The organism is Devosia enhydra, assembly GCF_900119845.1.
Classification (GTDB): domain Bacteria; phylum Pseudomonadota; class Alphaproteobacteria; order Rhizobiales; family Devosiaceae; genus FPKU01.
In genome coordinates this window covers 904,297-1,129,314 of record NZ_FPKU01000002.1, presented here as the reverse complement: position 1 = coordinate 1,129,314, position 225,018 = coordinate 904,297, and the positions used below count along the sequence as shown (strand labels likewise).

Genomic DNA, 225,018 nt, shown 5'->3' with positions numbered 1-225,018 from the left:
TCAACGACCGACCATGGAGACCCGCTTGACCCGCGCCAGCAAGGCACGCGATGCCGACACCGAGACAATCGAGGCCCTGCTCGCGGGTCGCCCGATCGTTCTGGTGGGCATGATGGGCGCAGGCAAGACCACGGTGGGCCGCCGGCTGGCACAAAGGCTGGGGCGTCGCTTCATCGACAGCGACGAGGAAATCGAATCGGCCGCCGGCATGAGCATCGAGGATCTGTTCAAGGCCCATGGCGAGCCGGAATTCCGTGCGGGTGAAGCCCGCGTGGTGTCGCGGCTGCTGCGCGAGCCCGGCGTGGTGCTGGGCACCGGGGGCGGCGCCTTCATGAATGCCGAAACCCGCGCTGAAATCGCGAGGCAGGCCGTGTCGATCTGGCTCAAGGCCGATCTCGACGTGCTGTTTGCCCGCGTGTCGCGCCGCTCGAACCGGCCGCTGCTCAAGACCGCCAATCCGCGCGAAACGCTCAAGGGCCTGATGGACACGCGCTATCCAGTCTATGCCGAGGCCGACGTCACCGTGCTTTCGCGTGAGGTCTCGCAGGATCAGGTGGCCGCCGACGTGGTTGCGGCGCTGGTTGCCCATCTGGGGGCGATGGCGGCACCCGAGCGCGAGAAGGAAACGGCCCATGGCGGCTGACATCGAGGCGGACGGGGACGCATCCTCATCGGCCCACCGCGTGCATGTGCCGCTCGAGGGGCGGTCCTATGACATCCTGATCGGCCCCCGCCTGCTGGAGCGGGCGGGAGCCCTGCTCGCCGAACGCTTCCCCGGCCGGCGCTTCGGCATCGTGACCGACACGGAAGTGGCAAGGGCGCAATTGCCCCGGCTCGGGGCAAGCCTCGATGCGGCCGGGATCGCGCATGGCACGATCGTTCTGCCCAATGGCGAGGCGACCAAATCCTTCAGCCGGCTCGAAGAGGTGGTCGAGGGCCTGCTCGCGGCGCGGCTCGAACGCGGCGATCTCGTGATCGCGCTGGGCGGCGGGGTGATCGGGGACCTGGCGGGCTTTGCCGCCGCCATCACCCGGCGCGGCATGGACTTCATCCAGATGCCGACGAGTTTGCTGGCGCAGGTGGACAGCTCGGTGGGCGGCAAGACCGGCATCAATTCGCCCCACGGCAAGAACCTCGTCGGTGCCTTCCACCAGCCCAGGCTGGTTCTGGCCGATCTCGACACGCTCGACACCCTGCCGCCGCGCGAATTTGCCGCCGGCTATGCCGAAGTGGTCAAATATGGGCTGATCGACGACGAGGCCTTCTATTTCTGGCTTGAGGCCAATCGCCGCGCCATCTTCGAGGGTGGACCGGAGCGGGCCGAGGCCGTGGCGCGCTGCTGCGCCGCCAAGACGCGCTTCGTTCTGGCCGACGAAAAGGAGACCGGGGTCCGCGCCCTCCTCAATCTGGGCCATACTTTCGGGCATGCGCTTGAAAAGATCACCGGCTATTCGGGCCGCCTTCTGCATGGCGAGGGCGTCGCCATCGGCATGGTGATGGCCCATGCCTTTTCGGCCCGGCTCGGCCTCGCGCCCGGACAGGATGCCGAGCGGATCTCCCGCCACCTCTCGGCGGCCGGCCTGCCGACGCGGCTCGGCGACATACCGGGCGAGATCGGGGGCACCGACGCCATCATGGACGCCATCGCCCAGGACAAGAAGGTGAGCCGGGGTGCCCTGACATTCATCCTGACCCGCGGCATCGGGCAGGCCTTCATCGAAAAGGGTGTCGATCCCGGCGCCGTCCGCAGCTTCATCGAGGACCAGAGACACACATGACCACCGCCTTATGGCTCACCTCGGCGGCGATCGTCGCCCTTCTGGCCATGAGCTTTTTCTTTTCGGGCTCGGAAACCGCCATCACCGCCGCATCGCGCGCCCGCATGCACCAGATGGCCCGCTCGGGCTCTCGCCGCGCGAAGCTGGTGGAGCGGCTTTCGGCGGAAAAAGAGCGGGTCATCGGCGCCATCCTCCTGGGCAACAACATCGTCAACATCCTGGCCTCGACGCTGGCGGCGAGCGTCCTGATCCAGATCTTCGGGGAGGCCGGCATCGCCTATGCCACCGTGGTGATGACGGCGGCGGTGGTGGTGTTTTCCGAAGTGCTGCCCAAGACCCTCGCCATCCAGCGCCCGGACGCCTTCGCGCTCGTGATCGCGCCCATCCTCAACCCCATCGTCACCATCTTCGCGCCGGTGACGCTGACCATCCAGAAGCTGGTGCGGCTGATTTTGAGGCTCTTCGGCGTCAAGACGGATGCCACCCGCGACATTTCCGGGGCCGAAGAGATCCGCGATACGCTGGACCTGCTGCATTCCGAAGGCGAAGTGGTCAAGAACGACAAGGACCGGATGGGCGGCCTTCTCGATCTCAAGGATCTGCAGGTGGCCGACATCATGGTGCACCGCACCCGCATGCTGGCTCTGGATGCATCCGACCCGCCCGAGGCGCTGGTGGACGCGGTGCTGGCCTCGGCGTTCACCCGCATTCCGCTTTATCGCGACAACCCCGACAATATCGTGGGCGTGGTGCATGCCAAGGATGTGCTGCGCGCCGTGCTGGCGCCGGGGGCCGACGTGAAGACACTCGAACTCCTGGCAATCGCCACCGACCCCTGGTTCATCCCCGAAACCACTTCGGCCGAGACGCAGCTCAACGCGTTTCTCAAGCGCAAGAGCCATTTCGCGCTGGTGGTGGACGAATATGGCGACGTGCAGGGGCTGATCACGCTCGAGGACATTCTCGAGGAGATCGTCGGGGCGATCTCGGACGAACATGACGTCGAGGTCTCGGGCGTGACGCGCCAGGCCGATGGCAGTTATCTGCTCGATGGCGGGCTGCCGATCCGCGACCTCAATCGCGTGCTCGACTGGCACCTGCCGGACGAGGATTTCACCACCGTAGCCGGCCTCGTCATCCATGTGGCGCGGATGATCCCCGAGCCCGGGCAAATCTATGATTTCGGCGGCTTCCGCTTCACCGTGCTGCGCAAGGTGAAGAACCGCATCACCCAGGTGCGGGCACAGGCGGTGGCCGAGGAGACCGACGCGGCGATCTGAGCAGCAGGCCTCAGGGCAGCGCGAAGGTGAGAATGACGCTGCGCTGCCAGTCGTTGAAATTGTTGTCGGAAAGGAGCGCGATGCGGGTTTCCCCGCCCGGCCCGGCAAAGACCTCGACGCCCTCCATGTTGTCGATATCCGAGCCGCCGATCTCGAGCAGCGTCTCGCCCGCCATCACCATGCCGGCGCGCACCTGATCGGCCGGCACGCGGCGCAGCTTCATGGTGAAGGTGATGAGCGCCAGCCCGCGCTCGAGCACGAGCAGGTCGCCATTGGGCAGGAAGGCGCAATCGGTGGGGTTGGTGCCGGGCCCGGCGGTGTAGGCGAGATCGCCGCGATCGCGCACGCCCAGAAGCGTGGCGCGGGCATTGCCCTCGGCGTCGCGCAGACCCTCGGCGATGAGGAGCGTCGAGCCGGCGACGGGCGAGGCGGGCGGCGCGATGCAGAGCGCTTCCAGCGTCTCGTTGCTGCGCTCGCGCGACAGCCAGGCGGGGATGGCGACCTCGCGCGCCGGTCCGCCCGGCACACCGTCGATGAGGCGAAAGTCGGCGACGCGGGTGACATTCTCGAAGCCGACGCGGATGGCGACGGGGACGCCGTCGCGGATCACCACATCCATCGCCTCGGCATCGCGCGCAGAGGCGCGCGGCAGCTCGACGCCGGCCGAATTGCGCATCGGGATGATATCGACGCCCACGACGCTGGAGGGTCGGCCGGCATCGTCATGGAGGAGTTGTCCGGTGACGAAATTGCCCCTGTCCGACACCATCACCATGCGCCCGTCGGGGCCGAGGATGCCCATGCCGGAGAGCCCGCCGAACCGGTCGTCGTCGCTGGTGAGCGCAATGCCGCCGCGCCAGAGGAGGCCGCCGACCGACCCGCCCGGATCAACGCCCTGGAAGCGCGTAATGGGGAGCGCCGAGACCGGCACATGGCTCGGCTGAGGCTGGGCCTGCGCCAGGGCGGGGCCGGCGCTCGAGAGCGCCGAGGCCAGCAGCAGGGCCCTTTGGAGGCCTCGGAGCGGGCGGCGCGCCCTCTTCATCGCCTGCGGCCGCGACGGGCCATGTTGGGCGGCTCTTCATCAAACAGCGAGGCGAGTTCGTCGGTCAGCGCCCCGCCCAGTTCCTCGGCATCGAGCAGGGTCACGGCGCGACGATAATAGCGCGTCACGTCATGCCCGATGCCCACGGCGACGAGCTGGATGGGGGAGCGGGTCTCGATCTCCTCAATCACCTGGCGCAGATGGGCTTCGAGATAATTGCCGGCATTGACGCTCTGGGTGGAATCATCGACCGGCGCGCCATCGGAAATCACCATCAGGATGCGGCGGTGCTCGGGGCGCGCGAGCAGGCGCTTTTCGGCCCATTGCAGCGCCTCCCCGTCGATGTTTTCCTTGAGCAGCCCCTCGCGCATCATCAGCCCGAGATTGCGCCGCGCATGACGCCACGGCTCGTCGGCGGATTTGTAGATGATGTGGCGGATGTCGTTGACGCGGCCGGGATTGGCCGGCCGGCCGGCTTCGAGCCAGGCCTCGCGGCTCTTGCCACCCTTCCAGGCGCGGGTGGTGAAGCCCAGGATCTCGACCTTGACGCCGCAGCGCTCGAGCGTGCGGGCCAGAATGTCCCCGCAGATCGCCGCGATCGTGATCGGGCGGCCGCGCATCGAGCCGGAATTGTCGATCAGGAGCGTAACGACGGTATCGCGGAAATCGGTATCCTGCTCGACCTTGAACGAGAGCGCCTGCAAGGGATCGATGACGACGCGGGTGAGGCGGGCGGTATCGAGCAACCCCTCCTCGAGATCGAACTGCCAGGAGCGGTTCTGCTGGGCCATGAGGCGGCGCTGCAGCTTGTTGGCGAGCCGCGCCACGGCGCCGGCGAGGTTTTCGAGCTGCTTGTCGAGCAGCGCGCGCAGCTGGTCGAGCTCGTCGGGCGGGCAGAGCTCGGCGGCCTTGATCACCTCGTCGAACTTCTGGGTGAAGATCTTGTAGGCGAAGGCGTTGGCCTGCCGGTCCTCATTGGTGCCGGGCGGCGGCGGGGTGGGCGCATCCTCGCCCTCCTCGCTCGAAAGCTCCTCGTCGCTTTCGGTCATCTCGGATTCGGCGCCCTCGACATCGCCCTCGTCATCGGAGGTGCCGGGGGTCTGGTCGTCCTGGGAGTCGGAATCCTCGGTCTCGCCGGCGCCCTGCTCGGGGGTCTGCTCCTCGTTGCGGGACTTGTCGGGATCCTCGTTGTCGTTGCCGTCCTCGTTCTCGCCGCCTTCGGCCTCGTCGGCATCGCCTTCAGGGATGAGGTCGAGATCGCGCAGCAGCGCCTTGGCGGCGCGCGAGAACTGCTCCTGGTTCTCGAACTGGGCGGTGAGGTTGGCGAGCGAGGCGCCGGCGCGGCTTTCGATCTCGTCGCGCCAGAGCTGAACCAGCGCCGAGCCGGAGGGGGGCACGGAAATGCCCGCCACCTTTTCGCGCAGCAGCAGCCCCAGTGCCTCTGCGAGGGGCGCGTCGTCGCGCTTGGAGACCTCGGCGAAATTGGCGCGGAAGAGCCGGTCTTCCAGCATCTCGTGGATGTTGTGGCCCATGCCCGGCATGCGGACGGCGCCCAGCGCCTCGCAGCGGGCCTGTTCGAGCGCATCGAAGGCGGCCCGCGCCTCGGGATCGGCGGGGGCACGGCGGCGATGGGTATCGGGATCGTGGCTGGCCATGCGCATCGCCATGGCATCGCCCTGCCCGCGCGCGATGGAGATATCGCGCCGCGTGGGCAGGCGCGGCAGATTGGCGAGCCGTGCCTTGTCGGCGGTAAGGATCGGCCGGTCGGCGGTGAAGCTCACCTCGAGCTCGGGCGTGCCCGACACGGCGCGCACCGTGGCGCCCACCGCCGCCTTGAAGGGCGCGGTCGCATCAGGCTTGTTGGGCTTTGAGCGCGGGGGCTGTGCCATGGGTTTCACATCGCTTCCGGCCGGGAGGGGAAGGCCCCCTCACCCGGCCCTTCGGGCCGACCTCTCCCCAAAAGGGAGAGGTGAGGTTGTCGCACGCCCGGAGCCCTTTTCACCCTCTCGCGCCGGGCGGGCTCCGGGACCGTCACCCTCGCGGTTCGAGGCGAGGGCTGCGCCCGCGCACCTCACCATGAGGGTGACACACTAGGCCGTGATCGCCAGATTGGCGGCGGATTCGGGCAGGTCCTCGCCGAAGACGCGCTGGTAGAACTCGGCAACCACGGGTCGCTCGAGCTCGTCGCACTTGTTGAGGAAGGTGAGGCGGAAGGCAAAGCCCAGATCGCCGAAGATCTGCGCGTTTTCCGCCCAGGTGATGACGGTGCGCGGGCTCATGACGGTGGACAGATCGCCATTGATGAAGGCCTGGCGCGTGAGATCGGCCAGCCGCACCATGTTCGAAACGGTCTTTTTGCCCTTCTCGCTCGACTGGTAGCTCTTGGCCTTGGCGAGCACGATGCCGACTTCCTTGTCGTGCGGCAGGTAGTTGAGCGTGACCACGAGGCTCCAGCGGTCCATCTGGCCTTGGTTGATCTGCTGGGTGCCGTGATAGAGCCCCGAAGTATCGCCCAGCCCGATGGTGTTGGTGGTGGCAAAGAGCCGGAAGGCCGGATGCGGCACGATCACGCGGTTCTGGTCGAGCAGCGTCAGCCGGCCCGACTGCTCGAGCACGCGCTGGATGACGAACATCACGTCCGGGCGGCCGGCGTCATATTCGTCGAAGACCAAAGCGATATTGTTCTGCACCGCCCAGGGCAGGATGCCGTCGCGGAACTCGGTGATCTGCTTGCCATCCTTGAGCACGATGGCATCCTTGCCCACCAGGTCGATGCGGCTGACATGGCTGTCGAGATTGACGCGCACCAGCGGCCAGTTGAGCCGGGCAGCGACCTGCTCGATATGGGTGGATTTGCCCGTGCCGTGATAGCCCTGCACCATGACGCGGCGGTTGAAGGCGAAGCCGGCGAGAATGGCGAGCGTGGTGTTGCGATCGAAGAGATAATCCGGATCGACCGGCGGCACATGCTCGGTGCGCTCGGCATAGCCGCGAACGGTCAAGTCGGTATCGATGCCGAACAGCTCGCGGGCGGAAAAATCCTTATCCGGCAGATTGGTGAATTCGGGCATTGGACGAAGCTCTTGCGGGAAAATAGGTCAAGACGGCTGCCTTGCGCGTTGCCGGCTCTATAGCAGCAAGTGGCGCGCGCGGGTAGGGCCGGATTTGCCGCAACCCGATGCGCTACGGGCGCGGCGGATCAACCCGGCACGCCATGCCCTCTAACGAGCGACGAAGCCGCGCAGTTTCAGGTGGCTATAGGCGGCGATGATCGAGCGCAGGCGATCCTCGGAGGCCTTGTCCCCGCCATTGGCATCGGGGTGATGCATCTTGACCAGGGTCTTGTAGGCCTTCTTGATCTCGTCCGAGGTCATGACGGTGGTCATGCCCAGGGCCTCGAAAGCGCGCCGGTCCTGCTCGTTGGCGGGGCGCGGACGGGCCTGCGGGGCGGGACCACGCGCCTTGGCGCGGGCATAGCGGGCAAAGATGTGCAGCGGATCGGAGACGCGCTTTTCAGCATCGCGCGGGCCACCGCGGGGCATGCGCGGGCCCGAATAATCGGCACGCGGACCCCCGGCGGCGCCGGCCTCGGCCTTGGGACCGGTGCCGACGGCCGCTTCCATCCCCTCGGGCTTCATGCCGGCAAAGAAATTGAACGCCGTATTGTAGTGGCGGACATGCTCGAGGCAGAAATGATGATATTCGGCGGCGCGACCGCCTGCCTGCGCCCGGGCCGGCTTGGGTGCCCGATAGGCGCCCGGCTCGCTGCAGCCTTCCCATTCGCAGACGGGTCCCTTGGGAGGCTCGGCCTTTTCCTCCTGCCGCGACCTGATGCGAATGCCATCGAAGAGCTTGGAATCCAGTTTCATCCGACCTAGGTACTCGTGAGCTTTCTTTCCGAACCAGAGCCCGTGACCCTATGTCCGTACGCGATAGAATTGTCCAAAAACTTTCCGCCGATTTTGCGCCCGACCACCTTGAAGTGATCGATGAGAGCAACAAGCACCGCGGACATGCCGGCTGGCGCGAGGGCGGGGAAACGCATTTCCGCGTCCGCATCGGGGCAAAAGGCCTCGACTCGCAGACCCGGCTGGCGCGTCACCGGGCGGTGATGACTGCGCTTGACGCCGAAATCAAGGCCGGCGTGCACGCCCTGGCCATCGAATTCGTGCCCGGCGATGCCCCGCCCGAGCGCCCTCCGGTGGAAGCGCCGGCCCGCGCCTGACGATTCTGGCAGGGCTGTGGCGCAAGCCATGGCCCTGACCCGGCTCGATAATCACCGCCGCGCAGAGGGGCGATCACGACTTTGCGACCATCCGGCGGCACGGCCGTGGCGCCCTGCCCCGCGAGCGGCGAATTATTGCCCCGCTACCTGCCTATCGCTTGGCCCTCACGCGAAATGGAGGGCGATCCATGCGAAAGACCATTGTGGCGACCAGTCTTGCCATTCTGCTGGCCGGCAGCGGAGCGGCCCTGGCCGAGCCAAGCCGGCTGACGGTGCTGATCGGCGGGGAGGCCTATGACGGGCCGCCGCGCTTCGAGGTGCGCTTCAACGATACGGTGCTGGGCGAACGGGCGGTGGCGAGCGCCATCGATACGGCGACCGCCGGCCGCTTCGAGGCGGCGAGCGACCGTGCCGCCCACACCGAGAGCTTCGATTTCGACATTCCCGAGGCGGTATTCAAGCCCGATGGCGAGATCAGCATCAGGCTGGTCAACGAGGCGTTCGGCGGGGAAGGCTCGGACCGCGACCGCAACCTGTTCCTCGCCGCGCTCTCGGTCAATGGCCGGGCGGTGACGCTGTCGGGGCTTTCGACAAAGACCGACGCGGGAACCAGGGACAACGCGACGGTGGGCGAGTTCCTGCTCATCGCCGATGGCACGGTGGCGGGGATCGCGCCGGCGCCGGCCGGCGGCTGGCCCGAGCCTCAGGCACAAAGCGTCGCCGAAGCGCCTTCGACGCCAAAGAGCGCAGGCCCGTCGGCGCGCCGCATCCCCGTGAGCGCATCGCGCGAAGAGCCGGTGGCCGAAGTGGCCGCGCCGGCGCCGGCGCCGGTGACGGCGGAGGCTGAACTGACGACCGCGAGCATCGCGGCCACGTCCCCGGCGGCAGCCGGCGAGTGCGCCGGCACGCGCTACAACGTGCTGGGGTTTCGGGAAAACTCCAACGACCTGACCCCCGGCATCGCCGAGCGGCTGGGGCAGGTCCTGGCCGATATCGGGGAGAGGCGCTGCACCGTCGAGGTGGTGGGCTATTCCTCCAATGACGGGCTGCACGCCACCAACGCGCTGTTTGCGCTCGAGCGGGCGCAGAATGTCGCGGCGTTCCTGCGCCAGAACGGGCTCGAGGCAGCCGAGGTGAAGGCGACGGGCGGCGGGGCGACCACCGCCTTCGGGCCGCGCCCCTCGGAGAACCGCCGTGTCGTCATCACCCTCAAGCCCTGAGGCAAGGCCTCAGGCGAGCGCTACGCGATCGGGCACAAGGCGCCGCAGCGCCTTGTAGGGGGCGAGCAGCACCCCCGCGACCAGCAGCTTGACGCAGAAATCCCCCAGCGCGAGGGAGACAAACAGCGGCACCTCGGGACCAACACCCAGAAGCGGCGCGGGGAAGCCGAGCGATCCATCCGCGCGCCCGAACATCAGGTCGAGCCCGGCCAGCGCCGGCGCGAAGGCGAGGCTGAAGAACAGCACCGTATCGATGACCGAGCCGATGAGCGAGGACACGAGCGGTGCCTTCCACCATTGCTGACGGCGCAGACGATCAAAGATAGCGACATCGAGCAGCTGTGCGACGAGGAAGGCCGAGCCCGAGGCGATGGCGATGCGCGGGCTGGCGAGCCAGATCGAGACCAGCACGGCCACCGCAAAGCCCGCCACGACGACGATGCGCGCCTTGCTGGGCCCGAAATGGCGGTTGGTGAGATCGGTGACGAGAAAGGCAACCGGATAGGTAAAGGCGCCCCAGGTGAGGATATCGCCCAGATTGACCCCGCCCAGCGTGTAGCCGAGGGGATACTGGACGAGAATGTTGGAGGCCGCGACAACGGCCACCATGGCGGCAATGGCCACCACGAGACGAGCGAGCATGATCATGCACCCCTGTTTTGCGCCGACCGGCAGGAGACCGGAGCGCTGCGCGGGCCCTAGCATGCCGGGGGGTGCCTGTCACGGGGGCCGGGGGTCGGGGCTCAGGCCTTGAGAGCACCGTGCCCGGACCTCGTCCTTCGCGACGCCTCTGCGCCGAGCCATTCGCGCATGGCGCTCATGGCCTTCCGGCGCTCCGGTCGCTCCTCAGGAGCGCCCGGACCTCGTCCTTCGAGACGCCTCTGACGAGGCTCCTCAGGATGAGGTCCTCAGGCGATTCGGAGAGGCGAAGGATGAGGTCTCAGGGGTTCTGCCGGTCAGCTGCCGGCCTTTTCGCCCTCGCCATAATGCAGGTCGTGGGCGCGCTGGGTCATGGCTTCGCCGAAATCGGCTTCGGTATAGACCGGGCGGATCTCGATCTCGCTGGGGCCGGGCATGGGGTTGGGGCAGCGCTTGACCCATTCGACGGCCTCGTCCATGTCGCGCACTTCCCAGAGCCAGTAGCCGGCGACCAGTTCCTTGGTCTCGGCGAAGGGCCCGTCGATGACCGAGCGGCGCGGGCCGTCAAAGGCGATGCGCTTGCCCTGGGCGCTGGGCTTGAGGCCCTCGCCGGCCAGCATGATGCCGGCCTTGATCAATTCCTGGTTGTATTCGCCCATGGCCTCGAGCTCCTGGCTCGTGGGCATGACGGCGTTTTCGCTGTCGACGGTGGCCTTGACGAAAACCATGACACGCATCGGAAATCTCCTGCTTCGGCCCGGACATCGGACCGCTCATCCCCTCGACGGATGGTGGCGCGGCAAATCGACAGGAGGAAGGCGATTTTTTGCGCCGCTTCCGGCTCAGCGGCCCGAAACCTCTTCGAGCGCCAGAATGTAGCGCAGGACCGCTTCGGAAAACCCGTCGATATGGGTCCAACCACTGCGCTCATAGCCGATACCGTTGCGGGCCGAAGCGACATTGATGAGATAATTGGCGCGGGTGCCATAGGCCGGGGCGTTCTGGGGGGCGTCCGCAGCACCCACCCCGCAATCCTGCTCATCGGTGATGACGATGACGCGATCGACCTCGGGATGGCGCTGGCGCAGGAACCGCATCACCTGGTTAAGGAAGATGCCGCCACCGCCGAGCGGCACCATGGACTTGTAGATGGCATCGACCAGCGCCATGCCCTGCCGGGCCGGCACGATCTGGGTCTTGTGCCGGCGCAGCGGATCGGAGCCGGCCGTGGCATAGATCAGCACATCCTCGCACAAGGAGCGGGCGATGGCGCCAAGCGCCGCGGCGGCAACGGCGCGCGTGATGTCGGAGCGCTGCGACACGCGGGGCCCATACATCGAGCCCGAGACGTCGACGATCAGCAGCGTGGTGCCCGGCAGGCGGGGGCCCTCGCGGGTGGCGGCAAGGAAGGCTTCATCGAGCGCGGGCTCGAAGATAGGCGCGCTCCGGGCCGCCGCGACATAGCGGAACGGGAAGACGAGATCGGCCCCCCTGCGGGCGATGATCGCCTCGGAAACGAGCCGGCGGTCGCAGCCGGCCTCGGCCATCGCCCTCAGATTGCGCAGGAGCGCCAGATAGCCGAGCCGGTTCTCGGCGATCAACCGCTCGAACACCGCCTTCCTGTCGCCCCCGGCCGACAGCGCCACCTCCCAGGTGTCGGGCACCGGCAGAGACCGGTCGGCCACCTGGCGGAAGAGCTCGGCCTGCGCCGCATCGCGCGGGCGCGGATGGACGAGGAACATCACGTCGCGCAGGCGCACGAGCCCGGGCCGGTCATATTTGGCCAGCTGATAGGCATCGAAGCGGCAAAAGGCGCGGGCGAGGCCGGCCTTCATCTGCTTGGACAGCGGCTTCCGGCCATTGCGCCAGTAGAGGGCCACCAGTTCGGCCATCTCGTCGGCCCGCCCGATGACGGCATCGACCGCGTCGGCGACACCGGGACCGCCACGACGCACGAGATCGAGCACCAGCAGCAGCGGCGCGTGGCGCAGGCCATGCACCTGCCGCGCCTCGCGGGCGAGATCGGCGACGAATTGCGGCGAGCAGGCGGCGGCAAGATCAGCGATGCGCTCGGCGATCGCCTGACCGTCCTCATAAAACTCGTTTTCCCACAAAAGGCAGGAGAGAACCGAACGCCTCAGCTTCTGCTCGGGGCTGAGCACAGCCGCGATGGCTCCGCCATGGGTCAGCGGCGAGGGCGCGGGACGCGCGATATCGGGAACCCTGTTGAACCGCATGCGCCTGCCCGTCGAACCCGTCCCTGAACACAATGGAGGCCGCGAGGGGAACAGGCGAGCCCGCACATAACTGGCGCTCTACCAGGCTGAGCTACCGGGCGAACGAGTCACCCGGGCTGGATTCGAACCAGCGACTTCCAGCACCCGAAGTAAACGGTCTCTACACCACCTCGCGGCCACCCATGGCCCCGCAGAGATATCGGGGCCATAGGATCAGCATACAGCCCCTGTCGGGGCATGCAACGGCGATCGAGAGGCCCGCCAAAAGCAAATGCCCGCCTTGCGGGCGGGCATCGAAGACTTGGCGCTATGAGCGAAATCAGGAGGCGAGGGCCGCCCGGATTTCCTTCTTGAGGGCCTTGGCATTGTCCGACAGCGTGGTGTCCGACTGCTTGAGCAGGAAGGCGTCGAGGCCACCGCGATGCTCGACCGAGCGCAGGGCATGGGCCGTGATGCGCATCTTGACGGTGCGGTTGAGCGACTCGGAAATGAGGCTCACATCGACCAGGTTCGGCAGGAAGCGGCGACGGGTGCGATTCACGGCATGGCTGACATTGTTGCCGGTCATGACGCCCTTGCCGGTCAGTTCACAGCGGCGCGACATCTGTTGATACCCTTATGCAAAGCGACGACCGTGGCGGCGGAACCAGCCGCATCGGAGCGTCAGTCGATTGAAATCCGGTGGTCTCGATACTGCATGGGCCCCCACCCGTCAAGCCGCAGGAGAGAATTGCCCGGCCCATGGCACGCCCATGCAGCGTTAAGAGGGGCCATGACGGGCCGCGGCCCCCTAGAACTTCCAGCGCACCCCGACGGTATTGGCGTTCGAGCCATCGATATGGGCGATGGTGCCCCATGCGCCCGAGCGATGCTGCACGCGCCAGAAGGCTTCGAGATTGGGATTGTCGAGGCTCGAAATGCTGATCTCGGGCCCGAGATAGAAGAGCACCGGCACGTCGCTCTCGATCCAGGAGGCGCGCACGGTCTCCATGCCGATGGTGTCGGTGACGGCCGAAAGCCCGAAGGTCATCGAGGGCGAGATGCGGATGGTGTTGCCGATGACAAAACCATCATAGCGCCCCACGACGCCGCCCCAGGCCTCGAGCGAGGTCGGCTCACCCTCCCCGAAGCGCAGGGCGAGACCGCCTTCGGCGCCGAGGCGGAAATCACCCCAGTTCTGGAAGAAATGCTGGTAGCCGCCGCCCAGGACATAATTGGTCTCGTAGGGTGCGCCGAAGGCGTTGAAGCTGCCGCCGAAATAATCGGAGTGGAAACGCCCGCCGAAAAAGAACACGGCCCGGTCGTAAGGATCGGGCTGGACCAGCCGGTCGGTCCAGTCGCGCTGGGCCCAGGCGCCCGAATAATCCTGCGCCAGCGCGGGAAGCGCGGTGCAAAAGGAGAGCGAGGCGAAGACGGCGCCGAGGACCCGGCCGGGATTACGCAACATGAATGGCAGGCCCGAAGCTGGTGATGCGATAGGGCTTTGAAAATCCCATAGGCGATGGCCGAGGTAAAGCCCCCGGCTGCAACACCGGGGACCAAATCGCCGCGATTGGCTAATGCCCGTTTCGGGAACGGGATCAGTCGAGCCCGGCCGTAAGGGTCTCGAGCTTTTCGAGAAAGGCTTTCCACCCGGCATGGGCCCCGCCATAGGCCTGCTTCTGCTCGGGGCGGAAGCCGGTCTGCTCGACGCGCAGCAGCGTGCCCGCCGCCGTGGGGGTGAGGGTGAAGGTGACGATGCTCTTGAGCGCATAGGCCGGATCGTCATGGGGAAAATCCCAGCGATAGGAGAGCGAGCGCGGCGGCTCGACGGCAAGCATTTCGCAATCGAGCACCCCGCCCCAGGTGCCGGTGAGCTGGAAGCGATGCCCCACCACCGGCTGGATGTCGCCCGCCATCAGCCATTCGGCGACGAGATGTGGCTGGGTCAGCGCCCGCCAGATCTTTTCGGGCGGCTGGAGGATCAGGCGTTCGACGGTGGCGGTGCTGCGGTCGGTCATGGCCAGTCCTTGCGGTCAGAGCTTTTCGCCGGGCAGGCGGCTCGCCTGCCTGATCCAGCGGGTGAAATCGGCCTCGAAATCATCGCCTTCGCGGATATCGAGGTAGCGCACGTCCTTCTGCTTCGAGGGTCCGGGCGGGATCGGATCGAGCGAAGTGCCGCGAAAGAAGGTGACTTTCACGTAATGGTCAAAGCAGTGCATGCTGGTGAACCAGCCCTCGCCCGGCCGGCCATAAAGCGGGGTGTTCCATTTCACCGCCTTATGGACATCGGGGACGGTGGCGGTGACGATGGCGTCGATGCGCTCGCCCACCGCCCGCTTCCAGCCCGGCATGGCGGCGATATAGGCCTGGACCGGGGCATCGCCCTCGCCCTTGGGGATCTGCGGATTGCCGCCCGAGAGCAGCACCACCCCATCGGGACCCGGTGGTGGCAGCGGCTTTTTCGGCCGCCACTGCTTTTTGCCTGAAGGCGTGTCTGGTCCGGCCATCAGGCGCGACCCGAAGCCGTGGAGCGGCGCGCGACATAGGGGAGCGCGAAGAGGTAGAGCCCCGAGCCGAGGAGAAAGAACAGCGGCGGCAGCGGCAGGTAATAGAGCCAGTCGATCGCCTGCCCCATCGCGACCGCGATGAAATTGGCGATGACCGTCGTGGTGAAAAGCAGCGACACCCAGCGATGCGCCTGCCTGATGCCCCGGTTCCAGCTCATTGATCCATCCTCTTCAAGATATCCTCGAGCGCATCGATGCGCCCCTCCCAGAAGCCTCTCATCTGGCGGGCCCAGTCCGTGAGCGGATCGAGCGCCGCCGGACGGGCGGTGTAATGGGTCTCACGCCCCTGTCGGCGATCCTCGACGAGGCCAGCGGCCTTGAGCACCTGCAGGTGCTTGGAAACGACGGGCTGAGAGACATGCGTGCCGAGCGTCAGCGCCCCCACCGTGTGCGTCCCCTCGCGACAGAGCCGCTCGAACAGCGCCCGCCGGGTGGGGTCGGCCAGCGATTTGAACACCAGATCCTGCGGGTCGGGCATAAATCCATACCTCGTCGGCTATGGGTTAATTCATAGCTATACGACTATGGATGTCAAGCCGGTTGCAAGCCGGCACCGCCTTGCGCCCAAACGTCCGTGATCGGCTTGCTCCCGCCCCACTTGGCGGGCAGCTTCAGCACACATCGATTCGCCGCGGCCGGAGGTCGGATTGGCAAAGACTGTCGCACATCATTCAAGAGGACATCGGCCGGTGTCCGGCCGGGCGGGCCTCGCCCTGCTGACCCTCGTTGCGGGGCTCTGGGCCTCATCGGGCCTGGCGCAGGAGGTGGCGGCCAAGGCCTCCTATGTCGTGACGCTGGGCGGCAACACCGTTGCGACCGCCAGCATCACCCTCAAGGATGCCGAGAGCCGCTACACTCTGGCGCTTGACGCGACGGTGTCGGGCATCGGCCAGTTCGTGGCGGCCGGCGGGGCCAAGGCCAGCGCCAATGGCCGGTCGACGGCAAGCGGGCTCGCGGCCGAAAAATTCGACATCACCACCCGCTCGGGCCGCGACATGATCAACGCCACGGTGGCCTATACCGGGGGCGCGGTCAGCACCTTCGTCGTCGAGCCCCCTATGATCAACACCATCGACCGGGTGCCGATTGAACGCCGGCACCTCAACGGGGTCGGCGACATGCTGTCGGCTTTCCTTCTGCGCGGCAAAGCGCTCGATGCTTCGCTGTGCAACCACAAGGCGCAGGTGTTCAATGGGCTGGAGCGCTTCAACATCGCGCTGCGCTTCGGGCGCACCGACACCGCCACCTCGCGACGCACGGGCTATCAGGGCCCGGTGGTGGTGTGCCTGATCGATTACACGCCGGTTTCGGGGCACTACACTTCTTCGGAGGTCACGAGCTTTCTCGCCGACAACGACAAGATGATGATCTGGTATGCGCCGCTGCGCGACACCGGCTATTTCATCCCCTATCGCGTGCTGATCGACACCGCCTATGGCGACCTCTCGATGGTGCTGACCGAGCTGGGTTGACTGCCTTTCCGCCACGGCAGGGTTTGAAACGGGCCGCGCTTCCTCAAAGGAACGCGGCCTTTTTGCTGGGCGCTGCCGACCGGGCCAAAAATCATGGTTAATGAAAGATTGAGATTTCGGCTGTGCCGGTTTGGCACGGTCAAGCGCTTTTTGCATGAACGGGCGGCCGCGAAGTGCCGTCGCCCTGCGGATCAAGCGTAAAGCACGTCATCTTTTTTTGGCGCTGCCGCGTTAAGCCAGCATTAGGAAACCGGCGATTCCGGCGCGAAAACGGGGTGTCTTAACCTCATGGCAAGCTTCGTGAACGCCCGGCACGACCCTTCGACCTTGTCGAGACGGACCGACATCCCCACTTGGGTGCCGCTGCGCCTCCACCCCCAAGGTGCTGTGGTGAACAAAGCCGGATTGGCGATTCGCCGTCGATTCGGCGCCGATTTGTTCCGCCTTCGTACCAGTTGTTAATGCGGAGGCGACCGAACATGGCGCCGATGTGCCAATGCGAGACACTGGTACCGCGCCCGGAGCGGCTTTTCGAGCCGCTCACCGCGTCCCTGAAACGGCGCAAGGCTCCGAGTCGTTGTCGTGTCGCGTTTCCGGGCGGCGAACCGGTAGCCACCTGGCCTCGAAACGCTCTAGAGTGCCCCTGATGACCTTCGACACTCCCGGCGCCATCAAGGCGATTCTCGGCCCCACCAATACCGGCAAGACCTGGTTCGCGATCGATCGGCTGCTGGCCCATCGCACGGGCATGATCGGGCTGCCGCTGCGGCTCCTGGCCCGCGAGGTCTATCAGCGCATCGTCGAGCGCGTCGGCAAGCATCTGGTGGCGCTGGTCACCGGAGAAGAGCGGATCGCCCCGCTCACCGCCCGCTACTGGGTGTGCACGGTGGAAGCCATGCCGATGGACATAGCGGTGGAGTGCCTCGCCATCGACGAGGTGCAGGTGGCGACCGATTTCGAGCGCGGCCACGTGTTTACCGACCGCATCCTCAATGCGCGCGGCACGAGCGAGACACTGCTGCTCGGCGCAGCCACCATGGTGCCACCGATTCGGGCGCTGCTGCCGCAGGCCGAGATCATCCACCGGCCGCGCTTTTCGCACCTGCTCTATGCCGGATCGAAAAAGATTTCGCGCCAGCCCCGGCGCTCGGCCATCGTGGCGTTCTCGGCCCGCGAGGTTTATGCCATCGCCGAGCTGATCCGCCGCGAGCGCGGCGGGGCGGCGGTGGTGATGGGCGCGCTCTCGCCCCGCACCCGCAACGCCCAGGTCGAGCTCTACCAGAATGGCGATGTCGATTTTCTCGTGGCCACCGATGCCATCGGCATGGGGCTCAACCTCGATGTGCACCATGTCGCCTTCGCCGACGATACCAAGTTCGACGGCCGCCAGACCCGCCCGCTGACGCCGGCGGAGTTCGGGCAGATCGCCGGCCGCGCCGGGCGGCACATGCATGACGGCACCTTCGGGGTGACCGGGCGGGCGGCGGCCTTCGAGGAAGAGCTGATCGTGCAGCTCGAAACCCATGATTTCGAGCCCGTGCGGGTGCTGCAATGGCGCAACAGCCAGCTCGATTTCGCCTCGCTCGATGCGTTGCGGGCAAGCCTTGATGCCTCGCCGCGGCACAAATCGCTGACCCGCGTGCCCGTGGCGACCGACCAGCAGGCGCTCGAATTCCTCGCCCGCAACGAGGCCGGCCGGCTCGCCACGACGCGCGAAGCGGTGGAAGTGCTCTGGCAATGCTGCCAGTTGCCCGACTATCGCGACATCTCGCCGGCCCAGCATGGCGAACTGATCACGCGGATTTACTGCGATCTCAGGGAAAAAGGCCGGCTTGATCAAGACTGGATTGCCGAGCAGGTCCGGTTCTGCGACAATGTGACCGGCGACATCGATACGCTCAGCAACCGCATCCGCCAGATCCGCACTTGGACATTCGTCGCTAACCGCAGGAACTGGCTTGAAGATCCGACCCATTGGCGCGAAAAGACCCGTGAAATAGAGGATCGCCTCAGCGACGCGCTTCACGAGCGTTTGACACAGCGCTTCGTGGATCGTCGCACCAGCGTCCTTATGCGCCATCTGAGAGACAGACGCATGGCTACGCCTGAAATCAACGATCGCGGCGAGGTGAGCCTCGAAGGCCACCTGATCGGCTCCATCGAGGGATTCCGCTTTACATTGGCCCGGTCCGATGCCGATGGCGACGCCAAGGGGCTGCGCAGCGCAGCCGCCGAAGCGGTGGCCCCGGAGATCCGCAATCGCGCGGAAAGGCTGGCCGGCTCGCCGAACGAGGAGTTCGTGCTCGCAACCGACGGCCAGCTGCGCTGGCGCGGCGAGGTTGTGGCCACCATGGTGGAGGGCGACACGCTGCTCTCGCCCCGGCTGATCGTGCTGGCCGACGAAGCGCTTTCGGGCGTGGAGCTCGACAAGGTGCGCGACCGGCTCAACCTCTGGCTGCGCCACGCCATCAACACCCAGCTCGAATCGGTGACCGCCCTTGCCGAGCCGGCCGATCTCGACGGACCGGCTCGCGGCATCGCCTACAGGCTCTACGAAAATCTCGGGCTCATTCCCCGCGCGCTCGTGGCCGACGAGGTCAAGGCCCTCGACCAGGACGTGCGCGGCAAGATGCGCAAGCTAGGCATCAAGTTCGGCGCCTACCACATCTATGTACCGGCCAGCCTCAAGCCGGCGCCGCGTGAACTGGCCATCATGCTGTTTGCGCTCAAGAATGGCGGCATCCGCCAGCCCGGCGTCACCGAGCTGCCCCAGACCGTGCTGTCGGGGCGCACCTCCTTCGTCATCGACCCCACCATCTCGACCCGGCTCTATGAAGTGGCGGGCTTCAAGGTGGCGGGACGCCGCGCCGTGCGCGTCGATATTCTCGAGCGGCTCGCCGACATCATCCGCCCGCTGATCGCGCTCGACCCCAGCCGCTACCAGGGCGAGCCCCCGGCGGGCGCCGCCGAGGGCAATGGCTTCCGCGTGACGGTGGAAATGACCTCGCTGCTCGGTTGCGCGGGCGAGGACTTCGCCTCGATCCTCTCCTCGCTGGGCTATCGCATGAAGCGCGTGCCCAAGAAGCCGGCGGCACCTGCCCCGGCCGTGCCGGCCGCTGGCGCTGACGACATCGCCGAACTCGCGAGGCTCGACGCGATTACCCTTCGGCCCGAGGAAAGCGCCGCCCCCACCATCGAGGCGGCCGAGCTCGAGGATGCGGCGAAGCTCGATGGCGGTTCCGCCGATTCGGCGGCCCAGAGCGATGTCGAAGGCACCCTGGGGAGCCCGCATGACGAGGCCCCGCAGATCGCCGAGGCGACTGCCGATCTCGGTGCGCCGGCGCCCGGCAGCGAGGCCGTTGCCAGCGACGGAGCGACCGAGCCGACGTCGTCCGAACCCGAATTCGAGGAAATCTGGTCGCCCGGCGGCCGTCGCGGCGGCAATGAGCAGCGGCCCAATCGTGGTCGTGGCCGTCGCCCCGAGGGCGAAGCTGCCGCTGCAGGTGCCCCCGAGGCGCGCGGGCGCCGGAACGAACGCGGCGACAGGGGCCAGCGTCCCCAGCGCCCCGAAGGACAGTCCCGTCCCGAAGGCCAGACCCGACCGGACGGCGCGTCGCGGCCCGAGGGACAGGGTCGCCCCGAAGGCCGCCCGACCCGCCCGCCCCATCGCGGCAACGCCCCGACGGACGGCCGGCCGGAGGGCAAGCCGCAGTTCCGCCCCAAACGCGAGGACAAGCCGCGCGAGGACCGGTGGAAGACCGAGCGGCCGCGGCGCGAACCGGCCTTCGACCCGGATTCGCCCTTCGCCAAGCTCGCGGCCCTGCGTAACCCCAAGGCCGAATGACGGCGCCGCGGCGCCATGGCTGAGGGTGGTGCCGAAGGGGGCGGACGGCAGCGGCTCGACCGCTTCCTGTTCTTTTCCCGCGCGGTCAAATCCCGCACCCTGGCGCAAAAGATGATCGCGGCGGGGCTCGTGCGCGTCAATTCGTCGCGAACCCTCGATGTCGACCACAAGGTGGGCGCGGGCGATGTGCTGACCATGACGCTGCATGAGCGCCTGCTCGTCTGGCGCATCGTTTCGGCCGGCACCCGGCGGGGCCCCGCCAGCGAGGCCCAGGGGCTCTACGAGGATCTCTCGCCACCGCCCCTGCCCCGCGCCGAGGAGCCGCCGCTCTTTGCCCGGCGCGACCCCGGCAGCGGGCGCCCGACCAAGAAGGATCGGCGCGCCATCGGCCGGCTTCAGGATGAACCCGAGGACGGCGGCGGCGAGGCGGACTGAGGCCGGGCTGCCGTTCGGGCTCTCGGCACAAAGGCTGATCGGCCGCCCTTGCTCTTGCCGGCAAAACGGTTTAGCAACCGGCCAGTGACGCTGCCCTCCCCCCGCGTCGCGGTTATGTGCAGCCGGGGAGGTCTGGGCAGGGCGCTCGCTTCATGACCTATATCGTCACGGACAATTGCATCAAGTGCAAGTACATGGACTGCGTCGAAGTCTGTCCGGTCGACTGTTTCTATGAAGGCGAGAACATGCTCGTCATCCACCCCGATGAATGCATCGATTGCGGTGTGTGCGAGCCCGAATGTCCGGCCGAGGCGATCAAGCCCGACACCGAGAGCGGCTTGGACAAGTGGTTGGAAATCAACCAGAAATACTCCGCCGTCTGGCCCAACATCACCGAGAAGCGCGACGCTCCGGACGATGCCAAGGCCTTCGACGGGGAAGCGGGCAAGTTCGAGAAGTACTTCTCCGAAGCGCCCGGCGAAGGCGACTGACGCCTTAACCCACCGCGAGGACTGCCCGCCGACGCCCGATTCGGGCGGCGGTGTGTTGTTTTTGATTCTTCGGAAAAATTGTGGTACGGTGTCTTCCTAGATGCAGTACACCCGTCAACCAGCGTGTGCCGAAAGGCACGCTTTTTTTTGATACCTCACACATGCTGGGTGGTTTCGGCCGTTTCTTCGCGGAGCGGATCCGATTGGATGGTTGCATTTCGTGAGTATGCCGGGCGGGTGGTCGGAAGGCCAATGAGCCATCCCCTGGCGGCGTCAATCAGGAGTGTCCTATGGTGACCAAGAAGACCACGCAGCGCCTGGGGTTCAAGACGGGCGAGTATGTCGTCTACCCCGCGCATGGCGTCGGGCAGATCGTGTCGATCGAGGAACAGGAAGTCGCGGGCATGACCCTCGAGCTGTTCGTCATCTCGTTCGAGCAGGACAAGCTTACCCTTCGCGTCCCCGTTGCCAAGATCAAATCCGTCGGCATGCGCAAGCTGGCAGAGGACGATCATGTGCAGAAGGCCCTCGACACCGTCACCGGCCGCGCGCGCGTCAAGCGCACCATGTGGAGCCGCCGTGCCCAGGAATACGAGGCCAAGATCAATTCGGGCGACCTGATCTCGATCTCCGAAGTGGTGCGCGACCTCTACCGTGCCGATGACCAGCCCGAGCAGTCCTATTCGGAACGCCAGCTCTTCGAGCAGGCGATGGACCGGATGAGCCGCGAGATCGCCGCCGTCAACCGCATCACGCTGACCGAAGCGGTGCAGCTGATCGAAAAGAGCCTCGCCAAGAGCCCGCGCCGCGGCGCCAAGACCGAGGCCGACAGCGAAGCCGACGACGCCGAGGAAGCTGCCGCCTGATCGACAGGTTTTTCCCGTCGGCGGGAGCGCAGAGACATGAGCAAGGCCGGTCCAGTGGGGCCGGCCTTTGCTTTGGGGGCATTGTATCGAGAGGCTGAACTCCTCATCCGGTCCTTCGGACCACCTTCTCCCCTCGAGGGGAGAAGGGAAAGGGGCCACCATCTCGCGAGGTAGAAGCTCCGTCGCCCCCTCTCCCCGCCGGGGAGAGGGTCGGGTGAGGGGTGCGGGCTCTCGGCTCGAGCACACAATCTGAACCCCTCATCCGGCCCTCCGGGCCACCTTCTCCCCTCGAGGGAGAGAAGGGAAGTAAGCACCGTCGCCCCACGCTCGGCGCGATCGCCCCCTCTCCCCTGAGGGGAGAGGGCCGGATGAGGGGTTCGGGCTCTCAGCTCAAGCCAATGATCTGAACCCCTCATCCGGCCCTTCGGGCCACCTTCTCCCCTCAGGGGAGAAGGGAGGGGAGCCCTTCGCCAATATTTGCGCGGATCTGTCCCATCATAGAGACGGGAGAGCCATAAGCCCCCTCCCTCCTACTTCACCGCGACGATCTTGTAGCGTTGGCCGGAGACGACCGGGTCGCCGGGGTAGAGATTGTTGAGGATGAAGAACAGCTCAGTGCCGCGGGTGAGGCCGGCCATGCGGCGGGCCAGCGTGTCGGCCGTGTCGGCGGGGCCGGCGGTGACCATCTGCACCGCGAGCTGGCGGATGTCACCGATGTCGCGTGCCGTGGCCGCGCGGAAGCTGCGCAGCGTTTCGAGCGCGCCATTGGCGAAGCGCGGGTTGTCGGCCTTGGCGGCGAAGATGAAGCGGTAGACCTGGCCTTCGTAGCGTACGACGCCGACGCGGAAGCTCCACTGCTCGGTCTGCGCGGCGCCATGGGCGATCTCGACCCCGCCATTGCGCTCGCCCTTGACCGTTTCGGCCTTGAGCCCCGCGATCCAGCCGGATTTGAGATAGTCGGTCAACGCCATGCTGGTGGGCACTTCGGGCGTGTCGAAGCGCACCGCTTCGCCATCGCCGGCCACGCCGACCACCGCGCCGCGCGAGCTCTGCAACGCATAGCCGTCGGGCACGGTAAAGGTATAGCGCTTCTGGGAATGGATGAAGCGGCGGCCGACGATGGCGCCCTGGCTCGGGCTGTCCCCGAAGGTGAGGCCATCGATGCCGGCCAAATAGCTCTGGCGATCGGCCTCGCCCATGCCGGGCGCGCCGAAGGCGGCCCGGGCGCTTTCCACCGCCTTCTGCACGCGATCGGGCGTCGAGGGGTGGGAGGAGAGGAAATCGTCGGTATCGGCCGCATCGCCCGCCGAGAAGCGGGCAAAGCGGCCCATGGCGCCGAGGAAGCGCGCCGCGGCATGCGGATCATAGCCCGCCTTGCCGGCGATCGAGATGCCCTCCTTGTCGGCGGCAAGCTCCTGGTTCTGGCTGAAGGCCGCGAGCGACAGGCGCGAGCGGTTGGCGCTCTGGTCGGTTTCGGCGTTGGCGCCGAAGACGCCGGTCACCACCCGGTCGACGATCTCGGTGGTGCGGATGCGATTGGTGCGGGCCCGCGCATGGCGCAGGGTGACATGCGCGATCTCGTGGGCGAGCACGGCCGCCAGTTCCGAGGTGTCGGAGGCGAGCGCGAGAAGCCCGCGCGTCACGTAGATATAGCCCCCCGGCAGCGCGAAGGCGTTGACGTCGGGGGTATCGAGAATGGTGACGGTGAAGCGCGTATTGGGCTGGTCGGCCGCGGCGAGGAGCCGCCCGGCGATGCGGGCCAGCATCACTTCGGCCTGCCGATCGGAATAGACCCCGCCATAGGACGAGACGATGCGCGGATGCTCGCGCAGCCCGATGGCTTCGTCATCGGGGTCGGTGCCGCCGGGAACCACGGGTGCAGCCTGGCCCGAGGTCTGGCTGACATTGACGCCCGAACCCATCAGGCCGGCGCAGCCGGCAAGCAGCACGATGACAAGGGCCGCCGCGCCGCCGCGCAGCATGCCGCGATGTCTCAGGACGCTCATGGTGACGCTAGAACCTCGATCTGCTCGGGATGGGTGACTTCGATGCGCGGGCCGTCTCGATCATCGACCCAGCCGCGCACCCGGATCAGTGCCGTTTCGAGCCGAAGCGGATCGATACCCGCTTCGGTGAAAAGGCGCAGGGCCCTGTTTTCTATGGTGATGGTGAAATCCTCTTTCCAGAGGCGCCCGAAATTGAGGAACACGCGCGACCCCGACCGCTCGGCTGCCAGCACCCGACCTTCGACCAGTTCGTAATGGCCAACCCGGGCGAGCAGTTCCGACGGTCGATCGGCCCGGCGCACGCTGTAATAGGGATCGCTCCAGATTCCAAGCCTCGCAAGGCGGGCCCGGGTCTCGCTGGCCATCAACTCTGCAAGGCAGGAGCGGTTGTCAGGGAAGGAATACACCCGCGCCAGCCCGGCAGCGATCATTTCGCCCTGCGCCCAGAGCCCTTCGCCAGAAAGAGCCGTGCCATCGGTGACGTAGAGGTGGGCGAGCGCCCGCCCATGCCGGTCGATCCGCTCTCCGCCATAGCGCAGTTGCACCGGCTTGCCCAGAGCGAGCGCCTCGAGGGCTGCCTTGGCCTCGTCGGCCAGAGGCCAGGTCTCGAACCCGTCGCGGCCGAGTGGCAGCTTGGGCGCCTGCGTGCCGATGAGGCGCACCTGGGTGCCATCGCCCAGCTGCACAGTATCCCCATCCACCACCGAGGTGACGATGCCGCGCGGGCCGGCAGTGAGCGCGTCGCATGCAGCGGCAGGCCCGGCGAACGCCAAAACCATCGCCAGCGCCCCCATGCCGAAACCCACGGCCCTGACCGAACCGGCCCGGAATATCCCCGCCTGCACGCCACCACCTCGTTTTCCGCGACAGTGCATAAGATTGCGGCGAAATTGCTCGATTGCGATGATGCCCATGGGCTTCAAGCCACCAGCCGCAGATTGCACGCCACCACCCGGTTTCGCCCGTCGCGCTTGGCCCGGTAGAGCGCCGAATCGGCGCGCCTCAGCGACTCCTCGAGGGCGATGGGCGCATCGGAAAAGCAGAGGCCGGCCGAAACCGTGGTCTGCAAGAGCCCGGCATCGGTGAGCATCGCTTCCGCCTCGAAGGCAAGCCGCACCGCCTCGGCTGATTTGAGCGCACCCTCGGTGGAAGCCTCGAGAACCAGCAGGGCGAACTCCTCGCCTCCCATGCGCACGGCCAGATCGTCAGGCCCTGCCGCCGAGCGCAGCGCGGCTGTAAACTTGCGCAGCACCGCGTCGCCGACCGCATGGCCGAAGCGATCGTTGATCGACTTGAAGTCATCGAGATCGAACAGGATCATGGCCACATTGGCCGGCAGCATGGAGCTGCCATAGCGATCAAACATTGCCCGCCGATTGAGGAGGCCGGTGAGCACATCGGTCTCGGCCTCGTGGCGGTGACGCTGGGTGAGCCGGGACTGATTGAGCGACAGCGAGAGCGCCCCGATACCCGTGAGCGTGATGATGCAGATGGTGAGATTGAGGTCCTCGGCCCAGTTGCTGGGGGCCGCGCCGATCGAGAGATTGCCGGCAAGGATCACGAGTGCCGCGCAGGGCAGGAAGGACAAAGCGCACACGGCATAGAGCAGCACGACGGCAAAGATCGGCAGCGGCGCCTCCTTGCGGCCGGCCCAGTATTCGATCGCGGTCGCGCCAAGCAGCAGCGCGGCAAGGAGATTGCCGATGATGACGCCGAGGCCATCCAGCCCCAGCGCGAAGGGCAGGGCCACGAAAACGGCTCCGGGAATGCCGATGGAGAGGATCATCTGCCCGCGCGGCCGGCGCAGGCGAAACTCGCGGGCCGCCCCGAAGATCACGGCGAGGCCGAAAACGAGCAGCGCGAAGGCGAGGGCGCCGACGAACGGATTATAGACCTGATTGTAGCTCGAAAAGGCGAGGATGTTGCCCACCACCAGCAACAGCCCCAGCGACCAGGTGAGCATGAACCGCTCGGCCCGCGACGACAGCCACGCGGCAAAGAAGGTCATGCACAAACCCACGGCGGACAGCCCAACCGCAAGTAACAGCGAGTTGTAGTCGAGTAGCACCTGGGCAACCGCGCGTTTTTAGGACCATGGCCGGCGCCAGTGGCGCGCCAGCCGGAGAACTGACCAAACCCTTACCACATCCGGCTGCATCAACGGTTAACGAGACCTGACAGCGCACGGCGGATCTACCCCATCTGTGGCACTTGTGCGACCGTGCGGCTGCCGATCCCGTCGATCTGGCCGGCTGCGTGCGCAAACGGGTTTCCCGGCGGCGCGCAATTTGCTATGGGCTCGCTCGTGTGACCCCGTAGCTCAGCAGGATAGAGCACAGGATTCCTAATCCTGGGGTCGCGCGTTCGAATCGCGCCGGGGTCACCAAAAGCCATGCAGCACGACGGATCGCGCCGGATAGGCCCGGCAGGCGATCCGAGTGCCCGCCCAATCCATCGGGGGCCGCCGCTTGCCGAGTGAGCCGATCCTCATCGATGCCCGCAACCTGCGTTGTCCCCTGCCCGTGCTGCGGCTCGAAAAGGCGCTCGGGGCGGCTGGTGCCGGCACGGCGTTCGTGGTGCTGGCGACCGACCCGATGGCGCGGATCGATATTCCGCTGCATTGCCGGCAGCACGGCCACGCCTGCAGCATGACCATCGAGGACGAGGTCTACCGCTTTTCGATCCTCAGCGCAGGCTGACGCCGCCCGCAACCGTGGTGGGTGCATAGACGGGGCGCGGACGCGGCCAGGGAATGGTGCGGATGCGACCCAGATCGGTCGCCACATGCACAGGGCCGGTGACGGTATCGGTCAGGAAGCTCGGCTGCCCCTTGAGGCCGTAGGGAAAAGCCTTTTCGCGGGCCGCGACATATTCCTTGGAGTCCTTGCCGCAGATCAGGGGCCGCATGTCTCGCGGAGCCACGCCCGACGCATTGGCATAGGCGACGATGCTCTGGCCCGTCCCCCTCACCTGCCCCGCCTCGGCCTTGAGGAAGAGTTCGGCCGTCATCTCGTTGCGCTCGCGCGCCGAGGAGGCGCCCAGCACGACGGCAAGCAGCGAGCGGCCGTTGCGCTCGTTGGTGGCGACGATGTTGAGGCCCGAGGCGCAGACATAGCCGGTCTTCATGCCCGTGGTGCCAAGAAAGCTGGTGAGGAGCCCGTTCTGCGATTCCATTTTCGCGGTGCCCAGCATCACCGCCTCGGTGGCAAAGAGCGGCAAATATTCGGGATAGTCGCGACGGATATAGAGGGTCAGCACCGCCAGGTCGCGCGCCGAAGTGACCTGCGCCTTGTTGTGCAGCCCGTGCGGATTGACGAAATTGGTGGCCGTGAGCCCCATCGCGGCGGCGATCTGGTTCATTTCGGCGACGAAGGCCTTTTCGGAGCCCGCCACCGCCTCGGAAATGGCGACGGCGACGTCGTTGGCCGATTTGACGATGAGCAGATAGAGCCCGTCGCGCAGGGTGATGGAACTGCCGACCTCGAGACCCGACTTGCTCGGCGCCTGATTCCACGCATTCTGCGAGATTCTGATGGGCGTATCGAGGGAGAGCCGGCCCTGCCGGATGGCGGCAAAGGCGACATAGGCCGTCATCAGCTTGGTCAGCGAGGCCGGATGCCAGGGCTGGCCGGCATCCTCGGCGGCGAGGATTTCGCCCGAGCGCATGTCGACGAGCAGCATGGGATTGGCACGCGCGGTGCCCAGCAGCAGCGGAACGACGAGAAGCGCGGCGAAAAGGATACGGCCAAGATGCACTGGCGGGGCAACCCTGCTGTTGAAGCGGAACCCGCCCCTCATAGCAGCCATGGCCCGAGGGCTCAACGCGAGCCGCCGCTCGTCAAGGCTTTTTGACTTCAGGCCGAGCGGCTGACCCTGTAGCCGGCCGGAACCCGGCGCACTGCCGAGGCGAGGGCCTGTGCATAAGCCCGGTCGGCAACCCGCCGCACCGGACGGTCGGGCGGCTCGCGCGAAACGGTCGCGAGCACCTGCGACACGAAGTCGGCGCGGAAACCGGTGTCCCGATCCCCGCCTGCCTGCCCGCCCTGTGCCACGCCGTGGGTGATGACGATGCTCCCGGCATCCGTTGTGCAACTGGGCTCAACGTCGCGACCGGGGGCATGGGTTGCAAGGCTGCGTTAACCTTGGTTACCGCTTTATTACCAGAGATGGTTAACAGCCGCCTATTTGAAGTCGTCCTTGGCCTTGCGCAGCGCCGCGAAGACCTGTGCCGCCGAAGTGCCCTGCGGCAGGTTCATCGCCTTGGCCATCTGCGGCAGATCGGCCCGGAGGAAGGGATTGGTTGCCTTTTCCATCGCCATCGAGACCGGAATGGTGAACTCGTTATTGGCGCGCATGCGCTTGACCTCGGCGGCCCGGATGCGCAGGGCCGGGTTGTTGGGATCGACATGCTGGGCGAAGGCGGCATTGGCCTCGGTGTATTCGTGCCCGCAATAGATCAGCGTCTCGTCGGGCAATTCGCGCAGCGTCTCCAGCCCTTCCCACATCGGGCCGGGCTTGCCCTCGAACATGCGGCCAACGCCCATCGAAAAGAGTGCATCGGCTGAAAAGAGGTGCCCGCCCGCCGCGTCGTAATAGGCGATATGGCCCAGCGTATGGCCCGGCGTACCGATGATCTGGAAGGTCGTGGCACCCAGCGAGACCCGGTCGCCGGGCTCGACCAGCACGTCGAGCCCGAGGATCTTGGTGGCCTCGGCCTTGGGCCCGGTGACCCGCACCGAGAATTCCCGGTCGAGCACCGGAATGCCTTCGACATGGTCGACATGGTGGTGGGTGATGAAGATGTCCGAGAGGCTCCAGCCGCGCCGTTCGAGCGCTGCCTTGATCGCCTTGGCATCGGGCGCATCGATCGCGGCCGTGCGCCGGGTTTCGGTATCGTGCACGAGATAGCCGTAATTATCGGTCCGGCACATGAAGATATCGATCAGAAGGCTCATCGCGGCAGGCTCCGGAAAACAAGGGATTCGGGGTCGGGGTGACTTTTGACGCTTCATGCGCCAGAGTCCACCCGTCGCGAAGCCAGTAAAGGGACACTGGAGATGACGCCCGACGTGCGGCGGCTGATCGGCTTTTACAACTCGCCCCTGGGCGAGGTGGTGGGCGCGGTGCTGTCCGAGACGGTGGCTGACCTCGCCGGAGACCTGCGTGAGCGGCGGGTGATGGGGCTGGGCTACGCCATACCCTGCCTTGCCGGCATGGCCGGGGCGCCCGAGCGCGTGATGGCCTTCATGCCCGAGCGCCAGGGCGCCGTGGCCTGGCCCGCGACCGGCCTGTCGCGGACGGTTCTCGTCGACCCGCTCGACCTGCCGCTGACCGATTCGGCCATCGACCTGACCATCGCGCTCCACAGCTTCGAGCATATCGCCGATGCCGAGGAGCTGATGCGCGAGCTCTGGCGGGTCTCGGCACCCAATGCGCGGCTGGTGATCGTGGTGCCGCGCCGCGCCGGGCTCTGGGCGCATCTGGACAACACGCCCTTCGGCGCCGGCCACCCCTATAGCCGCTCGCAGCTCGAGCGGCTGCTGCGCGACCATTCCTTCGTGCCCGAGCGCTGGGCCTATCGCCTGCACATGCCCCCGATCAGCGCCCGGCCGCTGCTCGGCTGGGCCCGGGCGATCGAACGCATCGGGCGGCCGCTCGGGCCGTTCGGTGCGGGCATCATGTGCGTCCTCGCCCGCAAGGAACTCTTTCCCGCCGTGCCGCGCCGAAAGCGGCTCGAGCGCTTCGTGCGCGTGCCCGCCATGGCGCCGCAGGCGGCGATGAACCTGCCGCGCGACATCTAGGCTTTGCCTTCGGGTCGGCCTTTCTCTATGGTCCGCGCGCCCTTCATCCCCGGCCCCGGACCCATGACGACGAAGACGCCGACGACGCCCGCCCGACCTGAGCCGCAGCCCGGCATCCTCAAGATCGCGCCCTATGTGCCAGGCCGTTCCGACGTGCCGGCCGGGGTGACGCTGGTCAAGCTCTCGGCCAATGAGAGCCCGCTGGGCGCAAGCCCCAAGGCCGCCGAAGCCTCGCGCGCCATGGCCGACAGGATCCATGTCTATCCCGAGGGGTCTTCGCGCGCTCTGCGGACGGCTCTGGGCGAGGTGCATGGGCTTGACCCCGACCGCATCGTCTGCGGTTTCGGGTCGGATGACCTGCTGCACCTGCTCGCCCAGGTCTATCTGGGCGAAGGCGATGCGGCGGTGATGAGCCAGTATGGCTTCAACGTCTATCCCATCATCACGCGCGGCGCCTCGGCCGAGATCATCATGGCGCCCGAGACCGATTATCGCGCCGATGTCGACGCGCTGCTGGCGGCTGTGACCGAGCGCACGCGGATCGTCTTTCTCGCCAACCCCAACAATCCCACGGGCACCTATCTTTCGGCCGCCGAGGTCAACCGGCTTCATGCCGGCCTCAGGCCCGACATCCTTCTCGTCATCGACAATGCCTATGCCGAATATGTCACGGCCGATGATTATGAGGTCGGCGTCCGGCTGGTCGATGCGGCCGAAAACGTCGTGATGGTGCGCACCTTCTCCAAGATGGGCATTGCCGGGGAGCGGGTGGGCTGGATGTATGGGCCGGCCCATGTGGTGGATGCGGTCAACCGCATTCGCGGGCCTTTCAACGTGTCGCTGTCGGGCCAGGCGGCCGCCGAGGCTGCCGCGCGGGACACCGAGTTCACCGCCCGGCTTTGCGCCCACAATGCCCGGTGGCGCGAGTGGCTCGCGGCGAGCCTTTCGTCCAACGCCATCCGCGTGCCACCCAGCCAGGGCAATTTCGTGCTGGCACTGTTCGCGACCCCCGAGATTTCGCGCGCCGCCTTCACGGCCCTGCGCGACCAAGGCCTGCTGGTGCGCGAAATGCACAGCTACGGCATCACCAACGGCTTGCGCATCTCGATCGGGCTCGAACCGGACATGCGGCGGGTGGTCGAGGTGCTCAAGGATTTCGGGGCCAAGGGCCCGGTCGACGGGGAGCAGCGCTGATGTTCGAAAAAATCGCGCTTGTGGGCATCGGGCTCATCGGCTCCTCGATCGCCCATGGCGTCAGGCGTCATGGGCTGGCCAGATCGATCGCCATCGCCACACGGCGGCAGGAAACGCTCGATGAGGCCGAGGCGCTGGGCCTTGGCGACAGCTACACCACCAGCGCCGCCGAGGCCGTGCGCGGCGCCGACCTCGTCATTTTGTGCACCCCCGTGGGCGCCTATGGCGCGGTGATGGCCGAGATCGGGCCGGCCCTCGAGCCCGGCGCCATTCTCTCCGATGTGGGTTCGGTCAAGGCGCATGTGGTCAAGGTCGTGGCCCCGCATCTGCCCGAAGGCGTGCATTTCATTCCCGGTCACCCCATCGCGGGCACCGAGCATTCGGGACCCTCGGCCGGCTTTGCCGACCTCTTCATCAACCGCTGGTGCGTGCTGACCCCCGGCGCGGACGCCGATCCCAAGGCCGTGGATCGCCTCGTGACGTTCTGGCAGGCGCTGGGTTCGCGGGTCGAGTGCATGAGCCCCGACCATCACGACCTGGTGCTGGCCATCACCAGCCACGTGCCGCACCTGATCGCCTACAACATCGTGGGCACGGTGGCCGACCTCGAGCAGGATACCCGCTCCGAGGTGATCAAGTTCTCGGCCTCGGGCTTTCGCGACTTCACCCGCATAGCCGCTTCCGACCCGGTGATGTGGCGCGACGTGTTCCTCACCAATCGCGATGCCGTGCTCGAAATGCTGGGGCGCTTCCTCGAGGATCTGTCGCGCCTGCAACGGGCGGTACGCGTCGGGGACGGGCCGGCGATGGAAGAGCTTTTCACCCGAACCCGCGCCATCCGCCGCTCGATCATCACGGCGGGACAGGAAACCTCGGCGCCCGATTTCGGACGGCTGCAGGGCAGCCCGGCCAAACCCGAAGCCACGGACAAGGGTTCGGCCTGAGCAACCTCAGAAGACCGGCGGCAGCGATGTCAGCGGCACGAAGCCAGAAAACAGGACGCCGCCGCGCGCATTGAGCTGCTGGCGGTAGCTTCCATCCTCGGCGCGCGTGCCCAGGATCATGGCGCCGAGTTCGCGCGGCAGCAGCGGCTCGATGAGCTCGGCGATGCCGCGTGAGCCCAGCTGCACCTGCCCCTCGATGCGCCCCTCGGCATCGAGCCCCAGCGTGCCCGACGCCTCCACCGAGCGCTCGCCGGCGGTGCCCTTGAGCGTGGTCAGCACCAGTTCGCCGCCAGAGGCCTGCCAGGCCGGCAGGATGCCCGGCTCGGCGAAGCGCCGCACGTCATCGGGCACGTTGGCGAGATCGGCCTCGAGCACCGCCTCGCCACCTGCGATCTCTACGCCGGGCGCATCGACGCCCTGAAGCTGCACATAGGCGCCAAGCGTCGTGGTGCCGGCGGTGGCGTCACGCGCTTCGGGCCGGTCGATGAGATGGGCCTGGGCCTCGGCCGCCGTGCCGACGGTACGGGCCTCGAAGGTCGTGTCGATGAGCGAGAGCTCGGTGGCCACCAGCGAGGCGCGGGCGAGCGACCAGCCGTTGAGCCTGACGCTGCCTTCGAGCCCGGCAAAGGTCAGCTGGCTGCGGCTGCCGGTGAAGGCATCCTCGAGATCGATCGGGCCGCGCCCCGACAGCACAGCATGGGTGGGGCGGTAGACGAGCACGGAAGCGCGCAACTCCGCCATCTGCGCGGTGGTATCGCCAGAAACCAGCGTCGCATCCACGCAGGCCAGGTCGAAGCGGAAGGGAAAGCCGGAGATGTCGAGCCGTCCGCAGTTGAGGCGCGGACTGGTTTCGCCATCGGCGAGCGCCATCTGGTCAATCGCGCCGCGCGCCTGCAGGGCGACATAGAGCCAGCCTGCCGTCCAAACCACGGCGACCAGTGCCACCACACCGGCGAGAAATCCGAAAGGCTTCATGCTTTGTCCATCCTTCTCGCGCATGGCCGCCGCGCAACCCGAAGGCTTGCGCGACACACCCCACAGGCCCTACCAAATGGACGTGACTATGGCACGCGACGAAGCATCGCAGGGCGCCGAACCGCTCTGGGTTTTTGGGTATGGCTCGCTGATCTGGCGGCCGGGCTTCCCTTTTGCCAGCCGGCAGGCGGCGCTGCTGCGCGGCGCCCATCGCCGGCTCTGCATCTATTCGCACCGCCATCGCGGTACGCGCGAGCGGCCGGGGCTGGTGCTGGGGCTCGTTGCCGGCGGCTCGTGCCGCGGCATGGGTTTCGAGGTGCCGGCGCGCGACTGGTCGGAAGTCTACGCCTATCTTCTCGACCGGGAGATGGACAGCGGCGTCTATCGCGCGGTCTGGCGGCCGGTGCGGCTCGCCGATGGTCGCATGGTCAGGGCGCTGGCCTTCGTCGTCGATACCAGCCACCCCCAATATGCCGGCAATCTGGAGCAAGCCGAGCAGTTGCGGTTGGTGCGGGACGGGCATGGAGAATCAGGGCCCAACCCGGAATATGTAGTCGAGACGGCGCGCCACCTGATGGCGCTCGGCATGGCCGACCGCTATCTTGACGCGCTGGCCGCCGAACTGGGCGGGCTGGGGCTGCGCGTGCCCGAAACCGCCTGAACCCTCAGGCGGCCGTGGCGGTGGGATAGGCAAAGCGCGGCGAACCGGCTGCCTCGGGCAAAGGCTCGGCACCTTCGAGATCCCACACCAGGGTCAGCCGATCCTGCGGATCGATGGTGCCGGCGACGCACAGCGCCCTGTCGGCGCAATCGAGTGCCAGCCGGAAGCGGGCGCGGCTTTCGGCGTCGCCCACCACATCGGCGAGCGTACCGGCCCAGACCACCAGCGGGCCGCGCGCCAGCACATGCACCACCCCATCCTCGAGGCGGAAGCTTTCGAGCGCGCAGGGCAGCAGATGATGCAGCCTGCGCGAGCGCCCTCGCCATGCCTGGGGCCGTTCGAAACCGGGTGTCGCCATGATCATGCCCTCCGCAGAGAACAAATTAAGAACAAACTTGAGACAAAGTCAAGCGGTTCGAAATGAGTCACAGCATATGGTGGCCAGATCAAGGCAAGACGCAACCTATGGGTGCTCAGACGCCTTTTTGTCGCGCTCTGGCAGCGCCTGCGGCAAGCTGTGCGTCCACCGGCCGCGCCAGCCCGCGATCGAGCGCCTCGAGCGCCAGGCGATCGCTTTCGGCCTCGATGGTATCGATGAGGCGCTGGCGAAACGCCGCTGCCTCGAGACCGGGGGGAATGGACGGCAGGATGCTGGCGCGCGCCAGGCCCGGCCAGAGGATGAGGCTGTTGCGGCCCCAGTAGAGCCCGGAATTGAGCGCCACCGGCACGACCGGCACGCCCAGTTCGAGATACATCTTGACGATGCCCTGCCGGTATTCGGGAGCCGCCAGCGGCGGGCGGCGGGTGCCCTCGGGATAGATGACGATGCGGCAACCCTTGGCGACGGCCTCGCGCGCATCCGCCATCATCGCCGGAATGGCGCCTGCGCCGAGCGATCGATCGACCCGGATGGTGTCAAAGCTCATCGCCGCCCAGCCGAAGAACGGGATGTTCATCAGCTCCTTCTTGGCCACGAAGGCCGGGCGGCCGGTATGGGGCAGGAGCGCGAAGATATCCCAGTCGCTCTGGTGCTTGGCCGCGAGGATGCAGCCTCCGGGCGGAATGTTGTGGGCGCCTTCGACTTCGGATCTTATGCCCACCACCCAGCGCAGCAGCCAGAGGGTTGAATCCCCCCAATAGCGCGCCAGCACCCAGCCGATCCGCGTCGGGCCGCGGGCGATGATGGCGATGGTGCCGATAATGATGGCGAGGACCGCCGTCTGCCCCAGGAACAGGGCGTAAAACAGCGCCGAACGGACGGCCTGCCAGGCTTTGCGCATCGCGAAGGGTTCCGGATGGTCAGGAGGTCTGGGTGAGGAAGCGGCGAACGGTGAGGCGCGAGGTGATGGCCGTCACCGCCGCGATGACCGGCACCACGGCAGCGATGCCCAGAATACCGTCGAGCCCCAGCGAAAAGCGGCCGAAAAGGAAGCCCAGCTGGGCGCTGGCCTCATCGGGCACGACACCGCCTGCCGCAGCCCCGACCGCCGAAAAGAACAGCACCGCCGCGATGCCCCCCACCATGCCGCCGCGAAAGCCGATGGCGAGGAAACGCCCCTGGAATTCCCCGGCGATGAAGCTGTTTGAGGCGCCGATGAAGTGCAGCACATCGACGATCTCGCGGTTGGAGGCCATGGTGCCGCGCGTGGCAAAGATGATGGCGAGCACCGTGGCCACGACGATCAGCGCCAGGACCAGGAGGCCCGAGACGACGATGGTGCCGGCCATCAGGTTGAGCTGCTGGCGCCAGGCGGCATGGGTGTCGAGGGTGGCCCCGGCAACGGCCGACAGGTCGCGTTCGAGCTTTTCGATATCGGCTTCGCTGGGATCATCGATTTCCACCACCACGAGGCGGGGGATGGCGATGGCCGAAAAATCGACGCCGCTGCCGAGCCAGGGCTCGAGCAGCCCCTGGCTTTCCTCGAGCGAGAGCGCCCGTGCGGCCGTGACGCCGGGGGTGGCCAGCGCCAGGGCGACGGCGGTGCGCAGATTGCTCTCCATCACCTCGCCCTCCATCGGGCGGATCTGGATGGTGACCTCGCGCCCCACGTCGGAAGACCATGCGATGGCCGACTTCTGCACCAGCACCACCCCGCCCAGCGTGACGCCGAACAGGAAGGTCATGATGGCGACCAGCAGCACCAGCGTGCGCCCGGCCACCGAGCGCTCGGGCACGATGGCGGTGGCGCGGCTGCGCCGGAGCAGTCTGAACTCAGCCATGGAAGCTCAGCCCCCCATCCCTGAGCACCATGCGCGGATATTTGAAATTGTCGAGCAGCGGCAATTCGTGGGTGGCCAGGATGATGGTGGTGCCCATCTTGTTGAGCTCGGCGAAGAGCGTCACCAGGCGGAGCGACAATTCGGGATCGACATTGCCCGTGGGCTCGTCGGCCAGCAGGATATCGGGCCGGCCGATCACGGCGCGGGCGATGGCGGCGCGCTGCTTTTCGCCACCCGACAGCAGGGCCGGCAGCGCATCCATACGCTCCCCGAGCCCGACCCATTCGAGCAACTCGGTGACATTGGCGCGATAGGCGCTTTCGGGCCGCCCGAGAACGCGCAGAGGCAGCGCCACGTTCTCATAGGTGGTCAGATGATCGAGCAGACGGAACTCCTGGAACACGATGCCGATATGGCGCCGCATGCGCAAAAGACTGTCCTGATCGAGATCGGTCACATCCTGCCCGAACATCTTGACCCGCCCCCGGCTCGGCTTGAGCGAGAGCAGCAGGAGCTTGAGCAGGCTGGTCTTGCCCGACCCAGAGGGGCCGGTCAGGAAGTGGAACGACCCCGGCTCGATCTTGAAGCTCAGGTCGCGCAGGATTTCCGGGCCATGGCCGTAACGCAGGCCGACAGTATCGAATTCGATCAACGCCCAACTCTTTGATGGGGAACTGGTCCGCCGTTTACCATAGCGGCAAAGGATCGACTAACCTTTAAGATGGGCGAGTTTGAGGAGTATTAACTGCCCAGCGGCTAGGGTCGGACCATGATCGCTTCGGGGGCCGCCAGTCTCATCATCGAGTGCCCACACTGCGCCACGCGTTACCAGCTGCCCGGCGAGGCGCTGGGCCCGCGCGGTCGCAGGGTGCAATGCGCCAATTGCGGCAAGGCCTGGCGGGCCAGCCCGCCCCCGATCACCGAGCGCCGCCGCCGCGACGATCTCGTGACCATCGACGACGCCGTCGAAACTGCTCTCGACCAGAGCTTTGTGCGCGAGGAGCGTCGCGTCGCCCTCCCCCAGCCCTGGGCCGAGGAAACCGAAGCGGCCGAGCGCTCCATCGCCGGCATCCGGGCCGCGCTCGGGGCTTCGGCCTCGGGCCGGCCGGAGGGCAAGGTCAAATCCGGCAAGGAGCCCGAAGCGGGTCGAGACGCGCAGGATAATGCGCACCACCGCGACACCGACCGGATGGCGGCGCGGCTTGCGAGCCTCAACCGCCACCTGCCCACGGCGAGGCTGCGGCGCGGGCTTCGGCTCATGGCCGGGCTCGTGCTCGGGGGGCTCGTGGCGGGCCTGGTGCTGGGCCGGGTGGAAGTGGTGCGCGCGTTTCCCGAAATGGCCGGCGCCTATGCCGCAATCGGCCTGCCCGTCAACGTGCCGGGCATCGAGTTTCACGATCTGGCCATCGCCCTGACGCGGGAACAGGGCGCCGAGGTGCTGTCGGTCACGGCCGATCTGGTCAGCGTCTCCGCCGGGCGCGTCGCCATTCCACCGGTCGTCGTGACGCTGCTCGGAGAGACGGGCGAAACGCTCTATCGCTGGAGCGTGACGCCCGTGGCACGCGCCCTCGGGCCGGGCGAACACTATGCCTTTGCGACCCGCATCACCACACCCCCACCCGGAACGCAGAGCGTCCATCTCGGTTTTGCCGATGGCCGGGCCGTGCCCACCGGGACACAGACCGTTTCGCCAACAGGAAAGCCCAGCTGATGGCCCGCATTCTGCTCACCGAGGACGATGACAGCGTCAGGGGCTTCGTGGCCCGCGCCCTCGCCCATGTCGGCCATGACGTCGTCGAGGCCGAGGATGGCGGCATGGCGCTCGAAAGGCTGGCCGAGGACGGCCCCTTCGACCTGCTGCTCTCCGATATCCGCATGCCGGTGATGGACGGCATCGCGCTCGCGCTCTCGGTCGGGGCCAGCCATCCCGGGCTGCCCATCGTGCTGATGACCGGCTTTGCCGACCAGCGCGAACGCGCCTCCGGGCTCGAGACCATCGTCTATGACGTCATCTCCAAGCCCTTCACCCTCGCCGATCTCGTCGCCAAGGTCGAGGACGCCCTGACCGGCAAGCCGGTCGAGATCGTGCCGCTCTCACGCACCGCGCTGGGCTGAGCGCGTTTCCAGGCGCAGCGGAGACCGGTTCGCTGTCCGGAAACGCGACAGAATAAAGGCTTGCCCTCAGAGCCAGTCGGGTACGCTGTCGAGCGCGATGATGTCGGCAACGCTCGGGCGCGGCCGCACCACGTGCCAGCGGGCGCCATCGACCAGAACCTCGGGGATCAGCGGCCGCGAATTGTAGGTCGAGGCCATGACCGCGCCATAGGCCCCCGCGCTCATCACCGCGAGCAGGTCGCCCTCCCCGACCACGGGCAGGGTGCGGTTGAGCGCCAGATAGTCGCCCGTCTCGCAGACCGGGCCGACCACATCGGCCACCATGGTCTCCTTGCCCGAGCGCACGACCGGCAGGATATCGTGGTGGGCCTCGTAGAGCGTGGGGCGGATCAAGTCGTTCATCGCCGCATCGACGATCACGAAGCTCTTTTCGCCCTGCTTGAGATATTCGACACTGGTGACGAGAATGCCGGCATTGCCGGCAATCAGCCGACCCGGCTCGAGCACCAGATCGACCCCGAGCTTGCTGACATGGCGCTTGACCACTTCGGCATAGGCCATGGGATCGGGCGGCGCCTCCTTGTCGTGGTGATAGGGAATGCCGAGCCCGCCCCCGACATCGACATGGCGGATGTTGTGGCCATCGGCCCGGAGGTCGTTGACCAGTTGCGCCAGAAGCCAGAAGGCGTTGTCGAAGGGCGCCATCGCCGTGATCTGGCTTCCGATATGCATGTCGACGCCCACTGCCTCGACATTGGCAAGCTCGGCGATGCGCCCATAGACCTCATGGGCGCGCGCGAAGGGAATGCCGAACTTGTTCTCCTTCTTGCCGGTGGAGATCTTGGCATGGGTGCCGGCATCGACATCGGGATTGATGCGCACCGAGACCGGCGCGACCTTGCCCATGGCGCCCGCGACCGCATCGAGCCTTTCAAGCTCCGGCTCGCTTTCGAGGTTGAAGCAGTGGATGCCGACCGCGAGAGCGCGCTCCATCTCGGCCCGCGTCTTGCCGACGCCTGAAAAGACGATGCGATGTGGCGGGATGCCGGCGGCGAGCGCCCGCTCGAGCTCGCCCACCGAGACCACGTCGGCGCCCGCCCCTTCCCTGGCCAGAAGGCTCAGCACCGCCTGGTTGGAATTGGCCTTCATGGCATAGGCGATCAGCGTTTCGAGGCCGGCAAAGGCCTCGCGCATCACGCGGATATGCCGGCGCAGGGTGGCGGCGGAATAGACATAGAAGGGCGTGCCGACTTCGGCGGCAAGCGCCTTAAGATCGACATCCTCGGCATGGAGCCGGTCGTCGCGATACTGGAAGTGATGCACCATTGGCCCGCCCCGAGAAAACCCGCGCCGCATCATGCGGCCCATAACCCTCCCTCTAAGGCAGGCGGGGCGAAAACGGAAGGCCGCCGCTCACGGGGTCCCGTGCAGGGCCTCGATGCGTTCGGCCACGAGCTGCTGAAGCCGCCACAGCCGCCGGTCGCGGATGCCCATGGCCTCGAGCCGGCTCACCGTGGCGAAGAGATATTCAGCCATCGAGCCCTTGAAGCCGCAGGCGCGGGCCAGCACCTCAGCAAGCTCCTCGTCGGGGAGCCCCGCGACATAGCGCCCCGAATTGCGGTTCATCGCGAAGGCGAGCGCCCGTATGGGGCCATCCCTCGTCATCACATCGATCCACCGCCACGGGAAGGCGGAGGGCACCATCGTCTGTTCGCGACGGATGAGGCGATGCAGTTCATCCTCAAGCCCGATATCGGGGAGCCGATAGGCAACGCCGCGGCATTGCCCGCCCCGGTCGAGCGCCAGCATCAGCCCCGGCGTCTCGCGGCTGCCGCGATAGCGATAGTCCCAGCCGAGACAGAAGCGCCGGTGCCAGCCGCGCGCCAGCGCCAGCTGCTCGTCCTCGTGGCGGGTTTCGGGCTTCCAGATCAGCGACCCATAGGCGAAGAGCCAGAACCCGCCCTGGGGCTGGGTTGCCAGCATGGCCGCCACTTCCCGATCGTAATCGGCATCGGTGGCGACCCTATAGCCGGGCAGCAATTGCGGCCCGGGATCTTCGATCGCCCGGTGCACGCGGGCGACATGCGCCTCGGTCAGCCGCATCGGCCTGTCGCGCTGCGCCATGGGGAGCGGCCTTTACTCGATGCCGCCATCGCCATGATGGCCCGAGCGCCCGGAGGATGCCTTGCGCGGCTCGGTCTTTTCCCCGGTCAGCGCCTCGCGCCAGCGGGCGACCTGCATCAGCACATTGTCGGGCGCGGTGCCACCATAGGATTTGCGTGAGCGCACCGAGCTTTCCACCGTCAGCACCTTGTGGATGCGGCTGTCGATGCGCTCGTCGATCGCCTTGAAATCCTCGATGGTCAGACCCTCGAGCCCGCAGCCCTTGGCCTCGGCGGAAGCCACGATGCGCCCGGTGATGTGGTGGGCATCGCGGAACGGCACGCCGGCCTCGCGCACCAGCCAGTCGGCGATATCGGTGGCGGTGGAAAAGCCCGAGCTCGCCGCGGCATGCATCTTTGCCCGGTTGACGGTCAGGTCGCCGATCATCCCGGTCATGGCAGCCAGAGACAGCGACAGGGCATCGAGGGCGTCGAAAGCGACTTCCTTGTCCTCCTGCATATCCTTTGAATAGGCGAGCGGAAGGCCCTTCATGACGATGCTGAGCGCCGTCAGTGCACCGATGATGCGCCCGACCTTGGCGCGCACGAGCTCGGCCGCATCGGGATTGCGCTTTTGCGGCATGATCGAGGAGCCGGTCGAGAACTTGTCCGAAAGCCGGATGAAGCCGAACTGCGCCGAACTCCAGATCACCAGCTCCTCGGAAAAGCGCGAGAGGTGCATGGCGCAGAGGCTAGCGGCAGCCAGCGTCTCGAGCACGAAATCGCGGTCCGAGACGGCATCGAGCGAATTGGCCGTCGGGCGATCAAAGCCCAGCGCCGCGCTCGTCATGTCGCGATCGAGCGGGAAGGACGTGCCGGCGAGGGCCGCCGAGCCCAGCGGATTTTCGTTGAGGCGTTTGCGCGCATCGGCAAAGCGGCCCGCATCGCGCCCCAGCATCTCGACATAGGCCAGAAGATGATGCCCGAAGGTCACCGGCTGGGCGCTCTGCAGATGGGTGAAGCCGGGCATGATGGTCTCGGCCTCGGCCTCGGCGCGCTCGACGAGCTTCAATTGCAGCGCGGCGATCTGCCCCAGGAGCATGTCGATGCAGTCGCGGACATAGAGGCGGAAATCGGTCGCCACCTGGTCGTTGCGCGAGCGCGCCGTGTGCAGGCGCCCGGCGGCATCGCCGATCTTTTCGCGCAGCCGGCTCTCGACATTCATGTGAATGTCCTCGAGCGCCCGCGAAAATGTGAACGTGCCCGCCTCGATCTCGGAGCGTACCTCGTCTAAGCCCGCAAGTATGGCGTCGCGGTCGGCCTCGGTGAGGATGCCCGTCGCCGCCAGCATGCGGGCATGCGCGATTGACCCTGCAATGTCCTGCCGATAGAGCCGCTGATCGAACCCGATGGAGGCGTTGATCTCTTCCATGATGGCGTCGGGACCGGACGAGAACCGCCCGCCCCACATGCGATTGCTCATCGTAACCCCTGGAGCACTGCCGTGACTGAACCTGCGCCGCAAAAACCCGCCGGATCGAGAAACCGGCGCCTCGCGCTCGTCGCCCTGTCGGGCGCGGGGCTAGCTTTAGCGGCTGGACTTTGGCTTAGCAATGCCGGCAGCCCCAACGCCGCCCAGTGCCCCGCGATGGCCGAGGCGGCGACACGGATCGACGCCGCATCCACCGGTGAACTGGCCGCCCTGCAGGCCACGGGCTTCGGCCGCGGCTTTGCCGACCTCGCCTTCACCGATGCCGAGGGCAAGCCCGTCAGCATCGCGGACTTCGCCGGCAAGGGTCTGCTGGTCAATTTCTGGGCCAGCTGGTGCGTGCCCTGTCGCGAGGAGATGCCGGCGCTCGAGGCGCTTGCCGCCCGGCACAATGGCGCCGACTTCATGGTGCTGCCGATCAATCTCGATATCGGCGCCGATGGCGGCGAAAAGGCGCGCGCTTTCCTCGAGGAGGGCAACTGGCCCAACCTGCCGCTCTATGCCGACGCGACGTTCAGGGCTTTTGATCGCCTCAAGACCGAAGGCGTGGCCATCGGCCTGCCGGCGACACTGCTGCTCGATACCGAGGGCTGCGAACTTGCAGTGTTGCAGGGCCCGGCCCATTGGGACAGCCCGGATGGCGACAGGGTGGTCGAGGCGCTCAAGGCCGAGCTCTGAGCGAAGCCGGCCTGGGGCGAAGGCCTTGGCTCAGGCGCTTTTGTCGACCTTTGTTCCCTGCCCCGGCGGGGGCGCGGCGCGGGCGACCTCGTCGATCATGGCGACGAAATCCATCTGCATCTGATGGCTTTTCTTGGCGACGGCGATCTCCACGAGGCCCTGCGTGCGCTGGGCCGAGAGCATCGCCATCTGCGTTGCGATTTCCATGCGCCATCCTCCTGCCTCCAAGGCTAGGGGCGCAGCGTTAAGAGGGACTTACCGCCCGCCGAAGAGGATGACCCCGCGCCGGCGCAATGGCACGGCCAGCAGCAGGCCCGCGAGAATTCCCCCCAGATGCGCCCACCACGCCACCGGCTCCTCGCTGCCGATGACGAGGTAGAAGACCTGCGTCCCGATCCAGACCGCCAGCATCCACACCGCCGGTATAGGCAGCGGAATCGGGATGACGAGGCGGAAGAGCACATAGACCCGGGCGTGCGGGAACAGCATGAGATAAGCCCCCATCACGCCCGCGACCGCACCCGAAGCGCCGATCAGCGGACCCAAGTCATTGATATTGAACAGTAAATGCACGAGCGCCGCCGCTGCGGCGCAGAGGAAATAGAAGACGAGGTAGCGCACATGGCCCAGCGCGTCCTCGATATTATCTCCGAACACCCAGAGGAAGAGCATGTTGGAGAGCAGGTGCAGCCAGTCGGCATGCAGAAATGCATAGGTGACGAGGGTCGACTGATCGGGCAGCCAGGCGACCGGTGCCGGATAGAGATCGCGCACCACCACCGGAATCATCCCGAAACCGAGCACGAACCGGTCCCATTCGGGCTCGGTGAGGATCGATTGAACGAGGAAGACAAGCACCGTCGCCCCGATCAGGGCATAGTTCACATATGGAAAACTGATATGCCGGATCGGGTTGCGATCATGCAGAGGCAGGAACATTCACGGCTTCCCCCAAATCGCAACCCGGTCGAAATCGCTTATGAATTCAGGCGTTTCTGCTCGCCGGTGAACTGACCCGGCTGCCAGAGCACATCCTTGCTGCCATTGCCATTGGCCGCGCGCGCCATGACGAACAGCAGATCCGAAAGCCGGTTGAGATAGACCAGCGCGTGGGCGTTGACCTCGGGCTCCTTGCCGGCAAGGGCAAAGGCATGGCGCTCGGCGCGCCGGCTGATGGTCCGCGCCAGATGCAGCGCGGCGGCCAGCGGAGTGCCGCCGGGCAATACAAAACTGGTGAGGGGCGCGAGCTGCTCATTGAAGGCATCGATCTGCCCTTCGATCCAGGCGGCCTGATCGGCCGTGATGCGCAGCGAGGGCGCAACGCCGTCCGGGTCCTGGCCGGGGGTGGCGAAATCGGACCCCAGATCGAAGAGATCGTTCTGGATGCGGGCCAGCACACTGTCGAGCCTTGGCATGCCCTGGGTCTGGAGACGCGCGAGCCCGATGGCGGAATTGGTCTCGTCGATCGTGCCGAACACCTCGACCCGCAGATCGTATTTCATCCGGCGCGGACCGCGCACGAGCCCGGTCGTGCCGTTATCGCCTGTCTTCGTGTAGATTTTATTGAGCTTTACCATAGACTTAACCGCGACCAAAGAAGAACAGTGCACCGAGGATAACGACCAGCGCCACGGCCTGCGCGATGACGCGGGCCCGCATCAGCATCTGGCTCTTGTTGCCGTCTCCGCCTTTGAACATGTTCCAGAGGCCCATGAACAGGATGACGGCCACCACCATGACCGCGACGAAGGTGATCAGCGAGACGATTGAATTGTTCATCGGATTTCCGTTGCCCGACCCGGCGGACGCATGCCTGCCGCTGCGGGGCCCTTGTTGATCGTGCTGTGCAGTCCCCGGCCGAGCGCATCGTAGATCGCGCGGATACGGCGGCTGGTGTAAAGTTCGCGATGGGTCGTCAGCCAGACCTCCATGCTGGCCACCGGCGCGCTGGAAAACAGCGGCACCAGCCCGGGCGTGACGGCCACGAGGCCGGCTTGCGCAAAGCCGATACCGAGCCCGGCCTTGATCAACTCCCACATCGCAGTCTGGCTATCGGTCCTTACTACGAAATCGGCGCGCCTTAGATCAAACCCGAGTGCTTTGGCCGCAAGCGTGATGGCATCGGACCGATCATAGCCGATCAGGGCGTGCCTGCCGAGGTCGGCCATCGTTTGTGGGGGACCGTGGCGATCGAGATAGTTGCGATGGGCGCAGGCGATGACCGGAATATCCCCCAGATGCCGGGAGATGAGATCGAGCTGGGCCGGGCGGAACATGCGCACGGCGATATCGGCCTCGCGCAGCAGCAGATTATCGGCCGTATCGCTGGCCACGAGCTCGAGCGCGATGCCCGGATGGTCGGCGCGGATGGCCGCGAGAATCGGCGGTAGCACGTGATGGGCCATCATGGTGCTGGCGGTGATCCGCACCGATCCTTCGAGCGCCTCCGTCGCGCCCTCGGCGATGAGGCCGGCACGGGCCAGGGCGGATTCAGCCTCGCGGACGGGCTCGTAGAGCTTGAGCGCTGTTTCGGTGGGGCGCAGGCCGGACAGGGAGCGCTCGAAGAGGGTAACTTCAAGAACCTGTTCCAGCGCCTCGATATGTCGGCCGAGCGTTGGCTGGCTCAACCCGATGGCGCGGGCGGCAGCAGACAGCGAGCCGTTATCGACCACCGCCGCAAAGCTGCGCCAGAGCGCCCAATCGGGTTCGACATCGCGCATTCCATACAATCCTGAATGGCCGCCAGAGCAACATAGCGGATCGTCATTCATTCAGGAAGGGGCGATCTTGGCCTCCAACAATAAGGAGCCGCCAGATGTCTCAATCCGCCCAGAAGCCTCGCATCGTTATCCTCGGCCTCAACGGCCATATCGGCCAGGCCGCGGCAAAGGCCTTCATCGCCGCGGGCTGGAGCGTGACGGGCTTTGCCCGCAGCAACCGGATGCCGATCGCAGGCGTCGATTTCGTCGCAGGAACGGCTGATTCCGTGCCTGACATGCGGGCAGCGATCGGGGATGCGGACATCGTCCTCAACGCGCTCAACCTGCCCTATGACAAATGGGACCGGGGTCGGGCCGAAGCGCAGCTCGGACGGGTGCTGAAGGCGCTCGGGCGGACGGGGAAGACCCTGCTATTTCCCGGAAATGTCTACAATTATGCCGCCAGCGACAGAGCCCTTACGCCTGACCTGCCGCAGTATCCCGAGACCCCGCGCGGTGCGATCCGGGTGCGGATGGAAGAGATGCTCTTAGCCGCCGCCCGGCGCGGGGATATAAACGCCATCATCCTGCGGGCAGGCGATTTCTACGGACCCGGCAATCACGGGAACGACATGTTCGGCCAGATGATCCTGCGCGAGATCGGCAAGGGGCGGGTGGCGCTGCATCATGATCTCGATCTCCCTCACGCCTGGGCCTATCTGCCTGACCTCGCCCGAGCCTTCGTGGCACTGGCGGAAAGGCGGGGCGATTTCGAGGCTTTCGCACGCTTCAACTTCGCCGGGCACTTCCTGACCGGACGGCAGATTCTTAAGGTCGTCGAGGATGTTGCAGGACATCCCCTCCGTGCCGTACCCCTGCCCTGGACGATGCTGTCGGCCATGGGGCTGGTGATGCCGCTGATGCGGGAGATCGTGAAGACGCGCTATCTCTGGGAGAACCCGATGGCGCTGGTCGATCCGCGGCTGGAGGCGATTCTGGGGCCCGGTTTCGGCACCGATCCGGCCGAATCGATCAGGGCGACGGTGGCACCGATTCTGCTGAAAAGCCGAGTTGCCGCCTGACATCCTCGGGGGTCCAGCCGGCGGCGCGCAGGCCGGAAAGGCTCTGCGAGCCGCGCGACTTGGCGAGCTTTTCCCCGCTCGAATCAACGAGCAGGCGGTGGTGGGCGTAGACGGGATGAGGCAGGCCCAGAAGCGCCTGCAGCAGCACGTGCAGATCGGTCGCCGCCTCGAGATCCTGCCCGCGGACAACATGGCTAATGCCTTGATCGGCATCGTCGATCACGACGGAGAGGTGATAGCTCGTGGGTACATCCTTGCGCACCAGAACGACATCGCCCCAGCGTGCCGGATCGGCGGGTCGGGAGGCGTGGGCTTCGAGCCGGCCATGGCGTTCGAAGCCGGGGATAAAATCGATACGCAAAGGGCCGGTCGAGCGGATCGCCCGGTCCATCGCGAGCCGCCATTGGACGGGTTCGCCCTGGGCGAGACGGGCCACAACCTCATCGGCAGGGCGGTGGCGACAGGTTCCCGGATAGAGCGGAGCGCCATCGGGGTCGCGCCCGTCCGCTTGCTCGGCAACCGATTTTCTCGAACAGAAACACGCGTAAAGAAACGTGCGATCACGCAGCACACCTGCGGCATTCGCGTAAAGTTCGAGTCTTTGCGATTGTTGTAGTACCGGACGCGGCCAATCGAGCCCGAGCCATGTGAGGTCGTCCTCGATTCCGGCGACAAATTCGGGTCGACTGCGCACCGGATCGATGTCTTCGATGCGCAGGAGCCAGGTACCCCCCGCCGCCCTCGCGGCATGCCACCCGACAAGCGCGGAATAGGCATGGCCCAGATGCAGGCGCCCATTCGGGCTGGGCGCGAAGCGCAGGATGGGGTGCGGGGGTGCGGGCGAGGACATGAGGAGGCGGACCCTAGCATGACGGACCCCGTGACGCACCGGCTGACGACGGCCGAGGCCATCGCCGAGCATCTTCATGGATTGATCCGGCGCGACGGGCGGCTGGCTGATGTGGTGGCGCGGGCCGGGCCGGTGGATGTGCGGATGACCGAGCCGGGCTTTGCCGGCATGGCCAAGGTGATCTGCGGGCAGCAGCTGTCGGTGGCAAGCGCGCGGGCCATCTGGACCCGCTTCGCGGCGATCGAGGGCGCTACCGACCCCGGCCAGTTCCTGCTCCTGCCCGAAGAGACGATCCGGGCGAGCGGATTTTCGGCCGGCAAGACGCGGACCCTGCGGGCGGTGGCCGAGGCCGTGGTGGCGGGGGAACTCGACTTTTCCCATATCGAGCTGTTGCCGGCCGAGGCGGCGATCGCCCGGCTCACCGCCATCAAGGGCATCGGCCCGTGGACGGCCGAAATCTACCTCATGTTCTGCGCCGGGCACCCGGATGTGTTTCCCTCGGGCGACCTCGCCCTGCAAAAGGCGGTGGCCCACGCGCTGGGGCTCGATACGCGGCCGGCTGCCGCCGAGCTGGCAGCGATCGCCAAGGCGTGGTCGCCGCACCGGGCGGCCGCGGCCCTGCTGTTCTGGCGCTATTTCGCCGCGATACGGGAGCGCGAGGGCATCGCGCTCTGAGCCGGCAGTGGCGCAAAGGGCCAATCTCTGGCAAGCTCGCCACATTCTCGACAGTCCAGAGCCCGGAGCCAAGCCTTGACCGACTCGACGGTTTTCCTGCCGCCCGACCGCCGCCCCGGACGGGGCGGGGTGTTCATTCCCCCGCTGCTGATCGTGCCGCTGATCATCTACAACCTCGTGGCGTTCCTGTTCATGGGCGGCAATCCGGCCGGCTGGGCGGGCACGGTGATGACCATACCCATGGTCTCGGGCATCGCCTGGTCGCTGACCTCGGGCGACCTGATGATCATCATGGGGCTGGTGGCGCTGTGCATCGAGGTGATCAAATCCACCAATACCGGCCGCTCCTCGGTGCTCGAGCACATCATCTCGACGCTGGTGTTCATCGTTTTCCTCGTCGAATTCCTGCTCGCAGGGGCGGCAGCCAGTTCGGTCTTCTTCATCCTGATGCTGATGGCACTGATCGACGTGGTGGCCGGCTTCACGGTGTCCATCACCAGCGCCGGGCGCGACGTGACGATGGGCTGAAGCCCATATTCGCAGTGGTAACAAAAGGGAACCTGCCCTATATGAAGGGCAGGTCAAAACGCCAGCGGGGACTTTCGGCATGGCTCTGGGCAGCGCGAAGGGACATGAAAAGGAAGTCTGCGGCGCCATGGCAGACATCCTCAACCGCATCGGCGACAAATGGAGCGTGATGGTGGTGGGCTTTCTCGCCCGGCGCACCATGCGCTTCAATGAATTGCGCAATGGCATCGGCGGCATCTCGCAGCGCATGCTGACCCTGACCCTGCGCAATCTCGAGCGCGACGGGCTGGTGACGCGCACGGTCTATCCCGAAATTCCACCGCGGGTGGAATATGCGCTGACCGATCTGGGACGGACGCTGACCGAGCCGCTCGATGCGCTGTGGAACTGGGCCGCGACCCACCAGCACGAGGTGAAGGCGGCGCGCGAAGCCTATGACGGTCGTGGCGACGCCCTGCCCCGGCCGCGCCTCGAGGCCGCCGAGTAGGCGGCAACCAAAGCCCCCCATTTCGCATTGGTTCTTCTGAACGAACGTGGGCGGACCGCGCCCGCGCGCTTGCGCGCCGCCGGCTGTCAAGACCGGCCGGCCGCAGCAAGATCGCATGGAGCACGAGATGAAGCCGATCATCACGGGGCTGATGATAAGCCTCGCCCTGACCCTGCCAGTGCAGATCGGCCCGGCCATGGCCCAGACCCCCGAGGCCGTTCCGCAAAATACGCCGGCGCCTGCGGGGCCGCTGCCCGGCCTGCCGGCGGCCCCACCGCCGCTCGATGGCGCACCGCCGGCAATGGAGGTGAGCGTCGACCCGGTCGAGCAGGCGGCGCTCGTGACCTCGACCGAACAATTCGCCAACTCGGCCGCCATGGCCAGCCTGCTGCTGGCGCTGGGCGCCCAGGCGGTTGCCGGGGCGAGCCAGGATGCCGAACTCGTGGCCTTCGCCACCGACAGCCTTGCCCGCCACACCCGCCTCGTCGAGGCGCTGCGCGCGGCAGCGGCGGCCGGCCCGGTGATGGTGCCGGTGCCGCTCGGCCTCGACATGACCCACCGCCAGAAACTCGATGCGTTGAGCGGTGGCGTGAGCGCCACCGGCGCCGAGGCGAGCATCGAAGCCCGCTATGCAACAATGGCTGCCGAAATCGGCGCCGTCGCGGAAGCGCTCTACACCGCCTATGCCGAAAAAGGCGAAGACAGCCCCCTCAAGGGCTTCGCCGCCGAAGCCCTGCCCGAGATCGCCGCCGAACATGCGGCGGCGGAGGCTTTGCTGGCGCGGGTTGGGGGGTAGGTTCGGGGGACGTTGAGAGGGGTTGTTTCGGGGGAAGTTGCCCTGATCTGGCCTGCGGCCAATGTCTCGCAACCGGGAGAAGTGAGGTGAAGTCCTCACGCTGAGGAGCCCCGCGAGGGGCGTCTCGAAGGGCGAGGGCCGCCAGCGCCGGTGGTCCCGACCTCGTGGTTCGAGACGCGGCTGAAGCCGCTCCTCACCATGAGGTCTCTCGTGGAATTCACAAAGGACCTCACCCTGAGGAGCCCCGATAGGGGCGTCTCGAAGGGCGAGGGCCGGGTCCACCGAGCGCACGTCCTCGTCCTTCGAGACGGGGCTCCGCCCCTCCTCAGGATGAGGACTAGGCAGGCGCAATCAGGTGGGGCGAGAACAGGTCACACGATCCCTCACCTCTCTCCGCCGGAACGGTACACGGAAGCAGGAACGACCCAGTGGGGGTCACCAAGTGCAATGCTCCCCGCCCCTCGTGGTTCGAGACGCGGCTGTCGCCGCTCCTCACCATGAGGTCTCTCGTGCAATTCACGGCGGTCCTTCATCCTGAGGCTTCCGAGCCGCCCTGAGAGGCAGTCGGCTATCCCTCGGCGACCGGGGTGATGAGGGCGGCGACGGCGTTTCGGTAGAGGGTGGGGTCGGCGCCGTCCTCGATGGCGAGGGCGGCGCGGTCGAAGGCGGCCGAGAGCAGGTCGGTGAGGGCGTCGAGCGCGGCATCGGGAGGCCGGCCCTGCGCGGCGAAGGCGGCCCGGAGCCCGGCCCGCAGCGTGCGTGCCGCCTTGTCCTCATCGAGCCGCTTCATGGCGCGATAGCCCAGTATTGCCGGTCCCTCGATCAGCAGCAGCCGGGTGCGGCCGGGCACGCGCATGGCGGCGAGATAGGCCTGGCTGCCGGCCAGCAGCGCATCCACCGGATCGGTGCTGGTGGCGGACATGGTTTCGATCTCGCGCGCGACCGCCTCGCCCTCGGCCTCGACAACGGCGTGGAACACGGCCTGCTTGTCGGCGAAATGATGATAGAGCGCTCCCCGCGTCAGCCCGGCCTCGGCAGCGATCTCCGGGGTACCCGTTTCGGCATAACCTTTTGAAACAAAAAGCGTCCGCGCCGCAGCGAGCAGCGCGGCACGGGTCGCGAGGGTGCGTTCGGCATTCGAGCGCCTGGCTTGCATACATACAGCCTGTATGTTAAATCGCAGTCATACATGCAGTTTGTATGTGATTTGAGAACAGGTGCAAGATGAATCTGACGAGCTTTTACCCCGTGCTGATGAGCCACAACGTGGCGGCACGTGCGGCTTTCTATGTCGACCATTTCGGCTTTCGGCCGCTGTTCGAGAGCGACTGGTATGTGCACCTGCAGGCCAAGGCCGATCCGCGGGTCAACCTCGCCATCCTCGCCGGCGACCACGAAACCATCCCGCCGGCGGGGCGCGGGATGGCCACCGGCATGCTGCTCAATTTCGAGGTGGAGGATGTCGATGCGGTGCACGAGACGCTGGCGGCGGCCGGCCTGCCGATCCTGCTGCCGCTGCGCGACGAGGATTTCGGCCAGCGCCATTTCATCACCGCCGATCCCGAGGGCGTGCTGATCGACATCATTACCCCCATTCCGCCCACGGCCGAATTCGCGGCGCAGTATCTGGGGACCGAATAGAGGTTTAGAGCCAGAGGCGGAGCAAATAGACCGCGAGCACGCCGGCGACCATGGTGGCGATGAGGCTGCGGGTGGCGATGAAGGCGGCCACGGCGAGGGCGGCGGCGAGCCATTCGGGCAGCCCGCCATTGGCGATGGCCGGCGCCACCAGCGCCGCCAGCACCGCGCCCGGAATATGGCGCAGCCAGGCGGCGGCAAAGCCCTCGCGCGGCAGCCGGTCTGCCACAAGGAGCCCGCCCATGCGGATGGCGATGGTGACCGCCGCCATGCCGGCAATCGCGATCAGCGCCTCGAGGCTCATGGCCGCGCCTCGCGCCTGCGCCCGATGGTCTCGGCGATGGCGCCCGCAAGGCTGCCGCAGAGGCCCCCGGCAAGGATGTGCCACTCGCCCGGCACAAGGCGGGTGACGAGCACCGCGACCCCACCGCCCACGATCCAGGGTACGAGATCGGCGCGGCCCTTCCACATGCCCAGAAGGAGCGCGATGAAAGTGGCGGTGAAGGCGAAATCGAGCCCGAGGCTTTCGGGCTCGGCGATCGCGGCGCCCAGCAGTCGGCCGGCGAGCGTCACCGCCAGCCAGGTGGTCCAGAGCATGAGCCCGGCGCCGACGAAAAAGCCCGCACTGTCGCGCCCGGCGGGGCGCTGCCCGATGGTGAGCGCCCAGGTTTCGTCGGTGGTGAGAAGAGTTGCCAGAAGCCCCTGCCAGCGCGGCAGGCTCGCAAGCGTGGGGCGCAGCGTCGCTGTCATCAGCATCATGCGCAGATTGACCACCGCCGCCGCGGCAATGAGCGCGCCGATGGGCAGGGCGCTCGGCGTCCACAGATCGAGGGCGACGAACTGGCTGGCGCCGGCAAAGACGAGCCCGCTCATCGCCAGCACTTCGAGGATCGAGAGCCCCGCCTGCCCGGCCAGCACGCCCCAGACCAGCCCATAGACCGAGACCGACAGCGCCAGCGGCGCGCAGGCCTTGAGCCCGCGCACGAGCTCGCGGGCAAAAGAGGAAGAAGTTACGGGATCGGTCTGCATGGCTGACCGATCTAGCACAGGATGGGAGGCGCACCCGATCAGACTTGCTGATGGGCACGATCACGAAGGCTGATGGCTCAGCCGGGCAGCGGAATGGCCTCGGTCTCGTCGGGCACGGCGGGGAAGCGCGCAAGCCGCCAGGCTTCTTTGGCCTCCTCGATGCGCTCCTTGCGCGAGGAGACGAAATTCCACCAGACATGGCGCGGCCCTTCAAGCGTCGCCCCGCCCAGCAGCATCATGCGCCCATCGGTGATGGCGTGGATCGCGAGCCGGTCGCCGGGGCGGAAGACCAGCAGGCGCGGCCCGGTGAAGCAGTCGCCGCCCACTTCGATCTCCCCCTCCACCAGATAAATGGCGCGGTCTTCATAATCGGCATCGAGGGGCACGGTGCGGCCGGCGGTGAAATTGACCTCGACATAGAACCAGTCAGATGTGGTCTTGACCGGCGAGACAGCGCCGAAGGCCCGGCCGGCGATCACCCGCGCCCTCACCCCATGGTCGGCCACCACCGGCAGCTGCTCGGCGGAAAAATGCTGGAAGGACGGGTCGATCTCCTCGAGCCCCTCGGGCAGAGCGATCCAGCTCTGGAGCCCGAGGATGGAATGGGGCGCCGCCCGCGCATCATCGGGGGTGCGCTCGGAATGGGCGATGCCCCGGCCGGCCGTCATCAGGTTCATCGCGCCGGGCCGGATGGTCTGGATATTCTGCTCGCTGTCGCGATGAGTGACCATGCCATCAAAGAGCCAGGTGACGGTGGAGAGCCCGATATGGGGATGCGGGGCGATATCCATGCCCTGCCCGGCAAGGAAGGTCACCGGCCCGAAATGATCGAAGAAGATGAACGGCCCCACCATCTGCCGCTTGCCATGCGGCAGGGCCCGCCGCACCGCGAAGGGTCCGAGGTCACGAGCGCGCGGCACCACCACGAGTTCGATCGCATCCACCGAGGCGGCATCGCCCTGGATCGGATCATGGGCGGGAAACCAGGTCATCGGCGGGCTCCGTGTCGGCTTGGGTTGGCGGGACAGGGTAAACGGGTTTGCGCCTGTGGTGGAATGAGGTTGTGGAGGGAGAGATGCGCGGCCATGAGATCGCGCGAGCGGCGAGGCCCCCTCACCCGGCCTTCGGCCGACCTCACGCCATTCGAGCATAGCTCTCATGGCCTTCTCGGCTTCAATCCGTCCACCGGACGGATTGACCGGCTTCGCCGCCGCCTCGAAGCCCCCAAAGGGAGAGGTGAAGGGGGTGGCCTGCACATCGTTCTGGCACAGTTTGAGAGGCTCGTGCACCACCTCTCCCCAGAGGGAGAGGTAAGCTGTGGCTTGCGTGTGTGGCCTGCACTGTTTCAAAAGCTCTTTTACCACCTACCCCTCCCCAAACCCCGTGATGCCCGATGAGCCTTGAAACCGTTCGTGCCGATCTTGCCCGTCGGGCCCCAGACCTCGCCGTCATGGTCACCGGGGAGTCCACAGCCACCGTGGCGCTGGCGGCGGCGGTGCATGGGGTGGAGCCAGGGCAGATTGCCAAGACACTCTGTATCCGCGTTGGCGAGACGGTGCTGCTGCTCGTGACGCGGGGGGATGCGCGGCTCGATAACCAGAAGGCCAAGGCCGCGTTCGGGGGGCGGCCGCGCATGCTGGGGGCCGAGGAGGTTGAGGCCCTGACCTCGCACAAAGTGGGCGGCGTCTGCCCCTTCGGCCTGCCGCAGCCCCTGCCGATCCATTGCGATGTCTCGCTCAAAATCTATGACGAGGTGATCCCGGCGGGCGGGGATACGCATGCCTCGGTGCGGCTGCCGCTTGCGCGGCTTCTCGACTTGTGCGGCAATCGCTGGGCCGATGCATGTTCGGTGCCGCAGGCGTAAGATGGCGCCAAGGCGGGCTCCCGCGCCGCCGTCTCACTGCCGTCAACCTCCCGGAATATTCCCCCATGCGCGTCGCCGCCCTTGCCCTTCTCACCCTCCTGGTCCAGCCCGCCATGGCGGTGGACCAGCTCGTCCTCACCATCGAGAACCGCTCGAGCATCGCGCTCGAACGGCTCAACGTCTTCCCCATCGGCAAGGATGGCGAGGCGATCGAGGATAATCTGGGTGCCATTCTCGAGGATGTGCCGCCCGGCGGCAGCTTTGCGCTCAAGCTCTCGCTCAGCCGCTGCGAAACCGTGCGCGGCTATGCCGGGCTCGCCGGCCGCGATGATGACGTGCCGGTCGATATCGATCTGTGCAAGGAGCCAAAGCTGGTGCTCAAGGACTGATCTCAGCTGCGCGGCGGCGCGGCCTCGCCGAGAAACGCGAGGATGCGCGCGCCGATCGCCGGCACATCGGCCGGGGCGATCTCGTGGCCGCGCCCCTCGAGCGTCATTATTTGCGCCTGCGGCAAGGCGCGGCGCGTCGCCTCGGCCGCCGCATAGGCGATGACCGGATCGTCCGTGCCGTGGATCACCAGCACGGGTTGGCCGATGGCGCCGACGGTGAGGCCGGGCGCGACGTCGCCCTTGAGCAGCGCGTGGTTGAAGGCGCTCTGCATCGAGGCTGTCCGCGCCATCTCGGCCGCGATGCGCCTGCGCGCATCCTCTGCGTCAAAGCCGGGAGCACTACCGGCGCTGAGCCGCGCGATCTCGAACAGAAAGGCTGCGACCGCGTTGGCATCGCTCCAGTCGAGCTCGGCAAGGGCGCCGAACTGGTCCAGCAGCGCCGGCGCCATGCCCGATCCCTCATACTCCAGCCCCAGCGGTTCGGCCGCGATCAGCGTCAGGCTCTCGACGCGATCGGCATGCGCAATCGCCGCGATCTGCCCCAAGAGCCCGCCCAGCGACATGCCGACGAGATGCGCGGCAGGCACGGCGTGATGGTCGAGAATGGCGAGGAGATCGCCCACCATGTCATCGAGGTCATAGGCGATCTCGCCCGGCGCCCCGGTCGTCGAATGCCCGGTATCGCGGTGATCGAAGCGGATGACGCGATAGCCGCCCGCAGCGAGGGCCTCGCAAAGCGTATCGGGCCACCACAGCATCGAGGCGGTGGCGCCCATCACCAGGAGGATGGTGCCGCGCTCCCCGCTTCCGAAGCTCTCGGTCGCAAGCGTGATGCCTTCGGACGAAACCCGCGCAAAAGCCATTGTGTTCTCCCTGCAAGGCAGACACTGCGTCAGACCCGCCGTGGCTGCATAGGCCCTCAGCCGCGCGGCGGTTCGGCCAGGGTGATGCGGTTGCCATCGGGGTCGCTGATCTGGGCGATGATGCCCCAGTCGCCCTTGCTGTCGGGCGAAAGGTCGAGCCCCACGGCCAGGAGCCGGGCCCGTTCGGCCGCCATGTCGGCAACGATAATGGTGGTGAGCGAGGCGCCCGCCTTGTCGGCATCGCGCCACACCTGCAACCCGCCACCCTCGCGCCACCACTGCACCAGCCAGTCCATCGGCCGTGCATCGGGCTCGCGCCCAAAGAGGCGGCCATACCACTCCGTCGCGCGCTCCATGTCCGAAACGCACATCACGGCATAAAATCCGATTGTGTTCATGGTGCCATCCTTTCGACGGTCCGGGAGGGGAACGCTTTTCGGGCGCCCCGGTTCATCCGCCCGCCAGTTCGACGAGGCGCCGCATGTCTCGCCCAAAGCCTTCGCCGGCTGTCAGCGGCGCGCTGGCCGCGTGCCCTCGCCCGCGCCTATTACTGAGCGAACGACAATGGCTATCAGGACGCCTCCACACACCAGGATCGCATATGACACGAGGAATGGCATCACTGCTGGGACGATCAGAAATTCCTGCTGTGTGGTTGGAAAGTCCTGCTGCGTGACGAGCCGACGGCCTCGGGAACCGATAGCCGTATTCAGAATAATGATCAGTGTTCCGACACACTGAAGGAGTGTCGAGACAAAAATGCTCCAACCGACGGCCCGGCGCCAGCTGAGAGGCCTTGCCATCACGTGCCACAGCGTCGGTGCGACGAGCACCCAGCACACGATCAAAGCAATCGGCAGCCCGACGAGAGCTGCCACCGCAAGCACGAAAACATAGGGGCTGTTGATAACGACCGGCGCTGTAACGAGGGCCCATCCCAGCACTGCCGAGAGATTGACCGCCATCATGAATTGCTCACGCGTGTAAGCCCGCCTCACCCCTTACTCCGCAGCGCTTTTCTGCCCCTGGCCGGATTCTTTCTCGATGGAATTGGACACCATCATCTTGAACTGCTCGATCTCATCTGCGAGGGCATCGCCTTCTAGAGAAATCATGCCGCCGATAACGCACCACTCGCCGAAGTCAGCGGGCCCGCCTACGCACACGACAAAATATATAGGCTGCCATAAAGCTGAAAGGGACCAGAACGATCGACACTCCGAACCTTGTTTCATCCGGTCCGATGTAAAACGCGCCTGCACCCTCGTGAATTTTTGACGGCCAATGATACATGAGCGTATCCGCTACCAGTACGTTTAACAATCCCGAGACTGGAAACAGCGCGAACGAGATGCTGATTGGCAAATTCTGCATTTGCGCTGCAAGAACCAGAAAGAACAGAACGACGAAACCAATCCAAAAATTCAAGAGGACGAAATATGGGATGGAAAATAACAACAGCCATCCTGTGCCACCTGGAGCCAACATAACAGGTGACAGCATCAGCAAGGGCACCATAGACACGGCATAAGAAATCGCCACGGCTATAGCGGCGACGCATGCCATCTTGAGCAAGGCTGCCCGCCTCACCCCTACTCCGCCGCGCTTTTCTGCCCGTGGCCGAATTTTTTTTCGATGTAATTGGCTACCATCACCTTGAACTGCTCGGCCACGTCGGCGCCGCGCAGGGTGGCGACCTTTTCGCCGTCGATGAACACGGGGGCGGCGGGGGTTTCGCCGGTGCCGGGCAGCGAGATGCCGATATTGGCGTGCTTGCTTTCGCCCGGCCCGTTGACGATGCAGCCCATCACCGCCACCGAGAGGGTCTCGACGCCCGGATAGCGCTCGCGCCATTCGGGCATCGAGCTCGAGAGATGATCCTGGATCTCCTTGGCCAGCACCTGGAAGGTCTGGCTCGTGGTGCGCCCGCAGCCGGGGCAGGCGGCCACCACCGGCAGGAACTGGCGAAAGCCCATGGTCTGGAGCAATTCCTGCGCCACGATCACCTCGCGCGTCCGGTCTCCGCCGGGCTCGGGGGTGAGCGAGATGCGGATGGTGTCCCCGATGCCCTGCTGCATGAGGATGCCGAGCGCCGCCGATGAGGCGACGATGCCCTTGGAGCCCATGCCCGCCTCGGTCAGCCCCAGATGCAGCGCATAGTCGCAGCGCGCCGCCAGGTCCTCATAGACCGCGATCAGGTGCTGAACGTCCGAGACCTTGGTGGAAAGGATGATCTTGTCGCGCGACATCCCCAGCTCCTCGGCGCGCTGGGCCGAGAGGAGCGCCGACTGGATGATCGCCTCGCGCTGCACCGCCGCCGCAGAGATGGGATTGGGCGAAACGGCGTTCTCGTCCATCAGCCGCGTCAGCAGTTCCTCGTCGAGCGAGCCCCAGTTGACCCCGATGCGCACCGGCTTGTCGTAGCGCATGGCGAGCTCGATCAGCGTGGCGAACTGGGTATCGCGCTTGGCCTTGAAACCCACATTGCCCGGATTGATGCGGTATTTGGCCAAGGCCTGCGCGCAGGCCGGATGGTCGGCCAGCAGCTTGTGGCCGATATAGTGGAAGTCTCCGATGAGCGGCACCGGATAGCCCATCGAATCGAGCCGGTAGCGGATATGGGGCACGGCGGCGGCCGCCTCGTCGCGATCCACCGTGATGCGCACGAGCTCCGAGCCGGCGCGGGCCAGCTGCATCACCTGGCGCACGGTGGCGTCGATATCGGCGGTGTCGGTATTGGTCATCGACTGGACGACGACGGGGGCGCTGCCGCCCACGATCACCCCGCCCACATTCACCCCAACCGATCGCCTGCGTGCGCTTAGCCCGGCCATCATATCCGTCCTCGTTTCATGCGCCCCATGGATAAGCCTTCATCGCTAGCGGGGCAAGATTGCGGATAGGCGACGGCCGGCCCCTGTTGCCAGGTGCCGGCCGGGTGGCAAGTGCTTGTTCGTCGCGGTTCAGGCGGCCCTGCGGCCCGCCGACATCAGCAGCGAGGCCCCGGCCACCGCCATGCCGATATCGGCGAGGGTTTCGGGCATGGCCTCGGCCCGCACGGGGCGGGCGAAATAATAGCCCTGGAACAGCGCGCAGCCGCGTTCGGAGAGCCAGCGCACCTCTTCGGGCCGCTCGGCGCCTTCGGCCAGCACCTCGAGCCCCAGGCCCTGGGCCAGCGTGATCATCGCCCCGCAGATGGCCTGCGCATCGGCGGCGGTATCGACATGGCTGACGAACTCGCGGTCGATCTTGAGCTTGTTGAAGGGCAGCCGGCGCAGATAGCTCATCGAGGCATAGCCGGTGCCGAAATCGTCGATGGCGATCGAATAGCCCGCGTCGCGCAGCCGGGTGAACGTGTTGCGCGTGTGCTCGTAATCGACCATGGCCGCGCTTTCGGTCAGTTCGATCTCGATGCGCTCGGGCGAGATGCGGCTCTCGCGCACGGCCTCTTCGAGAAGTCCCGTCAGGCCCCGATCGAGGAACTGCCGCGCCGAAAGATTGATCGCCACCGTCAGCCCGGCCGCCTCGCCCGCCTGCCAGCGGCCCGCCTGGGCGCAGGCCTCGCGGATCACCCAGCGGCCGATATCGTCGATCAGCCCCGAGCGTTCGGCCGTGGGGATGAACAGGCCGGGCGCGATCACGCCCTTGTCCGGGTGCCGCCAGCGGATCAGCGCCTCGCTCGCGGTGGCGCGGCCAGCTCTCAGGTCCACGACGGGCTGATAGGCCAGCTCGAACTGGTTCTCGGCCACGGCGCGGCGCAATTCCTGCTCGAGCTCGAAGCGCCGGCGCGCCTCCTCGCGGATTGCAGGGGCGTGGAAGGCGACGATGGCTTCGCTGCGCGAGAGCGTCGCGGCGGCCCCGGCATGGTCGAGGAGCGCGCTGGCTTCGGTGGCATCATCGGGATAGAGCGCAACGCCGGTCGCGATATCGGGGGAGAGCGCAATGCCCTCGAAGGGGGTTTCGGCGGCAAGCGCAGCGCTCAGCCGCGCGGCGCGCGCCGAGACGGCATCGACATCGGCGGCCGGCAGCATCAGCGAGAAGGCGTCGGCATAGGTGCGCGCGATGAAGGTGCGGGGCTCGCAGGCGCCCGCCAGCCGGTCGGCCAGGAGCCGCATCAGCTGATCGAGCCGCCGCTGATCATAGCTCGTCGCGAGCCGGCCATGGTCGCGCAGGCGCAGCGTCACCACCGCCAGCGCCTCGTCGGGGCTGCGGCGCAGGGTATCGGCGATCTCGCTCGTGAATTTGCGGCGGTTGGGCAGCCCGGTGACGAGCTCGGTGGTTTCGAGGGCGACAAGGCTCTGCTCGAGCCGCTCCATGGTGCGCCCGGCATCGGCCATCAGCGTGCCGGCTTCGTCGGAAAAGCCGTGCGGCAGCTCGGTCTTTTTCCGGGTCTCGCCATAAAGGCGCAGCGCGCGCGAGGTGGCGAGCACCGGGGCCAGCAGCTGGTTGAGCACGAAGAGCGTCACCCCGGTACCGGCCAGCGTCGCCACCAGCGCCACCGCCAGAGTGCGCCAGACGAGGCCCATATCGTTCGAGACGTTGAAAACGAAATAGCCGATCAGGGCCAGAAGCGGCACATGGGTGCCCAGGAACGCCATGATCATGATCTTGGCGCGATAGTTCAGCCGCCCGAAACGCGATATGGCGGCGTAGAATTTGAGGTCGTTCACCGATAGCCCCTGCAGAAAACCGTGAGGCAGCCTCCCATGGTCACGATGATCGGGATGTTAACGTCAGCATCACGCCCGATCACCACTGCGCGCGTGGTGAATTTTTCGTCTGCATGCGGGCGGGATCGGTCTTGAACCAGCGTCGCGCCTCCCCATTTCATCTGACATGAAACGCATGTTCCTCATCGGTCGCCTGATGCAGTTCCGCAAGGAACTCGTCCTCCTGTGGCGGGCCTTTCGTGAGCCCGCGACGCCGCTCATTCTCAAGGCGGCCATGCTCGGCGTGGTGCTTTACCTCGTCAGCCCCATCGATTTCATCCCCGAGGTCATTCCCTTCCTCGGCATCGTGGACGATCTGATCCTCGTGCCGATGATGGTGAGCTTCATTGTCTCGCGCCTGCCCCAGCCGGTCCGCGCCGGCGCCCGGGCCGAGCCCTACCGCGCCACCTCGGGCGACGGCCCCGTCATCGACGGCACCGCCCGCCGCCGCTGAGGGCGGTAGAGTGGTTTCGAGAGGGAACCTCATGCTGAGGAGCCCTGCAGGCGCGTCTCGAAGCAGGAGGTTCGGGCGCCCTATATCTCCCACCCGCGGAGTCGTCCCTGTGGATGCAGGGACCTCCGTTTGGGGTGCCGGCCTCGTAAACGGAGGTTCCTGCTTTGGCAGGAACGACCCGGTGGGGCAAGGCTAACTCTGATATCCCCGACCTCCTGGTTCGAGACGCGGCTGAAGCCGCTCCTCACCATGAGGTCTCCCTTGCAATTCACAGAGGACCTCATCCTGAGGCTTCCCAGCGACCCGCAGGGTCCGGGCGCTCCGGTGGAGCGACCGGAGCGCAGGAAGGCCATGAGAGCTAGGCTCGAATGGCTCGGCGCAGGGGCGTGTCGGTGGGGGTAAGGCTAACTCTGAGATCCCCGCCCTCGTGGTTCGAGACGCGGCTGAAGCCGCTCCTCACCATGAGGTCTCCCTTACAATTTACAGAGGTCCTCATCCTGAGGAGCCCCGCAGGGGCGTCTCGAAGGACGAGGGCCGGGCACAAATGCCTCGGCTAAATCCCCCCCTATCCCGGCGCTTTCGCGCCGACCTCTCCCCCAAAGGGAAAGGTGAAGAGCGGATCAGCGCCCTGGATCGTCCCCGACCTCGTGGTTCGAGACGCCCCGCCCCTCACACCAGCTTCTTGATCGGGCGTTTGCGCCAGACGAACCAGTAATAGGCGCCCTGCATCAGCATCATGGCCGTGAACGCCGCCGCATAGGCGACCCAGATGCCCGGCAGCCCCATGGTGCGGCTGAGCCAGATGGCGCCCGGCACCTCGATGACGAGGATGGCGCCGAGCCCGATGAACATCGGCACCCACACCGTGCCCGCCGCGCGCATGACGCCGGTGAAGGTCTGCGCCATGCCGAACAGCACCACGCTCCACAGCACGATATGCAGCAGGTCCTGGGTGAGGTTGACCACTTCGGGATCGGTAATGAACAGCGCCACGAGCCGCTCGGAAAAGAGATAGGCGATGAGCACGAGCCCGCCGGTGAGCAGGAGGTTCATCAAAAGCCCCGTGCGCGTGATGGCGCCGAGCCGGCTGGCATCGCCCGCGCCGATCGCCTGGGCGGCAAAGATCGAGGACGCGATCGCGATCGACATGGCGGGAAACTGCACATAGCCCAGCACCTGGTTGAGCGCGCCATAGGCGGCCGTCGCCTCGGGGCCGAAGCGGGTGACGAGCCCCACCACGATGATGCCGGCAAGCGATGCCACGATCATCTGGATGCCGGCGGGAATGCCCAGCCGCAGCACGGTGAGAAACAGCGGCCCGTTGATGCGCAGATAGCCCAGCAGCACCCGGTCGGGCGCCATGGGGTGCTTGCGCCAGCGCAGGTAGAAGAACAGGAACACCAGCACCATCAGGAAGCCGGCGATGGTGGCCACCGCCGCGCTCACCACGCCCAGTTGCGGCAGCCCGCCCCAGCCCTGGATCAGGGCGGGGGTGATCAGGAGCCCGCAGATGATGGAGATGATCAGCGAGACGAGCGGCGTCACCGTATCGCCCACCCCGCGCAGCACCGAGGTCACCACCATGAAGATGAACAGCCCCGGCATGCCGATCAGCATCACCCGGCCATAATCGGTCGCCAGCCCCGCGATGGCTTCGGGGGTGCCCAGCGTGCGCATGATCTCCCCGGCATAGAGCCCGCCGAACAGCGCCACCACGAGGCCGCCGAGAAAGCTCGCCACCAGCGTGGTGCCGGTGATTTCCTTGACCTTGTCGACATTGCGCGCGCCCCAGGCCTGCCCGATGAGCACGGTGGCGCCCGAAGCGAGCCCGATAATGAAGGAGATCAGCAGCAGCATGATCGGGAAGAACACCGAGACCGCCGCCAGCGCCTCGACCCCGATCATCTGGCCGATATAGATGGTGTTGATGGTGCCGTTGAGCGACTGCAGCACGTTCGACAGCATCAGCGGCAACAGGAAGACGAGGAACCGCAGGGTCAGCGGCCTTTGGGCGGCAGGCATGGATGGACTCCGGCTTAAGCTCCGGACGACCGGCCGGAACGGTGGCCTTTGCCCGGGGCGTCCTGCGAACGGGCGCGGCGGGTCTGGCGGGTTGTGCAGGTGCTTACGCCCGCGCCCGACAGGGCGTCAACCCGCTCCCGAGGGCGTGAGCGCGGGGGAAGGGGTGGATATTTGCGCCTTGCGGTGGGCTCAGCGCAAGCGGCAAGGCCCCCTCACCCGGCGCTTTCGCACCGACCTCACGCCATTCGAGCATAGCTCTCATGGCCTTCTCAGCTTCAATCCGTCCACCGGACGGATTGACCGGCGTCGCCGTCGCTTCGAAGCCCCCGAAGGGAGAGGTGGCGCGAGAGCCGCGAGACTGGGGGACGATACTGGGATGCCCGACTTTACCTCTCCCTTTGGGGGAGAGGTCGGCCGGCAGGCCGGGTGAGGGGGCCTTGCCGCAGCCGCGATCTCAAAGAAAGTCTTAGCCCTGCCCCACAGTGGCAGCCCCGCACGAGCGGGAATGCAGTTGCGATTTCACGACCAGGCTGGATTCAGCGCCTGTGGCCAAGGCCCCCTCACCCGGCGCTTACGCGCCGACCTCTCCCCCGAAGGGAGAGGTGGTGCGGGAGCCGCGAGACTGGGGGACGGTTCTGGGATGCCCGTCTTCAACCTCTCCCCCAAGGGAGAGGTGGTGCGGGAGCCGCGAGGCTGGGAGACGGGTTTGGGATGCCCGTCTTCAACCTCTCCCTTTGGGGGAGAGGTCGGCCGGCAGGCCGGGTGAGGGGGCCTTGCCCCAGCCGCGATCTCAAAGAAAGTCTTAGCCCTGCCCCACAGTGGCAGCCCCGCACGAGCGGGAATGCAGTAGAGATTTCACGACCAGGCTGGATTCAGAGCTTGTGGCCAAGGCCCCCTCACCCGGCGCTTACGCGCCGACCTCTCCCCCAAGGGAGAGGTAGTGCGGGAGCAGCGAGACGGGGGGACGGGTTTGGGATGCCCGACTTTACCTCTCCCTTTGGGGGAGAGGTCGGCCGGCAGGCCGGGTGAGGGGGCCTTGCCCCAGCCGCGATCTCAAAGAAAGTCTTAGCCCTGCCCCACAGTGGCAGCCCCGCACGAGCAGGAATGCAGTAGAGATTTCACGACCAGGCTGGACTCAGCGCCTGTGGCCAAGGCCCCCTCACCCGGCGCTTACGCGCCGACCTCTCCCTCAAAGGGAGAGGTGGTGAAGGAGCCTCTTGTGCAGTGGCCGTTCAAGCCCCTCGCCTCTCCCCTTAGCTCTGGCGAGTGGCGAAGAAGCGGGCGGTGGCGCGGAGGGCTTCGGCGGGGGGGCCGAAGGGGGTGAGGGCGGCGATGGCTTCGGCGATGGTGGCGTCGAGTTCGGCGCGGGCGCCATCGAGGCCAAGCTGGGAGACGCGGGTCTGCTTGCCCATGGCGGCATCCTTGCCGGTGGCCTTGCCCATGGCCTCGGGGGTGGCAACCACGTCGAGAATGTCGTCGGCGAGCTGGAAGGCGCGGCCGGCCGCTTCGGCGTAAAGGGTGAGCGCGGCCAGCGCCTCGGGGTCGGCCTTGCCAAGCAGCGCGCCCATGCGCACCGAGGCGCGGATCAGCGCGCCGGTCTTCATGGCCTGCATGATGGCGATGTCGTTGCCCGAAAAGCCGCCCGCCTCGCCCTCGATATCGCGCATCTGCCCGCCGACCATGCCGCCGACGCCGCTGCCGAGCGCCAGCTCGGTAACGAGCCCGATGCGGACCGACGGATCGGGATGGCAGGCGGGATCGGCCAGAAGTGCGAAGGCGTGGGTGAGGAGCGCATCGCCGGCCAGGATCGCGGTGGCCTCATCGAAGGCCTTGTGGACCGTGGGCCGCCCGCGCCGCAGGTCATCATCATCCATGGCCGGCAGATCGTCGTGGATGAGGGAATAGCAATGGATGGCCTCGACGGCGAGACCGGCGGTGAGCGCCTGCCCGGGCGCAACGCCGAACACGGCCGCCGCCTGCCGCACGAGCAGCGGGCGCAGCCGCTTGCCGCCCTTGAGGCTGCCATGACGCATGGCATCAATGATGCGGATGGCGGCGGGCCCCGGCCCTGACAGCCGATCGGGCACCAGATAGGCATCGAGCGCCGCCTCGACGGCCTGGGCGCAATCGGCGATGTCGGCGGAAAAATCATACATGAGGGGGGTCGCTGCAGGATCGGGGCGGGACGCCCGGAAACTGCTATCCAATCAGGCCGCGCGCGGCAAGCCGGTCGCGGCAAAGCGCGGGGGAGACAGGAGCCGATGCGTGTGGCAAGCAGCCCCGATGGCCAGATCCAGACTGAAGCTGCCCCGCCCGCTGCGGCGTGCCCTTTTGGGCCTGCTCGCGCTCATCGCCGTGCTCGCGGGCCTGCCGCTCGTGCTGACCCCGCTCTATCTCGTGGTCGATCCCGTCTCGACCCCGATGATCGAGCGCTGGCTCAGGGGCCAGCGCGTGGTGCGCGACTGGCGCGACATCGACACGCTGTCGGACCGGCTCAAGGCCAGCGTGATCATGAGCGAGGACGGACAGTTCTGCCGGCACTGGGGCGTGGACCTTGCGGCGCTGCGCGAGGAGATCGACAATTACCTGGCCGGACGGCCGGCGCGGGGCGCTTCGACGCTGACCATGCAGGTGGCCCGCAACCTCTTTCTCACCACCCGCCCCTGGCCGATCCGCAAGGCGCTGGAGGTGCCGCTGGCGCTCTATATCGACCTGGTGATGCCCAAGAAACGCATCCTCGAGATCTATCTCAACATCGCCGAATGGGGGCCCGATGGCGAGTTCGGCGTGGCGGCGGGCGCTGCCCACGCCTTTGGCGGCGATGTCGCGGCGCTCTCCTGGGAGCGGGCGGCGCTGTTGACGGTGGCCCTGCCCAATCCGCGCCTCAGGCGGCCCGATGCGCCCTCGGCAGGGCTGAGGCGGGTGGCGGGGATCATCGAGGCACGAGCCCGCCGGTTCGGGGAACGGGCGGCCTGCGTAGCGGGGCCGGGCGGGCTTTCCCTGTGACAGGGGTGTGAAGATAGGCCTAGCCAAGCCCGCGCGCATTCGCTATAGAGCCGACCGAATTCCCGACAGACCCTGTCTGTTGTCGCCGATCCGCTTTCGGCGGAATGCCACTTGAAGACGGAGTAACGACCATGGCAGTGCCAAAACGCAAGACCTCGCCGATGAAGCGCGGTTTCCGCCGCTCGGCCGATGCGATCGCCGCGCCGGCCTATGTCGAGGACAAGGATTCGGGCGAACTGCGCCGTCCGCATCACATCGACCTGAAGACCGGCATGTATCGCGGCCGGCAGATCCTCGAGCCGCGCAAGAGCTGAGAGCCCTTGCAGGGCTCGCGTTCGACAGTTTGAGGCGGCCGGCCCCTGCGCGGGGTCGGCCGCCTTTTCGTTTCCAATGGGGGTTACCGTCATGGCGATGCGGGTAGAATCGGATTCCATGGGCACCATCAACGTGCCCGCCGAGAAATATTACGGGGCACAGACCGCGCGCAGCCTCGCCAATTTCGACATCGGTGGGGAAAAGATGCCCGCCGAGATCATCTCCGCCTTCGCCGTGCTCAAGAAAGCCGCGGCGCTCGCCAACACCCGCCTGGGGCTGATGGACGAAGCGACGCGCGACCTGATCGTTGCCGCCGCCGACGAGGTGATCGAAGGCAAGCTCAAGGACCACTTCCCCCTGGTGGTCTGGCAGACGGGGTCGGGCACCCAGTCCAACATGAATGTCAACGAGGTCATCTCCAACCGTGCCATCGAGATGGCGGGCGGGGTGATGGGATCGAAAAAGCCGATCCACCCCAATGACCACGTCAATATGAGCCAGAGCTCGAATGACACCTACCCCACCGCCATGCATATCGCGGCGGTCGAGGCGATCGAGGGCTATCTGGTGCGGCGCGTCGAGACGCTGCGCAACACGCTGGCCCAGAAGTCGGAAGAATATATGGATGTGGTCAAGATCGGCCGCACCCATCTGCAGGACGCCACGCCCCTGACGCTCGGGCAGGAGATCAGCGGCTGGGTGGCCCAGATCGACCTCGCCATGAAGGCGATCCGCGCCACCCTGCCCCAGCTCTATGAACTGGCGCTGGGCGGCACGGCGGTGGGCACCGGGCTCAACGCCCATCCCCAATATGCCGAGACGGTGGCGGCCGAGATCGCCCGCCTCACCGGCCGGCCCTTCGTGACCGCGCCCAACAAATATGCGGTGATGGCCGGCCACGATGCCTTCGTGGGCTCTTCGGGCGCCCTCAAGCAGCTGGCCGCGGCGCTGATGAAGATCGCCAACGACGTGCGCTGGCTCGCCTCCGGCCCGCGCTCTGGCCTGGGCGAGATCACCATTCCGGAGAACGAGCCGGGCTCCTCGATCATGCCGGGCAAGGTCAACCCGACCCAGTCCGAGGCGCTGACCATGGTGGCGGTGCAGGTGATGGGCAATGACGCGGCGATCGGCTTTGCCGCCAGCCAGGGCAATTTCGAGCTCAACGTCTTCAAGCCGGTGATCGCCTACAACTTCCTGCAGTCGGTGCGGCTCCTGGCCGATGGCGCGCAAAGCTTCAACGACCATTGCGCCGTGGGCATCATGCCCGACAGGGCGCGGATCAAGCAGCTGGTCGACCAGTCGCTGATGCTGGTGACGGCGCTCAACCGCAAGATCGGCTATGACAACGCCGCCAAGATCGCCAAGCACGCCCACAAGAAGGGCATCACGCTGCGCGAGAGCGCGCTCGACCTGGGGCTGCTGACCGGCGAGGAATTCGACGCCGAAGTCCGCCCCGAGCAGATGGTCGGCCCGCTCGTCATCAAGAAGTAAGTCGAGAGAAGCAGGACCAGCGGAGGCGGGGATGACCGGAACCATGACGACCCCGCCTGCCCTCTCCGGCCCGCGCCTGCCGCCGGCTTCGGGCGGGGCGCCGAAATCGCTGATGGTCATGCTGCATGGCTATGGCGCCGATGGACATGACCTCATCGATCTGGGGCGCTACTGGGTGCGGGCCTTGCCCGATACGCTCTTTGTGTCGCCCAACGCGCCCGAGCGCTGCGCCATGAGCCCGATGGGCTATCAATGGTTTCCGCTCTCGCTCGACCGCACGATCTCGCGGGTGACGGGAGCGGCTGCGGCGCGGCCCGCCATTGTGGGCCATCTCGAAGCGCTCTGGGCCGAGACCGGGCTCGGGCCCGAGGCCACCTATCTCTTGGGCTTTTCGCAGGGCGCGATGATGGCGCTGCATGTGGGGCTGTCGCTTGCAACGCCCCTGCGCGGCATCATCGGCTTTTCGGGCGCCTTCATTCCCCCCGCAGGATTTTCGGCCGAGGCGGCCCCGCGGACCCCGGTCTGCCTCGTGCATGGCGAGGTCGACCAGGTGGTCGATCCGGCGCTCTCGGTGACGGCGGCGGAGACGCTGACAAGCGCCGGCATAGAGGTCAGCCTGCTGATGTGCCCCAATGTCGGGCATGGCATTGCGCCCGAAGGGCTTGATTTTTCAGGCCATTTCATCGCCGCGCAGGAGCTTTGCGCAAAGGGCTGAGGCCTTATCACGAGTTGCGCGAGCGGGCTTCACAGCCCTGTCATGTTGGGCATAGAATACTCCCGATATGACTGGTCGCGCCCCTGGTTCCTGGAGCCTCAAGTGACAGTTCATGTGTCACCTGAGTCGTGTCCTGCGCTCGTGCTGAACGCCGATTTCCGGCCGCTCAGCTATTACCCTCTCTCGCTCTGGAGCTGGCAGGACGCCATCAAGGCCATCTGCCTCGACCGGGTCAACGTGGTCTCGAACTATGACCGGGTGGTCAAGAGCCCGAGCTTCGAGATGGCCCTGCCCAGCGTCGTCTCGCTCAAGGACTATGTGAAGCCGGCGCGCTACCCCGCCTTCACGCGCTTCAACGTCTTCCTGCGTGATCGCTTCCAGTGCCAATATTGCGGCTCCAAGGACGATCTGACCTTCGACCACGTCATCCCGCGCTCGCGCGGCGGGCGCACGACATGGGAAAACGTGGTGGCCGCCTGCGCGCCGTGCAATCTGCGCAAGGCCAACCGCATGCCGCGCGATATCGGGATGATCCCGATGCAGGCGCCCTATCGCCCCAGCGTGCACGACCTGCACAATAACGGTAGGGCGTTTCCGCCCAACCATCTGCACCAGAGCTGGCTCGACTACCTCTACTGGGACATCGAGCTCGAGCCCTGATCAGGCCCTGCGGCGGGCCTGAGCCACCATGGCGCCAACCAACAGGCCGACGATGCCGAGCGAAATCAGCATGTTGTAGCCGGCCAGCGACAGGCCGAGGAAGCGGAACTGCACCTTGTCGCAGGGCACGATGCGGGCGGCGTTGAGGTTCTGAAGATCGGACAGCGAAATCGACACCCCGGTGCCGGTGCAGGAGGTCGGCCCGGGCCAGAAGCCCCATTCGACCCCGGCGTGATAGCCCCCCATATAGGCGCCCCAGAGGAAGATGGCCGCGACGATGGCGATGAGGACGTACCAGAGGGCGAGCGGCAGCCGGTTCCACAGCACGAGAATGCCGAGGAGAAGCGGCAGGCCCAGGTAATAGGCCCAGCGCTGCTCGAGGCAGAGATCACAAGGGTAGAGCCCGCCGATGAGCTGGCTGCCCCAGGCTGCCGCAATGGTTGCGAGCCCGAGAACGAAGGCGAGGCCGGCGAGGAGCTTGTCCCTGGCCCTTATGAGTGCGAGCGGCATGGTGGCGACCCTTGCGCAAAGGCCGCCCGAGGGGGCGGCGATGCAAGCGGCATAGCCGAGCCCGACCACGATTTCCACCGTGATCGGGCGCTTGTGATGGCAGGGCTGGCATGAGCGCGGCGCGGCAGGAGATGGCGGCCGCGCCGAGGCAGGCGAACGATCAGCCGGTGCTGCCGGGCTGGCCCTTCTGCTCGCCCAGATGCTCGGTGGCCTTTTCGACGAGCTCGGGCTCGCGCCCGGTGCGGATCAGCGAATAGGCGATGCCGGCACCCAGGATGGCGAAGGTGATGCCCAGCGACCATTCGGCGGGGAACTTCTCCCAGCCCATGAGATCGGCAACGAAGATCTTGGAGCCGATGAAGACGAGCAGCACGGCCAGCGCCTGCTTGAGATAGGCGAAGCGATGGAGGACGGCGGCGAGCGCGAAGAACAGGGCGCGCAGGCCCAGAATGGCAAAAATGTTGGAGGTGTAGACGATATAGGGGTCGGTGGTGATGGCAAAGATCGCCGGCACGGAATCGACCGCGAAGATCACGTCGGCCACTTCGATCAGCACCAGAGCGAGGAACAGCGGCGTCATGAAGGTGACGAGCTTGCCCTCTGCATTGGGCTTCTTGACGAAGAACTTGCCCTCATGCAGCTCTTCGGTGACGTTGAAGCGCCGGCGCATGAGCTTGAGCAGCGGATTCTGCGCGAGATCGGACTTGCCCTCGCCCATCACCAGCATCTTGATGCCGGTGAAGATGAGGAAGGCCGCGAAGATGTAGAGCACCCAGCCATATTCGGACACGAGCGTGGCGCCCAGCCCGATCATGATGGCGCGCAGCACGATGACGCCCAGAATGCCCCAGAACAGCACCCGGTGCTGATATTCGCGCGGAATGGCAAAGAAGCCGAAGATCATCGCAATGACGAAGATGTTGTCCATCGCGAGGGATTTTTCGACCACGAAGCCGGTGACATATTCGATGGCCGACTGCGAACCGAGCTGCCACCACACGAAGACGGAAAAGCCGAGGCCCAGCGCGATGTAGAAGGCGGACAGCTTGAGGCTGTCGGCGACGCCGATTTCCTTGGCGCCACGGTTGAAGAGCCCCAGATCGAGCGCGAGCAGCACGATCACGAGGGTCATGAAGCCAAGCCACATCCAGAGCGGCTTGTCCAAAAACGGCAAAAACAGGATGTCCATTCGATCTCCCCTTGATGTCCAGTTGGGGAGACCCGCGCGGTCACGGTTCTGCGGCGCCGATCAAGGCGCTGTTCCGGACCCAGGCATCGAGCATTCCCCGATGCGGTCCGACATCACGATCATCGGATCGTCAGAGGGGCCCGGCCCGCCCCGATGAGATGGGCAGCGGGCAAAAGAGGTTCAACCCCTTTTTCGCCACAAATCGACAGGGACGCGATCGAGCAGCGGAAGGCTGGAATTGCCCGCCGAGGTATCGTATAGCACCCCTGCCCCCTGATGCAGGGGCGCATCGGGGCCTGGCCCCCCGTCGCGGGCGTGGCGGAATGGTAGACGCAGCGGACTCAAAATCCGCCGTCCGAAAGGATATGTCGGTTCGAGTCCGACCGCCCGCACCAGCTTCCCTAGAGACGATGTCCGCCTCAGGCGCCGCGCTCGACCGGAAACAGCGCCCGCAGCCGGGCATTGCGCAGCCAGAGACCGCCCCACATCACGAGCCCCAGATAGAGGCTGAAGAGGATGTGGCTGAAGAGCGGATTGCCCACCCGGATCTGGCTGGCCATGGCGCCCCCGAGGATCGCCATCATCAGCACGGCCCCCAGCAGGCTGGTGCGCGGGATGAGATAGAGCAGGACGCAGGCGAGCTCGAGCACCCCGATCATCAGGGTAAATCCGGCCGGCCAGCCGAGCTGGGCCATCGTCTCCTCGGCCACCGGCATCATCATGAGCTTGGGCGCCACCGAGGCGCCGAGCATGAAGAGGGCGAAGGCGCCGCTCAGGACCCATCCGGTGATGAGCATGGGCTTGGTCGTCATGACGGGGAAATCCTTTCAGGACTATCCTTGAGCGCAAGGGCCGCTTCGAGCTCCGGGCGCAAGGGAGCACCCTGGGCTCCGCCGAGGCGGGTGCATTTGAGCGCGGCGGCAAAGACGGCAAAGCGTGTGGCGGCCATTATGGGTTGACCTTCGGCAAGCGCCAGCGCGAAGGCCCCGTGAAACACATCGCCGGCCGCATTGGTATCGATGGACTCGACGCGTGGCGCAGGCGTGTGATGCACGGGCCCGCCGGGCGAGGGCGACCAGAAGCAGCCGCGCGCTCCATCGGTGACCAGCACGAAGGCCCAATAGCGATCGGCGAGGCGCAGGAGGGCTCGCTCGGGATCGGTTTCGCCCGAGAGAATGGCTGCGCCATCTCGCGAGGCAAGGATGTGGCTGGCCCGTCCGGCGAGATCCTTAAGGATGGAAAGGGGCGCCGTATCGGCATCGAGAATGGCGGGAAGACCAGCCTGTCGCGCCGCGTCTAGGGCCAGTGCGGCAGCAGTGGGCCAGCGCGCATCCACGAGCACGGCGGCGACGCCCGAAAGATCGGGAAGCGCGGCGGGCGGGCTCACGATCGCTTCTGGATAATGGACGACGACGATGCGCTCGCCGGAGGCATCGACGAGGATCGTCGCGGCAGCCGAGGCCGTCCCCGCGACCCGCCGGACATCGGACCGTTCGACCCCGGCGGCATCGAGGGCCGAGAGCAGGCTCTCACCCGTCAGGTCATCGCCCACCGAAGCCCAGAGCCGGGCCCGTCCGCCGAGCCGGGCAATGGCGATGGCGGCGCTCGTCGCCATGCCGGCACAGGCCTCGACCCGGGCCTTAGCGAGATATTTGCGTGCGCCTGCGGGCAGTTCGGGCAGGCGATAGGTGCTGTCATGGGTGAGCGCACCGACACACAGGATTGCATCCGCCATGGCACCGGCTCCCGCGCCCCTGCCCCCGGTCCGCGACCGCTTCGGAGCCGCCTTCAGCATGCCTTTGCCGCCGCATCGGGGCAAGCCGTGAAAGCGCATCCCCGGGCGCTCGGCGCGGCCCTGGCGCAGAGGGACGAATGGTCGCGCAAACCCCGACAGATATTCGGGATTTGCGGGTTGCGCTCAGGCGCCTGCACCGCTAGCAAGAACCACCCCCACACGCGATGGACGTTGCCATAGCCTGATGCCCACCGAACTGGCGCTGACCCTGATCTGGAGCCTGCCTTTCCTCGCCGCCGTGATCGCGATGGCGATGCCGGCCGGGGCGCGCAATGGCGAGGCCTGGCTCGCCGGAACGGTAGCCGCGGTGGGGCTCGTGCTGACCATCCTGCTGTTTCCGCAGGTGGCCGATGGCGGGGTGGTGCACAGCACCATCACCTGGATGCCGGCCTATGGGCTCGATCTCGCCTTCCGCATGGACGGGCTGGCCTGGCTGTTCTGCGTGCTGGTGACGTTCATCGGCCTGCTGGTCGTGCTTTACGCACGCTACTACATGTCGCCCAAGGACCCGATCGCCCGGTTCTACGCGCTGTTCCTCGCCTTCATGGGGGCGATGCTGGGGCTCGTGATGTCGGGCAACATCATTCAGCTCGCCATCTTCTGGGAGCTGACGAGCCTCGTCTCGTTCCTTCTGATCGGCTACTGGTATCACCGCTCGGATGCGCGCGACGGGGCGCGCATGGCGCTGGTGATCACCGGCACCGGCGGGCTGGCGCTGTTCGTGGCGATGATGCTGATCGGCCATATCGTGGGCAGCTACGATATCGACGTGGTGCTGGCCTCGGGCCGGCTGATCGCCGAGCACCCGCTTTATCCGGTGACGCTGATCCTCTTCCTGCTCGCCGCCTTCACCAAGAGCGCGCAGTTTCCCTTCCAGTTCTGGCTGCCCAACGCCATGACGGCGCCGACCCCCGTTTCGGCGTATCTGCATTCGGCCACCATGGTGAAGGCCGGCGTGTTCCTGATGACCCGGTTCTGGCCGGTGATGGCGGGCACGGACATGTGGTTCTGGATCGTGACCTATGGAGGGCTCGCGACGCTCCTCTTCGGGGCCTATGCCGCGCTCTTCCAGCGCGATCTCAAGGGCCTGCTCGCCTATTCCACCATCAGCCATCTGGGGCTGATCACCACGCTGCTCGGCATGGGCACGCCGCTGGCGGCAGTGGCCGCCATCTTCCACATCGCCAACCACGCCACCTTCAAGGCGTCGCTGTTCATGGCCGTGGGCATCATCGACCACGAGACCGGCACGCGCGACGTGCGCAAGCTCAGCGGGCTCCGCCGCTCGATGCCTTTCACCGCCACCCTCGCCATCATCGCCTCGGGCGCCATGGCCGGCGTGCCGCTGCTCAACGGCTTCCTCTCCAAGGAAATGTTCTTCACCGAGACGGCGATCTACGATCCCAATGTCTTTGTAAACCTGTCGCTGCCCATCGTCGCGACGCTGGCGGGCATGCTCTCGGTGGCCTATTCGATCAAGTTCGTGCATGGCGTGTTCTTCGGCCCCGAGCCGACGGGGCTCGAAAAGACCCCGCACGAGCCCCCCGCGCTGATGCGCCGCCCCATCGAATTGCTGGTGCTGGCCTGCCTTGCCGTCGGCATCATTCCGGGCATCACCATCGGGCCCTACCTCGCGGCCGCGGTGGTTTCGGTGCTGGGCGGGGATACACCCTATTACAGCCTTTCGGTATGGCACGGCTTCAACCTGCCGCTGATCATGAGCATCATCGCGCTGCTCGGCGGCGTGGCGATATATGTGCCCTATTACCGGCGCCTGCGCGGCATCGATGGCGATCCGCTGCTGCGGGGTCTGCGCGGCCAGCGCATTTTCGAGCGCCTCCTGATCACCGCCACCAATCGCTGGGCCCGCAAGATGGTCTCGGTGTTCGGGACCCAGAGGCTGCAGCCGCAGATCTTCATCGTGGTGCTGCTGGCGCTTGCCGCGGGCGTCGGGGCCGGATGGGCCCGGATGGGCAACCTGCCTTTGCCCTCGAGCTTCGACCCGGTTCTCGGCCTCGTCTGGATCGTGGGCGGGGTGAGCGCGCTGGCCGCCGCCTGGCAAGCCAAGTTCCACCGTCTCGCCGCGATGATCCTGATGGGGGGCGCCGGGCTCGCCACCTGCATCACCTTCGCCTGGTTCTCGGCGCCCGACCTGGCGCTGACCCAGCTTCTGGCCGAAATCGCCACCACGGTGCTGATCCTCCTGGGCCTGCGCTGGCTGCCCAAGCGCCTGCCCGTGCCCGAGGACATCAGCATCGGCATGCGCCTCAGGCGCTATCGCGACGTGATCCTGGCCGCCGCGGTGGGGCTGGGCACGGGGCTCGCCAGCTACGCCATCATGACGCGGCAGGCGCCCGAAGGGATTTCGGAGTTCTTCCTCGCCAACGCCTATACCGAGGGCGGCGGCACCAATGTGGTCAACGTCATGCTGGTCGATTTCCGCGGCTTCGACACGCTGGGCGAAATCACCGTGCTGGGCGTCGTGGCGCTGACGGTATTCGGCCTCCTCCGCCGCTTCCGCCCTGCCCCCGACAGCGCCGACAGGCCCGAGCAGCAGCGCGTGCAGGCCGATTTCGCCGAGGCGCAGGGCAGCGCCAATGTGGCGGCGGACTTCCTGCGCATCCCCGCCCTCATCATGAACTGGATGTTCCCGGTGGTGATGACCGTGGCCATCTACATGTTCCTGCGCGGACACGACCTGCCCGGCGGCGGCTTCATCGCCGGCATCGTCATGTCGCTCGGCTTCATCCTGCAATACATGGCCGGTGGCACGCGCTGGGTTGAAGACCGGCTGCGCATCCTGCCGGTCCTCTGGATCGGCTGGGGCCTGCTGATCGCGCTGCTGACCGGGCTCGGCGCGATGGCGCTCGGGTTCCCCTTCCTCACCTCGGCCTTCGCCTATGCCGACATTCCGCTCATCGGCAAGGTGCCGATGGCCACCGCGCTGCTGTTCGACCTCGGGGTCTTCGCGCTGGTCGTGGGTGCCACCGTGCTCATGCTGATCGCGCTCGCGCACCAGTCGATCCGCCGCCCCAAGCCGGCCTCGACGCCGCAGCCCAGAAAGCGCGAGGGGCTCGACACATGGAACTAACCCTTGCCATCGCCATCGCCGTGCTCGCGGGATCGGGCGTCTACCTGCTGCTGCGCCCGCGCACCTTCCAGGTGATCATCGGGCTCTCGCTCGTCTCTTACGCCGTCAACCTCTTCATCCTCTCGATGGGGCGGCTGCGCATGGATGCGGCCCCGATTCTCTCGGGCGCCAATGCCAACCCCGCCGACTATACCGATCCGGTGCCGCAGGCGCTGGTTCTGACCGCCATCGTCATCGGCTTTGCCATGACCGCCCTGTTCCTCGTCGTGCTGCTGGCCGCCCGCGGCCTGACCGGCAACGACCATGTCGATGGCAAGGGCAATTGATGGATACGATGAACCACATCGCCATCCTGCCCATCCTCGTGCCGCTGGCAGGGGTCATCGCCAATCTCGTGATGGGCGACCTCAAGAGCAACAAGCTGCTGCGCCTCAACGTGGCGTTCAGCATCATCCTCGTGCTGGTCTCGATCCTTTTGATCGTGGCGCTGGCGCAGGGCGACGGCACGGCGGCGGCCGTCTATTCGCTGGGCAACTGGCCCATCCCCTTCGGCATCGTGCTCGTGGCCGACCGGCTTGCGGCGCTGATGGTGCTGGTCACCTCGATTTTGGCGCTGGCCGCGCTGCTCTTTGCATCGGCGCGTTGGTATAATCGCGGCACCAATTTCTTCCCGCTGTTCCATGCCCTGACCATGGGGCTGAACGGGGCGTTCCTCACCGGGGACCTCTTCAACCTCTTCGTGTTCTTCGAGCTGCTGCTCGCCGCCTCCTACGGGCTGGTGCTGCATGGGGGCGGGCGCAACCGGGTGAAGGCGGCGCTGCACTACATCGCCATCAACCTCGTGGCGTCCTTCCTCTTCCTGATCGGGGTGGCGCTGATCTATGGCACCACCGGCACGCTCAACATGGCCGATATCGTGCGGGCCGCCCCGCTGATCGCGCCGGAAAATCGCGGCCTCTTCGAAGCCGGCGCGGCGGTTCTGGGCGTCGCGTTCCTCATCAAGGCCGGTGCCTGGCCGCTACATTTCTGGCTGCCCAACACCTATTCGGCCGCCGCCCCGCCGGTCGCGGCGCTGTTCGCGGTGATGACCAAGGTCGGGTTCTACGCCATCCTGCGGCTCTGGACGCTGATCTTCGCCAACGGGCAGCCCGAGGAATTCGCCTTCGGACAGGCATCGCTGCTGGCCATCGGCTTCTGCACCGTCGCCTATGGCAGCATCGGAGCGCTGTCATCAAAGGCGCTCGACCGGCTGGCAAGCTATCTGATCCTGGTTTCGGCCGGGACCCTGCTGCTGGCGGTGGGCTATGACGCGCCCTCGGTGACCACAGGCGCGCTGTTTTACGTTGTGGTCGCGACGCTCGCGGCGGGGGCATTGTTCCTGCTCAAGGACGTGATCGACCAGACCCTGCCGGCCGAAGCGCAGGTGCTGGCCGTGTCTCTCGAATTTTATGGCGACGAGGACGAGCAGCTCGACGAGGACGAGGAGGTGAGCCCCACCACCCCGGCCGCGGCCACGGTGATCAGCTGGTGCTTTGCGGTCGCGGCGCTGGTGATGGCCGGCCTGCCGCCGCTGTCGGGCTTTCTCGCCAAATTCGTGATGATCTCGGGCGCGATCAATACGGGCGAGACCCCGACGGCGGCGACCTGGGTGTTCACGGCGACGCTCATCGTCTCGGGGCTATTCGTGCTCATCGCCATGGTGCGCAACGGCATCAACATCTTCTGGACCTCGCTGCCCGACGGGGCCGTGCGCATCCGCATGCTCGAACTCGTGCCGATCGTCGGGCTGCTGGGGTTGTGCGTGGTGATGTCGATCGCCGCCGGCCCGGCGCTGGGCTTTCTCGCCGACACCGCGGCGGGGCTGCACAACCCGGCGAGCTATGTGACGAGCGTGCTCGGATCGGGGGCCGCGCCATGACGCGGCTTTTCCCCCATCCGCTGCTGTCGGTGGTGCTCCTCGTGTTCTGGCTGATGCTGCAGCAATCGGCGGGGCTCGGGCATATCCTGATGGGCGCGATCGTCGGCACCATCGTGCCGCTGGCGGCCCGGCCGGTGATCGGCGAGCGCGTCGGGCTGCGCCGGCCGCTCAAGGCGCTGCAGCTTCTGGGCGTGGTGCTGGTGGATGTCATCCGCTCCAATGTCGCGGTGTTCCTCGTGCTGCTGAGCCCCAGGCCCAAGCCCACCGAGGGCTTCATCGAGATGCAGCTCAAGCTCAGCCATCCGTTGGGGCTCGCGACCCTCGCCTGCATCCTGACCGCCGTGCCGGGTAGCGCCTGGCTCGAATACGACCAGGATCGCAGCACGGTGCTCATCCACGTCTTCGACCTGGTCGATGCCGATGAATGGGTCGAGATCGTCAAGACGCGCTACGAATCGCTGCTGCTGGAGATTTTCCCATGAGCCTCGCGATCCTCCACTGGAGCCTGTTTGCCAGCCAGCTGATGCTCGGCCTCGCCATGCTCGCGGCGCTCTGGCGCATCGTCAGCGGACCGCGCGCGCAGGACCGCATCCTGGCGCTCGACGCGCTTTACGTGGTGGCGCTTTTGCTGCTCGTGACGCTCGGGATCCGCACCAATTCGCAGGTCTATTTCGAGATCGCCATGCTGATCGCCCTGCTCGGCTTCGTGGGTACGGTGGCGCTCGCCAAATTCCTCATGCGCGGCGAGGTGATCGAATGATCGCCAATCTGCCGCTCTGGCTCTCGATCCTCGTTTCGGCTGCCGTGGTGCTGGGTTCGGCCCTGACGCTGGCCGGATGCTTCGGGCTCGTGCGGCTGCCTACTTTCTACCTGCGCATCCATGCCCCGACCATGGGCACGAGCCTTGGCGGCGGGCTGATCCTTCTGGGCTCGGCGCTCTATTTCAGCCTGACGCAGGGCCGGGTGGTCTTCCACGAACTGGCGATCTTCGTGTTCGTGACGGTGACCACGCCGGTGACACTGATGCTGCTGGCGCGCGCCACGCTCTTTCGCGATCGCGTCGAAGGCGGATCGGCCGTGCCCCCAAGCTTCCGCAAGCCCGAGCCGCTCGCGACCGAGGCCGAGATGCAAACGGGCATCGTCGAGACCAAGGCCGACTGAACTCAGCGACGGTTGCGCTGGCTGCGCAGCATGAGTGCGGCAAAGGGCAGGCTGGCGGCGATGCGGCCCCAGTTAAAGCGCTGGCGCTCGCGCTGGGGCCGCTCTTCGGCCTCGAGCCGCTTGCGGGCCGGGGGCCAGACGCGGCCCACGTGATCGGCCATATAGGCACCGCGTTCGCCCAGCGGCGCCTCGGGACCGGTAGTGGTGTCGCGGGCGGTCTGGTGCTCGATCTCGGAATTGAGCTCGGCGCCCATGATGACGATGATGGTCGAGAGCCAGAACCAGGTGAGCAGGGCGATCATGGCGCCCAGCGAGCCATAGGCGGCGTCGTAGTCGGAAAAATTGGTGACGTACCAGGAAAAGACGATCGAGCCGATGCCGAGCCCGAGCACGGCCAAAAGCGTGCCCGGCGCGATCCAGCGCCAGCGGGCGGCCTCGCGGCTCGGGCCCCAGCGATAAAGGGCCGAAAGGCCGAGCCAGAGAATGGCGAGCATGACGGCATAGGCGGCGACGCGAACCCCGATTTCGGCCAAAGGGCCGAGCGGCAGGAGCGACAGGATCGGCGGCATGGCGATGACGGCGGCGGCCACGAGAATCGCCGCCATAGCGCCGCCGAGCGTGAAGAGCAGTGCCAGCCCGCTGATCTGGAAGAAATTGCGGCGCTCTTCTTCGGCGTAGGCGACGTTCATCGCCTCGAACATCGATTTGACGCCGGCGCTCGCGCTCCAGAGCGCGATGGCGAGCGAAATGAGGAGCGTGATCCCGAGCGTATCGGCCGGCCGGGCCGCGAGCCGGGTCAGCTGGTCGGCAATGAGCGCCAGCGCGGCGTGCGGCACGATGCCATCGAGCAGCGCGAGATGGGAAACGACGCTCGCCCGGTCGGCAAAGAGCCCGTAAAGCGCAACGACGGCGGTGAGCGTGGGGACGAGCGCGAGGACGAGGTAGAAGCTGACCCCGGCGGCGGTGAGCATGACGCGATCTTCGCCGAGCGCGCGATAGAGCCGCCAGGCGATATCCTTCCAGCCCTTGGGCGGAATGGCGATAGGCGTGGATGCGGCGCGGCCGCGATCGGCCTGCGCGACGCGCGCGGCGGTCTGCTGGTCCATGTGAGCCCCCAAAGGCGAAAAGGGGCGTTCGCAATCCTGCGAACGCCCCGTCTGGTCAGTTGCGGTCGATACCCGAACCGGTGTTCGAGTAGCCGGTGGACGGCTTCTCATCGGCCTGCGCCGACTGCTGGATGCCGGACTTCACCTCGTCATGAAGCTCGGCAAGCTTCTCGCCGGCTTCGGCATAAAGCGTCTCGGCCTTGGCCTTGCCATCCTGATAGAGCGAGTGCGCCTCCTCGACGGCCTTGGCCTTGACCGCATCGGCGGCCTCGCCCAGCACCTTGTCTTCCTGCTTGGTATGCGGCAGGGCGGCACCCAGTGCCGCACCCACGGCGAAAGCCAGGGCCCCGCCGACCAGCGGCTGGTCGCGGAACTGCGAGAGGATGGTGCGGTTGAGCCGGTCGGCCTGCTGGCGCAGCTGGTCGCCCGCATCCTGGGCGCGCTCGCCGAGGCGATCGGCCTGCTCCTTCACGCGGTCGCGGGCATCGTGGAGTGCGGCGCGGGCATCCTCATAGGTATGCGAAGCCCAGCCGCTGGCCTCCTCGAAGAGATTGCCGGCCTCGTCGCGGAAATGCTTGACCTGCTGGCCGGTGGCATCGGTGAAGCCCTTGAAGCGGTTGCCCGCATCATCCATGAAATGCCCGGCGCGGTTGCCGGTCTTGTCGGCGAGAGCCCGCCAGCGCTTGCCCGAATCGTCGGAAAATTCGCTGTAATGGCGGCCCCGGTCATCGGCCATGTGACCGACGCGGGTGAGGCTCGAACCGCTGATGGTGGCCAGCGGATAATCGATCTCGTCGGCCGTATCATAGCCGGCCGAGCCATAGTTGGCCGAGCCGTAGCCGCGGCGGGTATTGATGCTGTCATCCCAGCGCTGGTCGGTGCCGCGATAATCGGTTGCCGGCACGGTGCCATTGGGCTTGGCCATCAGCCAGGCCAGCGACACCCCGAGCAGGGCCACCGGGAGCGGGTTGGCGGTGATGGTCTTTTGCAGACCCGAGACGAACTCGCCGCCGCCGCCCTTGGTATAGGCCAGAAGCTCGTCAACGAGCTGGCCCGGGGACAGGCGCTGCTGCAGCTCGTCGATGGTGTTTTCCACCCGCGCGCGCTGGCTGTCGATCTCCCGCTCGATTTCGGCTGCGGTCTTGCCGTTTTCGTTCGTGGCCATCAGAGCCTCTCCTTGACGACGTCGGCATCGCGCCCCAGCGAGGCGGCGGTGCGTTCAAGCTTGAAATTATCGGCCTTGAGGTGCGAGAGACCTTTCTGGGCCATGCCCCAGGCGATGACCGCGACGATCACGCCCACGATCAGCGCCGAGATGGCGCCGGCGGTGTGTTCGGCGATGCCCTGGGAGACGAGAATGCCCGTCAGCATGCTGACGACGGCGCCGAGCAGAACCACGAGGGCGGCGATGCCGAGAACGGCGCCGCCAAGCGCCATCTCGATGCCCACGATGCTCTTCTGGAGCTTTTCGCCGGCTTCGGCCTTTGCGAGCTGGATCTCCTTGCGGAAGAGGCTCGGCAGGTCGGAAACGAGGCTGCCCAGCAATTCGGGCAGGCTGCGCCCGCTATCGGTACGCGGATCACCGGCCATAGACATTGTCGCTGCCTCCCTGTGTGCCGGACTGGAACCGGTCTTCGCTGGGGGTAAGGGCATCCTCATCGCGCCAACTCTGGCGAGCCGAGGCGGCCGTTGCGGCCGGCTTGGGTTCGGGCGCGGCGCGATGGGCAGAGGCCAGGGCGAAGCGGCTGGCGGCAAAGCCGATCAGCGCTGCGGCGCCAAGGAAGGCGACGGGCTGGCGGCGGCCGAAATCCTGCGCCATCGTCATCAGCTGGTCGACATCCTTGTCGCGCAGATTGCTCGACAGGCGCTCGGCGCCGCCGGCGATATCGCGGGCATAGCGGGCGATGGCGCCCTTGTCGTCGCCTTCGAGTTCATCGGCGACCCGCGACAGGGCCTGGGCGACGCCCTCGATCTGGCCGGCGGCGAGACCCTTCTGGTCCTCGGCGAAGCCCTTGGCCTTTTCGGTCGCATCGCCGATGCGGGCCTCGGCTTCGTGGCGGATGGCGCGCACGTCTTCGGCGGCCTTGTCCTTGATCGCGTCGAGATCGTGACGCGCCGTCTCGGTGGCCGCCTTGAAATCGCGCTTGGCTTCGCCGGCCGTGTCCGCCATTGCGGCCTCGGGCCGACCGGCAATCCCGTTCAGGGGATCGTTCGGCTGCATGGTCATCTCCTCTGATCTTGCGCGACGATCCCCTCGAGGTCGTCGCGCTCTCAGGCTCAAAATGCCGCGCAACCCCACAAGTTCCGCAATTTCGCCTTGAATTTCAGAGGTTTAGTTGGGGCGGACACACCAAAGCCGGGCCCGGGCACAAATCGCCCGGCCCCGTCGAGCCGCGTCAATCAACCAGCCGCGCCGTGGTTCGTTCCGATCAGACTTTCGGATAGGGGATGCAGAAGGGCCGGCCGAGCTCGGGATCGGTCAGAACCTTGCAGCCGATGCCGAACACCGCCCCGATATTGGTTTCGGTCATCACCTCGGACGGCGGGCCCTTGGCATGGACGCGGCCGCCAGAGAACATCACCATCTCGTCGGCATAGCGCGATGCAAGATTGAGATCGTGCAGCACCAGCACAACGGTGCGGCCCTTGTCGCGGTTGAGGCGGCGCACGAGTTCGAGCGTTTCGATCTGGTGGCGGATGTCGAGATGGTTGGTGGGCTCGTCGAGCAGGAGGATCGGCGCATCCTGGGCCAGCACGGTGGCGAGCCAGGCGCGCTGCATCTGCCCGCCCGAAAGCGCGCCGAGCCGGCGATCGAGCAGGTCGCGGAGTTCGCAGGCATCGATGGCGGCATCCACCGCCTGCCGGTCGGCCGGGGAGAGGCCTCCGAAGCGGCTGCGATGGGCGTAGCGTCCGAGGACGACCAGTTGCTCGACGAGGAGATCCTCGGGCGCCGAAGGCGACTGGGTGAGCATCGCCATCTGGCGGGCCAGCGCCTTGTTGCCCTGTACCGAGACGGAGCTGCCATTGAGGAAGATATCGCCGGTGCGGGTGCGCACGAGCCGGCGCAGCGCCTTGAGCGCGGTGGATTTGCCGCAGCCATTAGGGCCGCAAAAGACCGTGACGCGGCCGGCGGCGAGATCGAGCTCGAGATCGGCAAAGACCGTCACCGGACCATAAGCGAGCCCGGCGCGGCGATAGGAGATGGCGGCAGCCGCTTGCGTCTCAGGCATGGGTGCGGCCCCGTGCGATCAGGAGCCAGATGAAATAGGGCGCGCCCAGAATGGCGGTAATGGCGCCCGACGGCACTTCAAGCGGGGAAAAGGCGAGCCGCCCGAAGAGGTCGGCGCCGGCGACGATCATCGCCCCGATGATGGCGCTGAGCACCAGCATCGGCAGGGCGCGACGGCCCACGATGAGCCGCGCCGCATGGGGTGCGAGGAGCCCCACAAACGCGACGCCGCCGACGAAGGACACAGCCGTTGCGGTGAGCAGTACGGAAAGCCCCATCAGCGCGAGGAAGGTGGGGGTGACGGCCAATCCACTGGCAGCGGCCGACTGGTCATCGAGGACCAGCTGGTCCATGGCGCGCGGCATCAGCGCGATGATGGGCACCAGCATGGCAAGCAGCACCCCGACAATGGTGACATCGTTCCAGTGCGCCGCCTGCACCGAGCCGGCAAGCCAGGTCAGCGCCTGATTGGCGCGGTAGATCGGCCCGACGATCATCAGGACGGTGACAAGCGCGCTCGCCAGCGCGCCGAGGGCGATGCCATAGACCACCATGCGGGTGGGCCCGAGCCCGTCGCGCCAGGCGAGCAGCGTGACGAGGCCGGCAAAGGCGAGGGCCCCGAGAGTGGCGGCGAGCGGCTGCCAGTGGATCGAGACGGTGAGGGCATTGGCCTCATCGGAAAAGATCCACAGGAAGGCGACGACGCCGAGCGCAGCGCCATTGACGATGCCGAGAATGGAGGGCGAGGCGAGCGGATTGCGCGTCGCGGTCTGGAGCAACGCGCCGGCGAGCGCGAGGGCGGCGCCGGCTTCCATGGCAAGAAGCACGCGCGGCAGGCGGAGCTTGAGCACGATGATCTGCTCGGTGCGCTCGCCCCCGCCCAAAAGCACGGCGAGGGCGCGATCGGGGGTGAGCCCCGAACTGCCGAGCCCGACCCCAAGCACGAGGACGGTGGCCAGAAGCCCGAGCGCGACGATCCAGACGAGCGGCAGGCGCAGGGGCGTGCGCGAAAGCCCGATGCCACTGGCGATGGGGAGTGTCGGCGCGCTCATGCCCGCACCTGCCGCAACGTGCCGGCCTGAAGGAGGATGACGAGAACCGGCACCCCTACAAAGGCCAGCACGGCACCCACGGGCGCCTCGGAGGGGTGAATGACGAAGCGGGCTGCGATATCGGCATAAATCGCCAGCGCCGCCCCGATGATCGCGGAGAGCGGCACGAGCACGGCGTGGCCCGCCCCCGCGAGGCGTCGCGCGATATGGGGCGCGACGAGCCCCACGAAGCTCACAGGCCCCGCCGTGGTCACCGCTGCTGCGGCGAGAAGCGCGGCAAGGCCCAGCATCAATGCGCGCAGCGCGCCGACGGGCACACCGAGCGCGGCGGCGCTCTGGTCGTCGGCGGCCAGCACATCGAGCGCGCGGGCATTGATGAGCGCGATGAGAAAGGCGAGGGCCGTGACCGGCGCGGCCAGCCAGAGCAGCGACAGGCTGCGATCGACGAACCCGCCCGAGAGCCAGAAGATCAGCGTTTCCATCGCCGTCTCGTCGACCACGAGCACGATCTGCGTGCCGGCGGCAAAGAAACCCGCCAGCGTCACCCCGGCCAGCAGCGTGTTGACGCTCGACATCGCCCCGCCCGCGGCAAGCGCGAGGGCAAAGACCAGCGCGGTGGTGCCGAGCGCGCCCAGCGCGGCGATGGCGGCGAGCGGCAGGAGCCCGGCCACATCGAAGACCGCGACCGCGATGACCACCGCCAGCGCCGCGCCGGCATTGATGCCGAGAAGATCGGGCGAGGCGAGCGGATTGCGCGACACCGATTGCAGCAGGAGGCCGGCGAGCCCGAGCCCTGCCCCGACCACTGGCGCGATCAGGGTGCGCGGCACGCGCAGCGTCGCGATCACGAGGGACGCCGTGTCATCCCCACCCCCGAACAGGGCCGCCCAGACCTCGGCCGGGCTGTTCTGCCGCACCCCGAGATGGAGCGACAGCACCATGCCCAGGGAGAGCACGGCGAGAGCCGGGAGCAGCAGGCGCGACGATCTGGAGGGAAATCCTGACACAGATTTTATGAGTTGACCTATCAGATTATTGCCGCGATATCTGCCACGCCCGAGCGCGGCTGGCAACCCGCCTTTGCCGGTCGGGAAGGAGGCAGGACCTCATGTCCTTGAAGCATTTGCTGTCTGCGCTGGCCGTCGTGGTGATGGCCGCCAGCCCCGCGCTTGCGCGCGACGTGACCCATGCGATGGGCACGACCACGGTGCCCGATGCGCCGCAGCGCGTCGTGGTTCTGACCAATGAAGGCACCGAAGCGCTGCTCGCGCTGGGCTTGACCCCGGTCGGGGCCGCCCGCAGCTGGCTCGGCAATCCCTGGTATGCCCACATCACCGAGGCGATGACGGGCGTCGAGGACCTCGGCACCGAAAGCGGCATCAATCTCGAACTCGTGGCCGCCCTCGAGCCCGACCTGATCATCGGCAACAAGCAGCGCCACGAGCAGATCTATCCGCAGCTTTCGGACATCGCCCCCACCGTGCTGTCGCAGGAATTGCGCGGCGACTGGAAGATCAACCTCGCGCTTTATGCCGAGGCGGTGGGCAAGACGGCCGAGGCCGAAACGGTGATGGCCGATTTCGATGCGCGCGTGGCTGACCTCTCGGCCAAGCTCGGCGACACTCTCAAGGAAAAGGTCTCGGTGATCCGCTTCCTTGCCGGACAGACCCGCATCTACCAGCTCGATTCCTTTTCGGGCGTGATGCTCAAGCAGCTCGGCTTCGACCGGCCGGCCAACCAGAATGTCGAGGAATTCGCCCTGCGCGTCGGCAAGGAGAGCATTCCCGACATGGATGGCGACCGCATCATCCACTTCACCTACGACACCGGCGACGGCGCGGGGCTCGCGGCGGCTGAGGACTATCTCAACGACCCGATCTGGCTGGGGCTTTCGGCCGTCAAGGCCGGCAAGGTCAACGCGGTGGACGACGTTATCTGGAACACCGCCGGCGGGGTTCTGGCCGCCAATCTGCTGCTCGACGACATCGCCCGCATCTACGGCGTCGAGTAGGCCGGACCCTCACCGTGGCCCATGCTTTCTGTCGCACCGAAAGCATTGCTGCCGGCGAGCCCCTCGCCGGCACGGGCGCCATTTACGAGCGTATCCTGCTCTTGTCCTGGCCGCGCCGGCACTGGCGCATGCCGCGCAGCGCATCGGTGGGGGTGAGCCCGGTGCTGGGTGCGGCCATCGAGAGGGCGATCTCGGCGCGGGTGCATCTCGTGCTCGTCGACCATCCCGATGCGGGTGCGACGCTGCCGGCGCTGTTTTCGCCGCGCGACGGCATCGCGGCGGAGTTCGACGACCAGGCCGGGCTGGCCCGCGCCATCGACCACTACGCGCAAGGCGGCAGCATCGACGGGCGGCGCGAAGACCGCACCATCATCCTCTGCTGCACCGATTCGCGCCGCGATGCCTGCTGCGCCCGCTTCGGGCAGGAAACTTTCCGGCAATTGCTGGTCCAATGCGACCCGGCGCGGCACCTGCTGTTGCAGGCGAGCCATCTCGGCGGCTGCCGGTTTGCCGCCTCGCTGATGGTCTTTCCGCATCTGCACCGCTACGGGCGGCTGGGCCCGGAAGCGGTGACGGATTTCCTTTCGACGCTCGGCCGGGGCGAACCCTATCTCCCGGCATTTCGCGGCCATGCCGACCAGAGCCCGAGCCGGCAGGTCGCCGAGATCGCCGCACGGCGCTGGGCGGGCGAAGCCGGAGAGGACACGACGCAATTGTCGCTCGAGGCCGTATCGGAAACGGCCGGCAGCGCGATCTATGACGTTGCCTGCGGGAAGGCGCGGCTCACCATCGCGGTGACGGCCGACATGCAGCCCGTATTCGGCACCTGCTCCGCCCTCAAGGCAGACAAGCCGCTGATGACGGAGCGCTGGCAGGTGACGAGCCTCAGCGTCTCCTGAGGTTCAGCGCGCCGGCAACATGCGCGAAAACACCCCGTCGCGCTTGATGAGCGCATGGTAAAGCGCCGCCCCGACATGGATGGCGATCAGGAGCACGAGCGGAATGCGCACGACGGCATGGATAGCCTTGGCCCGCTCGGCCAGCGCCCCGTCGGGCGCGACGAGCCGCGGGACCCCCAGGGCATCCCAGACTTCGAGGGGAAAGCCGCCGGCGACCACGCGGACATAGCCCGAGACCGCCATGACGATGATGAGCCCATACAGCAGCCAGTGCGTCGCATGCGCGATGCGGCGCTGGAGCGGCGGCACGGAGGCGGGCAGCGGCGGCGCGGGGCGCAGCAGGCGATAGATGAGGCGCACGAGAATGAGCGCCAGGATCACCACCCCGATATTCTTGTGATAGGTGAAGAGCGGATCCTGCAAGGACCGGGGAATGCCCGGCTGCAGCATGATCATGGCCACGGGGATGGTGGAAAAGACCAACAGCACCGTCAGCCAGTGCATCGCCTGCGCCGGGCCCGAATAGCGCCCCGCCCCGAAAACCCGTCCCGCCTCAACCATCCTTGCCCCCATCCAGCGAAAGTGATCGGCCCAGATGCCGAGATCACCGTACAACGCCGGCCAAGCGCTTGACAGTATGAACCAAGCTCCGTCACGTGGATGTCATGGGCGAACCTTCACTGCTTTCAACCGCCGGCCGCTTGCCGCCGTCTCCGGTCTCCTATCCGGGCGACCGCGTGTTGCCCCGCTTCGTGCTGGGCGCGGCGCTCAACCTCGTCGTGGTGCTCCCGGTTTCGGCCTGGCTCGCCGACGGGCGCCCGGCCGGCATGGCGCTGGGCGTCGCCACATTCATCGCGCTCCAGGCCTTTGCCGCCCATCTGTTGCGCCGCCTCTATCCGCATGAGCGGCTGGGGCTGTGCAATCTCGTCACCCAGTTCCGCTCGGGGCTGATCGCGGCCTTCACCGCGCCGCTCGCCGTGCCCGGGCTGCTTGCGACCGATGCGGTGGTGGGCTGGTCGCTGCTGGGGCTGGCGATCTTTGCCCTCTCGCTCGATGGGGTGGATGGGTTTCTCGCCCGGCGCAGCGGGCTCGTGTCGCGCTTTGGCGCGCGCTTCGACGTCGAGATGGATTCCATTCTCGCGCTCATCCTCACGCTGCTCGTGCTGCAATCGGGCAAGGCCGGGCTCTGGGTGCTGGTGCTGGGCGTGATGCGCTATCTCTTCGTGCTTGCCGGCATGGCGCTGCCCTGGCTCAATGCCGACCTGCCCGAGCGCTTCAGCCGCAAGGCTATCTGCGTCATCCAGATCGCAACGCTGATCGCGCTTCTCGCGCCCTTCATCACGCCGCCTTTCGCCTGGTGGCTGGCGGCGGCAACGAGCGCCCTGCTGGTGTGGTCGTTCGCGGTCGACGTGGTGTGGCTCGCCCGCAACCGGGTGCGCTAGAGCCTTGGCAGTGACAGTTCGCGGCCTCCTCGCCCGCCTGCCGGCGCTGCTGGTTTCGGCGCTCATCATCGATCTGGTGCTGATCCAGCCCAATCATCCCGATGCGATGACCTGGGGCGCGCTGCGGCTCTTTCCGCTCGAACTCCCTGTGATCCTCCTCACCATGATCGCGCTGGCCGGCACCGGCTGGCTGGTGCGGGCAGTGCGCGCCGTGCTGGTGGTGGTTCTGGTCGTCATCGCCGTGCTGAAGGTGGCCGATTACGGCATGTTCATCGCCTTCAACCGCCCATTCAACCCGCTCATCGACATTCATCTGGTCGAAGCCGGGCTGAGGCTGCTCTCGGGCACCATCGGGCAGGTGCAGGCGACCGCCATCGGCATTGCGGCGGCGATAACGCCCTTCGTGCTCGCCTGGCTGCTCTGGTGGGCGACCGGGCGCTGGTCGCGGGTGGTGACGCCGCCCGCGGTGCGGGGCGTAGCGGTGATTGGCGTCGTCCTCGCCTCCGGGCTTGCGATCGCCGAGATCGGGCAGGCCCGTCGCGCCTGGACACTGCCATTTTCCCCGCCCGGGGCTGCCTTCACCGCGCGGGTCGGCATCGAGCGCATCGAAATCTACAGGGCCCTGCTCGCCGACCTCGAGGATTTCCGCAAGGCGGCCGATGCCGATCCCTTCCCCCAGACGGCGGGGCTCTTCGACCGGCTCGAGGGCGCCGACGTGCTGGTCATCTTCGTCGAGAGCTATGGGCGCGCCAGCATCGACAATCCGCTCTATGCCCCCACCCATCGCGCCACGCTCGAGCGCTTCGAGACGGGCATCGCCGAAACCGGGCTCGGCATGCGAACGGGCTGGCTGACCTCGCCGATTTCAGGCGGGCAGAGCTGGCTGGCGCACGCAACCCTCGCCTCGGGGCTGAGGGTGGACAATCAGGCGCGCTATTCGGCCATGCTGGCGAGCCCGCGCCACACGCTCTTTCACCTCGCCAATGATGCCGGCTATCGCACCGCTGCCGTGATGCCCGCCATCACCCTGCCCTGGCCCGAGGCGCGGCTTCTCGGTTTCCAGCAGGAAATGCCGGCGGCGGCGCTGGGCTACAAGGGCGATCCCTTCAACTGGATCACCATGCCCGACCAGTTCACGCTCGAAGCCTTCGACCGGCTGACGGCGGGCGAGGACCTGAGGCGCTTCACCCAGATTGCGCTGATTTCCTCGCATGCGCCCTGGACCCCGGTGCCCCAGATGGTGCCGTGGGACGAGATCGGGGATGGCACGATCTTCAATCAATGGGCCAATTCGGGCGACCCGCCCTCGGTGGTCTGGCGCGACCAGGACCGGGTGCGCGAGCAATACCGGCTGACAATCGACTACGCGCTCGAGGCGGTGCTCGACTATGTCCGCCGCCATGCCGAGGATGACCGGGTGACCATCATCCTGGGCGATCATCCGCCGGTTGCCTGGGTCTCGGGCGTTGCGGGCGGGGATGTGCCCATCCACATGATCGGACCGCCCGAACGGCTCGCAGCCATCGCGGACTGGGGCTGGACCGAGGGACTGATCCCCGGACCCGACGCGCCCGTATGGCCGATGGAGGCCTTTCGTGACCGGCTGATCTCGGCCTATTCCTCGCAAGTTTCAGAAAGCAGCCGATGACAGAAGCCGCAATTCTCGCCGAGCGTGAGGCGCCCCGGCCCGGGCGGCTGCGGCTGATGCGCTGGCTGCGCCTCATCGTGCCGGTGCTGATCCTCGCGCTGCTCTGGAAACTGGCCGACGGGCCGCGGGCGCTGGCGCGCCTCCAGACGATCGACTGGGGGTGGCTTGCGGCGGCGCTGCTGCTGGTCAATCTGCAGACCGTGCTGTCGGCGCTGCGCTGGAAGCTCGTGGCCGACGCGCTGGGCATGCCGATCCGGCTCAGCCATGCGGTGCGCGAATACTACATCTCGCAGCTGGTCAACCAGACACTGCCCGGCGGCGTGGTGGGCGATGCGGCGCGGGCCGTGCGCGCCCGGGCCTCGGGCGGGCTGGCGCGGGCGGCGCAGGGCGTGATGATCGAGCGGCTGGCCGGCCAGCTGGCGCTGCTTCTGGTGCTGGGCACCGGGCTGGTGATCGGCGCGATGATGCCGGGCGGCATGGCGCTTCCAGGCCTGCCCTCGGCGGGTGCGCTCATGATCCTTGCGCTCGTCGTGGTGGTGGCCGGGCTCGTGATGATGGTCGCGGCGCGCAAGGTGCGGTTCCTCGCGAGCTTTCCGCAGGCGATGCGCGATGCGCTCTTTACCGGCACCCGGCTGCCGTTGCAGGCGGGTCTGAGCCTGCTCATCGTCGCGACCAACCTTGCGAGCTTCTCGTTTGCGGCGCTCGCCACCGGCACGACGCTGGGGCTCGAGGGCGTGCTGATCCTCGTGCCGCTGATCCTGTCGGCGATGCTCATTCCCGCAAGCGTGGCCGGATGGGGGTTTCGGGAGGGAGCGGCTGCCGCCCTGTTTCCACTGGTGGGCGCCTCGGCCTCGGCCGGCCTCGCGGCAAGTCTCGTCTTCGGGCTCGTGATCCTCGTGGCAAGCCTGCCCGGCGCGCTCTTTGTCATCAGACTGAAAAAAATCCTCTAATCCGGGGCACCGGATGCAACGTTTCGCGTTGTAGTGCATCGCCCGTCTTGTTGCCCCCTGCCCCTCTCAGCCTTCGCGTCAAAGGAAAAGAGAAATGACCTCGCTGCTTCTGCCCCGCCGCACCTTTCTTTCGGGGGGCCTCGGCGCCCTCGGCGTGATGGCCCTCGGCCTGCCGGCGCTCCGCGCCCAGACCCTGACCCCGGTGGCCCTGCAACTCTCCTGGCTGCATTCGGTTCAGTTCGCCGGCAGCTATATCGCCCGCGAAAAGGGGTATTGGCGCGATCTGGGGCTTGAGGTTGCGCTCAATCCGGGCGGGCCGAACGCTCCGGTGGAGCCCCCGGTGGTTTCGGGGCAGGCGCTGGTGGGCATCTCGGCCGCCGATTATACCGCCGCCGCCGTCGAGCAGGGCGCGCCGTTCAAGATCATCGCCGTGGCGATGCAGAAGAACCCCTTCGTCATCGCTTCGCTGCCCGCCAATCCGGTCAACACCCCGGCCGACCTCGTGGGCAAGCGCATCGGCATGGCACTGGCCAATACGCCCGTGCTGCAGGCGCTCTGCACCATCAACGGGGTCGACATCAACGCGATCGAGATCGTGCCGACCCAGTATGACGCCGCTCCGCTTCTGGCCAACCAGGTCGATTGCCTACTCTGCTGGGAGACCGACCTGCCCGTCGCCATGGCCATCCAGGGCGTCGAAAGCGTCACCATGCTGATGGCCGACCACGGCTATGCGGTGCATTCCCAGACCTATATCGCCACCGACGACAGCCTCGCCAATCGCCGCGACCAGATCGTGGCGCTGATGAAGGGCGAGGTAATGGGCTGGAACGACTACAAGGCCGATACCGCAGCGGCCACCGACCTGACGCTCGCCGCTTTTCCCGACCAGGGCCTCGACCGCGCCACCCAGCTGATGCAGGCCGAGCGGCAGGTGCCGCTGATGTTCTCGGACCTCACCGACGCTAATGGCTTTGGCTGGTTCACCGAGGAAACGGTGGCCCAAAATATCGAGACGCTCGCGCTTCTGGGCCGCACGGTCACCCCCGAGCTCTGGGATCGCTCCATCCTCGAAGCCGTCCATGGCGGCTGAGCCACGCGACAGGCCGCCTCCGGAGGTGCGCTGCCAGGGCCTGGCCAAGACCTATGGCGATGCCGGCGGCGCGCTGATGGCGCTTTCGACGACCGACCTCGTGTTCGAGGCCGGCCGGACGACGGCGCTGGTCGGCCCGTCGGGCTGCGGGAAATCGACGCTGCTGCGGCTCATAGCGGGACTTGAATCGCCCACCACTGGCAGCGTCGAGATCGGCGGCGAAAGCCCGCTTGCCGTCAGGAAGCGGGCGGGCCTTGCCATGGCCTTCCAGGATGCCTCGCTGCTGCCCTGGCGCACGGTGCGGGGCAATGTGGCGCTGGCGCTGCAACTGGGGCGCATGCCCAGCGATGGCGAGGCCGTGGACCGGCTGATCAGCCTCGTGGGGCTCGACGGTTTCGAGGACAGCCGACCGTCGCAGCTTTCGGGCGGCATGCGGCAGCGCGCCGCCATCGCCCGCTGCCTCGTGACCGAGCCTGGCCTCCTGCTGCTCGACGAGCCCTTTGGCGCCGTCGATGAACTGACGCGCCTGCGGCTCAACCAGGACCTGCCGCGGCTCTGGGAAAAGCGGGGCACCACCACAATCCTCGTCACCCATTCGATCACCGAGGCCGTGCTGCTCTCCGACCGCGTGCTGGTGTTCTCGGCCCGCCCCGGTCGGGTCGTCGCCGACATTCCCGTCGCCCTGCCGCGTCCGCGCAGCCGCGACAGCCTCGAGCACCCGCGCTTCCGCATGATCACCGATCAGGTCTCGGCCGCCCTGATGGAGGGCTGGCAGGCCGACGCGGCGCAATGACGAGCCCGGGCCTCGCCGTGCCGCGCGCTGCCGCACCGACCCGCTGGCCAGATTTCTCGCGCCCCCTCGCCATCATCGGCATGGTAATCGGCTGGGAGCTTCTGGCTCGGCTGCTGGCGGGCAGCTACATCCTGTCCGGCCCCATCGACATCCTGGCCTATCTGCTGGGCAATGCGGGCCTCATGACCCGCGCGCTGCTGGTGACGCTCGAAGCCGCTGCCTGGGGTTTCCTCTGGGGCAATCTCGCCGCCTGCGGGCTGGCGCTCGTCGCGCTGCTCCTGCCGCGACTGCAGCCGCTGATTTCGGGACTGGCGCTGATCTTCTTTTGCCTGCCGCTGGTGGCGACCGGCCCGATCCTGCGGGTGCTCTATGGCACGGGCACCGGACCGCAGGTGACGCTCGCCGCGCTTGCTGTCTATTACACCACCTATCTCTGCCTGCTGGTGGGGCTGCGGGCGGCGCCGGCCAGCTGGTTCGACCTTGTGCGCACCTATGGCCGAGGCCGGATGACCGAGCTCTTGCGCATCCGCATCTTTGCCACCCTGCCCTATTTTCTCGCCGGATTGCAGATCGCCGCGCCGGCCGCGTTCCTCGGCGCGATGGTGGGCGAATTCACCGGCGCCGAGCGCGGCATGGGCGTGCTTGCCATCCGCGCCATGCGCGGGCTCGATGTCGATGCGACCTGGGCGCTCGCGAGCGTCGCCGCTGCCGTATCGATGCTCGCCTATGGCGCGTTGGGCTGGATCGGCCGGAGGCTCGGCAGCGTGCCGCCGGCCCTGCTGATGGCCCCGCCGCCCGCCTCGGGCCGCAGCCCGCTGGGTCTGCGGCTCGCCCTGCCGCTCGCGATGGGCCTCCTGACGCTCGGGGTGGTGGTGCTGCTCTGGCAGGGCAGCATGGATGGGCTGGGGCTCAACCGCTTCTTTGCCAAGCGTCCGGGCGATGTCTTCGCCTTTCTCTTCACCGATGCGCAGGCCGCCGCCAACAGGGCAACGCTGCTCTCGGCCTTCGGCGCCACAATCAGCCTCGCGCTGCCCGGCTATCTGCTGGGGCTGATGCTGGGGGCGGCGATGGCCTGCGCCATTGTCATCGCGCCGGCGCTTTCGACCACGATGCTGCCCATCGCCATCGCCCTGCGCTCGGTGCCCATCATCACCACGGCGCCCCTGATCACGCTGGCGCTCGGCCGGGGCGCGGCGGGGACCATAACCATCGTGGCGGTGATGATCTTCTTTCCCACCCTAGTCGCCTGCCTCGAAGGGCTGCGGCGCACGCCGGGCCAGGTGATCGACGTGTTTGAAAGCTATGCCGCCTCGCCGCTACGGCGCCTGACCGGCGCGCAGATTCCCGCCATGCTGCCGGCCTTTTTCGCCTCGGCGCGCATGGCCATCCCGGCCGCCTTTCTTGCCGCCACCACCGCCGAGTGGCTCGCAACCGGCGGCGGCATCGGCAGTCTCATGGCCATGACGGCCTCGACTTCGGCCTATGGCATGCTGTGGAGCGCCATCGTGCTGCTGGCCCTGACCGCCAGCCTGCTCTATCTGCTGGCCGGCCAGCTCGAACATCTCGTGCTCTCCCGGTTTGCCAGCGAACAGCTCGTGAAATGACCTCAAGACCTGCCGCCTTCGCCATACCCGGCGACATCAACCGCCGCACCGGCGGCTATATCTATGAGCGCCGCCTGCTCGAAGGCTTGCGTGCCGAAGGGCGCAGGGTCGAGCATATCGTTTTGCCCTCAAGCTTCCCCGATCCGTCTCCGGCCGAGATGGCCGCCTCGATCGCCACCATGGCCGCCTTGCCCGCCGAGTGTCCGCTGATCGTCGATGGGCTGGTGTTCGGCAGTGCCGACCCTGAGGGCTATCGCACCATCGGCGCCCCGACCATCGCCATGCTGCACCATCCGCTGGGACTCGAGACGGGCCTCGCGCCGGATTGGGCTGCCGAATTGCTGCGGCGCGAAAAGGCCAATCTCGAGCATGCGCGGCATGTTGTGGTGCCCAGCCCGCACACGGCGCGTATTCTCGTGAGCCAGTTCGCGGTGCCCGAGCAGAAGATCTCCATCGCCCTGCCCGGCTTTGACCCGCGACCGGCCGCACCGCGCCGGCCCGCCGATCCACCGCTCATCTTGTCGGTGGGGCTGATGGCCCGGCGCAAGGGCCACGATGTGCTGGTCAAGGCCCTGGCGCAAATAACCGACCTCGGCTGGCAGGCCGAGATCGTGGGCGGACCGCATGAGCAGGCGGTGGAAGACGAATTGAGGGACCAGATCGGCGCACTGGGACTTGCCGGCCGCGTGCATCTTCGCGGCTTTTTGAGCGATGCCGAAGTCGCCGATTGCTATGGCCGCGCCAGCATCTTCGCGCTCGCGACGCGCTACGAAGGCTATGGCATCGTCTTCGGCGAAGCCATGGTCAACGGGCTGCCCATCGTCACCTGCGCGACCGGAGCGGTGCCGGAAACCGTGGCGCCCGAGGCCGGGTTGCTGGTGCCGGTCGATGATGACGAAGCCTTTGCGGATGCCTTGCGCGCGCTTCTCTGCGATCCGCAGCGCGCAGCGGCGATGGCGCAAGCCTCTGCGGCCGCCGGGGAAGCTCTGCCGGGCTGGCAGGATACGGCGGCGGTGATGAGCCGGGTGCTCGACCGCGTCTGACCGTGGCGATTATCGGGCGGGGAGGCGGAGCACCGCGTTGAACATCCGCCGATGGGCTGCGATGGCATCGTCGCGGCCGGACCGGGCCTGCCAATAAGCATGGGCGGCCTGTCTCCGGCGGGCCGATGCCTCGGCGTCTTCGGATGCGAGGTGCCTGAGGGCCTCAACGAAGGCCTGCGGCGCATTTAGCGGCAGGTCGAAGCCGGCGCCGCGCCATGCAAGGCCGCGCCATGGCGTCTGGTCCGAGATCAGCACCGGGGTGCCGACCGACAGCGCCTCGGCAATGACATGGCCGTAATTCTCCCCGCGCGACGGAGACAGCAGGAGATCATAGTCGCGGAGCGTCTGCGGCACGTCCTGCGGCACGACCGGCCCCTTCCAGCCAACCCGGACCTCCGGCGGAAGCGTCTCGGCCAGCCGCCGGCACTCCGCCTCATAGGCCCGGTCTTCGGACGGGCCATGGATATCGAAGGTCGCAGATACGGCCGCTTGCGCCAGGAGGCGCAGGGCGTAGTCGAGGTTCTTCATCGGCACGATCCGCCCCAGAAACGCGATACGCAGGGGCGCGCCGGCCGCGCGCTGACGATGGAGGACATCGACCTGGGCGGACGCGGCGAGGTTGGGCGCAAGGTGAAGGACATCCTCCGGAGGGGCGGCATGCCGGACGATCTGGTCGCGCTCGCCTGCTGCGGTGGCCTGCCAGTGCAGACCCTGATAGGCGCCGAGCGACTGCATGAGGCCAAGGACGGGACGCTTTTTCCACGCCTTGATGGCGAGGGCGGCATCGGCAAGCCCGCCGCGCGGCGCAAGGATCGCGGGCGGCGCCGCTTTGCGGTTGAGGCGTCGCCACAGGAGATAAGGCAGCGTCGTGGCGGGGGAAAAGACGCTGTTGAGATAAACAAGGTCTGGCGCGATGGCCTGCGGGTCGCCGGGCGTCGCGATGCGCCAGAGCCGCGCGGCCGGCCGATAGAGCACACGATGCGTGCCGCGATCGAGCCATTGGTCGGTCGGCAGGCCCGGATACGGCGCTGGCTCGCCGAGATCGCGGTCGAGCGTTGCAACATGGAACGCGAATTCATCGCCCAGCGCGGCGACGAGATTGACGAGGCTCGTGACCGGCCCGCCGCCAAGCCGGGATGGCGTGAACTGGTCGGCAAGGACGAGGATGCGCGGCCGGTTCGCGATCGCACTGCCCATTGCGTCCATCCGTCCCGTGCGACCCTGCATCAACGGCCCTACTAGATCGTTTCGCGAGCAAAGGGCAACCGCCTGCTGGGGGACGACCCGGAAACAGCGCAAAACAGATTTTGCGCTATTGGCGAGGCACAAAAAACAATCTCCCGCCGCCCGGTCGACATTCGCACGGCAAATCTCTTCCCGTGCGGTGTGCCAAGACCAGTTGGCCGCTAGATTGAGCCCAATGCATGGCTCGATCAAAAAGGCTCGGAAAATGAAGCTCTTCGCACTCGCGGCAGGCCTTGTGGTAGCGCTTGGCAGCGCGCCCGCCCTGGCACAGCCCACCGATATTCTCAACGTCTCCTACGACATCGCCCGCGAGCTTTACGAGGATATCAACGCCGCCTTCATCCCCGCCTATGCGACTGAAACCGGCGTCAACCTCACCGTCAACCAGTCCCATGCCGGGTCTTCGGCGCAGGCCCGCTCGATCCTCGAGGGATTGCCGGCCGATGTCGTGACCTTCAACCAGGTGACCGATATCAACGTGCTGGCGCGCAACGGCTTCGTGGCCGAGGACTGGCAGAGCCAGTTCCCCAACAACGCCTCGCCCTATTATTCGCTGCCGGCCTTTCTCGTGCGCGCCGGCAACCCCAAGGGCATCTCCGACTGGGACGATCTAGTGCGCGACGACGTGCAGGTGATCTTCCCCAACCCCAAGACCTCGGGCAATGCCCGCTACACCTATCTGGCCGCCCGCGCCTATGCCACCGAGGCCTTCAATGGCGACGAGGCCCAGATCGAGGCCTTCCTGACCAAGCTGTTCTCGAACGTGCCGGTGTTCGAGACCGGCGGACGCGGCGCGACGACCGCCTTCATCGAGCGCGGCCTGGGCGATGTGCTGATCACCTTCGAGGCCGAAGTGCTCGGCATCCGCGACCTGCGGTCCGCCGACAATCTCGAGGCGGTGGTGCCCAGCGTCAGCCTCCTCGCCGAATTCCCCGTCGCTGTGGTGAGCAAGGTGGCCGAGCAGCGCGGCTCGACCGAGATCGCCAAGGCCTATCTCGACTTTCTCTACACTGCCGAGGGCCAGGAAATCCTCGCTTCAAACTACAATCGCGTCCATGACGAGGCGGTGATCGCCGCCCATGCCGAAAGCTTCCCCGAAGTGCGCCTCGTGACCGTCGAGGACGTGTTCGGCGGCTGGGACCGGGTGAGCGCCGAGCATTTCGCCGATGGCGGGCTGCTCGACAAGGTGTTCATCAACCAGTAACCGGGCCAGACCCCATTACGCGCGATGCGGCGTGGCCCGATGGGGCTGCGCCGCATCGACCTGTCGAGCAAGGGACGAGAGAGTGGCCAGCCGCCGGCGCGACAAGCATCTCCTGCCCGGCTTCGGGCTGACGCTCGGGGTCACCATGACCTATCTGGGCATCATCGTGCTGTTGCCGATCCTTGCCATGCTGCTCAAGACCGGCGCGCTGGGCTGGGAGCAGTTCTGGCGCATCGCCACGGCCCCGCGCACGCTGGCCGCCTATCGCATCACCTTCGGCTCGGCGGCGATCGCGACGCTCTTCAACGGCGCGTTCGGCCTGCTGCTGGCCTGGGTGCTGGTGCGCTACGAGTTCCCCGGGCGCCGGCTGCTCGATGCGCTCGTCGACCTGCCCTTCGCGCTGCCCACCGCCGTTGCCGGGCTCACCCTCGTGACGCTGTTTTCGGCCAATGGCTGGTATGGCCAGCTGCTCGAACCGCTCGGGCTTGCGGTCAACTACACCCAGGCCGGCATCGTGGTGGCGATGACCTTCACCTCGATCCCCTTCGTGGTGCGCACAGTGCAGCCGGTGCTCGAGGACCTCGAGGGCGATCTCGAAGAGGCGGCCTGGACGCTGGGCGCCAGCCGCCTGCAGGTGTTCACGCGCGTGATCTGGCCCACCATTTTGCCCGCCTTCATCACCGGCTGCGTACTCTCGTTCGCGCGCAGCCTCGGGGAATTCGGAGCGGTGGTGTTCATAGCCGGCAACCTGCCGGGCCTGACCGAGATCGTCTCGCTGCTGATCTATATCCGGCTCGACGAATACAACTATCCGGCGGCAGCGGCGCTGGCGAGCATCCTGCTGGGCGTGGCGTTCCTCACGCTTCTGGCCACCAACCTGCTGCAGGGCTGGCAGTTGCGCTATGTGGAGCGACGCAAATGACCGACAGCGCGGCGGCAAAGCGGCGCCCCGGCCCGGTGGGTAGGCTGCTGATCGGCGTGGCGCTGCTTGGCGCCCTGCTGACGCTTGTGGTGCCGCTGGCGGCGATCTTCGCCTTCGCGCTGCGCGAGGGGCTCGGTGTCTATTTCGCCAATATCCTCGAACCCAATACGGTGCACGCCATCTGGCTGACCGGGCTGACGGCGCTCGTGGTGCTGCCGATCAATATCGGCTTCGGCATCTGCGCCGCATGGGCGGTGACACGCTTCCGCTTTCCGGGCCGGCAGGTGCTGATCACGCTCATCGACATTCCGTTTTCGGTCAGTCCCATCGTAGCGGGCGTGGCGTACCTCTTTCTCTATGGCGCGCAGGGGCTGCTGGGCCCGGCGCTGCAGGGCGCCGGCATCCAGCTGATGTTCACGGTCTTTGCGATCATCCTCGTCAGCCTGTTCGTGACGGCGCCCTTCGTGGCGCGCGAGCTCATTCCCCTGATGCAGCAGCAGGGCAGCGAGGACGAGGAGGCAGCGCTGTCGTTGGGCGCCAATGGCTGGCAGATGTTCCGCTACGTAACGCTGCCCAATATCCGCTGGGCGCTGGTCTATGGCGCGGTGCTGTGCAACGCCCGGGTGATGGGCGAGTTCGGGGCGGTGTCGGTGGTCTCGGGCGCCATACGCGGGCGCACCAACACCCTGCCCCTGCAGATTTCGCTCCTGTTCAACGACTTCAACATCGCGGGCGCCTTCGCCGCGGCCTCGACGCTGGCGCTGCTCGCGGTGGTGACGCTGGTGCTGAAATCGGCGCTCGAGGCCAGCGGCTGGCGGTAGCGCCGCGGTAGCGCTTTAGACTGTCGCGTTTCCGGACGGCGAACCGGCATCCACTTCGCCTGGAAACGCTTGCGTCTCGTCGCGTTTCCGGACGGCGAACCGGCGTCCACTTCGCCTGGAAACGCTCTGGCATCAGCCCGCGATCTGCCGCTCGGCGGCGAGCAGGGCTTCGGCGGCGGCGCGGACGCGGTCGTGATGGCGGGCCTTGACGTTGGAGACCATCGGCATGATCGGGCCCATATCGGCGAGCCCCGAGAGCGTCACCGCATCATGGAGCACCTGGATGCCGCCCAGTTCTGAGCGCAGCCGCTCGAAGGCGAGGAAGGGCTCGGACAGCGCCAGCGCCTCGGCCGTGCGGCCCGATTTGTAGAGCGCGAGCAGCCGCATTGCGGTGCGTGGCGCGATGCAGACGGCCCCCGAGGTGTAGCTGGCAAGCCCGCGCACGCCCAGATGGTCGGCGATGGGGGTTTCGCCCATACCCGAGGCGAGCCTCTCGGGCCCGATGGCGGCGATAACGGCATCGAGATAGGCATCGACCGCCGGATCGGCGCGATCGACGGCATATTTGACGAAGGAGACCGCGCCTTCATCCACCAGCTTGGCGAGGGTTTCGGGGCGCACATACATGTCGCGCTTGAGATAGAGCACGACCCCGAAGCCGAGCCGGGCGGCGATGCGGCGCACGCCATCGCCCACCCCGTGGGAATCGGCCGGGAAGGCCATGGGCAAGAGCATGATGTTTTTCAGCCCCGAGCGCTCGATGAGCGGGGCCTGATCGAGCATCTTGCCGAAATCGGGGCCGATGGAGGTGATGACGCGGCTCGTGGGCCCGTCAAAGCCCTTGAGCATCTCGAGCACCTCGCCATAGGCGCCGAGCGGGAAATTGTAGAGATTGGCATTGCCGCCATAGAGCAGGATGGTGACCCCGCCCGCCCCGATGTGACGCACGAGCGCGGCATTGGCCTCCAGATTGAGCGTGAGGTCGGGCTTGAGCGCGATGGGCGGCACCGCCACGACCGAGGTGGCGAAATCCGAAGGGGTGAGCGCGGGCGAGAGAGGCATGGCGGGTCTTTCAGGATCGGGCGAGGTGACGGGCCCGCAGGGCGGGTGATGACAGGATGCCGGGGTTGACGAGGCGCTCGGGACACAGCCCCTCGACATAGCGGGCGATGTTGGAGAGCGTGCCTTCCACCTGCATCTCGATGATCTCGATGCCGGCGCCGCCCACATGCGGGGTGGTGATGACATTGGGCATGCGGCGCAGGATGTGGTCGGGCGCGAGCGGCTCATCCTCGAAGACGTCGAGCCCGGCAGCGCGGATGCGGCCGGCCTCAAGGGCTGCGATCAGCGCCTTCTGATCAACCACGGGCCCGCGCGAGGTGTTGATGAGCACGGCATTGGGCTTCATGCGCGCGAACTCCCGCGCCCCGATCATGTGATGGGTCTCGGGCACGAGCGGCACATGAAGTGTCAGGACGTCGGCCTGTTCGACGATGGTGTCGATATCTGCCCATTGGGCGCCCTCGGGCAGGGTCACGGCATCGTCGCGCTGGGCACAGAGCACCCTGGCGCCAAGCCCGGTCATGGCGCGGATGACCTTGGAGCCGATGGCGCCGACCCCGATCACGCCCACCGTCTTGCCCGAGAGCATCATCACCGGGGCGCCGGGCAGGTCGCGCAGCCACTCGCCCCGCTCCATCGAGGCGATGAAATCGAGGGTACGGCGCAGGCACAGCAGGGTCAGCACCACGGTGTGCTCGGCAACGCTGGGCGAATTGAAGCCGCTGTTGACGGCAACGAGGATGCCCAGCTCGGAGAGCAGCGTCATGTCGAACCAGTCGGCACCCGAGCCCGAGCGGTGGATGAATTTGAGGCCCTCGGCATGGCTCACCATGTCGGGGGAAAAGGCAAAGGGCAGCACCCGGCGAAAGCCCACGACCTCGGCATCGCGCATGGCCTCGGCCAGAGCACCCGGATCGGTGATGGAACTGGGGAACCAGCGGACATCATGGCCCGCAAAGCGATCGCCGCAGCCCTGGCGATAGGCGTCGTCGAGAAGAATGATCATGGACTGGTCCTCGTCTTGAGATCCCGGAAAAAACCGGGGACGCTGGTTGAGGGCGCCCCCGGGCAGGGAGGAACAGTGAGCCTCTCGGCCGCCCCGCGCCAGTGGGCGGAGCGGCGCGGGAGAGGAGATTTCGGCTATTGAAGCGTCATGGTGTTGAAGTAGACGAAGCCATCGTCACGCGGGGTCCAGTCAAGATTGGCCGAGAGCCCGTGGACATAGTCGATGCCGAAGATAGGCACGACCCAGTAATTGGCCTGCGCCTCGGCCCAGAGCGCCTGGTAGGCGGCGGCACGCTCCTCGCCATTGAGCACGGCGGCGGCATCCATCTTGGCCTGGAACTCGGCGCTGTCAGCATGGGAGAACTGGCCCGTGCCCATGTAGAAGTTCATCACGCGGCTGGTATCGAACTGGATGTTGCTGGCCGCGATGATGATCAGGTCGGTGCGCTCCTGGCCTTCCTTGTTGGCAAAGAGCAGGTCGCGCCACGGGCCGGCTTCCATCGGCACGAGCGAGATATCGAGCCCGCTTTCCTCGATCATCGCCTGCATCGCCTCGGCCAGTTCGCTGACATTGGGGATGAGGTCGGTGCGCACGATGAGGTCGAGCTCGGCCCCGGTGGCGCCGGCCGCCGAGACCAGCGCCTTGGCGTCGGCCGGATCATAGGGGTAGTCGGTGAGGCTGGCATTGTAGCCCAGGGCGCTCGGGCGGACGATATGGCCGTTGAGCGGGCTCGACACGCCCGGATAGAGCGCCTCGCGGATGGTGGCGGCATCGATGGATTCGGCGATGGCCTTGCGGACATTGACGTCCTTGAGCACCTCGTTCTGCGTGTTGAGGCGCAGGAAGACCGATTCCGTGGTGTTCTCGGTCACCGATTTGGGCAGGCTCGCCGCCTGTTCGGAGGAGATGTTGACGGCCAGTTGCGCCTCGCCGGCCTGCACCATGGCGGCCCGCACGGCGGATTCGCCGCGGGTGACGATGGTCACCGTCTCGATGCTCGGCTTGGGGTCGCCCCAATAGTCGGGGTTGGCCTTGAGGGTGATGTGGCTGCCCTTGACCCATTCGGCAAAGGTATAGGGCCCGGTGCCCACCGCCGAGACGGCGGCCTGCTCGTCGGGGGTGGAGCTCAGCCATTGCGGGGCGATGATGTAGAGCTTGAGCAGACGGCTCGGAATGGTGGGATCGATCGAGGCGGTGACGATATCCACCGTCATGTCATCGACCTTGGTGGCCGAGGCGATGGTGGAATAGTCGCCCCGGCAGCGGCTGGCGACATCGGGGGTGAAGTAATAATTGATGGTGCCCACCACGGCATCGGCATTGAGCGGCTCGCCATTGGAGAAGCTGATGCCGTCGCGCAGCTTGAAGCGCCAGGTGAGATCGTCGACGCGCTCGAAGCTTTCGGCGAGCCACCCCACCACCGAGCCATCGGCCTCGCGGCGGGTGAGGCGCTCATAGATATTGTCGGTGATGAAGTTGGTTTCGTAGCGACAGGCGTCGCGCGGCAGCATGGTGGCGGGCTCGGCGCCGATGGCGACGGTGATGGCTCCCGAGGCCTGGGCCAGCGCCCCGCCCGAAAGCCCGGCCGACAGCCCGAGCGCCAGCACCAGCGCGGCGGCGGTGCCCCTGAGACCGGCAGCACGAATGGCATTGCGTGTCATTGAACGTCCCTCCTCCACTTCCCTTTATGGGGTTCGATCGTGGTGGCCTTACTATGCGCCTCGCCCGGATGGGCCTCTGTCAAGCAGGTGACAATGTGCAAAAGAGCCTCGGCGCGGCCCCCTCAGCGGGGCCGGCGCGCCGCCAGCAGGCGCTTTCTGTAGATCGGATCGTTGACCGAACGGGCCCAGCCGGCCAGGAGGTTGGTGGCAAGCGTGGTGAGCGCGATGGCGAGCCCGGGGAAGGTGACGAGCCACCACGCGGTGCCCAGATAGGAGCGGCCCTGCGACAGCATCAGCCCCCAGGACGCATCGGGGGGCTGGATGCCCATGCCGAGGAAACTGAGCCCGGCCTCGGACAGCATGACGCGGCCGAACTCGAGCGAGACGAGGATCAGAAGCGTCGAGGAGAGATTAGGCAGGATGTGCAGGAGCACGATGCGCAGATGGCCCGCCCCCAGCGATTGCGCCGCCTCGACAAAGAGGCTCTGGCGCAGCGAGAGCGTGGTGGCGCGGGTGACGCGGGCGATCGCCATCCAGCGGGTCAGCGCCAGCACGAGGATGAGATTGGTGACGCTGGGGCCGGCCGCATAGATGATGATGAGCGCCAGCAGCATCTGCGGGAAGCCCATCTGGATATCGACCAGCCGCATGATGAAATCATCGACCCGCCCGCCGCGATAGCCGGCGATGAGCCCCAGCGTCACCCCGATCAGGCCCGAAATGACGATGGTGACGGCCCCGACCCCCAGCGATATGCGGGCGCCGAAAATGAGGCGGGCGAGAAGATCGCGGCCCAGCTGGTCGGTGCCGAGGAGGTGCAGCCCGAGCTTGCTCGCAAACATCGGCGGCTTGTTGCGCCCCAGAAGGTTCTGCGTCAGCGGATCGATCAGCACGCCCCAGCGCACCATAAGATCGGCCGAGAGGGCAGCCAGCGTGATCAGCACGAGAAAGAGCGCGGCGAAAAGCGCGATGCGGTCGGCGACGAGGAGCGCCAGCATGCCGGGCGGGCGGCGGCCGGGAGCCGGCTCGGCTTCGAGCGCGGAGAGATCGACGGGGACGGAGGCGGTATCGGTCTGGCTCATGGTTCCAGCCTCACGAATAGCGGATGCGTGGATCGAGCCAGGCATAGATGAGGTCGATCAGGAGATTGACGACGATCACCATGATGGCCACGAAGATGACGCTCGCCTGGATGACGGCGAAGTCGCGCCGCTCGATGGCATCGATGGTGAGCTTGCCGATGCCGGGCCAGCCGAAGATGATCTCGATCACCACCGAGCCGTTGAGCAGCCCGATGATCTCGTCGCCCACAATGGTGAGGATGGGCAGCATCGCATTGCGCAGCGCGTGGCCCACGAGGATGGTCCACTCGAACAGGCCCTTGGAGCGGGCGGTGACGAGATATTGGGCGGTGAGCACATCGAGCATCGAGGTGCGCACCACCTGCACCAGCCGCCCGATACACTGCGCCGAGATCGCGAGGACCGGCAGGATGAGGAATTCTACCCCGCCATAGCCCGAGGTGCGGAACCAGCCCAGTTGCAGCGAGAGGACGCTGATCAGCATCAGCGCCAGCCAGAAGGGCGGCACCGAGAGCCCGAAGATCGAGATCACCGTCGCCACCCGGTCAAACAGCGACCCCGGCCTCAGCGCCGCGAGGATGCCGACGGGAATGGCGACGAAGAGCGAAAAGCCCAGCGTGGCGAAGGCGAGGATGGCGGTGGCCGGAAAGCGGGAGATCACCAGATCCATCGCCGGCACCGACTGCCACAGCGACATGCCGAAATCCCCGCGCAGCAAATCGGCGGCATAGCGGCCGAACTGCACGATGAGCGGATCATCCACCCCCAGCATGGCGCGCATCTGCAGGTATTGCTGCTCGGTGGCATCGATGGGCAGCATGAGGCGTGCCACATCGCCGATCTGGCGCGTGACGATGAACACCACGATGGTGAGCCCGGCAAGGACGAAGAGCGACTGGACCAGTCTCCTCAGGACGTAACGCGCCACCCGCTCCCCTCCCAGGCTCGACGGCAAACACTTCTGCTGATCCTGACCCTAGAGGATCGGACCGGGCCGGGCTGTCACATGGCAGACAGTGCGCTGCGGAGCGCTCGCTTCCGCGCCCGCGCGCCTCGCCTCAGTCGAGCGAGGCCCCTTCGCTTTCGAGCGCCAGCCTCTGCCGGTCGAGCACCCGTATCGAGCGCAGGCCGAGTTCGACGATGGCATTGGCCTGCATGGTGCCGAGGATGGTGGTGACCGTCTGGCGGCTGAGATCGCAGACCCGGCTGATCTCCTCATGGGTGATGCGCAGTTGCGGGGTGGGCGATTCGGCCAGCTCGCGGGTCGAGCGGCTGAGCTCGGAAAGCACATAGCCCACCTTGTTATAGGCCGAGGTGCCGCGCAGGTCGGCCCGCATCGCCGAGGAGCGGGTGACGCGAAAAAGCGCGCTGCCGAGCATGGAGAGCGTGATGTCGGGCCGTTCGGCGAGGAGGTCGAGGAAGGTGTCGGTGCCCACCTCCCAGATGGAGGCATCCTGCAAGACGCTGGCCTGGCGGGTGCGTGGCTCGTCGAGCACCGCCTCCGAATAGCCGAAGGGTTCGCCCGGCCCGCGGATCGAGAGCGTCACCTCGCGGCCCGAGGCGTTGAGGCCGGAGGTTTCGATGACCCCGCTTTCAACCGCATAGACGGCCCTGGCCGGCATGCCCTGGTGGAAGATGACCTGCTTGCGCTCGTAATGCCTCAGGACGCCGGCCTGCTTGATGGCCGCGCTGATATCGGCGCGCCAGGCCCGCACATCCTTGCTTCTGAAGGTGGAAATCAGAGGTGATGTCATGGGCCCACTCATAAACGCGACGGATCGGAGGAGTTGTCGTCCGGGCGACCGACGTCCCATCGCGCCCCCTGCATTATCCTGCCGGGCCCCAGAGCAGTCAAGAAATGCGCCCGGAAGGGACCGCCACCGCACGCCCCGCGGCAGCGGACCCGATTTCGGGGGCGGGCGCAGGAGAAACGACCTTGAAGATCGCGCGCATCGAAACGTTCAGGTTCTGGGCGAAGTGGAAGAACTGGCTCTTCGTGAAGGTGGAGACCGATGACGGCCTTTATGGCTGGGGCGAAGCCTCGCTGGCAGGGGCGATCGAGGCCGTCGAGCGCACCGTGCACGAGCTGGGAGAGGTGCTGATCGGGCAGGAGGCGGGCGGGGTCGAGCGGCACTGGCAGGCGATGTACCATGCCTGGCGCTGGCGCGGCGGCACCATACAGTCGACGGCCCAGTCGGCGCTGGACATCGCGCTCTGGGACCTCGAGGGCAAGCGGCTGGGCGTGCCGGTCTATCGGCTTCTGGGCGGGCCCTATCGCGATCGCATCCGCGCCTATGCCAGCCATTGGTTGCCCAATGTCGAGACCCCCGAGGCCGCCCATGAGGGCGCGCGCGAGGCGGTGCGGCGCGGGTTCACCGCCTTCAAGTGGAACCCCTTCAAGGCGCCGCGCTTCCGCACCCATGAGGCCGAGGCGATCCTCCACGAGACGGCGCTGATGGAAGCAGCGCGCGACGGGGCCGGCCCGGGCGTCGACATCTTCTGCGATCTGGGCGAGCGGCTTTCGGCGCGCACCGCGCTCGCGGCGGCGCGGGCTTTCGCGCCCTTCCGCCCCGGCTTTTTCGAGGAGCCGGTGCCTTACGAGAATGCCCGGGCGATGATCGCGCTCAAGCAGCAATTGCCGGTGCCGCTCGCAACCGGGGAGCACCTGCTCAACCGCTGGGAGTTCCGCGAGCTGGTGGAAGGCTGCGGCGCCGATATCCTGCAGCCCGATCTCTGCCATGGCGGGGGCCTCACCGAGGTCAAGCGCGTCGCGGCCTTCGCCGATACCCATTACATGAGCATCGCGCCTCACAATTCGGGCGGCCCGATCGCCACGGCGGCGGCGCTGCATCTCGTCGCCTCGATCCCCAATTTCTTCATTCTCGAGCAGATGGAATATGAGCGCGCGATGCGCGACAGCCTCTGCACCGAGCCGCTGGTTCTGCGCGACGGCTATTTCGATCTGCCCACCGGGCCGGGGCTCGGCACCGACCTCAATTTCGATGCGCTTGCCGACAGTCCCGGCCGGGCGCAGGACATCAAATACACCACGGCCTCGCGCTGGTACTGAGCCCGCGACGGTAAACGACAAAAAGGAGGATGCCATGCCGCTTCTGACCGAGGACAGGATGCACCGGCTGGTCGCAGAAACGCTGGTTGCCGGAGGGCTGAGCCCGGAGGAGGCGCGGGTTTCCGCCGATGCATCGGTGTTCGCCGACCTGCGCGGCGCGGCCACCCACGGCATCGTCTATATCGTGCGCCGCACGCTCGAAAGCATTCGCGACGGCAAGACGGTCTCGGGCGCCAAGATGCAGATCGTGCGCGATGGCGGGGCGACAGCGCTCGTCAAGGGTGCAGGCGTCGTCGGCCCGGTGCTCGGGGTGGAAGCCATGAAGCTCGCCATGGAGCGGGCCCGCGTATCGGGCACCGGCATCGTCAACACCTTCAACGGCAATCCCATCGGGCTTCTGGGCTATTACGCACATCTGGCCGCCGAAGAGGGCATGATCGGGCTGGTGATGGCCAATACCGCCCCGGCCGCCGCCCCGCATGGTGCCACCAGCATGGTCCTGGGCACCAATCCCTTCGCCTATGCCACCCCGTCGGCAACGAGCCGGCCGATCCTCTTCGATATCGCCACCACCGTCGCCTCCTACGGCAAGCTGCAGGCGGCCAAGCGGCGCGGATCGCCCCTGCCGGAGGACTGGCTGATCGATGCCGAGGGCAAGCCCATCACCGACCCCAAGCGCGCCGACGAAGGCGCGATGCTGCCCTGCGGCGGGCACAAGGGATCGGGCCTGGGGATCCTCATTCACCTCCTCACCGGCGGGCTTTCGGGCACGACGGTGGGCGGGGAAGACACTCATGGCCATCCCGACCCGGAAAAGCGCGGCCAAGGCGCGCTCTTCATGGCCATCGACCCCGAATGGTTCGGCTCGCGCGCCGTGTTCGAGGCGATGGTGGAGGCCCAGATCGGCTATATCCACGCCGCCCGCCCGCTGCCCGGGCGCGAACATGCGCTCTATCCGGGCGAGCGCGGCTGGAGCGAGACCGACAAGCGGCAGGAGGCCGGCATTCCGGTGGCCGACGAGGACTGGGCCGTGGTGCTCAAGGCCATCAGGGGCGCCAGGCTCGACGAGGCGAGCCTTCTCGCCGGCATCGCCTGAGCCCGGGCGGACCCCCGATCATGCCCCTCACCCCGCCGGCGGACGGCCCCATCCCCACCGCGCTGATCGGCATCGGCACGCGGGCGAAAAAGCTCTATCTGCCGCTGGCGCGGGCCATCGCGCCCTGGCTCGACTTCAGGGCGGTGCTGAGCCCCAACCCCGAAAGCGCCGGGCTGGCCGCCGAGCGGTTGGCCGTTCCAGCCTTCACCGATCTCGAGGCGCTGCTGGGGTCCGGGCTGGTGAAGGCCGCCGTGGTGCTCTCGCCCATCGAGAGCCATCACGCGATTTCGGTGATGCTGTCGCGCGCCGGCATCCACCACCTCGTCGAGACCACAATGGCCTCGACGGTGCGGCAGGCCGAGGAGATGCTGGCCGAGGCGCGCAAGGCCGGCGTGGTGCTGGGCGTGGCCGAAAACTATTTCCGCTTCCCCTTCGACCGGCTGGCCAGGACCGTGGCCGAAACGGGCGCGATCGGAGAGGTCAGGCGCATCACCTGCTATCACGACCAGGTGGGCTTCCATGGCCATGCGCGCTGGCAGCGGTTCTTCGAGGCCGCGCCCGAAGCGGTGAGCGCGACCGCCCACACCATGCCGACGGCGCGGCACAAGGAGAGCGAGCGGCGCATCCATGAGGCCGAGACCTTCCGCATCTGCCAGCTGCATTTTCCCGGTGAGCGCATCGCCATCGACATGGGCGGCAATCTCAAGGGGCTTCTGGGGCGCACGCCGCGACCCGGCTACACCGAGATCGCCGGCACCAGCGGCACCATCTTTCGCGGGCCCATGGGCGGGCTCAGCGGGATTGCCGAATTGCGCTGCTGTTCGAGCGAGGCGCTGATGGCCGATGGCAAGCCCGATCATGTGGCGCCCTTTGTCGATGAGGCCTCGGCCGGGGTGTGGACGGGATCTCATGCCCGCCTGCCGGACGGGCGCATGGCGCGCTGGACCAACCCGTTCCGCCCCGAGGCGGTGACGGGCAACCGGCTGCGCGAATGGGACGGGCCGGTGGTGATGGAACTCCTCGCCCGCTTTGCCGAAGAGATCGCGAGCACCACCGAGCCCGAATATTCGGCCGGCGATGCGGTGATGACCACCCGCATCGAGATGGCGGCGCGCGAAAGCGCGCGTTCGGGCGGCATCGCCATCGATCCGCGCTGCGACATGGCGGGGTTTGCGAGCGAACAGGCCGCCGCCGCCGCCGTGGCGGAGAAATTCGGGGTCGATCCCCATGACGTCGCCGCGATGGTGCGGCATCATTTTCCATCGGCCTTTTGAGGACGCACATGCCCGAGGATGACGCGATGGCCGAACGCGGCGAGAGACCGGTGCTGGAGGTCAGGAACCTCTCGACCCGCTTTCACACCCATGACGGGGTGGTCAACGCCGTCAACGACGTGTCCTTCCACGTCATGCCGGGGGAAACGCTCGGGGTGGTGGGCGAATCGGGCTGCGGCAAGAGCATCACCGGGCTCTCGATCATGCGGCTCGTGGCCGATCCGCCCGGGCGGATCGAGGCGGGCGAAGTGCTGCTCGAAGGCCGCGACGTGCTCAAGCTCTCGGACCGGGCGGTGCGCGACGTGCGCGGCAGGGAGATCGCCATGATCTTCCAGGACCCGATGACCTCGCTCAACCCGGTGCTGACGGTGGCCCGCCAGATCGGGGAGATGCTGCGCCGGCACATGGGGCTCGACCGGGCCGGGGCGCGGGCGCGCACGGTGGAACTGCTCGCCATGGTCGGCATCCCCAACCCGGAAACCCGGCTCGACCAGTTCCCGCATCAGTTCTCGGGCGGCATGCGGCAGCGCGTCATGATCGCCATGGCCCTCTCGTGCAACCCCAAGGTGCTGATCGCCGACGAGCCGACCACCGCGCTCGACGTGACCATCCAGGCGCAGATCCTCGACCTGATGCGCGCCTTGCAGGCCCGGCACCGTACCGGGGTGATGATGATCACCCATTCGATGGGCGTGGTAGCCGGCATCGCCGACCGGGTGCAGGTGATGTATGCCGGCTCGATCGTCGAGACCGCCTCGACCGAGGAGATCTTCGCCAATCCGCGCCACCCCTACACGGTGGGGCTTCTGCAATCGATCCCGCGGCTCGATTCCCGTTCGCGCGAACCGCTCAAGCCCATTCGCGGCCTGCCGCCCGACCTGTCGCGGCTTTCGGACCGCTGCGCCTTCGCGCCGCGCTGCGCCCATGTGCGGCAGAAATGCCTCGAGAAAAAGCCACCGCTGCTGCCGGCAGGGCCGGCGCATCTTTCGGCCTGCTGGTTCCACGACGAAATCTCGGCCGAGGGACTGCCCGGCCGGGCAGAAGCCGCGGGAGCGGCATCATGACCGCCCCGGCGACGCCGCTCCTCGAGGTCACGGATCTCAAGAAGCATTTCGGGCTCACCACCGGCATCATCGTGCAGCGCAAGGCCGGCGCGGTGCAGGCGGTGGACGGGCTGAGCTTTGCCATCGCCAAGGGCGAAACGCTCGGGCTCGTGGGGGAATCGGGCTGCGGCAAATCCACCGCCGGCCGCGCCATCCTGCAACTGCACCGACCCACATCGGGCTCGGTGCGGTTCGAGGGCAAGGAACTGACGACGCTCGGCGATGCAGAGATGCGGGCCATGCGCCGGCACATGCAGATGATCTTCCAGGACCCCTATGCCTCGCTCAACCCCAAGATGACGGTGGAGCGGCTGGTGGGGGAGCCCCTCGCCATCCATAACCTGCTGCCCCGAGCCGAGCGGCGCGGACGGGTGCGTGAACTGCTCGAGATGGTGGGGCTGAAGCCGCAGTTTGCCGACCGCTATGCCCACGAATTTTCCGGTGGGCAGCGCCAGCGCATCGGCATCGCGCGGGCTCTGGCCGCAAGCCCGGCGCTGATCGTCTGCGACGAGCCGGTCTCGGCGCTCGACGTGTCGATCCAGGCCCAGATCGTCAACCTGCTCGAGGACCTGCAAAAGCAGCTGGGCCTGACCTATCTGTTCATCGCCCACGATCTTTCGGTGGTGCGCCATATCTCGGATCGGGTGGCGGTGATGTATCTGGGGCGGATCGTCGAGATGGCGGACCGCAACGCGCTCTACGAGAACCCGCTGCATCCCTATACGCAGGCCCTGCTCTCGGCGGTGCCGATCCCCGACCCCAGGATCGAAAAGAAGCGCGAACGCATCATCCTTTCAGGCGACGTGCCGAGCCCGGTCAACCCGCCTTCGGGCTGCCGCTTCCGCACCCGCTGTCCCCGGGCGATGGAGATCTGCGCCCGCATCGACCCCGTGCTCGCCACCCAGGACAGCGGCCAGCAGGTGGCCTGCCACCTCTATCCCGGCCAGGGCGAAGCCAGAACGAGCGCGGCATGATCGCCGGGGGCCGGGCGCTCGGCGCAGCGGCAGGGGTATGGCCCTCGGTGCATGCCGGTGTGCGGATCGAGGCGCGGTGAGCTCTGTCATTGATCAATAAACCTGACCGTTAACCGGCGATCCATGCTAGGATTGTTCAGTCTTGCTGGAACGATCCGGCCAAGTCCGCGGAGACGCCCCATGTCCGAGACCCTCAAGAGCATCGCCATACCGGTCAAACCCAAGGCGCGGCGCTCGCGTGCCCCGGCCCCCTCGAGCCCGTCGCTGCCCCCGCAGAAGGCGTTCGATCCGCTCGCCGGGCGCCCGCGGGCAGCCGGTGCGGCACCGGCGCCCGCCCATGCCTATGGTATCGGGCAGCGGCTGGTCTATCGCACGCTGATGGGCAATTCGACCTGCACGGTGCTGCGCCTTCTGCCGGTGGAAAAGGGCGTGCTGAGCTATCGCGTCCGCTCCGATATCGAGAGCTACGAGCGCAACGTGGAAGAAAGTGCTCTGTCCCTGCCCAGGTGACGCGAATTTTTCGCTTCCTCGTGGCGGCTCGGCGCGGGTGATGGAAAGATTTTTCGGCCTGTCCTTGCTTTGGCCACACAGGCCTGTCATGGTGCGCCACGTTTTGCTTATGTCTTGATGCTCGACGGCCACGGGCCGGCTTCCTCCTGATACTGTGAACGGTAGACCCACTCTGCATGTTGCGGAGGGGGAACCCACGCGCATGTGCGCGTCTAAGACGGAGGCTCCCATGGCCACCAATGGCACCGTAAAGTTCTTCAATTCCACCAAGGGCTTTGGCTTCATCCAGCCCGACAATGGCGGCAAGGACGCATTCGTCCACGTCACCGCGCTCGAGCGCGCCGGCATTTCCGGCCTCGCCGAAGGCCAGAAGGTCTCCTACGACCTCGAGACCGGCCGCGACGGCAAGGCCTCGGCCACCAATCTCTCGGTGCTCTGAGCACCCATCCCGGCCCGAGCGGCCAGGACAGATTGACGATTTTGAGGAAGGCCGGGGAGCGATCCCCGGCCTTTCTTCATGTCAGGCGGCAGGTGGCAAAGGCTTGACCTTCCCATGGGGGAACGCGGGACCATGGAAAAAATGGCAGCGAGGAGACGACGATGAGCAGATCCCCCACCCCCCTGCGCGGCTTTATGGCCGCACTCGCGCTTCTGGGCGCTTCGGCCCTCCCCCTGCCGGCGCTGGCCCAGCATGCCCATCATGGCGCCGCACCGGCCGAGGCCGCGACGACGACGCTGCCCGACATCTGCCTCGAGCATGCCAGCATGGAGGGCCACGACATGAGCGGGGACGCCATGGCCGGGAGCATGGAGGACGCGCAGGCGCCAAGCCCGGCGCATCAGGCGATGATCGACGACATGATGGCCATGCATGACGAGATGATGGTCGGCATGATGGCCGAGGATTTCGACGTGGCCTTCGTCTGCGGCATGATCCCGCATCACCAGGGCGCCATCGCCATGGCCGAGGCGGTGCTCGAACATGGCAACGACGCCTGGACCAAGGGGCTTGCGCGCAAGATCATCGCGGCCCAGCAGCAGGAAATCACCGACATGCTCAACTGGCTCAAGCAGCAGGAGAGCGAGCACAACCACTGACCCTCAGCGCAGGAGGCCCCGGGCGGCCGCCTCGTCTGTGATCAGCACCTGCGCCTTGAGGCGGGCGAGCGCGGCGCCGATGGCGGCGACGCGCTGGCCGCCGCCCGAGGCGAGCACACGCCGGCGCGCGGTGGCGATGGTATCGAGCTCTACCGACATGACGCGGCCGGCGATGGGGTGGGCGATGCTGTCGCCATTCTTGTCGATGACCTGCCCCATGACATCGGCCACCCCGCCCCGCGCGATGAGCTCGGCCAGAACATCCGGCCCGAACAGCGTTGCCGAGAGCGAGGTGGAGCCGGGCGCGACCTCGCCGCAGCTGACCACCGCCAGATCGAGCGCGCCGGCCATCTCGTGCAGCACGTGGAGTCCGCAGCGGGAAATCAGAGCTTCGCGGGTGGCAGGGGAATCGACGATGAGCGGGGCGGTGTAGAGGTGGCATTCGGCCCCGATCTGGCTCGCGAGTTGCCACGCATAGTCGGGCGGGTTGCTGGCCCCGGCATGCATGAGCCCGCCCAGAAGCGAAACCACCCGCGTGTTCTCGCGTCGCCGGGGCTCGATGCCCGAGAGCGAGGCCGAGAGTGTGCGGCCCCACCCGACCCCGATGGTCTGGCCGTCGGCGATCACCCCCGAGAGATAGCGGCCCAGCGCCAGCCCAACCGCGCGCGCCGTGCCCTCGGCGCCCTCGCCCGAGGGGACGACGACGGCGTGGGTGAGCCCGTAGCGCGCCTCGAGCCCCGTCGCCAGTTCGAGAAGTTCATCGATGCCGTCATCGGCGATCCAGATGCGGACCTCGTTGCGCCTCAGGGCCTCGTCGAGGAGGCGGATGACGGTGGTGCGGGCGATGCCGAGGCGTTCGGCCACCTGCTGCTGGGTAAGCCCCTGATTGTGATAGAGCCACGCGGCGCGCAGGCGCAGCGCGCGGGTTTCGCTGAGCGTGGTGGCGGCGTCGCGCGGCCTGAGGCTCATGAGCCACCGCCCTCGCGCGCGGCGCGCAGATGGCCGAGCAGCGCCTGGTTGAAGCGCCCCATGACCTCGACATGGGGCATGTGACCGGCCTCGGGGAAGAGGAGCGCGCGCGGGCCGATCGCGTCGATCAGATCGAGATCGGGCGGACAGATCGCATCCCTGCCGCCCCAGACGAGCAGCAGCGGCATCGGAGGATCGCGGAGAAAGGCGCGCTGGGCTTCGTCGATCGGGTGATGGGCCAGCCCTTCGGCGATGGCGGCGAGCGCGTCACGGCGACCGGGCTGGGCGAGGCCGGCCAGCACATGCGGCACGAGCCCGCGCCCCAGATGGCGCGGATTGGCGACCAGTTGTTCGAGCACACGGCGCGCCGCGTCTTCGTCTTCAAGGCCCGCGAAGGCACGGGGGAAACCGGGCTCGATGGGGGCGGAAACCGCCGCCGGCGCAATCAGCGCGAGCGAGCCTGTGCGGACGGGCTCGGCCTGGGCCAGAGCCAGCGCCACGGCGCCGCCGAGCGAATGGCCGACAAGATCGACGGGACCGGGAAGGTCGGCGAGCGCGGCGCGGGCCGCTTCGACATGGGTCGAGAGCCCGCCATCGCCCACCGCGATCGAGGCCCCGCCATGACCGGGGAGTTCGAGCGCGAAGACGGCATCGAGGCCGAACAGCGCCGGTGCATTGGCAAGCCAGCCCTGCCTGTCGGACCCAAAGCCATGAATGAGCACGATGGGGCGGGTGGTGGCCTCCCCGCCCAGTTGTACCAGCCGCGCCTGCGGCACGCCCCGGGGCTGCGAACTCATTCGATGACGCAGAGCACCGCGCCGACTTCGGCGAGCTCGCCGGCCGGCAGGCGGATTTCCCTGAGCACGCCCGTCATCGGGGCTTCGATATCCATCGAGAGCTTGGTGGTGGTGAGCACGAGCAACGGCTCGCCCTCGGTGACGGCATCGCCCTCGGCCTTGAGCCACTCGGTGATCTCGGCCTCGGTGATCTCATTGCCCAGCTGCGGTACGACCAGTTCCATGATGTATCTCCTTGTTGTCTTGCTGCTGACGTCTCGCACCTCTTGCCCGCTGGGGGGAGGGGTGCGGGCTCTGGGCTCAAGCCCAACATCTGAACCCCTCATCCGGCCCTTCGGGCCACCTTCTCCCCTCGAGGGGAGAAGGGAAAGGGGCCTTCGTCCTCCCTCTGCTTTCGCCGCCTTCTCGGCTCAATCGCCCCCTCTCCCCTGAGGGGAGAGGGTTGGGGTGAGGGGTTCACGCTCTCGGCTAAGCCCAACATCTGAACCCCTCATCCGGCCCTTCGGGCCACCTTCTCCCCTCGAGCGGAGAAGGGAAAGAGGCCTTCGTGCCGATCTTTCGCCCCACAGCTTTCGCCCCACTCTCGGCGCTATCGCCCCCTCTCCCCTGAGGGGAGAGGGTTGGGGTGAGGGGTTCACGCTCTCGGCTAAGCCCAACATCTGAACCCCTCATCCGGCCCTTCGGGCCACCTTCTCCCCTCGAGGGGAGAAGGGAAAGAGGCCTTCGTCCTCCCTCTGCTTTCGCCGCCTTCTCGGCTCAATCGCCCCCTCTCCCCTGAGGGGAGAGGGTCGGGGTGAGAGGTTCAGCCTCGCGGCTAAGCCCAACATCTGAACCCCTCATCCGGCCCTTCGGGCCACCTTCTCCCCTCGAGGGGAGAAGGGAAAGGAGCCACCTCCCTCGAGAAAAGGGAAAAGCTAGAGCCCGGCGCGGGCCAGCGCCAGATCGTCCCAGTTGCGCAGGCCGCGGCGATTGTGGCCGCGCTCGCCGAAGAGATCGACCCGCACCGCATCGACGATGTCGTGGGCCTGGGGGAAATAGGTGGCTTCCATTTCGGCGCCCGGCACGATCCAGTTGGGCGAGCCCAGAACGCGGGGCGCCGCCTTGAGGCTCGAAAAAGCGAAGCGCCCGAGATTGGCGGCGAGCGTCATGGCGAAGCTGCCGCGCTCGGAGGCTTCGGTGACCACCAGCAGCCGCCCGGTCTTTTCGAGCGAGGCGACGACCGGGGCGTAATCGAAGGGCACGAGCGTGCGCGCATCGATGATCTCGGCTTCGAGCCCGTACTCGGCGGCAAGGCTCTCGGCAGCGGTCAGCGCCGGATAGAGCGAGGGCCCGATGGTGAGGATGGTGACATCGCTGCCCGGCCGCTTGATATCGGGCAGGCCGGCGGCGATGCGATAGTAATCCGCCGGCACGCCATCGGGCGCGAAGCGCTCGACCACGTCGTAAAGCCGCTGGCTTTCGAAAAAGATCACCGGATCATTGCTCGCCAGCGCCTCGGCCATCAGCCCCTTGGCGTCATAGGGCGTGGCCGGATAGAAGACCTTGAGGCCGGGGATGTGGGCGACCAGCGCCGTCCAGTCCTGAGAATGCTGGGCGCCGTATTTGCTGCCCACCGAGCAGCGCAGCACCACCGGCAGGCTGAGCGATCCGCCCGACATGGCGCGCCATTTGGCCAGCTGGTTGAAGATCTCGTCGCCGGCCCGGCCGATGAAATCGGCATACATCAACTCCACCAGCGCCCGCCCGCCCTCAAGCGCATGCCCGGCGGCGGTGGCGACGATGGCGGCCTCCGAGATCGGGGAATTGAACAGCCGGTCATGCGCGAAGAGATCGGCCAGCCCGCGATAGACGCCGAAGGCGCCGCCCCATTCGCGGCACTCCTCGCCATAGGCGATGAGCGAAGGGTCGCGCGCCATGTGGTGGAGGATGGCTTCGAACAGCCCGTCGCGTAGCGTGATCGCCCGCATCGGGGAGAGCGGCTTGCCGTCTTCGCCGATGCCGAAACGGGCCTTCTTCGCGTCGGATTTCACACGCGGGGAGGTCGAGACATCGAGGAGCGGCTCGGTGGCAAGGGCCGGTGCGGCGGCGTCTGCCTCGAACATCAGCCCGCCGATACGGGTGGGCTGGGCGTTGATATCGACGATGGGCGAGATTTCGGGATCGATGGCGGCGCGCATCACGGCTGCGATGGTCTCGCGCACCTCCGCGCCGAGGCCGGTGATGGCCTCGGGCGTCATGACGCCGGCTTCGGCAAGGGTCGCTGAAAAGCGGGCGATGGGATCGAACCGGTCCCAGGCGGCGATCTCCTCGCGGCTGCGATAGGCGTTGACGTCGGTGGTCGAATGGCCCGTCGACCGGTAGCACTCGACATCGAGCAGCGCCGGGCCGCGGCCTTCGAGCAGCAGCGCGCGCTTGCGGGCAACCGCATCGGCGACGGCGAGGGGATCGGTGCCATCGACGGTTTCGGCGTGCATCGCTTGAGGGTTGACGCCCGCCCCGATGCGCGACAGCCGGTCCCAGCCCATGGTTTCGCCGGCCGTCTGCCCGCCCATGGCGTAGAAATTGTTGGAAAAGAGGAAGAGCACCGGCAGCCCGGCCTCGGTGGCGTCGGGCCAGAGCGTGCGGAACTGCGCCATGGCGGCAAAGTTCATCGCCTCCCAGACCGGGCCGCAGCCGGTGCTGCCATCCCCGCTCTGGGCCACCGCGATGCTCTGCGATCTGGCGAGCCGCTTGCGCAGCGCCGCGCCCGTGGCAATGCCGGCCGATGCGCCGACGATGGCATTGTTGGGATAGGACCCGAAGGGCGGGAAGAAGGCGTGCATCGAGCCGCCCATGCCGCCGTTGAAGCCGTTGGCGCGCATGAAGATTTCGGCGAGGAAGCCGAGCAGAAGAGCATTCTCGGCCAGCGCCCTGTCCTCGCCGCCGATTGCCTTGCGGGCATTGGCAACGAGCGCGCCGCCATCATGATCCGACAGCGCCTTGAGCGCATCGGCCGGATCGAGTCGGGCGATGGCCGAAAAGCCCTTGGCGATGAATTCGCCATGGCTGCGGTGGCTTCCGAACACATGATCAGCGGGCTCGAGCGCCAGGGCCGCCCCGACCGCCGCCGCCTCCTGCCCGATCGAGAGATGGGCCGGCCCGCGATATTGGTAGGGCGTGCCGGCATATTGCCCCTTGGCCTTGAGCTCGGCCAGCATCTGCTCGAATTCGCGAATGACCAGCATGTGCCGCAGGATTTCGCGCAAGGCCGCATCACCCCGCGCCGCCCGCTCATCGGCGAAGGACCGGGCATAGGCGTGGATGGGAATGACCGGCTGGGAGAGCTGACCCGACAGGCGGGTCAGCTCGGGATTGACGACGATCTGCTTGGGCATGGGATTGTCCTCCCGCATCGAAGGGATCCACCTATCGCAGAGCTTCGGACATTTGTCCATATAGTCGGGCATATGTCTGATCACAGATCACTGACGACGCACGGGATTGTGAGTGAGCGCTGGGCGGGTTCGCGGCGTAAGCTTCGCGCTGTCTTTCCGCGCACCAACAAAGGAAAAAACGCCCATGGCCATGACCCTGACGCGCCGAAATGCCCTGTTCGCAGGCGCCGCCCTGCCCCTTGCCACCGCTCTCGGCTCGAGCCTTTTTGCCACGACCAGCGCCCGTGCGGCTGCGCCGCTGGCCGGTCCTTCGACCCCCATCCACTATCGCGTCAAGCTCGGCAGCTTCGACGTGACGGCCCTGCGCTCCGGCGGCTCGGCGATGGAGAACCCGCAGCAGACCTTCGGGCTCAATGTCAGCCCCGAGGAATTTACTGCCGTCTCGGACGCCAATTTCATCCCCGCCGACCGCTCGTTCAACACCTTCAGCCCGGCCATCGTGAATACGGGCTCCGAACTTGTGCTCTTCGATACCGGGCTCAACCCGGCGGGCATCACCGCCGCGCTTGCAGCGGCCGGCTACACGCCTGACCAGGTCGACGTGGTGGTTCTGACCCACATGCATGGCGACCATATCGGCGGCCTTGCCGGCGAGGCCGGCCCGACCTTCCCCAATGCGCGCTACGTGACCGGCCAGGCCGAGTACGACTATTGGGCCGGCGCCGGCAATGAGGGCTTCGACACCCGCGTCAGGCCGCTGGCCGACAAGTTCACCTTCCTCGAGGACGGCGGCAGCCCGGTCTCGGGGATCACGGCAGTCGCGGCCTTCGGACACACGCCGGGCATGTTCGGCTACATGATCGAAAGCGACGGCAAGCAGCTGATGCTGACCGCCGACATGGCCAATCACGCGGTCTGGTCGGTCAACAATCCCGATTGGGAAGTGCGCTTCGACATGGACAAGCCGGCCGCCGCCGAAACGCGCCGCCGCATCCTGGGCATGCTGGCCACGGACCGCATCCCGTTCCTCGCCTATCACCTGCCCTTCCCCGGCATCGGCTATGTCGAGGAAGCGGGCGACGGCTTCCGGCACGTGCCAATGGGCTACCAGCTGCTGCTCGAAGGCTGAGGCCCTCGCAAAATCCCGCGCCTTTGCGCCGCCGGGTCCCTCGGGCCCGGCGGTTTTTTGCTGTTGCATGGCGGCTGTGGCCTGGCTGCGCTTGCGATTGTTCGCATGCAACTTGTATGCGATAGAGCGAGGCGAACAATGTCGGGGACGACCGGTGGTGCAGGCCGAACTCAAGAGCGGTGCGATACAGTCGGACGATGCGCTGTCGGACCGGGTCTACTCGGCCGTTTCCACCCTCATCAAGACCCAGCAGCTGCATGGTGGCGACATCATCGTGGAATCGCGGCTCGCCGATCTTCTGGGCGTGTCGCGGACCCCCTTGCGCGAGGCGCTGCAAAAGCTCGAGGGCGAGGGGCTGGTGGTCAAGAACGGCCGCTCCTTCGTGGTGCGGGCTGTGGGGCTGGCCGAATATCTGCAGAGCCTCAAGGTCCGCGAGATCCTCGAGGGCGAGGCGGCGGGGCTGAGCGCCGGCCGTGTGCCAGCAGCGGCGATCGCGCGGGTGCGCGACAATATCGATGCGCTGCTCGGCGCGCCCGTCTACCTGCCGGCCGAGCACTGGCAATCGGACGACGAGGTGCATGCGCTCGTCTGCGACCATTCGGGCAATCCGGTGCTGGCGCGGATGATCCACAATCTGCGCATGGTGACGCGGCTCTACGAGACGCTGAACCTGGCCGACCGGCTGGTGCCCGACGCCACCGAGCATCTCGAGATCATCGAGGCGCTCGAAAGCGGCGATGCCAAACTGGCGCGCCAGAAGGCGCAGGCGCATCTGCGCAGCCTCTACAAGGCCTCGATCTGAGAGTTTGGAGCCTTCACCCTTTCCCTGACCGGCGTCAGGAAAACCGCGCCAGCGTGAAATAATCGATGGCGCGGCCCGGATCGCGCCCAGTGGCGAGGGCTGCCGTGAGCTTGCCCATCATCGGCCCCAGCGTATAGCCATTGGCGGTGGCAGCAACGAAGACGCGCGGATGGCCCGGCAGGGGCCCGAGCAGCGGCGCACCATCGATATTGATGTTCATCGCCGCCCAGCTGCGCAACAGGTGCAGTCCCGCCATGGCCGGAACCGTGCGCTCGGCGACCCAGAGATTGCCTTCGATACTGGTGCGCAACACCTTCGAATAGCCGGTTTCGGGATTGCGTCCTGCCGTCCAGGCGCCGCCGATGATCAGATTGCCGTTGGTTGCCTGCTTCATGGTCAAATGCCGGTCGGCATGGGCGATGAGCTGCTTGAGGATGGGACGGGTCGGCTCGGTGACCAGCATTTGCAGCGGCGCGCCGGAAATCGGCAGGTCGACGCCGAGCATGGCGCCGAGCTGGCGTGACCAGCCGCCCGAGGCGATAACGACGCGGCGTGCGAGGATGCTGGCTCCGGCGCCGGTGGTGACCCGATAGTGCTCGCCTTCGGGCGCGATGGCGACCACCTGATGGCCGGACGCGAAACGCGCCCCGGCTGCCTCGGCCGCAGCCACGATCGCGGGCGTGCCCTTGAGCGGGTTGATCTTGCCCTCGGCGGCGCAATAGGCGGCCACCAGCATGCGTTCGGACACGGCGGGGGCCAGCGTTGCGAGCTCGTTGCGTCCGATGACTTCGGTATCGATGCCGCAGGCGCGCTCGGCGGCGGCCTTGTCGCGCAGGAAGGCGCCCTGCTCCTCGTTTTCGGCCACCATCAGCCCGCCGGTGGTGACGATCTCGAAATCGGAATTGAGCTCGTGTTCGAGGTCCTTCCAGAGTGCGACGGAATCGCGCTGGAGCGGCAGGGTGCGCTGGGCCGGGCTGCCGCCGGCCATAGCCTTCTTGCCGAAATCCCAGCTCAAGAGCTGCACATGGAGGCTGCCGGCATTGCCGCCCGAGGCCTGGCTGTTGGGCGGGCTGCGATCGATGACGAGGACATCGGCGCCGTCGCGGGCGGCAAAGAGCGCGGTCGAGGCGCCGGTGATGCCCGCCCCGATCACCAGCAGGTCGCAGTGGGCCGGCAGCGGATCGGCCACGTGGGCGCCGCGCGGGATGCGATCGAGCGGCACTTCGCGGTGGCCGCCCCACTCGGCTTTTTCCGTGGCAAGCACGATGGCCGGCACCGGACGCGCTGGCGCCTGCGGGGCAAAGAGATCGGCCTCGACGCACGCCCCGAGATCGTCGCGCAGGAGCTTGAGGGCGGCCCCGGCGCAGTAGCGGCCCTGGCAGCGGCCCATGCCGAGCCGGGTGCGGCGCTTGAGGCTGCCGAGATCGTCGACGCCCTCGGCCTTGAGGTCGAGAATGGCGCCGGCCGCAATGCCTTCGCAGCGACAGATCATCGTCTCCCGGGTCGGCGCGGGGGTGGGGAGAGCGGGCGCGAACACCTGCCAGAGGCTGCGCTGGAAGGCCTGGGCCTTTGCGAGATGGGAGCGGGCGGAGGACGGATCGGGCGCTTTGGCGCTAAGGCTCGCCAGCATCGTGGCAGCGGCGATTTCGCCCTGGGCAAGGGCTGCCTCGCTGCCCCCGATGCCACCGCCATCGCCGGCGATGAAGATTTTTGGCAGGCTCGTGCGGCCATCGCCGTCGCGGCGCGGCACGGGATACCCGGTTGCGGCATCGACATCGACGGCAGCGCCGAGCTGGCGGAGAAGTTCGACGGCGGGCGTAAAGCCATAGCCGAGGCAGGCGGCGTCAGCCTCGAAGGCGAGTTCGCGGCCCTGCGCATCGACGGCAATTACCGCTTCGAGCTGGTCGCGGCCTTCGAGGCGGGTGACCATCGTGCTTTCATGCAGCTTTATGCCCGCGGCCAGAAGCTGCGCGCGCATGCCCAGACCCGCGAGCGCAAGGCCGGGCGCGGCGCGGGCCATGCCGGCGATGGCGGCAAGATTGCCCGGATGCGAAGGCCTCGCCGCTTCGAGCAGCGCCACCACCTTGCCGCCGCCACGGGCGATTTCGAGCGCCACCTGCCAGTTGAGCGGGCCATTGCCGGCCACCAGCACGCGCTGGCCGGGGCTGACGCGATAGGCGCGCGCCAGCGTCTGCCCGGCCCCCGCCGTCATGACGCCCGGCAGCGTCCAGCCCGGCACGTGATGGGGCCGCTCATAGGCGCCGGTGGCGAGCAGCACCGCCTCTGCCGAAAGCACATACGCGCCATCGGGCGCAATGATGCCGAGCTCGGGCCGGCCTTCCGCCGAGACCGTACCGTGCCAGACCATCTGGCCCGACCGGATGATGGCGCCTGCCCGGCGCACGCTCTCCACAAGCGCCTGCCCGCGTGCGAACTGGCGATCGCCCGTTCCGGCGGCAAAGCGGTGCGAGGGCGCGAGCGGCTTGAAATACTGCCCGCCCGGCTCTGCACGCTCATCGAGCAGGATGACGGAGCGTCCGGCCTCGGCAAGTCTCAGCGCAGCCGAGAGGGCGGCAGGGCCGGCGCCGACAATCGCGATGTCGCAGGTCTCGACCGGGCGATCGGCCTCGGGACGGAGCCCGAGCGGCGCCAGACCGGCACGCGCGGCGGCATGGCGGCGTATGTCGAGGCCCGGCGCGACCTTGGTCATGCAGGCGCGCTGGGCGCCGCGCCCTTCGATCTCCACGAGGCAGTCCTGGCAGGCGCCCATGCCGCAATAGAGCCCGCGCGTCTCGCGGCCCTGGCCGGTTTCGCGCAGCGCGACATGGCCGGCGGCGGTGAGGGCGGCGGCGATGGTCTCGCCCTCAAGCGCCTCGACCGGCTGCCCCTCGAACACGAAGCGGATCGGGGCGCCCGAGGCGACCGCGCCGCTGCCCGACAGGCGACGACCGGCCGCTGCACTCACGCCGCGACATCCGCGAGGCTGACACCCGACCCTTCGAGCGCCTCGCGCACCATGGCCCATTCAGCCTTGGGCAGCGGCAGGCGCGGCGGGCGCGGACCACCGACATCGCGGCCCATCAGGGCCAGAGCCGCCTTGGAGGCCGAGACATAGCGATGCCCGCCCACGAGGCGGATGACCGGCAGCACGCGCATATAGAGGGCGCGGGCCGCCTCATAGTCGCGCTTGTCGGCCCAGAGGGTGAAGATGTCGGCCATTTCTTTCGGCATCACATTGGAGCCCACCGCCACCCAGCCCTCGGCGCCGGCGAGGAAGGATTCAAAGCCCATGATGCCGCCGAACACCGTCATCCGGCCATCGCAGAATTCGAGGATGTCGCGGATGCGCGTCACATCCATCGTCGATTCCTTGATATAGCGCACCGCATCGATGCGGCTGAGGCGTTCCACGATGCGCGGGGTGAGATCGACATTGGCCGTGGCGGGGTTGTTGTAGATCATCACCGGGATCGAAAGCGCTTCGCCGATACGGCGGAAATGCTCGAAGAGTTCATCCTCGGTGGGGGTGGAATAGAAGGGAGGGATGATCATCACGCCATCAGCCCCCATGGCCTCGGCCTGGCGGGAATAGCGGATGACATCGTCGGTGGATTCGGCACCCGTACCCACCAGCACCGGCACGCGGCCGGCCGCCTTGCGGATCACGGTCTCGGCCACGGCGGCGCGCTCATCATCGGTGAGCGAGAGGAATTCCCCCGTCGACCCCAGCGGCACGAGACCATGGATGCCCGAGCGGATCTGCCAGTCGACGAACTCGGCCGTGGCATTGAGATCGACGGCACCGCGCGCATCGAAAGGCGTGATCATGACGGTATAGGTGCCGCGGAAGCGCTTGGTCATCGGGAAATCCTTGGGGTCGATGCGGCCGGAGGAAGGCAACGCGAGAAGAGGGCTGGAGAGGAAAAGGAGGGCGGAGCGGGGATCATTGGGACACACCGCACCAGGCGACGAGGCTTGCGGCGACGACCGCGACGGCGCGCAGATGATCGTCCCGGGACACCCATTCGCCGGTGCGGCCATTATGGGTCAGGTCGCCGCAGAGCGGCCCGAGCCCGATGGTGGGGATGGCCTTCTGCACCATCGGGTTGCGGATATCGGACGAGGTGTGCATCGGGTTGACGCGCGGGCGAAAGCCGCAGATCGCCTCGACGGCGCCGGCAACGGTTTCGAAGAGGGGGTGGTCGGCGGGCACTTCGGCGCCGCTGACGCCCGAAAGCCAGGTGAGCTGCGGGGCATGCCCGGAAAGCCAGGGATCGGCTGCGGCAGCCTTGGCGATCGCCGCCTCGACCTCGGCCATCACCGCGTCCATCGTCTCGCCGGGCGGAAAGGCGATGCTGCCCGAAAGCGTGGCGGAGAGCGGCACCCGGCCGAGCCCGTTGGGATCGGAGGCCGAAAGCCCCGAGATCAGGATGTTGGTCGAGCGCCCCACCGCATCCTCGAGGCGCGGATGGTGGATGCGGGCGGCGCGCTCGGCGTCGAGCTCGCGCAGGGCTGCGGCGAGCCCCAGGAGTTTTTCGACCGGGTTGACGGCCAGATGCGCGAAGGCGGTGTGGCTGGGCTCTTCGGTTTCGGGCTGGCGCCCGCTGACGGTCAGCGAGAATTCGAGCAGGCCCGAGCAGAAGGCCTTGATCTCGCGCATGCCGACCCCGGATTCGGCAGGATGGAGATAGAGCGCCGCATCGGCCGCGATGCCGTGATGGAGCAGCGCCGCGATGCCGCGCGCATGGCGCTTGCTCGGCGTGCTGGCAAAGGCCACATCGCCCGAAAGCCTCACGCCCGCGGCGGCGATGGCCTCGAGCGCCGAGAGCGCAATGGCGATGCCCGAGAGATCATCGGCGACGCCCCAGCCATGGATGCGGCCATCGCGCTCGATGCCGGCAAAGGGGGGCATCGGCCAACCAATGGCCGCCGAAACCGGCTCGCTGTCGGGATGGGCAAAGAGGAGGAGGCTGCGCCCAGCGCCGGCCCCCGACATCCGGCCCAGTACGGCGGAGCGCTGCCCTGTATCCGCGGCTGCGGCGCTGGCGAATTCGGCGACGACCGGCACTGCGGAGGGATCGTAATCGAAGCGCTCGACCTGCGCGCCCAGGGCCTTAAGCCTGCGGGCGATCTCGTCCTGCACCGCGGTCTCGCCCTCTTCCTGCAGGCCGATGAGGCGAACGAGAAGCGCGATGGCGCGGTCGCTGCCGGCGGCAAGAGCCGCCTCAAGGCCAGTGTCGGGCCCAGCACTCATGACCGGCTCCGCTGATGCGCGCCGTTGCGGCGATTGACAGAGGCAAGGGGCTCACCGCATACAATTCGCATGCAGTGTGCATGCCGACGGGCTGGCGCAGCAGGCGCGGCCCGGCCGGAGAGACCCCGAGGAGATCGCAATGACCAAACTACGCGTGACAGCCGGTCCATTTACCTTCACTGGCCGGTTGGAGAGGGAAAACGCGCCGCGCACCTGCGCGGCCTTCGAAAAGCACCTGCCCTATTCGGGCAAGATCGTGCATGTGCGCTGGAGCGGCGAAGGCGTGTGGATCCCGCTGGGGGACACCGATTTCGGCGTGACCTATGAGAACCATACGAGCCATCCGGCGCCCGGCCACATCATCCTTTACCCCGGCGGGATCAGCGAGACCGAGATCCTGCTGGCCTATGGCGGCGTGGACTTTTCGAGCAAGATGGGCCAGCTGGCGGGCAATCATTTCATCACCCTCACCGAGGGGCTCGAGAACCTTCCCGCATTGGGCAAGCTGGTTCTGTGGGAAGGCGCGCAGGACATCCGCTTCGAAGCCATCGCGTGAGGAGTTGATCGGGTCCGACGCGTTCTCCGCGCCGGATGGGTCTTGATCGGGGCGGCTCCTGCTGGGGCCGCCCCGTTTTCATGCCATCACTGCGCCGGGGTCACTTCGGCGAGGTCGACCGTCCAGGTCGGGTGATAGGTGACGTTGGCGACGGTCTTGGAGCTCACCAGCGTGGTCGGGGGCTGGAAGAGCGGAATGAACGGGCCATTCTCGTTGAGCGCCTGCTGCCACTGCTTGTAGATGGCATCGCGCTCGGACGGCTCGATGGTGATGGCGGCGGTGGCGGCCAGTTCCTCGACCGGAGCCGAGCTGCCGGCGGCCCAGCCGGCGCGCAGGCCGACCAGCTTGCCGGGGTTGAAGGCGAGGTAGTAGCTCGGATCCGGGAAGGCCGGACCCCACCACTGCACGCTCATCTGGAGAGAACCAGCACGGTAGCCATCGAGATTGGCCGAGACCGGCTGCGGCACGAGGTTGAGCGTGATGCCGATCTCGGCGAGGTCGGCCTGCACCTTGGCGCCGATATCGCCAAAGGAAATGCCGTGCTTGGCAATGTCCGAGGCATAGGAGAAATCGATCGTCGGGTTGGTGATGCCCGACCGCGCCAGCGCCGCCTTGGCGCGCTCGACATCGCGCACCGGAGCCTCTTCACCCGGCAGCGTGCCGAGCAGGATCGAGGGCACGATGCCGCCCGGACGGCCGGCGCCATCACCCACAAGGTTCAGGATGCCGGCGAAATCGACGCCATAGCGCACCGCCTCGACGAAGTCGGGGTTCGAAGTGATCTCCGAGACGGTCGGGTTGGCGTTGAGGAACAGGAAGCCCATGTCGGAGCCGGGCTGCGAGATGACGTTGACGCTGTCGCCCATCATGCCGAGCTGGTCGGGGCGCAGATCGATGGCGATCTGGCTGACGCCGCGGGTGATGTTCATCTGCTGGGCGGTGTTGGCCACGTTGCGCACGATGATCTGGTCATAGGCCGGGGCCTCGCCCCAGTAGGCCTCGTTGCGCGTCAGCACGACTTCCGAGGAGAGGTCCCACTTCGAAAGGATGTAGGGGCCCGAGCCGGCCGAAGCCGTGGCGAGGAAGGCATCGGCGGTATCGGTCTGGGCGGCCTCGGCGGTATCGGCGCCGCCATTGGCCTTGATCACATCGGAATTGAGGATCGAGAAGGCCGGATAGGTGAGGCGGGCGGGCAGGCCCGGATCGGAAGCGGCGGCCGTGACGACGATCTGGTTGTCGGCCTCGCCCTTGGCGAAGGTCATGCCGGCCAGCATGAAGGCGGCGCTGCCTTTGACGTTCTGCGCACGGTTGAGCGAGAACAGCACGTCATCGGCGGTGACCGGGGTGCCGTCGCTGAAGGTCGCGCCCTCACGCAGGGTGAAGGTGAAGGTGGTGGCATCTTCCGAGGCGGTGGGCAGGTCGGCAAGGCCGGGCTTCAGCGCCGTGGCATCGCCATCGGTGAAGGTCACCAGCGTCTCGTAGACCGGGTGCAGGACGAGGCTTGCGGTCGGCTCGAAGGCACGGGCGGGATCGGCGGTCTTGAGCTGGAAGACCGTGTCGACGATCAGGGTCTCCTGGGCCTGCGACCAGGTGACCGAGCAGAGGCTGCCCAGCGCTGCGGCAACAAGCAGCCGGTAAGTGTTCTTCACCATCATGGTTCCTGTCCTGAGAATGGGGTTCGTCACGACGCTCGCCAGACCTGTCGGCCTCTCCCGGGGAACGGCAGTTCGGCATGAGCACTGCATACAATGTCACTACAACACACATGCAAATTCCACGCAATGCTGATTCTGGCGGCAGGTGGAGCTTGCTGCTGAGCGCAGCGGCAGCCGCGCAATCGGCGTGGCAGGGCACCGTCCGGCGAGGGGCCGGACGGGCGGGATCTGATGGCGCGGGGATCACCGCGCCGGGCTGGTTCTCTTAATGCGCGAGGGTGTTCTTGATGAACTGGCCTTCCTTGATGATCGCGGCCATGTGCTGGCCGTCGTTCTGGAAGAGCTTGAGATCCTCGAGCGGATTGCCGTCGATGACGAGCAGGTCGGCAAAGGCGCCCGGCTTGATGACGCCGAGCTTGTCGACCATGCGCACCACTTCGGCGCCGATCACGGTCGCGCTGCGGATGATGTCGGCCGGCTTCTGCACCTCGGCGCGCACGAGGAATTCCTCGGGCTGGTGCTTCTTGGGCGAGAAGCAGAGATCGGTGCCATAGGCGATCTTGACCCCGGCCGCCGCCGCGATCTCGAGCGAGCGCGTGCCCATCTCCAGCACTTCGGCATTCTTGGCGAGCGAGGCTTCGGAGAAGCCGACCGATTTGCCGTAGTGGCCGTCCATGCGGTAGGTGATGAGCGTGGGCACGAGATAGGTGCCGCGCTCGGCCATGATACGGGCCGTTTCCTCGCCGAGGAAATTGCCGTGCTCGACGGTGCGGATGCCGGCCTCGGCGGCGCGGCGGATGCCCTTGTCGGTATAGACGTGGGCAAAGACGTAAGTCCCCTGGCGCGCGGTCTCCTCGACCATCGCGGTCAGTTCCTCGGGCGAGAACTGCAGATGCGCGATGCCGTCGCCCTGCGAGGCAACGCCGCCCGAGGCCATGATCTTGATCTGGTCGGCGCCACGACGCAGCTCGTCGCGCACCGCCTTGAGGCATTCGGGCACGCCATCGGCGATGCGCTCCTGCTCCCACACCAGGGGTTCGGAGGTGGTGGGGGCGGCGCGCCAGCGCTTGTCGGCATGCCCGCCGGTCTGGCTGATCATGCGGCCCGAAACGAACATGCGCGGGCCAACGAACAGCCCCTCCTCCACCGCCTGGCGCAGGCCGGCATCGGCGCCACCGGCATCGCGCACGGTGGTGAAGCCGCGATTGATCATCTCGCGCAGCCAATGCGAGGCCTGGGCGATGATGTAGCTGGGATATTTGAGCGCGGTAGTGGCCATGCCGCCCACGGCGAGATGGGCGTGGCAATCGATGAGGCCGGGCATCAGCGTGCGGCCTTCGAGGTCGATCACCGTGGCGCCGGGCGCATCGATGGCGCCCTTTTCCATCGCCTTGATCAGCTTGCCATCCACGAGCACGCTCATGCCCGGGGTGATGGTGCCGGCGACGGTATCGAGCACCGCGGCATTGATGAAGAGAAGCTGTGTCATCGTAAGGGTCCGGTTCGTGACGGGATGCGGAAAACGGGAATTGGCCGGCAGCGGCTAGGCCGGGGCGTGGCCGGCAATGGCGGCGACACGCTCTTCGGCGCGGAGGCACGCGACGGTGCGGCCCGACAGCACGGGCGCACGCAGCGGCTCGGTCTGCGCGCAGGCCGGCAAAGCCACCGGGCAACGGGGATGGAAGCGGCAGCCGCTGGGCGGCCGGGCCGGATTGGGCACGTCGCCCGGCAGGTCGAGCGGCAGACGCCCTGCCCCGTCGGGGCGCGGAATGGCGCCGATCAGGCTCTCGGTATAGGGGTGAACCGGGCTGCGCCAGAGCGCGGCGCTTGGCCCGCTCTCGACCACCTTGCCAAGATACATGACGGTGGTGACATCGGCGATGGTGCGCACGATGGCGAGGTCATGCGAGATGAACAGCAGCCCCATGTCGAGATCGCGCACCAGCCCCACGAGCAGGTTGGCCACCGCCGCCTGCGCCGAGGCGTCGAGCGCTGAGATCGGCTCGTCCGCGACGATGCAGGCCGGCCGTGCCGCAAGCGCCCGCGCGATGGCGATGCGCTGGCGCTGCCCGCCGGAGAACTGGTGGGGATAGCGGCTCGCCCATTCGGCCGAGAGCCCGACGCGCTCGAGGCACTCGCCGACGCTCATCGGGGTTTCGCCCGCCTCGCTCGCCACCAGCCCGCCTTCGGCGATGAGATCGCCCACGGTGCGGCGCGGGTTGAGGGAGGAAAAGGGATCCTGGAACACCATCTGCAGCTTGCGCTGCGCCTTGGGGCGGGCGCCGCGCCCGAGCGGGGTCAGCGGCGCACCCGCAAAGTGTACCGAGCCGCCGCTGGGGGCGATGAGCCCGACCGCCGCCTTGCCCAGCGAGGATTTGCCGCAGCCGGACTCCCCCACCAGCGCGACGATCTGGCCGGCTTCGACGGAGAGATCGGCACCCGCCACGGCGCGCACCAGCGTGCCGCCATGGCCCTGATAGGTCACCGTCAGGTCGCGGATTTCGAGGAGACTCATGCCGCCACCTCGGCCAGCGGATCGACGGGACAGGCTATAGCATGGGCCGGGCCGACGGACATGAGATCGGGCTCGGCCGCCGTGCAGGCGGGGAGAGCCCAGCGGCAACGCGGATGGAACGGGCAGCCGGGCGGCAGTGCTCCGATCGCCGGCGGCGCGCCCGGCAGCGCCTCGAGCGTCACCGCATCGCCCTCGTGATGGGGTAAAGCGCCGAGCAGGCCGGCGGTATAGGGGTGGCGCGAGGCGGCGAGCACCTTGCCGCGCGGCCCCTCCTCGACGATGCGGCCGGCATACATGACGGCGACCCGGTCGGCGAGCGCCGACATCACGCCCATGTCGTGGGTGATGATGACGACCGAAAGCCCGAGTTCCTCGCGCAGCCGGTGCAGCAGCCTGAGGATGCCGGCCTGCACGGTGACGTCGAGCGCGGTCGTCGGCTCGTCGGCGAGCAGCAGGCGCGGCCCGCAGGAGAGCGCCATGGCGATCGCCACGCGCTGGCGCATGCCGCCCGAGAACTGGTGCGGATAGCGCTTGAGCGCGCCTTCGGCATCGGGAATGCGCACGAGATCAAGCAGTTCGATGGCCCGCGCCCGCGCCGCCTTGCGATCGAGCCCGCGATGGTGGCGCAGATGCTCGGTCATCTGCCGCTCGATCGAGAGCATGGGATGGAGCGCGGTCATCGGATCCTGGAAGACCATGGCGATGTCACGGCCGAGCAGCGCGCGGTTCTCGGCCGGATCGAGCCCGACAAGGTCGCGGCCTTCGAAAAGGATGCGGCCGCTCACCCGCCCACCCGGCGGCAGGAGACCCATGAGCCCGAGCGCGGTGATGGTCTTGCCGCTGCCGCTTTCGCCGGCGATGCCCAGGATCTCGCCCGCACCGATGGAAAAGCTCACATCGCGGACGGGAAAGAGGCGCCGCCCATCGGCCGCAGGCAGGCTGATGGTGAGATTTTCGACGGAAACCAGCGGCGCGCTCATCGGAACGCCTTGGCCGATTTGGGATCGAAGGCGTCGCGCAGCGTATCGCCGAGGAAATTGGCGGCAAGCACGACGAGGAGGATGGCAAGGCCCGGAAAGACGCTCATCCACCATTTGTCGAAATATTTGGCCCCCTCGGAGACCATGCTGCCCCATTCGGCCGTCGGCGGCTGCGCCCCGAGCCCGAGAAAGGAGAGGCCGGACAGGATCAGCACCGCATGGCCATATTCGAGCGCCCCGAGCACCACGACCGGCCCGGCGACATTGGGGCGGATATCCTTCCACAGGGTTCGCCCAGACGAGGCGCCCAGAAGCCGGCTCGACTGCACATAGGGCTCGTCGCGCAAGGTGAGGATCATAGAGCGGACGACGCGGGCATAGATGGGCCAGCTGACGATGACCACCGCAAGCACGGCGTTGAAGAGGTTGGGCCCGAGCGCCGCCACCACCGCCATGGCGAGGATGATATCGGGAAAGGCCATGACGAGATCGGCGGCGCGCATGATGACGCCATCGATCCAGCCGCCGAAATAGCCGGCTATCGCGCCAAGCACCGTGCCGATCAGCGCCGAGAGCACCACCAGTTGCAACGCATAGGGCAGCGAGACGCGCGCCCCGTGCACGACACGGCTGAAGATGTCGCGCCCCAACTGGTCGGTGCCGAACCAGTTGGTCGGGTTCGGCGGCTGGAGCCGCATGAAGGATTGGGCATTGGGCGGGTGCGGCACGATCCACGGCGCCAGCACCGCCGCGATGATGATGATGAGCAGCATGCCGGCCCCGATGAGCCCGAGCGGCTGCAGCCAGGCCGAGCGGATCTTGCCCGACGGACGGTGGATGGCGTCGAAGCCCGATTGCGAGAGCGTCATGGTCAGCCCAGCCGGATGCGCGGGTCGATCACCGCATAGAGGATGTCGACCACGAGGTTGACGAGGATATAGACCGCCGCGATGACGAGGCTGACGCCCATGATGGCGCGCAGATCGAGCGCCAGCGCGCTGCGATAAGCGTATTCACCGAGGCCGGGCCAGGAAAAGACCGATTCCACCAGCACCGCTCCGCCCAGCATGCGCCCGAAGGCCATGCCCGAAACGGTGACGATGGCGGCAAGCGCCGGGCGCAGCACATGGGTGAGGATGACCGAGCGCTCGGGCAGGCCCTTGGCGCGCGCCGAGCGGACGAAATCCTGCCCCAGCGCATCGAGCATGGCGGCGCGGGTGAAGCGGGTGATGGCCCCGATGGTGTAGATGGCCAGAACCATCGCCGGCAGCGCGATGTGGGAAAGCGCATCGCCCAGCGCCTTCCAGTTGCCAGTCAGAAGCGCATCGAGGGTGAAGAGCCCGGTGATCTGCATCGGGGCCGCGGCGCCCGGAGACAGCCGGCCGACGCCGGGCGACCAGCCGAGCTGGAAAAAGAAGACGTAGAGGCACACCAGCGAGAGCCAGAAGGTCGGCACCGAGACGCCGGCCAGCGACACCACGCGGATGACCTGGTCGGGCCAGCGGTCGCGCGTGATCGCGGCGATGATGCCCAGCCCCACCCCGCCGATCATGGCGATCAGCATGGCGACGACGGCGAGCTCGATGGTGGCGCTCATGTAATGGGCAAGATCGGCGGCGACCGGCCGGCGCGTCTGCAGCGATTCCCCGAAATCGCCCTGCGCCAGCTTGGTGAGATAGATGACGTATTGCTCATGCACCGGCTTATCGAGCCCGAAGCGCTGGCGGAAGGCGGCGACGGTCTCGGGATCGGAGGAGGCATAATCGCCGAGGCTCGCGGCGACGGGATCGCCCGGCACCACCTGGGTCAGCGTGAAGGAAACGAAGGTCACACCGATGCAGAGGAGGACGCCGATGGCGAGCCGACGCAGCACGAAGCGCAAGAGGCTCGGCACGCTGTACCAGATCGACCGGATGCTTGCGCCCACGCTTGCCCAACCCCTCTGCTCGCCGCAAACGGCATGGAATATGTATGCAATACGCGTGCAAGCAGTGCAAGGGCTGATTGTCGACACCGCACAAAGGTGCAGCCTTGGCCTGCGCGACCAGATGGGCGGAATTCAGAGGGGGCGGTAGACAAACCCTGCGCCGGCCGTATCGATGCGACCCAACTGCAGGCCATCGCGGAAATGGCCGAAGGCGAGGAGCCAGTTCTGCGCGGCGGCCTCGGCGATGAAGCGGCGGCGGGTCACCCGGGCGGTCTCGGGATCCATATCGGCGCGGTGGGCCCAGTCAGGCCGCTCGACCTGCCCCGGCGCGTGGCAGATATCGCCGGCCACCAGCAGCGTTTCGCCCTCGCCATTAAAGCGGATCGCGGCGTGGTCGGGCGTATGGCCGGGGGTGGAAATGAGCGAGACGCCCGGCAGGATCGGCTCGCCATGGGCGACGGTTACGACCATCCCTAATCCGAGCAGCGGCCGGAAGATCTGGTCGAAGGCCTCGCGATGATGCGGGCGCGCGTCGGCCGGGCTGGACGACCAGTAGGCAAGCTCGCCCTTGGCCACCACATGGCGGGCGTTGGGGAAGGTCGGCACCCGCGCTCCCAAGGCATCGACCCGGGTAGCCCAGCCCAGATGGTCCATATGCAGATGGGTGTAGATGACGAGATCGATGGCGTCGGGGGCAACCCCGATTTCGGCCAGCGACTGAGGCAGCCGTCCTTCGAGCCCGCCGAGATAGGCATTGGGCCCCGGCCCGATGCCGGCATCGCAGAGCACGAGCCGACCGCCCCAGCGCACGAGGAAGAGCCCGAGATTGGGGCTGAAGGCGCCGTCCGCATCGAGGCCGGAACAGGCGAGCCCCGCCCACTCTCCGGCGCTGGAGCCGGGGAAGGATTGTTGGGCCGGCACCGGAGCCGGCCGCGCATCGCTGAGGGGCGTGGTGGTTTTAACGAGCACTATTCGAACCGCACCAGAAGGTCCTTGGCATCGATCTGGTCGCCGGGCTTGACGAGCACGTCGGCAACCACGCCATCGGCATCGGCATGGATGGCGGTTTCCATCTTCATGGCCTCGATGGTGCAGAGCACATCGCCGGCCAGAACCTTCTGCCCGGACTTGACCGCGAGCGAGGAGACGACGCCCGGCATGGGCGCGCCGATCTGGCGGGCATCGCCGGGCACCGCCTTGGCGCGCGCAACGATCTCGCCGGCCTTGAGCCGATCGGGCACGGTGATGGTGCGCGGCTGGCCGTTGAGGTCGAAGAATACCCGAACCTGGCCCTTCTCGTTGGTGGGCGAACGACCGAGATATTGCAGGACGAGCGTCTTGCCCTTCTCGATGTCGATCAGCAGCTCCTCGCCCTCGGTCATGCCGTAAAAGAAGGCAGGCGTCGGCAGCACCGCGACGGGACCGTAGCGGTCCTGGCTGCGGGCGAATTCGGAAAACACCTTGGGATACATGAGGTGCGAGGCGAGCCGCAGATCGTCGATCTCGAGCCCGGTCTCCTCGGCTACCTTGCCGCGCTCGGCTTCGAGATCGACCGGCGGCAGCGCCGCGCCGGGCCGCCCGGTGAGCGGCGTCCTGCCCTTCAGCACCTTCTTTTGCAGCGCCTTCGGGAAACCGCCGGGCGGCTGGCCGAGATCGCCGGCAAAGAACCCCACGACCGAATCGGGGAAGGCGATGTCGCGCGCCGGGTCTTCGACATCGGCGCGGGTGAGGCCGGCCGAGACCATGGCCAGCGCCATGTCTCCCACGACCTTGGAGGACGGGGTGACCTTGACGATGTCGCCGAACATCTGGTTGACGTCGGCATAGGTCTGGGCGACCTCGTGCCAGCGGCTTTCCAGCCCCATGGAGCGGGCCTGCTCCTTGAGATTGGTGAACTGGCCGCCCGGCATTTCGTGGAGATAGACTTCCGAGGCGCCGCCCTTGAGATCGCTCTCGAAAGCGCGATATTGCGTGCGCACCGCTTCCCAGTAGAACGAAATCTGCCGGATGGCCCTGGCGTCGAGCCCGCTGGCGCGCTCGGTGTCGTCGAGTGCGGCGACCAGCGATCCCAGCGTCGGCTGGCTCGTCGTGCCCGAAAGCGCATCCATTGCCGCATCGACCGCATCGACGCCCGCATCCACCGCCGCGAGCACGGTGGCCGCCGAAGCCCCGGACGTGTCGTGGGTATGGAGGTGAATGGGCAGGCCGACTTCCTCTTTGAGGGTCGCGACAAGCTTTTTGGCAGCGGCTGGCTTCAGCAGCCCCGCCATGTCCTTGAGCCCCAGCACATGGGCGCCGGCGGCTTCGAGCTCCTTGGCGAGCGCGACATAGTATTTGAGATCGTATTTCGCCCGATCGGGATCGAGCATGTCGCCGGTATAGCAGACGACGCCCTCGCAGACCTTGTTGGCCTCGATCACCGCATCCATCGAGACGCGCATGTTCTCGACCCAGTTGAGACAATCGAAGACGCGGAATATATCGACGCCCCCGGCGGCCGCCTGGCGGACGAAGAATTTCACCACATTGTCGGAATAATTGGTGTAGCCGACGCCATTGGAGCCGCGCAGCAGCATCTGGGTGAGGATGTTGGGCGCGCCCTCGCGCACCTTGGCCAGTCGCTCCCACGGGTCCTCGTTGAGAAAGCGCATGGCGACGTCGAAGGTGGCGCCACCCCAGCATTCGAGCGAAAAGAGCTCGGGCAATCCGCGCGAATAGGCCTGGGCGATGCGCGTGATATCGAAGGAGCGCATGCGGGTGGCCAGAAGGCTCTGATGGGCATCGCGCATGGTGGTGTCGGTAAAGAGCACCCGGGTCTGCGCCTTCATCCATTTTGCGAGGCCCGCCGGGCCGTCGCGATCGAGCACCTGCCGGCTGCCCTCGATCACCGGCAGCGGCGGAAACTCGGGCACCACCGGGGCTGCGGCATCGGCGGGCGGACGCGGCCGATCGCGCACCTCCGGATGGCCGTTGACGGTGACGTCGGCGACATAGGTCAGGAGCTTGGTCGCGCGATCGCGGCGGCGGCGGAAATCGAACAGCGCCGGCGTCTCGTCGATGAACCGCGTGGTGTAGCAGTTGGCGACGAAATCGGGATGCGTGATGATGTTTTCGAGAAAGGCGAGGTTGGTCGCCACGCCGCGGATGCGGAACTCGCGCAGCGCCCGGTGCATGCGGGCGATGGCCTCTTCGGCCGACGGCGCCCAGCAGGTGACTTTTTCGAGCAGCGGATCGTAATAGCGGGTGATGAACGCACCCGCATAGGCGGTGCCGCCATCAAGCCGCACGCCAAAGCCGGTGGCGGCGCGATAGGCGGTGATGCGGCCATAATCGGGGATGAAGTTTTCTTCCGGATCCTCGGTGGTCACGCGGCACTGGATGGCATGGCCGTTGAGCCTGATGTCCGCCTGCGCCGGCATACCGGATTCCGGCGTGCCGATCGTCGCGCCATCGGCGATGCGGATTTGTGCCTTGACGATGTCGATGCCGGTCACCGCCTCGGTGACGGTGTGCTCGACCTGGATGCGCGGATTGACCTCGATGAAGTAGAATTTGTCGGTATCGGCATCGAGCAGGAACTCGACCGTGCCGGCGCCGCGATAGTTCGCGGCCTTGCCCAGGCGCACGGCGGCGCTGGTCAGCTCCTCGCGCACCGTCTCCGACATGTAGGGGGCGGGCGCGCGCTCGACGACCTTCTGGTTGCGCCGCTGCACCGAGCAGTCGCGCTCGAACAGATGCACGAGATTGCCGTGGTCGTCGCCCACCAGCTGCACCTCGACATGGCGGGCGCGCTGGATCAGCTTTTCGAGATACATCTCGTCCTTGCCGAAGGCGGCCTTGGCCTCGCGCTTGCCTTCGGACACTTCGGAGACGAGGCTCTTTTCATCCATGATCCGGCGCATGCCGCGCCCGCCGCCACCCCAGCTGGCCTTGAGCATCAGCGGATAGCCGATCTCGGCCGCCATGCGGCGCACTTCGGCCATGTCGTCGGGCAGTGCATCGGTAGCGGGCACCACCGGCACCTTGGAGGCGATCGCCATGTTGCGCGCCGCGACCTTGTTGCCAAGGTCGCGCATGGTCTGCGGCCGGGGCCCGATGAAGATGATGCCGGCATCGGCGCAGGCTTCGGCGAATTCGGGGCTTTCCGACAAGAGCCCGTAGCCGGGATGGATGGCATCGGCACCCGATAGCCGCGCGATGCGAATATATTCGTCGATCTGCAGATAGGCCTCGACCGGCCCCTTGCCCTGCCCGATCAGATAGGCCTCGTCGGCCTTGAACCGGTGCAGCGCCAGCTTGTCCTCTTCGGCATAAGCGGCGACGGTACGGATATTGAGCTCGTTGGCCGCGCGAAAGACGCGGATGGCGATCTCGCTGCGATTGGCGACAAGGATCTTCTTGATGGTCATGAGCGCGTTCCGGTGAAGGGGACGAGACCACCGGTCGGGACCGGCGGCGCGCCGCCCCCGGCCGGCGCAGACCTCAGCTGTGGCTCAGATGCCCAGCAAGGTGCGAAATGTCGTATCCGGCATTGGCTGCGGCCGAGATGATCTCCTCAGCCGGGCGATTGCCGGCCTGGGCCAGGGCCCAGAGCGTGGTCGAGCGCGTGCCCGACCGGCAGTAGCAGAGGACGGGCCCGGAACTCCCCTCGAGAACCGAACGCGTCGCCTCGACCATGTCCGGCGTCACGCCGTCCCGGCCAAGGGGAATGAAGTGATAGGCAAGCCCGGCCGCCTCGGCGGCTTCACGCATGGTGTCGCCCGAAGGCTGGTCGGGCGCTTCGGCATCGGGGCGGTTGTTGACGATGGCCACGAAGCCCGCCGCCTTGATGGCCGGAATGTCGGCCGGCGTGATCTGCGGGGAAACGCTGACCGCGTCGTTGATCCGCTTGAGTTCCAACCCGCTTCTCCAAACCACTTCGTACCTTACCCCCTTATAGCCAGCCGCGGCGCGACGAGGCAACCTAAACCAAGGCCCTAGATCGCGCTCCCGTGATCGCGCCGCCGATCGCTCTGCCTAGTTCCGGGGAACCGGCATCCACCTCGCGCGGCAATGTCCTAGTTCATCGTGCTGGCCGAATAGCGCGCCAGAGCCTTGATCACTTGCTTGGCCGTGATGCGCCCGATCTGGCGCCCGCTGTCATTGACCACCCCCACCCACTGGTTCTCGGCAAAGAGCGGCAGCACGTCCTCGCAGCGGGCGGTGTCGGGCACGCTCTGGTCGCAGGGGTCGAACTCTCCGCGCTCCATGATGGTGCGCACCTGGATGGCCCGCGCCTTGTTCACCTCGCGCACGAACTCCTCGATATGCTCGTTGGCGGGCTTGAGCACGATATCCTGAGGCTTGCCCACCTGCTGCACCGCGCCATCCTTGAGCACCGCGATGCGGTCGGCGATCTTGAGCGCCTCGTCGAAATCATGGGTGATGAACAGGATGGTCTTGCCCAGCGATTTCTGCAGCTCGATCAACTGATCCTGCATGCCGGAGCGGATCAGCGGATCGAGCGCCGAGAACGCCTCGTCCATCAGGATGATGTCGGTATCGAGCGCCAAAGCCCGGGCGAGGCCGACGCGCTGCTGCTGGCCGCCCGAGAGCTGGCGTGGACGGCTCTGCTCATAGCCCGCAAGCCCGACCGTCTCGATCCAGCCGGCGGCCTTTTCGAGCCGCTCGGCCTTGGGGACGCCCTTGACCTCGAGGCCATAGGCGACATTGTCGATGACTGATCGGTGCGGCAGGAGCCCGAACTTCTGGAACACCATGGCGACCGTGTTACGGCGAAAGCCGCGCAGTTCTGGCAGGCTCATCTTGAGCACGTCGGTGCCCTCGACCACGATCTCGCCGGCCGTCGGATCGATCAGCCGGTTGACGTGGCGGATGAGGGTGGACTTGCCCGAGCCCGAAAGCCCCATCACCACGAAAATCTGGCCGCGCGCGATATCGAGCGAGACATCGTCGAGCCCCACCACGTGATTGGTCTCGGACTGCACCTCCGATTTCGACCGGCCGCTGCGCAGCAGCGCCAGCGCGCCCTGGGGATCGGGCCCGAAGATCTTGGTGACGCCGCTCATGCGGATGGCGAGATCAGGGTTGGGTGTCATGTCGGACATGTCAGCGGGCCTCCTGAAGGCCGATACGGGACTGCAACTGCTTGCCGAAGGCCTGGGTGATGCGGTCAAAAACGATGGCGAGAACGACGATGCCGAGCCCGGCAAAGAGCCCACGGCTGACCTCGAGCCGGCCGATGCCCTGCAGCACCTGGTAGCCCAGCCCGCCCGCCCCGATCATCGAGGCGATGACCACCATGGCGAGCGCCATCATCGTGGTCTGGTTGATGCCGGCAAGGATGGTGGGCAGTGCCAGGGGGATCTGCACCCCGAAGAGCCGCTGGCGCGCGCTGGTGCCGAAGGCACGGCTGGCTTCCATCACCGCCGGGTCGACCGAGCGGAGCCCCAGATCCGTGAGGCGCACCAGAGGCGGGGCGGCGTAGACGATGGTGGCGATCAGTGCCGGGATCTTGCCCGGCCCGAAGATCATAACCGTGGGAATGAGATAGACGAAGCTGGGCAGCGTCTGCATCAGATCGAGCACGGGGGTGAAGATCTGGCGCACCTTGAGCGAACGGCTCATCCACACACCGACCGGGATGGCGAGCACGATGGCGGTGAGAGTTGCCGAGATCATCAGGGCCATGGTGGTCATGGCGTCGCGCCAGAGCGACATGATGCCCAGAAACAGCATCGCGACGAGGACGATGGCCGGCAGGCGCCAGTTGCGGGTGGCAAGCCAGGCTCCGCCCACGAGGATGGCGATGATCAGCCACCAGGGGGTGGCGACCAGCAGGCCCTCGATGGCGTTGAGCAGGATGAGCAGCGGGCGAGCGGCGGCCTCGAAGCCATCGCCCCAGTGGCGCACCACCCAGTTGAGGCCATCGTCCACGGCGCGACGCAGCGGACGGGTATCGACGATTTCTGGAAACATTGGGGTTGGGGACCTCCTGTCCACGGACACGCGGCCGGGCGCCATCGACGCCCGGCCGCAGCGTTGATCTCGTCGAAACGTCAGCCGAGGCTGGCGCGCACCTTCTCGGCGACCTCGGCGGGCACCCATTCGGTCCACACCGCTTCCTCGGTCAGAAGGAAGTTTTCGGCGGTGGCGCGGGCATCGGCCTGGTTCTCGTCGCCATAGACGAGCAGCGCGCTGATCTGGTCGTTGGTCAGCCCGACCTTGCTGAAATAGTCGGCAAGGGCCGGTGCTTCCTCGGCCAGCCAGGCGGCGGCACCCACGACGGCAGGCGAGGACGGATAGGCGGTCACGCCAGCCGGCTCGGTGCAGTCGGTATCGGTGTTGCAGGCGTAAACCTCGGGCTTGATCTCGCCCAGGTCGAGCTGCACCGCGTCGAACTTGCCCAGGATGGCGGTCGGACCCCAATAGTAGAAGAGGATCGGCTCTTCGCGCAGGAAGGCGCGGGCGATCGAGGCATCGAGCGCGCCGCCCGAACCGGGGGAGAAGAGGTTCCAGGTCTCGCCCATGTCGTAGGCTTCAAACAGCGCAGACGTCGACAGCTCGCAGGCCCAGCCCGGTGGGCAGGAATAGAGCCGCCCCTTGGACGCATCCTCGGGATCGGCGAAGAGATCGGGCCGCGCGATAACGTCCTCGGCGGTGACGAGCTCGGGATGGGCTTCCTGCACATAGCGCGGAATGAACCAGCCCTCGACGGTGCCATCGCTGATCGCATCGCCCAGCTCGGCGACGGAGCCTTCGGCGATGCCGCTTTCCCACGGCTCCTGCACGGCGCCGGTCCAGAGCTCGGGGGCGACCGCCGGCGTGCCGCGGGTCAGCATGGACGACGAGGTCGGCACCGTATCGCCGGCCACGATCGAAACAGTACAGCCGAAGCCCTCTTCGAGCACGATGGCATGGATGTGAGCCAGCGCGGCGGCCGATGGCCAGGTCATCTCGGCAATGTCGATCGTGCGGTCGGTGCCGCACTCCTGGGCCTGGGCCGAAGCCGGCAGGCCGATTGCGAGGGTCGAGGCAATAGCAATCGCGGCGGCAATGCCACCGTTGCGCAGTATCATAAGGCTGCTCCTGAATGTCCAAAGGATGCCGGACCATAAGGAGCACAGTCTTACCTGTCAAATCTGAGGAGAACTTGAGAATAACGCTTCTAGTATTTGCGAGAATTTGGCCCACAAAACAGAGCCAGGATTACTTCTCTATTGGCAAAAGCCAGCCGGATCACGAGGAAGAACCCGAAGACGCCTCTTTTTCGTCACGACAAAGACAAAAATTTTTCGCGCCCGAGGAGGCTCGTCGGCGTAAGGAGATAGCCGGCGTCTGCCAGAGCGTTGAAGTTTAACGGCAAATTGCGATGAGACGCTCGACGACCGCCCCCGGTCAGGGAGCGCCGACCCACTCTCGCCAAATATCGGATTTGTCCGCCACGAAGCGTTCGGCCACGGTTTCGACGGTCTGTCCGGGCTCGCCGAGCGCCTGCAGCAGTGCATTCATCTCGGCCATCGGCATGCGCGCGCGCTGGAAATAGGACGCGACGGGTGTGGCTTCGAGATAGACCCATTCGGCAAGCGCGATCACCACCGGCTCGTTGGGAAAGCCGCTCGGCTGCGGACCCGGGCAGGCCGACCGCCCCAGGCAGGTGAAGGCCTCGCGCGCATAGGCCCCCAGATCCACGGGCCGGAAGCTGAACTGCGCAAGCACCGCATTGGGCGCCCAGTAGTAGAACAGCAGCGGCTCACGCCGCCCCACCGCCTCGGCGATGAGCGTATCGAGCTCGAAGCGGTTGGCCGGCTCGACGATCTCGAAATAGGCATCGAGCCCGTGCGCCCGGAGCAGGTTGCGGTTGATCACCGCGCAGGCCCAGTCGGGCGGGCAGGAGAGGAAGCGGGCGCGCGCCCCACCCTCCCCGGCAAAATCGGCCCAGCGCTGCTTCAGCCCCTCGATCGTCGTGGCCTCGGGGATGGTCTCGACCACATAGTCGGGTACGTACCAGCCTTCGAACACCTGCTGGTCATAAGTCGCGCCGGCCTGGCGCAGCTTCTGCGCCTTGACCCCGGCATTCCAGACCTCGGCGATACGCCCGAGCCAGAGTTCGGGGGCGATGGCCGGCTGGCCCGTGGTGCCCATCGATGAGCCGGCCGCCGCCTGATCGACCTGCTGCACGCGCACCTCGCACTCGAATTCCGAGGCGAGGATGCGCGCATGGATTTCGGCAAGGATGGCGGCCGATGGCCATTGCATGCGCCCGATGGTCATGGGCTGGGTGCCGCAGCGCGGCGGCGGCGCAGGCTCGGCACTCTGCGCATCCGGTTCGGCCTGCTGGCCTGCCCCGGCCTCCTGCCCCGTCGCGCCGAGCGGGAAAGCGCCAAGGACAAGGGCGAGCAGCAGGGCGCGGAGCGGGGCGAACGGGTGCGGCATGGGACAGAACCGGGAAGGACAAGGCAGGTCGCACCGGACAATGAAGCGCGGCGGGTTTCGATGCAACCGCCACCCTGTGCGGGAGCACCGAAAGCGGGTGACTCGCGCGAGGAAATAAGGCTATTCTGGACCTTAGCGGGGCGCAAAGCCCCCTTCCGCCGGACCCGCGACGAGGCTTCGTCAGCGGACGATCCCGATAGGACGCCGGGCGGAGCAACCCACAAGAGGGACATCATGAAGACAATCAAGACCGTTCTGAGCCTTGCAGTCGCCGCGTCGGTGCTCGGCGCCGCCGTGCCGTCGCTGGCCCAGGAGGTGAAGCTGGGCTTTCTCGCCGACGTGACCGGCCCGATCGCCGGCTTCGCGCCGGGCATGGTGGCCGCGGGCAACCTCGCCATCGCCAATGTCAACGCCCAGGGCGGCGTGCTTGGCGGGCAGAACCTGGCTTCGGTGATCGCAGACAGCGCCTGCGACGCTGGCACCGCCGGCCCCGCAGCCGACCGCCTCGTGAACACCGAGCAGGTCGTGGCGATCTTTGGCGCCTATTGCTCGGGCCCCACCATTGCCGGTGCCAACGGTTCGGCCGTGCCGGGCAATGTCGTGATGATCTCGCCGGCCTCCACCGCGCCGGCCGTGGCCGAGATCGCCGATAACGACCTCATCTACCGCGTTGTCGTTCCCGACTCCGTACAGGGCCTCAAGGCCGCCGAGCTGCTGCGCAGCCAGGGCATCGACACGGTCGGCGTCACCTATGTCAACAATGACTACGGCAAGGGCCTCGCCGATGCGTTCGCGGCGGCTTTCACCGCGGCCGGCGGCACGGTTGCAGCCAATGTCGCCCATGAGGACGGCAAGGCCGACTATCGCCCCGAAATCGGCCAGATCGAAGCCTCGGGCGCCGATGTGCTGGTGATCTATGGCTATGAGAACGCCGGCGGTGGCGCCATCCTCAACCAGTCGATCGAAGCGGGCTCCTTCCGCCTGTTCGTGGGCGGCGATGGTATGGCCGGCGATGCGCTGCTCGCCTCGCGCAATGCGGCCGACCTCGAAGGCATGATCCTGACCCAGGCGGCTCCGGCCGGTGGCGAGAGCTTCGACGCCTTCTCGGGCGTCACCGGGGGTTCCGAGGTCGATCCGGCCGGCACCTACACCGCCCAGTCCTATGACGCGGTGTTCCTCTTGGCCCTCGCCATCGAAAAGAACGGCTCGGCCGAGCGCGAAGGCCTTGCCGCGGCGCTGCGCGAAGTCGCCAACGCCCCCGGCGAAGTCATCCGCCCCGGCGAGTGGGAAAAGGCCAAGCAGCTGATCGCGGCTGGTACCGACATCAACTATGAGGGCGCCTCGGGCACCATCGAGTTCGACGATGTCGGCGACGTCGCCGGCGCCATCAACTATTATGTCATCGAAGCCGGCGCGATCGCCAACAAGGGCCTGATCCCCTGATCGGCTGACGGTTCTCTTGAGACGTTCAAGGCCCGGGAGCGATCCCGGGCCTTTTTGCTGGCCCCCTTTTCATCGCGACCGGACGGGACCGGCCCATCCGGCTTGAAGGGGGCGATGCGGCCTCACTCGGCCGGCGCGTGCACCACGTCGTCGGGGGCACGGGGGGTGAAGCGCGAGACGAAACGCCCCAGCCCGTCGAGATAGGTCAGCATCACCGGCACTACGACGAGGGTCAGCAGCGTCGAGGAAATGAGCCCGCCGATCACCGCATGGGCCATCGGCGCGTTCTGGGCCGAACCCTCATGCAGGCTGAGCGCCAGCGGCAGCATGCCGAAGATCATGGCAAGCGTCGTCATGATGATCGGGCGGAAGCGGGTGTGGCCGGCCTCGATCAGCGCAGCGCGCAGGGGCAGGCCCTCGCGGACATGCTGGTTGGCATTGTCCACGAGCAGGATGGCGTTCTTGACCACGAGGCCCATCAGCATGATGAAGCCGATCATCGACATCATGTTGAGGGTCGAGCCGCCGACGAGAAGGCCGAGCACCACCCCGATCAGCGAGAGCGGCAGCGACACCATGATGGCGAAGGGCTGGAGGAAGCTGCCGAACTGGCTGGCGAGAACCAGATAGATGAAGATGACCGCAAGCAGCAGCGCCGAACCGGCAGCCGCGCCGGTTTCCGCCAGATCCTCGGCCTCCCCGCCCTGGCTGACGCTGTAGCCGGTGGGCACGCTCATCGCATCGATGACCGCCTGGATCTGCGGCACCACCTGCCCCAGCGCCACGCCCTCGATATTGGCGGTGACGTTGACGCGCCGCGCCAGCGCCTCGCGATTGATGGTGGCGGGCCCGGTCGCCTCCTCGATGCTCGCGACCTGGTCGAGCCGGATGACGGCGTTTGAGCCGGTGGCTCCGCTCTGCACGATGGGCAGATTGCCCAGCTCGCTGACATCGTTGCGAGCCCATTCGGGCAGGCGCACGAAGACGCCGAGGTTTTCGCCGCGCGGATTGGTCCAGTCGGTCACCTCGTCGCCGGCCAGCATCGGGTTGAGCGCCGCCCCGATCTGGGCGAGGCTGACCCCGAGATCGCTGGCAAGGTCGCGATTGACGCGCACGGCCATGATCGGGGTCGCATCCTCGAGCGAGGATTTGACGTCGATGAGCCCGGGGATATCCCGTAGCCCGGCGATGAGCTGGTCGGACAGGCGATCGAGCGTATCGAAGCTCGCGCCCGAAATGCCGATCGAGATGGGTGCTGTGGGGCCCCCGAATCCACCCGAGGCGGCGACGGTGAAGGTCGCGCCCGGAATGACGGTCAGCGCCTCGCGGACGGTGACGGAGAATTCCGTCGGGGTTACGTCGCGCTGGGATTCGGGCACCATGCCGATAACGATGGTGGCGGTATTGTTGCCGCTGCGCCCGGTGCCCGAGGCCACGGTGGCATAGGTGGAGACGACTTCGGGCAGCGCCCGCAGCACATCATCGACCTGCGCGATCTTGGTGGCGGTGTAGTCAAGCGAGGAGCCGGTGGGGGTCTCCATCGTCACCTGCACCTCCGAATTGTCGGTGGCCGGGATGAATTCGGCACCCACGAAGGGAAAGAGAAAGAAGGTGCCGACAAAGGAGGCGAGCGCCACCATCAGCGTCGTCTTGCGCCATTTGAGGCACCAGGCCAAGAGCCCCCGATAGCCATTGGACAACCAGCCGAAGAACCGGTCGAACTGGGCGATGGCGCGCCCCAGCGGCCCGCGCTTGGCATCGGGATTGGCGGCCGGATCGTACCAGACGCTCGACATCATCGGATCGAGGGTGAAGGCGACGAACAGCGAGATCAGCACCGCCACCGAGACGGTGACCCCGAACTGCAGGAAGAACCGCCCCATGATGCCATCCATGAAGGCGACGGGGAGGAACACCGCAACGATCGAGAGCGTGGTGGCGAGCACGGCCAGCCCGATCTCGTTGGTGCCATCGAGCGCCGCCTGCCGGTGGTTCTTGCCCATATGCAGGTGGCGCATGATGTTTTCGCGCACCACGATGGCATCGTCGATGAGGATGCCGACGGCGAGCGAGAGCGCCATCAGCGTCATCATGTTGAGCGTGAAGCCGAAGAAGTTGAGGAAGATCATCGTGCCGATGATCGAGATCGGCAGGGTGAGCCCGGTGATGACGGTGGAGCGCCAGGAATTGAGGAAGAGGAACACGATGACGACGGCGAGGATGGCGCCTTCGATCAGCATGTTCTGCACCGCGTGGAAACTCTGCTCCACCGGCACGGCATTGTCGCGCACCACATCGATGCGGACGCCCTCGGGCAGACCGCCATCCATCAGCCGGTCGATGGCTGTGTGGATGTCGTGGGCCACCTGGACGGTATTGGCCCCCTGGGTCTTGATGACGTCGACCGCAAGCGCTCGCTGACCGTTGAGGAGCGCAAGGCTCTGCTCGTCGCCCTGCCCGTCCTCGATGGTGGCTACGTCGCGCAGATAGACCGGCTGGCCGCCGCGCCGCGAGACGATGATATCGAGGAAACCCTCCTCGTTCTCGATGCGGCCTTCGATCTGGATAGTCTGGACCGTGGCGCCCTGGGTGATGGTGCCGGCCGGCAGGTTCTGGTTTTCCTGCCGCAGGGCGGTGATGACGTCGGAAATCCCGACATTGAAGGCAGCCAGCCGATCGGGATCGACCAGAACGTTGAGCCGCCGCTCGATGCCGCCGACGGCGGTGGCGCTGCCGACGCCCGAAATGTTGGAAAGCCGGGTGACGATCACGTCTTCGGTCAGCGTCGTCAGGTCGCGGGCCGAGAGCGTGTCGGAGGTGACCGCGAGCGATACGATCGGCAGGGCGCTCGGATCGAAGCGCAGGATGGTGGGCTTGCCGGCCGCGTCCGGCAGGGCCGCCTCGATCTGCGAAACCTTGTCGCGCACGTCCTGCGCGGCGGTTTCCGATGAGACTTCCAGCTCGAAGATCATCAGCACCATGGCCGAGCCGGACATGGCGGTGGACTGGATGGAATCGAGCCCGGCGATGGTGTTGACCTGGTCCTCGATGGGCCGGACGATGTCGTTTTCCACCGCCTCGGGCGAGGCGCCGGGATAGCTCACCACCACGGCGACCACGGGGAAGTCGACATCGGGCATCTGCTCGATGGGCAGGCGGGCATAGGAATAGAGGCCGAACACCAGCAGCGCCACCATGACCATGGTGGCAAAGACCGGGTGATTGACGCTGATGCGGGTCAGGAACATCGATCAGCGCTCCGAGAAGGCGACGCGCATGCCGGGCGCGAGCTCGAACAGCGGGGCGGTGACGACGACGTCGCCGGCTGCGAGCCCCGAGGGAATGTCGATGAGGTTGCCGGTCGTCCAGCGCTCGCCGCGTTCGATGGGCTGGCGGACCAGCACGCCATCGACGATCTTGAGGGCATAGAGCCCCTCCTGATCCTCGCGGATCGCAGCTTCGGGCAGCGCGATGGCATCCTCGAGCGCCGCGATCTCGATGGCGCCGGTGGTGAACATGCCGCCGCGGAACAGCCGATCGGGATTGGGCAGGTCGAGATAGACGGCGATCGAGCGGGTGCCCTCGATGGCGACGGGATTGATGCGCTCGACCGTGGCGGTGACGCTCTGGCCCGAAAAGGCCTCGACCGAGAGCGTCGCGGTCTGGCCGGCGACGATGGAGGAGATGGCCGAAAGCGGGGCAGCGGCCTGCACCTCCATCTCTGAGAGGTCGACGACGGTGAGCAGCGCACCGCCGACATTGACGGTCTGGCCCGGCTCGATCGCGCGGGCTGCGACGCTGCCATCGAAGGGCGCGCGGATGGTGGCGTGGCCGAGCGCGATCTCGGCCGATGTGACCTGCGCCCGCAGCGCCTCGACCTGCGCGGTGAGCGCGTTGACGTTGGACTGGGCCGATTCGAGCGAGGATTGCGAGGAAAGGCCGCGTTCGGACAGGGTGCGGGTCGATTGCAGCTGGGTCTGGGCGAGCGCCAGCTGCGCCTGCGTCGCCTCCATGGTGGCGCGCTGCTGCTCGAGCCTTACGCGCAGATCCGTGACATCGATCTGGGCAAGGATCTGGCCTTCGATGACGGTGTCGCCGGGCCGGGCGGACACGGATTCGATCGTGCCCGCGACCTGTGCGGTGAGCGCGGTCTGGCGAGCCGGCGAGAGCGGACCGGTGATCTTGACCGAACGCGACAGGCGCTGCGGCGCGAGCGTGATGACCTCGAAGCTGTTGAGCTGCATCACCGGATCGGCGGCTTCAGTCGCGACCGGCGTGGGGGTGGCAGGCGGCGCCTGGGTGGTCATGTAATAATAACCGGCACCGCCCGCGAGCAGCAGCAGGACCAGCACCCAGGGCCAGCGGCGGCGACGGCGTGCCGGCGGCGGGGGATTGGCGATGGCGGCATCCTCGGCAGCGGCCCGGGGGGCATCGGCCCGCGGCTTGAGCGTTGCGACTGAACTCATGGATGCACCTTTGGCTGAAAGGCCCTGCCCCACGGATGGCGCTGGCCGAAATGATGTGACGCCGGCCCGGGGCTCTCTCGCCCCGGCCCCCTCTATTTGTGCCCGGTTTCGGCCATGTGCTGGCGGATCAGCACGAGCGTCCGGGCATAGAACTCCGAAAGCTCCTCGACCCGCGCCCGCGCGCCCGGATTATCGGCGGGTATCAGCGCCGCCGATTCTGTCACCGCCGAGGCGGAATGTTCGAGGCGTTCCTCGAGCACATGCAGCATGCGCCCGAAGGGGTTGGTGCCCAGCTCGTAATAATCCTGACGGCTGCCGGGCTTGCCCACCCGCCGGATGAGGCCATATTCGGCGAGCAGCCTGGCATTGGTTGAAATCGAGGCGCGCGACACCTGCAGGCGATCGGCCATTTCCTGAAGACCGAACACCGTGCCCTCGTAAAGCAGCAGCCCCCAGATGCGGCCGGCTATGCGCGGCAGGCGATCATTCTGGAGCAGGAGGCCCATCTGCTCGATGAACTGCTCGGCGGCATCTGTGGGCGAGAGGGGTACGGAAGCAACCTGGGACATGGGCAAGCGGAATAGCGATGACAGTTTGTTCAGTCAATACTGAACGAGCATGGCAGATATGTGACAGCGGTGCATCTTAGAGCGACGGACCGCCCACCGCCGGACGGTTGCGAGCTACCGCGTTTTGGTTCGCATCCCGCAAGCTCCAGGTTGCTGTGGTGTATGCTTCCCGGACTGCGGAGCCAGCATCTCCTTCGCCTGGAAACTCCCGGCGATAGCAAAGAAAAAGCGCGGGGACCGAAATCCCCGCGCCTGAACTGCGCCCGAATGGGGCAGGCGATTACATCACGTCGGCAAGAACCGAGGCGCGGAAGGGCGCGGTCGGCGTCGCGACAGGGTTGAGCGCCGAAGCGGCACCGGCCCCACCGAACGGGATCGACAGGCCGACCTTGACGGTGTGGTCGAGCACATATTCGTCGTCTTCGGAATCCTGGGCGAGGAAACCTTCGTAGCTGGCCACGAGGTTGAGGTTCAGGTCAGTGCCGAGATTATAGGCCGCCTTGGCACCCCAAGTGGCGTAGTAACCATCGTCAGACGAGTTATCGAACGGCGAGGAGAAGCCGTAGCCGCCGCTGACCTGCACCGCGAACTGATCGGAGAGCGAGAAGATCGCTCCGCCTTCGACAAAATAGCCAAAGAAGCCTTCGTCGCCCGAGCCGTCGCCATTGGCGGCCTCGGCATAGCCGAGCTTGCCGTAAAGCGTGGCCACATCCACATCGAGGGTGCCTTCGACGCCCACGACATAGCCGTTCATCAGGTCTTCCGGATCATCGGAATCCGGATAGATGCCGATGCCGCCGAAGACGCCCAGATAGGCCTGGTCGAAGCCGGCCCCGATATGCGCACCCAGAACGCCGAGCGAGGCATTGGTGATGTCGCTGTCGCCATCATCGCCGACATTGAGCCACTCGCCATAGCCGTCGACACCGACGCGGACGACACCGAGATCGCCCCACAGGGCGAACGAGCCGTAAAGGCCCGGGAACGTCGCCTCAGCATCCACGCCCTCGTCGTAGTCGGTAACGAAGCGGCCAAGGCCACCGAGTTCGACCACGCCCCAATAGGCCGGCGCGGCTTCGGCGACGGGCGCCACCACGGGGGCGACGTAAAGGTCGGCGGCATAGGCGCCACCCATGCCTGCAACGAGAGCGCCGACAGCGACGCCGAGCTTGAGAGCCATGATTTTCCCCAATCAAAAAACCCGGCGCACGGCCGGTCGACATGATTAACCATAAGCCGATCTGCGCCAAAAGGAGCAAGACGCAATCGCCGGACCCGATCTGTTTCAGTCGCAGTGTGGCCCGCCAGCATCAGAGCGCGAGCCATTTTGCGAGAAACAGCCTGGAGACCAGCATCGGAAACAACAAAGGGGCCGCGAGGGCCCCTTTGCAGGTGTGTGGCGGGAACCAGGCCCGAAGGCGTGGCCGCACGGACCCAGATTACATCACGTCGGCAAGAACCGAGGCGCGGAAGGGCGCGGTCGGGGACGCGACGGGGTTGAGGGCCGAAGCGGCACCTGCACCACCGAACGGGATCGACAGGCCGATCTTGAAGGTGTGGTCGATGACCGACTCGTCATCCTCGTTGCCGGCGGCATAAAGCCCGTCATAGGACGCGACGAGGTTGAGATTGAGCTCGGTACCGAGGTTGTAGGCGCCCTTGACGCCCCAGGCGGCGTAGTAGCCGGTCTCGTCATCGGTCTCGAACGGCTCGGACGTGCCGTAGCCGGCGCTGACCTGGAGGGCGAAATCGTCCGACAGCGAGAAGATCGCGCCGCCTTCGACGAAGTAGCCGAAGAAGCCCTCGTCATCGATGCCGCCTTCATTGGGCGCGCTGGCGTAGCCGAGCTTGCCGTAAAGGGTCGCGACATCGACATCAACGGTGCCTTCGATACCCACGGCATAGCCGTTGAAGGTTTCCGTGTTCGGAGCATCGGGATACATGCCGAGGGCGCCGAAGACGCCGAGATAGGCGGCATCGAAGCCAGCGCCGATATGGGCGCCGAGCACGCCGAGCGAGGCGTTGGTGATGTCGTTGTTGCCGTCCTCACCCAGGTTCAGCCACTCGCCATACCCGTCGACGCCCACGCGGACCACGCCGAGATCGCCCCACAGGGCGAACGAGCCATAGACGCCACCGAACGAGCCGTCCTCGATGTCGCCATCGTCGTCATAGCTGGTGAAGCGGCCAAGGCCGCCCAGTTCAACCACGCCCCAGTAAGCCGGCGCGGCTTCAGCGACCGGCGCCACCACGGGGGGCACATAAAGGTCGGCGGCATAAGCGCCACCCATGCCTGCAACGAGAGCGCCGAGAGCGACGCCAAGCTTGAGCTTCATGATCCAATCCAATCGGGAAGAAACGGCTGCACCGCCGCTATTGTCACGGTTGAGCAGAACCGGATTCGCGCAAGAAACGCAATATGGCCGCGGCAATTTTGCCACTCTGCTGCCGCATGTGTGGCTCCAGATCCCATGGATGGCCGGAAACAAAAAAGGGGCCCGAAGGCCCCTTTCATCAGCTTGTTCCGGTTCGACGATCAGTCGAGGAAATCGCCCCAGCTGCCGGCGCGGAACGGCGCGGTCGGAGTAGCCAGCGGGTTGAGCGCATCGCGGGCATCGCCATAGCGGCCACCGAACGGAATGGCGAGACCAACCTTGACGGTGTGATTGATGGACCAGTCGCTCTCTTCGATGCCGCCATAGGCGCCGATGTCATAGCTCGCGGTGAGCGCGAGGGCGAAATCGGTCGGGAGCTGGTAGGCACCCTTGATGCCGGCGGTCAGGTAGTAACCATCGTCGTCCTCAGACTCGTCAGCGAAGTTCTCCGGCGCATACCCGGCGCCGAACGACGTCTGGAGAGCAAACTCGGGGGTCAGCGCGAACATGGCGCCGATCTCACCGAAGGTGCCGGTGAACCCGGAATCTTCCTCATCGGTGCGGACGTCGGCATAGCCGAGCTTGCCGAAGAGCGAAACGGTGCTGAAATCGGCGAGACCTTCGACGCCGACGGCCCAGCCGCCCTGCCATTCGTCATTGCCGGAATCGGGGGTGGCGCCATAGGCACCGAACACGCCGACATAGCCGCCGCCGAGACCCGTGCCGATGTGACCGCCAATGACGCCGACGCCACCGGGGAAGTAGTCTTCGGTATCGTCATTGAGGCCGAGGATCTCGCCATAGCCGTCGAGGCCGACGACGAGGCCACCCATATCGGCCCAGAGCGCGAAGGCGCCATAGCCGCCGCCAAGCATGGCGTATTCGTCATCTTCCGACTGCGCGCCGGAATAGCCGATGACGCCGATCTCGCCGACGCCCCAGAAATTGGAGGCAGGGGCGGGAGCCGGGGCCGGCGGCAGGATGATGTCGGCCGCATAGGCAGAGGCGGTGCCGAGCAGCAGCGCCGAGGCAATGGCTAGGGTGATTTTCATGAACGTGGTGTCCAAAAGTGGCGACTGACACACGCTTGCCACCAATTCGCCTGCGTCGGGAAGGGGCGCCGCGCACTGCGAAGCGAAATCATACCCCAAGTGGCCGGGAGGCCACATCATGTGTTGTTAACGAATTGGCCCTTTTCACTTGCTATCGCTGCTCCTCACGCCTGGTGTTCCCTTGCAGGCGTGATGAGGTGAATGGCCGCTGCCCCATAGATACGGCGGTCTTCAAGGACGAAGCCCGGCGGCAGTGATATCTCGGTCTCGGCGGCCTCCTCGAGGACGATAAGGCTCTCGAGCGTGAGCCAATTGCCATCCCTGAGGCTCGCCAGCGCCTGCTCGCCCAGCCCCTTGCCATAGGGGGGATCGAGAAAGACGAGATCGACCGGCCCCATGGTGCCGGCAGGTCCCAGAGCCGTAGCGTCGCGGCGCAGCAGCTTGGCGGTGCCGGCGACGCCGAACGCCTGGATATGATCGCGGATGAGGCCGCGCGCCTCGGCATCGGTCTCGACGAACACCACCGAGGCAGCCCCACGCGACAGGGCTTCGAGCCCCAGCGCGCCGGTGCCGGCAAACAGATCGAGCACGCGCACCCCCTCGAAGCCCGGCCCGAGCCGGCTTGCGAGGATGTTGAAGACCGATTCCCGCACCCGGTCGGCCGTCGGCCTGATGGCGTCGCCCTCGGGCGAGGTCAGTTGCTTGCCGCGAAAACGTCCCGCGATGATCCGCATCGGCTAGCCGCGCGGCTTGCGCGGCGGACGCGGACCCGCACCGGAGGGCTTGCCCGCAAAGGGCTTGCCGCCGCCAGAGGGGCGTCCGCCCGAGGGCTTGCCAGCGAAAGGTTTGCCACCAGGCCGGTCGCCGCGCGGGCGATCGCCAGCCGGACGGCCCGATGACGGGGCGCCGCCAAAGCTGCGTTTGGGCCTATCGCCACCCGGACGGTCGCCCGAGGGGCGATCCCCCCGCGGCGGCCGATCCCCGAACGGACGATCACCAGACGGGCGTGCCGGACGGTCGCCGAACGACCGGTCCTGCCGCGCGCCCGCGGGCCTTTCGGCCCGGGCCGGACGATCGCCAAAGGGTCTGTCGCCGCGCGGCGGCCGTGCACCGCCGGGCCTCTCTCCAAAGCTGCGCGGACGATCGCCATCCGGACGGTCGCCGCGCGGACGTTGCGGCTTGTCCCCGAAAGGCCTCGCCGGGCGGTCTCCATAGGGCCGGGCCGGACGGTCGCCCTGGGGCCTCGCTCCCTGCGGTCTCGCACCCTGGGGCCGGTCACCCTCCGGCCTCTGACCCTGCGGCCTGTCGCCGGCTGGCCGACGCGGCCGATCGCCATCGGCACGGACCGGACGATCACCAAAAGGACGATGCCCGCCGGGGCGGAAAGATCGTTCCGGCCGCTCACCCGATGTGCCATCGCGACGACCGCCAAAGGCTGGCTTGCCGCCGCCGAAGGATTTGCCACCCCCAAACGACTTGCCGCCGCCAAAAGCGGGTCGCTCCCGGCCGCCTTCGGCGCGCGGCGGACGCCCCTGCCCGTCACCGCGCGGCCGATCGGCGCGATCAAAGCGCGGCCTGTCGGGCCGGTCGCCACGCGGCGGCCTCGGATCGGCATCCTCATCGCGCTTGCGCGGCGGACGCGCGGCGCCCTTGAGGCCATAGGTCGCTGCCGGCTGATCGTCGCGATCCGGCCGCTGCGGGGTGCGGCTGGCCTTGGGGGTAAAGCTCTCGCTCTCGCGGCCATCGTCAAAATGCACTGTGCGCGCGGGGCGCTCGAAGCGCTCGGGCCGGGCCGGGGCCATGGTCTTGCGCGGCGCGAAACGGCCGCCGGGGCGATCCTGGCGCGGGCGCTGCTCGTCCATCTCGCGCTCATCGCGAGGCGCCTCGGACCCGTCGGCGAAGCGGAACTGCGGCGCCTCCTTGCGCGGACGCGGCTTGCCGCGCGGACCCGCCTGCGTGCCCGACGGGCGAACGCGCCGATTGGGATCGGACGCGGTCTCAGGACCAGCCGCATCGAAATCGGCCCCCGATTCCTCGGCAAGCCGCCGCCCGAGCTGGTCGCGCAGCACGCGGGCCTTGACGGCCTCGACCTTGCCCGGAGGCAGATCGCCCAGCTGGAACGGCCCGTAGCTGATGCGGATCAGGCGATTGACCTCGAGCCCGAGCGCGCCCAGCACGTTCTTGACCTCGCGGTTCTTGCCTTCGCGCAGCGCCACTTCGAGCCAGACATTGGCGCCCTGGCTGCGCTCGAGCGTCGCCTCGATGGGCCCGTAATGGATGCCCTCGACGGTGATGCCCTGCTTGAGCGCATCGAGCTGCTCCTGGGTGACCGAGCCGAAGGCGCGCACGCGGTATTTGCGCAGCCAGCCGGTGGCAGGCAGTTCGAGCACGCGCTTCAAGCCGCCATCATTGGTGAGCAGCAGCAGCCCTTCGGTGTTGATATCGAGCCGGCCGATGGTGACGACGCGCGGCAGATCATGCTCCTCGAGCGCCTCGAAGATGGTCTCGCGGCCTTCGGGGTCCTTCTCGGTGACCACAAGCCCGGGGGGCTTGTGATACATCCACACCCTCGTGGCCTCGCGGGCGGCCAGCGGCTCGCCATCGACCATGATCTTGTCGTCCTGGGTGACGTTGAAGGCCGGGGTCACGACCTTGCGGCCATTGACGCTCACCCGCCCCTCCTTGATCCACAATTCGGCATCGCGGCGCGAGCAGAGCCCGGCGCGGGCCATAACCTTCGCGAGCCTGTCGGCACCCGCCGGAACGAGGGGGGAATCGGTATCGGACATGACGATCTCCTGCGGGCCACCGCAGCCCCATGGCTCCGGCGACAGCGCATCAAAAGGAAGAAAGGGCGGCCCTCTTGGCCGCCCGCATTGGAAAGCTTATTGCCCGGCGAGCGCCGCGCGGATTTCGGGCGGGCAGGACGGGTCGGCCAGGGGCACGAGTTCGCCGCTCTTTGACATGCAGACGAGCTCCTGACCCTTCACCGTGGTGAAGTAGCTGTCGGGCGGAATGTAGAGCGGACGATTGGTCTGGCGCACCTGCGCTGCCTGCATGCGGGCGGTGAGCATGCGGGTTTCCTGCTCGGTCAGCGGCCGGCCGCTCATCGAGCGCGGATCGGTGATGACCCGGGCATTGCGCAGGCGGCGCAGATCCTCCTCGGAAATCCGCGAAGTATCGATCTGCACATTGCGCGAATCTTCGGGCAGCTGGGCCGCTGCCGTCTGGGTCTGCGGTGCGGGCAGCGCATTGGCGTTGCGCGGCAGCACGAGGGGGGCGCGCGGCGAGGTGACATCGGGCTTCTGCTCGCGCTCGAGCATGCCGATGCCGCGCAGCGTCTCGCTCATCACTTCGCGCTCGAAGGTGCTCGCATCGACCAGGGCATTGGTGCCTTCGACCGTGGTGCAGGCCGCAAGACCGGCAAAGGCCAGGATGGCGAAAGCGGCACGCGACAGGACCGGCAGGGTGGCCCCAGCCTTGGCCGAAACCTGGCGTCCCCGGGCGATCGAACCAAATGTCATCAGGCGTCCCTTCTGCAGTGCACGGCGCTTATAGCCCAAGATCGGCGGTAAGGCCAGAATTTGGCATCAATGCGTTCACGCCCGCTTACCGCGCCCCAGCCCGAGCATGTCGAGCACAAGCAGCAGCACCCCAAGCGTGATGGCCAGGTCGGCGAGGTTGAACACGTAGAACGACCAGCCACCCCAGTGAAAGTGGAAGAAATCGGCCACCGCGCCCCAGATCAGCCGGTCGAGCGCATTGGAAAGCGCCCCGCCCAGCGCCAGGGCCAGCCCCAGCCGGATGAGGGTGCTGTCGGCCCTTATCCACCACACGACCAGCGCCGCCATGGCGATGACCATGACGAGGCTCAGCACCCATGCGGGCAGCGAATCGAGCAGGCCATAGGAAATGCCGGTGTTCCACACCAGCACATAGTCGAAGAAATCGGTGACGCGGATGACCTCGCCGCCGCGCCAACCCGTCAGCCCCTGCGGCACGAAGGCGATGAGATCGCCCACGCAGCGCGCCTCCCCGATGGCAAAGCAATCGGGCGAGACATGCAGCTGCTTCTGCACCCGGTCGAGACCGAAGGCGATGCCGCCCAGGAGCAGCGATTGCCAGAGTTGGCGAGCCGGGATCACTGCGCTGCTGCCCCTCAGAGCCCTGCCCGTGCCCGTTCGCGCAGCGCCTGAGCGTCGCGCGGCGTGACATCGGGGAATTCGGGGTCGGAGCCCACATGGGGCGAGACCTTCCACGATCGGGCGCAGCGCCTGCCCTCGGCAAGGCCCGGCACCACGGCGACGCCGGGCACCTCATCGAGCCGGAAGGCATCGGCCGGGCCCTCGCCCTCGGCGATGGTGAGGGCCGAGGTGATGGCGATATCGGCGAACTCGCCGGCATCGATCAGCGCGCGCAGGGCGGGATCGGCGATATGGACCACCGGGGCCGCCTCGAGCGAGGAGCCGATGCGCTTTTCGCGCCGCTCGATCTCGAGCGCGCCGGTAATGACGCGGCGCACGGCGCGCAGCTTCTGCCATTTGGCGGCCAGGGCCTCGTCGAGCCAGTCGGCCGGCACATCGGGGAAAAGCCGCAGATGCACCGAGGCGTCGGCTTCGGTGTGGCGCTCGAGCCAGCACTCTTCCATGGTGAAGACGAGGATGGGCGCGAGCCAGGCGGTGAGGCAATCAAACAGCGTATCGAGAACCGTCAGCGCCGAGCGCCGGCGCAGCGACGAGATCGGATCGCAATAGAGCGCATCCTTGCGGATGTCGAAATAGAAGGCCGACAGCTCGATATTCATGAAGTTGGAAAGGAGGGTGACGACCTTGCGGTAGTCATACTCCTCATAAGCGCCGCGCACCTGCCGGTCGAGCTGGGCGAGCCGATGCAGCATAAGCCGCTCGAGCTCGGGCATGTCGCGCGGGGCGACACGATCCTCAGGCTGGTAATGGGCCAGATTGCCCAAGAGCCAGCGCAGGGTGTTCCTCAGCTTGCGATAGGCGTCCACCGTGGTCTGGATGATCTCCTTGCCCAGCCGCAGATCCTCGGAATAATCCGAAGAGGCGACCCAGAGCCTCAGGATATCGGCGCCATACTGCTTGATGATGTCCTGCGGGGCGACGGTATTGCCCAGCGACTTGGACATCTTCTTGCCCTCGCCATCCATGGTGAAGCCATGGGTCAGCACACGCTCATAGGGAGCGTGGCCATTGGTGGCGCAGCTTTCGAGCAGCGAGGAATGGAACCAGCCGCGATGCTGGTCCGAGCCTTCGAGATACATCGAGGCGGGGAATTTGAGGTGCTTCCACTTCTGCTTGTTGCGCAGCACGAAGGCATGGGTGGAGCCACTGTCGAACCAGACATCGAGGATGTCGGTGACCATCTCATAGTCTTCTGCACGATGCTCGGACCCGAGGAAGCGCTCGGCTGCGCCGGGCTTGTACCAGGCGTCGGCGCCCTCTTCCTCGAAGGCCTGCCCGATGCGGTGGTTGACCGCCTCGTCGCGCAGGATGACGCCACTGGCCTTGTGCACGAACACCGTGATCGGCACGCCCCAGGCGCGCTGGCGCGACAGCACCCAGTCGGGCCGCTCGGCGATCATGGCGCGCAGGCGATTCTGGCCCGTTGCGGGGTAGAATTTCGTGGCGTCGATGGCACGCAGCGCACGGTTGCGCAGGGTGTCTGGAGCGTCGGTGGCCTCGGCGGCTGGGGCCAAGGCCCCCTCACCCTGTCCCTCTCCCCCCAGGGAGAGGGGACGCTGGGGCGCGGCCTCGGTGCCAGCCGCAACCTCGATCGGCTTGTCCATATAGACGAACCATTGCGGGGTGTTGCGGTAGATCACCGGCTTCTTGGAGCGCCAGGAATGGGGATATTGGTGCTTGAGGCGACCACGGGCAAAGAGCCGGTCGGCAGCGATCAGCGCCTCGATGACGCGCTTGTTGGCATCGCCCTTCTTGCCGGCATCGTCGATGACACGCGCGGGCCCGCCTTCGGCCTCGGGACCGAAGCCGGGCACGTCTTTGGTGTAAAAGCCCGCACCATCGACGAGGAAGCGGATATTCGTCTCGATGCCACGACCCGCAAGCGCGCGGGCATTGTTCATCCAGACCTCGAAATCGTCCGTGCCATGGCCGGGCGCGGTATGCACAAAGCCGGTGCCGGCATCGTCGGTCACGTGCTCGCCATCGAGAAGCGGCACGTCGAACATGTAGCCGCCGGCAATTCCGCGCAGGGGATGGGCGCAGGTGATGGCTTCGAGCACACCCCACGGCACCACATCGACCTTTCTCCAGCCGCCCTCGGCCACGCGAGCCTTCGCGAAGACTTCAGGAGCTAGCTTCTCTGCCACGATATAGCGCTCTCCGCACTTCGCCCAACGAGGTGCAGAGGGGTCGTCGGGTTGCGTAACCTCGAAAACCGCGTAATCAATGCGCGAAGAAAACGAAATGGCCCTGTTGGCTGGAATAGTCCATGGCGTTGTAGTCCAGATCAGGACATAGGCGCTGACAAGCCAGTCGAAGTTGCCGGGACGAAGCTCAGCCGATACAGAATGGCCATCGGATACATACCCGGACGAAGTCGCGAGCGACCATTTTGCATCCTCTGACAGCTCTACCTTTGCAACAGGAAACTTCACCCAGATCGCATCGCTCTCGTAATCCTGATACTCGATCTCGGCTTCGGCCAGCGCGGTGCGTTCCACCACCGACCACATCACGGGCTTGCTGCCGCGATAGAGCTGGCCGGTCATCGAGACCTTCATGAGTTCGCGCGCGATCGCCGCCTCGGCATCGAAGCTCATGGTGAGATAGGGATTGTCCCACTCGCCGAGGACGCCCAGCCGCTTGAATTCCTCGCGCTGGATATCGACCCAGCTTTCCGCAAAGCGCCGGCATTCCTGCCGGAATTCGACGACGGGGACGTCGTTTTTGTCCTTGCCGGCCTTGCGATACTGCTCCTCGATCTTCCATTCGATGGGCAGGCCGTGGCAATCCCAGCCCGGCACATAGGCGGAATTGTAGCCCAGCATCTGCATGGAGCGCGACACGAGGTCCTTGAGCACCTTGTTGAGCGCATGCCCGATATGGATGTTGCCATTGGCGTAGGGCGGGCCATCATGCAGCGTAAAGAGCGGCCGGTCGGCGGCTTGCTCGCGCTGGCGGGCATAGATGTCGAGATCCTCCCAGCGCTTGAGCCAGTCCGGCTCGCGCTGCGGCAGCCCGGCGCGCATGGGGAATTCGGTCTGCGGCAGGAACAGCGTCGCCGAATAATCGGTCTCAGCGGCAGGAGTGGCGTGCTCGTTCATGGCGGCTCGGCTCTATGGGCGGGATTGGCCGGCCTTGTAGCAAGGGCAGGCCGGAGGGGCAAAGGGAAATGGGGCGGAGGCCGAAGGGGCCTGCCCCCTCGCCCCCGTCCGCCTCGGCTTGATGGCTTTTCGAACCAGCGCTGAAAAGATCTAGCGCCGGGCTTCCCCCGTCCGTTCGGGAATGAGCCCGCGCGGGGCAAAGCGCAGGGCGAGCGCGATGACGGCGCCTAGCACGAAGACGCGCATCTGCAGGGCGCGGGAATCGATCTCGGGAATGGCGCCCCAGCCGATCGCGCTGGTCCAGCCCGACAGCCCCTGGAACAGCAACTGCGCGATGGGGTCCGAAATCACCCAGACGATGTAGATCAGCAGCGCGCCGATCAGCACGCCCCAGTTGTTGCCGGCTCCACCCACGATCACCATCACCCACACCAGGAAGGTGTGGTTGATCGGCTGGTAGCCGGAGGGATCGAAGATCTGGTTGAAGGTGACGAGGATGGCCCCGCCCACCCCCATCAGCACCGAGCCCAGCACGAAGAGCTCGATCTGGCGGCCGGTGACGTTCTTGCCCATCGAGGCGGCGGCGATGTGGTTGTCGCGGATGGCGCGCATCATCCGACCCCACGGCCCGCCATAGGCGCGCTGCACGAGCACGAAGACCACGGCCAGCACCGCGATCAGCAGCGCGAGGAAGCCGAAGCGGGCATAGATGAAGGATTCGGCGATCGGCACGCCATTGGCCTGGAAATCCTGCGGGATCGGCGTCGGCCATGGCAACGGCGCAACGGCGGCGGTGCCGCGCGTCAGCCAGTCCATGTTCTTGATCAGCGCGCGCAGGATCTCGGAGATGCCGATGGTGGCGATGGCGAGATAATCGGTGCGCAGCCCGAGGCAGATCCGCCCCATCCACCAGGCGATCAGCGCCGCCAGCAGCCCGCCGAACACCCAGCCCAGCACCGGATGCAGCCCGAGCCCGCCGACAAAGCCGGCATTGGCCTCGATATAGGCGGCGGCTGGATCGATCTGGCTGCGATAGATGATGTAGGCGACGAACCAGGCGAGCACGGTGAGCGCCGTCTTCCACCGCCCCCTGATGCCGATGCGGTCGGCCCGGCGCGCGGCGAAAACCAGCGCAACCCCGATGAGGAAGGCGATGAGCGCTCGGCCAAGCAGCAGCGGCCCATCGCTGTTCCAGAAGCTCATGTTGACGGGGAACGAGACGAACACCACCGAGGCGCCGCCCACCATCAGGAAGCCCATGATGGCGAAGTTGAAGAGCCCGCCATAGCCCCACTGGATGTTGAGGCCCAGCGCAATCAGCGCATAGGCGAAGGCCTGCACGAGCAGCAGCCCGATGCTGGCCGTACCCTGAACATAGCCAAGACCCACCACGAGGACGAACATGGCGGCAAACAGCAACACGGCCCGGCGCACCGGGTTTGGCTCCTTGCGAGGGGCGGCGACGGCGTTCATGTCGATGCTCCCTTGAAGATACCGGTGGGCCGCACCAGCAGCGTCACCACGAGGATGATGAAGGCGACCGTCAGCTTGTATTCGGTGGGCACCAGCGCAAGGTTGGGCGGCAGCGCCCAGCCTTCGGGCAGGATGGTGTTGAGCGGGCGCAGCACCGCCGTCCAGTTGAAGACGGCCAGCGTTTCGGCAAAGGCGATCAGGAAGCCCCCGACGATGGCGCCATAGGCGTGCCCGAGCCCGCCAACGATGGCGGCGGCAAAGATCGGCAGCACGATGTTGAACGCAAGGTCGGGCATCAGGGCCACGTCGAGCGCCAGCATCGTGCCGGCAAGGCAGGCAAGGCTGCCCGCGATCACCCAGGTGACGACCACGACGAGCTGCGTATTGATGCCCGAGACCTGCGCAAGGGCGGCATTGTCGGCCATGGCGCGCATCGCCTTGCCCAGCCGCGAGCGGGTGAGGAAAAAGTGCAGCGCCAGAACGGCAAGGAAGGTCACCGCGAACATCAGCACCTGCGGTTCGGTGATGCTGATGGGCCGCGTGCCCCCGGCCCAGCTCATGTCGATGCGGAAGATGTCCTTGGCTTCGCCAGCCACATACATCTGCCGCGTGCTCGAGCCGAAAATCAGCCGGATCAGCCCCTGGATCATCAGCGTCACGCCGATCGACGCGATCAGCAGCGTCACCGGCTTGGCGCCGCGATCGCGCAAGGGGGCGTAAAAGCCCTTGTCGATGCCCAAAGCGAGAAGTGCGGTGATCGCCATGGCGAGCGGCAGGACGATGAAGGCGATGGGCACCGGCGCCGAGAACCCCATGGCCGCGAAGGCCGAGGCCAGCACGAATGCAGTGAAAGCGCCCATGGTCATCATGTCGCCATGGGCGAAATGAGCAAAGCGCAGGATGCCGAAGACCAGGGTGACCCCGATGGCACCCAGTGCATAGATCGAGCCCAGCACCGTGCCCGAGATCAGCACGCGGTTGATAAAGAAGATCAGCTCGTCCATGCCCCTCAGCCCCCCAGGAAGCTCTTGGCGACGTCGGGATCGGCCAGAAGCTCGGCGCCCGTGCCGGTGAAGCGGTTCTGCCCGGAGGCGAGCACAAACCCCTTGCTGGCAAAGCCCAGCGCCTGCCGCGCGTTCTGCTCGACCATCAGGATGCCGACACCCGCCTTGTTGACCGAGACGATGGTCTCGAAGATCTCGATGACATAGCGCGGGGAGAGACCGGCCGAGGGTTCGTCGAGCATCAGCAGGTCGGGCTTGCTCATCAGCGCCCGGCCCATGGCCACCATCTGGCGCTGCCCACCCGACAATTCGCCGGCCGGCTGGCGCCGCTTGTCCTTGAGCGGGGGGAACATGTCGTAGACCCAGGCGAGGGTGTCGGAGAAATCGTCCCGCCGGGTGAAGGCCCCCATCTCGAGGTTCTCATTGACGCTCATCGAGGTGAAGACGTTCTTTTCCTGCGGCACGAAGGAGAGGCCCATCGGCACGAGCCGGTCGGGCAGCGAATTGGCGATCTCCTTGCCCTTGAACAGGATCGACCCGCCGGTGACCTTCAAAAGCCCGAAGATCGCCTTGAGCGTCGTCGACTTGCCCGCGCCATTGGGGCCGACCACGACACCGATGTCGGATTTGTCTATGGCCATCGACACACCGTTGAGGATCGGCGCGCCGCCATAGCCGCCCACGACCGTGTCGAGCACGATGAGGCTCATGAGGTCGCCTCCACGGTGACGGGGGAGCCGAAATAGGCCTCGACGATCTCTGGATTCTGCCGGATTTCGCTCATCGGCCCTTCGGCGATGACCCGGCCTTGCGCCATCACGATCACGGGGTCGCAAAGCCGGCCGATCAGGTCCATGTCGTGCTCGATGACGAAGAACGTATAGCCCAGTTCGGTGTTCATGCGCTCGATATTGGCGGCGAGGTCATTGAGCAGCGTCTTGTTGACGCCTGCCGCCACCTCGTCGAGCAGCACCGCCTTAGCGTCGACCATCATGGTGCGGCCCAGTTCGAGGAGCTTTTTCTGGCCGCCCGAAAGATTGCCCGCCAGCTCGTCTTTGACGTGGCCGAGCTTGAGGAAATCGATGACATCGAGCGCGCGGCGGCGCACCTGCGCATCGGCAGCGCGCACGGCGCCGGGCTTGAGCCAGGTGGTCAAAAGGCTTTCGCCCGGCTGGTCGGCCGGCACCATCATCAGGTTTTCGAGCGCCGTCATGTTGGAGAATTCATGCGCGATCTGGAAGGTGCGCAGCATGCCGCGCCCGAACAGCCGATGCGGCGACAGCCCCGTGACATCGGCGCCATTAAACAGGATCTGCCCGCTATCGGGCACGATATTGCCGGCTACGAGGTTGAAGAGCGTCGACTTGCCCGCGCCATTGGGCCCGATCAGCCCGGTGATCGAGCCGCGCTCGACCCGGAGCGAGCAGTCGTCCACCGCGACGAGACCGCCGAACCGCTTGCTGACATTTTTGACATCGATGACTGCGTCGAAGCTCAACCCCGCCTGCCCCGGTTGGTTTTCCGTGTTTCCCCGCGGCTCTTTTGGGCCGCCTCACGCGGGCGTTTCGCCCTTGCGCGTCGAGCCGCATCTGCTCACAAGCGGGGGAAGCGGTCAACCTTGACCGGTTGGTCAAATCGCCGCCAGCACCGCGTCGGCCGTAGGGCGATTGATGGCGAACAGCGTGTCGTAAAGCGTCGCGAGGCGGATCAGCGCCTTGATGTCGACGTCATGGGGCTGGGCGGTCAGCGGATCGATGAAAAAGACCAGCGCATCGAGCTGCCCCTCGACGATCATGGCGCCAAGCTGCGCGTCTCCGCCAAGGGGCCCGCTCTTGAGCCGGGTGAGCGCAAGCCCGGTTTCGGCCATCACGCGTCCGCCGGTGGTGCCGGTGGCGAAAATCGTGTGGCGGGACAGCGCCTCGCGATTGGCCAGCGCCCAGGCGGCCAGCTCGTCCTTCTTGTCGTCATGTGCGACGAGGCCGATACGGGCCATCAACTCTCTCCGTAAAGACGCTCAGCTCAACGCGCCGATCACTGCCTCGATGCGCTTTTTCATTGTCATCGCATCGAAGGGCTTGATGATGTAATTGTTGACGCCAGCCGCGATGGCTTCCTTCACCTGCTCCTTGTCGGAGCGGCCGGTGGCCATGATGAAGGGCGTATTCTGCGTGCGCGGATGCTTCCTGACCACCTTGAGCAGGGTCAGCCCGTCGACATCATCCATGTTCCAGTCCGAGATGATCAGGTCGACATGGGTCTGCTCGAGCTTGCCCATGGCGTCGCGACCGGATTTGGCCTCAACGATGTCCTTGAAGCCCAGTTGCCCCAATATATACTTGCAGATGCTGCGCATGGACTGCTGGTCATCCACGATCATCACGCTGACGCTGCTGGCCTTGGGCATGTCGAGTTCTGCTTCTGCATCGCGGCCGGCGCGGCCCTCATGGCCCGGAACGCTAGGGCCCAAGCGTTACAATTCTCTCAATCCGCCCCTCGCGGGGCCTGCGTAGCCGGGCCTGTCAGGCGGCCCGGCGCAGCCGCGACAGGGCTTGTACGAGCCGCAGGCCGATGGCTTCCATCGGCGCCTGCTCGATCACCGCCCCCTCCTCGAAGGCAACGCGCGGCATGCCGTAGACCAGCGCAGACTCGGGGCTCTGCCCGATGGTGTGGGCACCGGCCTCGCGCATGGCGAGGAGGCCCCGCGCGCCGTCGCGCCCCATGCCGGTGAGGATGACGCCAAGGGCCATCGGCCCCACGGTCTCGGCCACCGACTGGAAGAGCGCATCGACGCTCGGCCGATGGCCTGAAATCGCCGCATCCTGCCCCAGCGCGGTCCGCAGCCGCCCCTGCGCGCCCCTGATGCGCAGATGGCTGTCCCCGGGCGCCACATAGGCATGGCCGGGGGCCAGCACCATGCCATCCTCAGCCTCGACGACCCGCATCGGGCAGAGTTCATCGAGGCGAGCGGCAAAACGGGCCGTGAAGCCGGCCGGCATGTGCTGGGTGATCAGCACCGGCGCACAGTCCGCGGCGAGCCCCGAAAGGACCATCCGGATGGCGTCGACACCGCCGGTCGAGGCGCCGATCGCGATCACCGACCCCTCCGGACCGGCTGCGCTCGGCGCGTTACGGATGCCGCCCCCCGCTTCGCCATCCGGGGCACGCAGGCTGCGCACGGTGGCGGCTGCCCGCAATTTGTCGCGCAGGGCGGCGCCGAACCGCTCGAGCCCGTTCGAGAGCGTCGCATCGGGCTTGGCCACGAAATCCACCGCCCCCAGTTCGAGCGCCAGCAGCGTCTCGTCGGCGCCCTTGCGCGTGAGGGTCGAGACCATCACCACCGGCATGGGATGAAGCCGCATCAGCCGTTCGAGAAAGGCCAGCCCGTTCATGCCGGGCATTTCCACATCGAGGGTCAGCACGTCGGGGTTGAGCGCCTTGATCTTCTGGCGCGCCTCGTTGGGCTCGGCAGCGGTGCCGCACACCTCGATGTCGCCGTCGCGCACCAGAAGGCTCGAGAGCACGTCGCGGATGAGGCGCGAATCGTCGACCACCAGCACGCGGATGCTCATGCCGCCCTCCGTCCGGGCCCGGCGCGCAGGGAAAAGATCGTCCGCCCCACCGAGGCCAGCCCCAGTTCGCCCGCCGGCAGCGTCTCGGAATGGCCGATATAGAGGCACCCTTCGGGCACCAGCATCGGCACCATGCGCCTGAACAGCGCCATCTGGGTCGGCTTGTCGAAATAGATGACGACGTTGCGGCAGAAGATGGCGTCGAAGGGGCCGCGCATCGGCCAGGGGTCCATGAGGTTGAGCGGCTTGAACGTCACGACCCCATGCGCTGCCTGCGGTATGCGCACATGGCCGTCCCCATCCGCCAGGAACATGGCTCGCCGGGCAGGCGTCAGGCCATCGGCTTCGCTCGCCGCATAGCGCCCGCTGGCTGCACGGGCCAGCACATCGGTATCGACATCGGTCGCAAGGATGCGGAAATCCCAGCTCTTCAACCCGGGATGGGATGCCAGCAGCGCCATCGCCATGGTGTAGGGCTCCTGCCCCGTGGAACAGCCCGCCGACCAGAGCCTGAGGCGGGGCCGCCCATCGGCGCTGCGGCGCGGCGGGTGCGCCATCAGCTTGCCGACATGGGCGACCAGATGGTCGAAATGATGCTCTTCGCGAAAGAACCGCGTGAGATTGGTGGTGAGGGCGTTGATGAAGGCCTGCCGGTCCTCGGCCACGGCGCCATGATCGAGATGGTCGAGATAGGCGGTAAAGCCGGACAGTCCCAGGCTGCGCACGAGCCGGGAGAGGCGTGAAACGACCAGCTGGCGCTTGGCCTCCGACAGCGAGATGCCGGCCTCGCGCTGCACGCGCGCCCTGATGCGGGTGAATTCCGCATCGCTGAGCGGAATTTCGATCTGCTCCATGCCCTGCCCCCTGCCGGGGATGGCAGCCGGTCAGGCGACGCGGCGTCGGCTCTTGCGCTCGAGACCCTTGTCGGTTTCCGCGCCGATGCCGTCGACGACTTCGCCCAGCGTGCCGAGCGCCGTGGCGCCCTCCCCCAGTACGGCGCGCAGCTTGCGCGACTCATTGCCAAGATTCTCTAAATGGGCCGAAATCTCGTCGAGCAGGGCCTCGACCTTTTCGGGCGAAGCGCCGCGGCTGGCCATCTGCGCGTCGGATGCGGTGATGATCGCCTCGCCCTCGAGCTTTTCCCAATGTTCGAGGGCATTGCGCGCCCGCGCCAGCGCGCCATTGACCTTTTCCACCCCGGTGCGGCCCATGGCGGCATGGTCCGAAATGGCGACCATGGCGCCCTGCAGGGTGGTCACGCTGGTTTCGAGCGCGAGCACGCGCTGCTCAAGGCTGGTATTGCTCGCCTCGGCCTCGTCACGGGCCTCGCCCATCTCGGCCATCAGCATGGCGATGCGTTCGAGCAGCGCCTGCGTGCCCGGCGGCAGGTCGCGCCCGCCTATGCCATCGAAGATGCCCGCCGCCATCCGGTCGAGCGCGGCGATGACGGCATCGAGGCGCTCCAGCGATTCCTGCATGGCGGCGATGACGGGAGAGCCCGAAACCGAACTCGGTGAAAAGCGCGCCCCCGCCGCCTCGCCCGAAAGCGCCGCCACGAAGAGTTCGTAATCATCCTCGGCAACGAAATGGCCGGCCGGCAGCAACTCGACGAGGATGCGCCCGGCCCCCACGCTGCTGCGCCGCAGGCGGAACCGGCGCGTGCCCAGCGCCACCAGCGGCTCGTGGCCCACCAGCACTTCGAGATCGAGCGCGGCCGCCCCGCCCTGCACCGACTGCTCGAGCCCGCGCGTCGCCGCCATGATGCCGGAGGGACCGATCAGCACGGCCGGATGCGAAAGCGCCGAGAAAGCGGTGCGGATCTGTCCGGCGCGGTCGAGCCGCTGCAGCAGCGCGGCCAGGATGGCTTCGACGCTTTCGCCTTCGCGCCCGACGAAAGCATGCTCGAGCTCCTGCGGCAGCCCGCGCAGCGCCGCGATGCGCGCCGAAAACGCCCGGTCGGCCACCCGGCCGACGATGAGGCTGACGCCTACCGCAAGGGTCATCAGCACCACGGTGATGAGCAGCGACACAAGCCCGGGGCCCATCGCGAGCACCAGGATGAGGCCGAAAAGGGCCGAGAGGGCGACCAGAACCCCGGAAACGAGGGCAACGCCGGCGCGGTCGAAGATCGGCAAGCGAGGCCGTGGGAACCCGAATCGAAAATTCATGCGGCGGAGTTTAACGAGTGCAGGGAGACAAATCCTTACCAAGGATGACAGGCTTTAGGAATTCGCTAACCAGCGATCAGAACATTTCGATTTCCGTATCTCGCGCCGCTGGCCGCGCCGCAAGGGCCAGTTCATCCATCGCCACGCGCCCGGCCAGCTGGGCATCGACGCGCTTGACGAAGGCCCGGCCCGAATGGGGCACGAACATGACCTTGCGGGCAAATTCGCCCCCGAGATCGGACGAGGCGGCCACATAGCCCTCCTCGGCCATGAACTGCACCATGAAGGCGATGTTGCGCGCCCCCACATCGCTCAGCGCCGCCGACACCCGCCCACCCCCGAAGAGCTTGAAGTCGAGATTGCCCTTTTTTCCGCTGCCGCTCGCGAGCACCGCATTGATCAGGGCCTCCATGGCAAAGGCGCCATAACGGGCGGTTTCGGAAAAGCGCGAGGCGCTACTGCCGGGCGCCTGCGCGAGGAGGAAATGGTTCATGCCCCCGACTCTGGCCACCCGATCATACACGCAGGCCGAAATGCACGAGCCCAGGACGGTGCTGAGCACGGTCTCGGGCGACCCCGAGACCAGCCACTCGCCCTGATGCACCATTGTGGGGGTGCCGCGGGGCAGGTCAGTGTTTTCGAGGCCGCTGGGCATCGTCTAGGCGCTCCGGAAGACCTGCAGCATCGGTTTGGCCGGCCGCGAGGCATGCCCCGGGCCGCATCGGCATGCTGCGCCGCAATCCTTAGGGAAGGGCTAACCACCTCTGCGGCGTTGAAGGCAAGCGGCAATCTCGGGGAAAGGATTTGCCCTTATGGTGCGCCTATGCATCGGGGGAAGCAGTCAATGTCTTTGCAGCGCGTGGCCCGCGAACTCGACGAAACGGCCCGGCAGACCGGCGCCCTCGCCGATGGCGTCACCGACGCGCTCGAAGTGCTTTCCGATACCAGCCTCACCGCCGAGGAGGCCCGGGCCCGCGCCATCCGCATGATCGTCTCGGCGCTCCAGGGGCAGGATCGCATCGCGCAGCGCTGCCACGACATGGCAATTGCGGTGCGCCAGCTCGCTTTGCTGCCCGCTGCGGCGCCCCAGAGCGATCACGACGAGATCTGGTCGCGCCTCGTGCTCGACGAACTCCGCATCCCCAGCCTCTCGGGCATCGCGGCCCAACGCTCGGACGGCGATGTGGAGCTGTTCTGAGGCCTGCCGCTGAAGGCCGGCCGCGCCCTCACGCGGCGGCGCGCGTCCAGCCGACCACTGCGGGCAGGTCGATCAGACCCACCATGCGCTGCTCATGGGTGATGATGCCCAGGAGCAGCTCGTTGTCGAGGCTGTTGCCCTGCGGCACCGGATGGATGGTTTCGCGCGCCACGGTCAGGATGTCGGACACCGCATCGACCAAGAGCCCCACCCACTTCTCGCCCACCGAGAGAACCACCACCACATGGGTCTTGGTCGGTTCGGTGCGGCCTTCCCCGAAACGGGCGCGCAGGTCAAAGATCGGCACGATAGTGCCGCGCAGGTTGATGACCCCGCGCACATAATCGCGCGTATTGGGCAGGGGCGTCGCCCCGTTCCAGGCGCGGATCTCGCGCACGGTGGTGATCTCAACCCCATAGGTCTGCTCGCCGATGGAAAAGGCGATCAGTTGCAGCCCGTCAGTGCTGCCGGAGATGCCGGCCGCCAGTCCCTCGTCCAATCCGATCCCGTCCAAATCCAGATCCCCCGATTATAGCGTTCGTCGCGTGTTCCGACGGCGAACCGGTATTCACTTCGCCAAAAAGCGCGCCGCTGCCCGCCCTCAGGCCGCCAGCCGCCTGACGCTGAGCCCGCGCACGCCCTCGACATCGACGATGAGCCCGACACTGCCATCGCCCAGGATGGTGCCGCCGGCGATGCCTTCGACGCGCTCGAAATTCTGCTCGAGGCTCTTGATCACCACCTGCTGCTGGCCGACGATATCGTCCACCACCAGCGCCACCCGCAGGCCCGCCTCGGCTTCGCACAAAAGGATGAAGCGGTCCTCGAGCGGCAGGGCGCTCGGCACGCCGAACACCGCGCCCAGATCCACCACCTGCACATAATCCCCGCGCACCCGCAGCATGCGCGCCCCCGAAGGTCCGACCCCGAATTCGGCGCGCGCGCACTGGATGGTTTCGAGAATGACCGAGAGCGGCACCACATAGGGCAGTCCGCCGAGCCGCACCAGCATCACATCGAGCACCGCGAGGGTCAGCGGCAGGCGCAGCGTCATCCGCGTCCCCTGCCCCGGCCGGCTGCGGACATCGACCGAGCCGCCGATCTTGTCGATATTGGCGCGCACCACATCCATCCCCACGCCACGCCCGGAAATGTCCGAGACCGTCTCGGCCGTGGAAAAGCCCGGCGCGAAGATGAGGTTGTCGATCTGCTCGTCGGACAGCACCTGGTCGGGGCCGACCACGCCGCGCGACCGGGCCACCGCCAGAACGCGCTCGCGGTCGATGCCCGCCCCGTCATCTTCCACGGTGATGAGGATATTGCCGCCCGCCTGCTCGGCCGAAAGCCTGATCGTGCCTTCCTCGGGCTTGCCGGCAGCGCGACGCCGCTCGATGCTCTCGATGCCATGGTCGGCTGCATTGCGGATCATGTGCGTCAGGGGGTCGGCGATCTGCTCGATCACCGTCTTGTCGATCTCGGTGGCCTCGCCCACCATGTCGAGACGGATTTGCTTGCCCGTGCGCGCACAGAGGTCGCGCACGAGGCGCGGCATGCGCGAGAACACCGATTTGACCGGCTGGGCGCGGATCGCCATCACCGAATCCTGCAATCCCCGTGTCGTCTGGGCCAGCACCTCGAGCCCGCGCACCAGCTCCTGGTAGCGGCTGCGCAGGGTTTCATCCATCTGCTGGGTCAGCATGGACTGGGTGATGACGAGCTCGCCCACCATGTTGACGACCCGGTCGATCTTGTCGAGATCCACCCGGATCGACTGTACCGCGCCGCGCCTGTCGGCTTCGGGCTCGGCGACAACCAGCGACAGCATCGGCGGGGCTTCGACCTCGGGTGCGGCGATCTCGGGCGCCGCAGGGGCGGCACTGCCTATCAAGGCTGCTGCAAGATCGGCAAAGCTGGGCGCGGCCTCTGCCGGCGGGGCCGATGGAGACACATCCTCTTCCCCCAGCGCCTCGATCGAGAGATCGCAGATGCCCTCGACGAACTCGAAGATCTCGGCGATCTGCTCAGGGCTCGCGGTGGCCGAGACGAGCCCGATCTCCCAGGAGGCATAGACCCCGAAGGGCTCGAAATCCGAGAGCGGCGGAATTTCCCCGATGATGGCGCGCACCTCGGTCTCGCCGAGGCTCGCCAGCTCGCGCAGAAGGATCAGCGGATCGTTGGCGCGGGCGTAAAGCTCGCCATGCGGGGTGAAGCGGATGAGATAGCGATTGCGCGAAAGCCTGAACGGGGCATCCTCGAAGGCATCGAGATCATCGCCGGTCGTCCGGCGCACCGCCTCCGGACGTGCCGCCAGATCGACCATCACCGGCACGAAATCGATGTCGAACTCCTCGATGGGGGCCTCGTCATCGGCGACAACCGGCTCGGCCTCGCCTGCACGCGTCTCGCCCGCGAGCAGGGCCGCGAACTCCATCTCCTCGGCATCCCCCAAGCCCGGCGCGGGGTTGCGCCCCTCGCGCGAGGCCGAGACCAGATCGGCGAGCACGTCATTGGCGCGGATGCAGAGCTTGATCGATGCCGGACCGAGCACGATGGTTCCCGACCGCACCTGGTCGAGCGCCGTCTCATAGGCATGGGCAAAGCCGATGAGCCGCACGAAGCCGAAGGCGCCCGCGCCCCCCTTGATCGAGTGCACGGCGCGAAAGACCGCGTTGAGCCGGCCGGGCGAGCGGTCGCCATCGGCAATGGCGGCGAACTGCTCTTCCAGCTCGCCGAGCAGCTCGGCGCATTCCTCAAAGAAGGTCGCCTGAAACGCGTCGAACTCGCCCATCTCGCTGCCTCCGCCCGCTAGTGCACGACGCGACGAATCACGGCGATCAGCTTGTCCGGATCGAAGGGCTTGACGATCCAGCCCGTGCCACCGGCGGCCCGGCCCTGGTCGCGCTTGTCCTGGCTCGTTTCGGTGGTGAGGATCAGGATGGGCAGGCTGTTGAAGCGGCCCGAGCTGCGCACGTTGCGGATGAAGGTGATGCCATCCATCACCGGCATATTGATGTCGGTGATCACGACGTCGACCGGCTCGCTCGCCAGAACGTCGAGCCCCTTCTGCCCATCCTCGGCCTGCAGAACCTCGAACCCGGCATTGGTCAGGGTATGGTGCAGCATGGCCAGGATGGTGCGGGAATCATCGACGGTGAGCACGCGCATCTTGGTCTTCATCCCCTGGTGAAGCCGGCGAACCGATCGCCCAGCCCCAGCCGCATTATTGCAACCGAGAGCGCCTGGCTCTGGGCCCGCAATTCCAGCGAGAACCCGTTGCGACGGGCGGTCTCGGCGGCACTCACCAGCATGAACAGGGCGTTGGTCGCCACGCGCCGCACCGCACTGCCATCGATCACGACAGGGCCGGTTTCGACTGCGTCGAGCAGCTGGTCGCGCACCCGGTCGAGACTGTCGAGATCGACCACGGGCGGCAATGCCACGGTCTTTCCGGCTGCCTCGGCCATAGCGCTGCGGTCCCCTGCCTCAATTCCTGGGCGTAAGTGTCTCCGGCAACCCTTTAGGAAGTGCTAAATGCCGGTGCGTGACGGCCGATTCAGCCTCTTTGCGGATTTCTACCAAGGCGCCGCGCCGCCCCAGTTCCCAACACCCCGGGGCGATGCTAGGAGCATCGGATCATGAAGCCCTCCGCCCCGCCGAAAAGCCTCGCCAACGTCCACCTCACCGGTATCGCCCGCGATCTCGCGGCGCGTGCCGATGCCGGCAAGCCGATCCGCATCGGCGTCATCGGCTCGGGAGAGATGGGCACCGATCTCGTCACCCAGGGCGCCCTGATGCGCGGCGTCGAAATCGCCGCCATCGCCACGCGCCGGCCCCATACCGCGCGCGCCGCGATGGATATCGCCTATGGCGATGACAGCATGGGCGTCGAATGCGAGAGCGCCGGCAAGGCCAGCGCCGCCATCGGCATGGGCAAGATCGCCATCACGCCGGCCGATACGCTCGTCACCATCCCCGAGATCGACGTGGTCATCGATGCAACCGGCAAGCCGGGTGTCGCGGCCGATTTCTGCCTGACCGCAATGGAGCACGGCAAGCATCTGGTGATGATGAATGTCGAGGCCGACGTCACCATCGGCCCCTATCTCAAGAAGGAAGCGGACCGGCTCGGCGTGGTCTATTCGGTGGGCGCGGGCGATGAGCCCTCCAGCTGCATGGAACTGATCGAGTTCGCCACCGCGCTCGGCTATCGCATCGTTTCGGCCGGCAAGGGCAAGAACAACCCGCTGAACCACGACGCGGTACCCGACGACTATCGCGAGGAAGCGATCCGTCGCAACATGAACCCGCGCATGCTGGTGGAGTTCGTCGACGGCTCAAAGACGATGGTCGAAATGTGCGCCATCGCCAATGCCACCGGGCTCGTGCCCGACGTGCCGGGCATGCACGGCCCCAAGGCCGACCGCGACCAGATGGTCAAGGTGCTGATCCCGAAAGAAGATGGCGGCATCCTCAACAAGAAGGGCGTCGTCGACTTCACGGTCGGCAAGGGCGTCGCGCCGGGGGTCTTCGTCATCGTCGAGGCCGAGCACCCGCGCATCATCGAGCGCATGGACGACCTGCATGTGGGGGTGGGGCCCTATTACAGCTTTTTCCGCCCCTACCACCTCACCAGCCTCGAAGTGCCGCTGACGGCGGCCCGCATCATGCTCTATGGCCGGCCCGACATGGTGCCCCTGCCCGAGCCCGTCGCCGAAGTCTGCGCCGTGGCCAAGCGCGACCTTGCGGTCGGCGAGACCTTCGATGCCATCGGGGAAACCTGCTATCGCAGCTTCGTCATGACCATCGGGGATTCCCGCGCGCGCGGGGCCGTGCCCGTGGGGCTGCTCGAAGGCGGCAAGGTCACCGCGCCGGTAAAAAAAGGTGACCTCATCACCACCGCCAACGCCACCCCCGATAGAAGCACCAAGCTCTATCGCCTGCGGTCCTTGCAGGACCAGATGTTCGGGCTGCCGGTTCGCGCCTGATCGGCCTCAGCGCCCGAGCGCCGAGCGCATCGCCTGCTCCAGCTCGGCGTCGCTGAAGGGCTTGCGCAGCCGCGGAGCCGAGCGCCAGGCCTCGCCGATGCCGGCATCGTCATAGCCGGTACAGAAGATGATCGGGATGTCGCGCGCCCGCAACAAATCGGCGACCGTCGTCGAGCGCTCGCCATTGACGTTCACGTCGAGCAGCGCCAGGTCGCATCCGCCCCCGGCCTCGATATGGCGCACCAGCGCATCGAGCCGCGAGAACGGGCCCACGACGGTTCCGCCCAGATCGACGACCATGTCCTCCGTCATCATCGAGACCAGAGGCTCGTCCTCGAGAATGAGGACCTGCAGATCGGACAGCGGCGACCCGCTCATGTGGCGTCTCCATGTTCGGCCGGCATGTCGAAGCGGGCCAGAAGGCCCTGCGGCCGGTAATCGATGCTGAAGCGGGCATCGGGCTTGGCCCGCATGGTCCGTTCGATGAGGCGTGTTCCGAACCCGGCTTCGCCAGGCTTGACCACGGGGGGGCCGCCGGATTCTTCCCAGACGATTTCGAGGCGCTCGGGGCGCCCCTCTTCGTCGGGCAGCACCTGCCAGCTCACCGTCACACGCCCATCGGGCACCGAGAGTGCACCATATTTGGCGGCATTGGTCGCCAGCTCATGGAACACGAGCCCCAGATTGACGGTGCGACGTGGCGAAAGCAGGGCGGCGGGTCCGGAAAGCGCGATGCGCCTTTCCCCGAAATGGGCCAGTTCCTGATGCAGCAGCGCCCTGAGCTCGACCCCGTTCCAGGCGGTTTCGGTCAAAAGATTATGCGTGCCCGAAAGCGCTGCGAGGCGGGCCTGCAGCTTGGTGCTGAATTCTGCCGGCGACGGCGTGCTCCGCAGCGTCTGCAGCACCAGCGCCTGCACGACGGCCAGGGTGTTCTTGACCCGGTGGTTGATCTCGTCGAGCAGCAATTGCTGATGATGGCTGGCCTGCACCTTCTCGGTCACGTCATTGCCCTGGACGAACACGGCGACCTGGGTGCCATCGTCATCGATGATCGGCTGCCAGACGAAATCGAGATAGATGCGCCGCTGCGCGCCGCCATCGGGGTCGCGCACCAAGAGCGGAAAGGCCTCGGCGATGAAGGCGCTGCCCGTACCGGGCCGCGCGCTCGCGCCGGTGGCACTGAAATGCCCCGTGATCTCGGCGAGGCTTCGCCCCACCACATCGTCTTTGCCCACGAGCCGTCGAAAGGCGTCGTTGGCCAGTTCCACCGTCTGGTCCGGGCCGGAAAACACCGCCATGAAGCCCGGCGCGGACTGGAACAGGCGCTTGAGGAAATCGCCTTCAGCGCGCAGCGTCTGGCTCAGGCTCTCGAGCCGCTGGGCCCGCTTGGTCACCTTGGCCTGCATGCCGGCCGTCGCATCCGGAGCCTCGGCGGCAAGGCCGGTGACGTCCTCTGCCTGCTGGATGATGTGGGTCACGTCCCCCGCATCGTTCCGCAGCGGGGTATGGGTGCAGCTCCAGTATTTGAGCACGCGCTGTCCGTTGGGGCCGGGAACGGCATAGGGGAAGAAGGCGACGACATTCTCCTCGCCCGCCAGCGCCCGCTCGAAGGCCTCCTGATAGCGCCGCAGATTATCGCCCTCTTCCGGGAAAGCCTCGAAGACGTGGCGCCCGATCAGGTCGGCGCGCCGGCTCGTGGTTGCGGCGCAATAGGCTGCGTTGGCCTCGACGAACCGCAGATTACGGTCCAGCACCATGAAGGGCACCGGAAGGCTCTGGAAAATCCTTGCGTAGTCAGCGCTCACAGGCAGATCCGAAAGGCGAGAGCCGGCGCTTGGTGCCCGGCAAATCGTGTCTGAATGCGGGAAACGGAAAGGTGGTTCCGCCGCAGGATGGATTTTTTGCGCCACGCGGTGTGCCGCGCGCATGAACCGTTCGCCGACCCTGCTGGACAGGGCCGCGACCCCACCGCTAAACCCTTGCATGCATCAGAGGAGATCCATGTCCATGACCGCCCAGCGCAAGCTCAGATGGGGCATCGTATCCACCGCCAAGATCGGGCTCACCAAGGTGATCCCCGGCATCCGCAAATCCCCCTCCTCCGAGATCGTGGCGATCGCCTCGCGCGATCTGCCGCGCGCCGAGGCCGCGGCCCGCCAGATGGGCATCCCCAGGGCCTATGGCAGCTATGAGGAGCTGTTCGCCGATCCCGAGATCGACGCCATCTACAATCCGCTCCCCAATCACCTGCATGTGCCCATCACGCTGGCTGCCGCCCGTGCCGGCAAGCATGTGCTGTGCGAAAAGCCGGTTGCCCTCGATGCCGCCGAGGCCGCGCAGCTGCGCGAGGCGCCGCGCGACCGCCTGATCTACGAAGCCTTCATGGTGCGCTTCCACCCGCAATGGATCCGGGCCCGCGAGATCGTGCGCTCGGGCGAGCTGGGCGAAGTGCGGGCCATCCGCGTCGTCTTCGCCTATCGCAACATGGACCCCGCCAATGTCCGCAACCAGGCCGATATCGGGGGTGGCGGGCTCATGGATATCGGCTGCTACGCCATCATCTCGGGCCGCTTCCTCTTTGAGGCTGAGCCCTCGCGCGTCGTGACGCTGATGGATCGCGATCCTGCTTTCGGCACCGACCGGCTGACCAGCGCGCTCGCCGATTTCGGCCAGGACCGCCAGCTCGTCTTCACCTGCTCCACCCAACTTGTGCCGCAGCAGCGCGTCGAGGTGCTGGGCACCAACGGCCGGCTTGAGATCGCCATTCCCTTCAATGCGCTGCCCGACACGCCCAGCGCGATCACCATCGATACCGGTGCGAGCCTCGATGGCACGCTGGCCCGTCGCGAGATCATCCGTGCCTGCGATCAGTACACCGAGCAGGCCGAGGCCTTCGCTCAGGCGGTGTTCAGCGGCAGATCGCTCGAATGGGGCGTCGAGGATGCCATCGCCAACATGAAGGTCATCGACGCGATCTTCCGCAGCGAAAAGAGCGGCGGCTGGGAAACCGTCTGATCCCCTAGCCCGGCCCGCATTGAACCGGCGGCGCGCGATCCATATCTCCAGGGTGAAAACCCTCAAGGAGACATGACATGGCCGATCGCGTGCTGCTTACCGGCATATCCGGCTTCATCGGCGGACATGTGGCGCTCGCTGCGCTCAAGGCGGGCTACGAGGTGCGCGGCAGCATTCGCGACATCGGCAAGGCCGACAAGGTGCGCGAGACCCTTGCCGGCCATGGCGCCGATCTCGGGCGGCTCGACTTCGTGGCGCTCGACCTTTTGGCCGACAAAGGCTGGGCCGATGCGGCGAGGGATTGCCGCTTCGTGCTCCACACCGCCTCGCCCTTCGTCATCGCCCCGCCAAAGGATCGCGACACGCTGATCCGCCCGGCCGTCGAGGGCACCGAACGGGCCCTCCGGGCCGCCATCGCCGCCGATGTCGAGCGGATCGTGCTGACCTCCTCGGTTGCCGCCGTAGGCTATGGCCATCCTCCCGGCGACCGCACCTTCACCGATGCCGACTGGACGGTGCTGGGCCAGCCCGACGTCACCGCCTATACCGAATCCAAGACGCGGGCCGAGCGCCGCGCCTGGGAGATCGTGGACGCGGCCGGCTGGCATGATCGCCTCGCCACCATCAACCCCGCCCTCGTGCTCGGCCCCCTGCTCGACGAGGATCCGGGCACCTCAGCCACGCTCGTCAAGAGCATAGTCGAGGGCAAGGTGCCCGCCCTGCCGCGCCTTTCCTTCGGCATCGTCGATGTCCGCGACGTCGCCGAGGCCCATGTCCGCGCCCTGACGGCGCCCGATGCCGGGGGCCGCCGCTTCCTCATGAGCGAGCGGACCCTGTTCCTCGCCGAAGTGGCCGAGATCATCCGCGCACGCGTTCCCGACCGCGCCGGTCGCGTCCCGCGCCTGCCCCTGCCCGACTGGGCCATGCGCATCTTCGCCCTCTTCGACCAGAGCGCCCGTGGCGTGGTCGAGGATCTGGGCCACAAGCGCAGTTTCGCTTCGGCTCCGGCCGAGGCGCTGCTGGGGCATAGGCTGATCGCGGCCCCGGATTCGGTGGTCGAAACCGTCCGCACCCTGCCGGCCCGATAGGGCGGCGCTGCGCGCAACGCGCGCGAGCATCAGCCGGCCGGGCGGTTTGCGGTGCCCGTCCGGCTCTCGTGGACCGAGAGCAAAAAAGCTGAAAAAAACGCTAGGCTTGGCGTCCGCTATTGGGTATATGCGCTGCATTCGGAGCGGGGCTGTAGCTCAGTTGGGAGAGCGCGTCGTTCGCAATGACGAGGTCAGCGGTTCGATCCCGCTCAGCTCCACCATCTCCGAATAGCGCCTTGGGCGCGTCAGAAGACCATCACTTCAAATCGGTAATGTCTCTTGAGCGCGCTGCATGTCGTGCGGCGCATTGTGGGCGCGTTTGCGGCCTAGACCCTAGCCTTTTCGCCCAGCCAGATGATGTGGCGGGCGCCGCGTCCGCCTGAGCGGGCCCGCGTTCGCACCTCCTCGGTCAGGAAGCCGGCCGCCTGCATGCGGCGGGTGAAGCTGGGGCTGGGGCCCGAGGACCAGACCGCGAGGATGCCGCCGGGGGTGAGGGCGGCACGGCTCGCCTTGAGACCGCGTGCATCATAGAGCCGATCGTTCTCGGCCCGGCTCACACCCTCGGGACCGTTGTCGACATCGAGAAGAATGGCGTCATAGCCCGGCGCCCTGGCGATGAGGCTGCCGACATCGCCGGCGATGATGCTGACGCGGGGGTCTGAGAGGCAGGTGCCGAAGACCGGCGCGAGCGGCCCTTTGGCCCAGGCGATCACTTCGGGCACCAGTTCGGCAACGACGATGCTGGCATCTGCGCCAAAGGCCGCAAGCGCGGCGCGCAGGGTGAAGCCCATGCCCAGCCCGCCGATGAGGATGCGCGGATGGGGTCGCCCGGCCAGCCGGCCGGCAGCAAGCTGGGCCAGCGCCTCTTCGGAACCGCTGAGCCGGCTGTTCATCAGCTCGTTGGTGCCCAGCATGATGGAGAATTCGTCGCCGCGCTGCATCAGCCGCAGCTGGTCTGACCCGCCCGGAACAGCGGCGGTATCGAGGCGCACCCAGGGGTTCATCGATCACCCGGAGAACGGCGCCCGGGGTCCGGACGCCGCGAAAGCGTGTGAGGCGCCCGCAAGAGCGCCTCGAACGATCAATCCAGCAGCTTCAGATTGGTCGCCGATTCCTTGCCGTCGCGGCCGGTCTCGAGCTCGTACTCGACCTTGTCGTTCTCATAGAGACCGTCGAGGCCCGAACGCTGCACGGCCGAGATATGCACGAAGGCATCCTTGCCGCCGGTCTCGGGGGAAATGAAGCCGAAGCCCTTGGTGGTGTTGAAGAACTTGACGGTGCCTTTGATAGCCATTGGGTAGTCCTTTGATGCTCAAGCGAGCGGTTTCCCCGCCTGCGACATGCAGGCAGGCTTGACGTTCGCAAAGTAGAGCCTGGGAGCCGAATGACTTCGACCGCAGCCAACCTGGCTGCAAACGTGTGGCCGCACAATAATCGATACCGGAAAAGCTGCAAGTCCCCGAGAGCGCAAGCGGCACAGGATAAGGCCTTTGGAGGGCCAAAATCCCGTGACCGCCCCCCGCGCGAGCCCGTTGCGCCGGTTCGCGTGCTTTGCCACAGTGCGCCTCAAATGTGCCGCAGGGCCCCGGGAGAGCGTGGACGAATGCAGCAGCCGGTCGATCTCATCATATCGGGCGGCCATGTGCTGACCCTCGATGCCGCGCGGCCCGAGCTGCCGGATGGCGCAATCGCTGTCGCCGGCGGGCGGATCGTGGCGCTGGGCGAGAGCGCCGACATCCTCGCCCGATTTGTGGCGCGCGAAACCATAGACGCGACCGGCACCGCCGTGCTCCCCGGCCTCGTGGATGCCTATGCCCATGCCGGGCACGGCATGATGCGCGGGCTCTTTCACCCGGTCAACGGCGCCCCCGGCCATCTCTACTGGAGCGCCACGACGCCCAACTGGTGGCGCGCCGATGCCGAGCTTGCGGCGCTCGAAAGGCTGAAGGCGGGGGTCACCACCGGGCAGACCATCGTCGGCGCCACCCCGGCACGCGCCGACCATCCCGTCTTTGCCGATGTGACGGCGAAGGCCTATGTCGAAGCGGGCTTGCGCCTCGTGCTGGGCATCGGCCCGCCCGACCCGATCTTCCCGCATCTGCCCGAGCCCTTTGCCGCGAGCCTTTGGGAGGATGGGCGGCTGGTCCGGCGGCCGTTTTCGACCGAAGACACGCTGCGCGTTTCCGCCGATGTCATCACCCGCTGGCACGGCGCCGGCGATGGCCGCATCCTCGCGGCGCTGGCCCCGCCTTATCTCTTTGGCCGGCACGTGCCGCATCGGCGCATCGCCAACCGCATGCCCGATGCGTCCGACGCCCCGGTGATCCTCGCCCATGCCCGGGCGATGCGGGCGATGGCGCGCGAGCTGGGCGTCATCATCCACACCCACATGTTCAAGGGCTCGGTCGCCTATATGCTCGACCAGTTCGGCCGCGCCGAGGTCGACAGCCTCCTCGAAGGCGGCGGGCTGGTGGTTGCCCATGCCAACGGGCTCGCTCCGGCAGAGATCGAAGTGCTGGGCGCCCATGGGGTGGGCATAGCGACGGTCGCCTTCACCCACGAAAACCTCTGGTATGGCATGGCGCCCATCCCCGCCCTGCGCGAAGCCGGCTGCGCCATCGCTATCACCACGGACGGGGCGGCGACCTATACCCCCTACGATCTCTGGCGCGAGCCGGCGCGGGCCGCCTGGAACCAGTGGCTGGCCGCCGATACCCAGGCCATCCTGCCGCCCGAAACGCTGATCGGCATGATGACCATCGAGGCGGCGGAGGTTCTGGGCATGGCCGATGAGATCGGTTCGCTCGAGATCGGCAAGCGGGCCGACCTCATCTGCGTCGATCTCCGCACGCCCCATATCGGGGCGGTCCATGATGTGGCGCAGTCGCTCGTGCTCTATGCCACCGCCGCCGATGTGCGCGACGTCATCGTCGATGGCGAAATCCTCATGCGTAACCGGCAGCCGCTCCGCATTAACGAGGCGGCCGTACTGGCCAATGCCCGCGCCGAAGCGGAGGCGATGGCCGCGGCGCAGGACCTCAAGCCCTATCGCCGCGCCGAAGCCTGGTCGCGTCCGACGCGCTGGCCGTCACCGCCGGCCTGAGCCCTGGAGCGTTTCGAGGCGAAGTGGATACCGGTTCGCCACCCGGAAACGCGACCAAACAATGATTGGGAGCCTTGCGCCGTTTCAAGGAACCGGTGAAAGGCTCTAGTCGGCCGGCGTCTCGTCATGGAGCGCCTCGGCCACGGCCGGGCCGAGCGTGAACTGGCTGAACACCGCCTCGAACCCGGCGCGTTGCGGCGAACAGGCCATCGGCCCGATGGCGAGCGGCCCCCCGGCCTCGAAATCGGCGACGCGCAGCAATTGCCAGCGATTGCGGGCGTTGCGGAATTGCACGATCACCGCCTCGCCCTTCCGGGTCAGCCTGATCTTTTGCGCACCATCGGCCTCGGGCACCGCGCAGGTCGACCAGTCGGAGCGCGTGCGCGTCACCACCACCGACATGTTCAGCAGCCCATCCGAAAATTCGATGCCGGCCTTGATCCAGTGGCCCTCGCCTGCCCGCAGCATCAGCCCGGCCTGGTCATAAAGGGTTTCGTAGGCCCCCGAAAACGTCGCGGTGGCGGTGAAGTCGCCTTCAACGGGCAAGAGGAGCGCATGGCCGCTGTCGCGGTGGAAGCCATAAAGCGTCCCCTGCCAGAAATCGGTCTGATCCGCCGTCGTCAGCCGCAATCGGTCCTCTTCGAACGACCAGTGCGGCGGCGGATTGAGCCACTCGGCCGATTTCAAACGGGCATCGATCACGCTGTCTCTCCCTGCCACAGTCCACCGCGCGCATCGGCCACACGGACCGAAAGGGCGATCGCGGTGGATCAACCTGCTATGAAGTGACCTTGCCTGATTCGCCCCTTCCGGCCTCATGACCGATACCGCCCTCCACATCCTCAAATCCGTCTTCGGCTACGACGCGTTCAGGGGGCTGCAGGGCCAGGTCGTCGATCACGTCATTTCCGGTGGCAATGCCTTCGTGCTGATGCCCACGGGCGGCGGAAAATCCTTGTGCTACCAGATCCCGGCGCTTGCCCGGCCCGGCATGGGGCTGGTGGTCTCCCCGCTCCTGGCCTTGATGGCCGATCAGGTCGCCGCCCTGCGTCAGGCGGGTGTGAAGGCCGCGGCCCTCAATTCCGACCTGCCGGCCGAGGAGCGCAGCGCGCTCTGGCGCGACATCTATTCGGGCGGGCTCGACCTGCTCTATGTCGCCCCCGAGACGCTGCTGCGCCCCGAGGTGCTCGATCGGCTGGCGCGCGCCAGCCTTTCGCTCATCGCCATCGACGAGGCGCACTGCCTCTCCCAATGGGGCCATGATTTCCGCCCCTCCTATCGCCAGCTCGACGCGCTGGTCGCGCGGTTCCCCGATACGCCCCGCATCGCCCTTACCGCCACCGCCGACGAGCCGACCCGCGCCGAGATCCTCGCCCATCTCGATATCGATGCCGCCGATGCCTTCGTGGCGGGCTTCGATCGCCCCAATATCCGCTATGCCATTGCCGAAAAGGACAATCCGCGCGCCCAACTCAAGGCATTCCTCAAGGACCATGAGGGCGAAAGCGGCATCGTCTACTGCCTCTCCAAGCGCAAGACCGAGGAGATCGCCGCCTGGCTCTGCGATCAGGGGCACGATGCGCTCTGCTATCATGCCGGCATGGAAAAGGCCGATCGCGAGGCCAACCAGCTTCGCTTCCAGCGCGGCGAGGCGGTGATCATGGTGGCGACCATCGCCTTCGGCATGGGCATCGACAAGCCCGATGTCCGTTTCGTGGTCCATGTCGATCTGCCCGGCAGCATCGAGGCGTTCTATCAGGAGACCGGCCGCGCCGGGCGCGATGGGCTCTCCTCGGAAACCCTCATGCTCTACGGCGCCGAGGACATCGCGCTGCGCAGCCGCTTCATCGAGGAATCCGGGGCGCCCGACGAGCGCAAGCGCATGGAGCGGCAAAAGCTCGATGCGCTGGTGGGTCTTGCCGAAACCGCCGGCTGCCGCCGACAGGCGCTGCTCGCCTATTTCGGCGACAGCTGCGCGCCCTGCGGCAATTGCGATACCTGCGCCGAGCCGCCTGGCGTCTTTGATGGCGTTGTCGCCGCCCAGAAACTCCTCTCGGCCATCTATCGCACCGGGGAACGCTATGGGCAGGCCCATGTGGTCGATGTGCTCTTGGGCGAAAAGACCGACCGCATCGTCGCGCTCGGCCATGACAAGGTTTCGACCTTCGGCATCGGGGCCGAGCATGACAAGCGCACCTGGCGCGCCATCCTGCGCCAGCTCATCGCGCTGCGGCTCGTGACAGTGGACATCATGGGCCATGGCGGACTTTCGATCTCGCCCTCGGGCTGGACCTTCCTGCGCGACAAGCCCGAGCTGATGCTGCGCGTGCCCCCGCCCCGGCGGGCCCGACGCGACCGCGGCGCCGCAGGCATCCATCCCGAACTGGCCGAAACCGACCGCGACCTGTTCCAGGCCCTGCGCCAGAAGCGCTCGGAGCTGGCGCGGGCGCAGAACCTGCCGCCCTATGTCATCTTCCACGACAAGACGCTGATCGAGCTCGCCGCACGGCGCCCGGCGTCACGGGCCGAGATGGCGCGCGTGCCCGGCATCGGCGAGGCCAAGCTCGATCGCTACGGCCCGGCCTTCCTCGCCGTCATTTCGAGCCAGCCCTAGAGCATCCGGTAATAGCGCGGGCCCGCTCCCCGCCTCAATCAAGCCCCGCCGCCTTGCGCAGGGCAGCGTTGATGCGCTCCTGCCAGCCGGGCCCATCCTCCTGGAAAAAGTCGAGCACGGCCCGGTCGAGCTTGAGCGAGACCTGTTCGGCCGGCCCCGGCACAGGACGCGCCTTGGGAGCCTCGGCCGGCTTTGTGGTTGCGGCCTTGAACAGGGCTTCCGCCTTGTCGATCGAACTCATGGGGCGGCGCGGCGGAGAGGCCATGGCGGGCTCGCAGGGCTGGGGAAAGGATGGCGGAGACAATCACGGATCGCCCCCTTCTGCCAAGCGGGTGGCAGGCCCGCCCTTGAAACGCAAAAAGGGCCGACCCGGTGGGGTCGACCCTTCCATTCCACTCGCCTCAAGCCGCTGAGCGACTTAGGCGCGCGATCAGTGGTGATGCTCGGGCATCGCCTTGAGGCTGTCCTTGGTCCAGGCGGTCACGGCGTGAACATCGCCATCCTCGTCACGCATGAATTCGAGATCGCGGACCGGTACGGCCACCGGCTTGGCACCGATGCCGAGGAACCCGCCGACATCGATGACGATCTGGCTGTTGGCGCCAATTCCGTGAAGATGCGAGACTTTGCCGACCTTGTGATCGTCCGCGCCATAGATCGTCGCGCCTTCGAGCACATCAGGGGTCAGTTCCGTCGGGGAAAGTCGCACATGGTTCGAATGATCCATTGCTGGTCTCCTTTTGCTGTTGCGTTGCACTGTTAACGCGCGCCTCCCGTCAATGTTCCGAGTCTTGATCCCGAGGCGCTGGCATGTCGGGGCGGAGAGGGTTAGTATGGGGCATGAACAATGGAACACAGACAGCGCTCGAACGCGCATTCGAACTGGCCCGATCGGGCCGATGCAAGGGCATGGACGATATCCGCAGCGCCCTTGCGACCGAGGGCTATGCACAGGCCCAGATCACCGGCTACAGCCTTTCCAAGCAGTTGCGCGCCCTCATGAAGGCGGCGAGCCCGCCCGAGGCGCATCCGGCTCCGGTATCGTCCGGAGCCTTGCAGGACGGGGCTGACTAAAGCCCCAACCCCGGTTCGCCGGGTTCATGCCTCGATGCAGCGCGTCCTGCACCGGGGATCGCCGGGACCGATGGTAGCCTTTAGGCTGCCCCGGACCGTTTCCAGGAGTGTCACCCGACCCTCTGCCGGTCGCTGCGCAAGCGGTGGGCCGGATCGTCAGTTAGGACAGTTTTTGCAGGTTTCAGTTCGCGACAACAATGTCGACCAAGCCCTCCGTGTGTTGAAAAAGCGCCTCCAACGCGAAGGCGTCTTCCGCGAGATGCGTCTGCGGAAGTATTACGAGAAGCCCTCCGAAAAGCGGGCCCGCCAGGCCGCCGAAGCCGTGCGCCGCTCGCGCAAGGCGGCCCGCAAGCAGGCCGTTCGCGAAGGCCTGTTGCCCGCTCCCAAGCGTCGCGAACCCGGTGCCGGCGGCGGTCGCCCCGCAGCGGCCGCCCGTCCGTCGGCGGGCTGAGCCCCAGGCCCTTGGTTGCCAAGGGCCGAAGCGCCCGGGTGCCCGCATCGGGCGCCCGTCCGGCCTCCGTGAGGTGATGGGCGAGAACCGCCCTCAGCCGCGCTCTTGAGCCGGCGCCTGCCCCCCGGCGGGGATATCGAGCAGTCGCGTCACCGCCCCGGCGGCGGCCTCTCCGCTGGCGATGGCCGCTTCCATGTTGGGAAATTCGAGATAATCGCCGGCGAGCGCCACGCGCCCGAACGGCGTCGTCAGCGCGCTCTGGTGACGCGCCCGGCCCGGCGCTGCGTAAGGCGCGCCGGCCGCCCATTTCTGTACGGTGATCTCGGCGATCCGGCCGCGCAGTTCAGGGAATGCGGCGACAAGATCCTGCCCGAAGCGCCTTTCGATCTCCGCCTCGGGCTGGTCGAGCAGCCCCTGCGCGCCACGCGCACCACGAAACAGCATCAGGCTGCCACCCGGCCGTCGCGGACCCTCCCGCAACGATGTCGCCATGTTGAACATCACGCTGAAGCTGCGGTCCGGCGTCGCCGTGGCATAGACCCCGTCCCAGGGCATCGGCGCGGTCTCTGTCGTCAGCACGCCGGCGGTGACAAAAGCGCCATAGCGGATGGCATCGAGGCCCTCGGCGACAGGCGTCGGCAGGTCCTTGACGATCCTGCGTGATACGAAGGCCGGCGTCGCGACGATCGCCGCCCGCGCCCTCACCCGCCCGGGCGCCCCGGTGCTGTCGCGATAATCGATCACAACGCCATCGGGCGCTTGGGTCACGCCGGTCACCGTTACGCCCAGCCGAAGGCGATCGCCCAGCCGCGCGGCCAGCCGCTGCGGCAGCAGCGCCGATCCGCCCAGCACATGCCGCCCCGGCGCGTGCCGGCTCCAGACATTGCCGAACGAGCGCAGGCCATGGCCCGCCGCCATCTCGTCGGGATCGGCGCCATTGCGCTCGGTGATCGCCGCGAGAAGGGCACGGATGCGCGGCGGCAGAGCCCCGAGATAGGCTGCAAGCGTGCGCCCGTTCTCGATACCGATCAGCCGCGCGGTGCGCTCGGACTCGCTCTCGCCGGGCTGCGACCGCATCTGCCGCGCCACCCGATCCGACCCCAGCCGCAGCTTGAGCCCCATCCGGATGAAGGCCAGCCGCTCGCTTGGGGTGAGCGGCAGCAGGAAGGGATAGAATTCGGCTGGCGTATCGAGCAGTCGCCGGCCGCCGTAGGCCATGCCCATCAGCCGCCCCAGGATCGGGCGGGCTTCGGTGCCGGTTTCAGTAAGCAGCCGTCCGACCCCGCTTTCGGGGCCACCGAACATATGGGCGCCGAAATTGAGCCAGTACTCGCCGCGCGGTTCGGAGAGCAGGCGCCCGCCGGCGCGCGTTTCCGCTTCAAACACGAGGATGGAGCGGCCCTCCAGCGCCCGCGCCGCCGCAAGCCCGGCCATGCCGGCCCCGATGATGGCGACATCGACGCGTTCGGGCAGGCCTGCGCTCATCGTCCAGCCTTCACGCCCTGCTCCATCCCGCTCACCGGTCGCAGCACATGCCCGCCCGCCGGACGGCCGACGAGTTCGCCATCCCGCACTACCACCTGCCCGCGCAGGATCGTGGTTTCCGGCCAGCCGGTCACTTCGAGCCCCTCATAAGGGGTGTAATCGGTGCCGTGATGGAGCTTGTCCTGCCCGATCACCACTGTCTTGTCCGGGTCCCAGATGGCGATATCGGCATCCGCCCCGATGGCGATGGTGCCCTTGTTCCTGAGCCCGTAGATGCGCGCCGGATTGGTCGCGGTCAGCGCCACGAAGCGGTTGATGTCGATCCGCCCTTTCTTCACTCCTTCGGAAAAGAGGATCGGCAGCCGCGTCTCGATGCCGGGAATGCCATTGGGAATCCAGCGGAAGCTGCGCTTGCCATCCGGGGTCAGCTTGCCGGTCTCGTCGAACCGGTAGGGGCAGTGGTCGGAGGAAAACACATCGAACGTGCCATCGATCAGCCCCTGCCAGCAGGCCTCCTGCGCGGTGCGGTCGCGCGGGGGTGGGCTGCAGACATATTTGCTGCCCTCCATGCCCTCACGGTCGAGGTCCCCCTCCTCCAGCACCAGATATTGCGGGCAGGTCTCGGCGAGCACCTTGACGCCGCGCCCCCGAGCCCGCGCGATTTCGTCGATCACCTCGCCCCCCGAGACATGCACGATCATCACCGGCACGTCCGAAAGCTCGGCGAGCGTCGCGGCGCGGTGGGTCGCCTCGCGCTCCACCGGCTCGGGGCGCGAAATGGCGTGGAATTTCGGCCCGAAGCCGCCGCCCGCTTCGAGCTGCTCTGTGTTGAAGCGGATGGCATCGAAGCCTTCGGCATGCACCATCACCAGCGCCCCGGTCTTGCGGGCCACCTTCATCACCCCGAGGATCTCGTAGTCCGAGAGCACCATGTCGGCATAGGTCATGAACACCTTGAGCGAGGAATAGCCCTCGGCCACCAGCGCCGGCAGGTCCTGTCCCAGCACCTGCTCGGTCGGGTCGGTGACGATGAGGTGGAAGCTCGTATCGGTGTAGCAGGCGCCCTCGGCACGGGCGTGATAGTCCTTGAGCGCCTCGCGCAGGCTCTGTCCGCGCTTCTGCACGCAGAAAGGCATCACCGTGGTGTTGCCGCCAAAGGCCGCCGAGCGCGTGCCCGTCTCGAAATCATCGCCCATCACGATACCCGGCGCGCCATCCTGGGCCAGATGCACATGCGCATCGATGCCTCCGGGCAACACCAGCCGGCCGCTGGCATCGATGGTTTCCCGAGCCCCCGAAAGCTGGCCCAGCGCCACAATGCGCCCGTTCCTGATGCCGATATCGGCTGAAAAGCTGTCCGCCGCCGTCGCGATGCGGCCTTTGGCGATGATGAGATCGAATTCGGGCTGCATGATGCACCTCCTGCGCCAGACCGTCTACAAACTGCATACGAAGCCTGCCGACGAATTTCAAGCGCGCCCGCATGTCCAATCCGAACCACAAGACCGTGCGCAAGCGCGGCTTTGCGTCGCGACACCCGCAGAACCATAGGCTCACCCGGCATTTTCGCCGAAACGAGACGATGGCCGATCAGCCGGTCACCCGGGGCTCAGCGCGCCATCTGGTCTACAGTGGAAACACAATCCATAGGCTTTTCATATACAGATTGCTTGAGAAGCTGGCGCGCTATGGCTAGATTGGGGCACTTGCGCGGAGCATTGCGTTGTCCATCGACCCGACCTTCTTCCACGGCATCTATGCCGCGACCCTCACCCCCTTCGCAGCCGATGGCGAAATCGACGAGACCCTGCTCCGCGCCCATTTCCGGCAGGTCATGGCGGTCGAGGGCATGCGCGGGGTGCTCTGCAATGGGCATGCGGGGGAAAATTTCCTGCTCTCGCGCCCCGAGATGCAGCGCGTCACGACGCTGGCGCGCACGGAATTGGGCCCGAACGGCGTCGTCGCCTCCGGCGTCGTGGCCGAAGCCACCCGCGACGCCGTGGCCATTGCGCGCGATGCCGAAGCCGCCGGGGCCGATGCGGTGGTGGTCTTCCCACCCTTTTCCTGGGCCCTCTCCAACGACATCGAGATGATCGTGCACCACCACCGGGCGGTGCAGGAAGCGGTGGCGATCCCGCTCTTTCTCTACATGACCAGCGTCAAGGCGGGGCGCATGAATTACCCCCCGGAGGTCATCGAGGCGCTGCTCGAAATCCCCAACGTGGTGGGGATCAAGGAGGGCAGCTGGGAGGTCAACGCCTATGAGCGCACCCGCGTGCTGGTCGGAGCCAAGGCGCCGCAGGTCGCTGTCATGGCCTCGGGCGATTGCGGCATGTATCCGAGCTTCCTGCTCGGCACGGCCGGCAGCATGGTGAGCCTTGCGACCATTGCCGGGCGCGAGATCGTCGGGCTCTACCGCGCCGTGGCGGCGGGCGACCATGCGACGGCCCAGGCGCTGCATCAGAGGTTGCAGCCGCTGGCCATTGCGGTCTACGAGAAGACACCCACCGCCTACGCCACCGCGCGGCTCAAGATCGCCATGCAGCTTTTGGGATACTGGCCGCAGGCGGCGACGCGACAGCCGATCGGCCCGCTGCCGGCATCCGAGGTGGATGCCATGCGCCGGGCGCTCGAAGCGGCGGGACTGATGGAGCAGGCCCTATGACCGATGCCGACCTGGCCCTGGCACGCAACGCCCCCAATCTTTCCGACCAGGCCTATGGCCAGTTGAGCGGCATGATCCTGCAGCGCGAGCTGACCGCGGGCACCTTCGTGGTCGAGGAACGGCTCGCCGAGCATCTCAACATCTCGCGCACCCCCATGCGCGAAGCCATCCTGCGGCTTGCGGCCGAAGGCCTGCTCGTCAAGAAGGGCAGCCGGTCCTATGCCGTGCGCACGGTGACGGCAGCGCAGTTCTTCCAGAGCCACAAGGTGCGCGAATGGCTAGAGCCCGAGGCGGTGGAGCTCGCCATCGGCAACATCCCCCTCGCCCGCCTCGAGGAGATGCGCCAGCGCATCACCGTGCTCGCCGGGGCCGAATTGCAGGAGCGCGCCCATTGGGAGGTCGATGACCAGTTGCACCTGATGTTCGCCGACGCATCGGGCAACACCGTTCTGGCCGGCATCATCCGCCAGACGCGTGTCACCACCCGGCTTTTCGAGGTCTCCAACCCGCTGCGCCGGGTGCGCAAGGATGGTGAGGAGCACCTCGCCGTGATCGATGCGGCCATCGAAGGCGACGTCAAGGGCGCCCGCCGCGCCATGCAGCGCCACATCCGCAATCTCGTCGCCGATACCATGACGATCCTCAGCGGGCTCTGAGGCCCGCCTGAGGTCTGGCCAAACGCTGCCCCCTCAGTCGAGCAGATGGCAGGCGGCGAGCGTCGGCCCGTGCGCGACAAGCGGCGGGGCAATCTCGTGGCAGCGCGCCATCACATGCGGGCAGCGGGTGGAAAAGCTGCATCCCTTCGGCGGATTGGCCGGGTTGGGCGGATCGCCTTCGAGTACGATCTCGCTTGAATCGTCGATGGCCGGATCGGGCACCGGCACGGCGGAAAGCAACGCCCGCGTATAGGGATGCTGGGGGCTCGCAAACAGCGTGTCGCGATCGGCAAGTTCGACGATCTTGCCCAGATACATCACCGCCACGCGGTCGCTGATATGCCGCACCATCGAGAGATCGTGCGAGATGAAGATCAGCGCCAGGTCGAGCCGATCCTGCAAGGATTGCAGGAGGTTGATGACCTGCGCCTGGATCGAGACGTCGAGCGCCGAGATCGGCTCGTCGCACACCACAACCCGCGGATTGAGCGCCAGCGCCCGCGCGATCCCGATGCGCTGGCGCTGCCCGCCCGAAAATTCATGCGGATAGCGATCGGCAAAGGCCGGGTTGAGCTCGACGAGCCCGAGCAACTCCTCCACCCGCGCGCGTCGCTCGCGCGCCGTAAACCCGCCATGCACCAGCATGGGCTCGGCCACGATGCTGGCCACCGTCATGCGCGGATCGAGCGAGGCATAGGGATCCTGGAAGATCATCTGGATCGTGCGGCGCTTGGCCATCATGGCCTTGCGCCCCAGCGTGCCGATCTCCTCGCCCTCGAGCCAGATCCGCCCTTCGGTGGGTTCGTAAAGCCTGAGCAGCGTGCGCCCGAGCGTCGATTTTCCGCACCCCGATTCGCCGACGATACCGAGCGTCTCGCCCTGGCGCAGATCGAACGAAACCCCGTCGACGGCGCGGATGGTGCCCACCCGGCGCCTCAGGATCCCCCCCGAAGTCACGGGGAAATGCATCTTGAGCCCTTCGACCCTGAGGATCGCTTCGGCCGAGCGAGTGGCGGAGACGGCGTCAATGGACATGCGGGGCTCCCTCGATCTCGTCCTTGCGCCAGCACGCCACCCGATCGCGATCGGTGGGGCCCACCTGTTCGAGCGGGGGTGGCGCCTCGCGGCAGAGCGGCAGCGCGTAGCGGCAGCGCGGCGCGAAGGCGCAGCCCACGGGGGGCCGCACCAGGTTGGGCGGCTGCCCGCCAATGGCCTGCAACTTGCTCCCCGGCCCGGCATCGAGCCGGGGCAGCGAGCCCAGAAGGCCCATGGAATAGGGATGGCGCGGACGGGCATAAAACTGCGACACGGCCGCATCCTCCACGATGGTGCCGGCATACATCACCACCACGCGCTCGGCGAGGCGGGCGACCACCCCCAGATCATGGGTGATCCAGATGACCGACATGCCCATCTTCTGGCGCAGCCGCTTCACCAGCCGCAGGATCTGCGCCTGGATGGTCACGTCGAGCGCGGTCGTCGGTTCGTCGGCGATGAGCAAAGCCGGCTCGCAGGCCAGCGCCATGGCGATCATAACGCGCTGGCGCATGCCGCCCGAGAACTGGTGCGGAAACTGCTTGAGCCGCCGGGCCGGGTCGGGGATGCCCACCAGCCCCAGAAGCTCTTCGGCGCGCTTGCGGGCGGCCTCGCGATCGAGCTTCTGGTGCACCCGCACCGCCTCGCCGATCTGGAAGCCCACCGTCAGCACCGGATTGAGCGATGACATGGGATCCTGGAAGATCATCCCGATCTCATTGCCATTGAGCTTTCGCATCGCCTTGCGGTCGAGCTTCAGCAGGTCCTGCCCCTTGAACAGCACCTCGCCCCCGGCGATGCGGGCGGGCGGAGAGGGCAGCAGGCCGAGCATCGACATCATCGAAACGCTCTTGCCGCTGCCGCTCTCGCCCACCACCGCGATGGTTTCGCCGGGCTCGACCCGATAGGAGATGCCGTTGACCGCATGCACGGTGCCCTCGGCCGTGTCGAAACGCGTGCAGAGGTTCCTGACCTCGAGCAGCGATGCGTGCGGTGCCATCTCAGCCTCTCCCGGTCCTGGGGCTCACTTGATCACGCCGAGCCAGAGCAGGAAGCCGCCCTGCTTGACCGGCATGCCCCAGTTCATGTTCATCACCTTGGCGGCGGCCGGCGCCTTCACTTCCTGGATCAGACGACCGAAATAGTCGCGCACCACGCCCAGATGCTCGCCCTCGGCGACATCCTTGCCGATCGTGGTTTCGGGAAAGAAGATGCCGTCCTCATCCGCCGTCAGCCAGTAGCGGTCGCCGATCTCGCGCGGCGCCGGCTTGCCCGAAGGCTGCCCCTCGAGGAAGCCGAAGGTCTTGAGCACGTTGACGATGCCGTCATACATGATGCCCTTGTCGTCGCGGCTGCCGCGCTCGCCCACTTCCGGGGTGATCTCGGGAATGCGCAGCCGGTCCGACATGCTCTTTTTGGGCCATAGCCACCAGGCCGGCCGCACGCCGGTCTCGGGCGGCTCGCCGCGATATTGCGAAAAGCTCACATAGGGCACCCCGAACGCGTCAGCCATGGCGCGCGCCTTGGCATCAAGCTCGGGGTCGCCCAGGAGCCGGCAGATCACATAGGGCTCCATGCCCTCGCTGAATTCCCCGCCATGGCAGTTGATGAGGAGATCGCTGCCGGTCGCCAGTTCCTCCATCATCTCGAGGATGGGCGGATGGGTGGGGGCGAACTGCTCCCAGTTGAGGAAGGACTGGTCGTTGGTCGAAAGCGCGATCACGATCGTGCCGCTCACATCGGCCGGCGTCAGGGTGCGATAGAGCTTCTGCGCCGCTTCCAGCCCGTCATATTCGGTGCCGTGCTGGCCGGCGAAGATCGTCACCCGCCCGCCCGGCCGGTCGCCGACGATCGTGCCCACCGGGATGCGATGCTCGACCCCGTCGGCACCCGTCCGCCTCATGAACGTGCCGTTCTTGCTGCCACTCATGGCGCTGTTTCCTTCCTGTATCATGGTCATGCGAGGTCGCGGATCGCGCCCAGATAATTGCGGATGCCGTCCTTGCAGTAATAAAGCCCGATCTCGGGATCCGAGAGGTCGCCTTCGGGGGTGAAGCTGATGGCCCCGAGCGCGCCCGAAAAACTGCGATCCGCCTGCAAGGCCGCAAGCAGCGCCGCGCGATCAGGCTTGCCCGCCGCCGTCAGCCCCTTGAGCAGAATGCCGGCCGCGTCATAGGCCTCGGCCGCATATTGCGGGGCCACCAGCAGCATCGGATGGCGCAGCGCGAAGCGCTCGAAAAAGCTCCGTGCCTCGGGCTTGATGCGCATGTCGATGCCGGCAAGGCTGTGGTGGGGCGGATTGGGATCAACGCTCGGCACTTCGAGAAAGGCATAGGGCTTGAGCGCATCCGAGCCCAGGAACTGCGCTTTGCAGCCGCGCTCGCGCAGCATGTGCGTGATGATGTGCGCCTTGTTCCAGTAGACGGCGAAATAGATGAGGTCCGGCTCGGCCGCGAGCGTGCGCTCGACCAGATCTGAGAAATCGAGCCCCATCTCCTTTTCGGTGAAGAAGTCCGCCAGCACGATCTCGCCGCCCAGCCGCTCGACCTCGGCGGCGAAGATCTCGGCGATCGGCCGGCCCCAGCCCGAGCCATCCGAAAGCGCCGCGATCTTCTTGCCCTTGAGATAGTTGACCGCTGCCCGCGCCAGCTGGCGGCCCTGCACCTCGTCATTGGCGACGGTGCGGAAGAAATTGGTGTAGCCGCGCGAAGTGAGGATCGGGCTCGAGGCCTCCGAGGAGACCTGCGCCAGCCCAGCCGCGTTGTAGATATCCTGGGTGGCGATCGCCATGTCCGAATTGATCGGCCCGAGCATGGCTACCGCGAGGGGATCGTCGGCAAAGCCCTGCGCCGCCGCGCGGGCCTTGTCGCGGTCGCGGTAATCGATCACCGGCACCAGCTGCACCGTGAGGGGCAGGTCGGTCGCCGCGTTGAAATCCTCGATCGCCATTTCGGCGGCCAGGAACCCCGTCACCTTGCGGACATCGGGGTCAGGCAGCTGGAAGCCGATGCGGGCGATGGTCTTGGTAGTCATGTCTCCTCCGGGAGTGGTCATGTCGAGGGGGCGCTTCAGCGCCGGAGCTTGGGGTCGAGCGCATCGCGCAATCCGTCGCCCAGCAGATTGGCGCCGAGCACGGTGAGCATGATGGCGATGCCGGGAAACCAGATCAGCCAAGGCGCCATCTGGATATAGTCGCGCCCCACATTGACGAGATTGCCCCATTCGGGGATCGGCGGCTGCGCCCCGAGCCCGAGAAACCCGAGCGCCGCCGCCGAAAGAATGGCGTTGCCGATGCTCAGGGTCACGAGCACGATGATCGAGGGCATGATGTTGGGCACCACGTGCCGCGCCATGATGAAGAACGAGCCGGCCCCGATGCTGCGGCTCGCCAGCACATAGTCGCGCGCCCGCTCGGCATAGACGGCGCTGCGCACGAGCCGGGCAAAGAGCGTGAATTCGCCCAGGCCCACCGCCAGCATCACCACCGGCAGCGAGGTGCCGAACATGGCGGCGATGACCATGGCGAGCAGCAGGCCGGGGAACGACATGAAGGTGTCGATGAGCATCACCACCGCCGCATCGATGCGGCCGCCGAAATAGCCGCCCAGCAGCCCCACCGCCATGCCGATGACGAGCGCGATCAGCACCGCCCCGATCCCGACGGCCATCGAGATGCGCGTGCCATGGATAACCCGGCTCAGCATGTCGCGACCCAGAACGTCGGTGCCGAACCAGTGCGTGCCATTGGGCGGGGAGAGGAAGGCGCGGGTCTGCGCGATCGGGTCATAGGGCGCCAGCACATCGGCGAAGACGGCCACGAACACGAGGAAGCTGATGATCACCAGCCCGATGATGGCGCCCTTATTGCGCAGGAAATTCCGCCGCACGATGTCGAATTCGGTAGTGCGGCGACGTTCGGGCGCGGGCACCAAAGGCGCGGCGGGGGGCGCTTGCGAGATCTCTTCAGTCATAGGCGATCCTCGGATCGACAAGGGCGTTGACGATGTCCACCACGAGGTTGACCGAGGTGTAGATAAGCGCGGCGATGAGCACGATGGCCTGCAGCACGGGGAAATCCATCTGCCGGATCGCGTCGACCGCCATGGTGCCGAGCCCGGGCCGCGCAAACACCGTCTCGGTGATCACCGTGCCGCCCAGAAGCCAGCTCGTCTGCACCCCGATGAGGGTGAAGACCGGGATGAAGGCGTTGCGCAGCGCGTGGATCGCCACCACCCGGTTTTCGAGCACGCCCTTGGCGCGCGCCGTGGTGATGTAGTCCTCGCGCAAAACCTGCAGCACGCTCGAGCGGGTCAGCCGCGCAACCATGCAGGCCGATTGCAGCCCCAGCACCACCGCAGGCAGCACGAGGGAATGAAAGCTCGCCCCCTGCGACACGGGGAACCAGCGCAGTTGAACGGAGAAATAAAGGAGGGCGAGGAGCCCGCTCCAGAACAGCGGCATCGCCACCCCGATCGAGGCCACCACCATCACCAGCGTGTCGATCCAGCTGTTCTGCCGGATCGCGGCGATGACACCGAGCGCGATGCCCACGACGATGGTGACGAACATCGCCGCCATGGCCAGTTCCAGGGTGCGCGGCAGAACCGAGAGCACCATGTCGGCCACCGGGCGCTTCGAGACGATCGATGTGCCGAAATCGCCCTGGAAGACGCGGGTGACCCATTGCAGGTAGCGCACCGGCGCCGGCTGATCGAGCCCGAGCGTCTCGCGCGCCGTCGCCATGTTCTCGGCCGTCATGTACTGGCCGGCAAACATGTGCAGCACCGGGTCGCCGGGCAGCATCTCCACCATCGAGAAGACGAGGATGCTGACGAGCACGACGACGGGCACCGAGCGCAGGAGACGCCGCAGGATATAGGCCGTCATCGCAATTCCCCTCGACTTGGTCGTGGCGCCTGAGGCAGGCAGGCGCCGGCAGAAAAGCCGCCCCGCCAAATGACGGGGCGGCATGAGTTCAGCGCTTACTGCGCGCTCAGGAAGGCGTCGTTGAACATGGCATGGCCGGCATTGTTGTATTTCACCCCTTCGAGCCGGTTGGTCATGATGTAGGTGGTGAAGCCCGCCGAGATCGGCACGCCCAGATAGTTCTCGCCGATGATCTTCTGGGCGGCGATGAACTTCTCCTTGCGCTCCTCGAAGGTGGCGGCGTTGTCGCCGGCATCGAGCAGGGCATCCAGTTCGGTGGAATTGTCGGGCGAGGCCTTCTGGAAATAGGTGAAGCCCATGCCGTAGCGGCCCTCACGCGGGGTTTCGCGCGAGTTGAACATCACGCCCAGCACCGAGGCGGTGGGCAGCGGCATGTCGAAATTGATCATGTGGTGGCCCTCGTTCATCGCCACCACCGACTGGTCATCCCAAGGGCGGACATTGATGTTGACCCTTATGCCCACGGCGGCGAGGTCGGACTGGATCGATTCCGCCACGATCACCGAGGGATTGCCCTCGCGATTGCCGAAGATGAAGAGGTCGATGGCCACCGGGTTGCCGCCCTCTTCCACGATGCCGTCGCCATTGGTGTCGGCAAAGCCCGCCTCGGCGAGCAGCGCCTTGGCTTCATCGGGGGCGAAATAGATGAGGCTCGGGGCTTCGGGCCAGAATTCGGGGGTCGCAGGCGCCAGCGTGCTGTAGAGCGGCTCGCGCTGGCCGAGATAGGCGGCCATGTTGATCTTTTCGCGGTCGATGGCGAGGTTGATCGCCTTGCGCACCGCCACCTGGTCGGTCGGCCATTTGGCGGTGTTGAACACGAAGGAATAGGGCATGCCCGTCTGCGGGATCTTGACCATCTCGTAGTCGGGATTGCTGCCGAGCCGCACCTGCGCGGCAAAGCCGGGATCCTTGATGATGTCGCAGTCGCCGGCCTCGAGGCAGGCGGTGCGCGTCGCCTGGTCGGCGATGAACTTCACCTCGAGCGCATCGATATAGGGCGCGCCGGGATGGTCGAAGAGATCCGAGCCCCAGTTGTAGTCGGCATTGCGCTCGAACCGCACATGGCTCTGGGGCACCCATTCCACGAACTTGAACGGGCCGGCCCCGACGGGGCGCAGGTTCATGTCCTTGCCGATAGCGTCCCACGCCGCATTGGAGGGGATCGCGGTCACGTCGAGCATGCCGATATAGTGGGCGAAGGTGCCCATCGGCTTGTCGAACTTGATCACCACGGTCTGGTCGTCGACGATGTCGGTGCCGGTGTAGCCGGCCATGTATTGTGTACCGTTCGAACAGCAATTGGCCGGATCGAAGAGACGGTCGAAATGCGCCTTCACCGACGCCGCGTTGAACGGGGTGCCGTCGTGGAAGATCACGCCGGTCTTGAGCTTTACCGTATACTGGCTGGCATCGGCATTGGCCTCCCAGCTCTCGGCCAAGGCGCCATGGGGCGCATTCGAGGTGTCCTGCACCACGAGGCTGTCATGCACATGGATCGCCGCCTCCGAGAAGCGCCGATGCGCCGTCACCGGGTCCATGCCGCGGGATTCCTCGGCAAAGGCGAAGCGCACGATGCCGCCTTCCACCGGGGTTGCAGCCTCCTGCGCCATCACCGGCAGGCTCAATGCAAAGGTTCCGGCCAACAGGCCAAGCGCCATCTTCTTCACTACCATTCGTGTGCCCTCCAGGGTCGCGATCTGACAACAGACGCTCGAAGCGCTTGGCCGCACCGCCTCGCACCAGGCTTCGTCGCATGGCTTTCGTATACAGTCCATATACTGGACGGACTCGACCACACGAGATTGTCTTTGTCAATCCGCATGCAGATAGGCACGCTGCCCACCTATTGGGCAGCGCTCTGCAAAACGGCAGCGAGAGGGAAAAGGCCGGCCGCGATCAGCCGGCCGGGCGCGCCGAAGCGAGCAACGTCGTCACCAGCGGATTGGCGAAGCGGCGCTTGAGCGTGATGGCAAAGAAGGTCTCGACGAGGTCGGGCAGTCGCGCGATCTCAACCAGAAGCCCGCTCTCGAGTTCGTCGCGCACCACGATGGGCGGTACCACCGCCAGCCCGGCATGCTCGCGCGCCATCAGGCGCAGCATGGCCATGTCGTCGGCCTCGACCACGATGGTGGGCCGGATGCCGAGCCGTTCGAGCAGCGCATCGAAGCTGCTGCGGATGCTGCTGTCGCTGGCGGGCAGGATGAGCGGATGATCCGCCAGAAGCGCGGGCAAATCCTGCGCCGTCGCCGCACGGCCACTCAACCCCGCGTCCCCGGCCTTGCCGACGAGGCTCACCGGCTGGTCGGCGATGCGGTGCGCCACCCATGGCGTTGCGGCATCGCGCGACAGCGCCGTGTTGGTGAGCACGATATCGAGCCGGTGCGCCTCGAGCGCCGCGATGAGATCGGCAAATCCGCCCGAGCGCAGGATGAGTTCCACATCGGCCCGCGCCAGCAACGGCTTGAGGAACCCCAGCTGGAAATTGCGCGAGAGCGTCGCGATCGCCCCCACCCGCAGAACCTGCCGCACCGCGCCGGGCCGCTGCGCCAGAGTATCGAGCAGTTCGGCGCCCGTCTTGAAGATCGTGTCGGCATAATCGAGCGCGATGCGCCCCGCCTCGGTCAGCACCAGTTGCCGCCCGAGCCGATCGAACAGCGGATGGCCGATCTGGTCCTCGAGCTTGGCGATCTGGATCGAGAGTGCCGATTGCGAGACGTTGAGCTTGGACGCCGCCCGGGTCAGGTTGCCCTCATGGGCCACGACCCAGAAATAGCGTAGATGGTTGTAGTTGAGCTGCGCCATCCCGACCTCCCGGCTGCCAACCCATCTATTTCATAGATCGGTTTTCAACAAACAATATATTTTACCTCAGCTCCGCGCATCGCCATGTTCCCGCCAACACGAAAGGGAACTGCCATGTACAAGCCCGATCCCACTGCCCTGCCGCCGTCGCACACCCCGCACATCCCCGCCTCCGGCACCCCTGTCACCGTCTCGTTCGGCGACGGCATCGGCCCGGAGATCATGCAGGCAAGCCTGCGCGTCATGCTGGCGGCGGGCGCGCATCTCGCCATCGAGCCGATCACCGTGGGCGAGAGCGTCTATCGCTCGGGCCATGCCGCCGGCATCACCGATGACGCCTGGGAGAGCCTGCGGCGCACGAAGGTCTTCTTCAAGGCCCCCATCACCACCCCGCAGGGCGGCGGCTACAAGAGCCTCAACGTCACCATCCGCAAGACGCTGGGGCTCTATGCCAATCTCCGGCCCACCGTCGCCTATCACCCGGTCGTCGCCACCCGGCATCCGGGGATGGATGTCGTCATCGTGCGGGAGAACGAGGAAGACCTCTATGGCGGCATCGAGCACCGGCAGACGCGCGATGTCTACCAGTGCCTCAAGCTCATCAGCCGGCCCGGCTGCGAGCGCATCGTGCGCTATGCCTTCGAATATGCCCGGGCCCATGGCCGGCACAAGGTGACGTGCCTGACCAAGGACAACATCATGAAGCTCACCGATGGGCTCTTCCACAAGGTGTTCGACGAGATCGCGCCGGCCTATCCCGAGATCACCGCCGAGCACATGATCATCGACATCGGCGCCGCCCGGCTCGCCGACAGCCCCGAGCGCTTCGACGTCATCGTCACGCCCAATCTTTATGGCGATATCCTCAGCGACATCGCCGCCGAGGTCGCCGGGTCGGTGGGGCTCGCGCCCTCGGCCAATATCGGCACGCACTGCGCCATGTTCGAGGCCGTGCATGGCAGCGCCCCGGATATCGCCGGGCAGGATATCGCCAACCCTTCCGGCCTGCTGCTCGCGGGGGTGATGATGCTGCGCCATATCGGCCAGGCCGAGGCGGCCGACCGCATCCACAATGCCTGGCTCGCAACCATCGAGGCCGGCATCCACACAGCCGACATCTTCAGCCCCGACCTCTCGGTGCAAAAGGTCGGCACCACCGCCTTTGCCGATGCGGTCATCGCCCGGCTGGGGACCCTGCCGACGCAACTGCCGGTTGCCCGGGCGGGCGCCATGCCCTCCCCGGCCGCCATGCCCGAAATGCCCCCGCGCGCCCCCGAGGAGAAGACGCTCGTCGGCGTCGACGTCTTCGTCGCCTTCGAGGGCAGCCCGGAGGCTCTGGCGGAGCGGATGAAATCGGCCATCACCGGCGGCTATGGGCTGCAGATGATCACCAATCGCGGCGTCAAGGTCTGGCCGCAGGGTCTGCCCGAGACCTTCTGCACCGATCACTGGCGGTGCCGCTACATGGCCGCGCCGGGCCGGCAGTTCAACCGCGCGATGATCGTCGACCTCCTGCGGCGGCTCTCCGCCGACGGCGTCGACTTCATCAAGACCGAGCACCTCTATCTCTTCGATGGCGTGCCCGGCTTCTCGCTCGGCCAGGGGCAGTAGCGGACCGAAAGGCGAAGCGGCGGCGCGCGACGGTCTCGCGCCGCACGCCGATCAGCGGCCGGCGAGCAGGCTCGCCGAGGCGGTATCGAGATGGACGCTCGCCGCCTTGTGGCCCTGGATGATCGAGGCCGGACAGGCCGGGCTCACCGGCCCCTCGATGGTGTTGCGCACCGCCTCGGCCTTGCGCCTGTCGCCCACCGAAAGCACGAGCCTTTCGGCGCGCATGATCTGGCGGATGCTCATCGACACAGCCTGCGCCGGCACGGAGCCAAGATCGGGGAACCAGCCCTCGTTGACCTGCTGCTGCCGGCAGGCCGCATCGAGGTCGACGACGAGATAGGGCGCCTCGGCCTCGAAATCGGCCGGCGGGTCGTTGAAGGCGAGGTGCCCGTTTTCCCCGATGCCGGCAAGGCAGAGATCGACGCGGCGGCCGGTCAGCAGCGTGTTGAGCCGGGCGATCTCGGCTGAAAGATCGGGGGCATTGCCCGCGATCATCGCGAAGTGTCCGAGCGTCGGCAGGCGCGCCACCACCCGCTCCCTCAGATAGCGCCGGAAGCTGGCGCGATGCTCGGGCGAAATGCCCACATATTCGTCCAAATGCACCCCGGACACGCGCGACCAGTCGATATCGGCCGCAACCAGCGCCTCGAGCGTGGCGAACTGGCTCGCCCCGGTGGCAAACACCACCAGCGCCTCGCCGTGGCGGGCAATGGCGGCCGAAATCACGTCCGCGGCCTCGGCGGCGGCGGCGCGGCCCAACTCGCCTGCGTCGGCATGAATATGAACGCGCATTCCCGCTTCCTCCGCGTCTCCGGCGCGCTCCGGCAGCGCCTCCGATGGTGGCGTCCCCTTAACGCTTTTCGACAGGCACATGCAACCGGTTGCCGGTTTGGGTTTGACGTTGGCGTCTGCCACGCCATAATCTCACCAAACTCAGGGAGGGACCCAGATGACGTTCAAACGCATTGCTTTCGCGCTCGCTGTCACCATCGCCACGGTTGGCGGCGCTCAGGCCCAGCAGGGGTCGCTGGTGCTGTATAATCCGGCCGGCGAAGTCGGCGAGCTGTTCTTCGATGCCTTCCAGGCCAAGTACCCGCAGATCGCCGTGTCGGTGATCAATGGCGGGGTGGGCGAAATCTTCACCCGCATCGCCGCCGAGCAGGCCAATCCCCAGGGCGACGTGGTGCTGTGCGCCTCGAGCGAAGCCTTCATGGCCAATCCGGGCCTCTTCGAAAGCTATGAGAGCACCGAAGCGGCAGCCTTCTCGGCCGATGTCATCGGCCCCGAGAACACCTATTACGGCTGCTCGATGCCGCTCCAGGCCTTCATCGTCAACACCAACCTTCTGGCCGAAGGCGACCGGCCGGCGAGCTGGGAAGACCTCGCCGATCCCAAGTACGACGACAAGATCGTCCTCGCCAATCCCTCGCTCTCGGGCTCTGCCTATGCCCAGCTAGCCCAGATCCTGCAGCTCTATGGCTGGGACGTGGCCGAAAAGATCATGGCCAATGCCCGCTTCGTCACCTCCTCGCAGAGCGTCTTCCAGGACGTGGCGCGCGGCGAGATCGAGATCGGGGTTACCGGCGAAGCCAATATCAAGCCGCTGATCGACGAGGGCTATCCGGTCGCCGCCGTCTACCCCAGCGACGGCACCGGCCTGCGCTACGATGCCTCCGCCATCATCAAGGGCGCGCCGAATCTCGAAAACGCCAAGATCTTCCTCGATTTCGCCAATTCGAAGGAAGCCCACGAGCTGGTCGCCAGCACCAACCGCCGGTCGGTGCGCACCGATGTCGCGGCTCCCGAGGGCCTTGCCCCCACCGCCGATATCAAGACCTTCCCCTATGATGCCGATCGCGCCGCAGCCGACCGCGACGCCAATATCGCGCAGTGGGAAAAGATCTTCGCGCAGTAAGCGAGGGTCCGTCTTTGGCAGGGGCGCTCCGCTCGCGCGGGGCGCCCCACCGCGTGGAAAGCAGTACAAGAGTGAACGCCTTCGAAGGGTTTACCGAGGCCAAGAATCCCGGCCTGCCCCAGACCAATGAAGACCAGATCGTCGTTGTCCCCGGCGCCGGCTTTGCCGTCATCGATGGGGCGACCGACATCACCGGCAAGCGGTTCGACGATCGCCTGGGCGCTGGTGCAACCGGTGGCCGGCTCGCCGCGATGGCGATTGCCGAAGCGTTCCGCGCCCTGTTCTCGGTGCCGGCGACGCTGCATGCGCCCGGCGATCTCGCCGCTGCCGCAACACGCGCCGTAGCCGCGCTTTACGACCGGCTGGGCCTTTCCGCGCTCACTGCAGCGAGCGGGGACCACCGCTTCCGTGCCGGCTTCGTTGCGGCCTATTCCGACGGAGAGACGCTGCGCCTCGTCAAGGTCGGCGATTGCGGCATCCGCATCGATGGCCGCGAAATTCTGTCTGCCGTCTTTCCCGGCGATGTGGTGCTTTCGGCCGCCCGCGCGCACGCCTTTGCTATCCTCAAGGATCGCGGCGCCGATGCCGCCACCGCCCGCACTGCCGCGCGCAGCCTCATCGTCAACGGGCTTGCTGCCCGCACCACGCCACCCGAAGGTCTTTCGGCGGCCGACATCGCCTATATCCGCGCCCTCGTGGGCAGCGATGCTGAGGCCTCGGCCGCCGTCCTCGGCGACCAGCACCGGCTGACAACGATCCTCGACGCCGGCCTTTCCGGCATCCGCCACGATCCGGCCGCCTACAATGCCCTCGTCATCGATGGGGTCGATGACGTCACCCCGGTCATCCGCAGCCTCGATGTGCCGCAGTCGGACTGGTCGCTGATCGAGCTGCATAGCGACGGCTATCCGGTTGCCCCGTCAGCCACGGGCATCGCCGCCTGGGAAGAAGCGCTCGCCGAGGCCGACCGGGTCGATCCCGAGCGGGTCGGGCCGCATCGCAGCACCAAGGGCCGCATCGGCGGCAATTTCGGCGACGATCGCTCCATCGTCGTGATCAGCAAGGGGAGAGGCCGATGAGCGCCCAAGACACCGCCACCGCGCCAGCATCGGCTGAGCGCCGCCGCCGCTTTTCCGTCGAGGGGCTGACCAAGGTCTTTTCCACCGAGGAAGGCCAGGTCCGCGCCGTCGACGATGTCAGCTTCACTATCGAAGGCGACACCTTCTTCACCATGCTCGGCCCTTCGGGCTGCGGCAAGACCACCACCCTGCGCATGATCGCCGGGCTCGAGACCATATCGGAGGGTCGCATCCTCTCCGATGGCGCCGATTTCAGCCGCATGAACGCTTTCGAGCGCAATATCGGCATGGTCTTCCAGTCCTACGCGCTCTTTCCGCACATGACGGTGTTCGAGAACGCAGCCTATGGCTTGCGCCTGCGCCGCGCCCCGCAGGCGACCGTCGATGCGTCGGTCAAGCGCATCCTCGCCATGCTCCAGCTCGACGGGCTGGCCCATCGCTATCCCGCCGATCTGTCAGGCGGCCAGCAGCAGCGCGTCTCCATCGCCCGCGCGCTGGTCTACGAGCCCGGCATGCTGCTGCTTGACGAGCCCTTGGCCAATCTCGATGCCAAGCTGCGCGTCGAGATGCGCGACGAAATCCGCCGCCTGCAAAAGGCGCTGGGCGTCATGGCACTCTATGTCACCCACGACCAGGAAGAGGCGATGGCGGTATCCGACACCATCGCGGTCTTCAGCAAGGGCCGGCTGATGCAGGTGGGCGCCCCCTTCGAGATCTATGCCCGCCCCGCTTCCCTCTTTGTCGCCGACTTCATCGGCAAGGCCAATTTCCTGCCCCTGCGGGGCGACGGGGCAAGCGCCGCCACCCGCTCGGGCGTCGCCTTTTCGGGCCTTGCCCGGCGCGCCGCCGGCTCCAACGAAGCCGACTGGTTCGGCCCGGAGGCGCAGGCCATGCTGATGGTGCGCCCCGAGCGCATGTCGCTCACCCCGAAAGCAGCAACCGGGGCCGGCACGCTTTCGGGCACCGTGCGGCGTATCCAGTTCCTCGGCACCTTCGTGCGCTATCTCATCGAAGCCCCCGATGCCGATCGCCCCGTGCTCATCGACCGGCCGGCCTTCGTGGATGGCGTGGTCGAGGGCTCGGCCGTCGATTTCGGCTTTGCTCCCGAGGATGCGGTGCTGTTCGAAAGGCCCGGCCGATGAGCGCGGTGGCGGGCGGCAACGCGCCGGTTCGGCGCCGTGGCCCTGATCTGCTGCCCTGGGTGGCGGGAGCCATCACGCTCATCGTGCTTGTCGGCTTTCTGGCCTATCCCATCCTCACCACCATGGCCAACAGCTTTGCCCCGCAGGGCGAAAGCTTCAACTGGTTCAATGGCACGCTCGCCAATTTCGAGCGCTTCTGGACCTCGGCGCTCTATCGATCGGCGCTGTGGAACACCATCGTCATTTCCGTGGCGGTCACGGTTCTCTCCACCCTCGTGGCGGTGCCGGCGGCCTATTTCGTGGCGCGGGTTGATATTCCCTTCAAGCCGCTGATCCTGTCGCTTTCGATCATCCCGTTGATCGCACCGCCCTTTATCGGTGCCTATAGCTGGGTCATCCTTCTGGGCCGCAACGGCATCGTCACCCATTATGTCAACCAGTGGCTGGGCCTGCCCATGCCGCCGGTCTATGGCTATTTCGGCGTCATCGTCGCGATGGTGCTCTCGAATTTCACCTATGTCTTCCTCTTCGTGCAAGGGGCGCTTTCGGCCTCCGATCCGCATCTTGAGGAAAGTGCGCGGGTGATGGGCGCCTCGCGCTGGCGCATCCTGCGCACCGTGGTGCTGCCGCTCGCCATCCCGCCGATGCTGGCCGGCGCCATGATCGTGCTCATCGAGGCGCTCGGCGAATTCGGCGTGCCGGCGGTGCTGGGGGGCGAGATGTATGTGCTCTCCACCCTCATGTATTTCCAGATCAACGGGTTCTTCAACCTCAACGGCGCCGCGGCCATCGCGCTCGTCAACGTCGCCATCACGCTCGTCGCCATCCTCTTCCTGCTGCGCATCAACAAGCGGCGGCGCTTCGTCACGCTGGGCTCCACCACGCGACGTGCCGCGCTGATCCGCACGCCGGGCATGAGGATAGCGGCCAATCTCTATGTCTGGGGCCTCCTGTTTCTCGCCATCCTGCCGCAGCTGGTCATCGTCTTTACATCCTTCTCAGAGCGGTGGCCGGGCACGCTGTGGCCGCTGCAATATGGCTGGTCCAACTATACCTATGTGTTCAATCGCGTCGTCGGGCCCATCCAGAACAGCCTCATCCTCGGGGCCATCGCCACGGTCGCCTGCGTCGTCTTCGGCACGCTCACCGGCTATGTCGCCGAGCGCAAGAGCTTTGCCGGCAAATGGGCGCTCGATCTCACCATCATGCTGCCCTTCATCCTGCCCGGCATCGTCACGGGCGTGGCGCTGCTCGTCACCTTCAATGCCGGCCCGATCGTCCTCACCGGCACGGCGGTGATCATCGTCATCGGCTATTTCGTGCGCCGCATGGCCTATATCTACCGCTCGGTGGTGGCCGCCGTGGCGCAGGTCGATCCGCGCATGGAGGAAGCCTCCACCGTCGCCGGCGCCACCTGGGGCGAGACCATGCGCAAGGTGACCATCCCGCTGATCGCGCCGGGCATCCTGGCGGGCGCCATCATTGTCTTCACCACGCTGATCTCGGAAATGAGCACCACGGTGATGCTCTATTCGGCCCGCTGGAAGACCATCTCCATCGCCATCTATGAGCGCCTCGAAACCCAGGAAATCTCCGCCGCCGCCGCCATCGGCACCATCACCATCGTCGTGACGCTGGTGCTCGTCTTCTCGGCCACCAAGATCATCGGCAAGTCGATGTCCGACCTCTTCCGGTAAATCCCTTGAGCAGAAAGGGCATCGCCTTGCTGCGGACTGTTCGGGGATTGTGAGGGTCGTGCCGATATGATCTGCTGATCCTGCGCGCCGGCTTGCTCCGTCGCGTCTCCTGCGCAGATGGAACCAGTAGCGGCGATGGATTTTCTTGGCTTTGTTCTGGCCGTCATCGCGCTTTTTATGCTCCGCCGGAAGCAGGGACAGATCGATGCCTTGCGGCAGCGGCTCACCCAGCTCGAATACCGCGTCTCCGACATCAGGGACGGTACCGCGCAGCAGGGCGGTGAGGCACCGGCTGACGCGGCCACGGCGACCTTCGAGCGAGAGGCAAATCCGGAATCACCGCCGGAGGGCGCCGAGGCTAGCCCGGCTCCCAAGCCACCGCCGGGCGATGCCTCGCTTCCCCCCGAGCCCGAGCCCGAACCCGCCCCTGCCTGGGGCCCCTGGGCCGAGGCGGCGCGTGGCGCTGCAAGCGATACCGGCACCGGCACGGCTCCCCGCCCCGCCCGTCCCCGCTTCGATATCGAGCGCGCCATGGGCGTGCAGCTGCCGGTCTGGGGTGGCGCCATCATGCTGCTCGTGGCGGGGTTCTTTCTTGCCCGCATGGCGGCCGATAACGGGTTCTTCACCCCCACGCTCGGCGTCCTCGCCTCCGCCCTGGGCGGTCTTGTCATGCTCGGGGGCGCCGCTCTCGTCTCGGCGCGGCAGATCGCCAATCACCGCCAGATCGGCGCTGCGCTCGCCTCGGCCGCTATCGGCACATTCTACGCCACCGCCTTCATGGCGAGCGCCGCCTTCGGGCTGACGTCTCTCTTTACCGGCTTCCTGCTTTCGGCCGCCACCGCTGCCATCGCGATGCCTATCGCACTGCGCTTCGGCCAGCCGGTACTGGGCATCGGACTGCTTGGCGGCTATCTCGCGCCCTTTTTCCTGCTGCAAGTCGCGCCCAGCCAGCTGCTGATCAATTGCTATCTCGCGGCCCTTCTCGCCTCGGCCACCCTCACAGCAGCGCGCAAGGGCTGGTGGCGCATGCTGGTGGCGGCGATCGTCGTGCACTTTGTCTGGCTGGCCGCCCTCACGCTGGCCAACAGCGTGCCGGGTGTGCGCGAAGCCTCGACGCTGGTTGCCCTCGTCGTCACCCCCGTCGCGCTCTTTGCGTTGTGGAACCGCACCGAAGTTTTGCGCACGGCCCATCCGCATCTGGGCTGGCTCGGCGCGGCGTTCTCGGCCGCCTGCCTTATTGGCGGGGCCTATCTCACCGATTTCGAGATGCCGCATCTTGTCGCCATCGCCGCCCTCTTTGTCGCAAGCGCCGCGATGATCCATCTCGATCGCACCCGCACGATCTACCCCAGTCTCGGTGCGCTGGCTGCGTGGCTGACGCTGCTGCTCGTCTGGCGTGATCCCGAGCCTCTCGCCCGGCTGGCGCTCCTCGCCGTCGCGCTGGCGAGCATCGGCCTGCCGCTGGCCCTGAAGCTCTGGGCCGGCCAGCAGGCCCGCCTCGCTGCCATCGGCCTCAGCCTTTTGGGCATGGGCAGTTTTGTCACCACCATGGTCGATCTCGATGGCTGGGGCGGCATGCGCGACCTCCCCATCCTCTGGGCCCTGCTGGCGCTCGGCGCCGCCGCGCTCTCGGTTCTGGCCCTGCGCCTCTTTGCCCCCCGCGCGCCCGAGGCCGAACAGCCCTTCATCCGCGCCATCTTCGCTGCGTCGGCCTCGGCCTATCTGTCGCTCGCCATCGTCGCCGTGGTCGATCCCAATTATTTCGCCCTCGCCGCAGCGCTCCAGGTGCTAGGGCTCGCCGTCGTCTTCCGCCGTTATGGCGTCGAAAGCCTCCTCACCCTCTCGGGCGTCTATTTCGGGCTTTATTTCGTGCTTCTGGGCATCTCGACAATCGGAGCCTGGATGCTGGTGGGGGCGCAGGGAATAGCCGATTACCTGCCCGCACTCTGGCCCGATGATGCCCCTGTGGTCACTCTCATCCTGCCCGCCCTCGCCTTTCTCGGCGCTGCAACCCTCGTGCCGCGCGCCAACGATCTCGCCAAAGCGCTGGATTTCGCGGGACTCATCCTGCTCGCCGCCGGCATCAGCCTCGTCATCCTGCCCGATAGGGCGAGCCTTGAGGCCATCGATACGCTGATCTGGACCTCGCTCTGGTCCAATCCCATCCTGCTACTGGGCCTCGGCGCCATCGTCTTCGGGCACAGGCTCCAGCGATCCGGGCTCGGAGCCGCGGGCCTCGTCACCGGCATTGGCATGCTGGCGCTCGTGCTCGTGGGCGCCGGCGTTCAGGCCTATGAACTCTGGCCGGTGTGGCGCGTGCCGGGCTGGCCGCTGCTCAATGTCACGCTGTCGGGCCTCGTTGTGCCGGGCATGATCGGGCTTCTCATCGCGCTGGCCCTGCGCGTCATGCCGCAGCACTGGCCCTTGCGCTGGGGCGCGGCGCTCGCCGGCGCCTTCCTGGTGGTGACGGGCGTGCTCGTCGATATCCGCGCCCTCTTCCACCCCGATCTGCTGCAGGGCGAGAGCGGCGCCTATGAGCAGCACGCCTATACCGCCGCGATGCTCGCCCTGGCTGCCACCGCGCTCATCCTCGGCGCCCGCTTCAACTCCCAGCCCTTGCGTTATGGCTCGCTCGCCATCCTGCTCGCGGCAGTAGCCAAGGTCTTTCTCTTTGATGCCAGCGGGCTTGAAGGGCTGTGGCGGGTCGGGTCGTTCGTCACCATGGGCGTCGCCCTGCTCGCCACCAGCTGGTTTTATGGCCGCTTCGTCTTTGCCGGCATGCGCCGGGCCCAGCCGGAGGCGAGCTAGGCCGTTTCACGTTTGGACCGATGCGCGGTGCTGCAGTCGTCACTCACCCTCCCCCTTTGCGGGGAGGGATCAAGGGTGGGGGACGGAGAGCCACCAGACACACCGTTAATTCATTGGCTCCCGCCACCCCACCCCGTCCAAGGGGAGGGAGGCCGACTGAGAGCTCAGTGCGTCCTAAGAGGGGATTCAACCACAAGGTGAAGCGCTCTAAGCCCTGGGATCGGGCCGCGTGAGCACATAAGCCGCGCAGGCGCCCAGCATCAGCCCCACCCCGAGCATCAGCCACGGGCCGGGCCGCGCACCGAGCAGGAACAGCACGAAGCCGAGCCCCATGCCGCTGACCGCGAGTATCTTGGAGCGGCGCGAGATCGCCTTCTCGTCGCGCCAGGCGATGATGGCGGCGCCGATGCGCCTGTCCTCGAGCAGCCGGCGTTCGAGCCGTGGCGAGGAGCGCGCAAAGCACCAGGCGGCGAGGATGAGGAAGATGGTGGTCGGCATCAGCGGCAGGAAGGCGCCGATGATACCGAGCCCGGTGAGCGCAAACCCGGCCAGCAGGTAAAGCGGCCGCATCAGCCGCGATCCGCCCGCCGCTGCGCCCATGTCGGGCGCGGTAGTCTTTTCGGCCTCTCCCTCTTCCGGTGTCGGCTTGGTCAAGGGAGTGGAAGCCTTGTCGTTTGTCTTAGCCCCGCTTCAACGCCCGGCGCAGGAAATCGCGCACCGTCGCCTGGAATTTCGGGGCTTCTTCGATCTGCGGAGAATGGCCCGACTTCTCGAAGATCACCAGTTCCGAATTTGGGATCAGCCGGTGGATGGTCTCGGAGGCCGAAACCGGCGTGATCCAGTCATACCGGCCCACGGTGATCAGCGTCGGGGCGGTGATGCCCGGCAGCTTGTCCTTGAGGTCGTAATTCTGCTGGTTCACCGCGAAGGCATAATTATGCGTCGCATAGTGATAGGGCGTGTTCTCGATGCGCGACTGGACCTTGTTCATGTCGAGGTCGTGGTCATAAAGCGGCAGGATATGCGCCCAGCCCGCCTTGAGGTCGGCATTGTCGCGCGTCTTGCCCGACATCATGCGCTCGAAGAGCTCCATGTCGACCTCGATGCGCGGCGAGGCCAGCGCATTGGCGCGCGAAAGCTCGCGATGCGCATTGTCGGCCGAGGTATCGCGCAGAACCATCGCGAGCACGCGGTCGGGGTAGCGGATGGCATATTCCATCGAGATGAAACCGCCATAGCTGCCGCCGGCCATGATGATCTTTTCGGCCCCGATCCACTCGCGGATCGCCTCGACATCGGCGGCCCATTGCTCATGGGTGAAGGGCTCGCGATCCTCCGAGGCGCCGCTGCCGCGCGCATCGAAGATCACCACGCGATACTCGTCCGAGAACGGCCCGAACGAGGCGCGGGGCTCGGCACTGCTTCCGAGGCCCGGCGCGCCATGGTGCACGATCATCACCGGGGCGTCTTTGTTGTCGGCGCCCAGCACTTCGATGTTGAGCCGTGCTCCGTTGATGGTCACGTCCATGGGTCTCTCCTCGTTTGTCTTGAGTTCAGGCGATGATGCAGTCGTCGAGCAGCCGCGGCCGCGTCGTCAGCCGCTCCGGCCCGGCCTCGGTGATCAGCACCGTGTCCGAGATGCGGTAGCCGCCATGGCCGGGGATATAGAGCCCGGGTTCGGACGACACGATCATATTGGGCAGAAGCGGGCTGTCGTCGCCATCGGCGATCCAGGGCGGCTCGTGCAGCCAGATGCCGATGCCGTGCCCCTGCCGGTGGCGCAGATATTGCGCCATGCCCGCCTCGCGGATCACGTCGAGGCAGATGCGGTTGGCCTCCGAACAGGGTCGCCCGGCGATGAGCGCGTCGGTGCCCACCGCCTGCGCCCGTGCCGCAACGTCGAAATAGCGCCGCTGCTCGGCGCTCGGCTCGCCCATCACGAAGGTGCGCTCGCTCTCGGCGAAGCGTCCGCCCACCGCGCAGCCGAGCGACAGGATGAAGGTCTCGCCCGGCTTCACCCGCTCGGCCGAAGGCAGGCCATGGGGAAAGGCGGCATTCTTGCCGGTATAGACCAGCCCGCCGGCCAGCATGCGGCCCACCACCACATCCTCATGCTCGGCATACATGGTGGAAATGCCGAACCGCGTCACGTGGCTGGCCAGTTCCGCCTCGCTGGGAAGCGGCGCGCCCGCCGCCATGGCGTCGCGAATGAGCTTGAGGCCGGCCTCCACCATCGCATCTGAAATACGCGCCGCCTCGCGATGCAGCACGATCTCCTCGGGGAACTTGATGAGCCGCGCCTCCTCGACGATCTCGGACATCACCCAATCGGCAGAAGGCGCGAAGCGCCGGAACTTCTCCACCCGCCCCGCCGGGGTCTCGGGCGAATAGGCGATCCGGCCGGTGGGGTTCACCTTGGACAAAAGGATCGAGAACGCATCCTCGATGCCTGGGAACTCGGGATAGACGACATAGTCGGCCACCGTGTTCTGCTTTTCGGCATGGTCGGCCTCGAGCGCCGGCACGAGCAGGATGCAGTCCTTCGCCGTCAGCCACACCGCCGCCGGCCGCTCATTGGGAAAATGGAAGAACCCCGTCAGATAGGCCACATGATGATGGTCATCGACTAGAAGCCCGTCGAAGCCCTGGGCCTCCATGCGGGTCCGCAGCCCATCCTGGATCCTGAGATAGGTCTCGCGCGAGAGGCGTTGCTTCATCTGGAAAAGTCTCCGTCTCGGTGGCAAGGGAAGGGCCGGCCGCTCGAGGCGACCCGGACCCGCCCTCAAGAACAGGCGTCAGTTTTCGCGTGTCTTGGGGTTGCGCGCGTCATTATAGGCGATCGACACCAGCGTCGCCGAAACCACGAGCAGCAATATGGCGATGGAGGGAAACAGCGTGCACCACCAGGCGATGGTGAGCGCGCCCGAGCGCTGCGCGTTGTAGAGGATCTTGCCCCACGACCAGCTTTCGGGATCCCCGAGCCCGAGGAACGACAGCCCGGCTTCCGACAGCACGGCGCGCGAGGCGGTCAGCACCACCGACACCACGATGATCGGGGCCACCGCGGGCAGGATGTGGCGCGTCATGATCCAGAAATGGCTGCCCCCGATGGTGCGGGCGGCATCCACATAGGGCAGCCGCGTCACCGAGAGCGCCTGCGAGCGCACGATGCGGGTGACTTCGGGCCAGGAAAAGAGCGCGATCACCACCACCAGCGTCGTTACCGAGGGGCCGATCAGCGCCGCCACGAGGATCATCAGCGGCAGGACCGGCAGGGCAAGCGACACATCGACGAGCGTCGAGACGATGCCGTCGAGCCTCTTGGCATAGGCGGCCAGCACCCCCAGCGCCACCCCGATCAGGATGGCGAGGAACGAGGCGGCGAACGCGATGATCATCGAGATGCGCGTGCCCCAGATCACCTGCGCGAGCACGTCGCGACCGAGATCGTCCGTGCCAAAGGGATGGGCGGCCGAAGGCGGCATCAGGATGTCGCGGCCATAGCCGCTGGGGAATTTTGCCAGAAGGGGCGCGGCGATCGCCACCACCGCCATCACGAGGATGATGGCGAGCGAGATCATGCCGAGCGGATTGCGGCTGAAGGCGCGCCAGGTGCGGCGGCCGGGGGTGAGGTCGGCCGGCGCCAGCAGCCCGCCGGCGGCGGGCGTCGTGCCGGCGGATGCGGCGACGGGGGCGGCTGGGGTCATGTTGGAAGCACTCATCCGGCACGCACCCGCGGATCGAGGAGGCCATAGGCCATGTCGGTGACGAGGTTGGCGATCACCACGGTTGCGGCGAGCAGCACGAAGGCGCCCTGCAGCACCGGGAAATCGAGCTGGCCGACGGCTTCGAAAATGGCGCGACCGACGCCCGGATAGGCATAGATGGTTTCGGTCAGGACCGCGCCGCCGACGAGAAAGCCGATCTGCAAGCCGATCAGCGTCGTGGTCGGCAGGAGCGCGTTACGCAGCGCATGCTTCCAGATCACCTTGCTTTCGGGCGTGCCCTTGGCGCGCGCCAGGTCGCAATATTCCTCGCCCAGCGCCTCGATGAGGGTGGCGCGCAGCGTCAGCACGTAACCCGCTAGCTGTGCCATCACCAGCGTCAGGCAGGGCAGCACCAGATGATGGGCGATCGAGGCGATGCGGGCAAAGCCGGTGAGGTCGGACTTGACCGCCCCGCCTATGGGGAACCAGCCGGCCAGCAGCCCCAGCGTATAGAGCAGGAAGATGCCGATCGAGGGCACGAAGAGCGACTGCCCGATGACGCCCGAGACCTGGACGATCTGATCGACCCAGCCCCGGGCGCGGGTTGCGGCGAGCACCCCGAGCGGGATGCCCAGAAGCACGGTGACGACGAGCGCCGTGCCGGTGAGAAGGAGCGTCCACGGGAGACGCTCCATCAGGATTTTGCTGACCGGCTGGCTCGAGAGAAACGAGATGCCGAGATTGCCCTGCACCAATTGTCCCAGATAGGCGAAGTACTGGGCCAGAAGCGGCCGGTCCAGGCCATACACCTCCAGCTGCCGCTGGCGGATTTCTTCCGTCATGCTGGGGCTTGCCACAGCCGACACGGGGTCGCCCGGCAGAAGCCGGACGAGGAAGAAGGTGACGGTCACGGCGAACCAGAAGGTCACCAGGCCGCGCAGCAGTCGCTGCAAGAAATAGCCGGTCAGATGCACGTCAGTCTCAGTTCTTACTCGTGACCGAGGCCAGCGACAGCGGGTTCACCAGCGAGAGCAGGTCCGAGGGCTGGATCACGAAATTCTCCCAGCGCTCGCTGTTATAGGCGAACTGGAAGGTCTGGTAGTAGAGCACGTTGTCGTAGACCTGGTCCTGGATCAGCTTTGCCGCCGCCTGCACCGGCACGCGGGCCGCTTCGGGGGAGGTCGCCGCCTGGGCTTCGTTGATATAGGCTTCGAGCTGCGGATCGGAGACCGAGGCGTAGTTGATGAAGGCGCCGGTGCGGAAGGCGAGGCCGAGATAGGCGGCCGGCTCTTCCATCACGGCCCAGGTGCCGGCATAGATGTCGAAATCCTTCTGCTCGCGGGCGCGGGCGAGATAGGTGTTGCGCTCGAGACCGACGAGCTCGATGCGGATGCCGGCCTGCGCCGAGCTGTCCTTGACGATCTGGGCCCAGTTGGCGATGTCGGCAGCGCTCTGCTCATAGAGCAGCGAGAGCGAGAGATTGTCGAAGAACCCGTCGCCATCGGCATCGGTATAGCCGGCTTCGGTCAGGAGCTGCTTGGAGAGCTCGGGATCGAAGGCATATTCCTTGGCTTCCGGATCGGCCCAGTAGCTCAAAACCGGCGAGATCACCGAGGAATTGGTCGATTCGGCCAGACCCTGCATGGCGATGCCGCGGATGGCGTCATAATCCACCGCATGGGCGAGGGCGCGACGCACCAGCACATTGTCGAGCGGGGCGCGCTGCAGGTTGTAGAGCATGTGCGCCCAGCCCAGCGAGGGGGCCTGCGCCACGGTGATGTTGGGCTGGCCCTGCAGCGTGCGGGCGATCGGGGCGGGCAGCGCGTTGGCGATGATGTCCAGGTCGCCGGCGCGCAGAGCGAGCGCCTGGGCATTGACGTCCGGGAACACGCGGAACTCGACTTCGTCGATATTGGCCCGGCCGGTTTCGACCAGCGGATAGTTCTCGACGGCCTTGAGCAGGTAGCGCTGGCCGCGCTCGACTTCGGTCAGAAGGAACGGGCCGGCCGAGACCCAGTTGCTGTCATTGGCGAAGGTGCCGACCGACCCGATTTCCGGGAAGGCGTGCTTGGGCACGATCGGCATCCAGAAGCCGAAATTGGTGAGGAACGTGCTGTCGGGACGGCTGAGCACGAATTCGACGCGCGTCGGCGAAACGGCGGTGGCGCTCACGAAGGAGGGGATGAGGCCGGCGGTAACGCCGATCTTCTCGGTGGTGACTGCGGTGATGGTGAAGACAATGTCGTCGGCCGTGAAGGGGGTGCCGTCGCTCCAGGTCATGTCGTCACGGATTTCCATCCACGCCGAAAGCCCATCCTCCGAATAGCCCCAGTCGAGCGCGACATACGGGTCCTTCGAGCCCGCAGGCGTCATCTGCATGAGCCGCGGATACATGAGGTTGGTGACCCACGTATCGGAGCGGGAATTGCCCACCAGCGGGTTGTAGTTGACGACATCGGCGGTGGTGCCGATGACGATGCGGGTGGCGGCGTCCTGCGCGCTCACGGCGCCGATGCCGGCCATACCGATGGCCATCACGACGCCGCCCATCAGGACGGCGCGACGGGTCAGGGCATTCGTAATCTTGCGGATCATCAGTGTCTCGCAGTTGGATTGGCACCTGAGTGTTGCGGCTTGGCCGAAGCCGTGTCAAGGATTGTCGTACAATTCTGAAGCGAGGCACTGTCACCGATGGCAGAACAGGCAGACCAACCCAGCGTCCTTTCCGTCTCGGGGCTGGATGTCACCTTCCGCACCCTGCGCGGCGAGGTGAAGGCGGTCAGCGACGTATCGTTTACCCTCAAGCGTGGCGAAGTGCTTGCGCTGGTTGGGGAATCGGGCTCGGGCAAGTCGGTTTCGACGCGCGCGGTGATGGGCATCGTGCGGGGCAATGCCAGCATCAGCGCCAAGCGCATGCAGCTGGCGGGCCATGACCTGCTGACGCTGGACGAAGATGCCAAGCGCAAGCTGCGCGGCCGCGTCATCAGCCTCGTCTTCCAGGATGCGCTCTCGGCGCTCAACCCGGTGCTCTCGATCGGGGACCAGCTCGGTGAGCTTTACCGCACCCATCTGGGCATTTCGAAAAAGGAAGCGCGCGAGCGCTCCATCGAGTTGCTCCGCGCCGTGCGCATCGCCTCGGCCGACCGCCGCATCGACGATTTCCCGCATCAGTTCTCGGGCGGCATGCGCCAGCGCATCCTCATCGCGCTCGCCATTGCGCTCAAGCCCGAGGTGCTGATCGCCGACGAGCCCACCACCGCCCTCGACGTCACCGTGCAGGCCCAGATCCTCGACCTGCTCGATGAGTTGCGCGAGGAGCTCGGCATGGCCATGCTGCTCATCACTCACGATCTGGGCGTGGTGGCGCGCACTGCCGAACGCGTCGCGGTGATGTATGCCGGGCGCATCGTCGAGACCGGCGCTGTCGACGACATCTTCCGCGCCCCGGCCCATCCCTATACAGCGGCGCTCATGGCCTCGGCGCCGCGCATCGAGACGGTGGAAAAGCTCGAGCCCATCCGCGGCGCCCCGCCCAGCCTCATCGCCCTGCCCCCAGGCTGCGCCTTCCATCCGCGCTGCGCGCGGCGCGGCGAGCTTTGCGACAAGGTCCGCCCCGAACTGGTTGCCGGCCCCAACGGGCGCAGCCATGCCTGCCACTATCCGCTCGTGGAGATTGCCCATGGCTGAGCCCATCCTCGCGGCCCGCGGCCTGTCCAAGACCTTCCGCGCCGGCGGCGCCCTGTTCGGCAAACCCTTCCATGCGGTCAAGGACGTAAGCCTTGCCGTCGCCCCGGGCGAAACGCTCTCGGTGGTGGGCGAATCGGGCTGCGGCAAGTCGACGCTCGCCCGCATGCTTGTCGGGCTCGAAACCCCCGATGAGGGCGAGATCCTCTTCCGCGGTGCGCCCATCCGCCGCGACAAGGCGCTGCGCCGGCAGGTGCAGATGGTGTTCCAGGATCCCTATCTGTCGCTCAATCCGCGCCGCACCGTGCTCGACATCATCGCCGAGCCGCTCGACGTGCATGGGCTCGCCAAGGGCGCCGCGCGCCGCCAGCGGGTCGAGGAACTGCTCGATTCGGTCGGGCTCGACCCGGCCGCCGCAACGCGCTTCCCACATGAATTCTCGGGCGGCCAGCGCCAGCGCATCGGCATCGCCCGCGCCCTTGCCGCCGAGCCCTCGGTGCTGGTCTGCGACGAGCCGGTCTCGGCGCTCGACGTTTCGGTGCAGGCGCAGGTGGTCAATCTGCTGATCGACCTGCAGAAGCGGCTCGAGATCGCCATCATCTTCATCGCCCACGACCTCGCCGTGGTGCGCGCCATATCCTCGCGGGTGATGGTGATGTATCTGGGCCGCGCGGTGGAAATGGGCGCGGCCGACCAGGTGCTCGTCACCCCCAGCCATCCCTATACGGTGGCGCTGCGCGGCTCGGCGCTCGAGCCCGATCCCGCTCGCGCCCGGCTCGCCCGCGGCACCGCCGCCCGGGGCGAACCGCCCAACCCGGTCGATCCCCCGCCCGGCTGCCGCTTCAACCCCCGCTGCCCCCGCGCCACCGACATCTGCCGCGGCGAGGAACCCCTCCTCACCCCCCGCCCCGGCACGACGGCGGTAGCCTGCTACCATCCCGTAGGCCGGGAGCAACTGGTCGGGGCGTGAGGATCAGAAGACCCCATGGTTCGAGACGCCCCTGCGGGGCTCCTCACCATGAGGTCGTATCACACGGCCCCCCTGAGACCCTCATGCTGAGGAGCGCCGCAGGCGCGTCTCGAAGCACGAGGGTCGGGCACACCCCGTCGCAGTGCCCCTACACCCGCCCCAGCCGGTCGAGCAGCGCTGCGCCGGTCCTGATCCCCTTGAGGAACAGGGCAATTTCCATGTTCTCGTTGGGGGCGTGGTTGGCTTCGTCGGCATTGGCGTAGGGCATCACGAAGGCCGGCACGCCGAGGATCTTGGTGAAGACATAGTCCGGCAGGCTGCCGCCGACGCAAGGGTAGACCAGCGGCGGCTCGCCGCGCGCCTCGGTGATGGCCTCGGCGATCACCGCGCCCCAGGGGCTCGAAAAGTCCGTCTTGGAGGGCAGCATTCCGCCATGGAAGATCACCTCCACCTCGGGGGCGTGCTTGGCCACATGGGCGCGCACGCAGGCCATCACCTGGTCGGGCGTCATCGCTTCGACCAGCCTGATGTCGCATTTGGCGAAGGCCTCGCAGGGCAAAACCGATTTCGAGCCCTGCCCGCCATAGCCGCCATGCAGCCCGTTGATGGTGAGGGTGGGGTGGAACATCAGCCGGTCCCAGAACGGGCGGTCCGCCGGGGCATCGAGCTTTGAAAGCCCCATATCCGCCATATAGCCGGGCAGATCGAGCGGCAGCGCCTTCGTCGCTTCGATCTCCGCCTCTGTAACCGGCACGATGGGGTCGTGCAGGCCATCTATGGTGATGCGCCCGTCCGCGGTCTTCATGGTGGACAGCAGGTGGACGAGGGTCCAGATGGCGTTGGGCATCACCCCGCCATAATTGCCCGAATGCGCGTCACGCGCCGCCGTCTTCACCCGCAACTCGAACGAGGTCATGCCGCGCACGCCATAGGTCAGCGTGGCGCGCCCCGATTCATGCAGCGGGCCGTCGGCCGTGACCACGAGGTCGGCCTTGAGCTGGTCGCGATGATCGCGCACGAAATCGGCGATCTGGGGCGAGCCGATCTCCTCCTCGCCCTCGAGCAGGAAGATCAGGTTGCACGGCAGCGTGCCATGCACGGCCAGATGCGCCTCGATGGCGAGGATCTGCGCGAAATGCTGGCCCTTGTTGTCGCCCACTCCGCGCGCCCAGATGCGGCCGTCGCGGATGGTCGGCTCGAAGGGCGGGCTCTTCCACAGCTCCAGCGGATCGGGCGGCTGCACGTCGTAATGGCCATAAAGCAGCACGGTGGGCTTGGCCGGATCGACGGTGTAACGCGCGAGGACGAAGGGGTGCCCCTTGGTCGGAATGGCCTCCACCTCAAGCCCCAGCTTGCCCAGCATCCCCACCAGCAGTTCGGACACTTCGCGGATACCGATATTGTGGGCGCTGATCGAGGGATGCCGCACATAGTCGATGAGCCGCGCGACATACTCCTCGTCGCGCGCCCCGATATGGGCAAAGACCGGTTCGAGGCTCTGGCTGCTCATGGGTTCACCCGCGACAGGATGATGCCGCCCGAGGGGTGGACTTCGCCCTGCCAGCCCGGCGCCACGAAGGTCGTGGTATCGAGCTGGGTGAGGATCACCGGGCCCACGAATCGCGCCCCGGCCCCGAGGCCGGCGCGCTCCAGCACCGGCACTTCGCGGGTCGCCCCATCGATGCGCACGGCGGTGAACTCGGTCGGCGCCGGCGTCTCGCCGGGCTCGAGGGTCACGCCCGGCGGCACGGCGGCAATGCCGGTGGCATGCACGCGCAGCGTCACCAGTTCGATGGGCGCGCCGAGGTTGAAGCCGTAAAGCGCCTTGTGCGCCTGCCGGAAATTCTCCTCCACCACCGCGCGATCCGGCGCATAGGGCACCGCGATCTCGCCGCCCTGCCCGGCATAGCGCATCAGCGCGACAGTCTCGACCCGGCGCGCCTCGGGCGCCACATCTTCCTCGTCGAGCCAGGCAGCAGCCTGGGCTTCGAGCTCGGCGATGATCGGGGCCGTTTCGTCCGGGTTCATCGGCCCGGCCAGCGCCATGGCGCGCGAGAACTCGCTCTTGAGGTCGGCCGCGAGCAGCCCGTCGGCGCAGAGCACGCCCGGCGCCGGGGTGATCAGCACGCGGCGGATGCCGAGCAGGTCGGCCAGCGCGCAGCCATGCAGCGGCCCGGCCCCGCCAAAGGGCACGAGGGTGAAATTGCGCGGATCATGCCCGCGCTCCACCGACACCACGCGCATGGCGCCCACCATGTGGTGGTCCACGATGGCGAGAATGCCGCGCGCGGCGGTTTCGAGATCGAGCCCCAAGGGGGTTGCCACCGACATCACCGCCGCCTTGGCCGCCTCGATGTCGAGCACCATGCGCCCGCCCAGAAGCCGCGCCGGCAGCTGGCCGAGCGCCACATGCGCATCGGTTACGGTCGGCTCGGTGCCACCATGTCCATAGCAGGCAGGGCCCGGCCGGGCCCCGGCGCTTTCGGGCCCGACGGTCAGCGACCCATCCTTGATGCGCGCCAGCGATCCGCCGCCCGCCCCGATGGTGATCATGTCGACCATCGGCAGGGCCAGCGGCCATTCGCCCACCGCGCCGGACTGGGTGAGCCCGATCTTGCCGTCCTTGATCAGGCAGATATCGGCCGACGTGCCCCCGATATCCACCGTGATGATGTCGGAGATGCCGCAGGCTTCGGCCGCCGCCCGCGCACCGACGACGCCGGCCGCCGGGCCCGAAAGCGCGGTCAGCGCCGGAGCGACGCGGATCTTGGGCGCACCCGCGACCCCGCCATTCGACTGCATCAGCATCAGCGGCACCGACGAGCCTTCGTCGAGCAGGCGCTGTTCGAGCTTTGCGACATAGGAGGTGACGCCCGGCATCACCGTGGCGTTGAGCACGGTGGTCAGCGAGCGCTCATATTCGCGCACCACCGGCAGCACGTCGGACGAGACGGTCACCGCCATGCCCGGCAGTTCTTCGCGCAGGATTTCGGCAACGCGCTTTTCGTGGGCCGGGTTGGCATAGGCGTGGATGAGGCAGACCGCGACGGCCCCCACATCCATGCCCCTTATGCGCCTGGCCGCTTCGCGCACGCTTGCCTCGTCGAGGGCTTCGAGCACCGCGCCGCCGGCGGCGACACGCTCGTTGATCTCAAGGATCCGGCTCGCGGGCACCGGCGGCACAGGCTTCACCCAGGTATAGAGATTGGCCTTGCGCGGAATGTCCTGCCGGCCGATCGCCAGCACGTGGCGGAAGCCCCGCGTCGTCACGAGCGCGGTGCGCGCGCCCTTGCCTTCGAGGATCATGTTGGTGGCGACCGTCGTGCCATGCAGCACCTGGTCGAGATCGGTGGCGCTGGCGCCGGCCTGTTCGAGCGCCAGCCTTATGCCGTTGAGGAAGGCCTCGGACGGGTCCGACGGGATCGAGGGCGTCTTGGCGCGCCAGGAGCGGCCCGATCCGTCGACCAGCGCGACATCGGTGAAGGTGCCGCCGATATCCACGGCAACGGCGAGGGAGGAGCGGGTATCAGTGGCCATCAGGCGAGCTCGTCGACATAGGTGTTGCGGTGGAAGGCCTTGGTGGCGGGGCGGTCGGCCCTGAGGCGCGCGGTGGCGTCCGCATCGATCGCGTCATTTGCGATCACGACGCCATAGAAGCGCTGCGCCGCGTCGGCGGACACAAAGCCCCCCAGCACGTCCTCGAGCACTTTTTCGGCCGGCCGGTCGAAGGGATGCCCCATCCCCCCGCCCCCGCCGGTGCGGATGCGCAGGATGTCGCCCTTTTTCAGCGCCGTGCCGTCCGAGAGCGGCGGAATGACCCGCTCCTGCGGCGTTCCGGGATTGACCACGATATGGCCGCCCCCGCCCGACATGCCCCCGGCATAGCCCCAGGGCGGGTTCTTCACCCCGTCGATGCGGATGGCGAGCAGCGCCTCGTCGGCGAGGATCTCGTATTCGCGGATGATGCCGGTGCCGCCGCGCCAGCGCCCCGGCCCGCCCGAATCCGGCACCACGCCATATTGCATCAGCCGGATGGGATAGCCCGCTTCGAGGAATTCGACGGGATAGTTCTCCTGCGCGACGAAATAGACCGCATCGATGCCGTCGGCGAAATCGCGGGCGCCATAGCCCACCCCGATGCCGTCGGCGAGGAGGAATGGCTTGGGCGTCCCCGTCTCCTTGCCGAAGGTGCCGCGCATGATGGTCACCACATAGGCCGAATGGGCGGCGGGCGCCCCGCCCTTGCCGCGATTGACCAGCCCGTTGAGCACGGCGAGCATTCGCATCACGGTGAGCCCGCGCATGCCGAGCGGCGCCGGGAAGCGCGGATTGACGATCGAGCCCTCGCGCAGCCGCACCTCGTCGATGGCGAGCGGGCCGCCGGCATTGACCACTTGGCTCGGGTCCCCGCCAAGGAAATAGAGCCCCAGCGCCATGCCGGGCACGCCCTTGTTCATGATCAGGTTGACCGGGCCGGGCGCCTGGTCGTCGCTTTCGGTGGCATCGAAGATGAACCGGTCCTCGCCATCGGCGCCCTTTTCGCGCGTGATGGCAAAGCGCAGCGTGAAGGGGCCGTTGCCATGCCCGTCGCTGTCGATCTGGTCGGCGAACTTGTAGGTGCCGTAGTCGAAGGTCTCGGCCAGCCGGCGCCGCACCAGCGTGCGGGTGCGTTCGAGCAGCTGCGCCAACGCATCGGAGACCGTGTCGGCGCCATGGCGCGCCACGATCTCGGCCACGCGCGTCACCCCGAGCTTGACCGAGGCCATCAGCGCCGACATGTCGCCCTCGCTCTGGGCGGGGAAGCGCGAATTGCGGTGGAAGATCGCGAGCGCCGCCTCGTTGACCGTACCGCGATCCACGAGCTTGGTGGGCGGCACGATGATGCCTTCCTGATAGATCGAGGTGGCATCGGGGCTGATCGAGCCCGGATGAAGCCCGCCGATATCGGCGAAATGGGCCCAGCTCATCACGAAGGCGCAGAGCCTCTCGCCATGGAACACCGGGGCCAGCAGCACCTGGTCGTTCGAATGGGTCACGGCGCCCTTCGAGCCATAGCAGTCATTGTACCAGTAGAGATCGCCCGGCTTCATCGTCTCGCGCGGGAAATGCTCGAACACCGGGCTCGTCAGGTCTCCAAAGATCGGCACCATCGAGCCCACCGCCATCACGCCGCGCTCGTCGAACAGCGCGGTGTAGAAATCCTTCTTCTCGCGGATAAAGGCCGAGATCGCGGTGCGTTCGATCAGGGCTTCCATCTCGCGCTGGGTCGCCATGATAGCACCGCGGATGATCTCGAGCGTAACCGGATCACAGAGCGGGGCATCGTCCGGCACGAGGGCCGGCATGGCGGAGGACTGCGGTGTCATCATTGGCCTTCCAGGGTGGAAAACGGGAAAATCAGGTTCGTCGGGAGCGGCGCGCGACCCGCGCGGGTCATGCGTCCCTCTCCATGTGGCGCAGCACGGCCTCGGCCGAGCGGCTGACATAGACGCGGGTGGCGCGCTCGGCCGCCGCGTCGTCGCGCGCGGTGATGCCGGCGATGATGGCGCGCACGCCCTCCATGCCGGTTTCAAGCTGGCCGGGTTCGGCCATGGCATAGACGCGCAGCATGTTGACCCGCGAGCGCAGCTGGGCGAGCAGCTCGGCGGCGATCTGGTTGTCGGCCACCTCGGTCATGAAGCGCAGAAAGCTCGACATGGTCTCGACCATGCCGACCTTGTCCGAGCGCATGCCGGCATCGAGCAGCTTCTGCCCGAACTCCTGGGCCACCGCGATGTCGTCGTCGCTGGCGCAGGCCAGAAAGCTGCGCACGATGATGACTTCGAGTTCCATGCGGATCTCGTAGATCTCGCGCACGATCTTGCGGGTGACGGTCGCGACCCGCAGCCCGCTATGGGGAATGACGGTGGCGAGCTTTTCGGCCTCCAGCCGTCGCGCCACTTCGCGCACCACCGTGCGGCTGATGCCGAAGGCCTCGCACAATTCGCGCTCGGGCAGCCGCGTTCCGGGCGCCAGCCGACCCTCGACGATCGCCTGCCGGACCGCCTCGAAGACGCGGTCGCGCGTCAGCGGACGGCCGGGCATATCGCCCTCGGCCGGCTGCGCCAGGGCACCGAAATCGACCTGGAAGATCTTGAGCAGCTCGTTCATCGTCATGCCGCCCGGCGGGTCGGTCCTCTTCCCCAACGTGTCGCGGCGCCTTCGCCGCCCGTGCTCATCGGCCCAGACACTAACTGCGGCGACCGCCAAAGCCTAGTCAAAAATTGTCGTACAATCCGGGATTGTACGACAATTGCCGATGAGGCATCGTAGGCCCAGCCCCGGTCGCAATGCCACCGGTCAACCAACACCAGGAAGGAGGGCCGTATGCTCGACACGGCAATCAACAAGGTCATCGATCAAGTCAATGGGAATGCGCCCTGGGCGCTGGTCGAAGCCTTCTCCACCATGCCGCGCTGGAAGCCCGAAGACGTCGAAGCCTCTGCCCATGACATCGCCAGGCGCCTCGAGGCACTGGGTGTTCCGGTCGAGCTGCTCGAAGCCCAGCTCTACCTCTCCATTCCCTATGAGGCCTCGGTGGAAGCGGAGGGGACAACCTTCGCCTCGAAGCCCCCCGCCTATTCCCTGAGCTGCCCCGAAGGCCTCACCGGCCTCCTCGCCCACGTCCCCGGCACGCTTTCAGCCACGGTCTCGAGCTTTTACGACAAGAACCGCGACGAAGCCGCCGCCGCCGAAGAGCGCATCCGCGGCAAGATCGTGCTGACCGACGGCTTTGCCTCGCCCAACAAGGTGCTCGAATTCCAGGACAAGGGCGCCATCGGCGTCATTGGCATCAATCCGGGTGTCGACCGGCACTGGGGCATCTGCTCCTCGGTCTGGGGCACGCCCGATCTCGATGGCCTGCCGCGCAAGCCGCGCATCCCGGTCGCCGTGGTCAACAATGAGGATGGCGCAAAGCTCGTCGCGCTCGCCCAGCGCGGCGGCAGCGCCACGATCAGGACAAAGCTCGAGGAAGGCTGGTTCAAGTCGCTGGTTCCGGTGGTCAATGTGCCCGGCGTAAGCGAGCCCGACAAGTTCGTGCTGCTCCACGGCCATTATGACAGCTGGGATGTCGGGGTCGGCGACAACGCCACCGGCGACGCCGCGCTCCTCGAAATCGCCCGCGTCCTCTGGGCCAACCGCGAAAGCCTTCGCCGCTCGGTCCGCATCGCCTGGTGGCCGGGCCATTCCACCGGCCGCTATGCCGGCTCGGCCTGGTTCGCCGATGCC

218 protein-coding genes and 3 tRNA genes (1 of these 221 only partly in view) are annotated in these 225,018 nt (G+C 66.8%); 84 read left to right on the top strand and 137 right to left on the bottom strand.

All coding sequences use genetic code 11. The features are described 5' to 3' along the window. Nucleotides 1-25: 25 nt before the first annotated feature. Genes BT183_RS14545 through BT183_RS14535 form a run of 3 tightly spaced genes read left to right on the top strand, consistent with a single transcriptional unit; the run spans nt 26 to nt 3,058 of the window. The gene (locus BT183_RS14545; RefSeq protein WP_425290571.1) at nt 26-643 is read left to right on the top strand and encodes a shikimate kinase; all 618 of its coding nucleotides are present in this window, start codon (nt 26-28) and stop codon (nt 641-643) included. Beyond that, the gene (gene aroB / locus BT183_RS14540) at nt 633-1,778 is read left to right on the top strand and encodes a 3-dehydroquinate synthase (RefSeq protein ID WP_072344437.1); all 1,146 of its coding nucleotides are present in this window, start codon (nt 633-635) and stop codon (nt 1,776-1,778) included. The genes BT183_RS14545 and aroB overlap by 11 nt, the downstream gene beginning before the upstream one ends. After that, entirely contained in the window at nt 1,775-3,058 is a 1,284-nt protein-coding gene (locus BT183_RS14535; RefSeq protein ID WP_072344434.1) for an HlyC/CorC family transporter, read from the top strand. The genes aroB and BT183_RS14535 overlap by 4 nt, the downstream gene beginning before the upstream one ends. Nucleotides 3,059-3,068: 10 nt before the next feature. On the opposite strand, the gene BT183_RS14530 is transcribed toward BT183_RS14535, so the two are convergent. The 4 genes from BT183_RS14530 to BT183_RS14515 all read right to left on the bottom strand — a co-directional run bounded on the left by BT183_RS14530 (nt 3,069) and on the right by BT183_RS14515 (nt 7,969). Next, a complete protein-coding gene (locus tag BT183_RS14530) occupies nt 3,069-4,100 on the bottom strand; it encodes an esterase-like activity of phytase family protein (protein WP_072344431.1) in 1,032 nt (343 codons plus the stop codon). Further along, nucleotides 4,097-5,989, bottom strand: coding sequence for a cobaltochelatase subunit CobT (cobT, locus tag BT183_RS14525; protein WP_072344428.1), 1,893 nt, complete (start codon nt 5,987-5,989; stop codon nt 4,097-4,099). The genes BT183_RS14530 and cobT overlap by 4 nt, the downstream gene beginning before the upstream one ends. Nucleotides 5,990-6,190: 201 nt before the next feature. After that, nucleotides 6,191-7,171, bottom strand: a complete 981-nt coding sequence (cobS, locus tag BT183_RS14520; RefSeq protein WP_072344425.1) for a cobaltochelatase subunit CobS — start codon at nt 7,169-7,171, stop codon at nt 6,191-6,193. A gap of 150 nt (nt 7,172-7,321) precedes the next feature. Beyond that, nucleotides 7,322-7,969: a J domain-containing protein gene (locus BT183_RS14515; protein WP_072344422.1), complete on the bottom strand. Its 648-nt coding sequence runs from the start codon at nt 7,967-7,969 to the stop codon at nt 7,322-7,324. 50 nt (nt 7,970-8,019) lie between these two features. Here BT183_RS14515 and BT183_RS14510 point away from each other — a divergent pair, with 50 nt between their 5' ends. Both BT183_RS14510 and BT183_RS14505 read left to right on the top strand, forming a co-directional pair. After that, complete coding sequence (locus BT183_RS14510; protein WP_072344420.1) at nt 8,020-8,325, top strand: BolA family protein; 306 nt, start codon at nt 8,020-8,022, stop codon at nt 8,323-8,325. Between the two features lie 188 nt (nt 8,326-8,513). Beyond that, nucleotides 8,514-9,545, top strand: coding sequence for an OmpA family protein (locus BT183_RS14505; RefSeq protein WP_072344417.1), 1,032 nt, complete (start codon nt 8,514-8,516; stop codon nt 9,543-9,545). A gap of 9 nt (nt 9,546-9,554) precedes the next feature. On the opposite strand, the gene BT183_RS14500 is transcribed toward BT183_RS14505, so the two are convergent. From BT183_RS14500 to BT183_RS14460, 9 genes are all read right to left on the bottom strand, one after another. Continuing rightward, on the bottom strand, nt 9,555-10,187 hold the full coding sequence (locus BT183_RS14500; protein WP_425290570.1) for a queuosine precursor transporter: 633 nt from the start codon (nt 10,185-10,187) through the stop codon (nt 9,555-9,557). 314 nt (nt 10,188-10,501) lie between these two features. Then, a complete protein-coding gene (locus BT183_RS14495) occupies nt 10,502-10,921 on the bottom strand; it encodes a YciI family protein (RefSeq protein ID WP_072344413.1) in 420 nt (139 codons plus the stop codon). A 105-nt stretch (nt 10,922-11,026) separates the two neighbouring features. Next, complete coding sequence (locus BT183_RS14490) at nt 11,027-12,421, bottom strand: TROVE domain-containing protein (RefSeq protein WP_072344411.1); 1,395 nt, start codon at nt 12,419-12,421, stop codon at nt 11,027-11,029. A 319-nt stretch (nt 12,422-12,740) separates the two neighbouring features. After that, a complete protein-coding gene (gene rpmB / locus BT183_RS14485; RefSeq protein ID WP_072344409.1) occupies nt 12,741-13,025 on the bottom strand; it encodes a 50S ribosomal protein L28 in 285 nt (94 codons plus the stop codon). 186 nt (nt 13,026-13,211) lie between these two features. Continuing rightward, nucleotides 13,212-13,868 (bottom strand): hypothetical protein, encoded by a 657-nt coding sequence (locus tag BT183_RS14480; RefSeq protein WP_072344407.1) that lies wholly within the window; start codon nt 13,866-13,868, stop codon nt 13,212-13,214. 133 nt (nt 13,869-14,001) lie between these two features. Beyond that, nucleotides 14,002-14,421, bottom strand: a complete 420-nt coding sequence (locus BT183_RS14475) for an SRPBCC family protein (RefSeq protein ID WP_072344405.1) — start codon at nt 14,419-14,421, stop codon at nt 14,002-14,004. A 15-nt stretch (nt 14,422-14,436) separates the two neighbouring features. Next, nucleotides 14,437-14,910, bottom strand: a complete 474-nt coding sequence (locus BT183_RS14470) for a DUF1801 domain-containing protein (protein WP_084603549.1) — start codon at nt 14,908-14,910, stop codon at nt 14,437-14,439. Then, a complete protein-coding gene (locus BT183_RS14465; RefSeq protein WP_072344403.1) occupies nt 14,910-15,128 on the bottom strand; it encodes a hypothetical protein in 219 nt (72 codons plus the stop codon). The genes BT183_RS14470 and BT183_RS14465 overlap by 1 nt, the downstream gene beginning before the upstream one ends. Next, nucleotides 15,125-15,448, bottom strand: a complete 324-nt coding sequence (locus tag BT183_RS14460; RefSeq protein ID WP_072344401.1) for an ArsR/SmtB family transcription factor — start codon at nt 15,446-15,448, stop codon at nt 15,125-15,127. Before BT183_RS14460 ends, BT183_RS14465 begins: the two co-directional genes overlap by 4 nt. Before the next feature lie 211 nt (nt 15,449-15,659). On the opposite strand from BT183_RS14460, the gene BT183_RS14455 reads away from it, so the two are divergent. From BT183_RS14455 to BT183_RS14435, 5 genes are all read left to right on the top strand, one after another. Next, complete coding sequence (locus BT183_RS14455; RefSeq protein WP_072344398.1) at nt 15,660-16,442, top strand: DUF3108 domain-containing protein; 783 nt, start codon at nt 15,660-15,662, stop codon at nt 16,440-16,442. Between the two features lie 646 nt (nt 16,443-17,088). Then, nucleotides 17,089-20,286 carry a helicase-related protein gene (locus BT183_RS14450; RefSeq protein ID WP_072344395.1) on the top strand — a complete coding sequence of 1,066 codons (3,198 nt, stop codon included), beginning with the start codon at nt 17,089-17,091 and terminating at the stop codon, nt 20,284-20,286. Between the two features lie 15 nt (nt 20,287-20,301). After that, on the top strand, nt 20,302-20,721 hold the full coding sequence (locus BT183_RS14445; protein WP_072344392.1) for an RNA-binding S4 domain-containing protein: 420 nt from the start codon (nt 20,302-20,304) through the stop codon (nt 20,719-20,721). Between the two features lie 152 nt (nt 20,722-20,873). Continuing rightward, nucleotides 20,874-21,212 (top strand): ferredoxin FdxA, encoded by a 339-nt coding sequence (fdxA, locus tag BT183_RS14440; protein WP_072344389.1) that lies wholly within the window; start codon nt 20,874-20,876, stop codon nt 21,210-21,212. A gap of 290 nt (nt 21,213-21,502) precedes the next feature. Continuing rightward, entirely contained in the window at nt 21,503-22,078 is a 576-nt protein-coding gene (locus tag BT183_RS14435; RefSeq protein ID WP_072344386.1) for a CarD family transcriptional regulator, read from the top strand. Between the two features lie 530 nt (nt 22,079-22,608). Here BT183_RS14435 and BT183_RS14430 read toward each other — a convergent pair. The 3 genes from BT183_RS14430 to BT183_RS14420 all read right to left on the bottom strand — a co-directional run bounded on the left by BT183_RS14430 (nt 22,609) and on the right by BT183_RS14420 (nt 26,092). Continuing rightward, nucleotides 22,609-24,084, bottom strand: a complete 1,476-nt coding sequence (locus tag BT183_RS14430) for a M48 family metalloprotease (RefSeq protein ID WP_072344383.1) — start codon at nt 24,082-24,084, stop codon at nt 22,609-22,611. Next, nucleotides 24,081-24,929, bottom strand: coding sequence for a thermonuclease family protein (locus BT183_RS14425; protein WP_244545340.1), 849 nt, complete (start codon nt 24,927-24,929; stop codon nt 24,081-24,083). Before BT183_RS14425 ends, BT183_RS14430 begins: the two co-directional genes overlap by 4 nt. Nucleotides 24,930-25,003: 74 nt before the next feature. Then, nucleotides 25,004-26,092 (bottom strand): GGDEF domain-containing protein, encoded by a 1,089-nt coding sequence (locus BT183_RS14420; RefSeq protein ID WP_244545339.1) that lies wholly within the window; start codon nt 26,090-26,092, stop codon nt 25,004-25,006. A gap of 301 nt (nt 26,093-26,393) precedes the next feature. Between BT183_RS14420 and BT183_RS14415 the strand changes: the two genes are divergently transcribed. Together BT183_RS14415 and BT183_RS14410 are read left to right on the top strand one after the other, a co-directional pair. Further along, a tRNA-Arg gene (locus BT183_RS14415) sits at nt 26,394-26,470 on the top strand. Between the two features lie 82 nt (nt 26,471-26,552). Beyond that, nucleotides 26,553-26,783: a sulfurtransferase TusA family protein gene (locus tag BT183_RS14410; protein WP_072344878.1), complete on the top strand. Its 231-nt coding sequence runs from the start codon at nt 26,553-26,555 to the stop codon at nt 26,781-26,783. Here BT183_RS14410 and BT183_RS14405 read toward each other — a convergent pair. From BT183_RS14405 to gloB, 3 genes are all read right to left on the bottom strand, one after another. After that, on the bottom strand, nt 26,770-27,891 hold the full coding sequence (locus BT183_RS14405) for a D-alanyl-D-alanine carboxypeptidase family protein (protein ID WP_084603547.1): 1,122 nt from the start codon (nt 27,889-27,891) through the stop codon (nt 26,770-26,772). The two genes, BT183_RS14410 and BT183_RS14405, sit on opposite strands and share 14 nt — an antisense overlap. Before the next feature lie 47 nt (nt 27,892-27,938). Continuing rightward, nucleotides 27,939-28,136: a hypothetical protein gene (locus tag BT183_RS14400; protein WP_072344373.1), complete on the bottom strand. Its 198-nt coding sequence runs from the start codon at nt 28,134-28,136 to the stop codon at nt 27,939-27,941. Nucleotides 28,137-28,265: 129 nt separating this feature from the next. After that, on the bottom strand, nt 28,266-29,039 hold the full coding sequence (gene gloB / locus BT183_RS14395; protein ID WP_072344370.1) for a hydroxyacylglutathione hydrolase: 774 nt from the start codon (nt 29,037-29,039) through the stop codon (nt 28,266-28,268). Between the two features lie 102 nt (nt 29,040-29,141). Here gloB and BT183_RS14390 point away from each other — a divergent pair, with 102 nt between their 5' ends. The 3 genes from BT183_RS14390 to BT183_RS14380 all read left to right on the top strand — a co-directional run bounded on the left by BT183_RS14390 (nt 29,142) and on the right by BT183_RS14380 (nt 32,023). Beyond that, the gene (locus BT183_RS14390) at nt 29,142-29,885 is read left to right on the top strand and encodes a methyltransferase domain-containing protein (RefSeq protein WP_072344368.1); all 744 of its coding nucleotides are present in this window, start codon (nt 29,142-29,144) and stop codon (nt 29,883-29,885) included. 63 nt (nt 29,886-29,948) lie between these two features. Continuing rightward, nucleotides 29,949-31,079: a pyridoxal phosphate-dependent aminotransferase gene (locus tag BT183_RS14385; protein ID WP_072344875.1), complete on the top strand. Its 1,131-nt coding sequence runs from the start codon at nt 29,949-29,951 to the stop codon at nt 31,077-31,079. Continuing rightward, nucleotides 31,079-32,023, top strand: a complete 945-nt coding sequence (locus BT183_RS14380) for a prephenate/arogenate dehydrogenase family protein (protein WP_072344365.1) — start codon at nt 31,079-31,081, stop codon at nt 32,021-32,023. Before BT183_RS14385 ends, BT183_RS14380 begins: the two co-directional genes overlap by 1 nt. Nucleotides 32,024-32,029: 6 nt before the next feature. Here the strand turns inward: BT183_RS14380 and BT183_RS14375 are convergent, their stop codons facing one another. Continuing rightward, nucleotides 32,030-32,998, bottom strand: a complete 969-nt coding sequence (locus BT183_RS14375; RefSeq protein ID WP_177282555.1) for a DUF2125 domain-containing protein — start codon at nt 32,996-32,998, stop codon at nt 32,030-32,032. A gap of 88 nt (nt 32,999-33,086) precedes the next feature. Between BT183_RS14375 and BT183_RS14370 the strand changes: the two genes are divergently transcribed. Then, nucleotides 33,087-33,659 carry a gamma-glutamylcyclotransferase gene (locus BT183_RS14370; protein ID WP_072344359.1) on the top strand — a complete coding sequence of 191 codons (573 nt, stop codon included), beginning with the start codon at nt 33,087-33,089 and terminating at the stop codon, nt 33,657-33,659. Nucleotides 33,660-33,663: 4 nt separating this feature from the next. Here the strand turns inward: BT183_RS14370 and BT183_RS14365 are convergent, their stop codons facing one another. The 4 genes from BT183_RS14365 to ftsE form a co-directional block, all read right to left on the bottom strand. Further along, complete coding sequence (locus BT183_RS14365; RefSeq protein ID WP_143145813.1) at nt 33,664-34,017, bottom strand: hypothetical protein; 354 nt, start codon at nt 34,015-34,017, stop codon at nt 33,664-33,666. A gap of 115 nt (nt 34,018-34,132) precedes the next feature. After that, nucleotides 34,133-34,939, bottom strand: coding sequence for a lysophospholipid acyltransferase family protein (locus BT183_RS14360; protein WP_072344355.1), 807 nt, complete (start codon nt 34,937-34,939; stop codon nt 34,133-34,135). Nucleotides 34,940-34,958: 19 nt separating this feature from the next. After that, nucleotides 34,959-35,879, bottom strand: a complete 921-nt coding sequence (locus BT183_RS14355) for a cell division protein FtsX (protein WP_072344352.1) — start codon at nt 35,877-35,879, stop codon at nt 34,959-34,961. Further along, nucleotides 35,872-36,531 (bottom strand): cell division ATP-binding protein FtsE, encoded by a 660-nt coding sequence (gene ftsE, locus BT183_RS14350; protein WP_072344350.1) that lies wholly within the window; start codon nt 36,529-36,531, stop codon nt 35,872-35,874. Before ftsE ends, BT183_RS14355 begins: the two co-directional genes overlap by 8 nt. Nucleotides 36,532-36,648: 117 nt before the next feature. On the opposite strand from ftsE, the gene BT183_RS14345 reads away from it, so the two are divergent. Both BT183_RS14345 and BT183_RS14340 read left to right on the top strand, forming a co-directional pair. Beyond that, nucleotides 36,649-37,590, top strand: a complete 942-nt coding sequence (locus tag BT183_RS14345) for a zinc-ribbon domain-containing protein (RefSeq protein WP_072344348.1) — start codon at nt 36,649-36,651, stop codon at nt 37,588-37,590. Further along, entirely contained in the window at nt 37,590-37,994 is a 405-nt protein-coding gene (locus tag BT183_RS14340) for a response regulator (RefSeq protein ID WP_072344346.1), read from the top strand. The genes BT183_RS14345 and BT183_RS14340 overlap by 1 nt, the downstream gene beginning before the upstream one ends. A 66-nt stretch (nt 37,995-38,060) precedes the next feature. Here the strand turns inward: BT183_RS14340 and lysA are convergent, their stop codons facing one another. From lysA to argH, 3 genes are all read right to left on the bottom strand, one after another. Next, a complete protein-coding gene (lysA, locus tag BT183_RS14335) occupies nt 38,061-39,317 on the bottom strand; it encodes a diaminopimelate decarboxylase (protein ID WP_072344872.1) in 1,257 nt (418 codons plus the stop codon). A 90-nt stretch (nt 39,318-39,407) separates the two neighbouring features. Then, a complete protein-coding gene (locus tag BT183_RS14330) occupies nt 39,408-40,118 on the bottom strand; it encodes a gamma-glutamylcyclotransferase (RefSeq protein ID WP_072344342.1) in 711 nt (236 codons plus the stop codon). Between the two features lie 12 nt (nt 40,119-40,130). After that, a complete protein-coding gene (gene argH, locus BT183_RS14325) occupies nt 40,131-41,579 on the bottom strand; it encodes an argininosuccinate lyase (RefSeq protein WP_084603546.1) in 1,449 nt (482 codons plus the stop codon). A gap of 21 nt (nt 41,580-41,600) precedes the next feature. Between argH and BT183_RS14320 the strand changes: the two genes are divergently transcribed. Beyond that, entirely contained in the window at nt 41,601-42,263 is a 663-nt protein-coding gene (locus BT183_RS14320; protein WP_072344340.1) for a TlpA family protein disulfide reductase, read from the top strand. Nucleotides 42,264-42,293: 30 nt separating this feature from the next. On the opposite strand, the gene BT183_RS20785 is transcribed toward BT183_RS14320, so the two are convergent. Genes BT183_RS20785 through BT183_RS14300 form a run of 5 tightly spaced genes read right to left on the bottom strand, consistent with a single transcriptional unit; the run spans nt 42,294 to nt 44,983 of the window. Continuing rightward, complete coding sequence (locus BT183_RS20785; protein ID WP_177282553.1) at nt 42,294-42,470, bottom strand: hypothetical protein; 177 nt, start codon at nt 42,468-42,470, stop codon at nt 42,294-42,296. 48 nt (nt 42,471-42,518) lie between these two features. After that, nucleotides 42,519-43,202: a rhomboid family intramembrane serine protease gene (locus BT183_RS14315; protein ID WP_072344337.1), complete on the bottom strand. Its 684-nt coding sequence runs from the start codon at nt 43,200-43,202 to the stop codon at nt 42,519-42,521. 38 nt (nt 43,203-43,240) lie between these two features. Further along, entirely contained in the window at nt 43,241-43,840 is a 600-nt protein-coding gene (locus BT183_RS14310) for a cob(I)yrinic acid a,c-diamide adenosyltransferase (RefSeq protein ID WP_072344334.1), read from the bottom strand. Nucleotides 43,841-43,844: 4 nt separating this feature from the next. Beyond that, entirely contained in the window at nt 43,845-44,042 is a 198-nt protein-coding gene (locus BT183_RS14305) for a twin transmembrane helix small protein (protein WP_072344331.1), read from the bottom strand. Next, a complete protein-coding gene (locus BT183_RS14300) occupies nt 44,039-44,983 on the bottom strand; it encodes a LysR family transcriptional regulator (RefSeq protein ID WP_072344329.1) in 945 nt (314 codons plus the stop codon). Before BT183_RS14300 ends, BT183_RS14305 begins: the two co-directional genes overlap by 4 nt. A gap of 95 nt (nt 44,984-45,078) precedes the next feature. Here BT183_RS14300 and BT183_RS14295 point away from each other — a divergent pair, with 95 nt between their 5' ends. Further along, nucleotides 45,079-46,044 (top strand): NAD-dependent epimerase/dehydratase family protein, encoded by a 966-nt coding sequence (locus BT183_RS14295; protein WP_072344326.1) that lies wholly within the window; start codon nt 45,079-45,081, stop codon nt 46,042-46,044. Here the strand turns inward: BT183_RS14295 and gluQRS are convergent. Continuing rightward, complete coding sequence (gluQRS, locus tag BT183_RS14290; RefSeq protein WP_072344324.1) at nt 45,995-46,894, bottom strand: tRNA glutamyl-Q(34) synthetase GluQRS; 900 nt, start codon at nt 46,892-46,894, stop codon at nt 45,995-45,997. The two genes, BT183_RS14295 and gluQRS, sit on opposite strands and share 50 nt — an antisense overlap. An 18-nt stretch (nt 46,895-46,912) precedes the next feature. On the opposite strand from gluQRS, the gene BT183_RS14285 reads away from it, so the two are divergent. From BT183_RS14285 to BT183_RS14270, 4 genes are all read left to right on the top strand, one after another. Continuing rightward, entirely contained in the window at nt 46,913-47,569 is a 657-nt protein-coding gene (locus tag BT183_RS14285) for a DNA-3-methyladenine glycosylase family protein (RefSeq protein WP_072344321.1), read from the top strand. Nucleotides 47,570-47,761: 192 nt separating this feature from the next. Then, the gene (locus BT183_RS14280) at nt 47,762-48,097 is read left to right on the top strand and encodes a hypothetical protein (RefSeq protein WP_425290576.1); all 336 of its coding nucleotides are present in this window, start codon (nt 47,762-47,764) and stop codon (nt 48,095-48,097) included. A gap of 127 nt (nt 48,098-48,224) precedes the next feature. Further along, nucleotides 48,225-48,584 carry a winged helix-turn-helix transcriptional regulator gene (locus tag BT183_RS14275; RefSeq protein ID WP_177282551.1) on the top strand — a complete coding sequence of 120 codons (360 nt, stop codon included), beginning with the start codon at nt 48,225-48,227 and terminating at the stop codon, nt 48,582-48,584. Between the two features lie 127 nt (nt 48,585-48,711). Then, nucleotides 48,712-49,380: a DUF4142 domain-containing protein gene (locus BT183_RS14270; RefSeq protein WP_072344317.1), complete on the top strand. Its 669-nt coding sequence runs from the start codon at nt 48,712-48,714 to the stop codon at nt 49,378-49,380. A gap of 568 nt (nt 49,381-49,948) precedes the next feature. Here the strand turns inward: BT183_RS14270 and BT183_RS14265 are convergent. Continuing rightward, nucleotides 49,949-50,536, bottom strand: coding sequence for a TetR/AcrR family transcriptional regulator (locus tag BT183_RS14265; protein ID WP_072344314.1), 588 nt, complete (start codon nt 50,534-50,536; stop codon nt 49,949-49,951). A gap of 68 nt (nt 50,537-50,604) precedes the next feature. On the opposite strand from BT183_RS14265, the gene BT183_RS14260 reads away from it, so the two are divergent. Beyond that, nucleotides 50,605-51,021, top strand: a complete 417-nt coding sequence (locus BT183_RS14260; protein WP_072344312.1) for a VOC family protein — start codon at nt 50,605-50,607, stop codon at nt 51,019-51,021. Between the two features lie 4 nt (nt 51,022-51,025). Here BT183_RS14260 and BT183_RS14255 read toward each other — a convergent pair whose 3' ends face one another. From BT183_RS14255 to BT183_RS14245, 3 genes are all read right to left on the bottom strand, one after another. Further along, nucleotides 51,026-51,322 (bottom strand): AzlD family protein, encoded by a 297-nt coding sequence (locus tag BT183_RS14255; protein ID WP_072344310.1) that lies wholly within the window; start codon nt 51,320-51,322, stop codon nt 51,026-51,028. Further along, nucleotides 51,319-52,047, bottom strand: a complete 729-nt coding sequence (locus BT183_RS14250) for an AzlC family ABC transporter permease (protein ID WP_072344307.1) — start codon at nt 52,045-52,047, stop codon at nt 51,319-51,321. The genes BT183_RS14255 and BT183_RS14250 overlap by 4 nt, the downstream gene beginning before the upstream one ends. Before the next feature lie 77 nt (nt 52,048-52,124). Further along, entirely contained in the window at nt 52,125-53,039 is a 915-nt protein-coding gene (locus BT183_RS14245) for a pirin family protein (protein WP_072344305.1), read from the bottom strand. A 401-nt stretch (nt 53,040-53,440) separates the two neighbouring features. Here BT183_RS14245 and BT183_RS14240 point away from each other — a divergent pair, with 401 nt between their 5' ends. Further along, on the top strand, nt 53,441-53,911 hold the full coding sequence (locus tag BT183_RS14240) for a YbaK/EbsC family protein (RefSeq protein ID WP_072344304.1): 471 nt from the start codon (nt 53,441-53,443) through the stop codon (nt 53,909-53,911). A 65-nt stretch (nt 53,912-53,976) separates the two neighbouring features. Next, nucleotides 53,977-54,300 (top strand): hypothetical protein, encoded by a 324-nt coding sequence (locus BT183_RS14235; protein WP_072344301.1) that lies wholly within the window; start codon nt 53,977-53,979, stop codon nt 54,298-54,300. A 2-nt stretch (nt 54,301-54,302) separates the two neighbouring features. Here the strand turns inward: BT183_RS14235 and BT183_RS14230 are convergent, their stop codons facing one another. From BT183_RS14230 to BT183_RS14205, 6 genes are all read right to left on the bottom strand, one after another. Beyond that, nucleotides 54,303-55,163 (bottom strand): alpha/beta fold hydrolase, encoded by an 861-nt coding sequence (locus BT183_RS14230; protein WP_072344299.1) that lies wholly within the window; start codon nt 55,161-55,163, stop codon nt 54,303-54,305. Between the two features lie 56 nt (nt 55,164-55,219). After that, nucleotides 55,220-55,561: a VOC family protein gene (locus BT183_RS14225; protein ID WP_072344296.1), complete on the bottom strand. Its 342-nt coding sequence runs from the start codon at nt 55,559-55,561 to the stop codon at nt 55,220-55,222. A 111-nt stretch (nt 55,562-55,672) separates the two neighbouring features. Continuing rightward, entirely contained in the window at nt 55,673-56,131 is a 459-nt protein-coding gene (locus BT183_RS14220) for a hypothetical protein (RefSeq protein WP_143145812.1), read from the bottom strand. A gap of 175 nt (nt 56,132-56,306) precedes the next feature. After that, nucleotides 56,307-56,738, bottom strand: a complete 432-nt coding sequence (locus tag BT183_RS14215) for a hypothetical protein (protein ID WP_143145811.1) — start codon at nt 56,736-56,738, stop codon at nt 56,307-56,309. 17 nt (nt 56,739-56,755) lie between these two features. Beyond that, entirely contained in the window at nt 56,756-57,997 is a 1,242-nt protein-coding gene (ispG, locus tag BT183_RS14210) for a flavodoxin-dependent (E)-4-hydroxy-3-methylbut-2-enyl-diphosphate synthase (protein WP_072344866.1), read from the bottom strand. A 129-nt stretch (nt 57,998-58,126) separates the two neighbouring features. Beyond that, complete coding sequence (locus BT183_RS14205; protein ID WP_072344287.1) at nt 58,127-59,833, bottom strand: putative bifunctional diguanylate cyclase/phosphodiesterase; 1,707 nt, start codon at nt 59,831-59,833, stop codon at nt 58,127-58,129. Between the two features lie 175 nt (nt 59,834-60,008). On the opposite strand from BT183_RS14205, the gene BT183_RS14200 reads away from it, so the two are divergent. Beyond that, nucleotides 60,009-60,326, top strand: coding sequence for a YkvA family protein (locus tag BT183_RS14200; RefSeq protein WP_177282549.1), 318 nt, complete (start codon nt 60,009-60,011; stop codon nt 60,324-60,326). Between the two features lie 669 nt (nt 60,327-60,995). Here BT183_RS14200 and BT183_RS14195 read toward each other — a convergent pair. Next, complete coding sequence (locus tag BT183_RS14195) at nt 60,996-62,348, bottom strand: MATE family efflux transporter (protein WP_072344281.1); 1,353 nt, start codon at nt 62,346-62,348, stop codon at nt 60,996-60,998. A gap of 1,253 nt (nt 62,349-63,601) precedes the next feature. Beyond that, nucleotides 63,602-64,504 (bottom strand): polyprenyl synthetase family protein, encoded by a 903-nt coding sequence (locus tag BT183_RS14190; protein ID WP_072344278.1) that lies wholly within the window; start codon nt 64,502-64,504, stop codon nt 63,602-63,604. Nucleotides 64,505-64,631: 127 nt separating this feature from the next. On the opposite strand from BT183_RS14190, the gene BT183_RS14185 reads away from it, so the two are divergent. The 5 genes from BT183_RS14185 to BT183_RS14165 all read left to right on the top strand — a co-directional run bounded on the left by BT183_RS14185 (nt 64,632) and on the right by BT183_RS14165 (nt 68,535). Next, on the top strand, nt 64,632-65,354 hold the full coding sequence (locus BT183_RS14185; protein WP_072344275.1) for a transglycosylase domain-containing protein: 723 nt from the start codon (nt 64,632-64,634) through the stop codon (nt 65,352-65,354). A gap of 131 nt (nt 65,355-65,485) precedes the next feature. Continuing rightward, the gene (rpmF, locus tag BT183_RS14180) at nt 65,486-65,668 is read left to right on the top strand and encodes a 50S ribosomal protein L32 (protein WP_072344272.1); all 183 of its coding nucleotides are present in this window, start codon (nt 65,486-65,488) and stop codon (nt 65,666-65,668) included. Between the two features lie 91 nt (nt 65,669-65,759). Then, nucleotides 65,760-67,160: a class II fumarate hydratase gene (fumC, locus tag BT183_RS14175; RefSeq protein WP_143145810.1), complete on the top strand. Its 1,401-nt coding sequence runs from the start codon at nt 65,760-65,762 to the stop codon at nt 67,158-67,160. Between the two features lie 31 nt (nt 67,161-67,191). Continuing rightward, the gene (locus BT183_RS14170) at nt 67,192-67,875 is read left to right on the top strand and encodes an alpha/beta hydrolase (protein ID WP_143145809.1); all 684 of its coding nucleotides are present in this window, start codon (nt 67,192-67,194) and stop codon (nt 67,873-67,875) included. A 102-nt stretch (nt 67,876-67,977) separates the two neighbouring features. Continuing rightward, nucleotides 67,978-68,535, top strand: a complete 558-nt coding sequence (locus BT183_RS14165) for an HNH endonuclease (protein WP_072344267.1) — start codon at nt 67,978-67,980, stop codon at nt 68,533-68,535. Here the strand turns inward: BT183_RS14165 and BT183_RS14160 are convergent, their stop codons facing one another. Together BT183_RS14160 and BT183_RS14155 are read right to left on the bottom strand one after the other, a co-directional pair. Then, nucleotides 68,536-69,045, bottom strand: a complete 510-nt coding sequence (locus tag BT183_RS14160; protein WP_072344860.1) for a disulfide bond formation protein B — start codon at nt 69,043-69,045, stop codon at nt 68,536-68,538. 160 nt (nt 69,046-69,205) lie between these two features. Beyond that, nucleotides 69,206-70,234, bottom strand: a complete 1,029-nt coding sequence (locus BT183_RS14155; RefSeq protein ID WP_072344264.1) for a TerC family protein — start codon at nt 70,232-70,234, stop codon at nt 69,206-69,208. Nucleotides 70,235-70,543: 309 nt separating this feature from the next. On the opposite strand from BT183_RS14155, the gene BT183_RS14150 reads away from it, so the two are divergent. Further along, a tRNA-Leu gene (locus tag BT183_RS14150) sits at nt 70,544-70,629 on the top strand. 24 nt (nt 70,630-70,653) lie between these two features. On the opposite strand, the gene BT183_RS14145 is transcribed toward BT183_RS14150, so the two are convergent. Both BT183_RS14145 and BT183_RS14140 read right to left on the bottom strand, forming a co-directional pair. Then, nucleotides 70,654-71,046: a DoxX family protein gene (locus BT183_RS14145; protein WP_072344261.1), complete on the bottom strand. Its 393-nt coding sequence runs from the start codon at nt 71,044-71,046 to the stop codon at nt 70,654-70,656. After that, the gene (locus BT183_RS14140; RefSeq protein ID WP_072344857.1) at nt 71,043-71,969 is read right to left on the bottom strand and encodes a PfkB family carbohydrate kinase; all 927 of its coding nucleotides are present in this window, start codon (nt 71,967-71,969) and stop codon (nt 71,043-71,045) included. The genes BT183_RS14145 and BT183_RS14140 overlap by 4 nt, the downstream gene beginning before the upstream one ends. Before the next feature lie 244 nt (nt 71,970-72,213). Here BT183_RS14140 and BT183_RS14135 point away from each other — a divergent pair, with 244 nt between their 5' ends. The 6 genes from BT183_RS14135 to mnhG are packed head-to-tail and all read left to right on the top strand — an operon-like array spanning nt 72,214 to nt 78,199. Beyond that, on the top strand, nt 72,214-75,120 hold the full coding sequence (locus BT183_RS14135; RefSeq protein WP_072344258.1) for a monovalent cation/H+ antiporter subunit A: 2,907 nt from the start codon (nt 72,214-72,216) through the stop codon (nt 75,118-75,120). Continuing rightward, nucleotides 75,111-75,446: a Na+/H+ antiporter subunit C gene (locus BT183_RS14130; protein WP_072344255.1), complete on the top strand. Its 336-nt coding sequence runs from the start codon at nt 75,111-75,113 to the stop codon at nt 75,444-75,446. Before BT183_RS14135 ends, BT183_RS14130 begins: the two co-directional genes overlap by 10 nt. Next, nucleotides 75,446-77,038, top strand: a complete 1,593-nt coding sequence (locus BT183_RS14125) for a monovalent cation/H+ antiporter subunit D (RefSeq protein ID WP_177282547.1) — start codon at nt 75,446-75,448, stop codon at nt 77,036-77,038. Before BT183_RS14130 ends, BT183_RS14125 begins: the two co-directional genes overlap by 1 nt. After that, nucleotides 77,035-77,520, top strand: a complete 486-nt coding sequence (locus tag BT183_RS14120; protein ID WP_072344252.1) for a Na+/H+ antiporter subunit E — start codon at nt 77,035-77,037, stop codon at nt 77,518-77,520. The genes BT183_RS14125 and BT183_RS14120 overlap by 4 nt, the downstream gene beginning before the upstream one ends. After that, nucleotides 77,517-77,798: a K+/H+ antiporter subunit F gene (locus tag BT183_RS14115; protein ID WP_072344249.1), complete on the top strand. Its 282-nt coding sequence runs from the start codon at nt 77,517-77,519 to the stop codon at nt 77,796-77,798. The genes BT183_RS14120 and BT183_RS14115 overlap by 4 nt, the downstream gene beginning before the upstream one ends. Then, nucleotides 77,795-78,199 carry a monovalent cation/H(+) antiporter subunit G gene (gene mnhG / locus BT183_RS14110; protein WP_072344246.1) on the top strand — a complete coding sequence of 135 codons (405 nt, stop codon included), beginning with the start codon at nt 77,795-77,797 and terminating at the stop codon, nt 78,197-78,199. The genes BT183_RS14115 and mnhG overlap by 4 nt, the downstream gene beginning before the upstream one ends. Before the next feature lie 2 nt (nt 78,200-78,201). Here the strand turns inward: mnhG and BT183_RS14105 are convergent, their stop codons facing one another. From BT183_RS14105 to BT183_RS14075, 7 genes are all read right to left on the bottom strand, one after another. Beyond that, a complete protein-coding gene (locus BT183_RS14105; protein ID WP_143145808.1) occupies nt 78,202-79,305 on the bottom strand; it encodes a YihY/virulence factor BrkB family protein in 1,104 nt (367 codons plus the stop codon). Nucleotides 79,306-79,360: 55 nt separating this feature from the next. After that, on the bottom strand, nt 79,361-80,470 hold the full coding sequence (locus tag BT183_RS14100; RefSeq protein ID WP_072344240.1) for a DUF3618 domain-containing protein: 1,110 nt from the start codon (nt 80,468-80,470) through the stop codon (nt 79,361-79,363). Next, nucleotides 80,470-80,901: a phage holin family protein gene (locus BT183_RS14095; protein WP_244545337.1), complete on the bottom strand. Its 432-nt coding sequence runs from the start codon at nt 80,899-80,901 to the stop codon at nt 80,470-80,472. Before BT183_RS14095 ends, BT183_RS14100 begins: the two co-directional genes overlap by 1 nt. Next, nucleotides 80,885-81,526: a hypothetical protein gene (locus tag BT183_RS14090; RefSeq protein WP_143145807.1), complete on the bottom strand. Its 642-nt coding sequence runs from the start codon at nt 81,524-81,526 to the stop codon at nt 80,885-80,887. Before BT183_RS14090 ends, BT183_RS14095 begins: the two co-directional genes overlap by 17 nt. Before the next feature lie 208 nt (nt 81,527-81,734). Then, a complete protein-coding gene (locus tag BT183_RS14085; RefSeq protein ID WP_084603543.1) occupies nt 81,735-82,535 on the bottom strand; it encodes an ABC transporter ATP-binding protein in 801 nt (266 codons plus the stop codon). Next, nucleotides 82,528-83,586, bottom strand: coding sequence for a FecCD family ABC transporter permease (locus BT183_RS14080; protein ID WP_084603542.1), 1,059 nt, complete (start codon nt 83,584-83,586; stop codon nt 82,528-82,530). Before BT183_RS14080 ends, BT183_RS14085 begins: the two co-directional genes overlap by 8 nt. Continuing rightward, nucleotides 83,583-84,542: a FecCD family ABC transporter permease gene (locus BT183_RS14075; protein WP_244545336.1), complete on the bottom strand. Its 960-nt coding sequence runs from the start codon at nt 84,540-84,542 to the stop codon at nt 83,583-83,585. Before BT183_RS14075 ends, BT183_RS14080 begins: the two co-directional genes overlap by 4 nt. A gap of 152 nt (nt 84,543-84,694) precedes the next feature. Here BT183_RS14075 and BT183_RS14070 point away from each other — a divergent pair, with 152 nt between their 5' ends. Next, a complete protein-coding gene (locus BT183_RS14070; protein WP_072344231.1) occupies nt 84,695-85,597 on the top strand; it encodes an ABC transporter substrate-binding protein in 903 nt (300 codons plus the stop codon). A gap of 14 nt (nt 85,598-85,611) precedes the next feature. Next, nucleotides 85,612-86,496 carry a sucrase ferredoxin gene (locus BT183_RS14065; RefSeq protein WP_072344229.1) on the top strand — a complete coding sequence of 295 codons (885 nt, stop codon included), beginning with the start codon at nt 85,612-85,614 and terminating at the stop codon, nt 86,494-86,496. Between the two features lie 3 nt (nt 86,497-86,499). On the opposite strand, the gene BT183_RS14060 is transcribed toward BT183_RS14065, so the two are convergent. Continuing rightward, complete coding sequence (locus BT183_RS14060; protein ID WP_072344226.1) at nt 86,500-87,057, bottom strand: cytochrome b; 558 nt, start codon at nt 87,055-87,057, stop codon at nt 86,500-86,502. Nucleotides 87,058-87,161: 104 nt separating this feature from the next. Here BT183_RS14060 and BT183_RS14055 point away from each other — a divergent pair, with 104 nt between their 5' ends. From BT183_RS14055 to BT183_RS14025, 7 genes are all read left to right on the top strand, one after another. Further along, the gene (locus BT183_RS14055; RefSeq protein WP_084603541.1) at nt 87,162-87,938 is read left to right on the top strand and encodes a CDP-alcohol phosphatidyltransferase family protein; all 777 of its coding nucleotides are present in this window, start codon (nt 87,162-87,164) and stop codon (nt 87,936-87,938) included. Between the two features lie 10 nt (nt 87,939-87,948). Continuing rightward, on the top strand, nt 87,949-89,586 hold the full coding sequence (locus BT183_RS14050) for a sulfatase-like hydrolase/transferase (RefSeq protein ID WP_210185475.1): 1,638 nt from the start codon (nt 87,949-87,951) through the stop codon (nt 89,584-89,586). Continuing rightward, nucleotides 89,583-90,536, top strand: a complete 954-nt coding sequence (locus BT183_RS14045) for a lysylphosphatidylglycerol synthase transmembrane domain-containing protein (RefSeq protein ID WP_210185474.1) — start codon at nt 89,583-89,585, stop codon at nt 90,534-90,536. Before BT183_RS14050 ends, BT183_RS14045 begins: the two co-directional genes overlap by 4 nt. 94 nt (nt 90,537-90,630) lie before the next feature. After that, nucleotides 90,631-91,629, top strand: coding sequence for an ABC transporter substrate-binding protein (locus BT183_RS14040; protein ID WP_143145806.1), 999 nt, complete (start codon nt 90,631-90,633; stop codon nt 91,627-91,629). Next, entirely contained in the window at nt 91,619-92,422 is an 804-nt protein-coding gene (locus BT183_RS14035; RefSeq protein WP_072344224.1) for an ABC transporter ATP-binding protein, read from the top strand. The genes BT183_RS14040 and BT183_RS14035 overlap by 11 nt, the downstream gene beginning before the upstream one ends. Then, nucleotides 92,419-94,026 carry an ABC transporter permease gene (locus BT183_RS14030; RefSeq protein ID WP_084603540.1) on the top strand — a complete coding sequence of 536 codons (1,608 nt, stop codon included), beginning with the start codon at nt 92,419-92,421 and terminating at the stop codon, nt 94,024-94,026. The genes BT183_RS14035 and BT183_RS14030 overlap by 4 nt, the downstream gene beginning before the upstream one ends. Next, complete coding sequence (locus tag BT183_RS14025; protein WP_072344221.1) at nt 94,023-95,069, top strand: glycosyltransferase family 4 protein; 1,047 nt, start codon at nt 94,023-94,025, stop codon at nt 95,067-95,069. The genes BT183_RS14030 and BT183_RS14025 overlap by 4 nt, the downstream gene beginning before the upstream one ends. Before the next feature lie 9 nt (nt 95,070-95,078). Here BT183_RS14025 and BT183_RS14020 read toward each other — a convergent pair whose 3' ends face one another. Then, complete coding sequence (locus BT183_RS14020) at nt 95,079-96,266, bottom strand: glycosyltransferase (protein ID WP_177282545.1); 1,188 nt, start codon at nt 96,264-96,266, stop codon at nt 95,079-95,081. A 253-nt stretch (nt 96,267-96,519) separates the two neighbouring features. Here BT183_RS14020 and BT183_RS14015 point away from each other — a divergent pair, with 253 nt between their 5' ends. From BT183_RS14015 to cysW, 3 genes are all read left to right on the top strand, one after another. Continuing rightward, a complete protein-coding gene (locus BT183_RS14015) occupies nt 96,520-97,518 on the top strand; it encodes a sulfate ABC transporter substrate-binding protein (protein WP_072344825.1) in 999 nt (332 codons plus the stop codon). 145 nt (nt 97,519-97,663) lie between these two features. Next, complete coding sequence (gene cysT / locus BT183_RS14010; protein WP_244545351.1) at nt 97,664-98,440, top strand: sulfate ABC transporter permease subunit CysT; 777 nt, start codon at nt 97,664-97,666, stop codon at nt 98,438-98,440. Next, nucleotides 98,437-99,261 carry a sulfate ABC transporter permease subunit CysW gene (cysW, locus tag BT183_RS14005; protein ID WP_072344215.1) on the top strand — a complete coding sequence of 275 codons (825 nt, stop codon included), beginning with the start codon at nt 98,437-98,439 and terminating at the stop codon, nt 99,259-99,261. Before cysT ends, cysW begins: the two co-directional genes overlap by 4 nt. 132 nt (nt 99,262-99,393) lie before the next feature. Here cysW and BT183_RS14000 read toward each other — a convergent pair whose 3' ends face one another. The 6 genes from BT183_RS14000 to BT183_RS13975 all read right to left on the bottom strand — a co-directional run bounded on the left by BT183_RS14000 (nt 99,394) and on the right by BT183_RS13975 (nt 105,826). Then, on the bottom strand, nt 99,394-100,323 hold the full coding sequence (locus BT183_RS14000; protein ID WP_072344213.1) for a dihydrodipicolinate synthase family protein: 930 nt from the start codon (nt 100,321-100,323) through the stop codon (nt 99,394-99,396). Nucleotides 100,324-100,333: 10 nt separating this feature from the next. Beyond that, the gene (locus BT183_RS13995) at nt 100,334-101,329 is read right to left on the bottom strand and encodes an NAD(P)-dependent oxidoreductase (protein WP_072344210.1); all 996 of its coding nucleotides are present in this window, start codon (nt 101,327-101,329) and stop codon (nt 100,334-100,336) included. 134 nt (nt 101,330-101,463) lie between these two features. Further along, nucleotides 101,464-102,990 (bottom strand): ABC transporter substrate-binding protein, encoded by a 1,527-nt coding sequence (locus tag BT183_RS13990; protein ID WP_072344207.1) that lies wholly within the window; start codon nt 102,988-102,990, stop codon nt 101,464-101,466. 122 nt (nt 102,991-103,112) lie between these two features. Further along, nucleotides 103,113-104,072, bottom strand: a complete 960-nt coding sequence (locus tag BT183_RS13985; protein ID WP_177282543.1) for an ABC transporter permease — start codon at nt 104,070-104,072, stop codon at nt 103,113-103,115. 10 nt (nt 104,073-104,082) lie between these two features. Further along, on the bottom strand, nt 104,083-105,000 hold the full coding sequence (locus BT183_RS13980) for an ABC transporter permease (RefSeq protein ID WP_072344204.1): 918 nt from the start codon (nt 104,998-105,000) through the stop codon (nt 104,083-104,085). 130 nt (nt 105,001-105,130) lie between these two features. Then, complete coding sequence (locus tag BT183_RS13975) at nt 105,131-105,826, bottom strand: Crp/Fnr family transcriptional regulator (protein WP_072344201.1); 696 nt, start codon at nt 105,824-105,826, stop codon at nt 105,131-105,133. 182 nt (nt 105,827-106,008) lie between these two features. On the opposite strand from BT183_RS13975, the gene BT183_RS13970 reads away from it, so the two are divergent. From BT183_RS13970 to BT183_RS13935, 8 genes are all read left to right on the top strand, one after another. Beyond that, nucleotides 106,009-107,142, top strand: coding sequence for a mandelate racemase/muconate lactonizing enzyme family protein (locus BT183_RS13970; RefSeq protein ID WP_072344198.1), 1,134 nt, complete (start codon nt 106,009-106,011; stop codon nt 107,140-107,142). 34 nt (nt 107,143-107,176) lie between these two features. After that, nucleotides 107,177-108,238: an Ldh family oxidoreductase gene (locus BT183_RS13965; RefSeq protein WP_177282541.1), complete on the top strand. Its 1,062-nt coding sequence runs from the start codon at nt 107,177-107,179 to the stop codon at nt 108,236-108,238. A gap of 20 nt (nt 108,239-108,258) precedes the next feature. Then, complete coding sequence (locus tag BT183_RS13960; RefSeq protein WP_072344192.1) at nt 108,259-109,512, top strand: Gfo/Idh/MocA family protein; 1,254 nt, start codon at nt 108,259-108,261, stop codon at nt 109,510-109,512. Nucleotides 109,513-109,520: 8 nt separating this feature from the next. Continuing rightward, a complete protein-coding gene (locus tag BT183_RS13955) occupies nt 109,521-110,576 on the top strand; it encodes an ABC transporter ATP-binding protein (RefSeq protein WP_244545335.1) in 1,056 nt (351 codons plus the stop codon). Then, on the top strand, nt 110,573-111,589 hold the full coding sequence (locus BT183_RS13950) for an ABC transporter ATP-binding protein (RefSeq protein WP_072344189.1): 1,017 nt from the start codon (nt 110,573-110,575) through the stop codon (nt 111,587-111,589). Before BT183_RS13955 ends, BT183_RS13950 begins: the two co-directional genes overlap by 4 nt. Before the next feature lie 180 nt (nt 111,590-111,769). After that, a complete protein-coding gene (locus tag BT183_RS13945) occupies nt 111,770-112,099 on the top strand; it encodes a hypothetical protein (RefSeq protein WP_072344186.1) in 330 nt (109 codons plus the stop codon). A gap of 229 nt (nt 112,100-112,328) precedes the next feature. Then, nucleotides 112,329-112,538 carry a cold-shock protein gene (locus BT183_RS13940; protein WP_072344183.1) on the top strand — a complete coding sequence of 70 codons (210 nt, stop codon included), beginning with the start codon at nt 112,329-112,331 and terminating at the stop codon, nt 112,536-112,538. Nucleotides 112,539-112,699: 161 nt separating this feature from the next. Next, nucleotides 112,700-113,197, top strand: coding sequence for a DUF305 domain-containing protein (locus BT183_RS13935; RefSeq protein ID WP_084603534.1), 498 nt, complete (start codon nt 112,700-112,702; stop codon nt 113,195-113,197). A 3-nt stretch (nt 113,198-113,200) separates the two neighbouring features. Here the strand turns inward: BT183_RS13935 and BT183_RS13930 are convergent, their stop codons facing one another. The 4 genes from BT183_RS13930 to BT183_RS13915 all read right to left on the bottom strand — a co-directional run bounded on the left by BT183_RS13930 (nt 113,201) and on the right by BT183_RS13915 (nt 118,337). After that, nucleotides 113,201-114,166 carry a sugar-binding transcriptional regulator gene (locus tag BT183_RS13930; RefSeq protein WP_072344177.1) on the bottom strand — a complete coding sequence of 322 codons (966 nt, stop codon included), beginning with the start codon at nt 114,164-114,166 and terminating at the stop codon, nt 113,201-113,203. Then, a complete protein-coding gene (locus BT183_RS13925) occupies nt 114,163-114,963 on the bottom strand; it encodes an alpha/beta fold hydrolase (protein ID WP_084603533.1) in 801 nt (266 codons plus the stop codon). Before BT183_RS13925 ends, BT183_RS13930 begins: the two co-directional genes overlap by 4 nt. Next, nucleotides 114,960-115,187, bottom strand: a complete 228-nt coding sequence (locus tag BT183_RS13920; protein ID WP_072344171.1) for a lipoyl domain-containing protein — start codon at nt 115,185-115,187, stop codon at nt 114,960-114,962. Before BT183_RS13920 ends, BT183_RS13925 begins: the two co-directional genes overlap by 4 nt. Before the next feature lie 690 nt (nt 115,188-115,877). Next, nucleotides 115,878-118,337: an alpha-ketoacid dehydrogenase subunit alpha/beta gene (locus BT183_RS13915; RefSeq protein WP_072344815.1), complete on the bottom strand. Its 2,460-nt coding sequence runs from the start codon at nt 118,335-118,337 to the stop codon at nt 115,878-115,880. A 184-nt stretch (nt 118,338-118,521) separates the two neighbouring features. On the opposite strand from BT183_RS13915, the gene BT183_RS13910 reads away from it, so the two are divergent. Then, nucleotides 118,522-119,466, top strand: coding sequence for an MBL fold metallo-hydrolase (locus BT183_RS13910; protein WP_143145804.1), 945 nt, complete (start codon nt 118,522-118,524; stop codon nt 119,464-119,466). A gap of 154 nt (nt 119,467-119,620) precedes the next feature. Then, nucleotides 119,621-120,268, top strand: coding sequence for a GntR family transcriptional regulator (locus BT183_RS13905; RefSeq protein ID WP_072344168.1), 648 nt, complete (start codon nt 119,621-119,623; stop codon nt 120,266-120,268). Nucleotides 120,269-120,302: 34 nt separating this feature from the next. Here the strand turns inward: BT183_RS13905 and BT183_RS13900 are convergent, their stop codons facing one another. The 3 genes from BT183_RS13900 to BT183_RS13890 all read right to left on the bottom strand — a co-directional run bounded on the left by BT183_RS13900 (nt 120,303) and on the right by BT183_RS13890 (nt 125,522). Further along, a complete protein-coding gene (locus tag BT183_RS13900; RefSeq protein WP_177282539.1) occupies nt 120,303-123,233 on the bottom strand; it encodes an FAD-dependent oxidoreductase in 2,931 nt (976 codons plus the stop codon). After that, nucleotides 123,230-124,129 carry a dihydrodipicolinate synthase family protein gene (locus BT183_RS13895; protein ID WP_072344806.1) on the bottom strand — a complete coding sequence of 300 codons (900 nt, stop codon included), beginning with the start codon at nt 124,127-124,129 and terminating at the stop codon, nt 123,230-123,232. The genes BT183_RS13900 and BT183_RS13895 overlap by 4 nt, the downstream gene beginning before the upstream one ends. Before the next feature lie 82 nt (nt 124,130-124,211). After that, nucleotides 124,212-125,522, bottom strand: coding sequence for a M20 family metallopeptidase (locus BT183_RS13890; protein WP_072344165.1), 1,311 nt, complete (start codon nt 125,520-125,522; stop codon nt 124,212-124,214). 139 nt (nt 125,523-125,661) lie between these two features. Between BT183_RS13890 and BT183_RS13885 the strand changes: the two genes are divergently transcribed. Continuing rightward, nucleotides 125,662-126,078 (top strand): DUF3830 family protein, encoded by a 417-nt coding sequence (locus tag BT183_RS13885; RefSeq protein WP_072344802.1) that lies wholly within the window; start codon nt 125,662-125,664, stop codon nt 126,076-126,078. Between the two features lie 86 nt (nt 126,079-126,164). Here the strand turns inward: BT183_RS13885 and BT183_RS13880 are convergent, their stop codons facing one another. From BT183_RS13880 to BT183_RS13820, 13 genes are all read right to left on the bottom strand, one after another. After that, nucleotides 126,165-127,733, bottom strand: a complete 1,569-nt coding sequence (locus BT183_RS13880; RefSeq protein WP_072344162.1) for an ABC transporter substrate-binding protein — start codon at nt 127,731-127,733, stop codon at nt 126,165-126,167. A gap of 265 nt (nt 127,734-127,998) precedes the next feature. Continuing rightward, a complete protein-coding gene (locus tag BT183_RS13875; protein WP_072344159.1) occupies nt 127,999-129,222 on the bottom strand; it encodes a metal-dependent hydrolase family protein in 1,224 nt (407 codons plus the stop codon). 54 nt (nt 129,223-129,276) lie between these two features. Then, entirely contained in the window at nt 129,277-130,248 is a 972-nt protein-coding gene (locus BT183_RS13870) for an oligopeptide/dipeptide ABC transporter ATP-binding protein (RefSeq protein WP_072344156.1), read from the bottom strand. Further along, nucleotides 130,245-131,228 carry an ABC transporter ATP-binding protein gene (locus tag BT183_RS13865; protein ID WP_072344153.1) on the bottom strand — a complete coding sequence of 328 codons (984 nt, stop codon included), beginning with the start codon at nt 131,226-131,228 and terminating at the stop codon, nt 130,245-130,247. Before BT183_RS13865 ends, BT183_RS13870 begins: the two co-directional genes overlap by 4 nt. Beyond that, entirely contained in the window at nt 131,225-132,097 is an 873-nt protein-coding gene (locus tag BT183_RS13860) for an ABC transporter permease (RefSeq protein ID WP_072344150.1), read from the bottom strand. The genes BT183_RS13865 and BT183_RS13860 overlap by 4 nt, the downstream gene beginning before the upstream one ends. A 2-nt stretch (nt 132,098-132,099) precedes the next feature. Further along, entirely contained in the window at nt 132,100-133,155 is a 1,056-nt protein-coding gene (locus tag BT183_RS13855; protein ID WP_072344148.1) for an ABC transporter permease, read from the bottom strand. Between the two features lie 132 nt (nt 133,156-133,287). Beyond that, nucleotides 133,288-134,124, bottom strand: a complete 837-nt coding sequence (locus BT183_RS13850; RefSeq protein WP_072344145.1) for an MBL fold metallo-hydrolase — start codon at nt 134,122-134,124, stop codon at nt 133,288-133,290. After that, a complete protein-coding gene (gene pyc / locus BT183_RS13845) occupies nt 134,124-137,564 on the bottom strand; it encodes a pyruvate carboxylase (protein ID WP_072344142.1) in 3,441 nt (1,146 codons plus the stop codon). Before pyc ends, BT183_RS13850 begins: the two co-directional genes overlap by 1 nt. Nucleotides 137,565-137,637: 73 nt before the next feature. Further along, on the bottom strand, nt 137,638-138,054 hold the full coding sequence (locus BT183_RS13840) for a protein tyrosine phosphatase family protein (protein WP_072344139.1): 417 nt from the start codon (nt 138,052-138,054) through the stop codon (nt 137,638-137,640). 158 nt (nt 138,055-138,212) lie between these two features. Further along, on the bottom strand, nt 138,213-139,262 hold the full coding sequence (locus tag BT183_RS13835; RefSeq protein ID WP_072344136.1) for a quaternary amine ABC transporter ATP-binding protein: 1,050 nt from the start codon (nt 139,260-139,262) through the stop codon (nt 138,213-138,215). A gap of 1 nt (nt 139,263) precedes the next feature. Continuing rightward, the gene (locus tag BT183_RS13830) at nt 139,264-140,133 is read right to left on the bottom strand and encodes an ABC transporter permease (protein ID WP_072344134.1); all 870 of its coding nucleotides are present in this window, start codon (nt 140,131-140,133) and stop codon (nt 139,264-139,266) included. 80 nt (nt 140,134-140,213) lie between these two features. Beyond that, nucleotides 140,214-141,233, bottom strand: a complete 1,020-nt coding sequence (locus BT183_RS13825) for a glycine betaine ABC transporter substrate-binding protein (protein ID WP_072344131.1) — start codon at nt 141,231-141,233, stop codon at nt 140,214-140,216. Nucleotides 141,234-141,552: 319 nt separating this feature from the next. Next, nucleotides 141,553-142,590 (bottom strand): glycine betaine ABC transporter substrate-binding protein, encoded by a 1,038-nt coding sequence (locus BT183_RS13820; RefSeq protein WP_072344128.1) that lies wholly within the window; start codon nt 142,588-142,590, stop codon nt 141,553-141,555. Between the two features lie 234 nt (nt 142,591-142,824). On the opposite strand from BT183_RS13820, the gene BT183_RS13815 reads away from it, so the two are divergent. Next, complete coding sequence (locus BT183_RS13815) at nt 142,825-144,033, top strand: ABC transporter substrate-binding protein (RefSeq protein ID WP_072344125.1); 1,209 nt, start codon at nt 142,825-142,827, stop codon at nt 144,031-144,033. A 122-nt stretch (nt 144,034-144,155) separates the two neighbouring features. Here BT183_RS13815 and BT183_RS13810 read toward each other — a convergent pair whose 3' ends face one another. From BT183_RS13810 to BT183_RS13710, 21 genes are all read right to left on the bottom strand, one after another. Continuing rightward, entirely contained in the window at nt 144,156-147,281 is a 3,126-nt protein-coding gene (locus tag BT183_RS13810) for an efflux RND transporter permease subunit (RefSeq protein WP_072344122.1), read from the bottom strand. A gap of 3 nt (nt 147,282-147,284) precedes the next feature. After that, nucleotides 147,285-148,499, bottom strand: coding sequence for an efflux RND transporter periplasmic adaptor subunit (locus BT183_RS13805; RefSeq protein ID WP_072344119.1), 1,215 nt, complete (start codon nt 148,497-148,499; stop codon nt 147,285-147,287). 92 nt (nt 148,500-148,591) lie between these two features. Then, the gene (locus BT183_RS13800) at nt 148,592-149,068 is read right to left on the bottom strand and encodes a GbsR/MarR family transcriptional regulator (protein ID WP_072344116.1); all 477 of its coding nucleotides are present in this window, start codon (nt 149,066-149,068) and stop codon (nt 148,592-148,594) included. Nucleotides 149,069-149,348: 280 nt separating this feature from the next. Then, a complete protein-coding gene (locus BT183_RS13795) occupies nt 149,349-150,248 on the bottom strand; it encodes a hypothetical protein (protein WP_072344113.1) in 900 nt (299 codons plus the stop codon). Nucleotides 150,249-150,507: 259 nt separating this feature from the next. Next, nucleotides 150,508-151,404 (bottom strand): hypothetical protein, encoded by an 897-nt coding sequence (locus BT183_RS13790; protein WP_072344110.1) that lies wholly within the window; start codon nt 151,402-151,404, stop codon nt 150,508-150,510. A 200-nt stretch (nt 151,405-151,604) separates the two neighbouring features. After that, nucleotides 151,605-152,495, bottom strand: a complete 891-nt coding sequence (locus BT183_RS13785) for a hypothetical protein (RefSeq protein ID WP_143145803.1) — start codon at nt 152,493-152,495, stop codon at nt 151,605-151,607. Between the two features lie 164 nt (nt 152,496-152,659). Further along, nucleotides 152,660-153,229 (bottom strand): 16S rRNA (guanine(966)-N(2))-methyltransferase RsmD, encoded by a 570-nt coding sequence (gene rsmD, locus BT183_RS13780; protein WP_072344104.1) that lies wholly within the window; start codon nt 153,227-153,229, stop codon nt 152,660-152,662. A 3-nt stretch (nt 153,230-153,232) separates the two neighbouring features. Continuing rightward, nucleotides 153,233-155,284 (bottom strand): pseudouridine synthase, encoded by a 2,052-nt coding sequence (locus tag BT183_RS13775; protein ID WP_072344103.1) that lies wholly within the window; start codon nt 155,282-155,284, stop codon nt 153,233-153,235. Between the two features lie 96 nt (nt 155,285-155,380). Beyond that, on the bottom strand, nt 155,381-156,019 hold the full coding sequence (locus tag BT183_RS13770) for a hypothetical protein (RefSeq protein WP_072344100.1): 639 nt from the start codon (nt 156,017-156,019) through the stop codon (nt 155,381-155,383). A gap of 75 nt (nt 156,020-156,094) precedes the next feature. Beyond that, nucleotides 156,095-156,640 carry a signal peptidase II gene (gene lspA, locus BT183_RS13765; RefSeq protein WP_072344097.1) on the bottom strand — a complete coding sequence of 182 codons (546 nt, stop codon included), beginning with the start codon at nt 156,638-156,640 and terminating at the stop codon, nt 156,095-156,097. 14 nt (nt 156,641-156,654) lie between these two features. Then, on the bottom strand, nt 156,655-159,804 hold the full coding sequence (gene ileS, locus BT183_RS13760; RefSeq protein ID WP_072344094.1) for an isoleucine--tRNA ligase: 3,150 nt from the start codon (nt 159,802-159,804) through the stop codon (nt 156,655-156,657). 150 nt (nt 159,805-159,954) lie between these two features. After that, nucleotides 159,955-161,277 (bottom strand): branched-chain amino acid ABC transporter permease, encoded by a 1,323-nt coding sequence (locus tag BT183_RS13755; RefSeq protein ID WP_072344091.1) that lies wholly within the window; start codon nt 161,275-161,277, stop codon nt 159,955-159,957. Next, nucleotides 161,274-162,281, bottom strand: coding sequence for a branched-chain amino acid ABC transporter permease (locus BT183_RS13750; protein WP_072344088.1), 1,008 nt, complete (start codon nt 162,279-162,281; stop codon nt 161,274-161,276). The genes BT183_RS13755 and BT183_RS13750 overlap by 4 nt, the downstream gene beginning before the upstream one ends. Nucleotides 162,282-162,286: 5 nt before the next feature. Then, nucleotides 162,287-162,991: an ABC transporter ATP-binding protein gene (locus tag BT183_RS13745; protein WP_072344085.1), complete on the bottom strand. Its 705-nt coding sequence runs from the start codon at nt 162,989-162,991 to the stop codon at nt 162,287-162,289. Then, nucleotides 162,988-163,779: an ABC transporter ATP-binding protein gene (locus BT183_RS13740; protein ID WP_072344082.1), complete on the bottom strand. Its 792-nt coding sequence runs from the start codon at nt 163,777-163,779 to the stop codon at nt 162,988-162,990. The genes BT183_RS13745 and BT183_RS13740 overlap by 4 nt, the downstream gene beginning before the upstream one ends. A 132-nt stretch (nt 163,780-163,911) precedes the next feature. Then, nucleotides 163,912-164,274 carry a methylglyoxal synthase gene (locus tag BT183_RS13735; protein ID WP_072344079.1) on the bottom strand — a complete coding sequence of 121 codons (363 nt, stop codon included), beginning with the start codon at nt 164,272-164,274 and terminating at the stop codon, nt 163,912-163,914. A 21-nt stretch (nt 164,275-164,295) separates the two neighbouring features. Next, on the bottom strand, nt 164,296-164,685 hold the full coding sequence (locus BT183_RS13730; protein ID WP_072344799.1) for a response regulator: 390 nt from the start codon (nt 164,683-164,685) through the stop codon (nt 164,296-164,298). 115 nt (nt 164,686-164,800) lie between these two features. Continuing rightward, nucleotides 164,801-165,850 carry a protein-glutamate methylesterase/protein-glutamine glutaminase gene (locus tag BT183_RS13725; RefSeq protein WP_072344076.1) on the bottom strand — a complete coding sequence of 350 codons (1,050 nt, stop codon included), beginning with the start codon at nt 165,848-165,850 and terminating at the stop codon, nt 164,801-164,803. After that, nucleotides 165,847-166,704 (bottom strand): CheR family methyltransferase, encoded by an 858-nt coding sequence (locus BT183_RS13720; protein ID WP_072344073.1) that lies wholly within the window; start codon nt 166,702-166,704, stop codon nt 165,847-165,849. The genes BT183_RS13725 and BT183_RS13720 overlap by 4 nt, the downstream gene beginning before the upstream one ends. Before the next feature lie 30 nt (nt 166,705-166,734). Further along, on the bottom strand, nt 166,735-167,985 hold the full coding sequence (locus BT183_RS13715; RefSeq protein WP_072344070.1) for a hypothetical protein: 1,251 nt from the start codon (nt 167,983-167,985) through the stop codon (nt 166,735-166,737). Nucleotides 167,986-168,094: 109 nt separating this feature from the next. Next, the gene (locus tag BT183_RS13710; RefSeq protein WP_143145802.1) at nt 168,095-168,673 is read right to left on the bottom strand and encodes a chemotaxis protein CheD; all 579 of its coding nucleotides are present in this window, start codon (nt 168,671-168,673) and stop codon (nt 168,095-168,097) included. Nucleotides 168,674-168,862: 189 nt separating this feature from the next. On the opposite strand from BT183_RS13710, the gene BT183_RS13705 reads away from it, so the two are divergent. After that, a complete protein-coding gene (locus BT183_RS13705) occupies nt 168,863-169,216 on the top strand; it encodes a hypothetical protein (RefSeq protein ID WP_072344067.1) in 354 nt (117 codons plus the stop codon). A 28-nt stretch (nt 169,217-169,244) separates the two neighbouring features. Here BT183_RS13705 and BT183_RS13700 read toward each other — a convergent pair whose 3' ends face one another. From BT183_RS13700 to BT183_RS13685, 4 genes are all read right to left on the bottom strand, one after another. Continuing rightward, nucleotides 169,245-169,715 carry a chemotaxis protein CheW gene (locus BT183_RS13700; protein WP_244545334.1) on the bottom strand — a complete coding sequence of 157 codons (471 nt, stop codon included), beginning with the start codon at nt 169,713-169,715 and terminating at the stop codon, nt 169,245-169,247. 102 nt (nt 169,716-169,817) lie between these two features. Continuing rightward, nucleotides 169,818-172,004 carry a chemotaxis protein CheA gene (locus BT183_RS13695; RefSeq protein WP_072344061.1) on the bottom strand — a complete coding sequence of 729 codons (2,187 nt, stop codon included), beginning with the start codon at nt 172,002-172,004 and terminating at the stop codon, nt 169,818-169,820. Between the two features lie 17 nt (nt 172,005-172,021). Further along, nucleotides 172,022-172,381, bottom strand: coding sequence for a response regulator (locus BT183_RS13690; protein ID WP_143145801.1), 360 nt, complete (start codon nt 172,379-172,381; stop codon nt 172,022-172,024). Between the two features lie 8 nt (nt 172,382-172,389). After that, nucleotides 172,390-172,680, bottom strand: a complete 291-nt coding sequence (locus BT183_RS13685; protein ID WP_072344055.1) for an STAS domain-containing protein — start codon at nt 172,678-172,680, stop codon at nt 172,390-172,392. A gap of 171 nt (nt 172,681-172,851) precedes the next feature. On the opposite strand from BT183_RS13685, the gene BT183_RS13680 reads away from it, so the two are divergent. Further along, nucleotides 172,852-174,201 (top strand): NAD(P)H-dependent oxidoreductase, encoded by a 1,350-nt coding sequence (locus BT183_RS13680; protein WP_072344052.1) that lies wholly within the window; start codon nt 172,852-172,854, stop codon nt 174,199-174,201. Nucleotides 174,202-174,207: 6 nt separating this feature from the next. Here BT183_RS13680 and BT183_RS13675 read toward each other — a convergent pair whose 3' ends face one another. Both BT183_RS13675 and BT183_RS13670 read right to left on the bottom strand, forming a co-directional pair. Continuing rightward, nucleotides 174,208-174,579, bottom strand: a complete 372-nt coding sequence (locus BT183_RS13675; protein WP_072344049.1) for a response regulator — start codon at nt 174,577-174,579, stop codon at nt 174,208-174,210. Next, on the bottom strand, nt 174,576-176,006 hold the full coding sequence (locus BT183_RS13670) for an HWE histidine kinase domain-containing protein (protein ID WP_177282535.1): 1,431 nt from the start codon (nt 176,004-176,006) through the stop codon (nt 174,576-174,578). The genes BT183_RS13675 and BT183_RS13670 overlap by 4 nt, the downstream gene beginning before the upstream one ends. A gap of 202 nt (nt 176,007-176,208) precedes the next feature. Between BT183_RS13670 and BT183_RS13665 the strand changes: the two genes are divergently transcribed. From BT183_RS13665 to BT183_RS13655, 3 genes are all read left to right on the top strand, one after another. Then, a complete protein-coding gene (locus tag BT183_RS13665; protein ID WP_210185487.1) occupies nt 176,209-177,216 on the top strand; it encodes a Gfo/Idh/MocA family protein in 1,008 nt (335 codons plus the stop codon). 77 nt (nt 177,217-177,293) lie between these two features. Next, nucleotides 177,294-178,304, top strand: coding sequence for an SDR family oxidoreductase (locus BT183_RS13660; RefSeq protein ID WP_072344041.1), 1,011 nt, complete (start codon nt 177,294-177,296; stop codon nt 178,302-178,304). Nucleotides 178,305-178,449: 145 nt separating this feature from the next. Continuing rightward, nucleotides 178,450-178,525: transfer RNA gene (locus tag BT183_RS13655), tRNA-Ala, on the top strand. Nucleotides 178,526-178,630: 105 nt separating this feature from the next. On the opposite strand, the gene BT183_RS13650 is transcribed toward BT183_RS13655, so the two are convergent. Then, nucleotides 178,631-179,308, bottom strand: coding sequence for a spermidine synthase (locus BT183_RS13650; protein ID WP_072344038.1), 678 nt, complete (start codon nt 179,306-179,308; stop codon nt 178,631-178,633). 77 nt (nt 179,309-179,385) lie between these two features. Further along, the gene (locus BT183_RS13645; protein ID WP_072344035.1) at nt 179,386-179,598 is read right to left on the bottom strand and encodes a cold-shock protein; all 213 of its coding nucleotides are present in this window, start codon (nt 179,596-179,598) and stop codon (nt 179,386-179,388) included. Between the two features lie 309 nt (nt 179,599-179,907). Here BT183_RS13645 and BT183_RS13640 point away from each other — a divergent pair, with 309 nt between their 5' ends. Then, nucleotides 179,908-181,407: an amidohydrolase family protein gene (locus BT183_RS13640; RefSeq protein ID WP_072344032.1), complete on the top strand. Its 1,500-nt coding sequence runs from the start codon at nt 179,908-179,910 to the stop codon at nt 181,405-181,407. A 105-nt stretch (nt 181,408-181,512) separates the two neighbouring features. Here the strand turns inward: BT183_RS13640 and BT183_RS13635 are convergent, their stop codons facing one another. Further along, nucleotides 181,513-182,109, bottom strand: coding sequence for a DUF1349 domain-containing protein (locus tag BT183_RS13635; RefSeq protein ID WP_244545333.1), 597 nt, complete (start codon nt 182,107-182,109; stop codon nt 181,513-181,515). A 115-nt stretch (nt 182,110-182,224) separates the two neighbouring features. Here BT183_RS13635 and recQ point away from each other — a divergent pair, with 115 nt between their 5' ends. Then, nucleotides 182,225-184,021 (top strand): DNA helicase RecQ, encoded by a 1,797-nt coding sequence (gene recQ, locus BT183_RS13630; RefSeq protein ID WP_072344030.1) that lies wholly within the window; start codon nt 182,225-182,227, stop codon nt 184,019-184,021. Nucleotides 184,022-184,055: 34 nt separating this feature from the next. On the opposite strand, the gene BT183_RS13625 is transcribed toward recQ, so the two are convergent. Both BT183_RS13625 and BT183_RS13620 read right to left on the bottom strand, forming a co-directional pair. Then, nucleotides 184,056-184,286, bottom strand: a complete 231-nt coding sequence (locus BT183_RS13625) for a BrnA antitoxin family protein (protein WP_072344027.1) — start codon at nt 184,284-184,286, stop codon at nt 184,056-184,058. Between the two features lie 165 nt (nt 184,287-184,451). Next, on the bottom strand, nt 184,452-184,748 hold the full coding sequence (locus BT183_RS13620) for a PRC-barrel domain-containing protein (RefSeq protein WP_072344024.1): 297 nt from the start codon (nt 184,746-184,748) through the stop codon (nt 184,452-184,454). Nucleotides 184,749-184,861: 113 nt separating this feature from the next. Between BT183_RS13620 and BT183_RS13615 the strand changes: the two genes are divergently transcribed. Then, on the top strand, nt 184,862-185,095 hold the full coding sequence (locus tag BT183_RS13615; RefSeq protein WP_072344021.1) for a hypothetical protein: 234 nt from the start codon (nt 184,862-184,864) through the stop codon (nt 185,093-185,095). A 172-nt stretch (nt 185,096-185,267) separates the two neighbouring features. Beyond that, a complete protein-coding gene (gene rpsU / locus BT183_RS13610) occupies nt 185,268-185,546 on the top strand; it encodes a 30S ribosomal protein S21 (RefSeq protein ID WP_072344018.1) in 279 nt (92 codons plus the stop codon). 93 nt (nt 185,547-185,639) lie between these two features. Here the strand turns inward: rpsU and BT183_RS13605 are convergent, their stop codons facing one another. After that, entirely contained in the window at nt 185,640-187,031 is a 1,392-nt protein-coding gene (locus BT183_RS13605) for an FAD-dependent oxidoreductase (RefSeq protein WP_072344015.1), read from the bottom strand. Then, complete coding sequence (gene hydA / locus BT183_RS13600) at nt 187,028-188,443, bottom strand: dihydropyrimidinase (RefSeq protein ID WP_072344012.1); 1,416 nt, start codon at nt 188,441-188,443, stop codon at nt 187,028-187,030. Before hydA ends, BT183_RS13605 begins: the two co-directional genes overlap by 4 nt. A 311-nt stretch (nt 188,444-188,754) precedes the next feature. On the opposite strand from hydA, the gene BT183_RS13595 reads away from it, so the two are divergent. Both BT183_RS13595 and BT183_RS13590 read left to right on the top strand, forming a co-directional pair. Further along, nucleotides 188,755-189,696, top strand: a complete 942-nt coding sequence (locus BT183_RS13595) for a dihydrodipicolinate synthase family protein (RefSeq protein WP_072344009.1) — start codon at nt 188,755-188,757, stop codon at nt 189,694-189,696. Continuing rightward, nucleotides 189,693-190,352, top strand: coding sequence for a GntR family transcriptional regulator (locus BT183_RS13590; protein ID WP_072344006.1), 660 nt, complete (start codon nt 189,693-189,695; stop codon nt 190,350-190,352). The genes BT183_RS13595 and BT183_RS13590 overlap by 4 nt, the downstream gene beginning before the upstream one ends. 33 nt (nt 190,353-190,385) lie before the next feature. Here the strand turns inward: BT183_RS13590 and BT183_RS13585 are convergent, their stop codons facing one another. From BT183_RS13585 to BT183_RS13550, 8 genes are all read right to left on the bottom strand, one after another. Then, nucleotides 190,386-191,387 carry an ABC transporter ATP-binding protein gene (locus tag BT183_RS13585; RefSeq protein WP_072344003.1) on the bottom strand — a complete coding sequence of 334 codons (1,002 nt, stop codon included), beginning with the start codon at nt 191,385-191,387 and terminating at the stop codon, nt 190,386-190,388. Then, the gene (locus BT183_RS13580; RefSeq protein ID WP_072344000.1) at nt 191,377-192,387 is read right to left on the bottom strand and encodes an ABC transporter ATP-binding protein; all 1,011 of its coding nucleotides are present in this window, start codon (nt 192,385-192,387) and stop codon (nt 191,377-191,379) included. Before BT183_RS13580 ends, BT183_RS13585 begins: the two co-directional genes overlap by 11 nt. A gap of 24 nt (nt 192,388-192,411) precedes the next feature. Beyond that, the gene (locus BT183_RS13575) at nt 192,412-193,317 is read right to left on the bottom strand and encodes a succinylglutamate desuccinylase/aspartoacylase family protein (RefSeq protein WP_177282533.1); all 906 of its coding nucleotides are present in this window, start codon (nt 193,315-193,317) and stop codon (nt 192,412-192,414) included. 26 nt (nt 193,318-193,343) lie between these two features. Next, nucleotides 193,344-194,420, bottom strand: coding sequence for a branched-chain amino acid ABC transporter substrate-binding protein (locus BT183_RS13570; RefSeq protein ID WP_072343994.1), 1,077 nt, complete (start codon nt 194,418-194,420; stop codon nt 193,344-193,346). A gap of 35 nt (nt 194,421-194,455) precedes the next feature. Then, nucleotides 194,456-195,358 (bottom strand): ABC transporter permease, encoded by a 903-nt coding sequence (locus BT183_RS13565; protein ID WP_072343991.1) that lies wholly within the window; start codon nt 195,356-195,358, stop codon nt 194,456-194,458. Next, on the bottom strand, nt 195,351-196,274 hold the full coding sequence (locus BT183_RS13560; RefSeq protein ID WP_072343988.1) for an ABC transporter permease: 924 nt from the start codon (nt 196,272-196,274) through the stop codon (nt 195,351-195,353). Before BT183_RS13560 ends, BT183_RS13565 begins: the two co-directional genes overlap by 8 nt. A gap of 95 nt (nt 196,275-196,369) precedes the next feature. Then, complete coding sequence (locus tag BT183_RS13555) at nt 196,370-198,007, bottom strand: ABC transporter substrate-binding protein (protein ID WP_072343985.1); 1,638 nt, start codon at nt 198,005-198,007, stop codon at nt 196,370-196,372. 223 nt (nt 198,008-198,230) lie between these two features. Beyond that, on the bottom strand, nt 198,231-199,136 hold the full coding sequence (locus BT183_RS13550; protein ID WP_072343982.1) for a LysR family transcriptional regulator: 906 nt from the start codon (nt 199,134-199,136) through the stop codon (nt 198,231-198,233). Between the two features lie 114 nt (nt 199,137-199,250). On the opposite strand from BT183_RS13550, the gene BT183_RS13545 reads away from it, so the two are divergent. Then, the gene (locus tag BT183_RS13545; RefSeq protein ID WP_072343979.1) at nt 199,251-200,747 is read left to right on the top strand and encodes an NADP-dependent isocitrate dehydrogenase; all 1,497 of its coding nucleotides are present in this window, start codon (nt 199,251-199,253) and stop codon (nt 200,745-200,747) included. A gap of 51 nt (nt 200,748-200,798) precedes the next feature. Here BT183_RS13545 and BT183_RS13540 read toward each other — a convergent pair whose 3' ends face one another. Beyond that, on the bottom strand, nt 200,799-201,539 hold the full coding sequence (locus BT183_RS13540) for a glucosamine-6-phosphate deaminase (RefSeq protein ID WP_072343976.1): 741 nt from the start codon (nt 201,537-201,539) through the stop codon (nt 200,799-200,801). A gap of 157 nt (nt 201,540-201,696) precedes the next feature. On the opposite strand from BT183_RS13540, the gene BT183_RS13535 reads away from it, so the two are divergent. The 5 genes from BT183_RS13535 to BT183_RS13515 all read left to right on the top strand — a co-directional run bounded on the left by BT183_RS13535 (nt 201,697) and on the right by BT183_RS13515 (nt 209,388). Continuing rightward, nucleotides 201,697-202,662, top strand: a complete 966-nt coding sequence (locus BT183_RS13535) for an extracellular solute-binding protein (RefSeq protein ID WP_072343973.1) — start codon at nt 201,697-201,699, stop codon at nt 202,660-202,662. Nucleotides 202,663-202,733: 71 nt separating this feature from the next. Further along, on the top strand, nt 202,734-203,741 hold the full coding sequence (locus BT183_RS13530) for a hypothetical protein (protein ID WP_072343970.1): 1,008 nt from the start codon (nt 202,734-202,736) through the stop codon (nt 203,739-203,741). After that, a complete protein-coding gene (locus tag BT183_RS13525; protein WP_072343968.1) occupies nt 203,738-204,883 on the top strand; it encodes an ABC transporter ATP-binding protein in 1,146 nt (381 codons plus the stop codon). Before BT183_RS13530 ends, BT183_RS13525 begins: the two co-directional genes overlap by 4 nt. Continuing rightward, nucleotides 204,880-206,580: an ABC transporter permease gene (locus BT183_RS13520; RefSeq protein WP_072343965.1), complete on the top strand. Its 1,701-nt coding sequence runs from the start codon at nt 204,880-204,882 to the stop codon at nt 206,578-206,580. The genes BT183_RS13525 and BT183_RS13520 overlap by 4 nt, the downstream gene beginning before the upstream one ends. 135 nt (nt 206,581-206,715) lie before the next feature. Then, nucleotides 206,716-209,388: a DUF2339 domain-containing protein gene (locus tag BT183_RS13515; RefSeq protein WP_072343962.1), complete on the top strand. Its 2,673-nt coding sequence runs from the start codon at nt 206,716-206,718 to the stop codon at nt 209,386-209,388. A 207-nt stretch (nt 209,389-209,595) separates the two neighbouring features. Here BT183_RS13515 and BT183_RS13510 read toward each other — a convergent pair whose 3' ends face one another. The 6 genes from BT183_RS13510 to BT183_RS13485 all read right to left on the bottom strand — a co-directional run bounded on the left by BT183_RS13510 (nt 209,596) and on the right by BT183_RS13485 (nt 215,690). Next, nucleotides 209,596-209,988 (bottom strand): YbaN family protein, encoded by a 393-nt coding sequence (locus tag BT183_RS13510; RefSeq protein ID WP_072344787.1) that lies wholly within the window; start codon nt 209,986-209,988, stop codon nt 209,596-209,598. 79 nt (nt 209,989-210,067) lie between these two features. Continuing rightward, nucleotides 210,068-210,916: an alpha/beta fold hydrolase gene (locus tag BT183_RS13505; RefSeq protein ID WP_072343959.1), complete on the bottom strand. Its 849-nt coding sequence runs from the start codon at nt 210,914-210,916 to the stop codon at nt 210,068-210,070. 25 nt (nt 210,917-210,941) lie between these two features. Beyond that, a complete protein-coding gene (locus tag BT183_RS13500; RefSeq protein WP_072343956.1) occupies nt 210,942-212,105 on the bottom strand; it encodes a M24 family metallopeptidase in 1,164 nt (387 codons plus the stop codon). A gap of 78 nt (nt 212,106-212,183) precedes the next feature. After that, nucleotides 212,184-213,095, bottom strand: coding sequence for an ABC transporter permease (locus tag BT183_RS13495; RefSeq protein ID WP_072344784.1), 912 nt, complete (start codon nt 213,093-213,095; stop codon nt 212,184-212,186). A gap of 11 nt (nt 213,096-213,106) precedes the next feature. After that, nucleotides 213,107-214,069, bottom strand: coding sequence for an ABC transporter permease (locus tag BT183_RS13490; protein ID WP_072343953.1), 963 nt, complete (start codon nt 214,067-214,069; stop codon nt 213,107-213,109). Between the two features lie 7 nt (nt 214,070-214,076). Next, the gene (locus BT183_RS13485; protein ID WP_072343950.1) at nt 214,077-215,690 is read right to left on the bottom strand and encodes an ABC transporter substrate-binding protein; all 1,614 of its coding nucleotides are present in this window, start codon (nt 215,688-215,690) and stop codon (nt 214,077-214,079) included. A gap of 96 nt (nt 215,691-215,786) precedes the next feature. On the opposite strand from BT183_RS13485, the gene BT183_RS13480 reads away from it, so the two are divergent. Then, entirely contained in the window at nt 215,787-216,782 is a 996-nt protein-coding gene (locus tag BT183_RS13480) for an ABC transporter ATP-binding protein (protein WP_072343947.1), read from the top strand. Continuing rightward, entirely contained in the window at nt 216,775-217,749 is a 975-nt protein-coding gene (locus BT183_RS13475) for an ABC transporter ATP-binding protein (RefSeq protein WP_072343944.1), read from the top strand. The genes BT183_RS13480 and BT183_RS13475 overlap by 8 nt, the downstream gene beginning before the upstream one ends. A 148-nt stretch (nt 217,750-217,897) precedes the next feature. Here the strand turns inward: BT183_RS13475 and BT183_RS13470 are convergent, their stop codons facing one another. From BT183_RS13470 to BT183_RS13455, 4 genes are all read right to left on the bottom strand, one after another. Next, nucleotides 217,898-219,259 (bottom strand): M20/M25/M40 family metallo-hydrolase, encoded by a 1,362-nt coding sequence (locus BT183_RS13470; protein WP_072343941.1) that lies wholly within the window; start codon nt 219,257-219,259, stop codon nt 217,898-217,900. After that, nucleotides 219,256-221,286: a hydantoinase/oxoprolinase family protein gene (locus BT183_RS13465; RefSeq protein WP_072343938.1), complete on the bottom strand. Its 2,031-nt coding sequence runs from the start codon at nt 221,284-221,286 to the stop codon at nt 219,256-219,258. Before BT183_RS13465 ends, BT183_RS13470 begins: the two co-directional genes overlap by 4 nt. Next, complete coding sequence (locus BT183_RS13460) at nt 221,286-223,118, bottom strand: hydantoinase B/oxoprolinase family protein (RefSeq protein WP_210185473.1); 1,833 nt, start codon at nt 223,116-223,118, stop codon at nt 221,286-221,288. Before BT183_RS13460 ends, BT183_RS13465 begins: the two co-directional genes overlap by 1 nt. Nucleotides 223,119-223,182: 64 nt before the next feature. Beyond that, nucleotides 223,183-223,935, bottom strand: a complete 753-nt coding sequence (locus BT183_RS13455) for a GntR family transcriptional regulator (RefSeq protein ID WP_143145798.1) — start codon at nt 223,933-223,935, stop codon at nt 223,183-223,185. Nucleotides 223,936-224,115: 180 nt separating this feature from the next. On the opposite strand from BT183_RS13455, the gene BT183_RS13450 reads away from it, so the two are divergent. Then, nucleotides 224,116-225,018: the 5' portion of a M28 family peptidase gene (locus BT183_RS13450; protein ID WP_072343931.1), read on the top strand. The gene runs 822 nt beyond the window's last position; only the first 903 of its 1,725 coding nucleotides appear in the window; its start codon is at nt 224,116-224,118; its stop codon lies beyond the right edge, outside the window.

Bases quoted from the DNA above. Each gene is read 5' to 3' on its own strand.
- aroB (WP_072344437.1), top strand. From the start codon at position 633: ATGGCGGCTGACATCGAGGCGGACGGGGACGCATCCTCATCGGCCCAC.
- BT183_RS14535 (WP_072344434.1), top strand. From the start codon at position 1,775: ATGACCACCGCCTTATGGCTCACCTCGGCGGCGATCGTCGCCCTTCTG.
- BT183_RS14530 (WP_072344431.1), bottom strand. From the start codon at position 4,100: ATGAAGAGGGCGCGCCGCCCGCTCCGAGGCCTCCAAAGGGCCCTGCTG.
- cobT (WP_072344428.1), bottom strand. From the start codon at position 5,989: ATGGCACAGCCCCCGCGCTCAAAGCCCAACAAGCCTGATGCGACCGCG.
- cobS (WP_072344425.1), bottom strand. From the start codon at position 7,171: ATGCCCGAATTCACCAATCTGCCGGATAAGGATTTTTCCGCCCGCGAG.
- BT183_RS14515 (WP_072344422.1), bottom strand. From the start codon at position 7,969: ATGAAACTGGATTCCAAGCTCTTCGATGGCATTCGCATCAGGTCGCGG.
- BT183_RS14510 (WP_072344420.1), top strand. From the start codon at position 8,020: ATGTCCGTACGCGATAGAATTGTCCAAAAACTTTCCGCCGATTTTGCG.
- BT183_RS14505 (WP_072344417.1), top strand. From the start codon at position 8,514: ATGCGAAAGACCATTGTGGCGACCAGTCTTGCCATTCTGCTGGCCGGC.
- BT183_RS14500 (WP_425290570.1), bottom strand. From the start codon at position 10,187: ATGCTCGCTCGTCTCGTGGTGGCCATTGCCGCCATGGTGGCCGTTGTC.
- BT183_RS14495 (WP_072344413.1), bottom strand. From the start codon at position 10,921: ATGCGTGTCATGGTTTTCGTCAAGGCCACCGTCGACAGCGAAAACGCC.
- BT183_RS14490 (WP_072344411.1), bottom strand. From the start codon at position 12,421: ATGCGGTTCAACAGGGTTCCCGATATCGCGCGTCCCGCGCCCTCGCCG.
- rpmB (WP_072344409.1), bottom strand. From the start codon at position 13,025: ATGTCGCGCCGCTGTGAACTGACCGGCAAGGGCGTCATGACCGGCAAC.
- BT183_RS14480 (WP_072344407.1), bottom strand. From the start codon at position 13,868: ATGTTGCGTAATCCCGGCCGGGTCCTCGGCGCCGTCTTCGCCTCGCTC.
- BT183_RS14475 (WP_072344405.1), bottom strand. From the start codon at position 14,421: ATGACCGACCGCAGCACCGCCACCGTCGAACGCCTGATCCTCCAGCCG.
- BT183_RS14470 (WP_084603549.1), bottom strand. From the start codon at position 14,910: ATGGCCGGACCAGACACGCCTTCAGGCAAAAAGCAGTGGCGGCCGAAA.
- BT183_RS14465 (WP_072344403.1), bottom strand. From the start codon at position 15,128: ATGAGCTGGAACCGGGGCATCAGGCAGGCGCATCGCTGGGTGTCGCTG.
- BT183_RS14460 (WP_072344401.1), bottom strand. From the start codon at position 15,448: ATGCCCGACCCGCAGGATCTGGTGTTCAAATCGCTGGCCGACCCCACC.
- BT183_RS14450 (WP_072344395.1), top strand. From the start codon at position 17,089: ATGACCTTCGACACTCCCGGCGCCATCAAGGCGATTCTCGGCCCCACC.
- BT183_RS14445 (WP_072344392.1), top strand. From the start codon at position 20,302: ATGGCTGAGGGTGGTGCCGAAGGGGGCGGACGGCAGCGGCTCGACCGC.
- fdxA (WP_072344389.1), top strand. From the start codon at position 20,874: ATGACCTATATCGTCACGGACAATTGCATCAAGTGCAAGTACATGGAC.
- BT183_RS14435 (WP_072344386.1), top strand. From the start codon at position 21,503: ATGGTGACCAAGAAGACCACGCAGCGCCTGGGGTTCAAGACGGGCGAG.
- BT183_RS14430 (WP_072344383.1), bottom strand. From the start codon at position 24,084: ATGAGCGTCCTGAGACATCGCGGCATGCTGCGCGGCGGCGCGGCGGCC.
- BT183_RS14420 (WP_244545339.1), bottom strand. From the start codon at position 26,092: ATGACCTTCTTTGCCGCGTGGCTGTCGTCGCGGGCCGAGCGGTTCATG.
- BT183_RS14405 (WP_084603547.1), bottom strand. From the start codon at position 27,891: ATGGCTGCTATGAGGGGCGGGTTCCGCTTCAACAGCAGGGTTGCCCCG.
- gloB (WP_072344370.1), bottom strand. From the start codon at position 29,039: ATGAGCCTTCTGATCGATATCTTCATGTGCCGGACCGATAATTACGGC.
- BT183_RS14390 (WP_072344368.1), top strand. From the start codon at position 29,142: ATGACGCCCGACGTGCGGCGGCTGATCGGCTTTTACAACTCGCCCCTG.
- BT183_RS14385 (WP_072344875.1), top strand. From the start codon at position 29,949: ATGACGACGAAGACGCCGACGACGCCCGCCCGACCTGAGCCGCAGCCC.
- BT183_RS14380 (WP_072344365.1), top strand. From the start codon at position 31,079: ATGTTCGAAAAAATCGCGCTTGTGGGCATCGGGCTCATCGGCTCCTCG.
- BT183_RS14375 (WP_177282555.1), bottom strand. From the start codon at position 32,998: ATGAAGCCTTTCGGATTTCTCGCCGGTGTGGTGGCACTGGTCGCCGTG.
- BT183_RS14370 (WP_072344359.1), top strand. From the start codon at position 33,087: ATGGCACGCGACGAAGCATCGCAGGGCGCCGAACCGCTCTGGGTTTTT.
- BT183_RS14365 (WP_143145813.1), bottom strand. From the start codon at position 34,017: ATGGCGACACCCGGTTTCGAACGGCCCCAGGCATGGCGAGGGCGCTCG.
- BT183_RS14360 (WP_072344355.1), bottom strand. From the start codon at position 34,939: ATGCGCAAAGCCTGGCAGGCCGTCCGTTCGGCGCTGTTTTACGCCCTG.
- BT183_RS14355 (WP_072344352.1), bottom strand. From the start codon at position 35,879: ATGGCTGAGTTCAGACTGCTCCGGCGCAGCCGCGCCACCGCCATCGTG.
- BT183_RS14345 (WP_072344348.1), top strand. From the start codon at position 36,649: ATGATCGCTTCGGGGGCCGCCAGTCTCATCATCGAGTGCCCACACTGC.
- BT183_RS14340 (WP_072344346.1), top strand. From the start codon at position 37,590: ATGGCCCGCATTCTGCTCACCGAGGACGATGACAGCGTCAGGGGCTTC.
- BT183_RS14330 (WP_072344342.1), bottom strand. From the start codon at position 40,118: ATGGCGCAGCGCGACAGGCCGATGCGGCTGACCGAGGCGCATGTCGCC.
- argH (WP_084603546.1), bottom strand. From the start codon at position 41,579: ATGAGCAATCGCATGTGGGGCGGGCGGTTCTCGTCCGGTCCCGACGCC.
- BT183_RS20785 (WP_177282553.1), bottom strand. From the start codon at position 42,470: ATGGAAATCGCAACGCAGATGGCGATGCTCTCGGCCCAGCGCACGCAG.
- BT183_RS14315 (WP_072344337.1), bottom strand. From the start codon at position 43,202: ATGTTCCTGCCTCTGCATGATCGCAACCCGATCCGGCATATCAGTTTT.
- BT183_RS14310 (WP_072344334.1), bottom strand. From the start codon at position 43,840: ATGGTAAAGCTCAATAAAATCTACACGAAGACAGGCGATAACGGCACG.
- BT183_RS14305 (WP_072344331.1), bottom strand. From the start codon at position 44,042: ATGAACAATTCAATCGTCTCGCTGATCACCTTCGTCGCGGTCATGGTG.
- BT183_RS14300 (WP_072344329.1), bottom strand. From the start codon at position 44,983: ATGCGCGATGTCGAACCCGATTGGGCGCTCTGGCGCAGCTTTGCGGCG.
- BT183_RS14295 (WP_072344326.1), top strand. From the start codon at position 45,079: ATGTCTCAATCCGCCCAGAAGCCTCGCATCGTTATCCTCGGCCTCAAC.
- gluQRS (WP_072344324.1), bottom strand. From the start codon at position 46,894: ATGTCCTCGCCCGCACCCCCGCACCCCATCCTGCGCTTCGCGCCCAGC.
- BT183_RS14285 (WP_072344321.1), top strand. From the start codon at position 46,913: ATGACGGACCCCGTGACGCACCGGCTGACGACGGCCGAGGCCATCGCC.
- BT183_RS14280 (WP_425290576.1), top strand. From the start codon at position 47,762: ATGGGCGGCAATCCGGCCGGCTGGGCGGGCACGGTGATGACCATACCC.
- BT183_RS14275 (WP_177282551.1), top strand. From the start codon at position 48,225: ATGGCAGACATCCTCAACCGCATCGGCGACAAATGGAGCGTGATGGTG.
- BT183_RS14270 (WP_072344317.1), top strand. From the start codon at position 48,712: ATGAAGCCGATCATCACGGGGCTGATGATAAGCCTCGCCCTGACCCTG.
- BT183_RS14265 (WP_072344314.1), bottom strand. From the start codon at position 50,536: ATGCAAGCCAGGCGCTCGAATGCCGAACGCACCCTCGCGACCCGTGCC.
- BT183_RS14260 (WP_072344312.1), top strand. From the start codon at position 50,605: ATGAATCTGACGAGCTTTTACCCCGTGCTGATGAGCCACAACGTGGCG.
- BT183_RS14255 (WP_072344310.1), bottom strand. From the start codon at position 51,322: ATGAGCCTCGAGGCGCTGATCGCGATTGCCGGCATGGCGGCGGTCACC.
- BT183_RS14250 (WP_072344307.1), bottom strand. From the start codon at position 52,047: ATGCAGACCGATCCCGTAACTTCTTCCTCTTTTGCCCGCGAGCTCGTG.
- BT183_RS14245 (WP_072344305.1), bottom strand. From the start codon at position 53,039: ATGACCTGGTTTCCCGCCCATGATCCGATCCAGGGCGATGCCGCCTCG.
- BT183_RS14240 (WP_072344304.1), top strand. From the start codon at position 53,441: ATGAGCCTTGAAACCGTTCGTGCCGATCTTGCCCGTCGGGCCCCAGAC.
- BT183_RS14235 (WP_072344301.1), top strand. From the start codon at position 53,977: ATGCGCGTCGCCGCCCTTGCCCTTCTCACCCTCCTGGTCCAGCCCGCC.
- BT183_RS14230 (WP_072344299.1), bottom strand. From the start codon at position 55,163: ATGGCTTTTGCGCGGGTTTCGTCCGAAGGCATCACGCTTGCGACCGAG.
- BT183_RS14225 (WP_072344296.1), bottom strand. From the start codon at position 55,561: ATGAACACAATCGGATTTTATGCCGTGATGTGCGTTTCGGACATGGAG.
- BT183_RS14220 (WP_143145812.1), bottom strand. From the start codon at position 56,131: ATGATGGCGGTCAATCTCTCGGCAGTGCTGGGATGGGCCCTCGTTACA.
- ispG (WP_072344866.1), bottom strand. From the start codon at position 57,997: ATGGCCGGGCTAAGCGCACGCAGGCGATCGGTTGGGGTGAATGTGGGC.
- BT183_RS14200 (WP_177282549.1), top strand. From the start codon at position 60,009: ATGTTCCTCATCGGTCGCCTGATGCAGTTCCGCAAGGAACTCGTCCTC.
- BT183_RS14195 (WP_072344281.1), bottom strand. From the start codon at position 62,348: ATGCCTGCCGCCCAAAGGCCGCTGACCCTGCGGTTCCTCGTCTTCCTG.
- BT183_RS14190 (WP_072344278.1), bottom strand. From the start codon at position 64,504: ATGTATGATTTTTCCGCCGACATCGCCGATTGCGCCCAGGCCGTCGAG.
- BT183_RS14185 (WP_072344275.1), top strand. From the start codon at position 64,632: ATGGCCAGATCCAGACTGAAGCTGCCCCGCCCGCTGCGGCGTGCCCTT.
- rpmF (WP_072344272.1), top strand. From the start codon at position 65,486: ATGGCAGTGCCAAAACGCAAGACCTCGCCGATGAAGCGCGGTTTCCGC.
- fumC (WP_143145810.1), top strand. From the start codon at position 65,760: ATGGCGATGCGGGTAGAATCGGATTCCATGGGCACCATCAACGTGCCC.
- BT183_RS14170 (WP_143145809.1), top strand. From the start codon at position 67,192: ATGACCGGAACCATGACGACCCCGCCTGCCCTCTCCGGCCCGCGCCTG.
- BT183_RS14160 (WP_072344860.1), bottom strand. From the start codon at position 69,045: ATGCCGCTCGCACTCATAAGGGCCAGGGACAAGCTCCTCGCCGGCCTC.
- BT183_RS14155 (WP_072344264.1), bottom strand. From the start codon at position 70,234: ATGGACATCCTGTTTTTGCCGTTTTTGGACAAGCCGCTCTGGATGTGG.
- BT183_RS14145 (WP_072344261.1), bottom strand. From the start codon at position 71,046: ATGACGACCAAGCCCATGCTCATCACCGGATGGGTCCTGAGCGGCGCC.
- BT183_RS14140 (WP_072344857.1), bottom strand. From the start codon at position 71,969: ATGGCGGATGCAATCCTGTGTGTCGGTGCGCTCACCCATGACAGCACC.
- BT183_RS14135 (WP_072344258.1), top strand. From the start codon at position 72,214: ATGCCCACCGAACTGGCGCTGACCCTGATCTGGAGCCTGCCTTTCCTC.
- BT183_RS14130 (WP_072344255.1), top strand. From the start codon at position 75,111: ATGGAACTAACCCTTGCCATCGCCATCGCCGTGCTCGCGGGATCGGGC.
- BT183_RS14125 (WP_177282547.1), top strand. From the start codon at position 75,446: ATGGATACGATGAACCACATCGCCATCCTGCCCATCCTCGTGCCGCTG.
- BT183_RS14120 (WP_072344252.1), top strand. From the start codon at position 77,035: ATGACGCGGCTTTTCCCCCATCCGCTGCTGTCGGTGGTGCTCCTCGTG.
- BT183_RS14115 (WP_072344249.1), top strand. From the start codon at position 77,517: ATGAGCCTCGCGATCCTCCACTGGAGCCTGTTTGCCAGCCAGCTGATG.
- mnhG (WP_072344246.1), top strand. From the start codon at position 77,795: ATGATCGCCAATCTGCCGCTCTGGCTCTCGATCCTCGTTTCGGCTGCC.
- BT183_RS14105 (WP_143145808.1), bottom strand. From the start codon at position 79,305: ATGGACCAGCAGACCGCCGCGCGCGTCGCGCAGGCCGATCGCGGCCGC.
- BT183_RS14100 (WP_072344240.1), bottom strand. From the start codon at position 80,470: ATGGCCACGAACGAAAACGGCAAGACCGCAGCCGAAATCGAGCGGGAG.
- BT183_RS14095 (WP_244545337.1), bottom strand. From the start codon at position 80,901: ATGTCTATGGCCGGTGATCCGCGTACCGATAGCGGGCGCAGCCTGCCC.
- BT183_RS14090 (WP_143145807.1), bottom strand. From the start codon at position 81,526: ATGCAGCCGAACGATCCCCTGAACGGGATTGCCGGTCGGCCCGAGGCC.
- BT183_RS14085 (WP_084603543.1), bottom strand. From the start codon at position 82,535: ATGCCTGAGACGCAAGCGGCTGCCGCCATCTCCTATCGCCGCGCCGGG.
- BT183_RS14080 (WP_084603542.1), bottom strand. From the start codon at position 83,586: ATGAGCGCGCCGACACTCCCCATCGCCAGTGGCATCGGGCTTTCGCGC.
- BT183_RS14070 (WP_072344231.1), top strand. From the start codon at position 84,695: ATGTCCTTGAAGCATTTGCTGTCTGCGCTGGCCGTCGTGGTGATGGCC.
- BT183_RS14060 (WP_072344226.1), bottom strand. From the start codon at position 87,057: ATGGTTGAGGCGGGACGGGTTTTCGGGGCGGGGCGCTATTCGGGCCCG.
- BT183_RS14055 (WP_084603541.1), top strand. From the start codon at position 87,162: ATGGGCGAACCTTCACTGCTTTCAACCGCCGGCCGCTTGCCGCCGTCT.
- BT183_RS14045 (WP_210185474.1), top strand. From the start codon at position 89,583: ATGACAGAAGCCGCAATTCTCGCCGAGCGTGAGGCGCCCCGGCCCGGG.
- BT183_RS14040 (WP_143145806.1), top strand. From the start codon at position 90,631: ATGACCTCGCTGCTTCTGCCCCGCCGCACCTTTCTTTCGGGGGGCCTC.
- BT183_RS14035 (WP_072344224.1), top strand. From the start codon at position 91,619: ATGGCGGCTGAGCCACGCGACAGGCCGCCTCCGGAGGTGCGCTGCCAG.
- BT183_RS14030 (WP_084603540.1), top strand. From the start codon at position 92,419: ATGACGAGCCCGGGCCTCGCCGTGCCGCGCGCTGCCGCACCGACCCGC.
- BT183_RS14025 (WP_072344221.1), top strand. From the start codon at position 94,023: ATGACCTCAAGACCTGCCGCCTTCGCCATACCCGGCGACATCAACCGC.
- BT183_RS14020 (WP_177282545.1), bottom strand. From the start codon at position 96,266: ATGGGCAGTGCGATCGCGAACCGGCCGCGCATCCTCGTCCTTGCCGAC.
- BT183_RS14015 (WP_072344825.1), top strand. From the start codon at position 96,520: ATGAAGCTCTTCGCACTCGCGGCAGGCCTTGTGGTAGCGCTTGGCAGC.
- cysT (WP_244545351.1), top strand. From the start codon at position 97,664: ATGACCTATCTGGGCATCATCGTGCTGTTGCCGATCCTTGCCATGCTG.
- cysW (WP_072344215.1), top strand. From the start codon at position 98,437: ATGACCGACAGCGCGGCGGCAAAGCGGCGCCCCGGCCCGGTGGGTAGG.
- BT183_RS14000 (WP_072344213.1), bottom strand. From the start codon at position 100,323: ATGCCTCTCTCGCCCGCGCTCACCCCTTCGGATTTCGCCACCTCGGTC.
- BT183_RS13995 (WP_072344210.1), bottom strand. From the start codon at position 101,329: ATGATCATTCTTCTCGACGACGCCTATCGCCAGGGCTGCGGCGATCGC.
- BT183_RS13990 (WP_072344207.1), bottom strand. From the start codon at position 102,990: ATGACACGCAATGCCATTCGTGCTGCCGGTCTCAGGGGCACCGCCGCC.
- BT183_RS13985 (WP_177282543.1), bottom strand. From the start codon at position 104,072: ATGAGCCAGACCGATACCGCCTCCGTCCCCGTCGATCTCTCCGCGCTC.
- BT183_RS13975 (WP_072344201.1), bottom strand. From the start codon at position 105,826: ATGACATCACCTCTGATTTCCACCTTCAGAAGCAAGGATGTGCGGGCC.
- BT183_RS13965 (WP_177282541.1), top strand. From the start codon at position 107,177: ATGCCGCTTCTGACCGAGGACAGGATGCACCGGCTGGTCGCAGAAACG.
- BT183_RS13960 (WP_072344192.1), top strand. From the start codon at position 108,259: ATGCCCCTCACCCCGCCGGCGGACGGCCCCATCCCCACCGCGCTGATC.
- BT183_RS13955 (WP_244545335.1), top strand. From the start codon at position 109,521: ATGCCCGAGGATGACGCGATGGCCGAACGCGGCGAGAGACCGGTGCTG.
- BT183_RS13950 (WP_072344189.1), top strand. From the start codon at position 110,573: ATGACCGCCCCGGCGACGCCGCTCCTCGAGGTCACGGATCTCAAGAAG.
- BT183_RS13945 (WP_072344186.1), top strand. From the start codon at position 111,770: ATGTCCGAGACCCTCAAGAGCATCGCCATACCGGTCAAACCCAAGGCG.
- BT183_RS13940 (WP_072344183.1), top strand. From the start codon at position 112,329: ATGGCCACCAATGGCACCGTAAAGTTCTTCAATTCCACCAAGGGCTTT.
- BT183_RS13935 (WP_084603534.1), top strand. From the start codon at position 112,700: ATGAGCAGATCCCCCACCCCCCTGCGCGGCTTTATGGCCGCACTCGCG.
- BT183_RS13930 (WP_072344177.1), bottom strand. From the start codon at position 114,166: ATGAGCCTCAGGCCGCGCGACGCCGCCACCACGCTCAGCGAAACCCGC.
- BT183_RS13925 (WP_084603533.1), bottom strand. From the start codon at position 114,963: ATGAGTTCGCAGCCCCGGGGCGTGCCGCAGGCGCGGCTGGTACAACTG.
- BT183_RS13920 (WP_072344171.1), bottom strand. From the start codon at position 115,187: ATGGAACTGGTCGTACCGCAGCTGGGCAATGAGATCACCGAGGCCGAG.
- BT183_RS13915 (WP_072344815.1), bottom strand. From the start codon at position 118,337: ATGCCCAAGCAGATCGTCGTCAATCCCGAGCTGACCCGCCTGTCGGGT.
- BT183_RS13910 (WP_143145804.1), top strand. From the start codon at position 118,522: ATGGCCATGACCCTGACGCGCCGAAATGCCCTGTTCGCAGGCGCCGCC.
- BT183_RS13895 (WP_072344806.1), bottom strand. From the start codon at position 124,129: ATGACCAAGCGCTTCCGCGGCACCTATACCGTCATGATCACGCCTTTC.
- BT183_RS13890 (WP_072344165.1), bottom strand. From the start codon at position 125,522: ATGAGTGCTGGGCCCGACACTGGCCTTGAGGCGGCTCTTGCCGCCGGC.
- BT183_RS13885 (WP_072344802.1), top strand. From the start codon at position 125,662: ATGACCAAACTACGCGTGACAGCCGGTCCATTTACCTTCACTGGCCGG.
- BT183_RS13880 (WP_072344162.1), bottom strand. From the start codon at position 127,733: ATGATGGTGAAGAACACTTACCGGCTGCTTGTTGCCGCAGCGCTGGGC.
- BT183_RS13875 (WP_072344159.1), bottom strand. From the start codon at position 129,222: ATGACACAGCTTCTCTTCATCAATGCCGCGGTGCTCGATACCGTCGCC.
- BT183_RS13870 (WP_072344156.1), bottom strand. From the start codon at position 130,248: ATGAGTCTCCTCGAAATCCGCGACCTGACGGTGACCTATCAGGGCCAT.
- BT183_RS13865 (WP_072344153.1), bottom strand. From the start codon at position 131,228: ATGAGCGCGCCGCTGGTTTCCGTCGAAAATCTCACCATCAGCCTGCCT.
- BT183_RS13860 (WP_072344150.1), bottom strand. From the start codon at position 132,097: ATGACGCTCTCGCAATCGGGCTTCGACGCCATCCACCGTCCGTCGGGC.
- pyc (WP_072344142.1), bottom strand. From the start codon at position 137,564: ATGACCATCAAGAAGATCCTTGTCGCCAATCGCAGCGAGATCGCCATC.
- BT183_RS13835 (WP_072344136.1), bottom strand. From the start codon at position 139,262: ATGTCCGACATGACACCCAACCCTGATCTCGCCATCCGCATGAGCGGC.
- BT183_RS13830 (WP_072344134.1), bottom strand. From the start codon at position 140,133: ATGTTTCCAGAAATCGTCGATACCCGTCCGCTGCGTCGCGCCGTGGAC.
- BT183_RS13825 (WP_072344131.1), bottom strand. From the start codon at position 141,233: ATGATACTGCGCAACGGTGGCATTGCCGCCGCGATTGCTATTGCCTCG.
- BT183_RS13820 (WP_072344128.1), bottom strand. From the start codon at position 142,590: ATGCCGCACCCGTTCGCCCCGCTCCGCGCCCTGCTGCTCGCCCTTGTC.
- BT183_RS13815 (WP_072344125.1), top strand. From the start codon at position 142,825: ATGAAGACAATCAAGACCGTTCTGAGCCTTGCAGTCGCCGCGTCGGTG.
- BT183_RS13810 (WP_072344122.1), bottom strand. From the start codon at position 147,281: ATGTTCCTGACCCGCATCAGCGTCAATCACCCGGTCTTTGCCACCATG.
- BT183_RS13805 (WP_072344119.1), bottom strand. From the start codon at position 148,499: ATGAGTTCAGTCGCAACGCTCAAGCCGCGGGCCGATGCCCCCCGGGCC.
- BT183_RS13800 (WP_072344116.1), bottom strand. From the start codon at position 149,068: ATGTCCCAGGTTGCTTCCGTACCCCTCTCGCCCACAGATGCCGCCGAG.
- BT183_RS13795 (WP_072344113.1), bottom strand. From the start codon at position 150,248: ATGGCTCTCAAGCTCGGCGTCGCTGTCGGCGCTCTCGTTGCAGGCATG.
- BT183_RS13790 (WP_072344110.1), bottom strand. From the start codon at position 151,404: ATGAAGCTCAAGCTTGGCGTCGCTCTCGGCGCTCTCGTTGCAGGCATG.
- BT183_RS13785 (WP_143145803.1), bottom strand. From the start codon at position 152,495: ATGAAAATCACCCTAGCCATTGCCTCGGCGCTGCTGCTCGGCACCGCC.
- rsmD (WP_072344104.1), bottom strand. From the start codon at position 153,229: ATGCGGATCATCGCGGGACGTTTTCGCGGCAAGCAACTGACCTCGCCC.
- BT183_RS13775 (WP_072344103.1), bottom strand. From the start codon at position 155,284: ATGTCCGATACCGATTCCCCCCTCGTTCCGGCGGGTGCCGACAGGCTC.
- BT183_RS13770 (WP_072344100.1), bottom strand. From the start codon at position 156,019: ATGACATTTGGTTCGATCGCCCGGGGACGCCAGGTTTCGGCCAAGGCT.
- ileS (WP_072344094.1), bottom strand. From the start codon at position 159,804: ATGAACGAGCACGCCACTCCTGCCGCTGAGACCGATTATTCGGCGACG.
- BT183_RS13755 (WP_072344091.1), bottom strand. From the start codon at position 161,277: ATGAACGCCGTCGCCGCCCCTCGCAAGGAGCCAAACCCGGTGCGCCGG.
- BT183_RS13750 (WP_072344088.1), bottom strand. From the start codon at position 162,281: ATGGACGAGCTGATCTTCTTTATCAACCGCGTGCTGATCTCGGGCACG.
- BT183_RS13745 (WP_072344085.1), bottom strand. From the start codon at position 162,991: ATGAGCCTCATCGTGCTCGACACGGTCGTGGGCGGCTATGGCGGCGCG.
- BT183_RS13735 (WP_072344079.1), bottom strand. From the start codon at position 164,274: ATGGCCCGTATCGGCCTCGTCGCACATGACGACAAGAAGGACGAGCTG.
- BT183_RS13730 (WP_072344799.1), bottom strand. From the start codon at position 164,685: ATGCCCAAGGCCAGCAGCGTCAGCGTGATGATCGTGGATGACCAGCAG.
- BT183_RS13725 (WP_072344076.1), bottom strand. From the start codon at position 165,850: ATGAGCATCCGCGTGCTGGTGGTCGACGATTCGCGCCTCATCCGCGAC.
- BT183_RS13720 (WP_072344073.1), bottom strand. From the start codon at position 166,704: ATGGAGCAGATCGAAATTCCGCTCAGCGATGCGGAATTCACCCGCATC.
- BT183_RS13710 (WP_143145802.1), bottom strand. From the start codon at position 168,673: ATGCCCAGCGGCCTCGAAAACACTGACCTGCCCCGCGGCACCCCCACA.
- BT183_RS13705 (WP_072344067.1), top strand. From the start codon at position 168,863: ATGTCTTTGCAGCGCGTGGCCCGCGAACTCGACGAAACGGCCCGGCAG.
- BT183_RS13695 (WP_072344061.1), bottom strand. From the start codon at position 172,004: ATGGGCGAGTTCGACGCGTTTCAGGCGACCTTCTTTGAGGAATGCGCC.
- BT183_RS13690 (WP_143145801.1), bottom strand. From the start codon at position 172,381: ATGCGCGTGCTCACCGTCGATGATTCCCGCACCATCCTGGCCATGCTG.
- BT183_RS13685 (WP_072344055.1), bottom strand. From the start codon at position 172,680: ATGGCCGAGGCAGCCGGAAAGACCGTGGCATTGCCGCCCGTGGTCGAT.
- BT183_RS13680 (WP_072344052.1), top strand. From the start codon at position 172,852: ATGAAGCCCTCCGCCCCGCCGAAAAGCCTCGCCAACGTCCACCTCACC.
- BT183_RS13675 (WP_072344049.1), bottom strand. From the start codon at position 174,579: ATGAGCGGGTCGCCGCTGTCCGATCTGCAGGTCCTCATTCTCGAGGAC.
- BT183_RS13665 (WP_210185487.1), top strand. From the start codon at position 176,209: ATGACCGCCCAGCGCAAGCTCAGATGGGGCATCGTATCCACCGCCAAG.
- BT183_RS13660 (WP_072344041.1), top strand. From the start codon at position 177,294: ATGGCCGATCGCGTGCTGCTTACCGGCATATCCGGCTTCATCGGCGGA.
- BT183_RS13650 (WP_072344038.1), bottom strand. From the start codon at position 179,308: ATGAACCCCTGGGTGCGCCTCGATACCGCCGCTGTTCCGGGCGGGTCA.
- BT183_RS13645 (WP_072344035.1), bottom strand. From the start codon at position 179,598: ATGGCTATCAAAGGCACCGTCAAGTTCTTCAACACCACCAAGGGCTTC.
- BT183_RS13640 (WP_072344032.1), top strand. From the start codon at position 179,908: ATGCAGCAGCCGGTCGATCTCATCATATCGGGCGGCCATGTGCTGACC.
- recQ (WP_072344030.1), top strand. From the start codon at position 182,225: ATGACCGATACCGCCCTCCACATCCTCAAATCCGTCTTCGGCTACGAC.
- BT183_RS13625 (WP_072344027.1), bottom strand. From the start codon at position 184,286: ATGGCCTCTCCGCCGCGCCGCCCCATGAGTTCGATCGACAAGGCGGAA.
- BT183_RS13620 (WP_072344024.1), bottom strand. From the start codon at position 184,748: ATGGATCATTCGAACCATGTGCGACTTTCCCCGACGGAACTGACCCCT.
- BT183_RS13615 (WP_072344021.1), top strand. From the start codon at position 184,862: ATGAACAATGGAACACAGACAGCGCTCGAACGCGCATTCGAACTGGCC.
- BT183_RS13605 (WP_072344015.1), bottom strand. From the start codon at position 187,031: ATGAGCGCAGGCCTGCCCGAACGCGTCGATGTCGCCATCATCGGGGCC.
- hydA (WP_072344012.1), bottom strand. From the start codon at position 188,443: ATGCAGCCCGAATTCGATCTCATCATCGCCAAAGGCCGCATCGCGACG.
- BT183_RS13590 (WP_072344006.1), top strand. From the start codon at position 189,693: ATGACCGATGCCGACCTGGCCCTGGCACGCAACGCCCCCAATCTTTCC.
- BT183_RS13585 (WP_072344003.1), bottom strand. From the start codon at position 191,387: ATGTCCATTGACGCCGTCTCCGCCACTCGCTCGGCCGAAGCGATCCTC.
- BT183_RS13580 (WP_072344000.1), bottom strand. From the start codon at position 192,387: ATGGCACCGCACGCATCGCTGCTCGAGGTCAGGAACCTCTGCACGCGT.
- BT183_RS13575 (WP_177282533.1), bottom strand. From the start codon at position 193,317: ATGAGTGGCAGCAAGAACGGCACGTTCATGAGGCGGACGGGTGCCGAC.
- BT183_RS13570 (WP_072343994.1), bottom strand. From the start codon at position 194,420: ATGACTACCAAGACCATCGCCCGCATCGGCTTCCAGCTGCCTGACCCC.
- BT183_RS13565 (WP_072343991.1), bottom strand. From the start codon at position 195,358: ATGACTGAAGAGATCTCGCAAGCGCCCCCCGCCGCGCCTTTGGTGCCC.
- BT183_RS13560 (WP_072343988.1), bottom strand. From the start codon at position 196,274: ATGACGGCCTATATCCTGCGGCGTCTCCTGCGCTCGGTGCCCGTCGTC.
- BT183_RS13555 (WP_072343985.1), bottom strand. From the start codon at position 198,007: ATGGTAGTGAAGAAGATGGCGCTTGGCCTGTTGGCCGGAACCTTTGCA.
- BT183_RS13550 (WP_072343982.1), bottom strand. From the start codon at position 199,136: ATGGCGCAGCTCAACTACAACCATCTACGCTATTTCTGGGTCGTGGCC.
- BT183_RS13545 (WP_072343979.1), top strand. From the start codon at position 199,251: ATGTACAAGCCCGATCCCACTGCCCTGCCGCCGTCGCACACCCCGCAC.
- BT183_RS13540 (WP_072343976.1), bottom strand. From the start codon at position 201,539: ATGCGCGTTCATATTCATGCCGACGCAGGCGAGTTGGGCCGCGCCGCC.
- BT183_RS13535 (WP_072343973.1), top strand. From the start codon at position 201,697: ATGACGTTCAAACGCATTGCTTTCGCGCTCGCTGTCACCATCGCCACG.
- BT183_RS13525 (WP_072343968.1), top strand. From the start codon at position 203,738: ATGAGCGCCCAAGACACCGCCACCGCGCCAGCATCGGCTGAGCGCCGC.
- BT183_RS13520 (WP_072343965.1), top strand. From the start codon at position 204,880: ATGAGCGCGGTGGCGGGCGGCAACGCGCCGGTTCGGCGCCGTGGCCCT.
- BT183_RS13515 (WP_072343962.1), top strand. From the start codon at position 206,716: ATGGATTTTCTTGGCTTTGTTCTGGCCGTCATCGCGCTTTTTATGCTC.
- BT183_RS13510 (WP_072344787.1), bottom strand. From the start codon at position 209,988: ATGGGCGCAGCGGCGGGCGGATCGCGGCTGATGCGGCCGCTTTACCTG.
- BT183_RS13505 (WP_072343959.1), bottom strand. From the start codon at position 210,916: ATGGACGTGACCATCAACGGAGCACGGCTCAACATCGAAGTGCTGGGC.
- BT183_RS13500 (WP_072343956.1), bottom strand. From the start codon at position 212,105: ATGAAGCAACGCCTCTCGCGCGAGACCTATCTCAGGATCCAGGATGGG.
- BT183_RS13495 (WP_072344784.1), bottom strand. From the start codon at position 213,095: ATGACCCCAGCCGCCCCCGTCGCCGCATCCGCCGGCACGACGCCCGCC.
- BT183_RS13485 (WP_072343950.1), bottom strand. From the start codon at position 215,690: ATGATCCGCAAGATTACGAATGCCCTGACCCGTCGCGCCGTCCTGATG.
- BT183_RS13480 (WP_072343947.1), top strand. From the start codon at position 215,787: ATGGCAGAACAGGCAGACCAACCCAGCGTCCTTTCCGTCTCGGGGCTG.
- BT183_RS13475 (WP_072343944.1), top strand. From the start codon at position 216,775: ATGGCTGAGCCCATCCTCGCGGCCCGCGGCCTGTCCAAGACCTTCCGC.
- BT183_RS13470 (WP_072343941.1), bottom strand. From the start codon at position 219,259: ATGAGCAGCCAGAGCCTCGAACCGGTCTTTGCCCATATCGGGGCGCGC.
- BT183_RS13465 (WP_072343938.1), bottom strand. From the start codon at position 221,286: ATGGCCACTGATACCCGCTCCTCCCTCGCCGTTGCCGTGGATATCGGC.
- BT183_RS13460 (WP_210185473.1), bottom strand. From the start codon at position 223,118: ATGATGACACCGCAGTCCTCCGCCATGCCGGCCCTCGTGCCGGACGAT.